Genomic DNA, 195,277 nt, shown 5'->3' with positions numbered 1-195,277 from the left:
TGAGCATGAATCTCTTTGATGGCTGCAACCATATAAATATTTCGCTTTTTGTTTGAAAATGGCATAATTAAGCGCGAATATAGCGCTTAATAGGTGTTTCTCAAAATTTTCTTACTGCCTAGTTGGTTCACTTCGTTCCCGAAAATCTAAAAAGATAGGTGCCTTCGTTTAGCAGTCCAACGAAAACGAGAGTAATGAAATTGTAAACTTCATCTAACATTTGCTAAACGGTTACGCTTTGCTTCACCCAAATTTTTACTTACTTTAAACGACGAGGGGGGTGGGGCGTACGAACGTTAAATTAAAAGAGTAATACTTATAAACATAGGTATTTATATGGGATTATATGGGTAGAAAAACATTTGCATTAAGTCTTGATGAGAAAGTTTACGAGAAATACAAGAAGTACTGTGAAGAGAACGATATGATTATTTCTAGAAAAGTTGAAACGCTTATGAAAAAAGAATTAGAGGAAGTGAAGAATGAGTAATTTTCAAGAAAAAGTCAGCTTTATCTGGGATTTGGCAGATTTATTGTGGGGACCATATAAGCGAAACGAGTATCAAAAAGTTATACTTCCATTCACAATCCTAAAGAGATTTGATTGTGTACTGAGCGATACTAAAAAAAATGTTCTTGAAACATATAAAAAGTATAAAGATACAATAGAGAATAAAGAGCATCTGCTGATGAATGCTTCAAAGCAGGATTTTTATAATTATTCAAAATATGATTTTAAGACCTTGCTTGAAGATCCAGAGCACATAGAGCAAAATCTATTACATTACATGGATTGCTTCAGCAAAAATGTTCAGGATATTTTTGGAGAATCTGGATTTAATATTAAAATTCATATCACAAAACTTGCAAAAAATGAATTGCTTTTCTTATTGATTAAAAAGTTTTCAGAGTCAAAAGTTGATTTACACCCAGATATAGTCTCTAATTATGAAATGGGAACAATTTTCGAAGAGCTTGTCAGAAAATTTTCAGAACAATCTAACGAAGAAGCAGGAGACCACTTCACACCAAGAGAAATCGTTGAACTTATGACTCATTTAATGTTTGAAGTGCATAAAGATGAGATTAAGCAGAAAAATCTAATTAAGACCGTTTATGATCCTGCATGTGGGACTGGAGGTATGTTAACTGGGTCCAAAAACTATATTGCAACTATAAACAAAGAAATTGAGGTTGCTCTTTTTGGACAAGAATTGAATGAGGAGATTTATGCTATCTGTAAAGCAGATATGTTAATGAAAGGTGAAGATTCAGATAAAATTAAAGGGCCATTAAGCACATTATCAAAAGACCAATTCCCCAACCTGAAGTTTGATTATATCATCTCTAATCCTCCATACGGTAAAAAATGGGAAATGGACCAAGATGCAGTAGAAAAAGAAGCAAAATTAGGTTATGAAGGTCGTTTTGGTGCAGGAACTCCGCGGATTAATGATGGACAATTATTATTCTTACAGCATATGGCTTCAAAGATGAAAGTCAATGGAGAAAAATCAAGAATTGCGGCAATTACAAACGGCTCTCCTCTTTTTACCGGGGATGCTGGTGGTGGCGAGAGTGACATACGAAAATGGATGATTGAGAATGATTATGTAGAAGCCATAATTGCTTTACCAAACCAATTATTTTACAATACAGGGATTAACACGTACGTTTGGATATTAACCAATAAAAAGTCAACCGCAAGGGTTGGGAAAATACAGCTGATTGATGCTACCTCTTTCTTTAAAAAAATGAGGAAGAGTCTTGGAAATAAGAGAAATGAACTTTCAACTGGAAAAGATGGACATATTGAGAAAATTGTCCAGATTTATGCAGACTTTAAACCAAATGTTCACTCCAAAATATTCGATAAAGAAGAATTCGGATATACTAAAATAACCGTTGAAAGACCACTGCAACTTAATTTTGTTGTAAATGAAGAAAGGCTGGAAAATTTGTACTCTGTTTCTGCATTTGCAAAACTTAGTGAGAGTAAATCTAAAAATCCTGAAGAAAAGCTTGAAGAAGAGACTGCTGGAAAAGAAAAACAAGAAGCTATTGTTAAAGCTTTGAAAACAATTGGTCCAGATACTTACAAAAACTGGGATAAGTTTGAGGAAAAAATAAAGAAAGCTTTGAAAGAATTTGGATTAGCTCCAAACTTTGTCAACGCAATTATTATGGCATTATCTGAACATGATGATACTGCCGAATACGTTCTCGTAAAAGGCAAAAAAGTCGTAGATAGCAATTTACGTGACTCCGAGAAAATCCCATTAAAGCAGGATATAGGTGCTTATTTCAAGAAAGAAGTAACTCCTTATTATCTTGATGCGTGGATGGATCGTTCCAAAGACAAAATAGGATATGAGATTAATTTTACTAAATACTTTTACAAGTACGAAGCACCAAGAGCGCTTGAAGATATTGAAAAGGACATTACACAAGTGACTTCAGAGATACAGGAACTCATTAAGGAGGATGTTGAGTGATGGTAAAGCGATTGAATCTTTACGGAAAGATATTGCATGTTTTTACAGCTTTCTTCCCGATATATGTTTATTGGGCTTATTTTCTGTCTAAAAGAATTACATCTTGGTCGATAAAAGATATAATCCAACCAGAATATATAATATTCCTTATCTTGTGTATGTTCTCCATTATTTCAGTATACCTCTTTTATCAGGTTATTTTAAAAAAAAGTAAAAACCAAGATAAAGAGATTAACATAAGAAGTACTGAAATGAAATCTTCTCATGTGAGGTATATCATTAGCTCACTTTCTCCATTCATACTTTTCTTAGCGGAATTCATCAAAGACAACACAATTTCCAAGACCAGCGTGGTTGTAGGATCTATTATCTTTATTGTTATAGGATTAGTATTGATATTGAAAGAAGAAAACGGGATATTATATAATCTTTTTTATATACCCTATTACATTTTAAATGTTAAAACCAAAGATGGAAAAGAGTTAATCATTATCTCAAAAAAACAATACTTAACAGGATACATCAAAGTGTCTCAATTAGATGGGAAGGTGTTTAAAGAGTGGAACTAAACTTACAGGATTGGACGGTTGAGGCGTTCTTAATAAAAAGAGATACTAGAAAATGTGTTTCAGAAGAGGAATATCTTTCTGTTAAAAAATTGAACGTTAGTGATGATCTTAAAGAAAAATTTAAAGAAATAATCAAAAGATACTTATGTGGAGAAGGTGATAACTTTAGCTTAAATTTAGATGCGTTTCATGAATTTATGAGTGATGATTCTAATACAAGAGATTATCAAATAACAAAAGCTGAGTTAGCTGAGCAGAATAATTATTTTAACAATCTTCTGGGAAAACTTTCTGCTGAAGAAATAGACTTAGCAACTAACAACTATTCAGATTACTATTACACTATCCTAAAATTTTCAAAACAAGGTCAGGAATTATTGTATTTTAGAAAATTAGGCAGAGTTTCAGTTAGTGCAAAAAAGAAGTTTTCCATACATCAAGGTGATATTGAAGAATTAGAGGGAGATTTTATCTATTTTGATGATTACATTGATTTTATCTTTTTTAAAAACTTCCTAATAGATGGCAATACAGACAATGAACGAAGATTATATTGTGATAAAATTTTAATATATCACCGAAAGAACTTCAAAACTCTGTTTAGATTAAATGAATATTGTATAAATAGGTCTAGAGAATTCTTTAATAATTTTAATTTTATTGAAGTTGCTGATGTAGTGACTGATAAAACAGATTCTGAGGGAAATATTCTAAAACTAAAAGAAACCATTATTCAGAACGGTTCATTAAATTCCCAGATTACAAGAATTTTTAACAAATATAAAGATGAAATTACGTTTGAAAAGATAAAAACTCTAAAAGAACAAAGAGGCGATAAATATAGCTTCAGCGTAGAAGTAGATAAGATAAAAATTGAAGATTCTAACAATCTTAAAGATTTACTGGACTTAATTGATGAAAAAATTGCGACTCCTGACTGGAACAAAGAAAAATTGGTAAGATACCCCTCTAAAGGAGATGAGGTATAAAGTGAAACTAAAACCCTATCCAAAATACAAAGAATCCGGAGTTCAATGGATTGGGAAGATTCCTGAGAGTTGGGAGATAAATAGAGTTAAACATATATGTTCTAAAAGCGCAGAATATGGATTAAATGAACCTGCAGAGAAATATGTTGATGAGGGTATTCGTTTTTTGAGAATTACTGATATTAGTGAGAATAATAGATTAATTGAGAATGGAGTTTACTTGCCTTTCAAAACAATTAATAAAGAATATTTACTAAATAGGGGTGATGTGCTCATTGCAAGAAGTGGTTCAGTAGGAACTTCTTTGTATTATGATAATAAGAAACATGGAGTATGTTCCTTTGCTGGATATTTAGTTAGATTTGTAGCAAATAATTCAAATGACAGTAAATTTTTATATTATTTTACAAGATCAGAATCATTTTTTGCTCAGATAAAATTATACTCTGTGCAGACAACAATTGAAAATTTCAATGGGCAGAAATATGCGAATATGCAAATAGCCGTTCCCTCTTTTCAAGAGCAATCTCTCATCACCTCTTTTCTAGATATCAAATCCTCAGAAATAGATTTTCTCATCTCAAAAGACCAACACCTCATAGACCTTCTCAAAGAAAAACGTATCGCGCTCATCAATCACGTTGTGACAAAAGGACTCAATCAAAAAGCAAAACTGAAAGATTCTGGAATTGAATGGATTGGTGAAACGGTTTTAGGTTGGGAAGAACATAAAATTAAACATTTTTGTTCTACCACAAAGGGCTTTGCATTTAAATCAGAAATATTCGCTGATTCTGGTGTACCCGTAGTTAAAGCAACAGATATTAAAAATGAAACCATTATAGAAGGAGAAAGTTTTATACCCTACGAATTAGCAAAAGAATTTCAGAAAGTTAAATTACATGTAGAAGATATTATTTTAAGCACTGTCGGGAGTAAACCTGAAGTAAAAGAATCTGCAGTAGGACAATTTGCAGTAGTTCCATCAAAATTTTCAAATTCATTATTAAATCAAAATACCGTTAGATTAGAATTAGATAAAACTAATAAAATAAGATTATCTTATTTTACATACTTGTTAAGAACAGATTCGTTTAGAAAATACCTAGATATTCATGCCCATGGGACTGCAAACCAAGCAAGTTTAGATATTTGGGATATTTTGGAATATAAATTCTTTTTACCTACGCCATCTGAACAACTCCAAATCTCTTCGTATCTCGACAAAGAAACTTCCAAGATAGATCAAACCATTGAAAAGATAGAAAAAAAGATTGAACTCATGGAAGAATATAAAAAGTCGCTTATCCATCATGTCGTAACAGGGAAAGTTGACGTAAGAGAGGCTACCGCATGACATCAGACACTTCAGAAAAGGGATTTCAGAACGATATTATTGCTCATCTAGTCTCAACAGGATATCACAAACGAACAACTCAAGCTTTTAACAAAGGAGCTTGCATTGACGCTGAATTAACGCTTAAATTCATTCAAGATACTCAAGAGAAAGAATGGAAGAAATTCCAAAAAATCTACGGAGACAAATCAGAAGAAAAATTCCTGTTCAGACTAGTCAAAGAGATTGACGCAAAAGGAACAATAAACATTTTAAGAAATGGGTTTAAAGATGTTGGATGTAATTTCCAATTGTTCTATCCAAAGCCAAACAATAATAAGAATCCAGACTTATTCAGTAAATTTGAAAAGAACATATTTTCTGTCATTGATGAATTAGAGTACGAACATAAAGAGAAGGGAAACAGATTGGATTTAGTCATTTTCATCAATGGTCTTCCTATTATTACAATCGAGTTAAAAGATACATTTTCGCAAGGTGTTGAAAAGGCAATCTCACAATACAAAAATGATAGAGATCCAAAAGAAGTGATTTTCCAAAAGACATTAGTCCATTTTGCCATGAGCGATGAAAAAATATTCATGGCAACAAAGCTTGAAGGGTACAGGACAGAATTCTTGCCATTTAATAAAGCACTTGACAATCCACAAGTTCAAAATGACTATAAAACATCTTACTTATACAACGATATCTTGCAGATAAACAAACTTTCAAAATTACTATCTAATTTTATCTATATGAAGAAAGATAAAGAGGGAATAGAAAAGCCAATCTTCCCAAGATACCATCAGTTTGAATGTACCAATAATCTTTTATCAGATGCGAAGCCAGGTAAAAACTACCTTATCCAACATAGTGCAGGAAGCGGAAAAACAAATACGATAGCGTGGCTTTCCCATGGCTTAATCAATAAATTTGACAAACAAGATAATAGAGTATTTGATATGGTTATTGTTGTATCAGACAGGAAAGTAATAGATAAACAACTTCAAGATCAAGTGCAGGGAATAGAAAAAATAAAAGGAATTGTTGAAGTTATAGATGAAAAGAAACATTCATCAGACCTTGCTGAAGCACTAAAAACAGGAAGCAATATTGTAGTAACGACGATTCAAAAATTCCCCTACATTCTAGAAGAACTTAGTGAATTCCCTAACCGGAAATATGCGGTTATTATTGATGAAGCACATTCGTCTCAAGCTGGTGCAAATGCACGAGCACTAAAAAGAGCACTGACAACAAATAGTTTGGAAGAAGCTGAAGCGTTAGAAAGCCAAGATTTGGATGAGTCAGATGAAGAGATATTAAAAGAAATTGAAACAATCAAGTCAACCAAAAATATCAGTTTCTTTGCATTCACAGCAACACCGAAGAATAAAACTTTGGAAATGTTTGGAACAAAAGATGATAGAGGAAAATTCCACCCATTCCATCTTTATACCATGAAGCAAGCAATAGAGGAAGGCTTCATATTAGATGTTTTAAAGAATTATCTCACTTATGAAACATACTTTAAGCTTTTCAAGAAAATAACTGACGACCCAGAATATGAAGATAAAAAAGCAAAAAAGTTATTGAGAAACTTTGTTGAGAAGCATCCTGTAGCAATTGGAAGAAAAACCGATATCATGCTCAATCATTTTATGAGTTCGACAGTTAATAAAATAAGCGGTAAAGCAAAAGCAATGGTCGTCACAAGATCAAGACTTCATGCAGTCCTATACAAAAAAGCATTTGATAAAATGATAAAAGAAGAACATTTACCGATTAAGACACTCGTCGCATTTACTGGCACCGTTAAGCATGATGAACAAGAATATACTGAAGATTCAATGAACAATCTGCCATCAAAGACAACAATAGAAAATGCGTTCGCTTCAGATGACTATAAAATACTCATAGTTGCAAATAAATTCCAGACCGGATTTGACCAGCCATTGCTCCATACCATTTATGTGGATAAGCTTCTAAATGGTATTACAGCAGTCCAGACATTAAGTAGAGCAAACAGAATATATCAAACTAAGAATGATACGCTCATATTAGATTTTGCAAATAAGACAGAGGTTATACAAAAGGCATTCCAGCCATACTATGAGTTTACATTCCTCTCTGAAGCGACAGATCCTCATAAACTGTACGAACTCCATGATAAGCTTCTGGATTATCAAGTCTTTGAAACAAGCGATGTTGATAATTTTGTAAAGAATTGGAAAACAAATGCCAACCAGCCAAAACTTCACGCAATACTTAATCCAATTGTTGAATCTTTCAAAAATAAAAACAAGAAAGAGCAAGTAGAATTCAAAAAGACATTAAAACGATATCAAAATATTTATGGATTCCTTTCTCAACTTGTTCCGTTTAGTGATTTAAATCTTGAAAAGATGTATATTTTCAATAAATTTTTACAGAAAAAACTACCTACAATAAACAATCCTTTACCATATACTGTACTTCAAGATGTTGATATAGATTCTTACAAGATAGTTGATAAAGGAAAAAAGTCAATTATATTGACTGCTGACGGAGAACTTAAACCTATTTCAGATGGCGTTGGAGAATTCTCTCCTGAAGATAACCAAAAGCTATCAAAAATAATCAAAGACTTAAATGACGCTTTCGGAACTGATTTTACAGATGACGATAAAGTATTTCTTGGCAGGGTAAAAGACAATTTGATGGGAAATATTGATTTATTAAGCAAATTAGAACACAATTCAAAAGATAATGTTAAAGCAATATTTGACAAGTATTTTAATGAGGAAATGACTAAACTCCTTAATAGTAATATGACATTTTATAAGCGAATTGTAGATAATGATAAACTAAAATCCAGATTAAAAACTGCTCTATTTGATCTTGTTTACCATGAATATGCAAAAACGAAGGACAAGAAAATCAATGCTTACGCAGTAACAGATTTACCAGTTATGGCTGTTGCTGAGAAAAAAGAGAAATATTCAGGAAAGAAACAATAAACTTAATCAATACAGACAAATTAACTAACTCAAATGTCCAGAAACCAACCAATCACCGTAAGTGTGGAAACATCTGTCCTAAAGTGGTTAATAGAAAGTTCAGGATGGACAAAAGAAGAGATAGCGAAGCGTCTAAAAACCAGTACTCAAAATATTGAAAAGATGGAATCTGGAGAGAAAAAGCCATCGTTTAGGCAATTGGAAGAGTTATCACACATATTCAAAAGACCTGTTGCATCGTTTCTATTATCAAAACCTCTGACAGAAAAACCAAAGCCAAAAGACTATAGAATGCTTCCTGACAAAACTAATAAATTTGACAAAAAAACAATTTTTGTAATGAGACATGCAAGAAGATTGCAAGAACTTAGTAAAGAACTATCCCGAAATGTTGACTATGACACTAAATCAAAAATAGAAAGGGCAAAAATATCAGACAATTCAGAAACAGTTGCTCTAAAGTTTAGAGAAAAATTCAATCTAACTGAAGAAAAACAAAGAAAATTCAAATCGCCCTATGAATTATTCAATTACTTAAGAGATCTTCTTGAAGAACAAAATATTTATTTATTCCAGTTCTCAATGCCTGTTGAAGATGCACGGGGATTTGTCTTTGTAGATGAAACACCAAGTGTAATCGTAGTAAATACAAAAGACAACATTGAAGCTCGAATATTCTCATTAATGCACGAATTCGCTCACATCCTTCTAGGCGAATCAGTAATTGATTTGCCCGATGCAACTTATACATTTAAAGATAATGTAGAAAAATGGTGCAACGAATTTGCATCAGCATTTCTATTGCCTAAAGACTTAGCAAAATCAGCTTTTAATACAAACAAGGCAAATCTTACTCAAAAAGAAACTCTCAAATATCTATCAAATAGATACAAAGTCAGTAAAGCAATGCTTCTCTTGAATATGCTTAAATTAAATTATATTGAAATAAAAGATTATGACGCTATTCTAGCACGATTCAAGAAAGAAGAAATCAAGCCTAAAACAGAAGCTGAAAAAGGAACTGGCGGAGGAATACCCTCTGAAGTAAGATGTCTTTCTGAAGTTGGAAATAAGTTCATTTCTCTAGTTGCTAATAATTATGACAAATCCCACATAACCTATACTGATGCATTAAATTATTTATCAATTAAATCAAAGAGTTTTGACAAGGTACTCTCAAAGGCGAAAAAATGACGGATAATGTTTATATTATTGATAGTTCTTCCCTTATAGAACTGAATAAGCACAACGCAATGGACGTTTATGTAAGTGTTTGGAAGAATATTAGCCAATTGATTCAAAATGACCGCTTTATCGCTCCGAAAGAAGTTCTAAACGAAATACAAAATTATGATGATACACTGGCTAAATGGGCTAAAAAGCAGAAAAAGCTATTCAAAATACCTACTGCTAAACAAATCCAATTAGTGCAAGAAATATTAAAAGAATATCCTTCACTCATTGATGTTAATGCTAAGCACTCTGCAGATCCATGGGTGATTGCCCTTGCAATAGAATTATCTTCACAAACACAACAAACTATCTTTAAAATTAAAAGAATTGTAGTCACTGAAGAAAAACTAAGGGGAAACAAGATAAGAATTCCTTTTGTGTGCAATCAGAAATCAATAGAAGCCATAGATGTGGTTGAATTATTCAGAGCAGAAGGCTGGAAATTCTAGAGCTATAAGGAAAACTCCGACTTATAAACGCCCCACCCCCTACGACTAAACTAATGTCTGCTTCGCAGTTATTGATGTTAAAGTAAGTAAAAACTACGGCACCTATCTGATTTTCGGCAGTAAGAAAACTCTGCGCTCACTACGTTCGCTTGCCCCGCTGCGCTCTCACTCTATTTTTATGTCCTGCGGGACTAAAAATTCCGTTCGGGTCGAGAAACAGCGATTTAACGGAAAGTCCCTCAGCTCGGGACATTTCCCAAATCGTTTAATGTTCTCCGCTTCGAACTTAAACGACTTCGTTAAATCGCATACGTTATGTGTAATTGTGCCCTATCCCTTTTTATGCAAAACTTTATATATTTACTAATTTAATTTAACATTATGACACAAGAAATTTACCAAAAACAATTTTCTATAGGTAAAATATTATCGGAATCTTGGAAAAGATTTACAGAAAATTTTCAGTTAATCTTAATTATCACATTAATTGTATATATTCCAATAAACATAATTTTGTCGTTTGTTCCAATTGGAGAATCACTTGAGAGTTTTAAACTTTATTTTAGAATTATTCAAATGCTTGAAGGCTTGATTGGAATCATTGCAACAATGGCAATTGCCTATGCAATAAAAAATAAAATTGACGGAAAATCAATAAGTATTGGAGAATCACTTAAAAAATCACTTTCCAGATGGGGTGCGGCGATTGGAACAAACATTATTCTGGGAATATTTTCATTAGGATTGACATTATTATTGATTGTCCCAGGAATTATCTTCTATGTTTATTGGATATTTGTTACCTTTGTAGTTATATTAAACGATAAATCCGGTAAAGATGCTCTAGACCATAGCAAACAAATCGTGAAAGGAAGATGGTGGACAGTTGCAGGTTATTCTATTGTTTTTGGAATACTAGGATTTATCGTTGGAATGATTGGAGGAGTCCCTTATTGGTTTTTACCTGAAAATTTTCTTACAAGTATTGCGACGGATACACTTATAGACATTCTTGTGTCATTCTTTACGGTTGTTTCGACAATATTCTTTATTAATTTTGATTCAACAAAAAAGACTGAAGTAACGGGATAGGGCACAACTTCTCCGCTTCGCTTCGACCACGCTGCGCTCTCCTCCTTTCAGTCGTCGGGACACATAACAAGGGATATACGGTTCGGTGCTCGGCTCGCCCCTCACCCAAATTTTTCTTCCGCTACGCTACAGAAAAACTTCGTATATCCCTGACGTTAGCCAAAATATTTTTCTCGCCTTGCAGGTGCACTCTCTGCGTTCGTTTCCGAAAATTCTAACCATCGCCACCTTCGCTAAATCGACAAAACGAAAAACGAATACTTCAATTGCTTCACAACTAAACCTAACATTGATTTAGCGGTTCACTTCGTTCTCCCAAATTTTTTGAAATGAATTAATGGGGTTAAGAGTAAAGAAACTAAACTAACAGGGGGGACAATCTTTTACGACATAGAATTCTTCCACATGATATCAAAGTAGGATCTAAAACTATTCGCTAACTCGACATCTCTTACTACGAAAGCAATAGGATTATTTAAAACCATGACAAACAAAACAGCTTCTGGAAAAATATCAATCCAATTAGGACTAACTAATTTATTCGGAAGATAACGAACTTCTGTCAATTTCATTTTCTCTCTGATTTTTCCATATTCTTGAGCATTAGCGTTATAAACAATCTTCATCTTCACTTTTCTTTGAATTCTTCTCTTGTGAAAATCTAAAAACCAACCTTCCCACTTGACATTAGCAACTTTAGGTGCGCCCAGAACTAAAAGAGTATCTCCTGCTTTGAATGTCTGCATTAATTCTTCTCTTATTGCTTTTATTCCATTCAATCCTTCATACATCTCTGCAACTCTCTTCTTAGAAACAGAAGCTCTCTGCATCATCAATTGAGGTAAAACTTCAGCAACAACTTCTTTTTTGGTATTGCCCAATTCATCTTCTTTCTTTTCAATATACTCTAAAATCATGTAAGGATCATTTGCCATAAAATACTTTGTTCCCTCTTTTGTGATATAACCAACTAACCCTTTTTCAATTAATTTGTCAAGAATATCATACATCTTGGATTTAGAGACTTTACTTTCCTTACCAATAGGTCCAATAGAGGATTCTCCTAATTTATTGAGAGCCAAATAGACTTTAATTTCTCCCTTAGTCAATCCTAATTTTTCAAGCAAAGTTTCATCCATTTTAACATGAATATGCTCATTCTTTATTAATCTTTCTAATGGTAACCCACTTGGGGGGAGACCACACTTATATACTTGTTCCGTTATGGTTACCACTATGCAAAGACAAACTATAAATTGGGAAGAAGAAATAAAGCCTCTTTTCCCAGAGGAAAGTCTGGAACTTTTAGTAGAGACTACTAGAGAAACAGTTAGAGATGTTAATCTAGACAATGCTGCTACTACAATCCCTTTCTCAGCAGTAAATAACGCTGTCGCTGAATTCCTAAGAACTTATGGCAGTGTTCACAGAGGTTCTGGACAGAGATCAATAATATCTACTCAAAGTTATGAACAAGCAAGAGCTAGAATTCAGCAGTTTACGGGAGCTTCTTTAGACAGTTATGTTGTTTTCACTAAAAACACTACTGAAGCTATTAATCACGCTACTCAATTATGGTCAAGAATCCCTGGAAAAGTCCTAGTTTCTGATATTGAACATTCTTCTAATCTACTTCCTTGGTTAGCTGGAAATAAAGTAGTGCAATATAGAACAAAACCCAATGGAACTTTGAATATTGAAGATGTTGAAGAAATGTTCAGAACGAATGATGACATAAAACTTCTTGCTATTACGGGCAGTTCTAATGTTACAGGATATAAACCCCCAATTCACGATTTAGCAGAAATTGCACATAAATATGGTGCTAAAATTTTAGTAGATGCTTGTCAATTAATCCAACATCAGAAAGTAAATGTTCTTCCACTTAATAATCCAAAACATTTAGATTTTGTTGCTTTTTCAGGACATAAAATGTATGCTCCTTTTGGTGGAGGCGTTCTTGTTGGACCAAAAGAATTTTTTGATCAAGCTGTTCCCTATCAAATTGGCGGAGGAAACCTTACTTATATCTCAAGAGATTTACAATTAAAGAGATTTCCAACAGTTCAGGCTCATGATCCAGGAACACCTAATGCTGTTGGTGCGATTTCCATCGCAAAAGCAACCGAAATATTAGACTTCATTGGCTATGATCGTATTCACGAATATGAATCTGATTTAGTTAGAACTGCTTTCAGAGGATTAAAGCAAACTGATGGCGTAACAGTTTATGTCTCTGAATCAGAATTAGGCAGCGTCATTCCTTTTGATATTAGAGGAACAGATAGCCGATTAACTGCTGAAATCCTAAGAGATGATTATGGGATTGGTGTACGAGCAGGTTCATTCTGTACTTATGAATTCATGAGAAAAATCAAGAATATCTCTGATGAACAAGACCAAAAAATCTCAGAAGAAATTGATAGAGGAATTACAAGAAGTATTCCCGGAGTTGTTAGGGCTAGTTTTGGCTTAGTGAATAATCAAGAAGATGTTACAAGATTAATTTCTGCTGTTAATGAAATTGCCCATAATGGAATAGAACATTATTCGGGAATATACAAACAAGACAATACCGCAGGATTGTGGGCAAAGAGGTAAAAAATGGCAACAAATGTTAAACCGGATGAATTAAATTATGATCATTACGAAACAAAAAAATATGACGATGATATTGCTCGCTCTATTCCAGGACATGAGGAACTTCATAGACACATAGACCAAATTATTCAAAGAGAGTATATTTCAAGAGGAAAAGTTAAAGTCTTAGAATTAGGAGTTGGAACAGGATTAACAGCAGAAAGAATATTAAGACAAATGCCAAATGCGGAATATACAGCAGTTGATTTCTCTGAGCAAATGCTCGCAGGAGCAAGAAGACGTTTATCTCAATATAATATAACATTTGTAAATGGTGATTATTCACAAATTGATCTTCCAAATGATAACGACCTCGTAGTTTCTGTTGTAGGAATACACCACCAAAAGACCAATAAAGATAAAAAGTCTCTTTTTCAAAAAATATACCATTCCATAGCTGAAGATGGTTCTTTCATTTTTGGAGATTTGGTTACATATAAAGACAGAACAGAAGCAGCTTTAAATGAAGCAAGACATTACCATCATCTTGTTGAACACGCAGAAAATGAAGAATCATTAAGAGAATGGGCGCACCATCACAAATTCTTAAACAAACTTGCTCCTTTAGAAAACCAAGTAAAATGGCTTCGAGAGATTGGTTTCAGAGAGGTAAATGTAGTTTATCAGAAATTTAACACCGCATTAGTCTACGCTAAAAAGTAAAAAGATTGTCCCCCTCGATGTAAAAACTAGAAAACTCTTAACCCCTAAAGTTAGTCTCACTCTGTTCGTGATTAATAAAAGAAATCATTTCAAAAAACTACGGTGGCAATGGAATTTTCGGCGAGAAAAATACTTCTCCGTTCGCTTCGCTCACTACGACCCCGTTGCACTCTCGCTTCGCTCGGGTCGGCTAACAGGAATTTAACGGAAACCTCGTTGCACTTCGGTTTCCCAAATTTTTTCTCATCTCTCAAAATCCTCGCATCTCTGAAAAATGTGGGTTGCCTCATTTTTCGAGGCTCGGATTTTGGAGGAGAAAAAACTTCGTTAAATTCCGATGTTCTATTCAATAATTTCAGGGGCTAACGAAGGGGGCAATTTTCTAAAAACTAAACTAAAAACGAAACGAACGAGGGGGAATTCCGAGTCCTACGGACATAGTGTCTTTTTCTGCGAAAAAATAAAACAGAAGAACATTTATATATGAATATCTCTATTTTATTTAAATATGGCAAATACTCCTTTATCACGAGCGAAGAATGCAAAAAACGATGAGTTTTATACTCAATATCAGGATATTGAGAAAGAAGTGAATGCGTATATTGAATTTAATCCTGATGTTTTTAAGGACAAAGTAATATTTTTGCCTTGTGATGATCCCGAGTGGAGTAATTTCACAAAGTATTTTGCACAGAATTTTGAAAAGTTTAAATTGAAAAAATTGATTTCCACAAGTTATGCTGTTGAAAGTAAACGCTATAAGGATGGTTATCAGACGACTCTTTTTGAAAAAAAGAGTCCTAAGTTTGATAAAAATAAAACCAGAACAAAAGGAAAGATTTTTACTCTTACCAAGGATGAAACAGGAGATAACAGAATAGACATAGAGGATTTGGATTGGCAGTATATGGGTGGAGATGGAGATTTCAGAAGTAAAGAAATTAAGAGATGAAGCAGACATAATAATCACCAATCCTCCATTTAGTTTGTTCAGGGAGTTCTTGGCTTGGATAGTAGAAGCAAAAAAGAAATTTTTGCTTATTGGAAATATGGGCTCAATTATATACAAAGAAGTTTTCCCGTTGATTAAAGAGAATAAACTATGGTTAGGAGCAACTGGTAATGGAAGTGATATGGTTTTTGGTGTTCCAGAAGGAGCGGAAGTTGCAGAAGGAGATAGACAAAAAGCTGCACGACTAGGATATGTGGGAAATTATACGAGACTAGGAAATTCTTGCTGGTTCACAAATCTTGATCATGGGCGGCGTCATCAAACAATGACTTTGATGACTATTGCGGATAATTTAAAATATAATAAAAAGATGAAAGGTAAAAACTCTTATGATAAATATGATAACTATGATGCTATAGACATTTCTTTTACCGATGCTATTCCTTCTGATTATGAAGGGGTTATGGGTGTTCCAATTAGTTTTTTAGATAAGTATTCTCCAGACCAGTTTGAAATAATTTGGCAAGCAAGTGGAAATACGCGTGCATCTGCACCAAGAGCAATTCTAGACAGCTTAAAATATAAGAAACATCCCGAAGATAGGGGTGGGTGTGGAATAGTGTATGGTGAAAGAGTATATAGCAGAATACTTATTAAACATAAAAAAGTTAAGGGTAGAAAATCATGAAAACAACACTAAAAGAATATTCAGTCAAAGAAATTTGCGAAGGATTTGTTTATAATGAATTGGAAGGCAAGGGACTTTTTGGCTTAAATGGAAATTTAACGATTCAGCCAGAATATCAGAGAAATTATATTTATGCAGATGGGAAAAAAGATGTAGCCGTAATAAAGTCAATTTTGAAAGGATATCCAATTGGACTTTTTTATTTCAATAAAGTTGGAAAAGATAAATTTGAAGTTTTAGATGGACAACAAAGAATTACTAGTGTTGGACGATATGTAACAGAAAAATTTGCAGTTAAAGATGAAAATGATATGGAACAATATTTCGGCGGTATTGCAGTAAATAAACAAGAAACAATAATGCAAACTAAATTATTGATTTATGAATGTGAAGGAACAGAAAGTGAAATAAGAGAATGGTTTCAGACAGTCAATATTGCTGGAGTGCCATTAAATGAACAGGAAATTTTTAATGCAATTTTTTCTGGACCATTTGTAACTCTTGCAAAAGCAGAATTTAGCAATTCTCAAAACTCCAATATACAGAAATGGGGGGCTTATGTCAATGGAAATGTAAAAAGGCAAGATTTTTTAGCAAGAGCACTAGACTGGGTGAGCAAAGGTAAAATTGATGATTATATGAGTAAACATCGTTATGACAAAAATATTAATGAACTAAAAACCTACTTTAATAAAGTAATTGATTGGATATCTAACACATTTATTGATGTAGAAAGTGAGATGAGTGGATTAGAGTGGGGACGATTTTACGAGGAATATCATAAAAAAAGATATGACCCTAAAAAAATATCGGCTGCGGTCCACAGATTATATTCGGACCCTTATGTTAAAAATCGAAGAGGAGTGTTTGAATACATTTTAGGTGGAGAAAAAGACACGAAACTTCTTGATGTGCGAGTTTTTGATGAAGCAACAAAAAAGGTTGTTTATATAGCTCAAACAGATGAAGCGAAAAAGAAAGGCAAATCAAATTGCCCTCTTTGTGCTATTGGGCACACTGCTAACAAAAGTAAAATATGGAAAATGGATGAAATGGACGCCGACCATGTTAGTGCTTGGAGTAAAGGTGGAAAGACCGATATTAAAAATTGTCAAATGCTATGCAAAACTCACAATAGAGCTAAAGGGAATAAATAAGCTTAAATCCTCTAAACTCTTCTTTTTTTGTAAAAAGAAGCAAAAACTACGGAATTCCCCCCTACGAAACGACGACTGAAAATTGCCCCTTGATACTTATTCTTTATTGCTCACTTTGTTCGCTTGATTGAATACGCCCCTGAAATTACTTTGATTTTTTGCCTTCGGCATCGTTGCACTAAAAATCAATCCCTCCAAGTATTCGGGAGAATAGAACAGGAATTTAACGGTTCCGAAACCTTGCAGGTTTCTCCACCCAAATTTATTTTTCGAGGGTCTCGGCTGTGGGTTGCCTCAGCCTCGCCAATCTCTGAAAAATAAACTTCTCTTAATCGCATAAGTTAGGTGCAATAAGTTTTAGTGGCTAACGACTAATAGGGGACATTTCTAAAAGAGAACAAAAGAGGAATTCACCGCGGATAGACAGTACCCCCATTATGAAGTCGAAGTGGTTCTCTTCGGAGCGATTCTTTCTCCGCCACAACGTAGCCCAATGTGGTGAACAGAATCCGTTCCGACTCTCGGACAACTTCGAGAAAGCATAATACTGGAGCAATATGAGAAGGGTGCTCGCGAGTAAGCACGGGAGTGCCGTCCTTGGTTTTCCACTCCGCAGAAGCTTCTGCCTGAGCAGAAATCTGTCGAAAGTAATCGGAAGTGAATCCTTGTTGGCGGCGTATTTCCGCAGTACGATACCAGGGCGGAAGCACATTCTGCCATGCCCCCTCGTCGTGTAAAACACGAATACTAAGATCGTCTTGGTTGAGAACCAGTTCCAACTGATGAGGATTACATTTCTCCCCCTCTGGCGGGATATAATCATCTCCTTCTATCCTATCTAAAAAGTAACCGAGCAAATGCGAAAGGTCTACTGGCCGGGTGAACACTGAATGTACCATTACAAGAGCAAGGATCAGGTATTATTTATAGATTATGGTAAAGAGATAGGCATAACAAAATGATTACTTTTTAATCAGCGCATCAACACTCCACTTCGTCGGCTCTATCACGGTGAATAATGCCACTGCAAAAAACAATCCAATATCGCGCACGCCGACATCATTTGCAGGGCCGCCGAGCGCGATGATAATCCCGAGCAGCAGTGCCATGCCGAGCCATGCGAAGTATTTGGTATGCAGGCCAAGAATAAAAGAAATGCTCACGGGAATTTCAAGAATGCTGGTTATCAAGACCATAACTGGTAAGGGCACAGGTGAAATACTGGTGACCCACGGCGGGCACCAGCTCATGCCCCACGTTGGGTCGATCAATGATTTTATTGCAAACCAGCCGAAGACAAAGCCGAGCGCGATGCGCAAAAGAGTAAGCATTTTTTCTTGCTTATGCAAGCTGACACCCAGTCATGACTGCGAGCTTATCTAACGGCTGTGTCCCTGAAGAGCTCTGGTTGCCAATCACCCAAGTAGGGAATCCTTCAACCCCAGCGGCATCGCATTGGTCCGGCGCCTTGTCGCAGTTGACATAGATAATGTTTCTAAACGAGCGTCCGAATAATTCCTTCTGCGCTTTACAATGTGAACACCAGTCCGTGCCGTACATCACTGCACCTTTTTCCGTGAGGCAGGTTGCAAAGGAATCATATTTGCCGGAGCAGGCGGTGAGAAAAATGGAGCTGAAAACAAGCGCAAGGATAATGAGTTTCATACCTATCAAACAGGGGACGGTGTTTTTAAATATTTTGTGTATCTCAAAACAAGAAGCTTTATATAAAAGTGTTACATTTTATTATTAAAAGTAACAAATTGTGATGTGATACCTATGACCCAAGCGCTTATACACCTGAATGAACATGAAGACCGCGTGCTTACTATAGTAAAAGGAAAGTACGGCCTCACCACCAAATCAGATGCTATTAATTTTGTTATTGAGAGGTTTGAACAAGAGATTCTCGAACCTCATTTACGGCCGGAATATGCTGAAAAATTGAAGAAGATTGAGAAACAGAAGGGCATTCCGTTCAAAAGCATTGAAGCACTCAGAGCGCGGATAGAACATGCGTGAATTCGAAATCAAGCCCGAACTTGAGAAAATTCTTAAAAAGCTTCATAAAAAAGACCCTGTTGCATATGAAGCAATCATGAAGAAAATAGAAGAAGTGATAACGTGTCTTGACATCGAGCATTATAAAAATCTAAGCGGCAGCATGAAAGACCGAAAGCGGGTACACATCGCCAGCCATTTTGTTCTCATTTTTTCCTACAACCCTGCAACTGATTTTGTTTCATTTCTTGATTATGACCATCACGACAACGTGTATGGATAAGAAATAAAAAGAAGAATACATTTTATTCAGCATTCACATCGGCTTGATGGACTCCAAACGTATTGCCTTCAGTGTCAAGGAAATATCCCTGCCATGCCATTTTAGGAATCGCGAATTTTGGCATCGCGACCACACCGCCAGCGGCTATAATTTTTTTTGTGGTTTCGTCAAAGTTATCAACTTGCACCGTGCAGACAAAGGCATTCGTGCCGCACTGTTGTGGCGGCGTCTTTGCTGGACGGCGCAACAAGCCACCATTGATTCCCGGCTCTTTGCTGTCTTTTTCTGCAGTCATAACCATCCAATATTCCATAACAGGGCTGTCCCATTTTTGGATAGTCCATCCGAATATTTTTTTATAAAATGTTGCTGCTTGTTCAGGATTTTCTGCCTGAATTTCAAAGTGTACAACGCGATTCATGACAGTTCACCTCACGCTTTGTTTGTGCATTTTTTAATTTTTTAGATGGCTTATTAAAAAAATAAAAAATAAAAAAATTCACCAACGACAATAGGCAACAACAGCGCAGAGCACGGTTACGGCAAAGGGAAATACCGCTGTTGCAACGCCGCCAATCATCACTGAAATCACCGTTGCGCCGGCCATAATGATGAAGAGTCCGCCTGCTGCGATGGGAGTTAGCTTTGGCTTTATGCGAAGCAGCATTGGAAGCACGAGGCCAAGTCCACCAAGTATTTCTGCAACGCCAATGAAATAGATAAAGAGCGCTGGCAGGGGCATCTGTTTTGTCATCTCTTCTATCGGCATTATAAACTTCATCGTGCCGGCAAATAGAAAGAGTGCGGCAAGAAGCACTTGCACCACCCAGAGCGCGATATTTTTTCCTTTGTTCATAGTTGTCCCTCCGATTTGAAGACTACCGTCTGAAATACTGCTGAAAGAGAGACAGTTCTATTTATAGTTTGTCTCTTCAAACAGAAAACCTTATTAAAGCCCTGCTTTCTTTGATTACTTATGCACCAACTCCCCTTCGAAATTGCAACGCGAAAAATCCTCGTCAAGCGCGACACACCAGCCGACCCTACACGTGGCTGTATTCCCGAACAACGCCCCATCAAAGAACTCATCAAATATGGTGTGGTGAACATCGACAAGCCCCGCGGCCCGACGAGCCATCAGGTCAGCGCGTATGTGCAAAAGATTCTCAGCATTTCAAAATCAGGCCATTCAGGAACATTGGACCCAAACGTCACCGGTGTACTTCCGGTTGCGCTCTCCCACGCCACCAAAGTGACGCACTCACTTCTGACCGCCGGCAAGGAATACGTCGGTGTCATGCATCTCCATAAGCCTGTTGCTGAAGAAGAATTAAAAAAAGCAATCAAGGCATTCACCGGCACTATTGACCAGCTCCCGCCAAGAAAATCTGCCGTCAAACGCGAAGAGCGGGAGCGTGACATATACTATTTTGAGATTCTTGAAATCGCAGAGAATGACGTGTTGTTTCGCGTCGGCTGTCAGGCAGGCACCTACATCCGGAAATTATGCCACGACATCGGTGAGAAACTTGGCTGTGGCGCCCACATGGCGGAATTGAGAAGAACAAAAGCAGGACCATTTAAGGAAGACACGCTTGCGACACTGCAAGATTTGCAAGACGCATGGTGGTATTATGAAAAAAATGGCGAGGAAAAACAGCTCAGAAAAATCATACAGCCCGTCGAGTGCGCAGTTGCCCATCTTCCAAAAATATGGGCGCTTGACAGTGCTGTCTCTACGCTTTGCCACGGCGCCGACCTGAAGATGCCGGGCGTTGCAAAAGTGGAAACAGACATCGAAAAGGGAACACGCGTCGCGGTCATGACACTCAAAGGAGAACTAATTGCGCTCGGTGATGCGCAGATGACGAGCATTGAGATTCTGGAAAAAGAAAAAGGGCTTGCCGTGAAAATTGAAAAAGTATTTATGGAGCCCAGTGCCTATGGGCGAAAAGAGGAAAGTGCATGAATCTGATTGCAGTGGGACTTATTCTCCTCTCTGCAGTGATGCACGCCGTGCGAAATTTCTACACCAAAAAATCCAATGACAAGCAGGTGTTTGTGTGGTGGTATGAGCTGGTTGGCGCGGTGCTTTTTCTGCCGGTGTTTGCATATTATTTTTGGAAAAACGGAGCAGGCGGCGGCACGGGCATTCTTATCGGCATTGTGTCAGGCATTATCCACGGAACGTATTGGATAACCCACAGCAGGGCATACGAAGATGGTGACTTATCGCATGTCTATCCGATTATGCGCGCCGCGCCGCTGCTTGTAGTTCCGTTCGCATGGATTTTCTTGAATGAACACATTTCGCTGGTTGGATTTTTGGGGATTCTGCTGATGGTGGTGGGTGTGTACGTCGTCAACATGAAAACCGTGACGCTGAAAACGCTTTTTGACCCAATCAAAGCGATAGTGCATGAGCGTGCAACACAATGGGCGTTTGTCACGCTGCTCTTGGTCACTGCCTATTCGCTCATCGACAAAGCCGGCGTTTCGGCAGTGCACCCAATGGTATTCACCTATTATTTCACGGTGTTTGGCTTTATTTTTTTCTCGTTCTTTGTCTTCACAAAAAAACGCGGCATGATGCTGCGCGAAGTCAGGGAAAACAAAAAAATGATTCTGTTAAATGGCTTTCTCGGCGTCACCGGCTATGCGCTCACGCTTGCAGCGCTTTCGCTGGAAAAAGTGAGTTATGCCACTGGGCTGCGGCAGACCAGCGCGCTGTTCGCCGTGCTGATGGGTGGGCAGTTGTTGCAGGAGAAACATAAGGCGATACGGTTTACTGCTGCGACACTGATGGTTGTTGGGGCGGTACTGATTTCGGTTGCATCATAACTTTTCTAATGGATTAAGAGTAAGGTGGATTGCCTCTCGGTGTGAAGAAAAAACACTTTTTAGAAGATACTGATTTGTAGCAATCGTGTGTAATTCTTTTTCTATAGATTGTTTAAGTTTTTTTTCTCGGCGTGAACAATAGGTATAGACACCGAGACCGGCCAACGTAAGAAACAAATCAGAGAGGCTTGGAGCCCCTTTAGAAGTATAGATTTTGTAGGCAATTGAGGCCGTGGCTCCAGCAAAAAGTAAAGGAGTGGTATAACCAAAATATTTTATCCGGTCAAATGGACGATATTTTTCTTTGCCGGCGGCGAGAAAGGCATAATTGGCAACAAAATGGCTGACATACCTCTGAAGGTGTTTTCCAATGTAACCAAATCTATGAGGTTGCCGTGTTCTTGCAACTCTGCCATGGCACAAGTCGTCAACATACGAAAGAAATCTGGATGATTCATCAGGCGTTGCATAATAGTTATGCCTTTTTTTATCTTCACTAATGGTGTGCATGACAAGCCCTAAAAGACGATCTTGAAGGGTGGCATATTTTTCGGGCAATCTTTCAAAGAGAGTATCTGTAATGTCTTTCATTCATCATCAACCGTAAACAGTCTGCTGTCATTCACCTTGAACAAGCCAAGACGAGCACCCGCGTCGAGCCACCCATGCGCATAATTAAGGCAGGCGAAGGCATTGACAATTTCGCCTTTCTGCTTGAAATGCAGTGCGTCGTCATAGTACCGCTGTGCCATGTCAAGAACATCGGCTGCTTCAGCTTTTTTCAACTGCGGCGCAGCTTTTGCTTTTGCGAGCGCCTCGCCGGTAATCCGAACGTATTTTTCAAGGCGCTCGTTGGTTATTTGGTTCATAAAAGAAAGAAAAAAGAAGGAGGTATTTAAGCGTTGCGCCGAACAGCGCTTCGCGTTAATAATTCCATCGCGCATGATTTCTTCGCGTGTCAACATGAATTATGGACGGACCTCTGCCAACTCCGCCTTTTTTGAACAGGGCGTCAGCGCGCCGGTACAGTTTCCTGTCAGAGCTGTCAATATCTGCCGCCATTCCGCTGACATGCATGCTTCTTCGTGCACCGCCTGCACAAGGGTGATTATAGACTGACGGGCGATATCCTTCATCGATTTGGAGGGTGTTGTTGTATGCTGCGCGCAGCCGTTCCAGCCGATCGAGAAGCTGGCGGTCAAGTCGAAGGTAGCTGAAATAGAAATCCCCACCCATTTTGTACACATGCCCCGCTTTGAGATAGGGAGCTACACAGTTTTCTTCTTCTGCACGAGCAAATTCTCCAACAGTAAAATGAGGCGAAAGACGCCTGCTGAGATCGCTTCTCCGGAGCTTAAGAAGTGGCGGGGAGTTTGCCGGTGCATAAAAAAGACCGTCCGCTCCGACAAGTTTTGGGTCGGTCACAATTTCCAATTCAAGACCGCTAGGAAATCGTACTTTTGCAGGTTGCTTTTTTTGTTTGCGATGAGAATGATGAACGCCAACGTGATTCGAGTCCTGCTCATGGTCGTCTTTGGCTGTTTGTGCTTTTTTTCTTTGCTGCAGAGGTTGGCTTCTGCAAGGAATAGCCATAGTCTTGCCCGCCACTATCTCATCTTCGTCTTTTATGGCAGGGTTATAATCTAACAGTTCAGTGAGGGTGAGTCTCTGTTCACGCGCTATTTCAGAAAGGCGGTCGCCGTCTTTAATCGTATACGTCCGATGGAGTGTTATGTTCTGCCCCTGCTGCAAGTTTCTCGGGTTTATTTCTGGGTTACAGTTCATGAGTTCGTCAAGCGTAACGCCCTGTTTACGACTGATTTTAGTAGGATTTTCACCCGGCTGCACTAGGTGTTGTGCCGAGCCAAGAGCGTACGAACGGAGAGGAAAAAGGGATAAAAGTAAGGCATAGAAAATAGAGGTTTTTTGTGACATAAAAAAGAAGAAAAAGAAGAGAGTATTTAAGCGTTGCCCCCAACCTATTCAATCTCATACGCTACACTTACCTGTGCAGTGACTTGGAGCGTCTGCGGCGAGATGGATGGTTCAGCAGCGTCGGCCTTTGCCATCATCATTTCAGGGCCTCCCATGCGGTACATCGGATAATTGGATTCTGATTCAGACACTGACACAATGTCGCCCAGCTGAACACCAAGTCCTCCAGCAACGGATTCTGCTTTTAGTTTCGCCTGCTGCGCCGCTTCCTTCAATGCTTGTCCCTTGAGCTCTTTTTCTTTTGCTTTTGAAAAGCCGAAGTTGAGGTAGTCAACAAATGCGCCGCTGGCAACTGCGCTGTCAAGAATTTTTCCGGCAAGCGTTGTGTCAGTGAGGGTGATTTTCAGTGAATGAGTTCCTTTGTAACCTTTCAACACATTCTTTTCGTGTTCCCACTCGCGCCATTCCTGCACTGAATAATAACTTGTTTCAATGTCTTCTTTTTTGACAAGTTCGGTGAGTGACGCCATGAGCGCGTCAGTTTTTTCAGCAGTCAGTTTCTGCGCTTCTTCAGCGGTTTTTGCTGAGCTCTCAACACGCAAATTGATGGTTAATTCATCGGCAACTGCTTCGAGCTGTGCCGTGCCGGATGCAGTGATTGTTTCCTGCTGCATGTTGTTGTCAGCAAGATTTGGACCAAGCACTGCAGCAATGCCCAACAGAACAATGCCGACACTTAAGATGATAAGGATGTGGTTGCTTTTTTCCATGGTTTTGCCCCCTTATTGTTTCAGCAGTTCATAAAATGTGTCAAAAATTGGTTTTTCAGTTGAGACGAGCTTGTAATGCATGCCGAGCGATGTGCACGCTTTTTCCACCGACAAAATGTGATTCTTGAGCTGGTCCTGATAATCATAGCGAAGCCGACGCGATATAAATGTTTGCAAAATGCCTTTTGTTTCAACGTCGTGAAGCCGCAGGTTGCCTTTGAGGTTCAAATCAATTTCTGATTTGTCCAACACTTGGATGACGGTAATTTCATGGTCGCCAAGCTTTGAGAGCGCAAGCTGAATTTCTTCAATGCCGATAAGAAAATCAGAGATGATAACCACGAGCGAGCGCGTTTTCAGAAACTGATTGTATTTTTCCAATGCTTCGGCAAATCGTGAAACGCCTTCCGGCGTGGTGCTATTAAAATGGTCAATCATCATGCCGAGCTGCTGCCGGCCACGCCGCGGACGAAATGTTCGCAGTGCGTCATCAAACGTGCAGTACTGGAATTTTTCATTGTTGCCAATCGCCATGTATGCGTATCCCAGACCGAGCATCGCTGCATATTCAAACTTGGTGAACGGCTTGCCAAAATGCATACTGGAACTGGAATCGATAATTAAGTGCACTTGCACGTCGCGCTCTTCTTCATACTTCTTGACGTGCAGCTTGTCAGTTCTTGCAAACACACGCCAGTCAATCGTCCTGAAATCATCGCCCGGCGCGTAGATGCGGTGGTCCTTGATGATGAGTCCTCTGCCGGCTGAAATGGATTGCCGTGCACCAGTAAAACTGGAAGTAACCCGCTTGCGCACAACGAGATTAAACCTGTTAAGCTGTTTGAGGAAGGTGGTGTCGATGGGCATGCATAAAAAGAAGGGAGAAGAGATTTATAAATGTTTGGAAGAGAATAAAAAGGAAAAAAATACTGTTTCGATGACCACTTACAATTGGCGCTCATCTTCGTCTGTTCGGTTATCGTAATAATCAAGCGAGGGCTTACGCTGTGACTGGCCGACATAGCGGTGCTGATTAATCTCATCTTTCATGAGAGATTGAATTCTGGTCTGATAGCGCAAACAGAGCTCCATGCTCGGCCTGCGCACTATATCGTCGATAGCGTTGATCTCATTAGTGTTGGTATTTGCTGTGTTTTTCTTTGCCATTTTTTTCTCCGTGGTTTTTGTTTTTTTATGAATCTGAAAAAATAAAAAAATTAAAATTTCAACCCTGCGAATCCGCCCAGATTGTAAGTAGGTTTGCTGGAATTTCCAATCTCAACGATGTCTCCAGCAGCTCCTAACTGAAGTTTATCACTAATTGTCACTCCTGCTCTGAGCCGTTGTTTACTGAAGTCATGTCCTTTGGAACTTAAATCGGTAACGTCTTCAAGACGAAGGATTAATCTTAAGTCAGGTGTTAATGCAGGTGTATAACTTACATTTACCAAAGCTTCGCCATAAACTGGGTTGGTAAGGCTCGATGTAGCTAAAGCATACACACTAACGTCTCCTACCGATCGGAAATACTGCACCCCTGCGCGGGGTAGCGCCCCTAAGTTAGGAACATATTGAATTTCTGTTACAGCATCCAATCCACCTACAACGTTATGAGTCAAATCCGCTAAACCGAAATTTCCTACTTGGTTAGTATAATCTACTGTAGTTATTTCTCTCGCAAAAATTCCTATTGTTGGTGTTAAAGAGCCGCTTGATTTTATATCCTGAACACATTGTTTGTCTCCACACATTGCTTCTATACTTCCATCTGCTGCTTTAGCTGATGCTATTGGTGCCAAAGCTAGTTCGCAGGCCGCTAGTGCGCTTACTAAATATTTTTTAAAGTTCATTTTGATTCCTCCCACCAGTTTATTTAATCATTATTACTCAATAGTAACAATGTGCACCTATATAAATTATTGTCCTCCAATATTGGAGGATAAAAGAAAGATTTAAATACAACAGCGCCATCGAGGAGTATATGGACACAAAAATCCTCGAAGATATCGGCCTGACCAACGCGGAAATCAAGGTCTATCTCGCCTTACTAGAGCTCGGCACGGCATCCGCAGGGCCAATACTTGACAAGACTGGCCTCCAAAACTCCGTCGTCCACATGACGCTGAACAAGCTGGTTGAGAAAGGGTTTGTCTCATTCGTCAAAGAAGGCAAGCGCAACCAGTATCAGGCGGCAAATCCAAAACATATTATTGAATTTCTCAACCAAAAAAAAGAACGATTTGAAGAAATCCTGCCTGAGCTTCTTCTCAAACAACAATTCGCCAAAGCAAAACCAGAGATCATCACGTTTAGAGGCATCAAGGGAATTAAACAACTATTGTTGGAACTTCTCGAAGCCGGCGGCAAGGAACACCACACGTTCGGCTCAACGGCAAAATCTCTTATGCTGGGAGATGCATGGTGGGTAAGCTACCATAAAAAACGATCACAAAAAGGAATCACTGCAAAATTGATGTTCAACGAATCGCTCGCGCACTGGAAAGCAGAAGTAAAATACCCGAAGGTAGAGGTACGGTACACAAAAGCTGGATTTGAGCCGCTGACCGAAACAATCATCCGCAACGACAAGGTTGCCATCATTATCTGGACTGACAAACCGCTTGGGGTTATCATCCATCAGAAAGAAGCGGCTGAATCGTATGACCAGTTTTTTATGATGATGTGGAATACTGCACAAAATACTGCTGGCAAAGATTACTGAAGCATTTCAACCGATGGCAGTCCTTTAAAATCAGAATCCGTTGTCAAAACATCCAATCCATGAAAAAGGGCGCTGAAATAGATAAGCATGTCAATCATTCCCATTTTCGGCTTTATTTTTCGTAACGAGGTATATTGTTTTCCGCATTCGATGAGGATTGGTTCCTCAAGGGGAATAAGCACTGAATTTTTTTTAATATGCCGAACAATCTGGTGAATATCTCCGGAATTATCATGCGCCCAGCGGGAAATTTCAGCAAGGGTTATAGTGCTGGTATACACCTGTTCTTTTTGCAGAATTAATTTGACCTGTTCTCCGGAGGGGGACCCTTTGAAAAATTCAATCCACACGGAGGTATCAAACAGCTTCATGAAAATGCACGGTCTTTCTTATCTCGTACAAAAGGGAGCATAAAGCCTTTGGCCATGCCAAAACCAGAGAGGTCTTTTTTGTGGGGAAGAATGGCTATTTCCAATTCGTCTCCTGCATTAACGTTTGCTGCCTCCAACTGCTTTTTTGGAAGCAGGACGCCGAGGGATGTTCCTATCTTTCGCACTTTGACGGTTAGGAGTTCTGCCATGCATTATAATGTATTATAACTTATATAAATAGTTTTCGCTTGGAGAAAGAAAAATTCACTTACTCAGCAATTCTGTCACCACGTCATCCGTCGTCATGCCCTTGCGTTCGGCGTCAAAGTTAAGAATGATTCTGTGCCGCAGGACTGGATACGCCATCTTCACGATGTCTTCGCTGGCAACATGCGCCCGCCCTTTCAAGAGCGCGTGCGCTTTTGCCGCGAGAACCAAGCCGATACTTGCGCGCGGTGATGCACCATATTCCAGTAGGTTTTTCTGCGTGCGCGTGATGGCAACAAGCTTGACAATTTTGTTTTTTAGATCGGTTGCGATTGGCACGCGGCGCGCGAGATTCTGGAGCGCGAACAATGTTTTTGCGTCAATAATCGCCGGCAATTTCGGCGGCTCTTCCTCGGATGTGTACCGGTCAACAATGCGCACTTCGTCGTCAAATTTGGGGTAGCCCATTTTAATTTTGAGCAGGAAACGGTCGGCCTGCGCTTCAGGCAAAGGGTAGGTTCCTTCCTGTTCAATCGGGTTTTGTGTTGCAAGAACAAAGAACGGAAGATCAAGCTTGAACGTGGTGTTGCCAACGGTCACTTGTTTTTCCTGCATTGCTTCAAGCAACGCTGATTGGGTCTTGGGTGTCGCGCGGTTTATTTCGTCGGCAAGCACGATATTTGCAAAAATAGGCCCTTTCTGAAATTTGAACTGGCGCTTACCGCCCACCTCTTCGATGATGTATGTTCCGGTGATGTCGGACGGCATTAGGTCAGGCGTGTTTTGTATACGGGAAAATGAGAGGTCCATTACTTGAGCGAGAGTTTTTATGGTCAGCGTCTTGGCAAGGCCGGGATATCCTTCAATAAGAACATTTGAATTGCAAAGAATGCCAACAAGAAGCTGCTCAATCATCTCATCCTGGCCGATAATGACCTTGTTGATCTGCGCCAGCATGCCTTCAAAGAGCTTTTCGTAATTTTTCATGGTGACCCCTTTTAATGCTCTGTAATTTGGATATTTATAATGGTTGTGGTTTTTTAATGTTGTGGTTCCCCTGCAAAAAAGAAGTATATTTTTAAATAACCAACAAGATTCACCGTTCATGTTCACCCTCCAACAGATAATTGATGCCACTGAAGAAGGCCTGCGAGAACTCTACGAAAAAAAGCTCGCAGAGCGGGATCAAGAACTAAGCAAACGGGTGCTTGCTCTTGCGCGCCTTGCATACAACAGTAATGGAAGCAAAGGAAGAACCGCGTATCATCTTGCCCTGGCGCTTGCTGCACGAAACAGGAACAGTGAAACTATTACTTATTTTGAAGAGGCGATTACAAAAGAGCCGGGAAATGCGGACTATCACGGTGATTATGCAACAACATTACTCGTGTTGAACATGTCCCATAACGCACAAATTCATATTAATAGAGCACAACACATCGATCCACGCAATGGGCAGTTTGACTGTATTGAAGGAGAGATTGCAGAAACAACGAAAGATTATGAATGTGCACTTCGGTGTTACAAACGTGGAAAAGCAAAACTGGAACTTCATGAAAATCCAAAAAGAGAACATGTCCGTTCACTTCGGCTATCACAAGAAAGTATTGTGCGAACCCAACAGAGATTAGATGGATTAGATGAGATGCATCGACAAGCAGAACGAGAAACATATGTGCCGCCCTGGTCGAGGGAACACTGGGGCGGAATTATTATGTAAAAAATGAGTATATAAAAATCATCCCTTGCCCAGTTCCTTAAAATATTTCTTCACCAGTTCCTGCTGTTCTTTAGGAATTTTTTCTTCGTAGCTCTTTGACTGTTCAAGGTAGACATCGGTGGGGAATACTGACTGGAAATCTTTTTTTTCTGGGTCTTCAATTTTGCCGATTTTGAACTCAACGCTCGCCGGATTAATAAGAACATCGAGCTGTTCATCGCCGAGTTTCGCCAGATTTTGCTTGCCGAAAATATCGGTGTTGATGCCGACGCCGACGCCCGAGCCGCCGCGCTGCTCGAGCGTGTTGTTGAAAATGCTATCACCCTTTTCCACCAGCGCCTTGTCAATGGCCTGCGCGATTTTTTCCTTGATTTTCAGCTTGAGGGATTCAGAATCAAGGTTGAAGTGAGTGATGGACAAGAGGACAAATGATAAGAGAATGACGGCGAATGTTTTTTTCGCAAGGTTAGTCCTGCTTAGAAATGCGGATGTTGCCACGTCGCGCACGTCGTGGAGCACTTCTTTATGGAGCTCATCAACCATGATGTCGGATTGGTTTGCATAGTCTGCTGCGGTGCGCAGCTTTTCATGCAGCGCAGGGTAGTACCGTTCGACGAGCTTGATTTTGTCAATGCGCAGAAACTGTACGGTTTGGTAGATGACGATGAGCACTGCTGGAACAAATGAGAGCATCGGATAAAAATTGAAGTACGAAAGAACAGTATAAAAAAGAAGAAACGCAATCACGCCGTTCAGCAGCGTTGGAATCAGCAGTACCTGAGCAACGCTCCAGCGTATTTCATCCACCACTTTTTGAAAGCCGCGCATGGTACCCCTTAGTTTTTATGACGTCACAGTATTAGTTTATGATGCCGCCGGTTGGCTGTTAATCTGGTCTTGACACGCCTGCCAGCTGCTGCGATACGTCGCTGCCTCGCTCTGGAATTTTCTTACCTGCCCGTTCAACTGCTCAATTTGCTGCTGGGCAAGACTCAGGTCATAGGTCGCTTTGTTGGCCTCGGCAGTTTTTGCCTGCAACTTTCCAACCGTGTCGTCAAGCTCTTGTCCCTTTTTTTGCAGGTCGCCAGCAAGCTGTTCTTTTTCGTTCTTAATTTCGCCATAATGGCCGGTAAGTTCCTGCTCGCGCTGCTGTTCTGCCTGCAGGGCTTGTTCTTTTTCTGATAACTTTTCGCGGTGCACCTGCAAATCAGTCACAAGGCCACTGATTTCATTGATTTTGTTTTCGTAGTTGACGGACAAATTTTTGTAGGTCATTTGGTAATAGGTAGAAAGGCCGGCAACCGCACCGACAATGGCAACGAGCAGCAGCAGCAAAAAAAGATTGACGTTTTTTCGGATGTAGGCCATGGTTTCCCCGGTGAAGATTTTGATACTGTTGACAGAGATGAGCCCCTTTATATAGTTTACCGTGACGGGTTTAAAAAGGGTTTAAAAAGTTCATGCCAGTGAAACAATGCCGCGCTCTTCCCGAAGAAACCCCTCGCTGTGTAATTGAATAAGGTTTTTACGGATTTTTTCCGGCGCAAGGCCGACGTTCTTGATAAGATCTGCCCGGCGAAGCGCACCTGTGCTTAATACTTTCAGAATTCTGCCCCGCACCTGCCGATTGGAGCCTTCAAATTTGCTTTGCCGAGCGTACTGTGCGCTGCGAACGTTTGCGTTCCCAAATTCTTTTTTCAAAAAGGTGCCGTAGTCCATCAGCGCGTTGTACCACTGCCGCGGATTTTTTTTGTCAAGTGTTTTTTCAACCAAGGGAAGCAACTCGTCATCGCTCACCTTTTTTTCCTTGTTCCGGTTCTTGAAAAAGTGATGGATAAATACGGTGCGAATGTTGGTTTCAATAAAAACAACGGGCACGTTGAAGGCAAACGCGCAAATCGACTGTGCGGTTGCAGGACCGATGCCCGGAAGTTCTTCGAGAAGAGCAGGATCGTTCGGAAGTGTGCTGCTGTATTTTTCAACAACCGTCTCGGCAAGTTGTTTCAGCATGAGCCCGCGCCGGTTGTACCCCAACCCCTGCCATGCGCGCAGCACATCACCAACTGACGCTGCGGCGAGCGAAGAAAAATCAGGAAAGTGCGCAACAAATTCTGCATACTTTTTCACCACGCGGTCAACCTGCGTCTGCTGGAGCATTACTTCTGAAACAACAATTTGATACGGGTCAGTTGTCTGGCGCCACGGCAGGTCGCGGCCGTTTTCTTTGTAGTGCTTCTGAACGATTTTTTGGAAGGAATGAACATCATGCATAGCCACCACCAACGACCATCGACTCCCAACAACCTACTGCCTACTGGTCACATATTCTCCCGTATCTTCCGCACCAGCACCTCAAACAAAAACACCACGAGCGCAGCCATCAAAAAGGGCCAGCGGAGTGATGTTTCCTGCGTCTCTTTGCGTTTTGACGTCGAAATTGCCTTTTCGACAATGCTGTCAACGTCGTCTTTCGTGAACATCTCGCCACCGGTGACTGACACCAAATTTTTGAGGTCAGGGTTGATACCGAGCTTTTCGTATTCGCTGGGATAGCTCACGGCGATGACGTTGCCCAGCGCGTCGTAGAAGCCGATATCGCGCGGCGTGAAGCTTGCACGATACGTGTTTGTGTCAATTTTTTCAAAGGGGAATTTGTCAGAATGGGGAACCTTGTCGCTTCGCAAGGTGATGTCACCGCTGTCGCCCAGCCGGATATCTTCGGTGAACACCCCAAAGCCGCGCGTCTTGCTTGGGTCACCGATAACCCAGTTGATGATGCGAGTAAACACTTTTGCGTTCTGTGCAGACAGCAATGCCGCACCCCACTGGTGACCGTCATCCGTCGACAGCGCCGCAACGCGGCCCAAGCCGAATCGCCAGACGGTCACTAAAGGATCGCCCGCAGCAGTGGTGATGAGCATATTTGCGCTGGACTTGGGAACGACTTGGTTGAAGCCGGTCACTTCGCCGCTCAGCGTCAGCTCTTTGGTGATAAAATGATTTTCATTGAGTACCGTAAGCGTGAGGCCTTTTTTGTCTTCAGGATCGCCAAAAAGAATTTTTAGGTGCTGCTCCTGTGATGGCTGGAAATAAATTCCGCCGCCAACATTTGCTGCCTCTGACATGAATTTTTCGTTGGTCTTGCCGCCGACACCAACGGCGTAGGTTTTGATGCCGCCCAACTGCGCCATTTTAATTCGTGCAAGCGCCTCCACTGATTTAGTGGTCACACCATCGGAAATGAGGATTATGTTATTGCTTCCCTGAATGTTGATGAGCATGCGTTCTGCTTCTATGATGCCAGCCATGACGTTGGTTCCGCCGCCGTCTTTGAGCGATGATATCATCGAAATAAGTTCCTGCTTTTTGTCTTTGAGCGGCGTGACCGGAGAAATTTGGAACGCTTGAGAATTGAAGGCAACCACACCAACCCGATCTTTGTCGGTAATATCATCAAGCACTTTGACCGCGAGCGCTTTTTCAACATCAACCGCTTTTGTGCCGTCAGGGCCAAATCCTGCGCCGGTACTACCTGAAATATCAATAACAATGACGACGTTTGATTTGTCATCCGGCTTTTTTTCGCCCTTACCACTCTTCACCGGCAGCAAAAGCTCAAGCACGGAATCCTTGTAGCTGCCGAGGTCAAAACTATTTTCGCCGCCAACCACAAACAATCCGCCGCCGTCAGTCACATAATCAGTCAGAATGCTGACCTGATCAGAATTCATCGCCCCTGCTGCAACATTGTCAACAATAATAGCAGCATACGGCATCAAGGCTTCAGGCGACGAAAAGTATTGGCCGCTGCTCGCCGGCTCAACAACCGTAACCTCGTACAACTCCTGCAATTTTGCAGTCAGCGGCGTTGCCGGCGGCGCAACAAATAACACGTGCGGCTTGGGAAGCACATGAACGGTTTTATAGAACACGTTGTTTTGTGAAAAGGAATCATAGTTCGAGTCAATGACCAGTGTTGCGGTTATTTTATGCGGCCCCTGTTCGAGCTTTTTGGCGATTGGAAAAACACTTGAGCCGGTTGGCTGCGCTGTAATGACGGGAATGCCGTCGATATCAACAATAATTTTGTAGGGCACAACGCTGCCAACTTGTGAAACAGAAACAACCAGATCAATGTCACTTCCGAGAATTGCACCTCCAGGCCCCTGAATAGTAACAGATGTGTCTGCGCGCTGCGGCGCAAGGTCAAGCGCATTGATGGTCGTGTTCAGTTTTGATGCAAGCAACAGAACATCGCCAAGGTCACGGCCGTAGTTTGCATAGCCATCTGAAACAACAATAACACTGTCATCACCGTGGAGCGCCCCCAAAATGCCGTCACCAATCGGTGAACGGAGTCCGGAAGCAATGTCAACGCTTGACGTCGGAACGCGCTTTTCCAGTTTTGATTTCAGGTCTTTTGCAATCGTGAGCGAAGGGTCAAGAAGTTGGAATGAGGTCGATGCATCAGAGAGCACGAGAATTGCCGGCTCGCCTTCAATCTGTTTTTCTTTGAAAGTGTACGGAGCGGCGAGCGCGACAAAAAGCAAGAGCAGAGTGATAGAGCGCGTGATGACGATAAAAAAACGGAAGAAACGCAGTTGTTTTTTGTAGTCTTTTTTCTCTTCGCGTGTCGGGAAACGAACAAAATTAGTGTAGATGATAATCATGAAAACGAGTATTGCAGCGAGCACAAAGCCGAGCACATACGGGTATTTCAGGGGAAATTTTTTGATATATTCGAGCGCAAGAAAACGCAGGCCTTCAACTATTTTGACATGCTGCAACTGTTCGCTTAGTACTGCAACGGTTTCATTGAGCGCCATTAAAAGTCACCCCGATATTTTGAATAGAGGAGCTCCAAAAGCAAAAACGCCAGCGCGCCAATGAGCAAGTACAATTCAAGGCTGACCTGTTTTTCCTTGATAATTTTTTTTGGTGTGTATGAATCAGCAGTAAGAGTTTTAAATGACACGGTCTGGTACACGTCTGATTCTTTTTCGTCCACCAGATTCGCTGCGTGTTTCACGCCATTGATAATGTAGATTCCTGCATTGTCCATGATGAGTTTTGACGTCGTAATGCCAGCGTGCGGCGTCTGGATGGGAATTTCGTTGTCGAACGCAAAGATTTTTCCAGTCTTGTGGTTGAAGTTGTTGAGGCTTTCCACGCCCACCATAAAGTTGAGAATGCCATTCCAGAAAATTGGATAGGAAGGCGCATTTTTGAAATCGCTCTCGATGTCGTCAATGCCGTAGTACATCACTTTTCCGTTGTTGCTGGCGCCGGTTCTGCTGCCTTCGGGAGTGTAGGTTTTCAGCGCAATGAGCGGAGCGCCGCTGGTGGTCGCGGTGGCGAGAACAATGGTCGCGTTGTCTGCTTCTGCGCCGTAATGCGCCTTCACCGAGCCGAATTCAACATCTTTGGTGAATTGGTTTTCAACTGCTTTTCCAACCGTCGATTCGCCGAATGTTTGCTTCAGCGTGACCGGAAGAAGTTCGTTGAGCTTCAGCGCGCTGAGGTCTTCCTGATACGTGCCAATGAATGACTTGCCGCTCCGCACAAAGGCGCGTAGTTCGTCAACGGTGCCGGTCAGAATTTTGTTTGGGTCAACCTTATTAAAAACAACAATGTCGTATGCCTCTGGTGTGATACGGGGAATGATGGGTGGCTCTGACTCGGTAACCACGACATCGCCGGATGCTTCAAATGCAGTCTTGAGGAATTTGCTCGGCTTGTTGGAAATGATGAGCACTTTGATGCCACCCTTTTTCGGGTTGCTAATGAAAAGATAATTGTCTGCGGCGAGCGTGTCTGCGGAAAGCGCGTCAGAGCCCGGCGCGTTTTTCAGCGTGGCAACGGTCACGCCGCCCATGGTCGGAAAAGAGAGTGTTTCAAGGGAATGGGCAAGAACCCGCTTGGAAAATGCCTTTGCCGCGCCATCTTCATTTTTTACCTCGACAACAACATCCTTGTCTGCATCAAAATAATTTTTTATGGTGATGGATGTTTCAAGATTGCCAATGTTCATATCGGTAAATCCTATGTTTCCCGGAGCGCTTTTCTTTTTTCCTGCATCTTCAGCAACATTCACGAAATCAACCACAAGGCCCCTGGATTCAAGCATTGTTTTGATAACTTCAGGGTCAGCGCCCTCGGTCCACATGAAATCGCTGATGACAATGACACGGCCATCGAGCTGGGACTGTCCTGTTCCACCGACAAGGTCATTTGCCAGAATCATCGAATCACCGATATTCGTGCTGGTCTCTTTTGGGTTGAGGTGTGAAAGAATGTCGCGCGCTTTGCTTTCACTGCCCTTGTCCAACACAATAAGGGGCACGCTTTCAGCGAGGATGATTGACGTCGTGCCGCGCACATAGTCGGCTGCTGTTTTTATCGCAGTGTCAAACCGCACGCCGTTGTCATCCTTTGTCTGCATTGAGGCGGACACGTCGAGCACAATAATGGTATTTTCCGCAGTGGAGTCATACGTTGTGGAAATCAGCGGCGATGTCGCAGCTGCGGCGAGAAGCGCGATCAGCATCAATTGCAGGAAAAAAAGAACATTGGTGGTGAACTTTTTAAGGAACGTGCTTTTTTCACGGGTGCCTTTCTGTTTGATGAGAAACATCAATGAGGGAATTTTGACATCAATCATCTTCGGCCGGATCATGTAGAGCAGCACAAGGGCTGCAACGCCGGAAAACGCGTACCAGCCGAAGGGGTTGTCAAATTGAATAGGTGGAAATGCCATGGTGCCTCTTTTAGGTTAGAGATACGCGAATGAGGGTATTTAAAGTTTGTTGTGGAACACTCACCGCACCCACACAACATTTAAAAACTCAACCGCCTCAAATCAGAACATGACTTCGTGGAAAGTAAAACAAACAGTCAAGAAACTGCCGGCATTAAAAAATCCAATCCTTATCGAAGGGCTTCCGGGCATTGGCAACGTCGGCAAAGTTGCGGTTGATTTTATGATTGAAGAGCTCAAGGCAAAAAAAATTTATGAGCTCTTTTCGTATTCACTGCCGCACACGGTGTTTGTGCGTGAAGACAACCTCGTCGAACTGCCGAGCATTGAATTTTATCATGTCAAAGCAAAAACAAAAGGCGGCGCGCGCGACCTGCTGTTTCTCGCTGGTGACATCCAGCCCACCACTGAAGTCGCGTCGTATGAATTTTCTGAAACCGTGCTCAACCTTATGGTCGAACTGAAGTGTTATGAGCTCATTGCCATCGGCGGCATCGGCCTGCAGGATGAGCCGCAGAAACCGAAAGTGCTGTGCACGGGCACGAGCCACAAATATGTTCAGGAATTTATCAAAGGCACCACCGTTTCACCGAAACTGTATGGCATTGTCGGACCCATCATCGGCGCCACGGGCCTGCTGATTGGCATGGCAAAAGAAAAAAATATTGAAGGCGTCTGCCTGCTTGCTGAAACATTCGCGCATCCTCTTTATTTGGGAGTTAAAGGAAGCCAGGAAGTTCTTAAGGTGCTGGAAAAAAAATTACAGCTGAAAATGAACCTGAAAGCGCTGAACGAGGAAATCCAGCAGGTAGAAAAAGAAATCATGAAACGCACTGACCAGCTCACGCAGATGATGAAGAAGAATAAAGTGACTGAAACGAGTTATATTGGGTGAGAGGTGCTCGTTGTTTCGCCATCCATAACCGCCCGTGCAATCGTCTTGATGTCGGTTCTCATGCTTTTGACGTGGTCAATCGTGCGCGCCACTTCGACGAGCTCATTGCCGCGAATTGTTTCCAGATAATTTTTGCAAGTAAGCATACGCGCACTGTTCGTGTTGTCAATCAGATACGATGCCTCAAGGTCTTTCTTATAATACGCGGTCATGACGTCGGTGTAGTCGTTTTGAATCAGCGTCAAAATCTTGTGGAGCTCTTCTTTTGGCTTTTTGTGGATGGAAACATTTCGGAGGTGCCGCGCGATGCGCTTCTGCTGGTCGCCGATTTTTTCGAGGCGTGAAACAACCAGCCAGTCCTGAAGAAGGTCGCTGTTTGAAAGATTTAGTTTTTTTGCAAGCGCATTGTCGCTGAGCGCGGCCTTGATAACGCGAAATGCGAGAAACGCGAGCCTGTTCAGATCCATATCCCGCTCGACAATGCTTGTGTAATGGTCCTTGTTCAGGCTGTCGATGGCGTCAATAACCATCGAGCGCACGATGTTGTCCATGCGGCGAATGAGCGTGCCCACATTTATTTCGCCGATGTTAAGCAAGTCTTTCGCCGTGATTTTGTCAGAGGATTGGTGGATGATTTCAAGCCCTGTCAGATTGCGGAGAATGGTCTTGATGTGCGCCGCGTCCTGTTCGAGCCGACTGCCCTTGATGTCGATAACACCGTAGCCGTTGAGATACGATGAGACAATTTTGGTGCGAATGTAATCGAGGTCTTTGTCATCAGTGAGAATAACCGTGTGCTTGGGCTCTTCGTCTTTTTGGATTCTGGTCGGATAGACCAGCAATTCCGTTTTTTTGTCATCGAGCTGAACCACGTCGCCTTTTTTCAGCTTGTTTTGATTGATCCATGCCTTTGGCAGGGAGATGACAAATGACGAACTGCCAAACGCGATTATTTTTCTGCTTTCCATAGCGCACCCTCTTCAGCACGATATACTCCCCACCTAGCTATATATAATATAGAGAGAAAGTATATATTATAAATGTTTCTATCAAGCACATAAATAGAACAAGAGGATAGAACAACAGTAGAACAAAAGAAGGGGGTGGGAGTATGCGAATCGAAAAAGCAGGCGTGCCCGAACACTTGTGGGGTCAACGGCCGCTGTTTCAGACACACAAGCACATGCTCCGCTGGAAGCCGCGAAAAAATGAGCTGAACGCCGAGCAGGAATCATACCTTGAAGTTGACGACACAGAACAAAACTGGGACGTGCTGTTGGACAACGACGAGATGCAGCCGGAAGAAGCTGCGTTCATGCGCGGGTGGGATGATGCTAGATAAAACAGAGCGAGATATCCAGACCGATGTGCATAACGACCTGAACAAAACACACACTCACCACGAGCATGACGGCGAATGTGTTGCACATCAGTCGTACCATCTCATTTCTTCTTTTTTGTAAGATTTTATAAGAAACAGGGTGGGGAAAAAATCGAGCGGTGATTTAAAAAAGAAACTTTAAAAACACCATTCACCCAGATTCTATTCTGAGATGACGCACTTTCACCATATTCGAACAGTTTGCAGCGGCGTTCACCGGCTCGCAAAGAAACGTACGCACTGGAAAACCCATCTCGGATTTTTGTTCGCAGCGATTGGCTCTGCGGTTGGCTTGGGAAACATCTGGCGGTTCTCGTATGTCGCGGGACAGCACGGCGGCGGCGCGTTTCTGATTCCATATCTTCTGGTGATTTTGCTCTTCGGCATTCCGTTGCTGATGCTTGAACTTGCTGCGGGAAAAAAATTTAGGAATTCCACCATTCCGACGCTGCAAAAATTGCATCGCTGGGGAAGAAGCATTGGTTTCATCGCCATTGCCGGGCCGTTTGTTATCCTAACATACTACACCGTTGTGCTCGGTTGGACACTTGCGTACGCACTTTTTTTCCTTATCAACCGCCCGATGGTGTTCAGCGAGTTTACGCATACGCTCTACCCTGTCGGTTTTTTCGTGCTTGTTGTTGTGGGCACGGCATGGCTGGTCTCCCGCGGCATCCAGCGCGGCATTGAGCAAATTTGTAAAATAACAATTCCCTTGTTGTATGCCTCACTCTTGATACTTCTCATCCGCGCGCTCATGCTCCCGAACGCATACGAAGGAATTCTGTTTTTCCTCACGCCCAGTCTTGAAGCAGCAAAAAATCCATCACTGTGGCTCGCAGCAGTTGGCCAAGCGTTTTTCTCGCTCTCTATTGGATATGGCGTGTATTTGACGTATGCAAGCTATGAAAACCACAAAGACAGCATTCCGCTGTCTGCTATGGTGATTGCCATCGCTGACACGCTGGTTGCGTTTCTCGCCGGACTCATGATATTCGCGTTTGTGTTTGCGTACGGCATTGATCCGCGCTCGGGCCCTGAACTTGCGTTTGTGGTGTTTCCAAAAATATTTGGCGACATGACTGGAGGGAATATCTTTGCTGTTATTTTCTTCCTTGTACTTTTTGCCGCAGGGCTCGGCGCAACATTGTCAATGATCGAAGTGGTTGCCGCCGGCCTGATTGACGCGTGCGGCTACACGCGAAAAAAAGCAGTTGAACTCATCGCCGGCTTGGTGCTTCTCTTGGGTTTGCCGTCGGCACTAAGCTATGCTGGATACAAAATTACGCTTGCGGGAAAACCGTTCCTTGACGCTATTGACTGGTTCACGGGCACCTATTATCTGCCGTTTTCTGCCCTGCTGTTGTATTGGGTTATTGCATGGAAATGGAAACCGCAAGAATATCTCCGCATGATAAATGATGGCCATTGGCATATTCCACCGCAGTATATCTTCTGGATACAGTGGGTGATACCGGTTGTGCTTGCTGTGCTTCTCATCCGGGGAGTTGGTGGCGCATGAAAATTCTCGCGTTTACCGACACGCATGGAAACATGAAACCGTTGGAGCACTTGCAAAAAGTGATTCAGCAGGAACAAAGAAAAAAACTGCCGATTGATGTTGCCGTGTGTTGTGGTGATTTCACGATTTTCGGCCAGAAGATGAAATCACAGCTGAAAAAAATGAATGATCTTGGGATTCCTGTTGTCGTCATACATGGCAACCACGAATCTGCATCACTCGTGCGCAAAGAGAGCGCGCTGTACAAGAATATTACCATGGTTGACCGCACCATGTGCCGCTTTGGAAATACGGTTTTTATGGGCTATGGCGGCGGCGGATTTGCGCTCACGGACACAACATTTCTCCGCTGGGGAAAAGAACAATTCAAAAAAATAAAAAAAGACGACAAGGTTGTCCTGCTGTTCCACGGTCCGCCCCACGGCACGAATCTTGACTTAGTAGGTGGAGGGCACTGCGGCAACAAGGATTACACTTTTTTTATCCGTGAACACCACAAACAGCTCTATCTCGTTCTTGCCGGACACATTCATGAATGCAACGGCCAGATGGACAAAATAAAAGATGTTGTTGTTGCGAACCCAGGGCCGAATGGACGGCTGTTTGAGATTAAATAGGATGGGTAGAACAGATTAGTAAAAGATTAGTTGGGCGGATCGCCTGATCGGACATGGACAGTTGGACTATCTACTTCTGATTTATAGGCAGCCCATTCTGCTGGTGAAGAGAAATGAACACGCGAGTCAAAGAGGACTTTAATAACAAATCCGAGACCACCAAGAACATGTTGCTGTTGGAGCTCACCAAACTTTTCTACGACTGACTCTTTGGAAGAATCTGAACCGTATTTTGCATAGCCAATCAGTGCAGGCTGAAAATCAGCAAACCACGAAACCATCATATGATGATATCTTTTTCCTTGTTCAAGAGCTGAGGTTATGGTATCCTTGTTGAAGTTGTTGTCAGGTTTTGGAAAACGTAATGCGTTAAGCTGCCTGCCTAACGTAGCTATCGCTTTGTTGAGATTGACGCTTAGTCTGTACAGCTCTCGAGGGGTAGCTGATGATGGATTGAACGAGTCAGGGAGATAATGCTCGAGCAATTGGATATTTCCTCCAACGCCCAATAAACAATCACCAAGATGGGGCTGTTGAGAATACAGTTGTGCATACGTGTCAAGACTCATGAAATGAATGAGAAAAGAAGAGATATAAAAACTTTGTGCACATGCTTAAAAAGAGTTAAAAAGAATCATTCAGAATTACTCGCGTACCAAAAACTTACTTCTTTACCAAAACTCTAAACTTGTGGTAGGTCGTTGCAGAAGGGTGCATGTCAACCGCATCATAACTTTTGATGCCCTGCTTCTTTGCCCACGCATGCGCTGCTTCACTCGTCTTAAACGTCTTCGGCCGTTTTAGGCGATTCCGCCCTATTGTTTTGTCGTGCCGGTTACTCCAGAGTGTGTTTCCCATACAAGGTATTCTAAGGGGGTTCTTTTTAAGGTTTGTGGTTTTTTGAGAGGCGTTCTGAAAATTCTACTGTTTTTGTCGCCTGTTTTACCGCTGCATTCAAGAAAATCTGGCGTTCGTCTTTCAGCCGCTTGATTTCGGCGTTTTTTTTCTGAAGCTCGGCAAGCAGGCCATTTTTCATTCGCCCATAGTCAGTTTGATGCGCCGTATGTTTTTTCTGCTGTGCCCCAACCACAAAAAACGAGCCGATGAGCGCGGCGACAACAAGAAAAAGGCGGACGAAAAAAAGCAATGAAAAAGTTGGGTGAATTAATACCTCAAAGAGAAAACTAACCAGAAGAACAACAACCAGACTGTACCACACAAAAAAGAGGCGCATGATGGGATAAGGATACGGGAGTATTTAAAGAGTTATTCTCTCAATCCTCTATAATCCTCAAGTATAATCATGTCAACTTCTTTCGTGTTTTTGACTGAATAACATTTTCCCTTGCCCACTTCAACAATTTTTTGAGCAAGCGCGCCGCCTTCTTTCGTCAGCCCAAGGCCGATGACTGAAATGGTAATGCCCTGATTCGCCGCAACACACGCCGCCTCAATCGTTTCTTTTTCAGGATCACTGCTATTGGCTGTTGCCGTCGGCAGCGCGTCGGTAAGAATAATGAGATGCTTCGCCGCGTTTCTGCCAAACAATTCGCATGCCTTGAAAATAGTCCGTGCAATGTTGGTCTGGCGCGATGCCTTGACGCATGTCAGGACCGAGAGAATCCGCACGAAATCAAGAGACGGAGGAACTTCAGCGATAACGTCGTCTGAAAATAAAATCAACCCCACCTTGTCCTTGTTCTGAATCGCCTTGTACGCCAACGCAACGCCTGCTTTTTTTGCGTGAGAAAGTTTTTCACCTTTCATCGAAACAGACGCGTCAACTGCGTAGATGATTTCAAATGTGCCTCGACTTTGGCGCTCAAATGATTTCAAATCTTTTTCATGCAGAACAGCATGGCCGCGGCGAATGGCAGTGGTGATTGATTTTTTGATGGCGATGTCGCGGTATCGGTCGTGTTTCGCAAAAGGTTTGATGGCTGCCTTGCTGCCATACACATTTTTCTTTTCGCTCACGTGCTCGCCCCACGACGATTTTGGCACGAGCCGATCAAGCTCTTCAAGGCAGATAACAAGAGAGGCAAGCGTGATACCTTTGTCCGTAACGGTACCGTCCTTGGAAATCAGCTGGCTGGCACGAAGCCCTGAAACTGTGTCTTTGAGTTTTTTCTTAATCTCCCGTTGGAATTCAGGAATGCCGATATTTTTTTCGATGTAATTTGGATCGTAGCCAGTAAGAAGCTGGATCAAACGCTCACCATACAGTTGCTCAGCCATGCGGTAATCCCGCACGAGTTTCTCGAACATGATATCGGGAGAAAACGCGCCGATGCTCTGGTTAAATGCCGCTTCAATAATTTTTCCTTTTTCAATAGAAGTCTGGTCGTTTTCAAGCACTGAATGCATGAGCTTGTTGAGCTCAGGGTCAGACTTCAGTTTGCCGAACAATTCGTTAATGGCCTCTTTCTGCGCAACAGGCACGTTTTTTATTTTTTCGTCGTCTTCTTCAAGCTCAGGAACACTACCCATCACCACCGCGTTTAGCCGAAGAAAACTTTTCGAGCTCTTCGGAGACAAGCTCTTCCGGCGATTGGATGTATTGAGCTGATGGCTTCAGTTTTATTCTGTGCGCAAGCACAGATACGGCAACAGCGCGAACGTCGTCAAATGTCACTGCTGTTCTGCCTTCGAGCAGCGCGTTGGTCTGGCTGCGCTCATACAGACCGATGCTCCCGCGCACACCCGGCACTTTTTCGAGCTTCTCATTCTCGCGCAGCAGGCGCACAAAGCCGACCATAAAATCAAGAACACGCACCGGGACAGTTGCTTCACTTTTGAGGCCTTTTTCGACGACAATTGCTGATTCGACGGCGTGCGTTTCAGGATAGCTCATGTGGATAATGTCAAAACGGTCGAGCAGGACATCGGACAGTTTTTCCGTCGAGCTGTCCTGCGGGTTCATGGTGCCAATGAAGATGAAGCGCGCAGGAATTTCAACATCGTAGCTACCGAGTGTTGCCGTGCCTTCTTCAAGGACTTGGAGCAGCGCGTTCTGCAGCTTTTCAGGGCAGCGGTTCAACTCGTCAAAAAAAAGAACGCCGTTGTTGGCTTTGAAGATTTTTCCCGGCGTGAACGCCTCGATACTCAGCGCGCCAGACTTCAGTGCCTTGACCGGGTCAATGTCACCAAGCAGGTCTTCGACCGTGAGGTCGGGGCTTCCTTGGATTCTGACAAAGCGCTGGCTGCCGCTGATTTTTTTTGTTTTTTGTGTGGTATGTGCGCGGCACTCGGGGCATACCGGCGCTGATGGAAGGCAGTGGTACGGGCACGCGTTGACGGCGAGTTCCGGCAACAGTTTCGCAACATTTTTTGCCAGCGTTGTTTTTCCCACGCCTGCCGGGCCAATAATGATGATGTGGCGTTTGGCAAGAAGGGCAGACTTGAGCTGCTGCTTGACGCTGTTCTGCCCTTTGATGTCGTCAAATGGTTCGTTGATAAGATTTTTCAGGAGCATGGCCTTTGTTCAGGAGCACGGATATTTAAGCTTTTGGTAGTTGTTTTAATAGAACCGGTTTTTAGTCGACAAAAAATTCGTGTTCCGACACAACCGGAATTAGTCCGGATTTCTATGCTTTTTTCGGAAATCTTCCGGCGCCGCCGAAAAGGTTCCGAACTATTCGGAAATTTTCCGGATTTTTTGCAGGAAGGCATATTAAGAACATTCACTTAGAGAAATAAAAAAGAAGAAAAAAACGGCGTCGCATAACCTGACGCACAAAGCTGAATCCCAGATTACCACATAGTAAACTGATATAAAAAACTTTCGTTCACACTCACGGCGGCGTAGCATAACCTGGTAATGCACGAGGCTGAATCCCTCGATGCCTAACGGCTATCTGGGTTCAAACTTCATGCAACAGTATGTGCATGGGTGAATATCCCAGCGCCGCCGTGTCTTTTTTATGACTAATTTTATAAACTCTAAAACTACAAAAGCAGATATGTCTCACGCATTCAAGCACCATCCCCTGTATCACGCCCATCTGAAGGAGTATTTTCCGGTCATGAAGCGGCGCCTGTATGCATGGTACCCGCTGCTTGTTATTGTGTACGGGCTGGTCAAGTTATTTGAAGTCGTAATTCTGACATCGCCTGCGCCGAATGAAATGCTCGCGTATGTGTTTGTTGATGTGAGCATGGTGTGGCTGGTGTTTAATCTGGCGTTGTTCATCCGGTTTTTGACCGGCGGGTTTGAGCCAATTGCGTTTGTCATGCCAATTTATTACGTCGTGGATTACCTGCTGTCGCTGGTGTTTGGCTATCTTCTTGCATCACTGTACGGCTTCCAGACGCTCGCTGGCCAGACATGGTTTATTGTGCTCACGGCAGTATTTGTGGCATTTGAAATCGGGTTTGGGTTGTATTTGATATTTAGAAGATTGTGAAAAAGCAAGGTACCGAAGGGTTTAAATATAATCATTTATTTTTTAGGAATAATGACTCTTGACGATTTAACGGATGATCTGTATTGTTTATTTGATGATTTTTTAGATGGAGCAGGTAATTTTTTTGACCAGGTAATGGAACATCCTGTCATTACAACACTTCATTACGGGTTGGGTGCTGATATTGCACGAGCCGGAGAGAAAACAAGGCAAAAACTCTTTAAACAGAGGTATACCCAAAAAGAGTTAGAAGCGAAATTAGGAAGCCACCATGCATTCCAATTATGGAGAACCCTATATCTGCGATGGCCGGCTGTTGCAGCAGATATCTCTTTTCTTTCTGGCGCATGGACAGCTGAAAATGGTAAGACATGGATATATTCCGCAGGAATAGCGCACGGCCTTGAGTTTGCGTGTGTAATGCTCAACAAAGCGTTTAATCTGAAAGATATCATACTAGGGGTCACTGAGGCCATAAATAACTATGGTGCAAGAGCGAGTGCAGGGTGGGAAATGGCCAAGGAGTACTATGACGGGCTTGCAGGAGTAGCATATCAGGTGAATCCCTTCCATGCGCCAATTCCAAGTAAAAAAAATAGAGAGAAAAAGAGAAAAGAGCTCGTACCAGTCGATATAACTATGGAACAAGCATACAGCCGTCTCGGCATTGCAGAAACAGCATCACCAGATGATATTAGAGCAAGTTACCGCAGGATTGCACTGGAAACACATCCCGACCGACATTCGAAAGACCCAGAAAAAGAAGCAAGATTTAAACGGACAACAGAGGCGTATAAACTGGTGCGCAGGGCTCGCGGATTCTAAAAAGGTTAATAGGACGAATTAGCAGGTTCATCAAGAATGACTTCTTGTTCACTCGGCGGCTCGCCGGGCAGTGGTTCATCACCAATGGCTGCTGTTTCATCAACTGAAGGAACTGCAGGGATATCAGCAGGCACGGGTTCTGTGGTCGGCGCAGAATCGGGCAAAGAGGGCGCAGGAGTTTCTTTATTTTCAACCTGCCGAACGCAGCCAATAAGGAAAATAGTCAGAAGCAGTGCCATGAAAACGGCGATGATATTTTGACGGCTGATCACAAGCTCACCTCTCCTTTTGCTGGATTATACGAATGATTGGAAGACAAGAATTGATGATATTAGTATATAAATATTGTGGTTAGTGTGGAGAAATGGTACACCAGATTAGTAATTCTTCTTATTCTTCCCGCGCAGCTCGACCTTTTTCAGGCGTTCCAGCACTGCAGCTGCAAAGGGATGTGTTTTCTGGTAGGCGTCAAGGATTGAATCATAGCACGGGCGGAATACTTCTGAATGTTTCGCCTCAAGCGCCTCGCGGAGCACGTGCAAATCAACCGCGCGGTCTTCTTCAGTCTCGGAAAACGCGCTCAATCCAAAGTCAATGAGATGGATTTTTTTCTGTGCGAGAATCATGTTTGACGTGGTCAAATCACCATGCACAATGCCCGCTGCGTGGAGACGGCCAATAAGGGTGCCAATTTCAGCGCCGTGCGCAACCGGATTATCGTTGAGGATGGTACGCATCACGGGACCTTGCAGTGCACTCATCAGAAGTTCGTGACGCTCGTCGTCAATGGCGTGGAGCCGTGGCGCGGGAAATCCCACGTCGCCAAGTTTTGACAAAACCTTTGCCTCGCGGCGGGTTCTGAATTGCTGTAATGAGTGGTCTATCTGCGGATGTCTGTATGATTTTGAGAGCCGCTGTTTCAGCACGCCGTCGGCGGTGCGGGACACGGTTGCCTCGGCACCTTGTGAAATGACATCGTTCATAAACAAAAGAAAAGAACAGGGGTTTATTATGTTTGCTATTCAGAATTGGATAAAAGAAAAAAATAATATCTATTACTCGTGCGTTGGCCGTAATTCAGCCCCTGATTCAGCCAGAAATTGTTCTAAAGCAGGAATAGCGTTTAATGGCATGCCATCTGGATCTTCGATTAATTCCTCGTGTGCAGAAGAAAGCAATGCACTTGCTTGGCGGCGAACGTGTTCGGAGTTGTTTGTATTTCGGTAGATAGCAAGAGCAGCTTCAAGGGGTTTTTGGACGCCTACGGTGTCGCGCCGATTGTAAAAATCATATTCAGCTCGAGCAATCTGTACTGAGGGCTTATCAGCTTCAGGAGCAACAAGAAACGCTGCCTCAAGATATGATGCGGCGTGTTCAACATCGCCAAGTGCATCATAGGCGCGCGCAATGGTGACAAAGCCAGCTGATTCTTTTCCTTCACCGTACAGTTTAATGCCATCCTCAATTTTCTGGTATGCAGCCTTTTTTTCAACGCCTGTAAGGCGATCAAGAGAGTGAACATACTCGACAGAATCTACGGGAACAACAGGAATGCGAGGCATAGAACTTCGAATCGTGTCTTCAAGTGCACGCACCGCTTGTTTCGGATCAGTAAGACCCTGTAATGAGGCCAAAAATGAATTGACGTCCATAGGTTTCACCAGGTATATTTTTTATAGTTTTTTTATATTTTTTCTTCAACGTCCTTTTTATTGTTTTTGGAAATGAAAAGTAAAATAAAATTATATATCGCGTTGGATTCTGCGGCACCAGCTTTCAGCGCGTGATTTCAAGCGCGTGATGTCAGAGTATTGAATGTCGTCAAAGTTGTCAAGCTCTTCGCGGGCTTCGTCAACCTGATCTTTTGCGTAATCAACACGCTCCATTTCAGTGCGCGTGCGATTCTGGTCGCCTGCAGCAATGGCTGTATTCAGGTCAGCTTCTCGTTCGTCAAGCCGACGTTGATAACGATTCACGGTGTCAATAAGGTCTTCCCGCTCATTGCGCAGGTCGCGCTCTTGGCGTGAAGCAAAGGAAAGCACTGAAGGGCAATTTTGGATGGTAAGTTTGCTGATGTCATTCAGGATAGTCCCATAGACTGCGTCTGTGTCGATAGGGATAGTGGCGTTCTGCTGGTTAATGTGGCTCTGTAAGGTTTTGTTCTGGTTGGTCACCAGTTCCAAATCCTGCTGGAGCTGCTTAATCCGCTGTTCAGCATTTTGGCTTTTGAGCTGGTTTTCTTCCAGTGTTTTGGTAACATTGACAAGGTTGGTTTTGAATTCGGCAACTTGTGTATGCGCAGCAAGGTTCTGCTGCTGAATGCTGAAAAGCCCGACTGCCGCAATGGTTGCAATAAGCACCATAATGGCGACGGATACCAGTGTTATTTTGAACATATCTTCCATAGTGAGGCCTCCTCTTTTGGCTCTTGTAGATAAGGAAAGAGCCGCAGGTATTTAAACCTTTCGTTTAATAGTTACTTAGAAGTGGTAACCACAGGAAGGTTTATATAGGGGGAGGGATGTTAGCGGCAAGAATATGAACCTTACCGACCTTATTGACCTCAACCGTGTTGAAATTCTGGAAGAGACAGAAGATGAATATAAAGTGAGATATGGTGAATCAGAATATACCATAGAAAAGAGCGGCGAAAATGAGTGGCAAGGAGGAAGCGCACAGCCAACCGGAAAGGGAATGGCTCTTTCCCAAGGCCTCGAACAGCGCCTTGTGCCGGAAAGCGGCATTTTTCAAGATGAAGAGGTGCCAGCAGCGTACAAGGAAGTGATGATGTTCCACGAAATTCGCGAGCAGTGGTATGTTCAAGAAAAGGGCCTTGAAACTGAACTCGCCCACGAACTCACGTTGAATGATGAAATCTCGTATGTTCTGAAATTCTTTGACAAGAAGGAAGCACAGTCATATCTGAAATTTGCGGAAAAATATCGAGAAGAACGGCGCCCGGCGTATGAAGAAAAAGAGGGTGAAGAGGAATCCCCTCGAACGCTTGCATCGATACAAAGAGAACGAGACTGTATACGGGAATCATTTGATTCGCGCATATCTTTTGCCGCAAGGCAAGGAAATTTCGAAGGAGTCGCCTACGAAGAAAGGTGTAGAGATGCATACCTCACCGCTCTGGACCAGCTCGCTGCAGAAATACGAACGAGAACAAAGGAGAAATAAGTATGAACCACCAAACCACCAGAATGGCAAGGTATCTCGGATTAGGCGCGCTTATCGGCACATTGCTCACCGGCAAGGCTCAAGCGAATCAAGCAAATGACAACGATCTTGGCAACGCCATGAAACAAGTTGCTGAAGCGATGAAGGGATGTGTTGAACCGATACCCCCTGTTTACCAGAGGCAGTTGGATAGATGGTATAAAGCAAACAGTGTTGATGGAAAAAAGAGCCTCGAAGTTTTATGGATTGACGGCAATGAAACAACGCCGGCGGATGGCAAAGTCGGACCGGGTGACCAGTTAGAATTTCATTTGGATAATACCGAACATTATCCAGAACGGTATGTCCAATATATCGTGATGCGAATTAATCAGAATGAGCAGTATGATGTAATCGGATACATATTCGGGCCAAAATTTGAAACAATGAGATACCTTGATCTCATCAAAAAAAATGTAGAGTTAGCATGCAAACTGGTTTCTTGAATAAGACACGACGGCGCTGGGAATTTCACCCTGAACGCTGATGTCTCAAGAGTTTTGAACCCAGAAATCCCTTTCAGGAAAAGAGTTTCTGACGCTCTCCCGCAACCAGGTTGCGGATCGCCGCCGTGAGCGTGAACAAAAGATTTTTATAGTTTGGTTGGTTAATTTCATTGTTTCTGACGCTCTTGCACAACAGTGCATCGCCGTTTTTTATTTTTTGATTCAAAAAATAAGCGCAGGGGCTGGGATTTTCACCCAGTGCATACTCAAGTACACACGGCTTTGAACCCAGATAGCCCGTTAAGGCAACCAAGGTCTGAGCTTGGCGCAATACCGGATTATGCGACCCCTGCATACGAAAGGTATTTATATTCAAACCAATTTGTTACATTGGTCTGAGCTTGGTGTCGCCTGATTATGCGGCTTTTTCTTTCTTTTTTTAAGATACTCTTCTTAATATGCCTTCCTGCAAAAAAATCGGAAGATTTCCGGCAAGTTCGGAACCTTTCCGGCTGCACCGAAAGATTTTCGGAAAAAAGCAAAAATGCCGAAAAATCTCCGGAAACGCCGGAAAACTATTTTTGTGACGAGGAGAAAGAAAAAAATTCAGGTTAGAAAACGAGAATTTGAGTTTTAGCACTGATTCTTATTATGCGCGCAGCGCTGTTTTTTCCGGAGGAAAAAACGTCGTGTACAACAGTTTTTTTGGCGAAGCCAAAAAAAATGTTGATGCGGGTGGCGAGATTTGAACTCGTGACATCCACGTTATGAGCGTGGCGCTCTAACCGGGCTGAGCTACACCCGCGCAGGAGAACCAAAGACGAGCAGTTATTTATAAAGATATTCTTCGGCTGCGAGAGAAGCAGTGTTTTGATTGTCAAAAATTGTGCAAAGTATTATTATCGTATCTCTTATGCATCGCGCAAACATTCTCTTCGATACCCTTCACCGTCGGATTGGTGCAAGGCAACATCTTCAGGAACGAGCATCCCCAGTTTGTCAAAGACCGGCTTACCATGGATTCCTTCAGGCCGGTGTCCGCCTGCCTTTGCCAAGTCTTCACGTGAAACATAGTTTATGCGCAGCGGACCTGAAAGAATATTAAGGGGATTATAGGTTACCAGATGTGATTCCAGAGCGCACGCAACAAGATCTTTGGCAAGCGGAAAGGGTATAACAGGCGCAATGATATCAAACGAGCCATCATAATAAAAGTCATGTCGACGGCGAAACTGTTCAGGAACAGGCTGGAGCGTTTCATGCATATCAGGAGCAAAAAAGGGCTGGAGACCGAGTTCATATTCGACTTTGAGACCATCATACGAAAGAGTCGCACGAAAATAATGATCCTGCTCAACAACTTCCCGTCGGGCAAGAGGAAAACCAAGTTGATGAGAAAGAAGGCGTTCTACCTCCAACACAACATATGCAATGCCATGGCGAACATTGAAAAGAGGTTCTGGTGTTTCACCGTGGTCGTTCTCTTCATGGCCCAACAAAAAAGTAGGCACGACTTCAAGAAAAAGCATTTCAGCCAAAGGTACTTCCTTGGCAGTTCTAGATCGTCGAGTTACTCCGAAAACCATAGATACATAAAAGTGAGCGGAGTATATAAAATTTGTTACGATTCAGATATGCTAATCTCCACAGTCCACCGCAACAATCTTTAAATATCCCCACACTATGTGCAATGCAAGGTGGTTCGATGAAAAGAGTGATAGGAATCAGCGTATCGGTTATATTCACCATTCTTCTCTGTTCAGGTATCGCAGCAGCATACACCCAACTCGAGGTCTATCAGGATCGATGCTATGCCGATGGCTCGATCAGCGTAACGGTCGTCAATGGAAAAAACGAGCCCATAAACCTCAATGAAACAAAACTATTGGTGCAGAACGCTTACGCACGCAACAAAACATTTTCACCTGAAGGACGATGGACCAAACCGGTCACGTATTACAATATGACGTCAGGAAAAGCACAGGAAAGCACATTTATCAGCAATGAGGATTTAATTACTGAACCGGGTGATTATCATATATTTATCAACTATGCTGGCTGCAGGCAAGGACGCTGCACCACTGCTGCAACCGTAAAAAATTGCCTTGCGCACAGCATCGACTGCTACAAATACAAGCCGCTGGTTTATAGCTGCTCCATTGACCCGGAAGAACGGATGGCATACGTCAGCTTTGGCGGCGAAAAAAATAAATTTTTCACTGAAGTTGACCCGGCGCGTGACCTGATTTATTACATAACCAGCGACCAGCGCGACCTGCAAGGAGTTCGACGGGTTGAAGGAGTATCATTTAGCAAACTGGGCGATGTTCGCGAAATGCGCTTCCCGCTGCTCAAAGATGAAACAATAAATGATGTTGCAATTGTGCACAACCGCTGTCAGAGCCGATATCAAGAGCAAAAAAGAATCGTGTGCTCAATAGTTCAACGCGCAGGAGCACGCGGCATCAACAATGCGCTCCGCGGCGAACAAACAAGTGTAGAAGTGCCACCACCCGCGCAACAAACGGCACCAGCACCGCCAGAGATCAAGGCACAGCAAGAACTGGTTGAGAAAATCATTAACAAAAAAGAAGAAGAGAACCAGCAGAAAGTTGCGCAGGTCAAGCAGGAACTTGAAAATACCAAAGCAGAGCTTGATGCGTACAAACAAGCGAACCAACCAGCAGCGCAACCAATCCCGATACCAACCGCCGTTCCTGTAATAACCGGCGCGGCAACCGGAGCCGGAGCACGCGACGGTGTCCCAACCAGTTTCATCGTCTTAGTTGCGCTCGTAGTCATCGGCATCCTTGTCTTTATTGCGACAAACATGTATTCGAAAAAGAAAAATAAAGAAGAGCAAAAGAAAAAGAAAGACGACGAGCGCAAGGAAAAGAGTTTCGGATTTGGGGATTAGATTTTAGGATTAGCACAAACAATTTAAATCAGCAGTTTACTCATCTGTTCCATGAAAAAGAATCCCTACCTTCTGCCGGATACCGCCAAGCCGAGAGAATATGTTCTTGAAATAACCCCGGACTTCCAGAAGGGGACGTTCACTGGCAAAGAAGATATTCTCATCACCATCGGAAAAAAAACAAAGACTATTGTTCTCCATGCAAAGGATGTGGTGATTGACCGTGCATCGCTGCCAAATATGCCGGCTGCAAACATTGAATACGACGAAACCATGCAAACAGTCGTTCTTTCATTTCCAAAACCAGTGTCTGAAGGAAACACCATTCTAATGCTCGCGTTCCACGGCACGCTGCGGAATGACCTGCGTGGCTTCTACAAAAGCAAATATACAGTGAGCGGCAAAGAAAAAATCATGGCCACCACGCAGTTTGAGGCAACCGATGCCCGCACCTGCTTCCCCTGTTTTGATGAGCCAGCGCAAAAAGCAATTTTTGGCGTAACGCTTGTCGTGCCAAAAGAGCTAACAGCAATTTCAAACATGCCTATAAAAAAAGAAACACCGCTCGGACAGACAAAGCGCGTCGAGTTTGAAAAAACACCGATTATGTCAACGTATCTGCTTGCGTTTCTCATTGCCGAATTTGAGGGCATTGAGCAAAAAACAAAAGACAATGTGCTGGTGCGCGTCTTCACCACGCCCGGCAGAAAAGAGCAAGGGCGGTTTGCATTGGACGTCGCGGTAAAATCACTTGAGTATTATCATGATTATTTTGGTGTGCCCTATCCGCTGCCAAAACTTGACCTGATTGCCGTGCCGGATTTCGAATCCGGCGCCATGGAAAATTGGGGCGCCGTCACGTACCGGGAAACAGCACTGCTTATTGACGAGAAAAATTCTGCAGCAGCGGCAAAACAGCGCGTCGCCATCGTCGTTGCGCATGAACTGGCTCACCAGTGGTTCGGCAACCTTGTGACGATGCATTGGTGGGACGACCTCTGGCTCAATGAGGGCTTTGCGTCATGGATGGAGTACAAAGCTGTTGACCATATGTTCCCCAATTGGGATATGTGGACGCAGTTTTACACCGAAGATGTTGACACGGCCTTATCGCTTGACGGCCTTGAAACAAGCCATCCGATTGAAGTGCCAGTTATCAATCCTGAAGAGATTGGTGAAATATTTGACGCGGTGAGCTACAGCAAAGGCGCGTGCATTATTCACATGCTTGAGCAGTACCTTGGACCAGATACGTTCAGAAAAGGTTTGCAACACTATGTGAAACAGTTTAGTTATGCAAATACGGTGACCAACGATTTGTGGAAGTCGCTTGAGGATGCTTCCGGCAAACCGGTTAAAAAAATGATGGAGACCTGGACCAAGCAGATGGGTTACCCTGTTGTTTCAGCCACGGTAAAAAACAACACGCTGACACTAAGCCAACAACACTTTTTGTACACAGGAAAAAAGGATACAACACGATGGCATATTCCGATTGCCGTGCAGCAGAGCGGGGAAAAAACATACCATGACATGCACGAAAAGAAAATGGTGATTGCCGGAGTGCATGAGGCAACAGTAACGGTTAATCCGTCACAGGTCGGCTTTTACCGCGTCTCGTACGATGACGCGTTGCTTGAACAGCAGAAAAAGCTATTTTCAGACATGACGATTCTTGACAAGGCAAGCATGCAGGGAAACCAGTACGCACTCGCCCGAAGCGGATACCGTTCGAGTACTGTTTTTTTAGATATGCTTCCACTGTACACCGAAGAAACTGATTACACAATCTGGGCTGAAATTGTGGCAAATCTCGGCGAGATAAAATTCCTGCTTGCCCACACCCCGCTCAAAGAGCCACTGGACTTGTTCAGCAGAAAACTGGTCGGTTCAATTCTTGGAAAGGTAGGTTGGGATGAGAAAAAAACAGAAGAACACACCACGATTCTGCTGCGTGCAGTTATTCTCGGCACTACGGGGCTCAGCGGTGATGAAACAGTCATCAAAGAAGCGCAGCGGCGCTTTGAAGCGCACCGAGCCAATAAAAATATGAACCCGAACCTGCGCAGCGTCGTGTACGCAGTGACTGCACGAAACGGCGGACGAAAAGAATACGACCAACTCAAACAATTGTACCGCGAAGCGCCGCTACAGGAAGAAAAAATGCGGCTGTTGGGAGCATTGACCATGTTCAAGCAGGAAGACCTGCTGCAAGAAACTCTTGCCTTTACGCTCTCGCCTGAAGTCCGCTCGCAAGACATCATCAGTGGGATGGCGCGGGTGGCGGCAAACAGCTACGGCACAGCGTTGGCTTGGGACTTTTTCAAAAAAAACTGGGATGAAATCAAGAAACGCTACGGCGACGGCGGCCACATGCTTGGCCGACTGATTAAAGAGTTATGCTCGCGGTTTTCAACGCCTGAAAAGGCAACTGAGATTACTGAATTTTTCAAGGCACATCCGGTGCCGTCTGCAAAACGAGCCATTGCACAATCGCTCGAAGCGATACGCATTAACCACGCGTTTGTTGAGAAGAGCAGAAAAGAGATTGAGATGTGGATAGGGAAGAGATAAAAAAGAATAAAACGCCGCAGCTCGGATGTAAACCAATCTTTTTTTGCTGCGCAAAAAAAGCTTGCACAACGATTGGCGAGCTCCTCGCGTTGCTCGGAGCTCACCGAACTGGCTGCGTATCGACGTGCTCCAGACCCCGAGCCTCTGACCTCAGACAAAAATGTACGCCGCAGCTCGGATTTGAACCGAGAAATCCTCACGGAAGCCGGTTTTCGAGACCGGTGCACTACCAGATTATGCGACTGCGGCAATAGGAACAAAAAGAGAGCTGCCCCTTTTTATACTTTCTGGAATCTATAACTTTTTAAATAGTATCATTCAGTTTCTTGTTTTTGACATGATGCCTTACATTATCGGTTTTGCAGGCGGTTCTGGTTCTGGAAAGACAACAGCAGTTAATCTCGTCGCTGAACATTTTCGCTCTGCTGGTGTTGAAACACTTGTTCTTGGATTTGATAATTATTACCGAGACCAAAGCTATCTAACACCGGCTGAACGCGCACAACTGGATTATGACAATCCGGACACGCTTGACCTTGCGCTGCTGCGGGAGAATGTAATCAGGCTGCGCGACGGTGCATTTTCAGTCGAAGAGCCGCAGTATGATTTTAAAACCCATACGCGAAGACGACTGCCAGAATTAGGAAAACCTGAAAATGAATGCTCGTATCAGAACGTTGCACGGTTGACAAAACCGGTAATTATCGTCGACGGATTGTTTACTTTACTGCTTGAAAAAGAAGGTGAAGAAGAACCAGTTCTGCATTATCAAATATTTATGGAAACAAAAGGAGATATGTGTCTCGAACGGCGCACCATCCGAGACTTGGAATACCGCGGGCGTTCTCGGCGAAGAACCGCAGAGCAATGGCAGGCAACCGTCAAACCGGGATATCTACGATTTGTACGAGCACAACGGGAACAAGCCGATGAGATAGTCAGTTGGGACCATCCCGAAGAAGAAAATCAAAAACAGGGAAGAGAATTATTTGAGCGTCTTTGGAGACGGTACACTGATTTCCAAGAGTATCTTACTTCTTCCCGAACTGCTTCTTCAACTGGTTTGTAAGTTGCTCGACCTGTTTGGCATCGACGTTGCCCAGCGGGCGCGGGTCAAGCACAGAATCTGGCTTGTTCGCCTTGTCAAGCATGAAGCCCAAGAAATCTTTTGGTGCGCTCTTTTTTGGTTGTTCCATTTCTCAATCAGAGAGGTAGAAGTTTATAAAGTTTTTCGTTGAATATTTATTTTAAAAAACGGGCTCAGAGGGATGTAAACCAACATTTTTTTGCTAACGCAAAAAACTGTTGCGAACGACAAAACGAGTTTTCTCCGAAGGAGAAAACAACGCTGCGCACACATTCGTACGATGTACGACCCTACGACATACGAATTACCAACCAAAATACGGGCTCAGAGGGATGTAAACCAATCTTTTTTTGCGCAGCAAAAAAAGCTTGAACAACGGGGCGAGCTCCTCGCGTTGCTCGGAGCTCACCAAACAGGCAACGTGTCAACGTGCCCCAGACCTCAAACTTCTAACAAAAATACGGGCTCAGAGGGATTTGAACCCCCGACCCTTGGATTAAGAGTCCAATGCTCTACCAGGCTGAGCTATGAGCCCACTGAACCACCATTTTTGGCCAGATGAATATAAAGGTTTCGACTCGAACAAAGAAACGGCGCACGAGAAAATAAGGGGAGTGGAATAAAAATAACAAAAAAGAGAGGAAAATGAATTTACTTCATTTTCCCAATTTTGAACATTTTAGTGCTGCACTTGGTGCATTTGCCTTTGACGCAGTCGCGGCCGTTGGCCATTTTTGCTGCTTTGGCATCTGCCATTTCGGATGCGTGTTTACATTTCATGCAATATCCCGTTACCGTTACCATGGTTGAAACCTCCTCTTATACCCCCGAAATTCTTGATGCCTATAAGCACAAAAGGGGCTTTGACGCTATTCATGCGGTTTCGTATTATAAATGTTCTCATATTTTTGAGTGAAACGGTGCCAGATGAACCACGATTTTGTTATTACTTTAAAGATGAAAAAACCAAGAAGCAAAAAAAAGAAAAAATGCGCCAGCCGGGACTTTCGCGTGACTTGCTGTCACTTTCGAACCCGGATCAGAGCCTTGGGAAGGCCCTATCCTAGCCGTTAGACTACTGGCGCGACGCGAGATCAGAACCAGAGAACATTAAATAATTATCGCACGACTCGTACGAAACGGTACTCCACCCCAACAAAGTTTATAAATGGCCTGTTTATGGCGTTTCATCGCAGGGGCACGACGAAATGATCTCTCAAACTACCACTATTAACCAAGGCGCGTCCTTACCACGTTTTTTAGAAGAACAAGGAAATGATTCTGCGTTACAGAAAATTATTCTCGCGGTTGCTGAATCGTGCAAGAAAATTAGGGCGCACATCAGCATACAAAGTGGCGCAGCGATTCAACAAACGAATCCGTCGGGCGAACAACAAGTAGGGTTGGATTACGTTGCAGACAATGTTCTTACTGCCAACCTCAAAGAAACAGGAGTGGTGCGGCAGTGCGCTTCTGAAGAACAGAAAGACGTTATGCTGTTTTCTCCCGCAGCGCCGTACTCGGTCGTATTTGACCCTCTTGACGGCTCCTCGCTAATTGAAGTTAATCTTTCCATCGGAACAATTGTTGGAATTCACCAGGGAGATATCGTGTTGGGAGGAAAACGCAATCTCGTTGCAGCGCTTTATGTAGTATATGGGCCGCTGACAACGCTCGTGTTCAGCACGGGAAAAGGAGTGCATCAATTTTCGTTAGCTCCGAACGGAGATTTTGTGCTCGAAACAGAGCACGTCAAACTGAACAACAAGGGCTCGCTGTATGCCATCGGAGGATTAAGAAAAGAGTGGACGCCAGCACACGCTCGGCTCATTGATTCGCTCGAAGAAGAAGGATACAAATTACGATATAGCGGCGGACTGGTTCCTGATGTTCATCAAATTCTGCTCAAAGGCGGCGGGCTGTTTACGTATCCTGCATTGCGCGACGCACCGGATGGAAAACTGCGCTTGCTGTTTGAAATAGAGCCACTCGCGTTTATTATGCAACAAGCAGGAGGCCGCGGATCAAATGGACAGATACCTGTTCTTTCAGTTGGTACAAAAGATCTCCACCAGCGGGTTCCTGCATACCTCGGAAGCAGGTATGAAGTTGAAAAAGCAGAGATGATGATACAAGAACGGGTACAACGAACGAGCAAGAGTGAGGTGAGTGAGATGGAGAGTGACATGGCACAAGGAACGCTCACAGAAAAAAGCGCGCACGGCGTGCATATTCCGGCAGATGTTCCGATTCATATGCAAAGGGAGTATCTCAAAAATTATATGATGGTCACGCACAACACTGGCAGATTGATGCTTTTTGCAGGGGATCAAAAAATAGAGCACCTCAATGATGATTTCTATGGAAAAATAAAAGTGGGAGATAGTGAAATTCCTATTCCTGCTGATGACGCTGACCCTGAACATTTATTTAGAATAGCAAGCAGTGCGCGAATTGGTGTTTTCGCTGCCCAGCTTGGTTTGATAGCAAAATATGGGCCGAGCTACAAAAATATACCCTATTTGGTAAAGCTGAATTCAAAATCGCATCTGGTAAAAACTGCACAAAAAGATCCGCAAAGCCAAGCCATGGCCACGGTTGATCAGGTGGTTCAATTCAAAAAAAATTCAGGCCTCACGATTGTTGCAGTAGGATATACCGTGTATGCCGGAAGTGAATTTGAAAGTGAAATGATAAAAGAAGCAGCGCACGCAGCGTTTGAAGCACACCAACATGGATTGCTTGCGGTTTTTTGGATGTATCCACGAGGAAAAGCAGTGACTGACGAAAAAGACCCACACCTCATTGCAGGCGCAGCGGGCATGGGCTCCTGCCTTGGCGCAGATTTTGTAAAAGTAAATTATCCAAAACCAAAAGAAGGGAAACCAGCCGAAGCATTCAAAGAAGCAATTTTGGCTGCAGGCGCGAGAACCGGAGTGATTACTGCAGGTGGCGGGTCAAAAGGAGTGCGTGAATTTTTACAAGAAACATGGGACCAAATAAATATCAGTGGCTGCAAAGGAAATGCTACCGGAAGAAATATCCACCAAAAACCCCTTGCTGAAGCAGTCAGGCTGGCGAATGCAATTTCTGCAATAACGCTTGATTTGAAGTCGGTGGATGACGCGATGAAAGTGTATGCCGAATAGAGAAAGAAAAAAGGTTTATCGGAAAAGAAGAGAAATTTCTCGCCCTTCATAGGGCTTTAAAACAGCAAGTAAATCAAGTCCTGCAAAGCGAGTGTCAGCGTCGTGTTCAGGGTCAACCATAAAAGAGGAGTCATACTGAGTTGTTGAATAAACCGTTGCCACATGCTGGCGAACGTTGTCTCCAGATGTTGCAAGAATGCCCGTTTTTATTGGAGCGGTATGCTTTCGCGCATCAGCGCCGAGAACACTCTGGTCTTCAGTTTCAACAACGACCTCAAGGCCACTCTGTTTCATATGTTCGCGCAACGCGGTTGCAATAAATGAACCAACGCGTTGATAAGATTCAGAAGTAGGAAAGAGTATATGCACATGGCCATACAGTTCATCCCGAAATACGCGTTGAATAGTGCCCATGAGTGTTCAACTTTGCGAGAAGGAGACGTATTATTTAAAGATTATGAGACTTGAGTATGAGGCAAAAAGAGAGGATGCCCCACGAGAGAAGGGTTTATATACCAGCGCTTTGTCACAAACAGTATCAACTGAAACAGGTGTGTGCTTATGATGCTGAAAGGAAATGAACGACCAGATTATAGCCGATTAGAACAGGCAGGAATATATGTTGGCGAACGAGTTCTGTATGTGTTAGGAAGGGCAGGAGAAGCTGCTGATAAAGTTCCGGGACTAAGCAGACTACTGTTTGGGCCAAGAATGAGCGATGTCTACCGATCTCAACAACCGAAGCGGAACTGAGTGAAGATAGATAATGCCCCCGCCGGGATTTGAACCCGGGTTGCCGCCGTGAGAGGGCGGCGTGATTGGCCGGACTACACTACAGGGGCGGATAAAGTTCTTGAGTTTCTGGAGGGTATATAAATCTTTTTCTGTTTAAGAAAATCGAATTAGATACGTCAACAAAAACGGACGGTGGTTTTCGGAAATCGAACGGAGCAGCGGCACATTCAAACATTCTTTCAGAGGCGAAAAACCGGCGCCGGTTTTTCGCCATTCGAAGAAAATCAGAAAGTGCAACGTCGTTCGAACCGAAGCGATGCTCGTCGTCCGTTTTTGTTGAAATACACACGCAGTAGAAAAGTAAAAAAACAAGGTTTGTACGGGCGGTTATTTCCATCCCGGAAATGAAAGTGAAGCGTAGGCGTTCCACTGCCGCACAAAGGTATCAGAATCAGTCAGGCGACTGAACCAGGATTCGTCTGGTTTGAACACACCATCGGCAAATCCAAAGACATCTTCTTTGATATACCCTGCGCCGAGTGTCAGCCCCACTGCAAAAGAGCCAAAGGAATAGTCTGCTGAAAGTGTTGGAGCCGCGCCGATCTGGAAGTCCGGGCTGATATCATAGGTGATGCGGTCAGCGTTCTCGCCGGGGGTAATGCGTTCAACTGCAATGAGCACACCGAAGAGCCACGCAACTTGGGCTTTGACGCCGATATGCTCCCAGGCATGGCCAACGGTAAATGTTCTTCGTTCATACTCGGCAAGAAATCGGCTGGTATCACCGGAACCGCTCACGGTGATAGAATCGGTGATGCTCAAAGAACGGTTGGCGTGGTGTTCTGTCTGTTGATGAAAACGAAAACCGCTTTTGCAGTGAAAATTAAGATAGTTGATAGTGGGATAAGAAACACCATCTCGATACGTTCGCCCGACAAGCCATTGAGTATCACAGGAAGAAAGATACGATTTTGTATAGTTAGGTTCGCCTACTTCAGTTGGCTCCTTCTTCGCAGCAGCCGGCGGTGTGGTCGGTGGAGAAGGTTCATCTGCTCGTGCCGGCAGTGAAAATTGCAGCGCGAGCGCACTCAGTACAGCACATAAGCTTTTGCGCATAGTGAGAAAAAAGTAAAATAGGTTTTTAATGATTTGTATAGTTCAAACACAGTAAAGCATTTGAAGTGTTAATACGGGTTGAATGTGATCTCTGCATTTGAAAGCCGGAGATAGTACGTCAGCATTGAGCGCTGCCGTTTGGTGTCAAAAATAATCAGGTGCAGCCCTTCCCAGAAGAAAAACCAGCCAGCGGGCTCGAGTGCCACGATAAAAAAACTGCTCAAAAGAGTGGGCGTTGCGTGGTTGAATAATACCAGTGTCGCAACAACCATGAGAATGATGCCGATAGACACAAACAAGGCTCCCTGCCGAACCAACGCTTGTATTTCGCGGCTGATGAGGTCATGCTGTGTTCTGAAATGCTGCTTGAGCCGTTTTTTAACCATCTGCTCAACGCTTGTATTCTGCTGGCCGTGCGGTATCAGAAATTTTAATTCAACGCCCGATGCCTTGTTGCGCACGGCGCGCTGGCACTCGGCGACAAGGTCTTCTGAAACCGTGCGCTTGTCATACGGACGCGGATCGAAGTCAGAAAACAAGTCGTCGTAGGTGTCAATAATAATGCTTACTTCAGAGAGCGCGAGGAGCTGGCGTTTTTCAAGCTCTTTTTTAATTTCAGTTTTATCGCCGCCAGAGACCATAGTAATAGAAGAAATAAGACGGGGGTTTTTAAGGGTTTGGATGAAAAAGGTTTAGTCCATCCGATACGCGCGAACGTGCTCGTACGAAACATCCATACGGTCAAAACGCATAACAGGTCTCACTCCATCTGGTTGTGGCGCAGAACCAGAAAAGGTGAATGCCGTTCCATTGACACCCGCAAGATATCCTCGTGCCAGAATGTCAACCGCGCCGAATCGTTGGGAATCACGGTCAGCAGCAGGGTCAAGGACAAGCGCTACTCTACGGCCGATATCGTCGTGAGAAAAGGTAGGCCTGCCCGATGTCATTCCGTTAGGTGTTGCATACAGAGGGGTCTGGTCAGCACCGGGAAGACGATACGCAATAACCATACTGGCACAAGAAACGAGGCGAGATATTAACGTTATGTTAGTATGATAACAAATGAGAAGGAGGGAGTACATAAAAATATATATAGAGCCCCCAACTTTAATGCCAAACAATGAACACGCGAACATACTGGGGAGCAGCACTGCTTGCACTGGGGCTTGGTACCGCAAGTTGTGGCGGCGAAGAAGCACCACAAAGAGCGAACACTGGAGAGGTTAAAACAGTCACGGTTACAGTGCAGAATGTTCCTGCTCAATTCCGAGTTATTCACCATTCAGCTACACCAGAACAATCTGTGCCGAGTGTAGAACCTGCAGAAAAAAGTGAGCCGTCTGACCCCTCTTCGCTTGTTCGTCGCGTCCTTGATTTGTATCGAGACGATCCTGCTCCCCTGCGAAACGCCGCGGCACGTGATGGTCTTCCAACAAATTATAGGTCAGATGCATGGAAATCACGTGTCCACCTTCTTCGCATGGCAGGTGATGCAAACGAGGCAGAAAAAATTCTTGTGAAAGTTTTTATACAACAACCGTATTTCGAAAATGAAGTATTGAAATTCGGTTTCTCCCCAACGGGAGATCACTATCGTAAAAGAGGAGCATATGTTCTACAAAACAAACCTGACTCATCCAGCGAGTTTGACACAGCATTTGACGCATTTGAAAAAGGTGGTGGAGAACAAGGGCTTCGTGGAAAGTATCGTGTTGCACAACTCTGTGAAGAGCGTGCAGAAAAAGAAGGGAAAACAGAATTTGATATGGCAGCCGCCAAATATTACCACAAGCTTGGCGAAACTGACACCGCACTGCGTTTGGCAAAGAGAGCATTTGCAAGAACTGAAACATTTCATTTCAAGCCTGAAGACTGGGCAAAGGATTTTTTTGGAAAAGGGGAATCGCTGGTGTTAACGCCTGACTTTTATGAAGCACGCGGTGATTTCTGGACAGAAAACGCACAACAAAAAAGATATGCTGCACGAGAAAAAGCGGCAGAAGCATACGCCAAAAGCGGCAATGCGCAAAAAGCAGCAGCGTTTTTTGATGCAAAAAAAGACGACCTGCGATGGGCAGATGATACGCTGGTGATTGAGTTAGCCAAGACGGCTGGAAGAACGGATGTTGCCATCGATATGCTTGTGAATGGATATATAGCAGAACAAGCCCTCGCTGAAAAGGGCGTCCCTATTGACGCAAAAATCTACCAGCGCATTGGAGAAAACAGGCTTGAGGATGGCCGTTACCACGACGCGTTTGATGCGTTCAAAAAAGCAGATGATGAGGCGGGAATGAGACGGGTTTACAATGCGTACACGGCGCCAATCGCTGCACAGGCAAAATAGAGATAGATTTTATCCCTGTACTCGCTGCATAAAGATTTCTTTATTCTCAACCGGCGTCGAGGTCGGCCTTCCCAAATCTTTGCGCGAGCCGGTGCGGCAGTTCACAATCAACAATGCTGGCCCTTGTTTGTTTCTAAAATGTTTGAGCGTTTCAACCAGCCCGACGCTGCTTGATATGGATACAACATCCTTGTAGCCGGTTGCCCGTGCAACGTTTTCAAAGTTCACCGTCGTTGAAACCGTCGGCTGGCCGCCGGTTGAATCGTGGGACTGGTTGTCGATGAGAACATGGTACAAATTCGGCGGCGCGTAGTGACCAATGGTGGCGAAGCTTCCGAACTGCATCAGCGCGGCGCCATCGCCATCCAAGACAAAGATTTTTTTGTGCGGGTTTTTCAGCGCAATGCCGAAGCCAATGGCAGAAGCGCAGCCCATGCTGCCGACCGTGTAAAAGTCGCACGGTGTTTCGTTGCGCGCAATGCGGTATTCAAATAATTCGCGCGATGTTTTTCCGGTTGTCGAAACAACAATGTCACTCGGGTCAAGCGTGTCAACGATTGCTTTGATGGCGTCTTCGCGCACCATTTCAAAGTTCTGCACGTGCTTGACTTTTTTCTCGTATGCTTCATCAACAACGCCGCTGCGCACAATCAATGCATACGGCGCGCTGTGCTGCTGCATCCAATCTTTTGCCTTCTGGATTTCAGCGTCAATTTCAGCAGGATTGTCAGTGAGCACAACCGCGGGAATTTCTAGGACTTTTAGCATATCTAGCATGATTCTGCCCATTTTTTTGTGCTGGGGCTCGTCCTTTTTGCCCGGCTCGCCACGCCAGCCAATCATCAGCAACGCAGGGATGCCATACACTTCTTTGTCAAGAAGCGAAGTAATCGGATTGACGGTTTTTCCAAAGCCGGAATTCTGCAGGTACACCACTGCTGGCGTGCCGCTGCCAAGATAGTGGCCGGCAGCAACCGCAGTTGCCTCGCACTCATTGACGGTGATGATGTTGGTCAGCCGTTTGCCATGCTCGTCATCCAAGAAACTCATCCATGCCTTGAACGTGCTGTCGGGCACACCGGTGAAGAATGTCAGGCCATTTTTTTGGAAGATTTCGAAGAGGGATTCGGGGGTTATCATAGAGAAAGCGAGTTTTGAGAAGATTTAAATACTTTATGCAATTTGTAGGTTACATGACCAAAAAATATCATGTAGTGGTAGAAAAGGATGAGGATGGCTGGTTTGTATCTGAAGTACTTGAACTTCCTGGATGCCACACGCAGGCTAAAACACGGGAAGAACTTCTCAAACGAACAAAAGAAGCGATAAAAGCATACCTCCATAATCCTGCCGAAGAGAAAACAACTATTTCTTCTGAATTTCTGGGAGTGCAAGAAATAGAGGTATAATAGTGTCAAAACTGCCAAAGTTAACAGGCAGGGAATTGGCAAAAATTGTTGAACGAGCAGGTTTTCTTCACAGCCACACCACGGGCAGCCACATGGTGTACAAGCATCTTGATGGAAGGCGAACAACAATCCCGTGCCATTCAGGCGAAGAAATCGGTCCGGGACTTTTAACAAAAATTATCAAAAAAGATTTAGGAATGACCAGAGAAGAATTTTTGAGACAGCTTTAAAATTAGTTCACCATCCCTTTCGCAATCTCCACGTCCTCCGGCTTGTGAATTTCTATCCATCCCTTGTTAACTTCGAGCGCGTGAACCATGTTACCACGATTGATGAGCTCTTGCACCATGTCGAGAAATGAAGCTTTTGAAAATGAGGAAGACTCGTGGAACGGCGTCGGATTTTTTTGCCGGCATTCATCATACAGTTTTAACAATGCGTCGGCTCCTGCAGGCGTAAATTTTGCAAGCCCGACAAATTCGTGCGTTGCGTTTTCTTTCTGAATTTTTTTGCCGATGCGGGAAACGTGGCGGTGCAGGGAGGGGTTGAGGTGGCGCAGCGAGGGCTCGTTCGTTGCAATAACGAGGTCGAGTTCCTTGTCCACTTCATGCGTGTGGTGGCGATACGTATTATCGACGACAAGGACGATATCACCATGCGCATCGAGCAGGTTTTTGATAAGTGACTCGTGGAACAATACGTCCGCATAGGCAAGAACAAAGCCATTGCCCATGTCATCCTTGGCGCAGAACAACGAATCAAGAATGTGGGTAGTCTGGTACTGGTCGTTGTCGTGGTATTTTATTTTTGGCACGGTGAACAGTTCTTTTTTGAAGCCGCGGATGACCGACACTTCGCGGATGCCGGCGCGCTGGAGCGTGTCCCGCTGGCGCTCAAGCACGGTTTTGCCGTTAATATCCAGCAATGCCTTTGGATGAGAAAAAACACTGCTGGCGCCTGCTGCCGGAATGATGGCGCGGAAGCCCGTGTATTTTGGTGCGTATTGTTCATCTTTCTTTTTGACGTCGGAAAAGCCGACAATCTCAAAGATGTCTTTGACGGCAGCGCACTGCGCGTCCGCCTCAAAGGAGCGGCCGTTGGTGAGGATTGTTTTTGCCACTGCCTGCATGGCCTTGTACGAAGAGCGCAATAAATGATTTGCGTGGATGACAATGTTGAATCCGCGTGCAGCCAACTCTTCTTCAGTCACGGTGTTGTAGGTGGTGGGCACGCTGACCAAGGGCTTGCTGACGCCGAGCTCGCTGCAAAGTTTTTTGTATTCTTCAGCAAACCGGAACACCTGCGCTGGGTCTTTTGCCTTGTCATGAATCATGATGCCATCAACGCCTGCCTGCAGGTAGATGCGCGCGCGCTTCAGCGCATCTTCAACACTAGCGCCGGCAATCAAACTTTCAAGGCGCGCAAAAATCAGAAATTCATCCGTCAGCAGCATGCTCTTGCCGCGCTTGATTTTTGTGGCAAAGAGATGCGGGTCTTCAAGATCTTGTTTCGCGTCGGCATCCAAACTGTTACGCTTCGGAAACACTTTGTCTTCGATGATGACCGCAGAGACGCCGATGTGCTCCAGCCGCTTGACAAAATATTCAAAATGGCTCGGATCGCCGCCGGTGTCACCGTCAACAATAATCGGCTTGTCGGTGACGTTTGAAATTTCTTGGATGGTGTTGATGCGGGAATCATAGCTAACGACTTCAATGTCCGGCTGGCCCTTTGAGGCGGAATCAGTGAGGCTGCTTTCCCAGACTGCGTCGAATTCTTTTAACTCTCCGCCAACTTCCACTTTTGTTTCGGTCGCTACCAACGCACTCAAGCCGTTGTGTGCCTCGATAACGCGCACGAGTTTTCCTGCTGCAAGAAGTTCCTTGAGCTTTCTCCGGCGCTGTTCCGGCGTGGTGCGGTGTCTAAACGTCATATCGTCGGTGGCACGGGAGCATATTTATAAATATTGTTGTGGTTGATTTTTAAACGTTCAGGGGGTTTTATTCTCCACCCCAACAAACTATATAAACATCTATACTTAGTTCTTTTGTATGGGACCAACTCCTGATCTTGAACCGCGCGATACGCTGGAATCGCTGCTGGCCGTCATGCGCTGGCATCCGGATGAAGCAAAGCGTCTTGCCGCAGGAAAACTGGCAGTATCAACCTATGTCCAACGCGGAATGTACACTGCTCTTTCCATTCTTACTGTGGAGGAGAATAGAGATTCTCTTCCAGCAGGAATACCAGAAGATGCAGAAAAACACCTTCCCGCTGCGGCGCGAAAAGTACTGCAAAAAAAAGATACCGGTGAATTAGAAGTTCTGGCACTAGATACAACACTTCCCGATGACATTCGCCGTGCCGCCGGGGAAAAGCTGATCGAATTGTATGTGGCGCGCGGAGGAGACGGAGGACAGTATCGTCTTCTCAATCTCGTCCAAAACAAATATGCTCCTGATGAAACTCGTGTTGCTGCAGGAAAAAATCTTGTTGAGTTCGATGTGGAAAAAGGAAATTATATTGAAGTCCTGGCACTTTCCCACAACCGTAAAGTTCCTGATGAAGTACGGCATGCAGCAGAAGCAGGGATGGATGCTGCGCTATCAGCGTATATAACCAACTGTGTTGAACAGGGCTCGTATGAACATTTGTATGAAGAGAGTAGAACAAACAAAAGAATCCCTGCTCCCCATCGCATACAGATACGAGCCGCTCTTGGCCCCGCTGCAGAAAAAGCAATAGAAGAACATACCCGAGAGAATGAGTATCTTGCACTCAAATGTATGGCAAATGAAAGATTCCTTCCAAAAGAAGTACGAAAAAAAGCGCGTGAAAAAGCCACCAGTGTTGCATCAACATGGATTAGACAGAATGAACATTTGAGGTATAGAGATCAGGTCGTAGCGTTTATTGCAGACACTGCGCTTCCAGAAACGCTGCGAAAAAAAGCATTGAGTGATTTTATTCGGTTTCAAAAAGATCGGGATTCATATAGCAATATACGGCTTACTATTTTGGACCACGATGATCTCTCCCCAGAAATGAAAGCATACGGCATCAGCTACCTGCTTTCACAAACGTGGCCGCAGAAGCCCCACGCATCTGATTTTTTATGGATAGCGCGCGCAGACGTATTGCCTGACAATCTCCGGCTCCGTGCCGTGAGAAAAGCAGTTGAATTCTATGTACGCAGCCATGATTATGCAGCTCTTGACGAGCATATCATGCGGGGAAGAAACTTGCCTGCGAATGCATCGAAACAAGCAGAACGGTATCTTAGAAACTATGCGATTGCTCAAGCAGAGCGAGTGATGGGAATGAGATAATAGCCTTATACTAGAATTAAGCCAAATTCTTTTAGCCGCTCAAAATGTTTTTTGTTGAGGGTGAACAGTTCCATATTATTTTTGATGCATATTGCGCCAATGAAAATATCCCGCATTTCGATAAGCCGTCCTTGTTCTTTGAGTTTTCGAAAAATGTCGCCCGCAAGGCGGCCTGCATGAGTATCAAAGTCGAGCGTGTGAAAGGACTCGAGGATTTCAAAGACGGTCTCTGGTTTGTTCTTTCCACACCATATTTCAAATGAGGTTATTGCGGTGATGCAAAAGGTTGCATTAAGTTTTTGAAGAGAAACATAGGTAGGTTCATCTTTGTTCAATAAAGAGATAACAACATCAGAATCTAAACATATTTTTCTGACCACTGTTTCCATGATTTTTGAACCTCTTTTATCATTTCTTTGTCAATCCCACCTTTCCCGTAAAAACTGAGTATCTTCTCTTTATTCGACTTAGGGGTAAAGAGTTTTCTTATGGCAACAGAATAGCTTTCCTCACCCTTCATCTCTTTAAGGGTTGTGTACACATCATCCGAGACGCTGATAAGTTTCGACATAGAGAGTATTAATGTATATGTATATATAAAGCTTTCGGTGAGATAGATCAAATGAGACCTAAACGAATACAGTTAGAGGAAGGGAACGTATTGGTAAAGATAGTTTTGGCGGGATTAAAAGGCAGAAAAATAAATTCAAAAGCGGACTTATCTGAAATGACCGAACTATAATGTCTTACGCTTAATTTGAAGAAGTTGTGATAAATCAAAATATTTTAGAATCCTGTTTTGAGTTATTGAGAAACGTTTACCAAACTTTTCTGACAATCGCTGAGCATCGGGGTCAACAAGGATTATTTTAACATTTCTTTTAGTTTTTGTTAAAACAGATCGCATAACAGAAGAAAAGTAGAAATCAGCATCAGGAAATGAATAACCTATAAAAACAAAAGTTTTGGCTGCTTGCATTTGAATTTCCATTTTTTTCCAAAGCAGTTTTATTGGGTCAATTTGTTCTCCGATAAATTTTAGATGTGTTGGAGGGATTAGTTCGGGTTCGTCAACATAATCGTCAACTTCAAGTTTTTTGTTTTCCCCCATCTTCCAGTTTATAGAACCATGCGGCTTGAAAACAGCATAAAATTTAGTTTTTTTCGAAACATCCTGATAAAAGAAGGGTTTGTTTTTTGGCAAAGAATATTCGAAGATAGTATCGTAATTAAAAGATACAACAGCGTCTCTTGTTCGCAGAAGATTTTTAGAGAAGGTGGCATAGGTTTTCTTAGTTTGGGCATTTGGTTCGAATTTACGAAGGGTTTTTGTCACCGTGCGTATTAGTTTTGACTGAATTTCCGTAAAATAAGTTTTTAAAGAGTCAGGAATTTGCTTGGTTTTGATTCTCTCACTCAAAAAAGTAAAAACTTCTTCGACATCAATATTTTTCAATACTTCTCTTCGTTCTTTTCGATTACTACGCGCAGGTGTCCTATCATAACCTGCAAAATATCTAAATAAAAAAGATTGTATTTTGTCAGCATCCTTTTTAGATCCATACCTTAGAACAACGTCCCAAAAGTCGGCTTGAATTGGAATTTTAATTGTACCTCCCGACCCGCCGACCCGCAGTGCGGCACCAGCACCTCGAGAAGCTCCTGCCCCCAAGAACCAGACTATTTTCCTTCCCGTAGCTTTGTTTGAGTTAAGATTCTTGTTAGAATTACGAAGAGCAGCCATATCAACCAATTCAATCCAGCGCCACATCTTTCCCTGTATGTTCAGGAGCATGCAGCGGCCCCGCGTCCTGTTTCAGCGCGTCAACCTTGTCCAGTTTTTCCCACGTGAAATCAGGGTCGTCCCTGCCAAAGTGGCCGTAGCTTGCTGTTTTTCTGAAAATGGGCCTGCGGAGTTTCAAATGAGAAATAATGTCAGCGGGCTTGATGGGAAAGTGGGTTCTCACCAGTTCAGAAAGTTTCTCTTCCGAAACCCTGTTGGTGCCAAAGCAGTTGACCAAAATGGAAACAGGAGCGGCAACGCCGATGGCGTACGCAAGCTGGACTTCGCATTTGTCGGCGAGTCCCGCGGCGACAATGTTTTTTGCAATGTAGCGCGCGGCGTATGCCCCGGACCGGTCAACTTTACTGGGGTCCTTTCCGGAAAATGCGCCGCCGCCGTGGCTACCGTGGCCGCCATAGGTGTCAACAATTATTTTTCTGCCGGTAAGGCCTGCGTCGGCAACCGGCCCGCCGACCACAAATTTTCCGGTTGGATTAACGTGATAGATGGTTGAATCGTCGAGGTAGTTTCCGCACACCGGCTTGATGACGTGTTCGATGAGGTCTTTTTTTATCTGCGCGTGCGTAACATCAGGCGAATGGTGAGCGGACAAAACAACGGTGTGAATACGCACGGGTTTTCCACCGTCATACTCAACCGTGACTTGGCTTTTTGCGTCAGGCCGAAGGTACGGAAGCACATGTGTTTTGCGAAGGTCGCGCAGTTTTAAGAGAAGCTTGTGCGCGGTGCTAATGGGCAGCGGCATGAATTCAGGGGTTTCATTAGTGGCATAGCCAAACATTAATCCTTGGTCGCCGGCGCCTTGTTCGGCAGTTTCTTTTCCCGTTGCAGAACGCTCATCAACGCCCTGCGCGATGTCAGGTGATTGTTCTGAAAGCGCGACAAGAACACCGCACGTCTGGCCTTCAAATCCCAAATCATGGCGGTCGTAGCCTGCTTCGCAGATGACGCTGCGCACAATGCTTTGAATATCAACATACGCGGTCGTGGTCACTTCGCCGGCGACAACGACAAAGCCGGTCTTGACGAGGCACTCAACCGCGACGCGGCCGTTGGGATCCTTGGCGAGGATGGCGTCGAGAATCGCGTCTGAAATCTGGTCGCAGAGTTTGTCCGGGTGTCCTTCGCTGACACTTTCGCTGGTGAAAAGGTATTTTCGTGCCATGATTCGATTCACTGAAGCAGGTTTTTAAAAAGGTTATTGCCCAGTTTATTCTGTTTGGAATAATAGAGGGGGAGATAGATACGGATATTCGAGGACAACAAACTTTATAAAAAAACAGGCCAATGCTTATGAATATGGCTGATAAGACGGGTATCTACCAAAGCGAATACGCATCCAGCGCTGGCACCGGCACCAGTGACCCAATGTATTCTATTGCAGAAAGCGTCAGAAAGGTAGCGGGAGAATCAGAATCAGGCGAATCAAGAGCATCAGTACACGAACCTGCGCCGGCGCCCAAAAAACAAAAGCAAAAAACTGAACAAAAGCAGCAAAGCCAGAAAAAAGAAAAAGAGCAAAAAGCAAAAACGCGCGCAGCGCCGGCAAAAAAAACAATAAAAGCAGCGGCAGTAAAGCCTGCACCAAAGCCAGCGCGGATTTCAAAAATAGTAGAGATACAAGAACGCAACGAACCGGAAGAAAAGAAACAAAAAGAAGCAAAAAACAGCACATCGACGGCAACAGTACCGGCAGAAGATGAGTTTGTCGAGATAAAGAGTGACATTCTCTGGAAGATTAGCACGATTGCACTGGCTATTCTCGTTATTTGGTCGTATTTCTTCAGATGAGAGCGAGAGAAATCAGATAAAATCAGAGAGTATTCCCCTCAAATAAGCTGTTTCAAAATGCACAATATTTATATACTATTTCGCATCAATTGATGTATACCCATGTGAGGTGGCAATCGCTATGAGAACAATGCACATATTCTCTGTCCTTTTTGCTATAAGTATATTGATGTTGAGTCTTGCAGGATGTTCAAAACAGGAAATAAAGCCAGAACAGCAAGAGCCATCACAACCAGATGCAACTGCACCTGAAGAAACTGCAGAAGCAGCACCAGCCGCAGTGCCAGAATCTGAAACTGCACCAGAAAATGCTGATTCTGCAGCAGGCACCGGCCTCACGGGCAATTCTGTGCTTGACCCAAAACCAGCATCTGCACTTGCCCAGCTTGAAACAAATGTTGAAGTAACAAAACAGGAAACAGTACTCGGCGAAACGCGCGACACCCGAAAAACCGAGGAAAAAAGCTGGTTTGCCGGCTTGCAATGTGAACGGTACACTGGTGAAAAACAGGGAACGTTTGGCACCGGCACGAAACATGAAGATGCGCTTTCCTTCCGTTTCACCAATAATGACAATCGTGAATACAATCTCACGTGGGCCAATGCATACTCCCGAATTGGAGCCGACGAAGCAACCAATGTGCCCATAAAATTAGCAATAAATGGCAACCGGCTCACGAATGAGCAGATTAACGCCTGCTGTGGCACGATGATTGTCAAGGCTGGCCAAACGCTTGAATGTAACCGCTGCCCAGCAAGCCTACGCTATCCTGAAACACACAAATTTATCAAGGAAAAGCAAGAAATGATTAACAGCGTTGAAGCACGTTCGAGATTTGTCTCAACGCAAACTGATTTTAAATGCCGAACATAAAAAAGGTGTACCTATGAAACAAATGCTCTTTGTCCTGATTCTTGTTGGAGTTATTGCCTTGAGCGGCTGCGCCCGCACCCAACAACAAACCGCTCCTGAAGTGACTGCACAACTGGAAAGCCCAGAAGATCAAGAGCCTGCAATGGCAGATGCTCAAGAACCGGCAGCGCAAGCAGCTGAACAGCCAGAAGTAATAGCAGGTGAAAACAAACAAGAACAGCAAGAAAAACCACAACTCGCTCCTGAATACTCCCAACCAAACAGCGTAACTGTTTCTGAAAAAACAGTTATCGGCAGCGCTGCTGACGTTCAAAAGAAAGAGGAGAAAACATCATGGTTCTCAAATGTGGTCTGCGGAAAACTATTCCCCGACGGAGAGTCAATGGTAACGTTTACGATTGAAAACAAGGGCAAAAAAGAATATCAGCTCACCCGCATCGGCGTTGAAGAGGTCACTGAAAAAGATGCTATGAGAATCCAACTGAACAGCAACCGGGTAACTGAACCACAAAAAGAATGTGGCACTGAAGTGCTCAAGCCTGGCCAGAAGGCAACATGCACGGTCAAGGAAAAACTCCTTAAGGGAAAGACGTACTGGCAAAAAGAACTGGTCAACAAGCTCGCTGGAAACACGGTTGGTTTGTACACTGAACTCAAATTTACCTGTGAAGGGATGGTTGAGTAGCAGTGACGAGCAGCTACCTTTAAATACTTCTTCTTTTTTTATTAGATGAACCATGACCAACGTAACCATTGGCCTCATTCAAAGTGCTGCCGGTGAAAGCAAGCCCGAAAACATACAGAAAACTATTGAAAAAATTAGGGCTGCAGCGAAGAAAGGTGCCAAAATCATCTGCCTGCAGGAACTGTTCGCGACGCGCTATTTTCCGCGCGAACAAAAAAAAGATTTTTCGGCGCTGGCTGAATCCATTCCAAACCAGTTCAGTGAACGGTTTTCTGCGCTTGCAGATGAATTAAAAGTGGTGCTTGTTGTGCCATTCTATGAAAAAAAAGGAAAAACAGAGTACAATTCTGCGCTGGTGTTTGACGCCGACGGAAAACAGCTCGACACCTACCGCAAGCACCACATCCCCCACGACCCGCTGTTTTATGAAAAGGACTATTTCAAGGAAAGTAGCGACGAGTATATTGTTTACAAAACAAAGTATGCCACCTTTTCTGTCCTGATATGTTACGACCAGTGGTTTCCTGAAGCGGCACGGGTATGCGCGCTCAACGGCGCTGAAATTATTTTCTACCCCACGGCAATCGGCACTATCAAAAACCATGAAGCACATGAGGGTGAGTGGCACGATGCGTGGGAAACCATCCAGCGCAGCCACGCCATTGCAAACAGTGTCATTGTCGCTGCGGTCAACCGTGTTGGCGAAGAAAATGAACTGCATTTCTGGGGCGGCTCATTTGTATGCGACGCATTTGGCAATGTGATTCAGCGCGCCGGCGACAAGGAAGAAATTCTGATTGTTGATGTTGATACCAGCAAAAACAAGGACATCCGCGACGCATGGGGATTCATGCGCAACCGCCGGCCGGAAACGTATGGACGTTTGTGTAAAAAGTGAGACAATGAAAACGCCTTCTCAGCTCGGTTATCAGATGCCCGCAGAATGGGAACCGCACGATGCTATCTGGCTCTCGTGGCCGCATGACCCACTTACGTTTCCGAATATGCCGGAGGCAGAAAAGGCCATGGCAGAGATTATTGCAGCAGTTCATTCCAGTGAACAGGTGAATTTACTCGTCAAAAATGAAGCGATGAAGAAAAAAGTGATGGCGGCGCTTGAAAAGAAAAAATGCAATTTCTCAAAAATAACGCTCCATGTCCATGAGTATGCCGATGTCTGGTTTCGTGACTACGGCCCAATCTTTGTGGTGAATAAAAAAGAAAAAAAGCTCGCCATGACGCACTGGATTTTCAACGCGTGGGGCAACAAGTACGAAGAACTGCTCAAAGATTCTCACATTCCCGAATGGATTAACGAAACAATGAAGATTGAGCGGTTCGCGCCCGGCATTGTGCTCGAAGGCGGCTCAATCGATGTCAACGGTAAGGGAACGCTGCTGACCTCGGCACAGTGCCTGCTTAACAAAAATAGGAATCCACAGCTTTCAAAACAGCAGATTGAGCAGTATCTGAAGGATTTTTTGGGCGTCAAAAAAATTATCTGGCTCAATGAAGGCATTGTGGGTGATGACACCGATGGCCACGTTGATGACCTTGCGCGGTTTGTAAACCCCACAACAGTGCTATGCGCGTATGAAGATGATGCCAACGATGAAAATTATCCGATGCTGAAAGAAAATTATGACATTCTATGCAAAGAAACGGATCAGGATGGGAAAAAACTTACGGTCATCAAACTGCCCATGCCCGGTGTGGTGGGCGATGACAAAGGAAGGGTGCCGGCAAGCTATGCGAATTTCTACATCGGCAATACGGTTGTGCTCGTGCCTATTTTTGGGCACAAGAATGATGAGAAAGCGCTGAGGATTATTCAGGAACAATTCCCGCAGCGAAAAGTAGTCGGCATCAACTGCTACCACGTCGTGTTCGGCTTTGGCACGATTCACTGCATGAGCCAGCAGCAGCCGAGAATGTAACGACAGCTAACTAACTCTCGCGAAATTGGTAGATTATGCGTTTTGGCCTGAAATGTTTGTTGATGTATAGTTCTAACGCAGTATCATCCCGATAATAAATGAGCTGTTGCGCAAAAGCGCTGGCATGGTCTTTTGACCAGCTGATATCAACTGAGATACCTGGATTTTTTTTCTGAATAAAATAGCGTGCAGCATCGCCAATTTTTTTATGCGGCACTACGGTGAGATAGGGATTTCGTTGTGCACTGGTAAAACGAGAGAGGTCCCAGTCAGTGGCGGAGCGTGTCCAGAATGGGGTTCTTCCTTCAGCGCGGTAATCAGCATTGTTGCGTAATTCCTCAAGCGCCCGTGCAATGACTGTACTAGTCACTGCATACGCTGTTTCAACGTATTCACGCACAACATCTGCTATCATGCGTTGACATTCAGGGCGGGATACTCCTGCCTTGCCAATGTCAGTATCTTTTAACCGGTTAACGAGGGTTTTTGTTTCAAGTTCAGGTCGCATAGTGGAGCGGGACAGGTGGCCATATATAAACCTATCTTCACAAGATTTATAAAAGAAAAAGGATACATATTCCCTGCCGAACGAGGCAGTAAATGAAGGTGATGGACATTCAAAAAAAGAGGATGGTAGTTCTTTTTACTGTACTTATTAGTCTGGCTCTTTTTACCGCTGGAAGCACCGCTGAAGACACTGCGGTGAACCTCGTCCCCCAGCAAACCAATGATGTGATTATTGTACTCAAAGAGACTGCTTCCACAGCAGGAATGTCACTCGCAACAGTACAAGAGGGTGTTCGTGAAAAACAAGACAGCGTCATCAGCGACTCGCTCGATGCCCCGGGCGTAAAAAATATTGAAACATTTGAAATGCTTAATATGATTGCTGCGACCGTGCCAAAGGACACGCTGGCTGAATTGCAGAACAATCCTAACGTTGCGGCAATCATTCCTGACACGAAAATGCACCTGCTGCTTGAGCAAAGCGTACCGCTTATCAAAGCAACCACGGTGCACCAATTAGTGGTGGGAGGGGCAAACATCACCGGGACAGGGAGAGGTGTATGCGTACTTGACACGGGCATTGACCCGACTCACCCTGACCTGAAGAACAATATTGTTGCGCAATACTGTTATTGTACTAACAACGGCTCGGCGTGCTGCCCAAATAATCAGACCGAACTGTTTGGCAACGCAACCGATGAAAACGGCCATGGCACCCATGTTGCCGGCATTGTGGCGGCAAACGCTCCGGCCACAGCAGGAGGAAATAATCTGGTGGGTGTGGCAAAAAACGCAGGCATTGTCGCGGTCAAAGTATTTGGCAAGGACAGCAGCACGGATCTCTCGAATATTCTCAAAGGGATTGATTTTTGTATTGCAAACAAAAACAATTACAGCATTGATGTCATCACCATGAGCTTGGGCACGGGCATCTTCAGCGACGCCGCAAGCTGTGATGCAAATGGACAAACTCTTGCGTTCACTGACGCGGCGAACACGGCGTATGGACAGGGCATTATGATGCTCGCGGCGTCAGGCAACAGCGCCAACACGGGTGGCATTGCGCTTCCGGCATGCCTTTCCAATGTCACGGCGGTTGGCTCGACGACAAAAGCAGACGCAATTTCAGCATTCACCAATCGAAATATCCTTCTTGATGTTCTCGCGCCGGGCTCATCGATAAATTCAACGGCACAGCAAAACTGCCCTGCCGGCGGAAGCGGACAAGTATGCAACAACAATCGGTACACCACGTTGTCAGGCACCAGCATGGCAACACCGCATGTTGCCGGACTTGTTGCGCTCGCAAACCAATTCTCACAGCAGTTCCAGAATCGTATTCTGCGTGTTGATGAACTGCGTGTGCTGTTGAGAAACACGGGGAAAAAAATAGCTGATGCAGGCACCGGCCTCACGTTCCTGCGCATTGACGCGCTTGAGCTGGTTCAAACAATTCAAGAGCCGATCAAATACAGCCAGTTCAACAATTCAGCGACAACAAACTTCGCTGCGCAAACGCTGGAAAATCTTGAAATGCTGGCCGGCGCGCAAATTGGAAATGGCGATGGGCTGGTTGCCTATCCCGGCGCGGTTAATTTTGTGAAAATGAATCTCAACGAGTCAATCAGTATCAAGCCGGGAAACATTATTATCAACATCTCACGCGAGCCGCGCCTTAATGCAACGGCTGTTGTCACGATGAAAAATCCGCCAGTGCTTAATGGATTTATTTTTGACGATGGAAAAAAATGTGCCAGTTGTATGGTTATGAGCTCATCAGGAGACAATACCACCTTTAACGTCACAAACTTTGACGCTTATGGAAACTTCACCACAAGCGCAAGCGCGGTGCTGACTATTTTTGACGACAATGATGCGCAGCGCGGCAGCAAAAACAGCACGGTTGATGACGACATAACCTTCTTTGCAAATTATACGAATACGACCGGCGCGCCTATTGTGGGAAACGCAAACTGCACGATTACCATCGAAAATGTGTCTCATGCTATGGTATACAATGCAACATCATCATATTACGAGTACACCACGTTTTTCACGACAGAAAAAAGCATTGACTGGAACGGGTCATGCAGTGCGTCGGATACAACTCCTGCTGCTGCGCAGGATACGATAACGATATATCCGTTTGTGGCGGCGTGCAAACAGTATACCAAACCAAACCGAAACATTCTGATGAATGCGTCGCTTGAGTATGGAGGAAATGGAACCTGTATGACGCTTTCAGCAGACAACATCACACTTGATTGCGACGGATTTTCATTCGTCAGCAAGAATACGAATGTGGGAACAGGGATGGCGATGACCACCAACAACGCGCGCGTGAAATCGTGCACGCTCACGAATTTCTCGACGGGCATATTGTTTGATGGCGCGGCGAATGCACAGGTGAATGATTCTGCAACAAACGGCGCGCTGGGCATGAAAGGGTTTGGCGGGCGAAACCAGCTGATTAACACAACAACCACGTCGAAAACAATTGAGGCAAACACCACGACAAGCGTTGAACTGGACTGGTACCTTTCCGTGAACACAACGAATAACAACAGCCAGCCGCTCCTGACGAATATGACTATAACTCTTCAGAATGGCTCAACCATCACCACAAAAAATGTAAGTGCAATGAACTTCCTGCTCGTCGAAGGAGTATACGGAGCAGTGAATGATATTCTGACGCCGCACACCGTCACGGTTGAGGCGGGAACGTATACAAAACAAAACAAAATAATCAATCTCAGCCAAACAATGAGCACCGCGCTTACTATGGTGTTGAGCCAACTTCCTTCCGTTGCAACATTTGACGGCAACACTACGAACTTCAACGCAGCGCCAAATCTCGCAAATGGTTCAGACCTTTTCATCGAGAAAAAAGAGCGCGGCTCGGTCAATTTTACCGGCGGCAAGGACGCACGCGGCAGGGATTTTGACAATGCGATACGATTGAGCGATCGGCTGGTCAGCGTTAATACAACGATGCTTGGCAGTGAATATAACAACACAGCTCGCGTGACCATAAAAAATGTGACGTGCCCAACAAAGATTGTCGCCGCAGAAGCAGTGTACACGGCCGCTGACAAAGTGCGCGCAGCAGGATTCGTATGCAGCGAAAATAGCAGCACGGCCTGCATTAATGTGGTATGCACGGACAACGCTGTCAGCTTTACCGCCAACCATTTCAGCAGCTTCACCGTTGAGCCAAATGCGGGGGTTGTGTTGAGCAGTGATTCGCCAAAACAGCCAAATCAGACGGTGACGATGCAGCTGAATTACCGCAATTCGACGTCAAATGAGGTGATTACTGATGCGGTTTGTTTCTTAACGGTCAACAACGACACGAGTATTGCAGCGTTCAATGCAGCAAGCAATCGCTATGAACGTGTGCAGAGTTTTACCGCAGAAGGGCTGTATCGGTACAATGCAACCTGCGATGGTGTGCTCTTCACCAAGCTTTCAGAAGAAGGCATACTTAATATCTCACTGAGCGCCCCGAATACAAGTAGCACGGGAAATACTGGAACAGGAAGCACAGGAGGAGGAGCAGCCGGTGGCGGCGGAGGAGGCGGTGGCGGGCCAACACAGAGTCAGCAGCAGAGCAGACCGGCAAGCACCCTGCCCGCATCAGCACCTGCATCGATAAGCAGTATCGGCACGACGAGTGAAACATCATCAGATGGTGAAGCTGCTGCGCAAGAATCAGAATCATCGTTCGAGTCAGCAACTGAATCAGAAACAGCAGGAGGAGATGGTGTGACCGGCGCTGCAACAGCAGAACAAACAGAAACGGTATCCAACGATCTGCTAACCGGCCGCATCGCCGGCGTTGGAAAAGCGCTTGGATTTGTCAAAGAGGACGGAGAGTTTAGCATGTTTGGACTGGGCTCGATTCTCACCCTTCTCACGCTCGGTGCACTTGGGCTGGGGAGTTTCAGCTACCGGAAAATAACGCATCTTGACAGCGACTCTGCAGCGCGCCTGAAAACGAGCATCGGCAGTTTGGGCATTGCGAGTGACGCATTGAGTTTCGTCCGCCAGAAAAGCAAGACACTTGTTGAAAAACTGAAACAGAAATTGCCGCACAAGAAAAAATATTTGTTTGAAGAAGGAGAAGCAGCACAAGGAGAGCAGGATAAAAAATTTGAATTTTAAGTATGCGGTAGTTGTATTTAACGAAGCACACCAAGAATGAAACCATCATTTTCTTTGAAGTTCTCACAGAGCTCAACAAGCGAACCCGCGTCCACCGTGTTGGTCCAGCACGCGCGCACAAAGGGGTGCGGCTGTTCGCGCACATATGGTTCAGCGAGCATGATGATTGCAGTGTTCCGGCCGCCTGCATCCATCAACATTCTGCCGTGGTCTTGAGGAGCACCATACAGGGCAGTAAGCAGAGCACGCTGGGACTCATTGAAATAAGGCCGATGTTCTTGGAAACGAACAAGTTCGAGGGGATTAATGATGAGGTAGGTGGTATTGTTTTTAGACGGCAACTCAAGGCGCGGCCCACCAGAATTGCTCAGCCCTGCGTACGAAATGCGAACCGCTGTTCCGCGAACAAGAGCTTCTTTGACTGTATGATCAAGCTCGGGAGTGAGTGGATATTCGCCACCAGATAGATGTTCTTCAAACTCGGACCGATGAGTCATTTTTTTAAACGGATTGAGATGGCCATCACCACAGACGGTGAGATATGGGCTGTCTTCTTCGGCGCTGCCGGGGTCGTACACCACAAAATTCGCAAGCCAGAAATACGAAGCGCGCGCATCCCCATCTCTCTTTCGCCGACTCACCAGTTCAGCGAGTGTGCACACCGTTGCAAATTTACGTGCGAGAATAAAATAGTCTTTTCCGTGATCCATCACCTGTTCTTCAGCCATTGCAAAACCTCGAAAAAAGAATAGACCAACAAGAGAAACAACTATTAAAAAAGTTTGTGGTTGTGGAGAATCGTTATGCAATACGAAGTACTTTCTTTTTACTCGTCAAACCAGTGAGTATGGTGACTTTTTTCTTCGTCAGCTTGGAAAAGAATTTGATAATCTCTCGGTTCGCCTTGTTGTCTTCCGGCGGTGCGGCAACATCAACGCGCAACGCATTTTTTTCAGTGTCCCATTTCATTATTTTTGTTTCTGGAGCCCGTGGGCGGACGATAATTGAAACCGATTTTTTGTCAGAAAGGTACGGAAAAAAATCCATCAGTCACCCCGACCAGATACCAAACACCCAACGCCAAAATACCGAAAGCCAACACCCAACGCCTAACTATAGTCCCGCCAGACGTGCTTGCAGGATTTGCAGCGGTGGAATTTTGTTTCCGGCTCGTCAGACGCGCGGGTTTGAACCATCCAGTAGTGCGCTTTTTCATGGCCGCATTGTGGGCACTTCGCGTCGGTAACTGGCAGAGACTGGGTCTCTGACTGGTCAATGTCAACTATTTCAACGCTTTTTGATTCGCGCTTAATTTCAGTGATGAGGGTTTCTTCTGCTTTCACGTCCTTGAAGCCGCAGCTGCAGACGAGAATGCGCCGATTACCGTCTTTTTTCGGCATCAGCATACCGCCGCATTTTGGACAAAACATAGTAGTGCCTCCGTTGCTTGATGATTAGGTGGTTAGGGTAGGTGGTTATGAAGAGCCAACGCCGATGGCGTTGAGCAATTGCACAAACCAAATTTTGATGTATCCGAGATAAGGAATTTTGACAACTGCCTCGCCAATGATTTGGTTGAGAGGAATGTCCTGCTCAAATGAGTGGCTTTGGCTGTTGAAGTCACCTTTGGTGGTAACTGTGGAGCCGGTATCGCCGACTTCCACAATACGGTGAATCACCGGCTCAGAAAGCCGTGATGTGTGAAAGACAATCACCGTCCCTTTTTTAATATTTTCTTTTTTCAGCCCGCGCAGTATCATAATGTCGCCTTTGTTGAAGCCATTGGAAAAGGGGAATGTTTTGAAAACATCGTTGGCAATGCCATGCTGTTCATAAAATTTTTCATGGTCTGCCCACCAGGTGTCAAATCCGCCGCGATGTTCCATGCTGCCGGACACGACAGCGACGATAGGAAACGGCGTGCCGAGAAGCCAGCCAAGGCCAGGATAGACAACGAATTTGATAAGCACAAAGGCGATGACCACATTGGCAACCCAGCTCCAGACCGATTCGTCGTGCCAGAGAAAGCGCCATGCCCTTTTGAGAAATGTGCCCAGTTGTGCGCGGTTCATGGGATTGGCTTATAAACAAAGATTTAAAAAGGTTTGCTTCCTGCGCAGAAGAATGAGACCCCACTTCTGCCCGCGCTGCGGAAAAAAGGACATTGAAGGCGAGCTCTGCGCTGCGTGCGCACACCGAGAAAACCCGCTCGAGCCATTAGAAACACGGCTTGATATTTGCGTGCACTGCCGCAGGTACAAACGCAAAAACACCTGGCTCGCCTTTAAGGGTTTCCGTGAAATCATACGCGAAGCAGTTGGAAAAGGGATGGCAAAGCAGAAGAAACAGGAGACCGGCAAAGTGATTATTCCTGAACATGAACTCGAGCGGCTCAAGGAAGCATATGCAAGCCCCAAACCCGGACTTGAAATAGAAATACAAGTGGGGATACAGCGTAAAGGCGAAGAAATGCCCCACCTTACACCGCTCGCGATTTTTTTAACCATCTGCAACCACTGCGGCAAGAGCGGCACGCAATACTTTGAAGGAATTTTGCAGATACGAAAAGCGCCGGAAGATGTGTACGCGTACATCCGGAAAAAACTCGACCTTGAAAAAGGAAAAGGAGCGCAGGCGACTACTGAACTGCGCGTGCAGAACGGCATGGATTTTTACATTACCAAACAGGCGTTTCTCAAAAAAATTGGGGTGCTGCTGCACAAGAAATTCGGCGGCGTGCTGAAAAGCAGCGTGCGAATCTTTACGCTGGACAAATTCACCAGCAAAGATGTGTACCGGCTGAACATCTATTTTGAACCAATGCCGCTGAAAGAAGGCGACGCGTTTTTGCTGGATGGCGTGCTTATGAAACTCCTGCGGCGCGGCAAGCAGATTGTGTATTTTGATTTTGAAAAAAATACCAGCACCAGCACCAAATCAGGCACACTGATGAAGGCAGAAAAAGTCGAGCCCTTGCTCGCGACGGTGATTAAGAACAAGCCCTTCGGCGAAGTGATGGACCCTGAAACCTACCAGCCCATGCGCATCTCAAATGTTCGCCTCGGCCCGCTCCCCATCGGGAAAAAAGTCAATGTGGTGCACCACAAAGGAAAGATGTGGGTTGTGTAATCGGCTGTCGGTGGTGTGCGGTAGGTAGTCGGTGATAAAGAGTGAGCATATATCAAATAGAAACCATATATCTTTAAATAAAAGAGCAGGATTCTTAGAGACATGGTTACGTATGAAGATATCACTCGAATGCGAAAAGCAATCGTTGAGTATGGAAACCAGTTTAAGGATACAGAACTCCGCAAAAAAAGACTTGATGACCTGCTCCCTGCACTTAGTGCAGCAATGGAACGCCCAGTCACTGCGCAGGAACTGCCTGCCCTTATGTACCAAAATTTTGATGACCTCACGAGGAGGGGGATATTAGATCGAGATTTAGCCCATGTGTTAGATTATCATATTAGAAAAGAAGAAGCTGCATTAGACCGAGTTGCACACTTAGTTGATATAGATGTTCGCCATGTTGATGTTTCTCAACTCGAAGAAGCTGCACTAAAGATGATGACCCTATCTCCGCGTGAGTACGGCGTTCTGACTGCTGAAAGGGGATTGGAGAATGAGGGCGGAGAGAGTGATTTAAACGCGTGGCTCGATAGTACGATTCTCTTTGGGTTGGTCAAAGCACGCGGGCACGAGCTGCCAGTACAAGAGGTTCGTGAAAAACTGCTCGCACGCGATTCCGGTGTCGGATATTTCAGAGGGATGTTTGAATCAGAGTTCGGTTTTATGACGCGAGACGACGGTGGTGTTACCGGCCGCGGAGAGGGCATTGATGGCGTGAGAGACGAATATCATCGAGCAAAAGAAGGACAAGGGAAAAGATTGAAACGCCATGAAGCTTTCGATGCACAATTACGCACACGCAACCTCACGTCGCCACCAAAGTTGCTTTCTGATAAGACCATTGACTTTACTTTGTCAGAATTTACACCATTAGCGCTTGCATTTTTATCTGACCAAAGACTTGCAGTACTGGTAAAGCCAGAAGATAGTGAAGATGACATCCGACAGCATGAATATGCAGATATGGTGCTCTACCTCATCAGAACGGATACCCTTCCAACGTATTCAGGACGCACAATAGAGACCGGGATGAAAGCACTCTTTGATGGTGCTGTAGGTACGACCAGTTTCGAAGGCAGCCTCAGCATTGGAAGCGATGGCACATTGTATGTTGTTGGCGCTAATGCGCGACAGAATAAGATGGTCAAGCGATACACTCCTAATCTTCAGGAGATAACGGAAACAGAGGACAAATTTAACCGCGCAATACAACTGCTCAAAGCAGAAGATATACTTCAATATCCACGAGAGATTAGCCAGGTTACTGAACAAGATGGAGTTTTCTATTTTAATCTCAGCCCAAACAATGCGATAGAACGGAGCCACAATAATATTATTGCTGCATCAAATGGACAGCAAATTATTGGAACGCCCATCAGATACCACCCCTGGTCAGGTGGCATAAAAACAAGTGAGTGGAGTGATGGTTCACGTATTGTGATTGATGGAAAGAGGTTATATTTCAAAGCAGCCAATATCATGGCGGTTGATCGGAGATTAGGGCAATTAACAGAGAGCCAAAAACCATTCCCCCTTATCGATCCGAAAGAGATTGAGCGCAGGTGCCTTCCCATGAACCATTCGATCCATAATGGTGTCTTGTACGCCCTCACGAAAATGCCCGACGAAGAAGTGGGCAGCATTAAAGCGTACCGCCTTCCAACAGAACGGGGAGAGCCTGGAACTTTCTTGAGCCATTTCTACCCCGAAAACTATCAGGGAAATGCAGAAACAGTTCGCACCATGGCCATCAGCAGAGGCGGGTTGCTTGCGTATTCTGATGTTCAAGGGAAAAAAGTACATGTGTACCAGATAGAAAAATAAAGAAGAATAAAACAAAAATAAAAAGTTTCTCAGCTTGCATTGTTACTGCGTTTACTGCACTGCTCCAAGATACGCCTGCTGCGGCACGGTTTGTCCATGCATTATACTCAGCGCAGCAGACAGTGAGTCCCGATAGGTTTCTGCCTGCACCGTAGCAAGCGTTTGCTGAAGATGGTCAAGCGCATGCTCATGGGGCGCCATGCGCAACGCTGCATACAGCGCAAAGCCGTTGGCCATGCTGCCTTGCATATCTTCAATTCTTTCGACGGCAGTCCACGCTCTCCCCAAGGAATTGTTGAGCACATAGTTAACGCTCCGGTCTGCAGCAAACGATTTTTCAAGTGTGGTTATCCGGCGAGTTCGTTGCCCAATCTGTGCAGCGAGTTTGCTTTCTGCCCGAAACAACACTGTGCCGCTGGTGCAGGCAACTCCAGCAGTTTCATCGTGCCGAATCAAGTCGTACATATCGCGATCCAGTCCAAGCTGCTTTTGTTCTTCAGCAAGATGTCCGGTTTTTTGTTCCATTCGCCGATACTGTTCTTCTTCGAGCGCCGCTAGCGTGTCAGCAAGGCCGACATAATGGTGCTTGAGCCCGTCAAGAACGCCGACCGCTGTTCCGAGTGCACGTTGGTACTCCTGCCGGTTGGCGCCATCAGCCAAGTCGCTCAATGCATAGGATCGAAGCTCGTCATGCGCAGCCTGAAATTCAGAAAGCAGCGTTGCAACATCTTTGTAGGGCTGGTGAGATGATTCAGGTGGTGCTGGCTTGCCAGTGATCGGCGTGCTGGTGGCGACGATGGAGTCGAGCAACGCATCGAGCTCATCAGGTTGGAATGTTTTTTCCCGCTCTTTCCGCTTGGTCAACAGAATGGGCTGGGCATCGCTTCCCGGATGATGACACGGGTCTAATGCCACTCCTTCTTCTGCTGCCAGCACTTCAAGCGGAAGCAGCTCTGATTCCCACTCCACATAGTCGCGCTCATATACTGCACTAACTTCTTCGTATTCATCAAATGTTCTTGCTTGCGTTCTTGCTTGTACCATCAGTTACACCTCGTTGTAGTTATTTTTTTGTTTTTTATACGATGATGATAGCGTGCCCGCTGCACGAATTCAAAAAAAAATACGGCAGAGCCTAGTGGCTATGCGCACATGAAACCAAAAATAAATAAAACAAAATCAGATATCTAATTTGGTCAATTCTTCAATGTCATCGAAATTGATGTCCTCATCAAGTTCCCTTGACAAGTCTGCCAGTTCTTGTTCGTCATGGTCAGTGATGACTGTATTTGCTGAATTGGAAAGGGCAGATGCTCCTGAACCAAGAGGTTGCGCAGGCCCGTCCGGCACCAATTTGCTTTTCTTTGGCCCAAACACGCATCCGGACAATGCAAAGACAACGGCAATTAATACGATGATATGTAGGATTTTTTTCATGAGGACACCCCGCCATTTTTTTTGTTATTGCTCTATTTGAGTTTTTTAGTTTATTTCTACAGCAAACCACTCACGTCCCACCTAAAAAAAATAAAAAACCGCGCTGTCATAGCCGGGTTTGGGATTGGATAACCGACAGCGCGGGAAGGTGGTATTTCTTATTATTCTTGGTATTAGTCGCTCGATGCAGATACTTCAGCAGATGCCTCGGCCTGCGCATTTACATCAGCAGAGACAGTGCTTTCGCGTGCCTCTGAAGATGCAGGTTGTGCAGATGCAGCTGCTTCTGTTTCTGCGGTTGCCCGGAGCTGCACCTTCAGTTCTGCAGTGAGCTTACGAAGCTCTTCCTGTGCAGATTTGAGGTCAGTCCGCGCCTGCTTAACCAGCTCATGCGCCTGTTTCACCACGCTGTCTGCATTTTTTGCTGACTGCGCCTGTGCAAAAAGCGTCACGGCCTGTTCATAGTCTGCTCGTGCTGTGCTCAATTTCGCGTCAAAGGAACCGAGCATGTCGTCGAGAGACGACACATCAGCGCCCTTGCCTTTCAGCAGGTCACGTGCCTTGCTGAATTTTTCTTTGAGTTGGTCCATGCGGTTGATAATGTTGCCCAGCTTTGCCTGCATGAGTACGCCAACGTCCTTTTTGAAAAGGACTCTGGTCTCCTGCCATGCGTCGCGAATTGTTTTTGCCGCAGCCTTAAGCTGCACGCTATCAGCCTCATCTTTTAGCTCTTCAACGGTAACGCGGGCGTTTTTAACATCGATAATCCGCTGTTCAATTTCCGCAACCAGTGTTACTGATGCCTCGTCGGTGATGTCCTCGGAAAGCTTCACTTGATATTTGAGCTTGTTGAGGGATTCAACAACCATGTCAGCTGTTTTCAGGAGAAATGTTTTCACATCGCCTGAAAATTCCTTTTTTATTTCTTTGCAGTGGCTGAAATCAACCTGCGCTTCTGCGGATCGCGTTGCATCAGCATCATTAACTGCGGATTTGGTGTTCTGCATGCAGACGTGATACGCCTTTTTCTGTGCTTCAATTCTCGCGCGTGACTCAACGTGCAGCTTTTTCGCGTCCGCATAATCCTGTTGGGTGCGGCCAAGTGCATGGTTGAGCTGCATCATTTCACCACGGGCAATAAGCCGAGGGGTTTTGAACGCTGCGGGAATTGATTCGAAGAGTTCCTGCTTTTTCTCGCGCAGATTATCAATTTGATCGAGCATTGCTTTCTTTGCTTCCTGAAGCTTTGCCTTTTCTTCGTCGGTCATGCTTGGTTTTTCATCGGACGTTTCATTCGATGTTTCATTCTTCATTGATTTTCTGAAGTCTTTGAAGTCCTCGCGGATTATTTTTTGCTGTCCAGTAATGGCGCGCACTGCTCCTGAAAAATTTCCGTGCCATGCCTTTTTTTCGTCACGCTGTTCTTTGCGCTGTTCCTTTTCAGCTTTTTTTTCAGCGTTGCATTTTTCCATGCATTGCCTGCGCTGGTCATCGGAGACGGTGCCGCTCGAAGATGCCCGGGCAGTTGATTCAATACATGCGTGCACACATTGTGCGTTTTTTATGCCAATGGGCATAGCAAAGGGACGTCGGGCGCCAATTCGAGGCATGCCGGAGACGTCTGCCGAAACAGCAGTGTCAGCAGGTACACCTATATCAGTAGTAGCCGCATCAGTATCTGCCTGTGCAGCTGCGGATGCTCGCACGCCAATTCCAAGCCCGAGGCCTTGGTGTTCTCGTGCAGCAATAGGCACTGCCATGGCCAGAATGGCCATCAAAAAAAGGGCAATCAATGATCCATATCTTTTAATTTGTTTCATGGTATCCCTCCAGTTTTGGTTGAATAGTTTTTGAATGTTTTTGGTCGGTGATGCAACGGCCATTGCGCCCCTGCAACAACCACCAAGGAAATATGAGGCGAAAGTGCTTATAAAGATACTTGCCAAAAGCTTCATGATAAAACTTTATTCAACGTGCATGAAACGAATAAAACTTTACTGAAGCTTTAAAATTGAAAATACGCTGTTTTACGGCTTTTTTTGACTATGTGTACCCGATTAAAGCCCACATTATCGACGTATTTTGCTCGAAAACCATAATGCTTTTATACCCCCTCTTCGACCAGCCCCTTGGGTAAAAATGGTAGCCAAGCGAATAACCGCCATAGGAATTTTTGTGCTTCTTGCTATGCTTATATCGCTTCAGATGGTAAGCGCTGCGGCACTTATCCACGGCACAATTTACAATCTTGACCTCAAAAAACTTGAAAAAGCCGTTGCCGAGATAAGCACCAGCCCCAAGCAGCGCATGGTTTCAACCGATGGCACCTACGCGTTTACTGTTGACAAGGGTGAGTATATTATCCGCGCGCAGTACAAAGAAAATGCATCCCTCCTGACAACAGAAGAGCGTGTCGTGGTCAAGGAAGACGGATCGTATGTGTTTGACCTGTTCCTCCTTCCGAGCTTCGCCGCAGAAGATGATATTCTCGCTGAAAGCGCGCTTGATGTGGACAACATCTTTATCGAAGAGAAGCGGTTTACCACGTACGCCCTTTTTGGTGTTGCGGGAATCATTGTGCTTGTAGTTATTTATGTTTTTTATAAGTTTATGAACAGTCCGGAACGGAAAAAGAAAAAAGTAAGTAGTGAAAATGAGGGAAATAATGAAAATGAAACAGAAGAAACAAGCACCGAAAACGATGAAGACAATGAAATAAAAAAAGAAGAAGACGCAGTGGCACAGCAAGTCATGGAATTTATCAAGGAACAAGACGGCCGTACCACGCAAAAAGAGCTCCGCAAGCAGGTGCCACTTTCAGAGGGAAAAATCAGCCTCGTCCTCACCGAGCTTGAAACCGCAGGAAAAATAAGAAAAATTAAAAAAGGCAGGGGTAATATCATCATTCTAAACACTAAAGATACCAAAGAGGAAAAAGAAAAAGAGGGCAGACATGAAAAACAGGCGAAAAAGCAGTCTTGAACGGCATTCAGCAATGAAGATTCCTTCCCTTGCAAAAAAAGAATTGCAGGAACTTGAGCAGGAAGATGCGGAACTCCCGACAAAAAAACAGCTCGAACAGCAGAACAAAGCATTTATGGGCGAGGCGTCACATGCATCAAAATTATTTACCAAACTTGCACAGATTACCGGACTACAGCGGAAAAAGCGGCGCTAACCACCGAAAACTTCACCATCGTAAGGTTTCATTATGAAAATTCTTATTACCGGAGGCGCTGGATTTATTGGCAGCCATATCGCGCAGGCCTACGCAGCAGCAGGGCACGATGTTGCTATAGTTGATGACTTGAGCACCGGAAAAAAACAACGCGTGCCCACGGGAATGCGCTTCTATCACGCGGACATCCGCAATGCCGCCCAACTTACTGGCATTTTTGAAAAAGAAAAGCCAGATGTGGTGAACCATCACGCCGCGCAGGCAAGCGCCGAGGCTTCAGTGCGCGACCCAGTGAAAGATTATGAAATAAATGTGCTCGGGCTCATTAACGTGCTTGAATGTTCCAGAAAAAATGGTGTTAAAAGAATTATTTTTTCCTCATCAGCAGCGGTGTACGGTGACAAAGAGCCGGGAAAAAACGGGCTGAATGAACAAGATGCGCTCCTCCAACTCTCACCGTACGGCGCCAGCAAGATGACGAGTGAATTGTACCTGCGCTGTTACCAGAATTTGTACAAAATCCCCTTTGTGATTCTGCGGTATGCGAACGTGTACGGGCCGCACCAAGATGGCGGCGAAGCTGGTGTGGTGCCGCTCTTTATTCGCGCTATGTTGGCAGGAAAGCCGTGCACCATTTTCGGGGATGGCGAACAGACGCGTGACTATATTTTTGTTGATGATATTGTAGCGGCGAATGTGCTTGCATTGACCAAAGGGGAGAATGATGTGTTTAACATTGGCACCGGCGCGCAGACAAGCGTAAATCACTTGGCAACAATGTTGAAGGAAATTGTGGGAAAAGGAACAACGGCACATAGCCAAGAACGACCGGGTGATATTCGGCACAGCTTTTTGAATAGTGAAAAAGCGAAGAAGGTGCTTGACTGGCACGCGGAAATCCCATTCAAAGATGGGCTGAAAAAGACGGTGGAATGGTTTAAGAAGCAAGAATAAAAAGATTATTTCATCACAACATCCTTCTCCTTTACCGGCCGGAGCGTTTTAATCCCAATAAAATCGCCTTTCCGCGCGGTTTTGATTGATTCGTGCTCAATCTGCATCGATGTTATTTTTTGCTTGAAGCTCTTGCCGTGGCCGGATATGGTTATAGAATCACCAATCTTGAGCGGCGCTTTGACTTCAACAATCCCGACGCTGATGTGCGGATAGAAATGAGTGACAAGGCCAACAATTTTTTGCTTTGGTGTCGTTTGTGTTGATTTTGATTTTTTTGGAGATGATTTTGATTTTTTCGCGGGTTTTTTAACGACGCGTTTTTGCGTTCGTTTTGTCGCCTTCTTTGCCGCGTGCCGTGTTGTTCGTTTCGCCGGCTTCTTTGTTCCCCTTCTTTTCCCTCTTTTTGATGCCATAGCACAAACAATACATTGTGGCATATAAATAGTTTTTCCTAAAATTTATAAAAACATCCTTGTTAGCGAATGGTATGAACACCATCGATGGCTCGTATCTTGAAGGCGGTGGGCAAATCGTGCGAACCGCAATCGGCATTTCAACGCTCATGGGCAAAGCAGTTACCGTTGATAAAATTCGTGCGGGCCGTGCCGAACCCGGCTTGAAGGCGCAGCACCTCACGGCAATCAAAGCCATGGAACAACTGTGCAATGCATATGGTGATGACGCCGTACTCGGCTCAACCACGATTAACTACGTTCCGGGAAAGCTAAAAGGCCGCACGCTGTCATTGGACATCGGCACGGCCGGCTCAATTACCTTGCTGATGCAATCCCTTCTTCTGCCGCTGGCCTTTTCCGGCGAAAAATTCCGCCTCAAAATAACCGGCGGCACTGATGTTGCATGGAGCCCGAGCTGGGATTATTTCTGCGAAATTATTGTGCCGCAATTTCGGAGATATGCAGACATCATGTGCAAGCTTGAGCAGCGCGGCTATTATCCAAAAGGCGCCGGCAGAGTTGATATAAAGATTGATTCGCACACCACGCTTGACGAGGGGAAAAAAAGTGTGCCGTTTGCGCTTACAGAACAACACCACCTCATCCACATCAAAGGAATTGCGCACGCTTCAGCAACCTTGCAAGACGCGCAGGTTTCCGAGCGCATGGCACGGGGTGCAAAAGTCGCGCTGGGTCAGAAAGTGTCATGCCCGATAAATATAACAGCAGAATATGTGAATACGCCAAGCGACGGCTGCGGCATCACGCTCTGGGCGATTTTCTCCAAAGACAAAAATGATATTGATGCCAAAAATCCGATTCGGCTGGGCGCTGACGTGCTGGGTGAAAAAGGAAAACGGGCAGAGGAAGTGGGAAGTGACTGCGCGCAGAAACTGCTTGCTGAAATTCAGAGCGGCGCTGCGGTTGACCAGCACCTTGCTGACAATTTGATTCCGCTTCTTGGATTGCTTGGCGGGGAAATAAAAACGAGCGAGATAACGAACCACACCAAGACGAATGTATTTGTGGTGGAGCAGATGATGGGGAAGAAAATAGAGATTGAGGGAAAAACGATTCATGCCTGATTTTTAAGGATGGTTATTCATATATTCTCCACCATATAAAGCCTTATTAAACACTTCTTCTCCACATGCTTGCTGGGGACTTATGGCTGAACACTGGTTTAAGGTAGGAAGGGCAGGCATTATACCGCTTGATTCTGCAACGAGTGCCACAACAACCATTGACGAAGTTACTGCTGCCTTACTTGGCAGGCCACTCGAAATTCAACTGCACGGAACACCTGACAAAACATACCACGGATCGACCGGCATCGTCGGCCTTGATGGTTTCATCTCACGAACTGCCATTGAAGTAAAATCAGTTGGAAAAGATGTCGGTGTTGCAGCAAATGGCATTCCGCTCGGTGTTTTTTCAGAGGCAGCACACTATGTTGAAGCGCGCGATTCTTCTCAACCGTTGTTTCTCACGTATGTTCAACAATCCGATCGCCAGATTGAAGTTATTGAATTGAGCACGGATTCTCTGGCAGAACGCACACGAAATCGTTTGGCGGAACGAGAGGAGCGTGCAGCAGCTTCAGCAGCTCCGGCTAGGGCAGCACCACCCGAGATAGTTGTACCGGTGCCAGCGCCTATTCGTGAACGTGAACCTGAACCAATTGCACCGGCACCCCTTCACAAAGAACCGACGCCGCCAAAAGATACAACAGCTGAAGATATGCAGGACATTCTTGTCGAACGGTTATACGAACGAATACGCAAAGACTATTATGACGGTGAACGAAAACAAATAAAATTTGCAGAAGGAATAAGATATGATTCGGACCATATTGTTGGATATGGCATTGCAAAAAGTTTAGCAGGATTTACAACAGGTGGAACAGCACACAAGTATATGGATAGTAAAGGATTACGAAAAGACGACGGTGCAGAAGCTCGAAACGTGCTCAAAGTAAAATTATGGCGCGAAAGTGCTCCTGGTAAAACACCAACACAATCGTTATCACTCGATGAACTTGCAGATTTATTTGGTGCTTCTGAAGATGAAATAATCAACGCACATAATTCAGGTGTATTTAATCCGAAACACGAATACAAGCCAAGAGATGCAAGCCGGTTTAAAACCGCGCAGGAAAAAGTATTTTTTGAAGTGTTTGACACAGCATTGGAAAAGGCGGTAAAAGAATATGAAAGTGAAACACCAGAACAAGTGCCACCACGCGTGGCTGAACCAGCGCCACGCGTGCCTGAATCTGTACCAGCGGTTGAACCAGCTCCTGTAACTCCTGCTCCACCTCCCTCTCCCCGTTCTGTTCCTTCACGTCCCCTGCTCGAAGAACTTGCGCAGGCTGTGTTTAGCCACCTCGTGCAAACCGGCCAGTACACTGCTGAAGGAATTATGCTTGGCTACGATGCCGAGCACCAACAACTTGTTGCGCACAGCCAAACACTGACCCCATCATCCCCTGCCGATATTCCTTTGCTTGCAGTAACCCCACACCAAGCACGAGAAGGAAGCGATGGATATAACGCTCGCTATACGTCATACCAACGCTATGTTAACGAAGTCTATGCAGACGCTTTTGGCCATGTTCCCTTTTCCCTCCATCAAAAATTCTCTCCCCTTGATGTCAAATTCTTTGGGCTTTACAAATCAGCGGGCGATGTTCGCATCAGAACCTACGCTGATTTGGAAGCATCTCTCGGCATTGATTCTGCCCTTGCACATCGCGCAGTGGAAGATGGTTTACTGAAAAAAGCAAAGACCGTTGACCTTGACTGGCCAAGCATCAATAATCTCCTTCCTCAACTGTTTCCGATTGTGCGGGAGCACCAGTCAGTATGGTATCAAGAGCTTACCGGCGGCGCAGTGGCTGGTGAAGCACCATCAGAAGCAGAAGAGCAGAGAATAGCAGCTCGTGCCGCAACGATTGATACGGTGGTTGAACCGGATGCACCGGATGCGCCCGCACCACCACATCCTGCCGCTTCAGCAGCATCTGCCGGAAGAAAATTCGTTCTGTCCGATGATTTACTTCTCACCGACCCACTCCGCTATCTTGCGCAGGGAATAGAAAGGGGAATACGCTATCAAAAGCTGTATGATCCGACGACAGATATGATTACGCTTCCCGGCCACAAGCCGATTAAAAGTGGGGATGTTCCCCGGTATTACAAAGTTCGTGAACTATTAAAAACCAGAATAACCGATGGGGCGTTTCAACAATGGAAAGGAAAAGAGCATCCATTGCTGCGCCATCATCATGATGCACCTGCAGGAGTAATGATGGAGGATATTCTTGCCATCCATCTGAGTGATCTTACAGATGTAAAGAAATATTTGGATGTAGAAATAGCTGGATTTTTTGGTGTGCCATTTGAAGCCATCCAAAGATTACAAGGACAAAAATACTTTGCCGCTGTTGAAAAATTCGCTAAACCAGCCACGCCTGTCCGCCAGCGATTCCGTGAATCATTCAACCTCGCCTTCGACACGATGAAAGCAGGCGGCACATTGTTGGGTGACTATGTTGCGGCAGAATCCGCGAATGTAGATTCTCCAGCCACTCGACCTGCCCCTGCGCCATCTCCAGCTCTCTCACCAATACCAGTTCCTCCTCCGGCACCATCGCCAGCTCCTGCGCCAACACCAATAGCTGCATCAATTGATGACGTACTTGTTTCGGTTCCTGCTCCTGCTTCACCAGCTTCAGCACGCCCAGAAGTTCCCGCTCCTGCCACTTCATCATCAACCCATCCATTCGACGACACATACGCAATGGCGTACCTCGCAACGGCGTTACGGCATAAAATTCTGGAGAAAGGATACTATAATACAGCACAGCGCCGGATACGATTTGATGACCAACATTTGTATGTGCCAAACATGGTTGTGGAATATGTTGTTGCAGCTCAAGTCACGAAAAAAGCTGTTGGAAAACTGCACGAGTTTGTCAATACCCATAGATTAAAAGCATCAGGATTAGGCATCGCCGCAAGCACGGCATTGAAAATTAAATTATGGGCAGAAGTTGACCTTAAGCCAGAGCCATTAGCACCGCCAAACCATGCGGCACTGTACGCTATTCTTGGCCCAGAACTTCTACAGGTGTATTCAAAAACAAATCTTTTTACGCCTGAATCAGGCACTCCAACGGCATCAGACATCAAGGCGCGCCAACGTGAAGTCTATTTCAAAGCGTTTGATTATGCATTGGAATCATTGACGGGACGCACAACGGTTGAAGATGTTGTCGGGCTTCCCAAGGGAACAAAAGTGGTGATACCCTCGCTGGAAGAAAAGGTTGCATCGCCTGCAGGAGAACAGGCACCACTTGCACCAGCATCGGCGGCAGAAACAACAGGATATACTGCACCAGCTCCCGCAGGAACAACACCTTCAAAAAGAGAAGAAACACCGGTGTTAGTACAGCCAGAACGAAGATCCGGCTCTCTCGGCGCACGAATAACACCGCGCGCCGAAGATGGTGTGTACCAGTATCGCCTGAGCACTGCACCGAAGAATGAAGAAGAAGCCGTCGCGTTGCTTGTGGCCGCATATCAGCCGGAATTTTCACGGCGGCTCTTTGAGTACATGAGAAGATCAGGCAGATTTGCAGCCGACCAGATTGTCCTGAAAGGCAATGACGCAGAGCACGCCTACGGCGTTGAAGATATTGTGCTCACCTCTGATCTTGCTGAATTGATGCCTCCGCAAGTAACACCCGGGCGCATCAACGCGGCCATACGCCAATTCCCTGACACTATGCGAAAAGCAGTGACTGGAGAAGGGTATCATGTTTCTCCTTTTGTTGCAGCGGCGATTTTGTATGAGCCGTTTTCATGGAAAAAATCGGATGGAACAAAAATTCCTGTGAACCGCATCATGCCTGCGCTGTTGCTTGATGGAGAAAAACCAGACCTACAGTTGGAAAAATACATCCGGGAGTATATGGCAACGGAAAAGTTGGGCGATCAACAACTCATAGGGTATGACGTATTTTCAAAAGCATATTGGAAGCTGGCAGCAGGATGGGCGCAGGCAATGCATTACGATGATTCGCGGGCAGAATTGATGAAACAGGTTGGATTCCTTGATGAGAACCAAACCATGAAGGTGCTGACACAACACGGTGTCCCTGCTGATGCAGGATATCATGCACTTGAAACTCAACTGCGAAAGGCAGGAAAAACGCTTTTCGGATTGGCGCATGTCAACGATGTTGAAGCCATGGCGCCGAGATTGCTTGAGTAATATTTTTAAAAGAAGAAAATAACGGTGAAAGGCATGGCCGATGTTCTTCAATTCAGCAAACCTGAAGAAATTTCTCCGCGCACTCTACGAGAGCTGCAAGAATTTAGTCTCCTTGACCGGCTGTCACAAGAAACAGTGCAAAGTCTTGGGCTGCAACGCTATGCAGAGCGCGCATTTCCACTGCATTCTTTTTCTCAAGAGCCAGAATATTTTGTCGGCTCCATTGTTGCGCAGATACTGGTGGACGATCCTGCACAGGCACCCTTATTTTCAACTGAAATTCCACTGGAACGTCTCGTGCTGCAGAATATTGGCGGTGTGCGGCTGGAAGAGGCAAATGAGAGAGAGAGGCTTGACTATTTGAGAGAAAATGGTGTGATTGCAATGCTTCCTAACCAAAATGTCTCGATAAGCACCATAGATTTTGTACTCCGAGATTTCATTGCAATGACATTTGGAAATCCACCAGCCTATGAAAGCGAGCATCCGGCTGCGGATATTATGCCCATTGAAGCATACCGAAAACCAGAAGGAGAAGAAGAAACAGGGAATAGTGACGATGCCTTTATCATACAAAGAAAAGTCACTTTGCGCACGCGTGACTTTGGCACGCCGTCACGAAGCTTGGAACGCGCGCTTAAAAAATTAAAACAAGACATTCCTGATAAATCTCTGTACAAGCGTAAAAAACCAGCGACAAATCATCACATAGGAGCAACGAGTTCACCCAACACATTAAAACATAAAAGTTATGGCGTAAATCTTGTCAGGGAATTTGAACACGAACTTGCAGAGATGACACCTGAAGAGTTAGAGGAGTTTGAAAAAGAATTGGACGAAGGAGGAAAAACATCAAAACAGATACTTGCTGAGGCACCGAAACAATTAACGTACACCCAAACCCTTGAGGTCATGACGGCATTAAAATACTCCATTGACCCCGGCTTTCCTAACTATGGCATGCAGAAATTGTTGAAAAGATATGGTGGGTTACGAACCATGGGAGGCAGTGCCGGAACACTGAAAAAGAAAGACTTTATTGAGGCATACCGACAAGTACTTGAAACATTTTATCCGATAACGGGGCAGGAAGTGGCAAGCTATCTTATGTATCGTGCGGCAAAATCTCGCTTTGATATGCACGGCAGAAATATCGGAAAAATGCTGTCAGAGCTGTATATCGGGTGCAGGCCGATAGAATTTAATGGCGTTGAATATTTTGATCCTCGGCGAGTACAGGAAGTGTGTGAGATTCCCCTTCCTGACCTTGATGAAATGAGAATTTTGCCGGCGGCACTGGCATTGAATCTCGTGCGGGAATATGAAGAATCGTATGGTGTCAGAAGAATGCCGTATGTTTCGCGCGAGTTGGTTGACCGGTTGCCCAAGTACACGCTCGTGCCGGAGCAGGATATTACTGATAGATTGGGTGCAGTCACCGGAAAAAAACCAGCATACCTACAACCGAAAAAAAGTGGTGAGCTGATAACGCGGGAGGATTTGGAAGCAGGAGTCATTGCAATGCTGAAACATGGGTATCACGTTGAGGAAATGCAGTGCGCGGATACTGAAACTCCCATTGGAAGATTCTATCGGGAACGTGATGAGCAGTATAGGCCAAAAGAAAGAACAGGGCGTAGGCCAGAAATAGTTTCTGAAACAGACAAAACGTATGGATCCATTGAGGACATTGACTTCTTGGGCGATGACGAGAAGGAAGAAGAACAATCGCCGGGAGGCTTTGCACCATTACATTCCGTATCAGAAGCGTTAGACTCTACATTTGACCGAGAAATCGTACCTGATAAAGAACTGGTTGCACCGAAAGAAGTGCTCTTTGAGTTAGAAAAATAAACGAGTGATGCCATGTCCGCCGCAACCGTTCTCCCCTTTCCTGCACCGCAGCAAGATAGAAGTCTGGAGCAGCTCGCAGAAACATTTATGACAGCAACGGCGTATCAGCTCGCTGTCGGAGGAATGTTCAGGGCATATTCCAGAGCCGAATTGCTCCAGCGCGGCACGCCGGAAAGAATAGTCGACAAAAGCTTTCCGCTGTATTCTTTTTCCGGCGAGCCAACGTATTTTGTCGCGTCAGTCATTGCTGCGGCACTGCAGGAATATCCGGAGCTACGAAAACAAGCTGGCGATACACTCGCAGGCATACCGCACAGCGAATTTACCGTCACCCAGTTGGGAGGAGTTGGACTAAACAAAAACACCGTCGACGAACGGCTTGCGTATCTGACAGAAGCCGGCATTCTTCCGGAAGGGAATGTTCCCCTGCAGTTGGTTAATGCTGTCTTGTGGGATGTGCTGTATGCAACGTATGGGCTGCCGGTTGAATATGAAAAAAAAGTAGTGGGAATGCCGAAGAAAGAAACAAGAGAAACAAAAGAGAAAAAAAGGAGAGAGATACGCGATGGCGAAGAAGAAGCGTTTGCGACGGAGTATATGCCGCTGGTAAAACGTTTAGCATATCGCATTGCTCAACGCTTGCCGCGCAGCGTTGAGGTTGATGATTTAATCAGTGAAGGATACCTCGGCCTTTTGGACGCCAAAAAAAAATTTGATGCAAAACAAGGTGGTTTCAGGCCGTATGCAGAAATGCGCATCCGCGGCACGATATTGGATTATTTACGCCACCTTGATGGGGTTTCTCGCAGCGTGCGTGAACGGCTCAAGGATGTGGAAGATGCGCGCGCTGCATTGCTGTTTGAAACAGGAACAACGGATATTCCACTCGAACAGATTCTTGAGCGTGCCGGCATTACACAAGAACAATATGACGAAGCACAAGTGAGCGCACCAAGGGTTATGAGTTTGGATGATAAGCCTAAAGATAAAAATGGAAAATATATTGATGTTCCCCGAGTAGTACCTGATGAAAAAAGTGTCTATCTTGACACGATGGCAGCGCTACGCCAAGAAGAATCAATGCTGTGGGGCGCGTTGGATAGCATTACCTTTTCAACTGCAGAAGGAGTTCCCTGTAGGCCGGAAACACAACAAAATATGAGAATTTTTCTAAGATTGTATTACAAAGAAGATTTAAATTTAAAAGAGATCGGCCGCATTTTGGGTTTCACTGAATCTCGCGCCAGCCAACTCCATTCGGCAGCCTTAGTAAATCTTCGCCGTTGTTTGAATCCTGATGATTTTGAATAATGAAATTACGAGATTAGCCAATCAGTACCAACACCTTTTTAAAATAATAAACACCACACAAGAACTTTATGGCAACGGTGCTCCCTTTTTTAAAGCAGGGTTCAAGCGAACTTCCCCCTCATCTACGTAAAGAGCTGCAAGCACTTCCACTTCTTGATACCATGTCAACAGAAACAGTTATTGCTCTTGGCCTCCAACGCTATGCAGACCGAGCATTTCCCCTGTATTCTTTTTCTCAAGAGCCCTATTATTTTGTCGGCTCAATTGTCGCACAGATGATTGCAGAAGACCCATCAAAAGCAGAACACTTTGCAACTGAAATTCCGCTTGATGATCTCGTACTCCAAAAAATTGGTGGCGTGAAGCTCGAAGAGACAAATGTGAGAGAGAGACTCCACTATCTGAAAGAAAAAGGGGAGATTGAGGTACGAAATGAGCATGTGTCTGTCAGTTCACTTGATTTTATTCTCGAACGTTTCATCACGACCGCATTTGACAGGACACCTTATGAAACGCCGCCGGAAGCAGAGATTGTCCGGCTTCCGGTTAAGAAATTGAAAAAACCAATGCCTCAACGTGCACAAAAACTACCTTTGGAAGATAGACAGGCATTAAAAGAGCAACAGTATGAATGGGGCCACACGGTACAAGCGTACGGCCCGGACAGTGAAGAGGGAAAAGAAGCGGTTAAGCGCCTGGTTGAGTCATCAGTACACTTTGTCTATCAGGTCGTACATCAGATGGGCATACACCCTCGTACGAACAAACAAGCATGGGATGAATCAGTGAGCAGTGGCTATTTGGGCGCCATGAGCGCCGCGCGGAAATATGACCCTAAAAAAGGCAAGAATTTTATCACCTATGCCGTGCATTGGATAAAAGCACAAATCTATGCTGACAACATAGCGAACAGAAGAATGGTGAAGATAGGAACAAGCCAAGTGCAAAGAAAATTATATTATCTGCTGCCAAAAGTAGGAACAAGCCGTATGCCTGAATTATTATATGAAGACCATGAAGCAACACCTGAAGAGATTGCTGCACACTTTAACGTTTCGCCAAAGTCAGTAAGAGGCATGCAGCAGCGCTTGGCAGATGGTGATGCGTCTCTTGACAGCCTAACAGCTGACGACAAGAATTTATATTCAAGGGTTGCGTCAAATGCTCCAACCCCGGAAGAGATGATTACTCCCAACGCCCCATTTGCCAATCAGGCAATTCGCGGGGTACTTCATGTACTGGACGAACGCGAAAAATATATTGTTGACTGCCACCTGCTCCGCGAAGAGCCAATGACACTCGAGGCAATTGGAGACCAGTTGGGCATCACCCGTGAGCGAACGAGGCAGCTCGAAAACCGCGCCAAGGAAAAAATGCGCCAAGCGCTTGTTAAAGAATATCCTGATTTGTACCAGAAATAGAGAATGAGTAGATTTCGAATGACCAATCCACAAACTATTTAAATAAAAAAGCCACCAACACACATTATGAGTATAAAAAGAGGAATGAGTGACCACCGTGACCTTCTGTTAGTCTTAATCACCGCAGCAGTTGCGCTGGGCGGCATCTACCAATACTCGCAGTCAATCAATGAAACACCACAAACAAACTATGTGCTGGTGGAATACACGAACGAGCTTCCTGCAGGAGGAAGCCAGAGCCTGACGGGAAATCTCGTCAGCGAACAGCCACCGCTTGCAGTCAAGCGGCTGATGGATGAAACACCGTCACAATATCGATTCAGAACCAAGTACGGCTGCTACCAGCGCTGCACCTGCTCCTACGCAGACACCTGCCAATGCTTCTATGGCGGCTGTTTTACCGTGGGAGACGAGCCGGAAAAGATACCCACCCCAACAAAAGAATATACCTCTGTTGGCGAACACCGACTCAATAGCATGGTGCTTCCGGGCAATCGGCGATACTATGGGCCGGATCAATAAGTGAAAAAAAATTAATTCTAAAAGCATAAAAATATATCTAAAAAATTAAAAGACAAAAGAAGTAGAGAAAAAAAGATAAAAAAACATATTTATCCAATAACCGCTTCTTTCACTTGCATCCGCATTGACGCGGGAGAGCGCGCAAGTTTGACGTATTTCTCCTCGTCGCGCAATACTTGCTTGACGAGCTTGCGGTAGTCTTCAGCACCGCGCGAGTTTGGGGCGTAGTCGAAGATTGACTTCTTCTCTGCCGGCGCCTCTTTGAGCGTTGCATTGACACGAATCGGGTCAGAGACCAGCTCGTAGAACTCGCTCTGCATTTGTTTCAGCACGGTATTGCACACTTTATTGCGTACATCGTAGAGCGTGGGAACCACCTTGCTGATGGTCAGGCTGTGGCCGAACACGTCATTGATTTTGTCAACAATAAAGCGCATTTTTCGCAGCGCATCAATCCCGAGAATGTCGGTGGATGCCGGAATAAGCGCTTCGGTTGCAAACAGCATGGCGTTCTGGTTCAGCAGGCCGAGGCTCGGCGGGCAGTCAAGCAGCACGTAATCATAGCCTGCAAGGTTTTGCAGTTTTCTCCGAAGTGTCATTTCACGGGAGCTTTCGCCCACGAGAATGAGCTCGGCTTTTGCCAGTGTTTCCCTGCTTTTGATAAGGTCGAGATTTTCGGTGACGCCGGAGATGCACTCGCGGATGTCGGCGTTTTCAACCAGAAAGTCGTACAGGTCTTTTTTTGACTCTGCTGGCAGGCAGGTGCCGACGTTTCCTTGCGCATCAAGGTCGATAATGAGAACTTTTTTTCCTTCCTTGGCAAGACCAACGCCGAGGTTTACAGCGGTGGTTGTTTTTGCCACGCCGCCTTTTTGGTTAATAATGCAGATTTTTCTCATGCTATCCCCTCTTTTTGGCTGATTTTTTCTTTTTCTCTTTTAAGTGTATACAGGTTTCAACACATCACACTCGCCACTGGTTTATAAATATTTTGATTGTAGAAAACAAGAAACAAAACAAGAAACAAAACGAGAAACAAAACGAGAAAACAAAATGATGAATGTACATCGAGACAATAGAGCGTACAACAAGAAAAATGAGCACAAAAAAACACAAAAATCAGCAGAGCGCGCCGAGCTCAATGTCCGTCTTGAGCTCAACCACATCAAAGTAAATTTTCCGGCGGTCTGCTTCAGCAAGGTTGAATGTTTTGTACGCTTCCTGAATCGCCGCGTAGATTTGCTTGGCAAGATCGAAGGTGCCGGCGACAATGGCGTCGCGCGCCTGCTCAATCATTGCGTAGATCTCAACTTTTTCGCGCGAGTCGGCCTCGAAAATCTCTTTTGCAGTATTTTTCTGCTGCTGAACTGATGACAATGCTGCAACCGCGTTTATGCTGTTGGTTTCAAGCTGGTTGAGCTGCTCCTGAATGTGGGCATGCTCCTGCTCAAGCGCATCTTCTTTCCGTTCCATGAAGTCCTGGCGCTGCTTGAGCCGGTCGTCAGCGACAAAGACCTGTTCCATGTCAGCAACTTTGGCAACGAGCTTGTTGATCTCCTGCTCGAGCGCGCCCCGCTCTTTTTCAAGTTCGGCTGCAATGAGTTTTTTTGATTTTTGCAGCGCCTCAATGTCGTGCTGGAGTGTTTGCTGTTTGATGAGAGATTCTTTTTTGTGTGCGAGAGATTCAATTTCACCGACGATTTTAGTGGCGGCCTTTTCGAGCTCGGCGGTGTTCAGCTTGAGTGAATTATTCGTTTTGATGGCGTCAAGCTTTTCTTGTGCCTCGTCCATTTTTTTCTGGATGTCATGCTCCCGAGCCGTGAGTTCGTTGCCCTTGACATTCAGCATACGCTCATGATTACGCAGCTCGCCTTCACGCATATCCAGTTTTTTCAGCACGTCAATGAGCTCGTTTTCCTTGTCATCGAGCAGCTGCTGGTCGCTCTCGAGCTGTTTGATTTTGCCGATAATCTCATTCTCGCGAGAGTGGAGGCGATGCTCGTCCGTCTCAAGCATCCGGATTTTGTTGAGCAGATGCTCTTCTTTTTCATTGAGCAGGCGTTCAGTTTCAGCGATATCGTGAATGGTCTCTTTTTTCTCGAGCACTGCCTGCTCAAGCTGTCGCTTTTTGGTTTCCAGATCGACGAGATCCCGGCTGAGATGGTCTTTCTGCTGCTGCAAGTCGCCGTAGAGCTTGGTGCGCTCTTCTTCGAGGCTGTGGCCGAGTTTTTCGTGCTCTTTTTCAAATTCAAGGTAGAGTTTTCCTTTTTCCTTGTTGAAGTTTCGCTCGGCACCGGCGATTGCGTGCTCGCGCCGGTCAATCTGTTGCTCCCATATTTTGTACTTGTTTTTGAGCAGCGCTTCTTTTTCCGCGAGCATGAGCGCAACGCGCTGGCTTTCCTGTGCAAGCCGTTCCTTGAGCGCGCGCTGCTGTTCAGTGAGCTCGCGCTCTTCATGGGCAAGGCCTGCCTGTTTTTTTCCGAGCTCAAATTCATGGTGGCGGAGCTCATCGCTGATTTTTTTCAATCGTGCGTCAGCAAGCGATATTTTTTCTTCGCGCGCTGCGAGTTCTTTTTCATGCTTTTCGATGGTGAAAAAACTAGGTGACATCTGCCGGCGGAGCTCATCAGCCTGCGGCTTGAGATTTTTGACCACGGTGAGGAGCCGTTCGCGCTCGTTCGCGAGGCCGCGCAGGGAGCTTTCAATTTTTGTTCGGGCTTTTTTTTCTTCTTCAGTGATGCCGACTCGCATCTGGCCAACAAGCTGGGCGCGACGTTTCGTGAGCGCAACAATGTCGCCTTCAAGCGTGAACCGCTCTTTGAGCAGTTTTTCTTTTTCCTTGAGAAGATATTTTTCCGCGCCGGTAGGCTCTTGCTCTTCTCGAGCTTGTTCTCTGGCCTGCTGTTGAAGTGCGAGGTGATCGAGCTCAATCTGGTGCTTTTTCAGCTCGTCAACGTCAGCGCGCTCCTGTTGTGCGAAGTCACTCGGATAAGCACCGGCAGGAGCGTTTTGAATAGAGGGATGCGATGGGTGCTTTTTGAATCGCGCGAGAAAACCATGCCTATGCGTTGCAGTAGGTGAAGCAGGAGAGGTATGTTCGGGATGGTGATGGCTGGCATTTTTTTCTTTGGCAGGTGCACCATGCGGCGCAGGCGGGAGGCCAAGAACTTTGTCCATGCGCTGAAAATGCTTATTCGCCATCAATCAACCCCCTTGTGAGTAGTACACAGGCAGATTGATATAAAAAGGTTTGTTAGTACTCAAGAATGAATTTTTATGAATTTTTTATATTTTTTATGTTGAAAGGGAAGTTATGCGTTAAAGAGTTCAACGAGATAATCAACAGTCTGGATGGTTTTTTTGTCGCCCAATGGGAGGCCTTGTTCCACTGCGGTAAAGAGATAGTCGTTAACTCGCTCGGTTAGTTCGTGATATCCTCTTCGTTTTGCCACGTCAGAAACAAACCGCGCATTAGGGGGGATATAATTTCCAGCGCAGGCACGCAGCAGGCCATCATCGTCCTCAATCATGCCGAGAATAATGCCGAAAAGTGGATCAGTGTCGGTAATATGCCCGCGCGCGGTATTGGCCAAGGATTCGTTGCGTGTCTGGCGCCCGATTTTATACGCAAGGTACGGCACACGCTCAAGCGCTGGACTGCCAATCTGCTGCCGAAGTTCATCATCGCCTGCGTACTCGGCAAGCCAATATGCGGTCATCAGCCATGAACGAGCACCTGCACCACGTGCACCATTGATAGTGGTTCGATCGGGAGGATGCGTAAATGCCGAACGCCCCCGCTCGACAAATTCAGGAAGGTCAAATATCTTACCCTGAAAATACGCAGCGCCCGGCGCGTTGTTCAGGAAATAATCCCGCGCAGCAGGTTCGGAGTCTTTCAGGCGCCCCAGTTTTTCCGCGTCAGACGGGTACCCATAAAGCACGGCAAGCCGGAAAAAATGGGTAACAGAAAAAGATGCAAAAGATGCATTTGGTATTGGTGGAGCCTGCACCGAGGATGCAGCATCAAATTCAGCCATATCAATTTCAATGGGGATGTCATCCCCCTCATCAGCACCAGCGACAACCATACAAAAAAGAAAAAGTGTTTGGTTTATAATGATTGTTGTGATGGTTAGAAAAGTATATAAAGAATCCAAAAGTCTGTGGGGATATGGGCTACGAAGAAGTTGAACGGATACGCGCATTTTTTTCCGAGTTAGATATCAAGCCAACCTATCTTGAGCATGAAGCAGTGATTACCAGCGAAGACGCGGCTAAGACCAGAGGATTCGCATTACACCAAGGAATCAAAGCACTTCTGTTTACGAATGATGCCAATGCGTGGGTGGTGGTGAATATTCCCGCAGATAAAAAAGTGGATGTGAAACGGGTAGCAGAACAGGTTGGCTGGTCAAAAAATAAAATACGAATGGCAACTCCGGAAGAAGTGATGCGAAAAACCGGCTGTGAGATCGGCGCAGTGCCGCCGTTCGGCCACAAAGAAACCGTGCCGGTGATGGTAGACACGGGAGTGTATGATAATCAAGACAGCGCCTTTAATATCGGCCTCCGAACTCATTCAGTTAAAGTCAAAACAGAGGATATGAAAAAAGTCTTTGAAAAAATCAAGGCAACAGAAGGTGTGTTTTCTAAATAAGCGTGGAACCCAAAAGCTTTATAAACCCCCGCCTTTCCTTGCAGTCGTATGTCCTCAACAAACGAACACACTATACAGTGCATGTCGTGCAAGACCAATGTCGCCGGCGCCAAAGACGTCACCCGATTCCCCTGCCCAAAGTGCGGCAAGGAAATCATCCGCTGTGGCAAGTGCCGCCGCATTGTGGCGCAATACCAGTGCACCTGCGGCTTTCTCGGGCCGAATTAGCACCATGGCAACAGTTGTTATTACCCTGCGAATTATGCCGGAATCTGCTGAGAATGACCTTTCTCTTGTGCAAAAAGAATTAGAAAAAAAGATCACTGAATTCGGGGCAGAATACGGCAAGACCGACGTCGAGGAAGTCGCGTTCGGGCTGAAGTGCCTCAAGACGGTTTTCCTACTGGATGAAAGCCGCGGCTCAACCGACGAGCTTGAAAAAGAAATCCAGACAATACCCGGCGTTGGCTCGGTTGATGTGATTGATGTCAGACGGACGATTGGGTGAACCTTATGGAACAAGCGTACTGGAGACAAAATACAGATACAAGCTGGTATTTACGAACGGAAGAGGGCAGAACAAAACTTTCAGTCGCATATGTTCCACCATTTCTTAATCATGAACCGCGCGGTTTCGAAATTTGGTTCAGGGATCAAAAAGGTGGCACGATCGAGGGTTATTATACCAAACGCCAACTGGTTGGACGCCTGCGCCAGATTGGTCACCCTCTCGATTTAAGACATCCTGGAAATCAAGTTGAAAGAACACTCGCAACATATGTGAGAAAATAGCGATGTGCGACGAGCAATTGGGTAATCACTTTTTTTCTATGCGCTTCTTTTGGTGAACAATATCAAGTGCATTTTCTGGAGAAACAACAGCAATGCCTAAAGTCTTTTCAGCGTCGGTACGCGCGCGGCCGGCAACCGCGCCGCCTTCTTGTGCTGTTTCAAGATTCTCGGTAAAACCGTGAACGTCTTTCTTGCGCGCTGCTTCAGTGGTCAGCCGTTCGCCCAGCATTGAAAAAATAAGTTCGAGGTCAGACATGTGGTCGCGCAGGTTTTGGTTCTTGAATTTCGGGTCAAGGCCTTTGATTTCCTTGTGCGTTTTGATGGGAACGCCAAATGTTGCCTGTGAAATCTCATTGGTGAGGATGGCGTACTCACGCTGTTCACCAACGCCTCTGTTTTTCCATTCATCGGTGAGTTCTTGGCGAATAGCAATTCCCCGAAGGCGCTTGTCAATCCAGTCTTGGGGATAGCCTTTCAGCTCATAATATTTTTTAATGCGGTCTTGGCCTAATTCCGGATTTTCGATTTCTTGGACGCGCTCGTAGCCGACTTGAGAGAGCCACATCTTAAACGTTTCTGCACGGGGAGAAGGTATTGTTTGGATGATTCTGAACATGTTTTTGGTGTTCGCACAGTCGGTTTCCCTTAGTTTACCATCCGGGGCGGGTAATTTCAACTGGTTACATTTTGTAACCACTTCACTTCCTTCCTTTAATAAACGATGTTTGAGAACTTTCCAGTAGTTCCGAGCATCGGGAGTATCAATGAGTACACCGATTATATCAACAACAGAGAAATACCATTCGTCATTATGCCAGATTCTTCGTATTTTCTTGTCTTCAAACACGACCAAAGCAGTTTTTTGATCCATTACTTTGTTGAGGGAGTGGTACTATATAAACCTCACGCGCATCTGTCCAGTGTCCAGTGCTACGGAGTTTGGGGCTTATGGCCTGTGATCGGGGGTTTTAAGGCAGAATGGGGATGTCCAGTGGGTGGGATGAACGGGGAGATTACTCGATAAAAAAAATGGAAAAAAGAGGCATGAGATCAAGATTGAGGGGGAATTTGTCTTTCATTTCTATGCAGTCCATAATGTTCGTCTCCTTTAATTTCTTCAAGGTTTTTTGCATCATTATGGTATTTATCTCCATCAATGTGATGGATATGATAACCTTGTTTTGGTTCCCTCCCATTTGCTTTTTTCCAAACCCACCTATGAACCAGCTTTGACAAAGAATATTTTTTGGGGTCAAGTCTTTCTTCATAAAAACATTCGTAGCCACCCAGATAGGGATTTTTAAAAACACGCCTATGGCTTGCATATTTACTTGGATATGGTTCCATAGAAACCGCAAATCTTTTTTTTACATTTTTCTCCATTTCAAGTGTTTCTTTAGTTATTTCTTCTGATAATTTTTGGATATTTTCCTTCTCTTGTTTTGTTAGACTAGAAAGTCTCTTTAATTCCTCCAATTCCTCTTCTTTTCTTAATATTGCATCTTGGCGTTCTTTTAAAACACTAAGTTCTTTATCGTATTTTTCTCTTTCTTTCTCCGCAGTTATCTGTTTTTCTTTTTCAACTTTTACATCTGCTTCTTTTTTTGCTTGTGTTGTTTTTCTTTTTTCCCTCATTATTTTGATGAAGATGAGTGCGCCGATAATAAGTAACATCGCCATAAATGTTAATCCGAAAAAGATATTATTATTCTCACATTTGGTGTTATCTTTTGATTGAACTTCAAAAAAGGAGCATTCGCAGTTATTATTATAGCAGTAATTGTTAGGAGAGCATATTTTTTCTATACACTTTCCGCTGCCACATTCGGAATTTATTTCACAGGTTAAGCCATCATCCATGCACACTTTTCCACCACATTCTTTACAGACAAGTTTATTTTTTTTAACTAATTCAAGTTTGTTAATAATTCCGGATGGTTCAATAATTTTGAACTTTAAATCTCGAATCTGCCCATCAGCTGTATGATGACTTATTAGAGTAACATACTGTTTAGGAGGTACAACGCCAGTAATTCCACCATTACTCCCCCCGTACCATGTCGAAAAAGTAGCATAACTAATTTCAACTGTTATGGGAAATTCGAAGGGGTTGTATACTTTGTGAGATTCAAAGTTATCATTCGACCCTATTATTTCCTGAGTAGGAGAACCATCTAATAACTCATTATTTAAGTACCAACCTTCTTCTTCCGTTGAATATTCAAGATTTGAAGTATATTGACACTCTAATCCTAAAACAGGATAACTAAAAAGTATAAAGTGCAGTATTAAGATGGTTGAGATAATAGATTTTTTAATCATAAAAAACAAAAAGTGATACCCCTATAAATGGATTTCTATCAAAGATTGGGTGAACTAAACAGGGAAATAGTTGAAGTAAAATAATCAATTTCCGCAACCTATATAAACCACCAGCACGGTTTTTCGTTTCATGCCAGCCATCATTTCCAGCGGTGAATCGCGCGACGTCAAAGAAGGCGAGCCCATCAAGGATGCCTGCAAAGAGTTGGGAATACCGTTCGGCTGCGAAAACGGCTTGTGCGGCACGTGCTACGTTGAAATAATCAGCGGCATGGAACACCTATCGGAACGCACCGAAGCAGAGGCGCAAATGGGGATTGATGAAAAGCACCGCTTGTGCTGCCAGTGCAAGATAAAAGAAGGGGATGTGGAGATTAAGTATTAACGCGCGGGGCTCCGAGCGAAGCGAGGATGCCCCCATTTTGGTCAAGCTTTTTTGCTTGCAAAAAAGGTTGGTTGAGATTAAGTATTAGGTGGTAGAAATTGGAATCCTCCAAAAACCGCGAAGACCTTCTCAAAAGTATCATCCATACCTGTCCCAAATGCAATTCAAAAAAAATTACCGTCGCTGAATATCAGGACATCATGTGCATGGTCTGCAAGGACTGCGGCTACGATGAACGCACTATTTACGACATCGTTCCTGAAGAGAGTACGTCCCAAAAGGTAAAAGCAGAGCACACGCCCTACAAAACCGGCGGAGCACAACGCAGCCAAAAGCACTAACTTTTTATACGCGGAAATCTCCACCAAATAGTGAGGTGAATCACATGCCACTTGAATCTGATCCGCGCGGACGAAAGATACGCAATGTAAAAAAGAAAGAAGACAGTGTTCTATTTGATGGCCCTCTCGGCCAAAATGTCCGCTTGTTAAGAAAAATAAAAGGGACTGACGGGAACAAGTTTTTGAAGAGCATCAAGAAAAAACTAAAGCTTTAAATGCTTCTTTTTCTCTTTTTTTGCCATGAACAGCGCCAGCATTGATACGGTGTACCAGATTCTTGAAAAAGAAGTCAAGAACTACAAGGTCCCGATTGTTGATTTAATCAAAATACAAACAAACGATCCTGAAAAGGTGCTCATTGCTACGATTCTTTCTGCCCGCACAAAGGACCAGACAACCGCAGCAGCCTGCAGAAAATTATTTTCCCGCATCCACCATGTCGCAGACCTCGGAACGCTTTCAGAAAAAGAAATCGAACAGCTTATTTATCCGGTCGGCTTTTACAAAACAAAAGCGCGCCATTTGAAACAGCTTCCGCTGGTACTACAGGAAAAATTTGGAGGAACAATTCCGCAGACCGTCGAAGAGCTTATCGAACTGCCCGGTGTCGGGCGAAAAACCGCAAACCTCGTCGTGGCTGTCGGCTTTCAAAAGCCCGGCATGTGCGTTGATACCCATGTCCACCGCATCAGCAACCGGTTGGGGTATGTCAAAACAAAAACGCCGTATGAAACTGAAATGGCGCTGCGGAAAAAACTGCCAAAAGAGTACTGGGAGAAAATTAACTCAATGCTCGTCGCCTTCGGCCAGCACACCTGCACGCCCATCAGCCCGCACTGCAGCCGGTGCCCAATACGAAAATACTGCAAGCAAGTTGGTGTGGTGACACAGCGGTAAATGGCAGGCCTATTTCTCAAAACTGAACGCCGCCGGTAAAGACTGAATATAATAGGTACGCGTTAAAGCAGAGAATGATTGCCGCAAAAAGGACTGCGAAGACGGTGGTTATTTTTTTATTGACCAAAGATTTCATAATTTTTTTGTTTGAGGTAAACACTAGGAGCGGAATCAGCGGAAGAGGTATCAGAAGACTCAACGCAACTTGACTCAGAACTAATATCTTCAGCGGGTCAATGCCGAGCACAATCGCGATGGTTACGGGAATCACGTTGATGCCGCGGGTGATGACACGGCGCACCCAGAGCGGAATTTTAAAATTGGTAAGCCCGTCCATGATTGACTGTCCGGCAAGCGTGCCGGTCACCGACGATGAGATGCCTGCGGATAACAGCGCAACGGCAAAGACGACCGCCGCAAACGTGCCAAACAAGGGTATCAGCGTTTTGTACGCTTCCTCCAGTGTTGCTACCGGCGCGCCGATATGGTAAAACGCAGCAGCTGACATAATCAGAATTGCCGCGTTGATTCCACCGGCAATCGTGAGGGAAACAACATTATCAATAAGGTGATATTTCAGGATTGTTTTTTTGTTGCCCAGTTTGCCGTTGCTGCTGATTATTTTATTTTTCAGCAGCCATGAATGCACAAAGAGCGCATGCGGCATGACCGTCGCTCCAATGATGCCAACGGCAATGAGCGCGCTCGCCGCCGTCAGTTTCGGCGTGATGGAATGAATGAGGATTGCAGAAATATCTGGCTTGGTGATGAACAATTCGTACACATACGCAAGCCCGATGATGGAGACAAAGACAACAAACACCTGTTCAAGCAAGCGAAACCGTTTTTGAGTGAGGAATATAATGACGAGCACATCGGCAATGGCAAGATACGTTCCATAAATGAGCGGAATGCCAAACAATAAGTTCAGCGCGACGACAATTCCCAAAAATTCAGCAAGGTCAGTCGCAAGAATCGCAACTTCTGCAAGGAGCCAATATGAGAGCACTGCCCATTTATTTTTGAAGCGTTCCTTGACGAGTTCCGGCAGGGAATAGCCGGCAATGCCGAGCTTGCCTGAAAGATATTGAAAAAGCATACCCATGCCCGAAGCAAGCCAAATCACCCAGAGAAGATCATAATTAAACGATGCTCCGCCGCTGATGTCGGTGCCCCAGTTGCCGGGGTCCATGTAGGCAACGCTGACGAGCAGCCCTGAACCAAAAAAAGTCCAGAAGTTTCTGTCTTTTAGACAGCGGAATGATTTGAGAAAGGAGAGCATGGTATTACTCCACAATCAAAATTCCATTCATTGCAGTATGCCCATTCCCACAATACACCGAGCAGGCAAAAGGAAAGATGCCTTTTTTATCGGCAACAAATTCAATGGTTACTTCTTCTCCCGGATCAAGCCGTTTATTGATATTGAAATCAGGAAACAGTAGGCCGTGAATTCCTTCAATCGTGCGTGCATGAATAACGACGGTGTCGCCTTCATTGACGCGAATAGTTGCAGGTGAAAATTCCCAGTTTTGCGCTGTTATGGTAAATTCTTTCACCGCGCCGGTAGGCACGGTGTTTGATTCTGGCAGCGTACTGCACCCTGCCAACAGAACCATGATACAGAAAAAAAGCAGCAGAAAAAGCTTAGCCATTTTTATTCCTCACACTACTAAAAATCCAGTCAGGTACATGACCAATAAGCCAATGAAAAATCCAATAACATTCGGCAGGGTAAAGATGGAAATCCATTTTCCTTTTTCTTCGGCAAGATGGCGTGCGATGTCAAACGCAACATCAAAAATCGCGCCGGCGCCGATGGCAAAGAAAAATACGCCCAACGCCGGACCGTATGAAAAACCGCCAATGAGCGTGCCAAGAATAGTTGGTATTCCTGCGAGAATGCCCATGCCGACAAGATGTGGAAGTATGCTGCGAAACCGTTCACCGCTGCGAGTGAGCGGCGTGACAATCGCAACGCCTTCGGTAACATTGTGCACCATGAATCCGATGACCAGCGTGGCGCCGAGCGCAATTTCACCAAACGCATAGGCGCTTCCAATGGCGAGTCCCTCGCCCAAGTTGTGCAACCCTATGCCCAGCGCAATGAGATAGCCCCAGACAAGTGCCTTGACATGCGCGCTTTTTTGCTTAACAAATTCAGTCCGGTAGCTGACTGCAGAAAGAACAAGAATCGAGAGCAGGAAGCCAATGACAAAGATGCCAACACCGTTCAGAGTTTCTGCAACTGACCCAACTAAGTCGAATGCTTCTTTGAGTGCATCGAATCCTAAAAAGATGAGCAGGCCGATGGTGAAGGCGAGCAGGAAACTGTACCATTTGCGGTGCAGTTGTTTAAGAAACGGAAACCACAACAAGCCAATAAGGACGGGAATCACACCGACATATAAGCCAAGCATGACAAATGTTTTGAAGTACAGCCAATTGAAGGTTGGCGTCAAAAAAGCAATCTCGACTTCTTTATCAAACGTCACGCCATCGCTGGCAATCAGCGTGAATCCAATCGGTTCGCCTTCAACCCAGGGATACACCAGATCAATTTTTCCGCGCTGCAGCGGCGAAAGCGTCGAGCTTGGTTCCATTTTAAAATTCCAATACACATCGTTTACAAGCACCTGTGAGACGGTGACTGGTTGCGGGCCGTCATTGAGCACATCGAGCGTAACCTGCTCTGGCGCGAACACGACGCGGTCAATGAAGACTTCTTCAATCGGCGGAAAGGATGCCTTAAAAACACCAAGCGGACCGAAGTTAACAAAGCTGAAGAGAAGAACCGCAAGTAACAAGAGCGGCAAAAGCCCCCGAACCCAGAGGTTCGCGCGGCGGCTCATTCTTCCACCTCAAACATACCCATCCATCCCTTGTCGGCAAACTCGGTTTTGTGGGAGTGGAACATGTACTGGCCGGGATACTTGAAACGCACATCAAGGATTGCACGTTCGGCCTGGCCAAGGATCAAAATATCAGTATAATCACTCGGCGTCAGGGTGGTGCCTGTGTTGTATTTGTCAAAAAAGTTTCCGTGAAGATGGAATGAATTAATCTGATCAATCTCGAGCATGTTGCTCAAGTGAATGCGAACCAGCTCGCCTTTTTTTACTTTGATAGGATGTTTCATGTAATAAAACGCAACCGTGTTGACAGCATAGACTTCATTTTCGCCGTCAAAGTTCGGATCAAAGCCATTCATCAGCATGACAAGTTCTGTGTTTGGCTTCGGCCGCGGGTCAGTTTTTGGGTCAACAATAAAGACGCCGTATAATCCCTTGGTGATGTGCTGGGCAAGGGGAACTGAATGGCAGTGGTACAGGTGGGTGCCAAACGGCTCGGCAGTGAATTCATACGTAAAGGTTTCACCGGGCAGCACCAGCTGGTGCGGCATGGAACCGTCCATCTCTGCCGGGTGGAAGCCGTGGAAGTGCATGGTGTGGGGTTTTTCTGCCTTGTTGGTGAAATAAATGCGGACCGTATCTCCTTCAGTTGCGCGAATCGTGGGGCCAGGAACTTGCCCATTATATGCCCATGCCGGAAAAAAAACACCGGGAGCGATTTCAATTTCTGTTTCTTCAGCATAAAACCAGTATTCGCGCAGCATGGTATCATCGGCGCGAGGAGTTTCTTTGTAGAATTTGGCGCGCTCTTCAGGGGGGAGATTGTCGAAGTTCCACGCCGTTAGATACACAGTCGGATCAATACCGGGAAATTCGCTTACCTCACCGACAGCGCCCATTTGCGCTTGTGCAACCGTGTGTAGATCGGCATAATCATCAGGCACGTGCTGACCATCAGTTTCGATGCTCGCCTTGCCCGGCTCGTGGCTTCCTTCTGATGCCTGAAAAAAAACGCTGGCAGTGACAACAAGAAAGAACAGCATAACAACAATTTTTTTCAGCACACGGCGATGCACAGCAAAAAAAGGCAACGAACGCTCAAAGCGTGAATTAAAGATACTGATAAGCCCGATAAGTCCAACACCGGCGCCAATGAGCGAGTGAATGACGTGAGGAAGGTTTATGCCAAAGGTTACTTTAAGGTGTACATCGTGAGGAAGAAAAAGAAATACAATGCCAGCTACGAAAAGCAGGACGCCGAGAAAGAAAGAACTTTTTGACATGATTACACCGCTGGTATCGCTGAGCCGTGCGGATCCGTGCGCGGATTCCCCAACAGTCGGCTTAACTTTTTGATTGCCTCATCGCTGAATGCGTGTTCCAATTTATGTGCCTCGGCGTGGATTTTCTTTTTGTCGAAGTTGAGCATGTCATGGAGAAACACTTCAATGATGCGGTGCTTGTAGGTCAGCGTACGCCCCAGAGCGCAACCGCGGGCAGTCAGGGAAAGCGTTGAGTACTGCGGCTTGACAAGTTTTGCACGCGACAGTTCCCGAAGCCGTTCAGAGACGGTTGATTTAGCGAGGTGCAATTCTTTGGCAAGCTCGACGGCTTTGACGGCCCGCCCCTGTTTTTCCTCCAAGCGATAGATCGCCCGAAGATAATCCTCTTTGGTCGCGGTGATCATAGAAAAGTTCGTATATGCGAACTTGTATATAAAGGTTTGTGTGATGAAAGGAATAGAGAAAATTAATGAACGTACGGTGAGCGAACTAAGACTTCTCGTTGCTCTTCTGCGCGTTGGCGCGACCAGTAATGGTTGAGAATGTCTGGCTGGGCTTCGGCAGCAATGCGAACAACAGTGTCTAATGAAGAACTGTTGTGGCGGATATTTTTGAGCACGGTTCTCCCGTCGCTCGTTTGGCGAAGTGTGCCGCTGGTAAACGGTCGTGTGGTTCCTTCTTGTTGTTCTTGTGTGTAGGCATCAAAAAATGCGAGGACTTGATAGGTCCAGCGGCACGTGCGCGCAAGTTCTTGCAGCCCTTTGCGTCCGTCCAATGCACGTATGCAGTCGCCGGTACCCTGCCCGTGAAGATAACCACTATTGGAGCGATTAAATATTCCAAGACGAACACGGCGCCGCAGTGGAAGATAGAGATAATCGCTTGTCAGTGTGGGAAATGGTTTGAAAACAGCAACCAATTCTGGCCGCGCCTGTTCCTCGGCGCGGAGCGCTGCAAGAACAATCAGCGCGTCGTCAGGTTCAACCTGCTTCAGGGGGGGGTCGAAGTCAGGAAAGTCGAGGAAGTCAGCCATAGAACAAGGAAAAATGAGGTTATTTATAAACATTCTGATATCACAAGCTTTAAATAGTAGTTTTGACTACAAGTAGTCAAGTGGTCACTATGGAACCAGACACAACACGCAGGATAGCAAGGGAAAGCGTTCTGCTTCTTGATGAGCTTCAGATTCATCTCAAGCACCGTGGTATTTCCGTTGCGCAAAAAACACTTATCGAAAAAAGCATTGAAATTGCGGCAGAACACCAAGAAGAGCTGGCAAGCCGACTTGGAAAAAAACAAGACAATACACGGGAAAGGATTACCCAATTACTGAAGAGCATCAAACCGATTGACTTAGGAAAAAACTGGCTTGAGGAGATAGACACAACACTATGAACACGGTAATTGTTGATTCAAACATATTCATCGGTCTTTGGTACAAAGGAGATCAGCATCGACAAAAGAGCATCGATATCATGAATCAGTTGCTCGATAAGAAAATAGGAAAGATGATTGTCACGAATTATGTCATTGTCGAAGTAATTAATTTTCTTATGAAGAAGGTACGCTTTGAAGATCTTCTCAAAGCCTACGTTTCCTTAACTGATGTTGAGCGGATTCAGGTCATGTACGTTGATAAAGTGATGCACTACGAAATCGGAAGATTGATGGCACAATACAAAACATTAACACTTACTGACTGCTCACTTATCGTCGCTGCACGTGAACTAAATGTGCCGATAATTTATTCTTTTGATGGAGGGTTTGACAAAGTTAGTGATATCGAACGAAGAGAATCCTGAATGGTTACTTAAAGCTCTTCCCACAATGGCAGTTATCAGTTGAATTGGGATTGTCTATCTTAAATCCGCTGCCCTGCAGCGTATCGACAAAATCTATTTTCGCATTGTTGAGCATAGCCAGACTTTCTTTGTCAACACACAGGTTTACGCCGTGCTTTTCAAGAATAGTATCGTCAGCAGTTGTCTTGTTGTCAAAAATAAAGCGGTACTGGAAGCCAGAACAGCCGCCGGGAATGATTCTGATGCGTAACGCATGGTCATCTTTCTTTTCTCTGCTGCGCAGTTCCCTGATTTTTGCAGCAGCGGATTCAGTGAGCGTGAGGTTATAGTCTTGTTTTGATTCTGTTTCAACAGGTGCAGGCGCCACGCTGCGCTCCTCTTCGATTTTGCCAATAACTTCATTCAGCTGGCGAACCGCCTCATCAATATCAGTGTCGCCCATGCCGTGGCCGGCAAAGCCGTCTTCCAGCGACTCATACGCACTCGCGCCGCAGCCAACGCAGTGCACGCCGAAGCCCATCAAGGTCTCAACTATTTCAGGATACGGATACTGCGCAACAATGTCACCGATGGTTGTTTCGCGGGTGATGAATTGTTTTGTGGTTGATTGGGTTGTTTGGGTTGTTTGGGTTGTTGTTTCTGCCATAAGAGTCACTATAGAGCGGGCATATTTAAGCCTTTTTATTTCAATGCCTTAAACTGTTTCTCAACTTCCTTCCAGTTCACCACGTTCCAGAACGCGGCAAGATAATCAGCGCGCTTGTTTTGGTAGCGTAAATAATAGGCGTGTTCCCAGACGTCGCATCCGAGCAAGGGAATTTTTCCGTCCGTGAGCGGGTTGTCCTGATTCGGCGTGCTGACTACTGCAAGTTTTCCATGATCTGCAACGAGCCATGCCCAACCCGAACCAAAGCGATTCAGCCCTGCGTTTGAAAATTCTTCCTTGAATTTTTCAAAGCTGCCAAATGTTTTCGTGATGGCGTCGCCAATTTTTCCGGTTGGTTCGCCGCCGGCTTTCGGCGCCATTATTTTCCAGAAGAACGAATGATTCAGATGGCCGCCGCCATGATTGCGAACAGCGGTTCGGATGTTTTCAGGAACTTCGTTTAATTTTTTTATCAGTTCAACAACGTCCATTGATTCAAATGCAGTCCCTTTAATCGCGGCGTTGAGCTTGTCAATGTAGGCCTGATGGTGTTTTGTGTGATGAATCTCCATTGTTTTTGCGTCAATGGTCGGCTCAAGCGCGCTGTAGTCATAATCAAGTTTTGGTAAGGTATGTGCCATGAGAATCAACCCCCAATGTGAGTATAAAACAGACATTTGCGGAAAGTATAAAAAGGTTTCCCTTTTCCCAGATGGCATGCCCAAAGAAATCTTCAAAGCAACGCTTACGGAAATAAGGTATCTCACGAATGACATCGCGTACTTTTCATTCGATGTGCCCGCCCAGTTTACCTTCACGGCTGGACAATTTGTACTCATAAAAATAACAAACAATGGCCAGACAAAAACAAAATCATACTCTATTTTAAATCCGCCGTCAGAAAAAGGAAAAATTGAGCTGTGCGTGAAAATTATTCCGGGCGGCTTTGCCTCTGACATTCTCAAAAACGCGCGAAAAGGTGAGGTGTTTGAGATGCAGGGGCCGTTTGGCTTTTTTGTGTTTGACGAAAAAAAAGCAGCAAAGGATGGAATGAAAAATTGGCTTATCTGCACCGGCGCCGGTATCGCGCCGTTCTATTCAATGCTGACGGAGCACGTTAAAAATAATCCGGCATTCCCGTTTACCCTGCTCTTTGGCTGTCGGACTCGAGGTGACATTTTGATGTATAGCGAGCTGAAAAAACTGGCGCAGCAGTACTCCAACTTCACCTATCTGGTCACGTTGTCGCAAGAGAAATGGAGCGGGCTTCAGGGGCGTGTGCAGCACCACGTGCCAGCTGAGTTGAATAACAAGATGTTTTATCTTTGCGGGTTTAAAGACATGGTGCTGGAAACCCAGCAGCTTCTGAAAAGCCGGAATGTCTCGCCGGAGAATGTTAAGATTGAGAGGTATACATAATATACATAAGAAAGAGAAACGTTTAAATACTCCCCTTCTGCCGACGGTTTCATGCGCTTCAATTTTCAGTTAGACAAAACAATTCAAGAGCTGGTAGAGCGAAAGCCAAAAACTGTGCTTGTCCAGCTGCCGCTCGGCATCAAGATGGACGTATTGGATATTATGGCGCCGCTGCAAACAGCAGTTCCCGCCACCCGATTTATTATTTCGGGAGAACACTGTTGGGGCGGGTGTGACATTGATTTGGACGAGGCAAAAGCAGTTGGTGCAGAACTGATTGTGCACTTTGGCCATGCGCCGTTTGTGAAAATCGATTTTCCGATTCTGTATGTGTATGTAGAAGACACCAAAGATTTGATGCCGCTGGCTGAAAAATCAAAAAAGTTTCTTGAACAGTACACAACCATTGGCCTTGTAAGTTCAATTCAGCACATTCACCTCATTGAAAAAATAAAACAGTTCTACGAACAGCACGGAAAAAAAGTATTCATTCCAAATAAGCAGGGCTATGCGCACGTCAACGGCCATGTGGTCGGCTGCGAATATGGCGGCTTGAAAAAAAGCAAAAAAGAAAACAATATTGAAGCAGTCGTCGTGCTCGGCAACCAGTTCCACGCGCTCGGCGCGGCACTCGCGCTGCCGGAAACACCCGTTATTTTGCTGGACACCTACAACGAGGACGTTGTGCTCATGGATGAAAAACGCCGCGAGATAATTACGCAGCGCGCCGCATCAATAGAAAAAATGAAAGAGGCAAAAACCGTCGGCATCATCATCGGCCTCAAGGTCGGCCAAAAATTCGGCGCGTACCAACTATTGAAAGAGGGTTTTGAAAAGCAAGGGAAAAATGTGTTGTTGATTACGATGAGAGAAATGACGCCGGACAAGATATATAATTTTTACACCGTCGATGGATTTGTCGAACTGGCCTGCCCAAGAATCGCCGTTGATGATTTTGAGCGCTACAAGAAACCGATTATTACCTTCAAAGAGGCGCTCGTTGTTCTGGGAAAAAATAAGTGGGAAGAATTGTTTACTGACGGTTTTGTATAGATTCGGCAGAAAGAGGAGTAGTTTCTAAGAAATAGGCAGGAAGCAAAACCATAGCCGTCTGCCGTTTTCCATGAACTCCAAAACTGAAATGCTGGGGCACAGACTGTTCGAGGTGTGTCTGGTGAAAAATCTTCTCGCCAACCGAGGTCACCAACCGGGAAGCAGAGCGATAGAGTTCTGGTTCTGAAAATAAGCGAGCCAAATTATTGACGATTGATAAAAATCGTGGATCGCTATAGCGCTGCTCAACAATACAAACATCAGGCTGTGCGAGTACCGCCCCATGCTCAAGAGGATGATAACCTGTTCGGGAGTCATGAATGCCTGAGATATAGTTTCCGGACAACACCAAAGGCACATACCTGCTCTGCGCATCTCGATAGGTTTTGACTGCAGCAAGATACGCAATCGACGCGGTAGAAAGCGGCTCTGAAACACCAATCTTTGCAGGAGCAACGCTGGAGAAAATTAATTCCGGGGCGGTTGGTAATGCTGCAATCGCTTCGTCAAGAGTACGCGCCTGGAGCACGGCACTTGAAGCTCGTGAGAACAGGCCATGTTGCCGGCCAGCACGAATGATGTACTCAAAAATACGGTCAGCATCACTGTCTTTTCCTGCCATGACAAGTACGCGTGGATTCATAAACTGTGACAGAAAAGAGGAGGTTTATAAGCGTTTCGATAATAAACTATTTAAAATACATTTCCCAGAACAGAGATATGCGCAAGAACAGCGAGGTTGCCAAGATTCTGTACCAAATTGCCGATCTTCTCGATATTCAAAACGTGCAATGGAAGCCGCAAGCATATCGAAAAGCCGCGCAGAGTGTAGAAAGTTACCCAGAAGATATTGCTGATGTTGCAAAAGAAAGGAAACTGAAAGACGTTCCCAGCGTTGGCGAACATATTGCGCAAAAAATAGAGGAGTATCTCACCACCGGAAAAAGCTTTTATTTTGAAAAGCTCAAAAAAGAAATGCCGGTTGCAGAAGAACTCTTCCATCTCGAAGGTATTGGCCCGAAAACAATCAAGTTGTTGTACCAAAAACTAAAAATAAAAACCCTCCCCGACCTCAAAAAGGCAGCACAGCAGGGAAAAATAAGCAAATTGGAAGGAATGGGCGAAAAAAAACAGCAGCAGATTCTGGAAAGCATCGGACGCCTGCAAACATGGGCACCTCACCGGTTCTTGTTGGGCGAAGCATCGCTGATGGTGGAAGATATTATTTCGTATCTGAAAAAAATGCAAGGCGTGGAGAAGGCGATGCCTGCCGGCTCATACCTACGCGGCAAGGAAACTGTGGGCGATGTTGATGTTCTTATCGTTGGGCAAAACAATAAAAAAATAATGGATGTCTTTGTGTCAATGAACGACGTGGCAAAAGTGCTGGCGCACGGCGAAAGCAAAAGCAGTATCCGTTTATCGAATGGACTGCAAGTGGACGCACGCGTGGTCAACAAAAACCAGTACGGCTCGGCACTGCAATACTTTACAGGAAGCAAAGAACATTCAGTTGCCCTGCGAAAACTGGCGCTCAAAAAAGGGCTGACCTTAAGCGAGTACGGCCTTTTCACCGTGAAAGGCAAGAAACGTGTTGCCGGCAAAACAGAAGAGGAGATTTATAAAAAACTCGGCATGCAATGGATGCCACCGGAAATGCGCGAGAACCGCGGCGAAATTGAACTGGCGCTGAAGCACAAGATTCCAAAACTGGTTGAGTTGCCTGACATCAGTGGCGATTTTCAAACACAGACCAACTGGAGCGATGGTGCACACAGCATTGAGGAGATGGCAAAAAAAGCCCAGCAGCTTGGCTGGAAATTTGTCACGATTACTGACCACGTCGGCGGCATGGGGATTGTCAACCCGCTAAATGAAAAACGGCTGACGAAACAGGCCGCGGAAATTGACAAAGCAGAGAAAAAAATTGGAATCCGCATTTTCAAGGGCGCGGAAATAGACATAACAAAAAACGGCGAGCTTGCGTTGTCAAAGACAGCGTGCAAGAAACTGGACGTCGTGCTGATGTCCATTCACTCGGCGTTTCGAATGCCTTCTTCAGAGATGACGAAACGGATTTGTACTGCAATGGAAAAGTATCCAGTCAATGTATTTGGCCATCCGACCGGACGGCTGATTAATCAACGAAATAGTGTTGAATTTGACGCTGACAAAGTGTTTCAGACGGCGAAAGATAACGGCGTATTTCTGGAAATCAACGGACAGCCCGCACGAATGGATTTGAATGATGTGCACGTTCATGCAGCACGCGAAATTGGCTGTTCGTTTGTGGTCAGTTCTGACGCGCACGCGAAAGAGCAGCTTGAGTATGTGAAATACGGCGTCATCACTGCACGCAGAGGATGGCTAGAAAAACGGCACGTGCTGAATACGAGGACGCTAGCGCAGATTGAGAAAGTATTGGAGAGATAACTATGTTCAAATTCAGCTTCAAAATACACCATCGCGGCTGTTTTGAGACCGAGTTGAGCAAACGATTTCCCAAGCACCACATCACGGTCGTTGATATCCAGTCCCGAAATCCAAAGGAGAAACAATATTTCTATTACATCAACGGTGATGAAAAACAGTTTGAGGGGATTATTGGCTTCCTCCAAAAAACAGGGGCATACAAGACCATAAAAGAAGTGGAGCGGTCAAAAGACACGCTGTTGCTCATCGTTGTTCTTCGCCAAAAAGGATTTGTCCAGAATATTATCCAGAAATATAACGGCTTTTTTATTGACCTGCACACGGTGCACGGCGGCTTTGAATACTGGCACGTCGGCGTTGTTGACCGTGATGCTATCAAGCTGATGCTTGCCGAACTGAAAAAAGCAGGCGCAGTGACGGTGCTTTCAATTGGCAAAGTTGATTTTTCCCACACCCTTCTTTCGCCGCAGCAGAAAAAGATTTTTCAATATGCGCATGAACAAGGATATTATCACCTGCCACGCAAAACAACAATTATGCAACTTGCACGCGGCTTGAAATTATCGCCGGCAACAGTCGGCGAGCATCTTCTCAAGGCAGAAAATAAACTGATTAATCGTGCCGCACAGCAGATTTAAGCATACCAGATATATCTGGTGAAATGGATAAATAGAACGAACAGTTCTTTTAGTCTGATACTACATGGATCTTGATACGTTTGTGACTGAAGCTGAAAATGCCTTGCGCGAAGTAGGCGTATTGAATCATGAGAACCGAGAAACTATCTTTGCTGAATTTCAACGGCCGCTCAACGAGTCGCAACGCTTTAAAGTGGGATTCAGGAATAAACTTGCATTTGCGCGGACTAAAACCGCAACGCAGGAAGTGCGCCTTAATCTCACCACAGAACACGGCGCCCTGTACCTACAAATGCTTGCTAAACGAGTCCGCACATATAGTGAACAAATACGCCACAACAAAACAGTTTCAGCAACATACCAAACCTCATTTTTCGAACCAGACCAAGCGAGAGAATTTGTACATGAAGCGTTGGAAGAATCTTTTCAGCGCTATTCGAAAGTCGCGTCGTATGTTATTTGTACTCTTTGATGGCTCCTGGAAGCAGGCGAAGGAGTGATTCGCTAATAACCTTTTTATACCCCGTTGGCGTATATTGTTCAAAAAGGAGGTGCTCTTATGAGCAAACAAAATCTTAATGCAACCGACCGCGTTCTGCGGTTCGCGCTGGCGTTCTGGTGGCTCGGACCGTGGAAATTGCAATTTGCCAACGAGTGGCTGAATTGGGCTGTGCTCGTCATCGGCTGGATTGCCTTGGTTGAAAGTTTCTGGGGCTACTGCTGGCTGCATGAAAAGCTGGGATTGAAATAAATTTTTTATTTATCTTTTTTTCTTATCCCAAAAATCCCCGTATCTTCCCGGCCGCCTCAATCTTGTCGGCCGACACGCGTTTCGCCTTGAATTCTTTGACAATCTCACTCGTGATTTTTTTATGGCCCTCGTGAACCGGTGCGCCAAAACGCTGCACTGCTTCAGAAACTGTTTTCTGGATTTCTTTGGGAAAAAAATCAAGCGTGTCCTTGTTCAAAAATTGTGCAGCGTCGCGAATATCGTATTCAAAGGATGGATAGGCATGATGCAATGTATCAACATCTTTCTCGGTCAGCGCGTGCATGCCCAGTAATTCAGGCGGCAAGCCGAGTGAATAAAGAGAACAGCAAAAGGGAATTGCACGGGGAAGATGCACGCCGGTTGTACTGCGGGAATATCCAAACAAGCCGATGTGCTGTTTTCGTTTTCTTCGGCGCGGCACAAATACAGAAAATTCGTTAATTATTGGTGCAAGCAGTTTTATTTGTTTCTGATACGCCGCCTCAAGTTTTTCAATAATGGGAAACAGAGCTTTTTCATCAACCGCGAACGGCTTTTTTGGTTTTGTCGCCTCAATCGCTGCAACGGCGTCCTTGACTTTTTGTTCGGGATAATCGTATTTGAATGCTGACTGGATGGTAAATGTTTGCACCGATGGGTACGCCGTAATGATTCGCTCAACGTTTGTCGGCTTGAGATTTCCCCGAAAGGGCGCCGAGCCGCAGCCAAGCGTCGGATGAATGTCAATGGAGAGTTTTTCAGACAACACGTCCAATCGCTGGAGCGCGATTTTCTCAATCAGCACGGTGGCGACTGAACCGTAATTCAGCGCCGGATCGCTTCGCGCAAGCCAGACGCGGAGATAATCCTTTATTTTTTGGCTGGCGATAAATTCCTTGCTCATGGTGTGGGCATTGAGCATTGAGTCCTTGTCTTCAAACAGTGGCATGATCCGCACGGTGTCAGGAGAAAATGTGCCGAGCCATTTTCCGATGGTGGTGTCATGGATGGTGCTGGTTTGCCTGCCGACAATATAGTGTTTATAATATTCAGCGATGCGGATAATGGAGGCTGACGACGAAACCATCGGCACTGCGAGCTCGAAAATCGGAGGAATGTCATTCTGGTAAAATGATTTTGCTGTATCGAAACTGAGGGGGATGCTTTCCAGCGTTTCAAGAAGTATTTTTCCTTCATTTTTTTCAACGTCAGGATTTGGCACGCGATAGGTCAGAAAAACATCCTTGCCGAGCTGTTTCTTTTTGAAAAAGTCAGGATAGTCCAGCAACAACTTGCGCACGACGCTGTTGTCAACGTCCTTGCCTTCAAAGTCCCACAACTGCTCGCGAATGCCCAATTCAACGAAGGCGTAGAACGCCTCGCGAACCTCGTCACTGTCACCAATGACACCGTTGGTGCCAAAAAAGGGCAGCGCCACGTTGTCGGGGTGCTGGGTGGACATGGTCCTTGAAAGATTCATAAAACAGGGAACAGAAAAGGTTGTTTAAATGTTTTATTACTTCATCATCCCCTTCAAATGCTCCATCGCACCCACCACATTCGGCACGAGCAGACCGTCTTTTTTCAGCTGTTCGAGCTTGTTGTAGGTATACCATCCGATTTTGTCGCACTTGTGCGGCTCGCAAATGGTTGGCTCGCCGTGAAGAATAGTGCAGTGATACAGATGGCAGTTGAACACGCCTTCAGGGGAGGGTGTATGATACACACCGATTTTTGTGCCGACAGAAACAGTCACACCAATTTCTTCGAGACACTCGCGAACCAGCGCTTGCTCATGCGTTTCTCCGGAATGTACTTTTCCGCCGGGCACTTCGATGCGCCTGCCATGTTTGATGTTATGAATTAGGAGAAGCCGCTTGTTCTGAATGATAACTGCGCCAGCAAGTGTTCCTTGTTTCATTTTTTCTTCCCATAAAACACACTGCATAAATCACTCTGCAATTTTTTGCCAAGCCGCTTGTTTTCCCCTGCGTCAATCTGTACTTCAACAAGGCACAACGCGCCGCTTTCGATTGCCTCTTTCAAGTTTGATTTTAATTCGCTAACTGTTTTCGGACAATACCCGCGAATGCCAAAACTTTCAGCGTATTTTTTGAAGTCAGGATTTCCCAACTTTGTGCCGACGGAGCGGCCATGGTGGTCTTCTTGTTTCCACGAAATCAGGCCATAATCAAAGTCGTTAAAGACAACAATCGTGTAGCCAACACCGATACGTTTTGCTGTCTCAATTTCATGAGAATTCATCATGAAGCCACCGTCGCCGGTTGCTGCAACAACATGCTTGCCCGGATGCGCCAATTTTGCCGCAACGCCACCGGGTACCGCAATACCCATGCTGGATAAGCCGTTGGAAATAATGCAGGTGTTTGGTGAATAAACAGGATAATTACGCGCAATCCACATCTTGTGCGCGCCGACGTCAGAAATGAGGATGTCGTCATCGCGCATGATGCTGCGGATGATATTTAGGGCGCCGGGCACGGTCAATGCCTGCCCTTCTTTCAAGTCGTATGATTCAATGTCTTTTTGTATGGCGTTGCGAATAGGGGCAAACCAGTTCTGTGCAAAAGAAATTTTTTCTTTTTTGAGGAGCGCGTTGAGTTCCCAGAGCATGCCGGAGATGTCGCACACCACTTCAATGTCCGGCTGATAATATTCATAGACTTCAGCAGGCAAAAAGTCAATATGCACAATTTTCTTTTTCTTGTCGGGGTTCCATGCCTGCGGATCGTATTCTCCAATATCGTAGCCAATGGTGATGATAAGGTCAGCTTGTTCAATCGCACACATGACATAATCACGTCCGCGAAGGCCGACGGCAAAAAGAGAATGCGGATTTTTGTCGCCAATCGCGCCTTTGCCCATAAAAGTTGAGACCACGGGAATATGTGTTGTTTCAACAAATTCAATGAGATGTTTTGAGGCGAGCTTGCGAATCGCGCCATTGCCAGCAATGATGAGCGGTTTTTTTGACTGCTTCAAAAGGTCAACGGTTGCCTGCAATGCTTTGTAATCCGGCGCAGACCGGCGAACCCGCTGCGGAACAATTGGCTCTTTTCCGGCAACCTTCAGTTTTGCGATATCTTCTGGCAATTCGAAATGTGTCGCTCCTGGCTTTTCAATTTCAGCCAGCTTGAATGCCTTGCGCACAATTTCAGGAATAATGTCCGGATGGTTTATCGACGTATTCCATTTTACAATCGGCTTGAACAAATTGACAATGTCAACAATCTGGTGGCTTTCTTTGTGAAGCCGGCGTGAACTTCCTTGTCCGGTGATGGCGACCAGCGGTGCCTTATCGAGATGCGCGTCAGCAACACCCGTAATAAGATTCGTTGCGCCCGGACCTAAGGTCGCGAGGCATACTCCTGCTTTCCCCGTCAGCCTTCCATAGACATCAGCCATGAACGCCGCGCCCTGCTCGTGGCGCGTTGAAATGAATTTGATGGATGATTTGTCGAGTGAAAAAAGAAGATCCTCGTTTTCCTCGCCGGGCAGGCCGAAAATATATTTGACACCTTCGGCTTCAAGGCATTGGACGAGAAGATCGGATGCTTTTATTTCCGGCAGTTCTTTTTTCATTGATGTTTTCATTGTTTCACCACAACACTTTTGGCGTTCATAAATTCTTTGATGCCGTATTCAGAAAGTTCTCTGCCGATGCCTGATTTTTTTACCCCGCCGAACGGCAGGCGCGGGTCTGACTTCACAAAGTCATTGATGAACACGAGGCCAGCGTCTATCTGGTGCGCAAGCTTTTTTGCTTTTGCTGTATTTTTTGTCCACAGGCTTGCGCCGAGGCCGAATTCTGTGTTGTTGGCTTCTTGAATCGCCTGTTTTTCAGTATCAACAATTATGAGCACCGCAACCGGGCCGAATGTTTCCTCGCTGCTGATGCGCATGGTTGGTTTCACGTTCGTAATAATAGTTGGCTCGTAGTACGCACCCTTTCTGTCAGCACGCTTGCCGCCGATGAGCACGGTTGCGCCCTGTGAAACTGCGTCGTTGACCAGCGCATCAATCTCATTGGCAAGGTCTTCCCGCGCCAGCGGCCCGACCGTTACGGTTTCATCGAGCGGATCGCCCATTTTGAGTTTTTTGAATTCTTCGACAAATAAGCGTTGGAATTCTTCAGCGACTTTTTTGATGACGATAAATCGCTTTGCTGCGATACAGCTCTGGCCAGTGTTTATCATGCGTGCATATGCGCCGATTTTTGCCGCCGCCGCAACATCGGCATCTTCCAAAACAATGAAGGGGTCAGAGCCGCCCAGTTCAAGCACCACTTTTTTGATGTTTCGCCCTGCTGCCTCACCCACTTTTTGCCCTGCGGCATTGCTGCCGGTTAATGAAACCGCATCGACAAGGTCTGCATCAATCAGTTTTGTTGCCGTTGCACCGTCGATAAGGAGTGTTTTGAAGCAGTGCTCTGGCAAGCAGGATTGGCGAAAGAGTTCTTCAAGCGCAAGCGCGCATTGAGGAACATTGCTCGCGTGTTTTAAGACGACAACGTTGCCCGCGGCCAGCGCCGGAATGGCGCAGCGCATGGCCTGCCAAAAGGGAAAGTTCCACGGCATGATGGCAAGAATCACGCCCATGGGCTCGAATGAAACATAACTTTTTGCCGCATCTGTTTTTACTTTTTTATCCTTGAGAAATTTTTTCGCGTTGGCGCAGTAATAATCACAGACTGACGCGCATTTTTCAGCTTCTGCAATGCCCTGTTTGATTGGCTTGCCCATTTCAAGCGCCATGAGCCGGCCATAGTCTTTGCTGTTTTTTTTGAGGTTCTCGCCGACATGCTTGATGATTTCAAGGCGATACGAAAGTTTCGATGTTTTCCATTTCTGCCATACACTCCTCGTTTTTTTTACTTCCACGGCTGCTTGTTCAAATGAAAGTGCTTGAAATTCTTTGAGAAGCTCGCCAGTTGCCGGATTGAGGGACTGCATCATCGTATCACCGTTTGATTTGTAATTTTCAGCAGGTGGTTCATGATTTATATTGTTTGTGATGATTGGTTAAATAAACCCTTTGTTCCGCTAATTTTATAAACTCCCCAGCCAGTGTATATAAAAATATAAAAAAACCATTAAGAGGTGTACTCTATGTGTATTGCAAAATATGTGCAAAAGCATCACGATTCGTTCTTTTTCGTGATTCGGCTGCTCGCTGGTTTTCTGTTTTTCTCCCACGGCGCGCAGAAATTATTGGGCTGGTTTGGCGGCCAACAGGTTCCGTCCCTTGCTTCGCTCATGGGCGTTGCCGGCATTGTTGAACTTGCAGCAGGCCTTGCGATTTTGGTCGGCTTGTTCACGCGGCTTGCCGCAGTGGTGAGTGCTGTCCAAATGCTGGTTGCATACTTTATGGTGCACGCTGGCGGCGGCTGGAATCCGCTCGTGAACAAAGGCGAGATGGCGATTCTGTATCTCTGCCTGTTCCTTGCGCTGATGCTGCACGGCAACGGCAAATGGTCGCTTGAAAAGGCGCTGCTGAAGAAAGAAATTTTCTAAATTTTTTATTTTATTTTTTATCTTTTTTGTTTGTTTAAGAAGTTCAGAATTCAAAAATGGTTTCTCCTGTTTCTCGTGCTCGGTTGGTGTATTTGACTACAAGGTCTCGCAGGCCAGAATGATTTGGTTGATCTTCTAAGTCAACAAAATCGGTTGAGTGTGGAGAGCTGTTATCATACGGAAAACTCAAGATTCTCGTACGAGGAGCGCCAAATACTTCTTCAATTTTTTGCCGGGTTACTTCAAAACTAGTGCCGTCAGCCCCTAAAGAATAGGTGTCTAACAGAGCAAAAGGAAGAGCTATTCCGGGAAAACTAACTAAAACATGGGAATTTTCAAATAGGGTTTCATAGCCTTTGAAAAAATCCCGTGCCGCAGCAACATATCCTTTTTCTCTTTGCGGCAGGCTGCGTGAATCAAGAAGAACATAGGCGAAATCATTTTCAGTGTCATGCAATACACAATACACTCCTGATGCATGAGAGTCGAGAGGGACATACGGTGCATCGGGTGAAGCCGTAATAATCAAAGCTGCTGCCAAACCTACTGTGCGGTCAAGCCGTGCAGCAGCTTGTAATGCTTGGGCGACATAGCGTTCAGCACGCTGAAAAAAAGGAGGATCGTCCGAAGTTGAAAAATCAGGAAGACTTATTTTATCGCGGCCAATTTCATCCACTTGGTGCACTCGGTTAGGTGGAATAGCCAGGACATCAATAAGAGTGGACGTAGGATAGCCCCATATCCCACCGATATATGTATACTGACGATTAAGAATGCGACAATGACTTTCAAGTACATGGCCGGAGGAGTGAGAAGTGGTGAGGAGACGATCAGTCGCACCTATAACACCCGATCCACCGACAAGAACATATTCTCCCCGGTCAACATCAACCAACAACAATTCAACACCGCCATCAGCCGGAAGCGGCGGAAGAGAAGAAATATCAACACGGGCTTCAAGAGAGGATGGTGCAGAATGAGTAGGCTCTAAACCGCGCAGCATGGATCCACGCACCGTTGGTTCTGCCGGTGAATATCCGAAAGAATGTAGAGGTGGTGAAACAACACCAGATTTATCCGGGCGTACATCAAAGTGTGATTTCTGCGAACCATAATCAGGTTGCGTGTTTGATTTATAATCATCAGACCGACCATCAGATCGTGATTCCCAAACTGGAGAATTCGGACCAACAGGTTTCGGGCCTTTGAGATAGCCCGGCGAATGTTTATACGCATTCTCAAGACTACGTTCTCTTTGTTTTTCTGCTTTTTCTTTCTGCCGTGCTTTTTTGCTCATTTGTTTTTCCTCGAGTGCTCTGAAACTTTTTAGCACCTATATAAAATTAATGGGTTTTGAGTAGTTAACTATATAAAGTCTAAACGGGTTAATGAGTAAATGGCAAATCCGCTGTTCGTCACGCTCATTGCGCTGATTATCGCCTATCTTTTTGCTGAGCTGTTTCAGCGCTTTAATCTCCCACGCGTGGTGGGCCAGATTCTTGCCGGCATGGTGCTGGGCATCCCGCTCATTCACGGATTTTTTTTTACTCCCGAAGTTACTGCGGTGTTTTCGTACATAACCAATATCGGCATTATTCTGTTGTTCTTTTTTGTCGGCCTTGAAATAAATCTTCTCAAATTCAAAAAAAATGTGCGTGAATCCGCGCTCATTGCGCTGTTCAACACCGCCCTGCCGCTGATTGGCGGATTTGTTGCCAGTAGGTACTTGTTTCATTTGGACTTGCTCACGTCGCTTATTCTTGGTATTGCTGTGGCGGTGAGTTCGCAGGCGATTTCGCTCGACATCCTGGAGGAGATGCGCCTTATCAAGAGCAAGATTGGCAATTTGATTATCACGTCCGGCGCAGTTGACGACGTATTTGAATTGTTCCTCATTAGCACGATTCTGGTGTTATTCTCAACAGTTGGCCAGCCAAACATAGGGAAACTGTTGGTGGACAGTGCCTTGTTTATTCTGATCGTGCTCCTGTTCCGCGTTTCGCTCATTCCGTTTGCCATGCGCATTTTTGAGCGCGACAAATCCCAGTCAACACTCTTTATGGGGGCGCTGATTATTGTCCTGCTTATGGCGTCACTGTCAGAAATGCTTGGCATCAGTTCGCTGATTGGCGCGCTCATCGCTGGCATGCTTGTCCGCCACTCATTGCTGACTGGCCACGACCGCAAACCGTGGCGGAAAAATGAGTTGTCACACTCCATTCATGTCATTGCCTTCGGCTTTTTGATTCCGCTTTTTTTCGTGAATGTAGGGATGAATACTGATCTTAGTAGTATTTCTGCAAACTTGCCATTGATTGGCGTGCTGCTGCTTATCGACATTGTTGGCACGGTTGCCGGCAGCATCATCGGTGTAGTGTTAAGCGGCAAAACAGTGCTTGAAGGATTGCTGGTTGGTTGGGGCGTGACGCCGAAAGGCGATACCGAACTCGTGATTGCCACGGTTGCACTCAATGCCGGCTTGATAACTCTTTCAATTTACAGCGCGATTATCATGGTTGCAATCGCAACAACTTTTATTGGGCCGATTGTGTTCAAATGGTTGGTTGAGAAGCACCGGCGAAAAATACAGTAAAAATAACCCAGGTATTATCCGAATATTCTTTTTATTTTTTGTCGACGATATATTTTTTCTCTTCCGGTGCCAGCGGAAGGCTTCCGGATTTCTCGCGTTTTTCCGGAACTGTTCCGGCGGTGCCGTATATTTTCCGGATTCGCCGGAAAGTTTCCGAATTTTCTCCAGCAAAGCATATTAAGAAGAGTATCTTATAGAATTAAAAAAAGAAAAAATGGCGATGCACAAATTGTGCAAGAGTTTCAGACACTGACCCTCAGAAGGCAGATCAACTATAAAAACTTATTTGTTCACACTCACGCTGGCGATCCTCAACCTGGTTGAGGAGGAGTTTCAGACACTCCTTTCCGAAAGGATATCTGGGTTCAAATCCTGTTTGAGCCAAAACTCTTTGGGTGAATTTCCCAGCGCCAGCGTGTTTCATTTCAAAAGAAAAAAAAGCGACACACACTGGTGAGCTCCGAGCCACGCGAGGAGCTCGCCCCTCGCTATACAAGCTTTTTTGCGCAGCAAAAAAGATGGGGCGTGGAACTCCCAGCGCCGCCGTGTTTTTTATCATTCAAATTATGTCGGCGGCGGCACGTTGATGGTGTATTCATATTTCCCATCAGGTCGTTGCTCCATACTATCGCCATATGCTTTGTTGAGACGGATAGTGCGCGGCGTGTCGCAGGTGTAGGTAATGCTTGCCAGATTTCCTGAAGTCTGGCAATCTTTTGTTTGTTGGCGAAGGTGCCGTACTTCGAGTATACTTGCCCACAACGCGCAAACAGCATACAGTGCCATACAAGTAGGGATTGCTGCGTCAATTGCGCGATGAAGTGGAGTTCTCAGCGTTGCTTGTTCATGGTGTTCTCGCGCTCGTGCCAATGCTTCATAGATTGTTCTTCCAACCATAAACTGCCCATGCTCTGGGATATTTACATAGCCAACATCAGCAAGTGCTTCAACCACTTGTTCTGCTTCGTGGCGATTTGCAAAGAATATTGGCTGCGGTGTTTTTGGCGCGGTGCCATAGCGAAGCGCAACGCGGTCGTGGGTGTGAAGCACTACGGTGACATCAGAAAATTCTTGGTACGCAAGATCATGAACTAATGTTTCGCGCGATGGCGATGCTGTGCCGTGTGCATAGATGATGCCGGCATCATAATCAATTCGCTCAACAAACAGCACGCCGTCTTTTTCCAATTCTGTTTTGTTGACGCCGCTGGCGGTGATGAAAAAGCCCGTTGGCGCGTCAGGTTCTCGGCATCGGATGCTATAATTTCCGCTGGTCACCCAGTTGCCCGAATCGGCTGGTTCTTCTTGCAACGGAAGGGCACGCATTTTCCCCAACTGTTCGCCAATAGTTGCCATGCTCGGGACATAACGATCACGCAGTGCTTCAAAGACGGCTGTATCTAACGATGCGGGAAGAACTGTAAACGTGCGCTGGTCTTTTGTTTGGTTGGGCATGATGGTGGGAGGAAGAGGGATGTGTATTTAAATCTTTCAAGAAATACGATGCTCAATTATCTCTTCTTTCGGGAACAGTGCTTCCCTTCGTTCGCGTGCTGGACGAGCATATACTCCTGGGTTATCAATTCCTAACTCTTCTCCATAGTCGTCTGACAGGCGCATGAGCCGGGCGTAGGCGAATTCCCATTGGCCGCGAGATACCTTATCATCTAAAAAAATAGTATCATACGCTTTGTCATGGAGTCGTTCAATTCTTTCTTTTGCTTGTCTAACAAGAGCCCCTATCACATTATCTTTTGCGTGTTCTACGACTCCTTTTTGGCGTGCATACTCATTCATGCTCTCTGCGTAATCCTCAATCCCCAACACTTCCCCATATTCACCGACAATCGTACCGAGATGAATATATGCTTTCTCTACATCTTCATCTTTTGCCGCCATAAAAGAATCATGTGCTTCTCCAACTAATTTTCTAATGCGTGGTTTTGCTTCTTCAACAATTTTTTCTTTTCGCGCTTTGAGATTTACAACTGTTTCCTCAAGATTCGAGTCAGAATATGAAAGCTGTTCTGCAACTGATTGTAATTGTGCGATGCGGTGATTGAACCAGCTGCTGTACCGCTGTGATGCGATTTCTTCGGGCTGCACACTTTCCAATGATTGGTCAATGCTCGCGGCAATACTCTGTCGCGCTGCATTATAAACAATTTCTGTTGGGGAACAAATCTTTTGTTCGCCTCCATTTATACTAAGAAAGAGGTATGGTTCTCCTTTCCATGCTCCCTCATGTATCGCTCGCCCTCTGATGCCTTCATAATCACTCCAGGCACGTTCGACATCAAAGGAGGGGTTTTCTCGCTGAGCAACGGTCGCCAGCGCAATCTGGATAAGCGTTCCTTCATACGACTGGCGTCGGAGATGCAGGTATACCTGTTCTTTTTCCAGCAGGCCGTTACTTCCCTCTCCTTCTGCAGTGAGAAGAAACGGAAGAATCTCTTCCCAGTCAGGGAGCTTTAATTGTGTGCCTTGCGGATGAGTGCTTTCAATTGCTCGCGCAACCTGTTCCGCAAGAATTTCCTGAATGCCATCAAGGTCGTAGATATCTTTTTGAAACGAGTCACCGACGATTTCTTTAAATGCGATAAGATGAGGAATTGCAGCAGCACTGTTTTCTGCGTTTCGCGCTTTTTCTAACAGTTCGTATGCCTGCTGTGCTTCAGCATTCGCTGCTTGCGGCAGAATGACCCTCAATAAGGTACTGGTGAGTCCCATGCATCTGCCTATCATATCACCCCTTTTTAAACCTTCCTGTCTTCACCACTGCCAAGAGGCATTGTTTAGGGGATGATACAATAACCTATATAAACCTCTTGCTCCGACCAAAGGGGTATGAAACTCCCTGAGCACAAAGGCAAGGAACTCCTGAAAATCGCCGGCATAAAATCACCGCCGCACATTCTTACTAATAACAAGTCCTATATCAACCTCTCGTTTCACAAGGAGCGCTACAAGGAATTCTTTATGGACCACCAGCACGTGATTATCAAAGCCCAAGTCATCGCCAGCAGCAGAAAAAAGAGCGGACTGATTGTTGAATCAAGCAACTTTGAAGAATCGCTTAAACTCATTGATGGCCTCTACAAAAAAACAGCAAATAATGTGCTGGTTGACACCCTCCTCATTGAAAAAAAGCTCGACGTGAGCGAAGAATATTTCCTTGCTATCCTTTACGACACGGACAGCAGAAGCCCAGTGATACTTTTTTCCAAGGCAGGTGGTGTTGATGTTGAAGAACTTATAACAAAAGGAAACCTTATCCGTGTTCCGTTCTCTGCTCTTCACGGTCTTTCGGACTATCAAGCACGGGACATTGCAAAACAAGCAGGATTCACGGGCGCAACACTCCTCCAACTTGCTCTTTTCATCAAAAAAGCATACGATTGTTTCGAACGCCACGACTGCACCTCCCTTGAAATCAATCCGATTATCAAAACATCCAGCGGCCAACTCTTTGCAGGGGATGCAAAAATCGTCATTGACGACAACGCCGTTGCGCGGCACGAGCTTTTTTCTGACGTCACTGACTTCGAAGACAAAAGCGTCTTGAGCGAGCGTGAACGAGAAGCACGAAAAATTGACTATCACGACCACCGTGGTGTTGCAGGAAAAACATTCATTGAAATGGGCGGTGACATTGCAGTGCTTGCATCAGGCGGCGGCGCAAGCCTCACGGCTATGGATGCATTAATTCAAGCAGGCGGCAATCCGGCAAATTACACGGAATACAGCGGCAACCCGCCGCGGGAAAAAGTTCGTCGGCTCGCTGAAATAACGCTGGCGAAGCCCGGCCTGAACGGCTGTCTTGTCATCGGCGGCAAGGCAAACTTCACGGACATCTTTGAAACTCTCGGTGGGTTTGCTGAAGTGCTTGAACAGCTCAAACCGAAATACCCTATTGTCATCCGCCGTGCTGGCCAGCGAGACAAAGAAGCATTTGCGCACCTGCGAACCATCGCTGACTGCCACCAACTCGACATCACGCTCTTTGGCGATGAAACACCTATGGCAACGGCAGCGAGAATTGCCGCCCAAAAAATAAATGAATACAAACAACGGAGATAAAAACATGTCCATCATCCTCAACAAAAACGCGCGCGCCATGGTGCAAGGCATTACCGGCAAGGAAGGCCAGCGCGCCACCAAAGAAATGATTGCGTCAGGCATCGCCATCTCCTGCGGTGTCACCCCAGGCAAAGGCGGCCAGACTGTTGAAGATGTGCACGTGTTTGACAGTGTGAGAGAAGCAAAAGAACACGACGCGCATATCAACACATCAGTTATTTATGTTCCCCCGCTCATGGTCTATGACGCAGCGCTTGAAGCAATCAACAATCGCATTGAAACAATTGTTATTGTCACTGAAAATGTGCCCGTCAAAGACACGGCAAAACTGGTCGAGATGGCACGGTACCACAACTGCAGAATTATTGGCCCGTCATCCATCGGCATCCTCAACACACGCCTCGGCAAGCTTGGTTCGATTGCCACGGCGAATGAAAAAAGTATGTACACAGCTGGAAATGTCGCGCTCATATCCAAGAGTGGTGGCATGTGCGGCGAGACCGCAAACATCCTCACCCGCGCAGGCTTCGGCCAAAGTACGGTTATTGGTATCGGCGGCGACGTCATTATTGGAACCACCTACGCAGACCTTATTCCATTGCTCGAAAAAGACAATGAAACAGAAGCAATTGTCGTCTTTGGTGAAATTGGCGGCACGTACGAAGAACAACTTGCTGATTATGTCAAAGAACACGGCTGCTCAAAGCCAGTCATCGCGTTCATTTCCGGAAAATTCGTCGAAACAATCAACCGCGACCTTCCACTCGGCCATGCCGGCGCCATCATCAGCTATGGCAAAGGAAAAGCTGACGACAAAAAAGCAGCGCTGCGCGCAGCCGGTGTGATTGTCGCTGATTACCATGATGATATTCCTGCACTCGTCAAAAAAGCGCTTGAGAAAAAGATTGAACAAACACTAATGGTGTAACTATGGAATTCAAAACTGCTATCAGTAAAATGACCGAGACTGACCATATCATCCGCGGCGAGAAGCTGTCACAGTTAGTTACTGAAGGTTCCTTCACTGACGCGGTTTTTTTGCTGCTGAACAAGCGAAAACCGACGGCGATTGAATCAAAATTATTCTCGGCGATGCTCACGAGCATTATCGATCATGGCATGGGCGTCACGTCCAGCATGGCAACTCGGTTTGTAATGTCTGGAGGTAACACGCTCAACACCGCAGTCGGCGCCGGCATCCTTGCACTTGGCGATTACCACGGCGGCGCTATTGAAAAGGCGATGGAGTTTTACCACCAGATAATTCACAGCCGCATGCCGCCTGATGTTCTGGCGAACTATATCGGAAAATTACTCGACGAGAAAAAAACAATCTTCGGCTATGGCCATGCGGTGTACAATGAATCAGATCCACGCACCAAACAACTCATCGCGCTCTGCGAGTCTCTCTCGTATTATTCTCCGTACATCACGCTTGCTATTGCCATCGAAAAAATAATTGAAACAAAAAAGGGAAAAAAACTGTGCCTGAATGTTGACGGAGTTATTGCCGCGATACTCCTTGAAATGGGCTTTCATCCAAGCGTTGGCAAGGGCATATTTATCATCGGCAGAACGCCCGGTCTGGTTGCGCAGGCAATGGAAGAACAAGAGCGCGAGAAGCCAGTGCGGCGCGTTGAGGAGAAAGATATTCAGTATGATGGGCTTCTCTAAGGTTGACTATCATGACTACTTCTCTGCCACTTCTTGAACGAGTTACTGAACATTCACTTTCTGCCCTCCCTAATGTTGCAGAGGCATACTCACCCTCTGAAGGAAGATATCGTGTTGCACTTAACACGAGTGATGAGTCATTTCTTTTAACGAATCGTTCTTTTGACATTATTAACAACTGGATGGGAGATCGTCTCCATGAAAGCATAACCGAACGATTAGCTGAGGGCGAAGAGGTTCGCGTAATTGATATCGGTGCCGGGTATGATGCCCGTGCTGCAAGCGAAATTCTTGCAACTCATCCGAGCCCACGCTTGTCAGTCTATGCAATCGATCTTTTTGCTCAAGAAAAATCCGAGAAAGACCCTCGCCTCACTATTATCCGCGGTGATTTTCGCACGCTTTCTCTTCCTGTAAATTCGTTTGACCTTCTGTACTCATGTCAACTCATGGAATATCTGTATCAACAAAAAGACCCAGCAGCTTTTGAGGCATATGCTCTTTTTTTTCATATGCTTAAACCGGGGGGCGAGGCATGTATCGATGATTACTGGCGACTGACGAATGCAGCTGATTTTATACGTACGTTGGGTGCTCAAGAATCTCGCACGGTGAGAGAAGGAAAGGCGTTTTCCCATCCTCATGTCTATTTCAAGCGTTAATCGTCGCCCGCATCAAATATAATTTTTTATTTTGTGCCCGATGGTTCACATACTGCACAAACTTCTGAACACCTTTCTTCCGCTCAACAATCATCAGCATATTCTCTGTGAGCAGGGTCTTGGTGTATTCGCCAGTACCGTCGACATACACCACGTTTCCGCCGTATGATTCATCCCAGTCATCGCTGAGGCAAAAAAAGAGGTCGATGCCCGGTTTCTCCACCACCTCATCGTTGAGAATCGTGTAATCTTTCCAGCCGAAGCACTGCACGGTGCCGGTTATTTTTTTTATTTTTTTGTTCAGAATTTTTTGCAGGAAATCAAGCATTTCTTTGGTATTGAGCCCTTCATTGACAAACGATGGCGTTGCTTCCTGATACGAATAGAGTATCGGATGACGCTCTTTTTGAAATGCTGCCCGTGTTATTCCTTGTTTCAGCTGCTCGTAACACTCCTTTTGAAAAAAATCATGCAGTACAATGCTTGGCACGGTTTGATTTGAGGCAAACATCTGCTGTATCTTTCTGATGTTCTCTTCTTTGAAATATAAAGGGTTAATCGCCATGGAACCAGCCCCCGATAGCAATGCGCTGTACATCGGTGATAACTTCTTCAACTTCGTGGAAGGATACTGGTGAAACTTCGAAAAAGGTGAAGGTGTTAAATTGAGGGATTATTTTTTTTACAACCGTCGTCGGCATCTTGTTTTTTGAATTGAACAGGTTCAGGCTGCCGCCGTCTTTTTCCTTCAAGTTGGAAAGGTAAAAAAGAAATGCGATTTTTCTTCCTTCGAGCTGGTCGTCGTGGCATAACAAGAAGTCGGTGTCTTGATACAGCGTGCCGTGCATATCAATGACGCCGCGCTTCAGTTTCAGGCCGGTGAGGTGTTCCATGAACGAAACAAACTCATCGGAGCATAAAAACGCGCGGAATTCTTTGAGGATCTTGTTATTTGTTCCAACAAGGTCTTTTGTCTGCATGAATTTGAAGAGGTCTGCTTCTTTTTCCTCCATGGGCTCCTGTACAAGCGCTTTGAGAATTTCAACGGATTTTTTCGGATTGAAGAAGTTGGATAGGACGAGATGAGGATATGGTTTGGCAGAGGTGAACTGTTTTTTAAGCGCGACAATTGTGTTTTTTTCTGCATACTTCGTAATCCATTCACTGATTTTCTTGCTCATTAGTTTCCCTTCTTTTTGATGTACGCCTCAATCGCTTTCCGTGTGTACGGCTCAACCGGCATTTTCAGCGCTTCAGCAAGCGATGCCCAACAATGCTCTTGGGCTTCATCGTTCAAGACAACGTTCTTTGATTTTGTTTTGCACGCGAAGTCGAAAAAGATAAAATGCCGCTTCTTCCAAAACACAGTGTCAAAAATAAATTCTTGAAAACTAATAAACTCAATGGCATACACGTCCAGTCCTGTTTCCTCTTTGACTTCGCGCCGCACGGTATCTTCCATCCGCTCGCCCAGCTCAATATGGCCTCCGGGGATGACATATTTGCCGTGCCACTTGTGTGACTTCATAAGAAAGACGTTGCCTTCCGGATTAAAAATAAGCGCACCGACCGCCGGTTCGGGATAGGTTTGTTCTGCCATATTTTTTGTTTGTACGCCAGTATTTAAAAGCTTTTTCTCTTATATTCTCTTCCACACAAAAACTTAAATAGTTCAGGGCATTTCCAAACGGTATGTCACAGCTTGAAGATATTGTGGTATTGGAAATTCAAAAGAGTCCAGAGATCAGAGCTGAGATGGAACGACTCGGCCGAGATTTTAGAGGGTATCTGTTGAAAGTGGTACAGCGGGCGTTTGATGCAGCTCCGGATAAGGATAAACCTCAGATACTATATGTTAACCAAATTCCTTCTCTGAGACGCCGGCATTCCGGGTTTGAGGTAAGTATCCTCGGAGTTGTTGATGGACCTTATATGGACTCACCTGATCTTAACTGGCCCGGAAGAATCATGGTGGGGATTGATTGGGAGTATCACATGAACCAGGAGAAAGCACAAGGTGGGAAACGCGAACAAGGAACTATAGAAAGCCGAGCAGTTGCATCGATTATTGGTGCAAAACTGATTGAGTCAGGCACACCCCACCAAGTCTTTTTTTATCAATCAGCAAGCCATGCTCCCGCAGATTTAGCTCGGCGATATCACCCAGTTGAACAAGTCCAAGCAAAATAGAATTCTCTCATCGCAAAGTTTATCTACCCCCTGTGTTATTTTTTATCTCATGCACTCCCCCTCATCCTTTCCCAAACTGAAAAGCCCTGCCATCTTGAGCCCTATGGCTGGCGTGACTGATGTCGCGTTTCGTGCGCTGTGCAAAAAATACGGCGCTGGGCTGACGTACACGGAATTTGTGAACAGCACCGGCTTGGTGCGTGGCAATGCAACATCGTTTAAGATGATTCAGACTGATCCGATTGAACAGCCGGTTGCCGTGCAGCTGTTCGGCAGCAATGAAGCTGATGTTGTTGCAGCAGCAAAAATGCTTGAGGATCGTTTTGATGTCATCGATATTAATTGCGGCTGTCCGGCGTGGAAAGTGATTCAAACCGGCGCCGGCAGCGCCATGCTGAACAATCCGGAAAAAATCGGCTCGTTCATCAACAAGCTTGCGTCTGCGGTACAGAAACCAGTGACCGTAAAAATCCGCAAAGGCATTGACGAAAACACCACGAACGCGGTGAAAATTGCCAAAATCGTTGAAGACGCCGGCGCTGCGGCAATCGGAATCCACGGCCGCACTCAGAAACAGGGCTACTCCGGTGTTGCAGACTGGGACATCATCAAGCAGGTGAAGGAAGCCGTGAACATTCCAGTCATCGGCAACGGCGATGTGTTTACTCCTGAAATTTTTTCTCAACGGCTGGAAGAAAGCGGCGTTGATTACGTTATGATTGCCCGCGGGGCGATTGGAAATCCATTTATTTTTACGCAGATTGATGAGTATCTGAAAAAAGGATCGTACGAGACTGTTGACCGTTTCTCATTGTTCTTTGAATATCTTGAGCTCGCAGAAAAATATGCCATCAATTTCGACACGATAAAGTCACAGGCGCTGTATTTCTTGAAGGGCAGCGATGGCGCGGCGAAGATGCGAGCGCGGCTTGCGCAGTGTAAGACGAGTGAGGAGTTTAAGGAAAATGTGATCTATTTGAGAGTTCGATTGGGATAAAATGGCCCTTAGAAAACTTTATAAAGTTAGAATAACACTAATTAGTTATGAAACATCATAATCGACATTATTTTTATATTCTGTTTAGTCTTCTCTTTTTTATTATTCTTTTTTATTTTTTAACAAACCAGTTACAAAAAAAAGAATTGGTTAAGTATGTCTGTCCTGATGGAACAATGGTCACTAACAATTCCTTTTGCCATCAATCAAATGAATCAATTAATGAGAAAATTGATCTTAAAGAAGAGGATAATAGTTCTAAAGAATGTGAAACCGTCAGTTATATTACCATAGAAGAAGTAGTTGAAGAAGTTTGTGATGAAAGTCCTGCTTATTATACAATCAGAAATAAAGCTTGCGAATTTAATACAGATTGTAACAAGGAACCGCACATTATGTGTCAAAAGCCCGTTTCGGGAGTAACAAGAGAAAATGCGCATCGAGGAATTTTTTATGGTCCGAACGGAGGGTATACCTGTCTTGATTACCACCGTGTTAGTTACGAAGTAACTAATATGGAAAATACGGGCGGCGAATTTTCTTTTGAACTGGGGATTTTAAAATCAAATGAGAGAAAAATCAGTAAAGGGATTAAAAAGAGATATGTAGATTCAAACGCTTCAGAAATTTTTGAGATAGAGTTTTGTGAGATGGGAAAAGATTCAGGATGTTTTTCCACTCCTTTAGAAATTCCCAAGATTAAAAAAAATTGTATGAAAAAGAAGATGATGAAACCAGTTACTAAATATAAACAAGAATGCCTATAGACTCTGCATCTGTTTTTGTTATTCAGTTTCTTTATCTCTTTTAACGCGCCTTATTATCGGAATATTCAAATAATATATTATACCAACCCCCGATTCCAATTGTGAAAACAATCATCCAAAAAAAATAGAAAAATGTGTGCACGACTAATCCAGTGCAAGACAGTTGAGGAGTTTAGAAATGAACTAAGCTTAGTAAAACCACCTATCCATAAAATATTTTAAAATAAATTTAATCGGATCTAACAAAAAGAGTACTGCACCACCAACCCATTTAACATAAGGAAGAGATTTCCATTCAGGATAAGTGATAATTAGATCAATCCTATAATTAGAAATAACAGACTGATATATTCCTTGTGGTACTTTTGTTTTCTTTACATAAGGATTAGTACTGATTTTGAATTTTTTATCAGGTGAGACTATTTCAAGGCCGGTACTTACCACAAAAGGTATCCTTTCGCATGGTTCAAAGTTTTGATTCTTCCCAGTACATATCTGAAAATACCCAAAAACAGATGATTTATTCATAAGACATTCTTTCGGCTCACTCGGTCTTAACATGTCATCTTTGATGCAATCAGCGCATGCTTTCAATGCAAATAAGGATATATTGTATTCGTTATATCTATACGATACGGTTTTAGGCAAGCGTATATATGATAAATCGTTAGTAGATGAGGTAGTAACACTCTCAAAGTCATAAAAATTTCGTAAGCTAAGTGTATTACATTCAGAAAACACTTCAATCCCAGGTGAACTATAAGCCCCCTGATCCTCGACTGGCACAGTTAAAGTTATCGTTTTAGTACTGCTTGACGGGAAAATAGGTAAAACTCCAGACAGAATAATAATGCCGACAATAATCAGAGTAAGTTTATTCTTAGTCCACCAGTTAGTTAAAAATGTTAAACTAGCTTTTTTCAAACCAGTTTGTTTAATATTCTGAATAAGGTTCATTTTTCCCCGTCAAAAAGAGGATTTATATTGACATATAAAGGTTTCGTTTTTAAATTTGTTTCCCACACTATTACGTCGTCAAAATGGATTTATTTAGCCAACAAAACGGACTCTCAAAACGGTAGTATCAACTCACACATCCACATTGTGATGGTTGCTCTCTTTCATCCCGGCACTGCTTATCTTAATAAACTCTGCTTTATACTTTAGTTCCTGCAAGTTCTTCGCGCCGACATAACTCATGCCTGACCGCAGGCCGCCCATGAGCTGATTAATCACTTCGACAACATCACCAGAGTACGGCACCGTGGCCTCAACGCCTTCCGGCACCACATCAGTAACTTCTTTGATGTCCAGCATTTTTTCATACAGCTTTTTTTGTTTGATATTGACGTCAAATGAAGAGGAGCCACGATAGACTTTGACTTTTCTTCCATTTTTCACCATCATCATGCCCGGGCTTTCTGTGGTGCCAGACAACAAACGGCCAACCATGACGGTGTCGGCACCGGCAGCCAGCGCCTTGATGACATCGCCGCCGCTTTTGATGCCGCCGTCGGCAATCAGGGGAATATCATGTTTGCTCGCAACCGTTGCGCAGTCAATAATCGCGGTTATTTGCGGCACGCCGCAGCCAGTAACAATGCGTGTGGTGCACGCTGCGCCCGGCCCAATGCCCACTTTGATGCAGTCGGCGCCGGCAGTGATGAGGTCTTCTGTGGCGCGGGCGGTTGCGACGTTGCCGGCAACAATCGGCATGGTCGGAAACTCTTTTTTCAACAGCCGCACGGCGTCAATCGCCCGCTTGTTGTGGCCGTGGGCAATGTCCAACACGAGAATGTCCACTTCTGCGGCGATAAGTGCGCGGGCACGCTCCACGGTGTCCTTGACGCCAACCGCCGCCCCAACAAGAAGCCGCCCTTTTTTGTCAACGCTTGCATGCGGATACCGCTTTTGTTTTTGAAGGTCAGTGTAGGTGATGAGCCCGCGAATCGCTCTATATTCGTCAACCAACGGCAGTTTTTCTATTTTGTTTTTTTCAAGCAGTTCTTCCGCTGCGGCGAGGGCAATGTCAAATGGCGCGGAGATTACATTTTTAGTCATCACGTCGCGGATGGATTGGTGGTCGTCGGCGCCATTGAGGTCTCTGCGCGAAACAATGCCGATGAGCCGGCCATATTCTTCGACGAGAAATCCTGATATGCCAGTCTCTCCTGATATCGTTTTTACCTCGGCAACAAGCTGGTCCGGCCGACAGGTTCTTGGATGTTCAATTTTGAAGGTCTTGAAATGCTTGACTCTCCGCACGAGCTCAACTTCTTCCTCAATCGTGTTAAACCGGTGGATAAATCCGATGCCGCCGAGCCGCGCAAGGGCAATGGCCATCTCATCGCCGCACACCGTGTCCATGTTTGCCCCGATGATCGGGGTGGTCAAGGAAATGTGTTTAGTAAGCTTTCCAGCCGTGTTGCAATCTTTGCGTGAGTAGTTCTCTGAATAGTTTGGAATAATCAGAACGTCGTCAAACGAGAGGCCTTCTTTGATATCTATCACCCTTTGGTTCGTGGTCTGAAGTCAGGGGCTGTAGTTTATATTGATTGTTGTGGTTGGTTATATGGGCGCAAAGCTTTTAAACATCCCCGCATGATACAATCGGATGATGATTCAGAAACGCACCATCACGCTCTTTGTTATCCTCATTGCGCTTGGCACTGCTCTTTTTTTCTCCGGCTACATCGAGTACCAAAAACAACTCGAAGTGCGCAGACTGGTCGAAATTGCAACATCCGGCTCATCAACGATTGAGTCTGACACCTGTTTCCGCAACGGCACGTCGCTGGGTTCCTGCGCAGCAGTGCAGAATACAAAATATAGCATCCTTTTCGGTGTTTCAACAGCGCTGGTAGGCGTGCTGTATTTCACGCTGTTGGTTTTGGTGTTTCTTCTTTTCTTGCTGGTGCAAAAATGGCATCCTGCAGTGTTTAAGAAAACAAAAAATTTGTTTCAGATTGGTATGGGCATTCTTGTTATAGGCGGCGTCTTGGGAGCTGCGTATTTTATTTTCCTGCAACTCTTTGTTATTCGCAGTATCTGCACCTATTGCATGGTTATTGACCTTTTGATGGTACTTGTTGGTGGGTTGTTTCTTGCTTCGCGAAAAACACTATTCATCTAAATCTTTTTATAGGCCTTTTCCTTAAAAATCAGATATGATCATCTTCCTATACCTTCTTGCTGCGCTTGGCTTTTTGCTATCTGCCTATGCCCTACGGTCATTGTACAAGAGCTACCACCCGTTCTGTCACATCAGTCCGTCAGTCTCGTGCACCAAAGCGTTTTTTAGTTCTTCCGGCAAACTCTTTTTCGGCATTCCTAATTCGGGTATAGGGCTCTTTTTTTACGCTGGCGTGTATATTTTGACGCTTCTGAAACTGTTTGATTATATTCTGTATGCTGCAGTAGTTTCATTCATCGGCACGCTGTATTTGATGTATGTTTCTTATATTAAGATGAAGAATTTTTGCATCGTGTGCACGATGATGTATGTGGTGAATATTCTCTTGTTAATTATTTCGTATCAATTAGCATAGTAAAAAAAATAAAATCTATTCATTCACTACTAATTTTCCAACCATGTCTCGATGTCCACTCCCGCAGTAGACCGAGCAGTAGAAATCAAAGGTTCCTGCTTTGTCGGCAACAAATTCAGTGGTGACGATTTTGCCAGGTTCCAGCGTGATTGCGACGCCAAAGTCGTCAATGGAAAAGCCATGCTTGACGTCTACGCTGGTGATGGTCAGCACCACGCGGTCGCCTTTATTCACTTCGATGGTTGACGGGTCAAACTCCCAATTCTTGGCAGTCATAGTAATTTCACGAACCGTGGCCGTGGATGCAGACACAGAAACGGGTTCTTCAGAGGGAATATCTGTTTCTGGCGTACTTTCTGCCCCTTTTAGTTCTTCATCTTCTATTTGCTCATCTTCTATTTCTTCATCTTCTGATTCTTGATCTTCTATTTCTTGATCCTCGGTTTCAGGAGTAGTTTCTTCTTCTGGCTCCCCTGCATCAGCAGAGTCAGCAATCTCAACAACTTTTGACGGTGCCTGTGTTGGTGCCGCTGCTGATGGCGCTTCTTGTGTTGCGCATCCAACAAGCATGAGCAGTGAAAGAATAGTTAGTGCTGTTAGTATTTTTTTCATAGGGTTCATAGGCATATCACCAAGAACAGAAATAATAGTCCTCTTTTTTAAAGTTTCTTATTTTGCAGTGCCTGCATAATCTCTTTCATATCCAATGGCTTGTCCTGAACGTAATGGATGCCCAGCTGGAGTGCCATTTCTGCTTTTTCCAATTCCCTGCCAAGGTATAACGCGTGGTAGACATCAATAATTTTTTGCTGCCACGTCAGCCAAAACATTGCATCTTTTGCACTTTTTGCTGTATGCTCATCAATGCGTTTGCCGTCCGGTGTCAGGTGGCTTAGTTTTATCTCTGTCCCAGTAATTGAAATCGTAATGTTGCCCCGCGGGTCCTGCATCAGCTTTCCGGGAAGGTCGAATTCGACGTTATCCGCAACTGGGTAGTCTTTCAGCAGTTCATCAACTTGTTTGAAGCTGCGCTCATAAATGTGCGCACTACCCGAGAGCGTAATGAGATGGCCCATGGCACAGCCAACTTCTTGTGCAATGCGCTGTTGGAGTTTTCTCAACGCGAATGCGTTGCGCGGCCACGCGTCATACATGTCATTGCTTCGGATGTACATAATCAAAAAGAGTTTGTTGTTTTGTATCAGCGCCTGCAATAGATTAAAACAGGGTGGGTCTTCGCTTGCACTGTCTTTTTCAACATCCCAGAGCACGGCAACTGCCCGTCTGCTGTGTGGCGCTTTTTTTAGTTCATCAATAATTGACTGAATCTGGTCAATAGAATGATAGTTCATCAGCCTGCTGCCGTAGGTATATTTTACATCAAGGGTTTGCGGGCTTAAGACTTGGGGATAATAATTTTCAAGGTCTTCCTGCGTGAAATTGAAATATTCTTTCCAGCTGATAGCGTCCGGGTTTTCATCCGTCACGCTTATCATCAGTTCCATTACTTCCTTCTGCTTTTCGCCGCGCTGGCTTTCTTTTACTGCGCCAAATTTCATAATCAGCTGGAGAGCTTGGAGCCACGCCTCGCCAATTTTCTTTGCGCGAACCTTGAATCCAACGTGCTCGCTCGGCTGGGTTTCCGGCACTTCGATTTTTGCCTCAGGAAACACCCGTGGTTGCCCATACTCAGATTTTTTTGGAAGAGAATCAATCAGTGCTTGCAGTTGGGGAAATGGAACTGTCCGCGCGTCAACAATATCAACGTTTTTTCTGAATAATTCGACTGCTTCTTTCGGGATTTCTTTGTCAACCACTGAATTGGTACTGCCGATAATATTGCTGGTTGCATCAACACCGTTGTTTTTCAGATTGAGAAGTGCCTGTCCGCTGCCTGACAAGTCTTGTCCGGTAACGATGACATACCGAATTGCCGTGTTTGAAAGGCAGCCACGAACCAGCGCATTGAGCCCTGTGTCTTTTGAATACAGCTGGCTCAACACCGCGTAACTGTCAGAGCGAAGCTGGGGCTCAACAATTTTCATCGGAGTCCATAATGTAATAACGACGACGTTGCTGTCAAGGTTTCCCTTTTTGACGAGATTGCCGAAATGAATCGGCCAGTTTTCGATGCGCATGGAACACGCAACAGAAAAGAGGTATTTAAGGCTTTCTCCTTAGAAGAATCTTAATGCGGGTGGAGTATTGCTTCCTTGCGGTCATTTCAAATCTGCCTTCGGCACCATACCAAAAATAGATGAAGAACTAAGGTATAAAACTATAGTTTATTTTTTGTGAGTTTTGCAAAAACTTTTTATATACCACGAAAAGATGAGACTGGTATGGAATTTTCTGAAAATAGCGAGCTTAAGAAAGGAAAGAAAAGGGTAATTATGATAGGCATTATTCTATTGCTCATTTTGATTACAACGAATCTCTTTTTGTTGCTGAAACAGATGCAAACGAACAACATTCCCACTCCGGACAGAGCCCCGTATCGCTATATAAATCATTTAACTGCCACCCCAGTTGATTCAGGTAACCAACCGCTACGCCTTCGCCTCCATTATTATGGCCTTAAAGAAAAACTCACTTCTGACATTGAACCAAAAAATAATATCAGCCAGGTCGGTATCTTTGTACAAGATTTGCGTACTGGTGCGTGGATGGGTATAAATGAACGAGATGCGTTTATTCCAGCGAGTCTTTTAAAAATGCCGATTATGATTGGTTTTCTTAAAAAAGTTGACCGAGAGCAGATACGTTTGAACGATACAATCTCCTTGATTTCAGCAGATGTAGATAAAAATTCAGGCGAATTATATAAAAAACCAGTTGGAACAGAGTTTACTTCGATAGAATTCTTAAAAGAGATGATACTCGCATCTGACAATACTGCTAAAAATGCAGTGCTACGCCAATTGTCTGATGCAGATCTGAACAGTGTTTTTGCGCATGTTGGTATGCCCCAGATTGAAAATCGAAATACCACGGTGTACGTTACTCCACGGGGATATAGTCGTTTTTTTAAGGCGTTATACTTTTCTTCGTATCTTTCGCCTAAATCATCTGAACTGGCACTTGATGTAACAACTGATACACAAAGAGAAGATTTATTATCTGCAGGCATACCTGTTGAAGTTCAGGTTGCACATAAATTTGGCGTAAGTGATTATGGGCTTCATGATTGTGGTGTTGTGTACTATCCAAATAACCCGTACATCATTTGCGTAATGACTAGGGACATACCATTCAGAGAGGCAAAGAATCTTATCACCCTTGTTTCCAAGGACGTATTTGAGTATGTCGATGCTGATTAGTCGCATGTATGCATTCTGGGGAAGCACCATTCAAGGCTTTCTTCCCACCAGAAGTTCGATGCTGTTTTTCAACGGCTTGCTGGTAATTAGTTCAAATCCAGCCGTCTCCATCATCGTCGGCATCAATCCGTCATAATTCGCTTTTCCTTCTTCAAAGAACCGTGCAAAATGGGAGTATGATGGCAGCCACCAATGCTTCGGTTTTCCAAAATCAGACAGCACGAACACGCCTCCTTTTTTCAGCACGCGAAAAATTTCATCAAAACAGTCCTGTTTTGCATGATCAGGAATATGGTGCCACACCAGTGAACTGTAAGCGGCGTCAAAATGGCGGTCGGGAAACGGGAGTTTCTGGGCATATGCTTTGTTCAGGTGCACTTCCATCTTATTCTTGGCAATTTTTTTTCGTGCCAATGCAAGAATCTTCTCATCCGGGTCAACGCCGTGTACCTCGACGTTTGCTTTTTCTTTTTTGAGTTCAACCGCAAGCGTTCCCGTACCGCATCCAACATCCAGCACGCGCATTTTTTTGTTGGGAAGATGGAGCGCGTCAATTATGTTTTGCCGATATGTTGTATCAAAACCTACCCACTCACAGATAAAATCATATCGTTCAGCTAATGCGTTGAACCGCGCTGCTGGAAGGAATTTGTCCATGATTTAGCAAAGCGTGAAAGGACTTATAAATGTTTGCGAAACTGGTTTCGCGTTTGCTTTTCCGCTGATTTTATATACTTAGTTTTCTTTACGTTTGAAAAAAGAGGTGTTCAATGGTTACTCAAAATTTGAACAGTGTTGACCGGGTTTTGCGCTTTGCGCTGGCATTCTGGTGGCTTGGCCCGTGGGCGCCAAGTTATGGAGCAGAATGGGCAAACTGGCTCGTGCTGATTGTTGGCTGGATTGCTTTGGTTGAAAGCTTTGTGGGCTACTGCTGGCTGCAGAAGACACTGGGAATACATACCAAATAAATCTTTTATTTCTTCTTTTTTCATTTTTTCAGCAAATATCTCGATGCGTCTCGTACATAAACGCCGCATTCTTGTCGTGTTTTCTGAGCGCGCGTGCCAGCTGGGCAAAGATTGCATCTGACATAACGCATTTTTTTGTGCCTGCCCATTTTTTAAGTTGTGTTGCCACGCTGCTGCATATTTTTTCCGCCTTTTTGTCGTCAAGAGACGCATCCTTGCACGCGCGGTAGCAGGTCGCATATACTTTGCGTTCGTCGAATTCTTCCATGCGCCCATGGCGCTTGACAATGCAATGCGTGCACGTTTTTTGCCGTGCTTTCGGTTTGTTTTTTTTCGTGTTCTTTTTCATGTGTTCACCCAAAGTTGATAGTTCCATTGGCGATGAGCATGAGCAGCCAGCCCATGGCAATCAGCATCAGGCCAATGGCAAGCCGCATCATTCCCCTGCTTTCCTGTTTCCATTTCTTGACTTTGTGCAGTTTCGTGCCCGTGGCAACGAGCAGCAAAATTATGATGAGCGGCGAGACAAAGACAAAGTTGTACCACACCAGCATTAGGAACGCGCTGAAGTCAAAATACTGTGAAAGCATGGTAATAATCGCCAAATACGGCGCGCCTGTACAGGGGAGCTCAACGCCGGCAACAAAGACGCCTAAAAAGATGATGCCAAAAATTGTTGTTTTAGTACTGTACTGATGAAGTTTTTTTGCCATGCTTGCCGGTATCGAAAGCGAAAACCATTTCCCATACCAAAAATAATCCTTGACCTCAAGCAAGCCGGCAAACACAATCAGCACGCCAACACTGATGGCGATATATTCAGTAACCCAGAGCGGAATTTTTGTAAGGAAATACAGCAAACCAAGTCCGGCAAGAAGGTACGTCAGCATTACGGCACCGATGTACAAAAAACCGAGGAGGAGCATTCTGCCGATAGTCTTTTTTGAGCCCATCAGCACGGACAGCATCAAAATGAGCACGCCGATGGCGCACGGGTTTATCGCGTCAATTATCGCGGTTCCCGTCACGATGCCAAACGTAGGGAGGTATGCTTCAACGGCCACGGAGCTCACCCCGTGATTCTGCGATACGATATGTTTCGCAGAGGTTTGTTGTTTTTTCTTTTTCAGGGCCGAATTCGACAATGATGCAGTCACCCGGTGGCACGAGAGATTGCGGTGCCAGCACATAGTCGTCAAAATGTTCAATTTTTTTCTGCTCGTACACCCATTCCTTGTCCTGTTCTGGATTGGTTACGTGAAAAAGAAATACCTGCAGTTTTGCCGGCACACCATTGCATGATTCACCATTTGTTGCTTCAACAAACCCAGTGTTGGTCGGCACGCGCATTTTTTCCTGCGTCAGCAGGCCGCTGGTGACGTTGAAAAACCGTCCGAGGTTCGCGTCGCTTTTGTCAATCAGTACGCCTTCAACATGGATGCGGTCATCGCTGTGCTCGTGGAATACCGGCGTGCCAATCCGGTTGGTGAATCCTTCCGGATTTTTCAGGTCAATTTTTTCGCCGCAGTTCCAGATTTCAAAGTCAGCATGCCAGTGCACCGGCCCTTTTGTTTCTGAAACCACGTTGAGATAGACGGTTGCGTAGGCGAGAACAATGGTTGCGATGAGTGCGGGGACTGCAATGCCAAGAAACAGAATTTTTTTCTTGTTGTGCGTGAGGCCAGAATGGTTGTTGGCAATTGCATACGCAACAAAGGCAGTAATAATAATTGTAGCGCTAATCAGGAGTTTCATTGAAAGCGTTCGTGTCTGATAGTACAGCCGATTTTGGCCATCGGTGTTGTACGCACTTTCTTCTTCATGCGCACTCACGAAACTACCGAGCACGAGTACAAAAATAAAAAAACAGAAAAAAAGCTGTCTGCTCATTTTAACAGAACTCGCACACATTTTTTTTCTTTTTTGGTTTTTTGGTGCCGGGCATGGCTCACCTCTTTAGTCTTTACTACCCCTTAAATTTGACCCTTTATATAGTTTTTTATCTATCACTTCAGGAAGAGCAGGGTGATTCACCGGAATACGCTTGATGTGGCGACTTAGACACCATTATTTTTTATAACTCTACTGCAGCGAAGAAGATATGAAAAACTATCTCGCGCCCGGAATACTTGCACTGAGCCTGGCTCTGGCATATCTTCCGCGGTGTGGCGAAGAACACATGGATATCGGATCAGTGTATATTTCTGTTGGAAATGCACGAGGAATAAAAAATGCGCCTGATGCATCAACACCAGAAGATGCAGCACTCACTGATGCAGGTACGCTCCTTGATGCGTCACTTGAAGACCGCTGTGACGGCAAGGATAATAACGCGAACGGATTGATTGACGAAATATTCCCGGTCGGCATATCATGTTATGCAGGTGTTCGCAACTGCCGGCGAGAAGGTATCTATGTGTGTGCACCTGACCAAACAAGCGTTGTGTGCACTGCTGACCGAGAATATTGTTACGATCCGATGTAGCGCATGAAGTGAAAAGAATTCAATTAGTTTCTTATTCTCTGATTAGTTTTTGCGTGCTAATTCACCAACAGCCGCTGCAATACTCAACGCTACATTCTTCTCAAAAAGAGTGGGCACAATTTTTTCTGCGGTTGGGCTCGTGACACACGCAGCAAGCGCGTACGCTGCAGCAATTTTCATCGCTGGTGTGAAGCGCGGTATCCGGCTGTCGAGTGCACCACGGAACAGGCCGGGAAAAACCAGCGCGTTATTCACCTGATTCGGAAAATCACTGCGTCCGGTTGCCACGACCGCTGCGCCGGCATGGTGCGCTTTGTCGGGCATAATCTCCGGCACGGGGTTTGCCATGGCAAAAATAATCGGATGGTTGTTCATCCCCTTAATCATTGTTTCTGAAAGTACATTCGGCGCTGAAACGCCAATGAACACGTCTGCACCCTTGAGTGCGTCCTGCAATGTGCCTGCTCTTTTTCCAGTATTGGTGCGGTCGGCAATTTTTTTCTTATACTCGGGAAGGTCTTTACGGTGATGGCCAATGATGCCCTTGGTGTCGCACACAATCACGTCTTTGACATGCACACTACCGTTCGTACCTGCAGTGTCGTCAGTAAGGATGTTGCAAATTGCAGTGCCCGCAGCGCCTGCCCCATTGATAACCACGCGAACGTCTTCAATCTTCCGTTTGGTCACTTTGCACGCGTTCAGCAATCCTGCAAGCACAACGATTGCCGTGCCGTGCTGGTCGTCATGAAGCACGGGAATGCCGATGTCCTGCAGCTTTTCTTCGATTTCAAAACAGCGCGGCGCAGAAATGTCTTCCAGATTGATGCCGCCAAATCCAGGCGCGATTGCCTTGACAATTGAAACGATTTCGTCGGGATTCTGCGTATTCAGGCAGATTGGATAGGCGTCAACGCCACCGAATTGTTTGAAGAGGATTGCTTTTCCTTCCATTACGGGCAGCGCTGCTTCTGGGCCGATGTTGCCCAAGCCGAGCACCGCACTGCCGTCGGTGACCACGGCAACGGCGTTTTTTTTAATAGTGTACTCATACGCCTCGCTCGGATTTTTGGCGATGAGCCGGCATATCTCTGCGACGCCGGGCGTGTAGGCAATGCTCAAATCTTTTTTTGTAGCGAGAGAGACGGTTGGCGTGACGGCCAATTTTCCCCCTGCTTTTTTGTGCGCTGCAAGAACTTCGTCAGTGGTGTACATATCAGTCACGAGATAGCCGTCTCTTTATATTGTTTGTTTTTTTTGAGAGAAAAAAGAGAAAAATAAAAAATTTATTTGTTCAACGCCTGCTCAATCACCTGTTGGAAAGCCGAGTACGGTTGCGCTCCTGAAATGAGCTGGCCGTTGATGAAGAACGCGGGTGTTCCCGACACGCCATACTGTGCGCCGTCAGCCATGTCCTTCTTCACTTCGCTGGCCATCTTTCCTGAGTCAAGGCAGTCGTTAAACTTCGCGGTGTTCAAGCCGATGTCTGCGGCGAATATCTTGAATGACGCAACACCACCCTGCACGCCGTCATTGAACAGCTTGTCGCTCATTTCGTAGTACTTTCCTTCTTCTCCGGCGCATTCAGCTGCTTCTGCTGCTTTCTGCGCTTCTGCGTGGAAGCCGAGCGGGAAGTCACGGAGGATGAGCTTCACTTTGCCAGTTTTGATGTAGTTTTCGTTAATCTGTGGAAAGGTCTGCTGGTGGAACCGTCCGCAGAACGGGCACTCAAAGTCGCTGAATTCAACAATTGTTACCGGCGCTTTCTTGTCGCCCAAGACCGCATCATCGTCTTCGAGTACCTTGAAGTCCTTGACGCGCGGCTCGCTTGGTTCTGGCCCCGGTCCGCTCGGTGCGATTGCATTGTCGGCACTGCCCGCATCACCTGCGCCGCCTGCAAGCAGTTTATTCACTCCCCTGACCTGGAACATCAGAACAACAATAAGGAGCGTCTGCACCAGAAGTAACGTAATTTTTATAGTGTCTTTTTGAATTTTCATAGTCTAACCTCCCTTATTTCCCTTTTTTTCATGATAAAACACTAATCAGTATAAATAATTAATCCTATGAACAGAAGCATCAAAAACGGCTAAAACGCATAAATTCCCGTTCATTATCGTTCATAAACGGATTAAGCGAATCAGGCAGCGAATTTCAAATGCACAGCAAGTGTTTTTCCTTCCGGCACACGAGTAACAAGGCCTTTTTTTTCCAAATCCTGCAGAACATAGCTCAATTTTGCCTTGGAAAGCGCAGTCCGGAGACGAAGCGTGTTTTGGGTGATGCCATCTTGTTCCCTGACAGCAGCAATGACTTTTTTCTCAAACTCGTCAAGGCCCCGCGCAATCAGGGAAAATCTTTCTTCGGTAAGCTTTTTGTTTTTATCCTCTTCAAGCCGCTGGAGAATCGCCTGTTCACCGCGGGCAAATACAACTAAATAAAACCCCAATGCGAAAATAAATCCCATGACACCAAAGGCGAGATGGCTTACGCTTAATGCGGATTCAACTCTCACACACGACGGATCATCAAAACAGCCGAGTTGGCGCGCCTGTGCCGTGAAGCCGCCCATCAGATTAAGGAGAATGCCAAGAAGCACCACGCTCAAGACGAGCAGTACTGCTCCCATCTTTTTGTTGTTCAACCTACCACCCATCATTGACCAATGCGTTTTTGTTTATAAAGTTTGTTGTGGTTTAGAAATGCACTTCACCGCACGTCAGATAATCACAGATTTTGCCATGATGTTTGAAGGTTGGCTCTGCGGCGTGTTTCAATGCACGTTCAATAATTTCTACTGCGATGTCAATTTCTTCTTCGGTGACAATGTACGGTGGAATGAGTCTGATGCCTTTCTCGCCGCAGCCTAGCAGTATGAGTCCGTTGCGCGCACATTCAACGATTACATTATTTCGTGCAGCGCGCGTCTGCAAATCAAACGCTGCCATCAACCCCAGCCCGCGTTTGTTCAGCATGCGGTGATGTGAAACATCCGAGAGCCGTTTCATCAGATAGTGCCCTATTTTGGTGATGTGGAAAAGCAGATGTTGTTCTTTGATAACCTGAATTGTTTTCAGCCCGAGCGCCATATCCAGTGTGTGCCCGCCGCCCCAGGTCGATGAAATCGTGCCGGACTCGACGCGGAATTTTTTTGTTGCCAGCGCCGCGCCAACCTGCAATGCTTTTGCCGAGCTCATGATGTCAGGAGCAATGCCAAAATGCTCAAACGCCCACCAGTGCCCCGTCCGGCCGAGCCCTGATTGCACTTCGTCGCAAATCAGCGGAATGTCATATGTTTTCGTAAACGCGCGGAGCTGCTGCATGAGTTTTTTCGGCGCAACGCGGTAACCGCCTTCGCCTTGGACGGGTTCAATAATTATGAAGCCGACTTCTTCCGGCGAACATTCGCGCTTGACCATCTTCTGGATTATTTCAACGGCGTTCTCGTCAAATGGCACTCTCCGCATAGGAATAAAAAGAAAATTCTTTTTTTGTACCGGCTTCGAGTTGGTGCACGACAACGCACCGAGCGTCCTGCCATGAAACGCGCCTTCGAATGAGATGCCAAACTTTGCCTGTTTCTGCTTGCGCAGGGAAAGCTTGATACAGTTTTCAACTGCTTCGGCGCCGGAGTTTGCAAGAAAACCCAGCGTGATGTCTTTGGGAGTGATCGTGAGAATTTCTTCGAGAAGAGCGACGTGCTCCTTCACGGTAAAATCCTGCCCTGCATATTTTACCGGATGACTTTTCAGCTGGCGAACAACATCGGTCATTTCCGGATGATTGTACCCCAAGGGATTTGTCGCGATTTGTGATGCAAAATCAAGAAACACATTGCCGTCGATATCCTTGAAATAACAGCCCGATCCTTCGCCACTATGCACAAAGGGATAGGGGTCATTGTAACCGATGTTGAGCCGCTTGAGCTTGTTGAGGAGCGCCTGCGATTTTGGACCGGGAAGAGGCGTGGCAATGTGCGGTTTTTGTTTCATGGTCAATTCCTCACTTCAACTCAATCAATCCCCTGCGCTTTTTGAAGATGGTGCGAATAATCGATATAGACAACTTTTGTTTCTGAAAATTCGTGAATCCCCTCAATGCCCGCCTCTCGTGTGCCGTTGCCGGTTCCCTTGACGCCGCCAAACGGCAGGTGGACTTCGGCGCCAATGGTTGGTGCGTTGATGTAGACAATGCCGGCTTCGATTTTTTCCATGGCACGAAACGCAGCGTTGATGTTGGCAGTGTAGATCGATGATGATAGGCCGTACTTGATATTGTTGGCAACGTGTATCGCATTGTTGAGGTCTTTGACCGTGATGACCGAAACCGTCGGGCCAAAAATTTCTTCCTGTGCAATGCGTGCATCTGGTTTCACGTTGGTGAACAGTGTCGGCTTGTAGAAAAATCCGTGACCGTTGATTTTTGCGGGAGTTCCGCCGCAGCGGAGTGTTGCTTCTTTTTTTCCGATGTGAGTATAGCGGTCTACTTTTTCAACGGCCTGCTTGTTGATGAGCGGGCCGATGTCAGTCGTGCTTTTCAGTCCGCTGCCAAGGCGGAGCTTTTCAATGCGGCGAAGCAGTTTATTTTCAAATTCTTTTTGTATTGTGTGGTGCACTAGCACACGCGACGCTGCTGTGCACCGCTGTCCGCTCGTGCCAAAGCCCGCCCACAGCACGCCTTCGATGGCAAGGTCGAGGTCTGCGTCGTCCATGATAATAATAGGATTTTTACCGCCCATCTCAAGCCCGATTTTCTTGATGCCTGCATTGCGAAGAATGAAGTCACCGGTGCTGCGATGGCCAGTAAATGAAACAGCGCGAATGTCTTTATGCGTGATGATGCTCCTGCCAACGCTGCCACCCGGGCCCGTGACGAGATTCACCACGCCTTTGGGCACGCCCGCTTCTTCAAGAATTTTGACAAGTTCGATGGCACACAGCGGGGTGTCAGAACTGGGCTTGAAGACGACGGTGTTGCCACAAATTAACGCAGGAGCGAGTTTCCATGCAGGAATTGCAATGGGAAAATTCCACGGTGTAATGAGACCGCACACGCCGACGGGCGCACGCATGGTCATGCAGAATTTATTTTTTAATTCACTTGGTGTGGTGTGGCCGAAGAGTCTTCTTCCTTCGCCTGCCACGTATTCAAAAACATCAATCGCTTCCTGCACATCACCTCTGCCTTCTTTGAGCACTTTACCCATCTCGATGGTGACGATTCTGGCGAGGCGCTCCTTGTTTTTTTTCAGAAGATGTGCAACGTCAAACAGTATTTCGCCACGCTTCGGCGCGGGAATATCTGACCACAGTGGAAATGCTTTTTTTGCAGCGTCGACTGCTTTCTGAACGTCTTTTTCATTTCCCTGCTGGAATCGTCCGATTGGTTTTTCAGTTGCCGGGTCGAGACTCTCAAAGGTTGTGCCTGACGAAGAAGAAATCCATCTGCCATCGATGTACTGCTGATACGTCTGCACAAAACACCTCTTTTTGAGAATTAAAGACTATTGTCTTTATATTGTTTATCTCTTGACGCGTTCGTATCGCCCAATCAATTCCGCCTTCTCAAGAATGTGCCCCTGCATCACCTTTTCGACGTCTGCTTTTGTCGCACCTTGTTTCAGGGAAAGCATCGTATCCAGCGCGTACACCTTGAAGAAATATCTATGCTCGCGGTCCGGCGGGCATGGCCCTTGATAGGTAAGGCCTGCTGATGTATTTTTTCCAGGTATGCCGCTCGGCTGGCTGTGTTCCTTAATCAGCGTTGTGTTTGTCGGCATATTAAAAACAACCCAGTGATCCCATGCCTGAACGCCAAACTTGGTGCGCACAAAATCAGGAATGTCCGGATCATCAAAAATCAGCACGAGACTTTTCGCAGTTGGTGGCACATCAGAAATATGCAGTTCCGGATTGATGTTCGCGCCGTCACAGGTATATTTGCTGGGAATTTTTCCGTTGTGGCCGAAGGCGGGGCTGGTGAGTTTCATATTCACTCACACTTTACACGTCGTACATTTTGCCAGAACCCGTTTCTGCGCTATTTCCATTGCTGCTTGCCGCGGACTTATTTTTCTCTTTTTTGCAGATTCAAGAACAAGCCTGGTGTTTTTCACAATTTTTTCCTCAACCATCTTAAACATTTTTTCCGGTGTGCCGCCGATGTATTCCACATAGCTGCTGATAACGCCGCCGGCGTTCGCCACAAAATCAGGCACGATAAGAACGCCTCTCTTTTCAAGAAGCGCTTCAACTTCAGGCGTCATGGCGATGTTGGAACCCTCAACAATCAATTTCGCTTTGACTGAAGGAACATCAGCGTCAGTAATCACATTTGGAATCGCTGCAGTAATGAGAATATCGACCAGTTGTTTGATAACATCATGGCCCGGCACCACTTTTGCGTCTTTGTCCTTATAATTAACGACCGAACCGGTTTTTTGTTTTGTCTCAAACAATTTTTTGTAATCAATGCCTTTCAGGTTGACGAGGCATCCGCGGGAATCAGATACGGCAACAAGTTTCGCGCCATGGTCAGTCAGAAACTGCGCGGCGAATGTGCCGACATTGCCGAATCCTTCGACGGCAAACGTCATTTTTTTCACATCCCATCCAAGATGCTTCAGCGCAACGAGCGTTGCGTGATACACACCGAAACCTGTGCTTCCTAATTCATGAGGGATACCGCCCATGCTTTTCGGCTTGCCGGTGCATGATTTTTTCGAGCCGTTCTTTTTTGCAAACCATTCCATCTCTTCTTCGGCGGTGTTCATGTCCGGCGCCGCAACATACAAATCCGGGCACACGATTTTGAGGGCTTCAGCAAACGCTTCGATGATTTCCTTCTTTTTTTGCTTTGAGAATGTTTTTGGGTCAGCGCTGATGCCAGACTTCGCGCCGCCAAACGGCAGGTCTGCCAAGGCATTTTTCCAAGTCATTGTCCGTGCGAGATGGAAAACTTCCTCTTTGTCAACGCTGGGCGTCATGCGAATGCCGCCCTTGCCCGGACCAAGCGCCGTGTTGTCAATTACGAGAAAGCCATGCATGCCGACTTTGGCATTGTACACTTCGATTATTTTTTCCGGGCCAAATGCATCGAAATCAACCATGGTTCACCTTGCGTTTATTTCAGTTTCAGCGCTTTTTTTAGCTCTTTTTCATCGAATCCGATAATAAGTTTTCCATCAACGTCAATCACCGGCACACCCATCTGGCCGCTTTTTTCAATCAGCTCTTCGCGGGCGGATTTATTCGCCGCAACATTGAGCTCTTTAAATTTTACCTTGTGCTTTTTCAGAAATTCTTTTGCCTTGACGCACCATGGGCACGTGGGGGTTGAGTATACTTTTACCATTGACATAATACTCTTGCGTGTTTATCTTTTTTATAAATTTTCCCTTTCTTAGAATTCGTTTATCGTCGTTTTCGTCTGCTCTTTCTATGGCTGTGGTGTGACAAACGAACGAGCTTTCTGACTTTTGACGCTTTGCCTTTTCTGCTCGCGTGCCTGCTGTGCTTTTTGGCATGCTGACTAGTTTTGCTTGTTCTGTTTCTTCGTACATGCTGTGTTTTTCTTCGCGCTGTCCTTCGTTTTGTTCGTCGTGTCTTTTGTGCCATGTGAGTAAAATGTCGGCCACTGGACTCGGTGAAAAAGTGCCTTACACCCTGCTGGTCATCGACTTAACCTGCCAGCGTTGTTAAAGGTTATCTTTCTCGCTCCACAGATCGGCGTTCCGGGCATAGGTTTCGTAAGGTGAGTTATAGTCCAGACACCTTATTTATGGCGCATACCCGACAGAGGCGTCTGCGGTAACATCCTTTTCAGGACAACCGAATTGTCTGGCCAACACCAGTACACAGATGTTTTTATTTAAATAGTTGTAGTACCACTCAAAAGTGCGAATCTTCTTTTTCCTGCTTTATCGGTACTGCCACATCGTTTTCAATTCAACAAACCATTTCAGAAACGCGGGAATAATTCCGGTCAGCACAAAATCTTTTTTTACCAGGATACCATTCCATGTGCCGAGGCTGATGACCATAGGGCGCGGTGCGGAGTTGTATTCCTTGAGCGCCTCTTTTTTTTCGAGCGCGCGAATGTTGTGAACAATAACTTTTGCATGCTCTTCGGCATTCTGCGCTGTTTTTTCTTCAGGGATAGCAGTGATGTCACCGGCAATAAAGATGTTTTCGTATCCTTTTACCTGCAGATACACGCTGGTGTACACCTGGTTTTTCTCGTCCATGCGCTCGCTAAAATGTTTCATCATGAAATGAGTGTTTGGCTTGATGCCCGTGCACAAAAAAGCAAGGTCTGCCGTAATTTGTTTTCCAGCAGGTGTTGCATACCGATTGCCAGTGCTGCCGATAATTTTCTCGTTGAAGAGTATCTCAACGCCCCTTTTTTTCAGGAATTTTTCTGCGTGCTGCTGCGCCTTGGCAGGCATGCGTGGCATCAGTGCATCGTGGGAATGCACAAGAATAACATGCTTGTCATAATATTCAGCCGCAATTTCTGCAGCAAGCTCAACCCCCACAATGCCGCCGCCGATGATAAGAATTTTTTTTGCCTGCATCAGTTTTTCATAATAGGTGTGAAGCGTTGCGCCGCGGGTGGCAGAAACAACATTCTGCTGCTTGATCGGCAGGTTGTACGTCGAGCCGCTGCTCACGACGAGATAATCAAACGGGATGCGCTGCTTTCCGACGGCAACGTCGTGTTCAGTGACTTCAATCACTTCGCCTTGAATGAATTTTGCTTTTTTCAGGTACTGCTGGTGCAGCGCCTGAATTCTGCCAAGATGGAGCGGCTGGACAATCGTGCGAAGCACGCCGGGAGTAAATTCAAAGTAGTCTTTTGTATCAATGAGGGTAACGCTGAATTCTTTGTCTTTTTGCAAATGGCGTGCAACATATGCGCCTGCAAAGCCGCCGCCGACAATCACCACGCTCTTTTTTTGGTTATTCATGAACAGTACAATAAAAAAGAAACAATAAAAAGGTATTGGTTTATACCAAACGATAACAAACTATTAAAACAACAAAAGCAGGTACCATGCACATGCAACTCTTCACCAAAAAATACAAGTATGTCATCCATGAGCACCATGCTTCGCACCTGCACTGGGACCTTCGCCTTGAACACCACGGTGTGCTGAAGTCGTGGGCCGTACCAAAAAAGCCGTCGCCGAATCCTGCCGTGAAACGGCTCGCAATTCAGGTTCCTGGCCACGCGCTGTCCTACGCGAAATTTCATGGCACGATACCAAAAGACCACTATGGCGCCGGCATGGTAAAAATTTGGGACTCTGGGTGGCATGAGCTGCAGGCATGGACCAGCACGAAAGTGATAACAAAACTCCATGGCAGAAAATTAAAAGGACTGTATTGTTTGACCAAATTCCCGCAGTCAGGGCCAAAGAACTGGCTATTTTTTAAAAAGAAGGAAACAAAGATGAAGAAGGGATACAGAAAAGGTAGGTTTTTATAGGGTTGCTTATTTCCCCAACTGATGAGCCTCAACAACGATGTGAGTGAAGTAGTCCGGCATGCAACGCACACTCCGTGGGTTGCTGAAAACCTGTGGCTGCTATACAGACACGACGTTGATACCTACCGGCACAGTTGTCGGGTAGGGATTCGAAGTGTTGAACTCGGCATATTGGATGGAGTTGAAAAACAAACATATGCTCTGCTCGCGGTGTGCGGCCTTCTGCATGATATTGGAAAAACAAGCGTGCCCAGCAAGTATTTGAACAAGAATGGCCCTCTGACGCCGGACGAGCAAGAAGTTATGGATCGCCATCCGCTCCGCGGATTTATGCTTCTCAAAAGTGACCATCGGGTCCCTCCAGAAGTGCTGCGCTCAGTAGTGAGCCACCATACGTGGCAGCGGCGCAGGTATCCTGACAATGTTCCGGCTCTGGCGGGGATCAGCAGAGAAATTGCACAGATTGTCGCGCTCGCTGATAGCTACGACGCGCTCACCAGTGAACGCGCGTATAAGAAAGCCCTACCACATGAGAAGGCAATTGATATTCTCCGCGCACAATATACCGGCGAACCGAGATTGCTTGAGCGTGCTGAACGGCTGGAGCCTTTAGTGAAGATGCACTAAGTTCGGTCAAGAAAAAAAGAGAAATAAAAAATTTAAAATTTCCTCAGCAGAAAAATTCTGTCTGTGAGGTTAGTTTTTTGTCTGACGTTCGAATCTTCAGCTGCAATATGTTTGCTGACTTCGTTCCGGTTGGGCCAAAGTGGCGCAGTGGCACTTCGAACGTACAGGTTGCTGTTGCACCCGGCTCAACAACGTCTGTTCCACATGCTTCCTTGACACCTTTGCTTAACCGTTGACCATTGACCGAGAAGCCGGTTGGATTTTTTGTAGTCACATCGCCAGGTTTAACATAGTCAAGGTGTACAGGAAATGTTTCCTTGTTCTTAAGCTGGAATTCGAGCACGTCAGTTCTGAAGCCGGTTGACTTCAAGCACTTGATGCCGCCAAAGAAGGAACCTTGTTCCCAGACCATGGGATCGTATGCTCCTGCGCGTGAGCCGGTCATTTCTGACTGGACTTCAACTTCTGATGGTACGAGCACTCCTTCATCAGTATCTACTTCTTCATCCGCAGGTGCCGGTTGTACGGCCTCGGGTGCTGCAGGCGCAGGCATTTCTGGCGCCTTTCGCGTGAAGATGAGAATCAGCACGACAATTACCACAACTGCTCCAACAATCCAACTCGTTGGAAACTTTGAGCGTGATGAATGCGAGCTCGGCGCAGCAGATGCTTGTTTTGCTGCATGTTTGGCTTTTTTATGTTTTGCCATTGACCATACACCTCCAGTGTATCAGATTGTGATTATATTTGTTTAATAGTTTAATATTCATAGGCCAATATATATTGAGATTAATACAGCGTTGTTTGTTTAAAAAGATTGTGTTTTTGAAAAGGGAGAACGGCTAAGATGAGTGTAAACAAAACAGTTTAGCACTAAACGATAGTGCCATTTTAGGAGGCGGTGGTTGAGAAAATTTAAAAGAACAGAAGTATAAAAAGCATGGAAAAAGAATAAAAAGAACAGAAGAGAAGGAGAGAAAAGAAAAAAGAGGAAAAGAAAGAGGCACCCATGATTCAAAACATCCATGCACGCCAGATTCTTGACTCGCGCGGCAATCCGACCATTGAAGTGGAAATGTGTTCGCCAAAAGGAATGGTGCGCGCATCTGATCCATCCGGCGCGTCAACCGGCGCACATGAAGCTGTGGAACTGCGCGACAAAACACGTGCGTATCACGGCAAAGGCGTGCTCCGTGCCGTGCAGAGTGTTAACAAAATCATTCGGCCGGTGCTGATAGGAAAAACGCCGGAGCAGACAGCGGTTGACAATACTCTTCTGTTTCTCGACCACACGCTCAATAAGTCACGGCTCGGCGCCAACGCAATGCTCGGCGTGAGCATGGCTACAGCACGGCTTGCTGCGCTGGAAAAAAACAAGTCTCTGTACGAACACATCGCATCGCTCGCCCACACACGGCCGATACTGCCGATGCCGTTTGCTAACATACTCAACGGCGGCAGGCACGCTGCCGGCGGACTGCCGATTCAGGAACTGATGATTGTGCCAACGCACGCACGCACTTTTGCGCAGGCAACACAGATGGTGGTGGAAACATACGACGAACTCAAACAATTAATTGCACACCGATATGGAAAACAATGGACGCTCGTCGGTGACGAAGGAGGATTTGCCCCGCCGCTCAAAGATGCGTTTGAGGCGCTCAATCTTATTGAAGAAGCAATCTACCGTGCCGGCTACAAAAAACAGATGAAGATAGCGATTGACGCAGCTGCGTCAGAATTCTACAACAAAAAAACAAAAAAATACACCATAGGCAGAGACATGAGCGCAGACAAGCTGACGGACTATTACTGGACACTCCTCGAGGATTATTCGATTATTTCTCTCGAAGACCCATTCGCTGAAGACGATTTTGACGCATGGCAGAGCCTGATGCAGCACATTCGTGGCAAAAAAATAAAAAAACTCCAGCAAGGGTTTCAAATCGTCGGCGATGACCTGCTCGTGACTAACATCAAGCGCATTGAAACCGCACTCGAAAAAGAATTGTGCAACGCGCTGCTGCTGAAAGTCAACCAAATCGGCACGGTAACCGAGGCGCTTTCCGCTGCAAAAGTCGCGATGCACTACGGCTGGAAGGTCATGGTGAGCCACCGCTCCGGCGAAACAGAAGACTCATTCATCGCTGACCTTGCCGTTGGCTTGGGCTGCGGCCAGATAAAATTGGGTGCGCCATGCCGTGGAGAACGGACAGCGAAGTATAACCAGCTGCTGCGAATTGAAGAGGAGCTCGGGAAGAAAGCACGCTACGGATGGCGATGAACGTGAAACTGCACATCTATCTCTTCCGCCACGGCCAGACGTACTATAATAGGGACCACGTGTTTACCGGCTGGAAGGATTCGCGATTAACACCGCGCGGAAAAAAAGACGCGCAGAAAATTGCTGAAAAATTAAAACACAAACGGATTGACGTTGCGTTTCAAACGCGACTGTCGCGCTCCATTGACACGCTGAAGCCAGTGCTGAAATATCATCCGGAATGCAAACGGATTATCAAGGACGACCGCATGATTGAGCGGAGCTATGGAAATGTACAGGGGCACCACCATTCATGGTTTGTGAAAAAACAGGGTGAACACGACTACAAAACGCTTTTGCACTGGCATAAGATGGACCACCTGCATGGAAAGCAAAGAGAGGAGTTCATCAAAAAACATGGCGAAGCAGACCTTAAAATAATCCGCCGCAGCTATACCACCCGGCCGCCCGGCGGCGAAAGCGTCAAGATGGTCGAAAAACGCGTTCGCTCATTCATTAAGGATTTGCTGAAGATAATGAAGCAAAAAAAAGTCAATGTCGCTATTTCTGCACACGGTAATTCAATGCGGCCGTTCCGGAGATACTTTGAGCATCTCACCGTCCCCCAAATGATGAAACTGGAAAATCCGTGGGACGATTATTTTGAGTATGTGGTTGAAATAAGATAAAACCTTTCTGCGCAAAAGAGTAGACGACAAAAAAATGCTGTTCCGGCGCAACCGGAATCTTTTCGGATTTCTTGCTTTGTTTCGGAACTATTTCGGCAGTGCCGCATACGTTCCGGCGCCGCCGGAAATCTTCCGGATTTTGAGGAGCAACGCATATTAAGAAGAGTATCTTAGAGAATGAAAAAAAGAAAGAAAAAAAGTCGCATAACCAGTATGCACTCAGTTGAAACCTATAAACTCAAAAATGAACCAACTATATAAAATTTTCGTTCATCATGCCGGGGTCGCATAATCCGGTATTGCACTCAGTTGAAACCTGAGGTGCCCTACACGGGCTATCTGGGTTCAAAGCGTGGTGCATAACGGTTTAATGCATCAGGGTGAAAATCCCAGCCCCGGCGCTTATTCATTTGATAAAAAAAGAAAAAAACGGCGATGCACCAACTGGTGCAAGTGACTGAAAACTGAAATTGGTCGCTCAAAGAGCACGTAGTTGAAACCTAAATGGAGGATATACCATTGCAGATATAAATACTTTTCGTATGCCGGGGTCGCTCAACTAGGTAGAGCACGTAGTTGAAACCTACGCGTCCGCAAGGACTTCTGGGTTCAAACTCCGTTGGGTCAAAAACCCTCTGGGTGAAAATCCCAGCCCCGGCGCGTTTTTCCTTTAAGTTTTTATACCACCACCTATTTTCACCAACCATGCACCTCTCTGAACTGAAAGGAAAAATACCGGACAAGGTATATGAAATCTACGAAAAAGCAAAGCTTGGCGAGCTCCGGCCCTGTCAGGAAAAGGCATTGAACGCAGGCCTGTTTGAAGGAAAAAGTCTGGTGGTCTGCACGCCAACCGGCTCGGGGAAAACATTTGTTGCAGAGCTTGCCATGATAAACATGGTGCTGACAAAACACGCCGGCAAAGTCGTGTATCTGGCACCGCTGAAAGCGCTGGCAACTGAGAAATACAAGCAGTTCAAGCAGCGCTACGGCGCGATGATGAACATTGCGCTGTCCATCGGCGACCTTGACCGCCCAGAGGTGCATCTTGCACGGCAGGATGTGATTATTGCAACGTCTGAAAAAATGGATTCAGTCATACGGCACACGGCGCCGTGGGTGAAAGACATCCGCCTGATTATTGTTGATGAAATTCATTTGTTGAATGATACCAGCCGTGGCCCGACACTTGAAATTCTTCTGACGCTACTCCGGCGGATTCTGAAAAACGTCCAGATTCTCGGCTTGAGCGCGACGATTGGCAATCCGGAAGAGCTCGCGCAGTGGCTTGGCGCCGACGTAGTTCTTGATACCTGGCGGCCGGTGGAACTGCGGAAGGGCGTGTATGTGGATGGAAAAGTGACGTTTCATCACTTAAGAAAAGAATAAAGATCAGATAGGAAACGCAACGCTGTCCCGACACTAACTGCTACGACGTCAAAAAAAAGCAGCCAAGGAATAAGTGCACGATTCCACTTTTTTTCTAATTCAAATTGGTGCTGCAGGTACTGTTCTGAATCTCGGCGCAACAGTTCATAATCATGTTCTGCACGATCAGTTACTTCGGCAAATGGTACACCTTTCAGAAGATAGTAGCGTGTTTCAGGGATGTGCGCTGCGCCTGCGAGTAAGCGTTTTTCTGGCGCAGGGTCAGCGCGAAGAAATGCAGCCATATACATCGAACGGCGTGCACAACTTTGCCTAAATTTGGAAAGTCGACTATATAATTCCAAATCAACATACGCAGGTAAGCGTATTTTTTCATCGCGACGGCCTGCTATTTTGATTCCTGAAGAAACAAATAATCCACGAGTGACTTCAACAGGCACATTAAAATGCCGTAGGTCATTTTCAAAGACGGCGTCAGAAGTCTGGGATAATTCAAAACGACGTTTTAAGTTAGAAGGAAAGCTGTTGATAATCAATCCACGTACCCGAACCATATCATAAAATGTTAAAACACTATGGTCAAGAAGCTCGTTTACCGGTGCGGCTGGACAAAGATAACGAAGATATTGTTCACAATAGGAGCTCGGCCCTTGCATTGCATCACTCAGTATTTTTTTTGCTTCATCGCTGTGAGTGGCATGGTGCTGAATTCCTGCAAGGCGATACACCATTCCATCAACCACCACATCTTCTAAGGGAAAAACAGCGTGCGGCTCTTTCCGTATTGCTTCATTCCCAACACGAACTATTTCTCGCCTCCATTCATCGCTCAAAAACAAAAGAAAGGCATCCTGCGATGTAAATTTTTTACCATGCGAATCATACAGGGCAAGGAGTTCATCAATAGACATGACACTCATGATTTCTTCATACGTCAGAACAGGTTCTGATGAGGGTGATTGAGGCGCTGGCTGTGGCATATCTCCGCAGGTAGAGCCCCTCTTGATAAACCTTTCTCAAGGATACAGGAGATAGAGTCACAAACTATTTAAATAAAAGCGCGTGCCAAAGCGCCTATGGTACACCACAAGGACCAGCGAATTGGCGTTTTTATTGACGTGCAGAATATGTATTATTCTGCAAAGAACTTGTACGGCCTGAAAGTTAATTTTGCCATGATTCTCAAAGCGGCAATTCGCGGCAGAAAACTTACCCGCGCAGTCTGTTATGTTATCAACGCCGATGTCAAGGGGGAAAAGGATTTTCACCAAGCCCTTGAAAAAATCGGCTACGAAGTCCGTGCCAAGGATCTTCAAATTTTCTTCGGCGGCGCAAAAAAAGGCGACTGGGACATCGGTATTGCCATGGATGTCATGCGGCTTGCCGCGAAAATTGATGTTGTCGTGTTGGTATCCGGCGACGGAGACTTCCAAGACCTGTTGGAACACGTTGAAGCGCTCGGCTGCAGAACTGAAGTCATTGCTTTTGGCAGAACCGCGTCATCAAAATTGAAAGAAACTGCGCACGAGTTTTTGGATATGGACCGATATCCATCGAAGTTCTTGATTGGCTATCACCACCGTGCTGCACCGCATCACGCAACTCATGCAACCGCGCATCATCCAGCGCACGCACCTGCTGAAGGAGGGCCTGACCATGCTCCAGCTCACCACGAGTAACTTCAAGAGCACCATCGGAAATGGGGTCACGGTGGTTGACTTCTGGGCAGAATGGTGCGGCCCTTGCCGAGCACTGGCGCCTGCGTTTGAAACGGTGTCTGGCGAGCTCAAGACGATTACATTTGCAAAGCTCAACGTCGATGAGGAACGTGAGCTTGCCCAAGACCACGGCGTGATGAGCATACCCTGCCTGATTGTGTTCAAAAACGGGACAGAAGTTGACCGGCTCGTTGGAAATATGAGCAAAGAGATGTTGAAGCAGAAACTGGTGAAATGGAATTAAAGAGTTTCAAGCAATCGGACGTTTTCAAGGCCTTCAAAATGAGCGTCGCTGGTAATAAGCAACGCAGTAGTATTCTTTGCTGATGCATAGATAAGTGCGTCAATGGCCGGAAGCTTAAACCGTGTTGAAACATCTGCTGCTTCAAGACAAACAGCAGGAGAAAGTTCAGCAATAATGCCGCGGGAGATCATCAGGTTGAGGGCAATTTCAATTTTGATGGCAGCATATTTTTCCTGCAGAAGTTTTCGTTTGACTTCAAAGAGGGAGAGGACCGAGGTCACTAGGTGATAGTCAGAATTCTCGATGATAGAACGTGCCGCACTGTTTTCTTCAAAAAAATAGGCAAGCCAAAATGATGAATCAGCAAAAATTCTAGAAGCGGTCAGTTTCATCACGCAATCCCTCAAGAATTTCCTTCATATTTTTTTTCCCAAGAAAACCGTACAAGGATTTTTTGGGAACAGCGGCTGTGTTCATCAGCTTTTTGATGACCTCATCGTAGGACTCTGCGTGCATTGTTTTGCGCAACTGCTGCAACTGATCGCGCGTCTCGTCCATGACCTGTATCGTTGTCGCCATAGACTATAGCTTATAGCCCATAGTATTTAAAGGTTGCGGATTTTGGCACTATCGGCGCCTAAAACAGGATAATTGCCGCAAAGTATATATAGATGGCCCCCTTTCTTCACTTAAAAGGAACAGGTTTAGCCTTGTTCTTAGTAGTGTGCTGAGGTTGGAACTATGGTTGTCTTTCAGAGAATTAGTGGTTATAAGAAAATTTCATTCTGCAGACGGTGTACTGCAAAGATGGTCAATGCAAAGCCGTCGGAAATTTACTGCGACCCGTGCGTCAAGTTCTTTCACAAGGTATCTGGGCGCGCAGCGAGTGCGTAAAATCGATTTTTGAGTAAAGAAGGTTTTTTTATTTTTTTGGGAATAATCGTAAAATCAGAGCACTAAAGCTCTCCCCTTCTTGTTTTAGCTGAACAAGATTATTATACATCTCCAAGCTTATTCTGACAGATTTTCGATTTTTATAGGGCATAGGTTCCATATACGAAACGTGCTATTTTAAGCTTCTGAATTCCCAACAGAACAGTTTAAGCGTTTAAATACCGACTTTCGAGTAGCAACAGCCGCAACGCTTAAATAGGGCTGCGCTACTACTACGAGCGCAATGGGACGCACCATACAATCAGTAGACCAACTGGCCTTACACTTCCCTGAAAGAACAGGTTTTGAATTACCATCTCATCTATCTTCTTCGGAAAGACAGCCGCGATATACGATGGTGCACGGTGTGCCGATTGTTATTGTTGACCCGCACAATGAGGTGTTTTATTATTGGGCATTGGCACGAAGAAACCTTGACGAGCCGGCAATGCTGATGCATACTGATGATCATTCGGACACGGCACCTACGGGCTTACCGTTCTTTGAAGAATATGCCGGAAAAAAAATCGGAGAGGCATCTTCTGAACAGTTATGGGATTACACACAACGACTCACTATCAGTGATTTCATCGAAGCAGCGGTTGTTGCGGATTTGATACAACCAGACGTAGTTTGGTTCAACCCCCGTTCTGAATACTATCAGGGCCGGCTTGTTCAGTACCGACATCAAGCTCCAGACCGGTATGCTCTGGAAAAAGTTGGAGAGGAAGACATCCAACGCGGCCAGCGCCCAAAGAATCCGTTTCTCAACAGTTCGCCAGCTATATGGGACATTGATTTGGATCAGTTTTCAGGGTGCCACCCGCGTTTCCCTGAAGTTCCGTTTTATGGCAGAATGAAGGTTGACGAACATGTACAAAGAACAACGGACTTTCTCCGGCATTGTGCGCGCCCCGTTTTAGTAACCATCGCCGAATCCCAGACACCACACACTTATTGCCCACCCGCTGACCTTGAATACGTCACCGAAAAAACACTCGCCATGCTCGACGAGGTGCTGCGATGAACTGCACCTTCTGCACCTATGAATGGATGCCGCGCATAGAAAATCCAAAAGCCTGCCCACGATGCAAAACCCGGCTTGATTACCCGTACAAAAAAATTGATGTAAGAAAAATGCTGAACGAGGTGGAGATGTAGCCCTCCAGACACCATAATGAAAAAAATAGCACAAAAGACCCACGGAGATGAACACTATGGCATTTGACATTCAACGAGCACAACGCCACCTTCTCGACCGGCTTGATGAGGAGTATGAGCACAGCATCAGAGCAGGCGTGCGTGATGCAATGAAACATCGTATCCTTAATTCCGGAATGGAAGAAGGAGAAACAATGATCGACAGCATTGATGAAGAAACTATATCCGGCCTTGATGCAGAAATCGCCGACCGAGTGTTCATCCGGGAAAATTCACCGCATGTCATTGGGTACGGTAGCCGGCAAATTGTACTGCGGCTTGGGAATGGCGCTGTTGCAAAAGCAAATCATGCAGACGAAAACCAACAGATAGAAGGATGGCATGTTCTCCACCTGAAACGGTTTTATGCGCCCAGCATGTATTCAGTTTCTCATACGCTCCGCGAAATTGCAGAACAGCATCAGTTGGCATACGGAGTTCCGGCACATTATTACACCGTTGTCGAAAAAGATCATGATGGCAGAATAATTACAATGGAAGATGCGGGAGCGCAACGTGCACCGTTCGTGATTTGTGAAGACCTAAGTGAAGACGGTGATAAAAAAGTTGAAGATCTTAATGTCAATCATTTCACCGTACTTTCCAATGGCCATGAGTTATTGCATGCGTACGACAAGATTCTTGAATTTTTCAAAAGCACATTTCAGAGATATCAGGAGTACCACGAAGAACAAGATGAAGCACAAAAAAAACAGCTCAAACCAGGATATAAAGTTGTTGCCGTAGGCCATCGAAGCCATGAATATCATCCGGTTAACGCCATCAACAAGATGCTGCTTGTGCAGATAGACCCAAGAACAGAAGAAGGCCGCATTTTCTGCGGCGACCTTGACCATCTGCTGGTTCAGAAACTGGAGTAGCCAACACCATGAGCATCGACGACACCATTGAAGCAGTGAGCCACGGACAGGGCACGCGGCGAGAGTTTCTCGCAGCAGCCGCAGGCCTTGCAGTGCTTCTTTTTTCCAGAGAGGCCGGCACCGGAACAAAAGCGAAAAAAGAAAAACAACAAACAGCGCCGAAACAAAAAGCGCTGACCGATGACGAATTGCTCCGAAAATATTCACGTTACCAAAACCCGCTCCGCGTCGGCAATCCACTTGCCACCATCAAACCATGGGGCGCATGGGGCGCAGGCAGGCGAGGAAAATTTTTGACCAAAACAGACAACCCGCATGCTGCAGTTGATATGGCGTGTAAAATTGGCACGCCGCTGTATCCCATGGGCGTTGGAAAAGTTATTTACGCCGGCAATGAAAAAGACCGAAGGCCACAGTACTGGAGAAATGGAAATGTCGTTGAAATTGAAACAACGAACGGTTTGAGAACGTTCTATGCGCACTTGAGCAGAACACGCGTGAAAACAGGAGACTATGTAAACCTCGACACTATTGTGGGGTATTCAGGTGTGAGTGGCAACGGCAACCAGGGAAAAGAGCCGCACGTGCACGTCCAAGTAAAACAGAATGGGGTTCCAGTGAAGCCAACACGATTTTTTAGTGGCAGCTATTACACCGCTGCAAAAAAAGAAAAAGAGAGATATGTACGCGAGTTCAGAGCGATTGAACAGCAGACAAAAAAATAGAAGAGATTAAAAAAAACAAAAAGAAAAAACGGTTTACCCATGAACATAGATTTGATACAACCGAGGCATACGTACGCGCCGGCAGAAGGCTCGGGTCATGTGTACATGCCAACATCTCTTCTTACAGTAGGTGCAAGACTGCTCCATGCAGGAGTAGATGTCACGTTCCATGATGAAAACCTACTGCCGGCGGAGATATCTTCTGATTGTGCAGGGTTTAATCTATTAGGTGCCGCATACATCCCGGAAGTAATAAAATTACAAGAAAGGATTAAACAAGAACAGGGAGAGAAAACGTTTCTTGTTGGCGGACAGGTTATTTCTGGATTAAGTCCGAGCCAGTTAGAGCGGTTATTTGGTAATGCAACCCACAATGGAAATGAGGATTCCACATTAGCGAGAGTTCTCGGCATAGATGTAAACGCATTAGTTTCACCGGAGAAAACGTCACTTATTCCTGCCTATGAGCGGTTAGATGATGAAGTTATGAAAGAATATCTTTCACGAGAATTTTCTCTTTATGTGTCCCAAGGGTGTAAGTTTTCATGTGATTTTTGTGCAGCAGTAAGAACGTACAAAGATCCGATTACCGGACAAACGACCAAAATAACGGAAGCTTACAGAGAAATGGATATCATAAAATCTGACTTTGATTATTTAGTGAGAAGAGCAAAATCGTTTGGTTTAAGGGAGCTGCAACTGTATATGTCTAATCTCGACGTATTTCAAACACCCGCACAGTTACTTCAATTTGCGTATGCACTACAAGAAGTGGAGCATGAAAATCCAGAGTTTAAGATTAGTCTTCGTGGCTTGGCCACGGTTGATTCGTATTTGCGGGCACGAAAGAATATGCCGAAAAGCATCAGGGAATTGGTTACTGCCGGTTTTAATACGGTTGGCTTTGGCATTGATGGTTGGACGAAAGAAGTGTGGACAGCAGTTAAAAAAGGGCATAATACCGAAGAGAAATGTTTGGAAGCGATTAGGTCAACAAGAGAAGAATTTGGAATTACGCCAGAGATATTAATGGTGTTTGGGCATCCGAGCGCAGACACTGAGGATTCTCTTGGTGCTGCGTACGAAGTGACGAGAATGGTGGTAGAAGCACATGGAGCAGTTCCGAGGCCGCATGTCTCAAAAGATTTTATTCCGGGAAATACAGGCTGGAGAAGCCCGGAGCATGGGCGTGCAGTTGAGACGTTGTTGAACCATCCGGAAGCTTTTCAGTCGTTAGATTTTACAGCACTTCCCTCGCCGTTAACGCATCCAAATGAGAGAGTCAGAGAATTAGCAACAGAATATTTTTTGAGAATGTGCGCGCTTCAGGGGAATACGACGCTGTATGTTAAACCGATAACACCCGGATTAAGCCGGGTGGAGTTAGAAGCCATCAGAAAATTTAATGAAGGCAGGTTTGATCGTTAGCAATGGAGCGTAACGCCCCGTTGGTACAGTAAAGGATACCGTAAAGAAAAAAAGTAAAAATTTTATTCCGCTTTCTTCTCGCCTTCTGCCGCTGCTTCTTTCTTCACAAACGGAAGAGGCGTAGGACCATGTTTCACGACTTTAACATTGACCTGCGCAGTTTGTTCATAGACCGTGTTGCCGGCAACAGTCACGCGCTGGCGCATGCCCTTCATGGTTCGAAGCCCTTTTTGCTTTTTCTTGCGGTATTTTTTCTTGTTTTTCACGCCGACGCCGTTCACCGCGAGAATTTTCTTACGGGTAAAGCCGGGAACATCAGTGCGCATGGGAAAGCCCGCAAAATCGCTTCCGCCTGTAATTTGAAATTCATAGCCAGAAAAGTCAAGCGCTTCACCGGCAATTTTGTCGCCGATGCGCAGGCCGAGCAGCGGCTTTGCTGCGTCGTCTTTGAATTCTTGCTGCAATGATTGCTTTGTTTTCGGGTCGCCGATAACGACTTTAATTTGTGCCATAGTATATGCCTCCCGAGGCTTCCTTTCCGCTCGTGGCGGAAATCCCTTATTGGGCCCTCAGCAAGCAGGGAAAACAGGGGGAACTATTTAAAGGTTGCGGAAGAGTACCCCATCACCATTAATTTTATAAATCGGCTGTTCTCTGCCACCGACATGGTAGTGAGATTGGTTGATATGGACGACCCGTATGACTTTGTTGAACGACGGAGTTATAGTTGGGATTATGTTTCTAGAGCGAGAGATGAAGAGAGTGAACGCAAAAAAAGAGCAGAAGAAGCTTCATCTGCACGCGTTCGATTCCGCCAAACAAATGGTTCGGCTGACCTTGAATTTGCAGTGATAGATAAAGCAGGCAGCGCAGACGAAAATGATTGGACAACTGTACTCTTTGGCAAAGCAGTGCGCCCGGCACTTCCAGTACACCGCCTTAGTTCTCGCATCATAAGCGTTGGAACAATTGATCAAGACCAATATGTTGTGCTCCGAGGAAGAGTTGATACGAAAAAAATGGGATGCCGCCAAGTGTATGAATATGAAAATTTAGGACATGTAGGAGAAAACGAACCGCAGACCGGCATTGTGCTTTCTGCAGATTTAATTTCAGATGGTGACGGTCTTGAAGCGCAGATTTTGCGCTATCGGGCTGAAAGTTTTCTTCAGCAATTGCATGGTACACGAGATGTTCAGGCAGATGCAGAACTTCGGAGACGAGTGCCTGAAGTGTATACAGATCCTGAAAAAGTATATCAACAATTAGCGGAAAGAACAAAAAGACCGATCGCATTTATGGTGCTACATCAAAATGACGCGCTTGTTTTTGGCAGCGATGTGGTACGCATCGCAGATTATATTGAAACAAAAGCACAGGAACACGCAGACCCGTGGGAAATATCTTTGAATCTTGGAAAAGTTTCTGCAGCACCTGACTCATTTGCAGGGCGGGCAGTGATTGTTTCAAGATGGTTGTATTCGACTCCTTCGTTGATTGAGGGTGTTTTTGATATTCCACTCACACACGCTGCAACATACCAAGGAAATCCCGCTCGTTTTGCAGAGAGCATGCACAACGCCGCAGAAACCGAACGAATCGCCCGAGAATATTTACCGCGAGTGTATGATGCGGTAAAATGCTGCGACCACCGAAATAGGCGCGAGCAGAGATAAATAGATACCACGACCATGCAGCTCCTCGAACAACTCTACGCGCTGAAACGCGAGCTCGGCTCCGAACAGCGACTCGACGAAACACGCGAGCTTCTCGCCAAACTCGGCAATCCTGAAAAACAGATGAGGTATATTCACGTCGCTGGCACCAATGGCAAGGGCTCGGTCTGCGCCATGCTCGCGGCAATTCTCCAAGAAGCAGGTATGAAAGTTGGCCTTTACACTTCACCGCATCTCATACGGTTCAATGAACGCATCAAAATAAACAATCAGGAAATTTCTGACGAAGAATTAGCGGCGTTGCTTGAAAAAGTAATGGCGCTGAGAACGAACCAAACTTTTTTTGAAACAACAACCGCATTGGCAACGTCCTATTTCGCCGAAAAAAAGGTGGATATTGTTGTTGTAGAAGCGGGTGTGGGCGGTCGGCTCGACGCAACAAACGCCCTGCCGCCGGAAAATTGTCTCGTCACTCTCATTACCCCCATAAGCATGGAGCATACCGACAAGCTCGGCGAAACAATTGAAAAAATTGCAGCAGAAAAAGCAGGAATCATCAAGTCGGGAGTTGAATGCATCACGAGCAATGATAATCCGAAAGTGCTTGAAATCCTTAACCATGAATGCAAAGAAAAAAAGGCAAAGCTGTTCACCATCGACCGTGAGGATATAGAGAAAGCGCAGACAAACCTGTGCGGAGATTTTGAAAAACAGAACGCTGCGCTCGCCGGCTGCGCCGCACGACTGCTGAACAAGAAAGGAATTGCTGTCGATGAAAAAACAATCACCATCGGCCTCATGTCAACGGTGTGGCCGGGCAGAATGCAGTTTGAAACCATCAACCAAAAAGGATATTTGCTTGACGGCGCGCACAATCTGCAGGGTATACAGGCACTGGTCAAAGAATTGGAAAAAATAAAACAAAACTACCGCGAGATTGTGTTGGTGTTCGGCGTGATGAACGACAAAGATATCATCGCAATGACCAGCGCGTTGTTTCCGATGGTAACCAGAGTCATTCTCACCAAGCCAGCCGTTGGCCGCAGTGCCGAGCCGGAACAAGTCTATCGGCTGTATAATAATGCGAATCGTGTACTGCCGCAACAGGAGACAAAAGTGATTCTGTTTTCCCGCAATGTGCCCGAAGCGTTGCACAAGGCACAGAGCATTGCACGGGAGAACAGCCTGATTTTGATAACCGGCTCATTATACCTTGTTGGAGAAGCATTGAAAGAGCTTAGCCAAACAGAAGGTCATCCCCCAGCCCGCGATACGCGAACCATGCCGCTTGTATGATTTCACGCTTTTTGAATAATTTCAATGATTCATAGCTCCAGATAAGGTCGCTAAAATTCTGCCAGAAATGGCACAATGCCTCACGGGCTTCATCCGGCGTTAGTTTTGAAAGCGGTTTTAGGAAGGTGAGTTCGTACCGCACCAGAAGGTGGCCATGGCCTTGTTCAAATGAAGAAAGGTCTTTTCCTTGCGGCGGAAAAAAGTCAGACGGATTAACCGATTCAACAAGAACGCTGTACAGATGGTTGGCACGGTCTTTGTTAATGGAAAGAATACGCTCGTGCAGAAAATGCGCCTTTTCAAACTGGCTCCCCTTTGTTCTGAAAAGAAGGTACATATACGCGCCCGGATGGATTTTTTCAAGCTTTCCTGTGGCCATGCTGACGTATTCTTTTTTTTGTTCAGCAGGGAGTTTGACGTCGTACACATGGCCGGAGCAGGTGAAGCCCGATGCAGCAATCGGAAACTGTTTATTTTTTGCAAGGTGAAAAATGCGGCGAAAAATGCCATAAATAGCCGGGTCAACATGGCTTTTGAAACGAGTGTCTTCAATGTCCATGGTGATGGTGCAGTGAGCTGTTTTTAAAAATATTTATATAATAGGCCTGCGCAAACAGGAGTATGCAAAATCTGATTGACCTAATCCTCACGACAGTTACTTTCTTCCTCCCTGCTGGCGTAGCCAACATGATGCCCGTGCTTGTGGCAAAAATTCCAGTTCTCAACGTGCCGATGGATTTCGGCTATTCGTTCCGCGGCAAGCGGATTTTTGGCGACCACAAAACATGGCGAGGGTTGGTGTTTGGTATTGGAGGAGCAGTTCTGATATCGTACTTCATTTGGAGAGTGCCCATGGAACCGGGGAGCGTTGCCGTGGAAATTTCAGTTCGTAACAGCATCATACTCGGCATTGCTCTCGGCGCCGGCGCGCTGCTCGGCGATGCGATAAAAAGTTTTTTCAAGCGACAGATTGGCATCAAGCCGGGCGGCTCATGGGTGCCGTTTGACCAGATCGATTGGATTCTCGGCGCGCTGATTGCTGTACATTTTTTCGTGGCGCCGCAACCGGTCGCGGTTTGGATAACAACCCTTGTGCTTTTTGGTTTGTTGCATCCGGTAATTAATGTGGGTGGTTATCTCTTGAAAATAAAGAAGAATAAGTTTTAGTGGATTCAGCGGATAATGTTTCTTTGGCGGAGAAGCTCTTCTGTTTTTTCTTCACCAAGCTGAATGAGTTCTCTGGTTTTTGAAAAATCAACCGTGTCGATATTCAGGTCAGGCACGCGAACAAGAAAAATCTGGGTGTTTCCAAACGGACTGGCACAGAGGTCAATTTCCCGCAGCATATTTTTGTTGAACATAAGGTCAAGGCTGTGTGAGGTAACATCAAGAATTCCATCAAAGTCATAGCGTTTTGACGTGTTGTAACAGTTGAGAATCAGAATGGCGTCGCAGCCAAGTTCAACTGCTTTTTTTATGCCGTTCACACCGCTAATACTTCCGTCAACATACTTGATGTTATCAATAAGGTGTGGGGGATAATGGGGAGGAACCGCCATACTTGCAAGCACCGCATCGCGGATAGGCCCTTTATTGAAGTAGACGCCTTCACCATCAGACAGCCGCGTCACAATAATATACAGCGGAATTTTGCATTCTTCAAAATAGTCGCTTTTTACACTGTAGTTCAACACTTTTTTGAGGTTAACCGTGCGCGCCAGTGATTTTGTTTTTTTAAGTTCCCAGAAGATGCGATAATTCATCGGCAGCAGCATGTCTTTTGAAAACGTAAGCCAGATTTTTTCAACCTCGCCAGGTGTTCTTCCTGATGCAATAGCCGCGCTGGTGATAGAGCCGACACTTGAGCCGATAATCACGTCTGGAATGAGATTATACCGCCATAGTGTTTTCAAGCCGCCAACCTCGATAGCACCGCGCGCGCCGCCGCCGGGAAGAATCAAAGCGAGTTTTTTCCACGTCTTCTTGGGCTGCAGAGGAACATCCTGAGAAGAGGGTTGCATCACCGATGTTGCCGGTTCGGTGAGCATGCGTTCAAACGGCTGCTGTTTTTTTCGCATAAAAAGAGATAACAAGCCCATAGTATACATTTAAGGGGTTGGCCTTTTTAAATTTTTTTAAGAGTGCTGGTTTCGACGTAGAAAAAGTACGGTTCCGGACAAAACGGAATATATCCGGAAAACCGGCAAAAAACCGGAAATCTTCCGACCACGCCGGAACCATTCCGGACGTGTCGAAAATCTTCCGAGTTTTAGCAAGATACGCATATTAAGAAGGTTTACTAAAGAAAAAAGAGATATGTTCCTCCATTACATCATCGCCATTGTTACAGGAATAGTAATCGGCATACTCACCGGAATGGCGCCGGGCGTGCACATCAATCTGGTATCGACCTTAGTGGTCTCTGCTTCACCGTTTCTCATGAAATACACCAACGCAGTAGTGCTGTGCACGTTCATCATTGCACTTAGTATCACCCATGTGTTTCTCGATTCATTGCCGTCCGTTTTTCTTGGAGCGCCTGAAAGTGAAACCGCGCTCGGTGTATTGCCCGGCCACCGCTACCTGCTGAAAGGGATGGGGTTGATGGCGGTAAAATTGACGGTCATTGGAAGTTTTTCGGCGCTGCTGTTGAGTGTGTTTTTGTTTCCTGTCTTTATCCCCATCGTAAAATATGGCTATCCATTTTTGGCGCGGATGATGTTCTGGCTGCTGCTTGCGTCGGTAGGGTTTATGATTTTGCGCGACCAAAAAAAAGTATGGGCGTGCGTAGTGTTTGCGCTTGCGGGTTTGCTTGGGCTGGTAGTGTTCAAGCTTGAGCTGCGCGAACCGATGTTGCCGATGCTGTCGGGGCTGTTTGGTGTTTCGACGATGCTGATGAGCATCAACGAACAGAACACTATTCCACCACAGATGCAGACGACAAAAATAAAGCTGCGCTTTGGCACAGCGTTGAAAGCAGTGTGTTCAGGCCAGCTTTCTGGGTTTATCACTGCAATCATGCCGGGGCTTGGTGCGTCAACTGCTGCAGTGATGAGCATGCAGTTCACGCGAAAGCTGGGTGACCACGGATTTATGATTTTGATGGGCGCCATAAACACGGCGAATTTTGTGCTCAGCCTCGTTGCGCTTTTTGTGCTCAACAAGGCGCGCAACGGGAGCATTGTTGCGGTGCAGAAACTGATCACCAACGTAACGCCGCACACCATCCTTATATTTCTAAGCACGGCGCTGATTACCGGCGGCATCGGTGTGGTGCTCGCGCTTTTTTTGGGGAAGGGATTTTGCGCGTGCATCAGCAGGATTAATTATCCGAAACTGATTATGAGCGTTATACTGTTTATTGTGTTTCTTACCGCTGTGCTCGCCGGCCCGCTCGGCATCCTGGTGTTAGTGGTGAGCACGGCACTCGGGCTTGTCCCGGCGATAGTCAAGGTGACGAGAACCCACGCCATGGCCTGTTTGTTGGTGCCGGTGATGATTTATTTTTGGCCGTTTTGAAGGAGAAAGAAGATTAATTACGCCACATGCCAATATTTCACAGCATTCTCAATTCTGCGCCCAAGTTTTGCCGTGAACGGCTCGGTTTCCGGCCGGAGCGGCGCAACTTTTATCGTGTACATGCCTGCCTGATTTCCGCCGCTGATGTCGGTTGAGTGCCGATCGCCGATGACTACAACTTTTTTTTGATCGTTAATGCCGAGTTCTCGTTGTGCATAGTTGAATAATAAAGGGTTCGGTTTTCGTAGGGCACGATAGTATGTGAGGCGGGGGTGAAGACCAGGGGAATCTGTTTGGTGAATCGAACGCACTTCTGGAGAACTATCAAAATGAGGATCTGGGTCAAGAGTAGAAAATCCCCGAAAAAGCCGGCGATACGCACGGAAACCATGCCAGCGTAATTCTGCGGTTCGTCCTTCGTAGGCGCGCAAAACGGGGATGTCAGGAAAGACTGTGCCGAGTTCACAAAAACGTGCTTCGTTAGAATTTGAGAGAATCACAACCGGATACGTCTCGCACAGCTGCGCAAATGTATCAGCAACCGTGTCGTCAACTTCGGTACCATGATATTTAGTAATGGTGCTGTCGACATCGACTATAACGCCTTTAATGCCTTTTTCTTCCAGCAAAGGAAACAGACGCTCATCGGCAAGCGAATCAATCTCTGCGTTTGGAAAGAAGTTTTTAGCTGCCCAGTTCGTCGGCATGCGGCGAACAAATTGGGCGGCAGTTGCAAGGGCGTCGATGCTCATACGCTGTCAAGAAAAGAGGAGGTTTATAAGATTTGCCTAAAAAATCCGCACATAAAACTATACATTTAAAAAGAAAAAAGTCTGTTTATAAGCAAGATATACGCAAAGAAAGGAAGAAAAAGAGGACTCGCATGGCGCTGCCATTAACGTACATTCTTATCGTCATTCTCATAATTCCTATTGTGTTGGGCATTATCAAGATTGTACGCGAAGGGCTCACGCTCCCGGCAGTCGCCGGACTTCTGTTTTCAGTCATGATGTTTGGTGTGGGCATCATGCTCCAACTTGACACGACTGATTTCACGAATAAGTTTGAAACATCTCCAAAGACGATTCTGTTGGACGACAACAACGCAATCATTGCCGGCTTTACTGGCGTGCTGAAAGAAGGGCAACCACCCATTTTTTTAGATCAGGCAACGCTCGACCAGTACACGCAGGATTACCAACGCGGCGAACTCAATGCTATGAAGAAAGAAAGTTACAAGCTGTTTATTGTCAAGCGCCAGGCACTTGGCTTCATTGAAAAAATTTCGTTTGCAGGAGAAGATGTTTCCCGAGACGATGCATTCACTATCATGAACGCGCCGGACGCAGTGGATATGTATGCTGATCGGGTGGTTGAAGCAGGGGTACAGCGGGAAGATATTGCGCCTGAATTTCGCGAAGAGGCAAAAAAGCAGTACCTTGATGAAATCCAGAAACAGATTGGCGGCAGTGGACAAATTAAGGGTGCATTGTTTGGCGCGTTGGTGTCTGAAGCAACCACACAGCAAGGCCCGCTCTTTTTGCTCAATAGTTACCATAACAAACAAGTCGTTATTTACGAAGAAACATTTATGTTTAAGGTCATCAAGATTATACCAAACAGAATTTTGAAACTGGCTTCAAAAAAAGACGTGCCAATTATCGGCAAGCTGCTGAGCTAAGCACAAAGGAGGACGACCATGGGTGTGTTTGACAAACTCAAGTTTTGGAAAAAAGAAGAGCCGTTTCCGTCGATGGACATGGGAAAAGGAACTGAACTTGGTATGGGGCAATGGGGAACAAGCGACCAAACAGCCGGCCTCGGCGGCACTGAATCACTCGGGCCATTCCCAAGTGCAAGCGAGACAACAATGCCCGGCATGACCATCACCGGAAAAGGGTATGAGGGCGGTGGTGCTGGCTTGCGCCCATCACCACTTGAAGAGCGCGAGGGATATGCGCGGCCACGACCCATGCAGATTCCCACAGGCCCGGACATGATGTCAAAAGATATCGAAATTGTATCAGCGAAGCTGGATTCCATCCGCTCAAGCATTGAATCATTAAGCATGCGCATGTCAACGCTTGAGCAGGATTTACAGCGGCTCATCCGCAAAGGTGGCTGGTGATGAAACAATGAGGCATGCCCGAGAAATTCTTTTCGCGAGTATTGCCGCAGGCATTTTATTCATTGATCAGCTGGTGAAAGATACCGTTTCAAAAAGTATTCCTCTCAATGAAGAAATTGCGCATCGTGCTTTTTTCAGTATTACCTATTCGCAAAATCATGGCGCGTCATTTGGAATTCTGCAAGGAAAAACAATGTTCTTGATTTGGTTTTCAGTTGCCGTGCTGATTGGCATTGTATGGTACTTGCGAAAAACACCAACAACGGTTCTGCCGTATGTTGCGCTCATCGCCGGCGGCGCGGTCAGCAATTTGGTTGACCGTGTGAATCTGGGGTATGTGATTGATTACATTAACTTTTTTGTTATTCCGACGTTTAATATCGCCGACGCTGCCATAACGGTTGGCACCGCAGGTATTGCGTGGTGGATGTATTTCAAGAAAGAGAAATAAATTCAACACAACGTAATCAGAACTCTTCCAAATCTTCAAGCCCTTTCAGTTTTCCCTGGCGCTTGAGCCAGTCAACTTGAGAATGGCGGTACTTGAAAATGATGTCTCCCTTGTTTTTGTCGTACTCCCACGGCTCGGCAATCACGAGGTCTCCTTCGCGCACCCACAACTGGCGCTTGAGCCGGCCGGGAATGCGGCAAATGCGCTTGACGCCATCGAGGCAGCGGATGGTCATTCTGCTTCCGCCGAGCCGCTGTTCAACAATGCCGAAGGTTTCCGGCGGGCGGGGAAGTTTGATACGGCGGATTTCTTCTTCCTGCTGATGCCGTATTTCTTCTTCGCGTTTTTTCAGTCCCATACGTCGTACAGATTAGGGGAGATTTATAAATCTTCCTAAATCTTTTGAGGTATCAAGAAGTAGGCAGAATTATGCGCTGTACATGGTTTGGACAACATCATCGGCCTTTTTCAGGCAGGCCTGCATACGTTTCTGTTTTTCTTTGAGAATGCTCAACTTGTTATTTTTTTTCAGGCGCTCAATGACTGCTTTGAGAATCAGCGGCCACGCGACTGTCGCGTCAACCGGCACTTCAGACCATTTTCCTCCTTCATTCAGCGGCACAAATTTTCCCCACGTGACGCCCTCGCTGTAGGTGCAGCCGGACAATCCGCCCCAGTGCACTGGTTCAGGGCAAATGCGCACAGCATATTTGTACCGACGAGCGCCCTGCGCTGACTCGCTCAAGTAGCCGCGGTTTTCACACTTGGCGCATCCCTTGCCATGGCACGCTGGGCACTCATTCTCGAGCCGCTTGTGCATGATGTCAAGGTACGGCGCGACTTGCTGCGCCCAGTTTCTCGGCACGCCGCCGCCAATCGTGAAAATACCTGTGTCTTTTTGCTGGCGCATGAATTCTGCAAAATGGTCGAGATCAAAAAAAGGATTGAATGTAAACGGTTTCTGATCTGTCACTCTGCGCCGCCGGTTGAGAATGCCGAAGTCAAGGCCCATTTCGCAGTCGGTAAACGCAGGAACATACACCGGAACATTGTTGACAAAAGCGCTTTTGAGAATGCCACGCCCCTTGGTGTTGGTCGCAAGCCATCGGCCGCACTCGCGCAAAATTTTATGGCTGCATTGAATTTCATCGGCATTGACTGGCTTCATGATTTCACGGAAAATAAGCTCGGTGTCGTCGAGATTTTTTTCCAGCTCAAGCACATCATAGATACGATCGTATCCTTTTTCGTAGAGTTCGTTGTCATCCATCTGGCCCGGTTTATACTTGAAATGAGACATGCCCTGCGCCTCAACAAAGCCATGCGTCATTAATGCGCCGGTGGAGACCAGCGCGTGAATCATGCCAAGGTCAATCATGTCACAAATAAGCAAGCCCATCTTCGCCGGCGTCATGGCACCGGAAAGGCTCATGACGACAAAACAGTCAGGATCAGTAATCGCTGCATAGAACACATCAACTGCCTCGCCGAGGCACCTGCCGCCAAAGGCAGTATTCGCCATCGCTTGGGTGAGCTCATCAACATCCTTGCATTTTTCAAGGTCAAGCGACACGAGCGGCTCAAAGCCGTCATCAAAGCCGGTGTGCATGCCATGGTCGAGGCGTTTATGCTCGGACTCTTTTGATGGCTCGTGCTTCATTTCTTTTTTGTGCATTTCGAAGTGTCCCAACCCTTGTTTTTATATAAAGATTTTGGTTTTGTAGAGACAATGAAAAGAAAAAATTCACGAAAGAAAAAAATTATCTCGGCATAACAGTTTCAACCTGCTTCAAAACATGGTGCACAACGGTGTCAACAGAATACGAATGCCCCGGATCAGTTCCGACCACAACCTCGCACGATGTCGCGCCCCATTTTGCAAGTGAGGCACACAGATGAACAGGTTTTCTGAACCGTTCATCCGCATTTTGGATGATGACGGTCGGGACAGTATGGCGTTTCAATAGTTCACCGACATCATATTGTTTATACATACTGGACGCGGGATCCTGCGGCAACGGCACGCCAGCAAACACTGCACCGACTGGTTTTGGCGCACCGTCAGCAAGCGCCTGCAAAAAAAGAACCGAGCCAGCGGATTTGGCGAAGACGAAATAGTATCTGCTGCCATAGGTGTCAAGCTTCAAACGAAGCTGAAAAAGCTCACGCTGAGGATCAAATTCTTGATCATCATGATACCAATGAGCGTAAGATAGACGAGTTGAGTGTCGTTGCAATTGAAAAGGGCTGTTAGGATGGTGGAGTAGTTTTTGTTCAATATCGCCAAGCCACTGTTCATTCGAGTCCTTTCCTTCGCCCGGAATTAAAAGCAGGTTCATATTTATCGTATCTCTTTCTTTTCCACTTCCTCTTTCAATTCCGCAATAAACACATCAATCTTCTTCGCCCCAACCACATCATTCTTGCGGGTGCGCACGCTCACGGTATTGTCGTCAATTTCCTTGTCGCCCACCACAAGGATGTAATTCCACTGTTGGAGCTGCGCTTCCCGCACTTTTTTCGGAATGCTTTCTGGCCGTGCATCAATCTCAACATTGAATCCGGCGTCAAAGAATTTCTGATGGACAGTCTGCGCATACTCGATATGCCGGTCGGCAACCGTCAGTATTTTGACCTGCGTCGGGCTTATCCAGAGAGGGAATTTCCCGGCAAAGTGTTCAATCAGGATTCCGATGAAGCGCTCAAGGCTGCCGAGCAGTGCGCGGTGAATCATGATGACTGGGTGGCGTTTTCCATCGCTGCCTTCGTAGGTTGCGTCAAAGCGCTGGGGCAAATTAAAGTCGAGCTGTATCGTTGCAAGCTGCCAACTTCGACCAAGCGCGTCCTTGACGTGCATATCAATTTTCGGCCCATAGAAGGCGCCGTCACCGGCGTTGATTTTGTAGGCAAGCTTTTTCTTTTTCAGCGCGTTTTCCAATGCATGTTCGGCTTTTTTCCACAGCTCTGCAGAGCCGAGTGCCTTGTCCGGCTTGGTTGAAAGCTCGAAGTGGCATTCAAAGTTGAACACTTTTTTGTAAATGTAATCAGCAAAATCAATGAGATTCAGCACTTCATTTTCGATCTGCTCTTCAGCAACAAAAATGTGTGCGTCATCCTGGCTGAATTTTCGCACGCGCGTCAAGCCGGCGAGCACGCCGGACAATTCGTTGCGGTGCAGCGAACAAAAATCCGCATAGCGCAGCGGCAGTTCCTTGTAGCTGTGGAGTTTCTGCTTGTACATAAGCAGGTGTGACGGGCAGTTCATCGGCTTCAGCGCGAATTCATGGCCTTCCACAGTCGTGAGAAACATATTTTCGCGGTAGTGCTCCCAGTGGCCCGAAGTTTCCCAGAGTTCCTTGTGATAAAGTTGGGGCGTGATGACTTCTTGGTAGCCGCGGTTACGGTACTCGGTGCGCACAAAAGTGAGGAGCGCATTAAATATGAGCGCGCCTTTAGGATAGAAAAACGGAGCGCCAGGCGACAGTTCGTTGAACATGAATAATTCCAGCTCCTTGCCAAGCTTGCGGTGATCGCGCTTCTTTGCCTCTTCGAGCCGGTTCACATAGTCGGCAAGCTCTTTCTTCTCTGGAAACACGGTTGCGTAAATACGCGTGAGCATGATATTTTTTGAGTCGCCGCGCCAGTACGCGCCGGCAACTGAAAGCAGTTTGAAGGATTGCAAATGTTTTGCCGGATTAAGAATGTGGCCGCCCTTGCACAAATCCCAGTATGCGCCTGATTTGTAGAATGAAACTTTTTTGTTTCCCTTTGAAAATTCAGTAATGAGCTCATGCTTGTACGGATTGTTTGGGTATTCTTTTTTGGCTTCAGCAGCAGACAAGTCATGCCGCTCGAAGTTTTTCCACGACGGGAGAATTTCCTTCATCTTTTTTTCAATCTGGGGAAAATCGTCGACCGTGAGCGGCCGAGCAAATTCGAAATCGAAATAGAAACCGTCTTCAATGGCCGGACCGATGGTGCGCTTGGTATCTGGCCATAATTCCATGACTGCGGCGGCGAGCAGGTGGGCACAGGAATGGCGCAGCGCATCTTGCCCTTCCTTGTCTTTGAAGGTAATAACTTTGAAGGTGCCGTCTTTTTCGATGCTTGTGTCGGACGGAACAGAAACATCATCAACTTTTAAGTCAAGCGCCGCGCGCGCAAGCCCTTCAGAAATTGATTTTGCAACGTCGAGCGCAGAAATGCCGTGCGGATATTGTTTTTTTGTTCCGTCCGGAAACGTAATGGTGATTGTTTTTTGTGTCATTGTCTTGCCTACAATGCAAAATCATGCATTACGTTTGGAGAATGAGGGAGGTATAAAAAGATTGTGGCTCGATTAGAGGTATAGAGTAAAAGAGAAGAAAATTATATTTTTTCTCAGCACACAGGAATTAAAAAATAATTTAAATACTTTATTTCTTAAACATGTACTTGAACATGTTTCTCTTGGTGGTCTGGAACTTCACGCTTCTGCTTTCGCGCAATTTTTTCAAGCTCATGGTTACCGAGCCGATAGAAATGCCGAGATGCTTGCTAAGTTCTTTAGAAGTGTACCAGTCTTCTTTGTTGTTTTTTAAAAAATCGTAGATATCTTGCTGTCCCATTGTGTACCCCCCGTACGAGTGTTGTCAAACACCTATTTTATTTAGTTTTTATTTAGTTTTTATTTAGTTTTTTGTTATTTTTTGTTGATGTTCATCAACTATTCATCAACTCAGCATCATTCAATACCGAGCGTGGGTGAATAAAAAAGAGTTAAAGCGTCAGTCATATTTATACCTTTCTATTTTTTACGAGGTAAAAAATGCTCGGGAAAGAGCGCTCACTCGTTTTGTAACTGTTCCATAGAGACTGATTAAAAACGATTAAAAACAATTAAAAACAATTAAAAAAACAGTTAAGAACCATTAAAAGGATTAAAAACAACAAAACAACATTCACCGGAGATGCAGTTCAACAACATCACCGTCCTGCAGGTGATAATTTAATGAAAGCTTTTGGCCGGGAAACTTGCTTGATCCCCACACGCGCGCGAACTTAAATCTCATCACAAAATCGCGGTGCAGCTTGTTGCACATGTCGCGAACCATTGAATTGCGTTTCATAATCAGCGGAACTTGGAGATCTGCTTTTTTTCCAACTTCCTTGCAGTACAGCCGAATCAGGTCAAGATTTTTGAAGGTGGCATTCTTGAGGTCGTCGATGCTGATTTTTTCCTGCGCTGAAATGCACAGGTCCGGCTTCACTATTGCTTTCACCCGGTCAACGGTTGCCTTGTCAACCAAGTCAATTTTATTCAGCACCACAAGGGATGGCAAGTAGATTTTATTTCCCTCAACAATGTCAATGAGCTGGTCAACCGTAATGTCCGTGCGAATGACCACATCGGCGTTATGGATGCGCATTTCCTTGAGCACCGCTTCAATGGTTTCAAATGTCATGTGCGTGAGCTTTACCGTCGTGGCAACATCAAGCCCTCCCCGTGTTTTTTTGGTGATTTTCACTTCCGGCAAGCGCTGGTCAAGCCGCAGGCCCGCATCGTAGATTTCTTTGCGCAGCACCGGCAGATGTTCCGGATAATTAACATCAATAAGAATCAGGCACAAGTCTGCGGTGCGCATCACGGCAAGCACTTCACGCCCTCTGCCCCTGCCGCTGGCTGCGCCTTCCACAATGCCGGGCACGTCGAGAACCTGAATCTTAGCGTTCTCATGCCGCATCAATCCGGGAATAACGGTCAGCGTGGTGAACGCATAGGCGCCGACGCGTGATTTCGCATCAGTCAGCACGTTGAGCAGCGTTGACTTTCCTGCGGATGGAAATCCAACAAGAATCACCGTCGCGTCGCCACTTTTCTTGACCGAGTAGCCGTCAGGAATTTTGCTGCCTTTTGAGCGTGAAACTTCAGTCTCGCGGAGCTTGGCAATTTTTGCGCGCACCAAACCATAATGTTTTTGGGTGTGCTTATTATACTGCATCTTCTCGAGTTCAGCTTCAAACTCCTTGATTTGTTTGCTATAGTCAGGCATGAAGACAGCGTGCCAGAGGTCGCTTATTAGGTTTTTGCTTTTAAAGGAGAATGCAAAGACCGAGTGAGAGCAGCGCGAGAGCAGAGTAAGAACCGAGCGATAATAAGAAAATTTAAAAACAAGAGTATATAAATAAGAGAAAGGAGTATCAATGACATCAATGAGTATCAAGTATAAAAGAGGTGTAGTATGAAAGACGTTCTCAAAAAAGCAATTCTGCTGGGCCTAGGCGCAGGAGCCCTGACAAAAGAAAAAGCTGAAAAGGCAGTCAAGCAGCTGAAAAACAGCAAGCTCACGCCCGCTGAAGGCAAAAAATTCGTGTTCAATTTGGTCAAAGAGTCTCAAAAAGAGTGCAAACATTTTGAGCAGGTTGCCGAACGCGAACTCAAGTATGTTGCCCGGCTGTCCGGCCTCACGCCAAAGCACATTCATGCAGCACACACGGCATTGGACCGGCTTGAACGGCTGCTCGGCGCAAAAAAATCCGGGCGAAAAAAGAAACGCTAAAAGAGCAGGTTCATGAATGACCCCCAAGATAGCAGCGGACGCCTCCGTCAGATTGCACGTGTTCTCGCACGCCACGGCTTCAGCTATGTCATTGACCGCATTGAATTAAAAGCGCACCTTCCGCTGACTGACCGCGTGTTTATGCGGGGCGTAAAGCATATTTCTCCGGCTGCGCGGTTCCGCACCGTGCTTGAAGAACTCGGCCCGACATTTGTCAAACTGGGGCAGGTTCTCTCGACACGACCAGATATTCTTCCGTCGGATTATATCGAAGAATTAAGCAAGCTCCAAGACCATGTCAAGCCATTCGGCTTTGAGCAGGTCACCACAACCATTGAACAAGACTTAGGCAAGCCAGCGTCGCAAGTCTTCAAAAAGTTCAATGAAACGCCGCTGGCGTCCGCATCCATCGGACAGGTGCATGAAGCATGGCTCAAAACCGGTGAGCATGTCGTCGTCAAAATCGTGCGCCCGAACATCAAGGAAACCATTGACCATGACGTGCGCATTCTGTATTATCTCGCCGAAAAAATTGAAAAAGAATTCCCGCAAGCCCGGCTCTTCAACCCCAAGGGATTTGTTGAGGAATTTGACAAGCAGATTCACCGCGAGATGAATTACAAGCTCGAAGGCGCGAATATTGACCGGTTTGCAAAAAATTTTAGCGGCGACAAAACAGTCAAGGTTCCCCGCGTATACTGGAACTATACGTCAAAAAATGTACTCACCATGGAGTTTATTGATGGCATTAAGATAACCGACCTTATTAGGATTGAAGACATTTCAAAAAAGAAAACAAAAACAGAGGACGAAAAACAGCTTCTCCGAAAATTTCCGAGCCAGCAGTACAACCGAAAAATTATTGCGCGCCGATTCATCCTCTCCATCTTTCAGCAGGTGTTTGAGCACCGGTTCTTCCATGCCGACCCGCACCCGGGCAATATCATGGTGTTGAGAAACAATATCGTTGGGTATTTGGATTTTGGCATGATGAAGGGAATTGACCCAGAATTTTCAGACAACATCACTGATGTCTTCATCAACCTGCTCCAGTTTAACATCGACGAACTTGCCCGCGCGCTGCTCCGGTTTGATGCGACGGAAGTTGAGGTGCCGATGCATGAGTTGAAAGCAGACCTGAAAAACATGCTTGATGAATACCAAAACATTGAGCTGGGAGATATTGACCTGCAGAAAGTGATTCAGGAGTTAGGAGCACTGAACATCAAGTATCAGGCGCGCATTCCCAAGGATTTCTTCATGCTCGGCAAGGCGATTGGAACTGCCGAAGGAATCTGCCGATCGCTTGACCCAAGCTTCAACGTGCAGGTTGTCCTCACTCCATCCATGCACGAGCTGGTGCGCAAGCGCATGAGTGTCGAGAATATCAGTACGAACATAAAAAAAGCGGCGGCGGTGCTGTTCAGCAGGGCGCGCGACCTTCCGCGGCGCGTGGATAATGTAATTCGAACATTCGAGCGCGGCAAGCTAGAATTTGACTTCCGCCACAAGGACTTGCATGAGATTGAGCTTGAGATTGACCGTTCCTCAAACCGGCTCACGCTCGGCATGATTGTCGCTGCGTTTATTGTTGCCTCTGCCTTGATTATGCAGCTGCCAACGGGCCCGATGATTTTCGGCTTTCCGGCGTTTGCGCTGATAGGATTGACTGCCGCTGGCGCGATTGGATTGTGGGTTGCCACTTCGATAATGAAACGGGGAAGGATATGAGTAGTTGAGTTACAAAAACTATTTATAATCAGGCTGGAAGGGCAGGGTATGTTCCAAAGAGACGACCTTGTTGGTTTAACATTGAGCGGATTCTTTCATAGAGATTCTGAATTGATAAGAGCATCAGAAGAGTTTGATGCAGGGCGATTCAAAGATGACCCAACCGGCCTTGCACGAAGGCAAGAGACAAATGCTGTTAATAATAGAACATATACATTTAATGTGTGGGTGTTGGAGTATGACCCTACATCCGGCCTTTTTATTGCACAGGGAAAAGATGTCTTTGGCGATTCAGGATTGGTAGGCACAATCGAAGGGACAAAAATTGAATTTACAAAACTATACCGAGGCAGAGTAAAATTGCCTGAAGAACTAGGTCGTTTAGACGTTAGCCGTTTTACGGAAATAAAATATGATGGAACCATACATAAACCAGATGGAACTATTTCCAGTTTTGGAGTATATCAACCCGGCCAAGCTCAAAATTATCGGGGAAGGTGGCAATTGGACGCGCAACCAAGATAATCACATTTTTATTTTTCCTTCCCGCAGCAGCTTAAGAATTAGTTCAGATGCCCGCGCGGTATCAGGAAGGTTGCCTTTTTTAATATAGTTTATTTTAATCGCAATTTTCTCAAGAGTTTTTTCTGTATCTTTTCCTACCGGAACAGTGTAATGCGATTCTATAATTCCAGGATGCTCTTGCATTATCAGCAGAAGGTCAGATTCTGGATGTTTTGATTTGGTATTTATCCCGGTCATCGCATTTTTTATCCGATCATTTTCGCCGTACGGAATGACGCCGGGTGTGTCAATAAGAGAAAATTGCCGCATGCTGATATACTGCTTTCCGCGCGTAAGCCCTGATATGCTTGATGTTCGCGCCTTTGAGGTTCCGCTCAACGCGTTGATAACGGAACTTTTGCCCATGTTGGGATATCCCAAGACGCCGACGCGCGGCTTTTCCAAACCCTTCCTCTTGCCTTCGATAATTATTTTTTCTTTGAGAATGTTGATGCCGTGATAGGTTTTGCAGGAGATAAACACTGAAGGAACCAGCGTTTTCTTGAGCTTGTCAAGTTTTTCCTTATCAGCAAGGTCGCATTTGTTCAAAACATAGATAAGTGTTTTTCCGCTTTTTTTGACTTTTTCCTCGATTACTATGTTTCTTGTTTCATCGACTGCCCGCGCGTCAATTATTTCAAGAAGGATGTCTGCTTCTGAAATGACTCCCGCAACAACCGTCCAAAAGTTCTGTCCCATAAAAATGAAAGAAGCCCTAATTGTTTATAAACCTATGTGAGAATACCGAAAATCACCAAAAAAATCTTTTATTTCTCTCTGCGTTCCGTTAATTTTATATAATAAGAAGTTTTGAGAGATAGTATGGCACAAAGCAAAAAAGAATTGGAACGACGGCAGAAAGAATGGAAAGCAGAGTTAGCGGTCTTAGAGGCAAAGTGCAAAGACGGCTCAGGAACAAAAGATGACTATATTGCCCTGACGAAGATGCGCAAGAAGATGGGATGATTATCTTTTTCTATGTGTGTACCTTGTTTGGTTCTGTCATTATAATAACCTTATAGCTGGTAGAGATAGAAAGGGTTATAAAGGAGTTCGGTGTGCCCAGAATAAAATGAGTTATTTGAAAGAAGCAACCGGTTTATCACAAGACCAAGCAATTGAAAATCTAACAGCAGTAGTTCGTTCAAACTATTTTAGAGCATATGAATTCCATTCTGACAAGAGTAGAGTAAGATCAGATATGATAACTGTCGATTCAATTGGTGGTTGGAGAGAGGGAACAACCGGAGAATACCAAGTGGAAGATCTTGCCGATATGGTGGTTGCCGTACTTGAAGGGGTTAAAGATGAAGGGATTATGGGGGAGGCATTTCTCCGCATAGCTCTATCTGAAAAGAAAGTGCGAGCTATGAAGTTTGAAAGAAGATTATATGATCATGATTTAATTCTGGGCCTAACTTTTAGCATAACAAGAGAAAGAAGATCCGATTCTGGCAGATATACTTTTTGCGTATCAGATGGAGGTTTCAAAAAGTCTTATTTTGAATCTGAAGGATTAGATTTTGATGATGCAAAAAAGAAAAGGGACGCATGGAATAGAGAGGTTAACACCGAGTTGAAACAGATTTTACCGCATCCAATTCAGGCTGTTCGATAAAGTGCACCCAAACGACAACTATTTTTAATTTCTTGATTATGTAAAAAAGTATTTAAAGACACCAAATTAAAAGATATTATCATGCCCTTCCACCTCAAAGAAAACATGATTACGGCAGACCTCGCCTTTGAGGCGAATGCAACGACAATCAGCGGACTATTCAAATCGTGCGCGCAGGCAGTTGCTGAATCAAGCGCCAGCCCGAAAACAATCGCCGCAAGAATAAAAAAGAAGATACTGCTCAAAAATACTGACATCGAAAAACTGCTGTTTGACTTTCTCGACGAACTCATCTATGTGAAGGACACTAAGGGGATGGTGTATCGAAAAATTGACGTCAGCGTCACCCAGAACAAAAAAACAAAAGTATGGAAGGCAACTTCCACGGTGTTTGGTGACACCATCGACCGCAGTGGAAAGAAAAAGCAAGATCTTCTCCACGACTTGAAAGCGGTCACACTACACCGCTTCAGTGTGACCAAAGAAAAAGGAATATGGAAAGCGTTTGTGGTGATTGACCTTTAATTTTTTATATCTTTAATCTTTATTTTTCTCTTCCTCGTCTTCCTTCTTGCCCAAGAACAGCATCAGCAGGACCAACATCGTGCACACAATCCACAGCGACCAGATTGACTGGATGTTGCCAATGAGCTTTGAGCACAGCCCGCCTTTGGTGTTGTCAATACAATAGGAAAGGATGATAACCGACAAGAACGTCAGAATGGGATAGCCTGCACCGAGCAGCAGCATCATTTTGGTGCGAAAGCCGAGCCGGACAAGTTCCATGATATATACCTCTTTTGATGAGAGTATAATCAGAAGCATTATTTATAAATTTTTACATGAAAAAACTTAAAATTTGCGAGATGATAAGGAATATGCCAAAAAACAGCAGCACCGTCGGCGGCAGGCTCACGCCGCTCACCGCGAGCTTGATAAAAACAATACCCAAGATGACCAGAATAATCTTGGAGCCGATGTCAATCGGGCCGTGGGCTTTTTTGTTGTTGAAGATACTCATGGTGCAACCTTCCGCGCCACGATGTTGAACCCCGGTGCGTAATACATCAATGGACGGCCATTAGGATACGTATT

Annotated in this window: 219 protein-coding genes, 9 tRNA genes and 2 pseudogenes; 113 read left to right on the top strand and 117 right to left on the bottom strand. The window is 45.5% G+C overall.

Annotated elements, in window-relative coordinates; translation table 11 throughout:
• Positions 1-346: 346 nt before the first annotated feature.
• The 9 genes from Q7R76_03360 to Q7R76_03320 all read left to right on the top strand — a co-directional run bounded on the left by Q7R76_03360 (position 347) and on the right by Q7R76_03320 (position 11,165).
• Positions 347-490, top strand: coding sequence for a hypothetical protein (locus tag Q7R76_03360; protein ID MDO8642602.1), 144 nt, complete (start codon positions 347-349; stop codon positions 488-490).
• Complete coding sequence (locus Q7R76_03355) at positions 483-2,495, top strand: class I SAM-dependent DNA methyltransferase (GenBank protein ID MDO8642601.1); 2,013 nt, start codon at positions 483-485, stop codon at positions 2,493-2,495. Before Q7R76_03360 ends, Q7R76_03355 begins: the two co-directional genes overlap by 8 nt.
• Positions 2,495-3,064 (top strand): hypothetical protein, encoded by a 570-nt coding sequence (locus Q7R76_03350; GenBank protein ID MDO8642600.1) that lies wholly within the window; start codon positions 2,495-2,497, stop codon positions 3,062-3,064. Before Q7R76_03355 ends, Q7R76_03350 begins: the two co-directional genes overlap by 1 nt.
• Positions 3,055-4,053 (top strand): hypothetical protein, encoded by a 999-nt coding sequence (locus Q7R76_03345; protein MDO8642599.1) that lies wholly within the window; start codon positions 3,055-3,057, stop codon positions 4,051-4,053. The genes Q7R76_03350 and Q7R76_03345 overlap by 10 nt, the downstream gene beginning before the upstream one ends.
• Before the next feature lies 1 nt (position 4,054).
• The gene (locus Q7R76_03340; GenBank protein ID MDO8642598.1) at positions 4,055-5,410 is read left to right on the top strand and encodes a restriction endonuclease subunit S; all 1,356 of its coding nucleotides are present in this window, start codon (positions 4,055-4,057) and stop codon (positions 5,408-5,410) included.
• The gene (locus tag Q7R76_03335; protein MDO8642597.1) at positions 5,407-8,391 is read left to right on the top strand and encodes a DEAD/DEAH box helicase family protein; all 2,985 of its coding nucleotides are present in this window, start codon (positions 5,407-5,409) and stop codon (positions 8,389-8,391) included. The genes Q7R76_03340 and Q7R76_03335 overlap by 4 nt, the downstream gene beginning before the upstream one ends.
• A 33-nt stretch (positions 8,392-8,424) precedes the next feature.
• Positions 8,425-9,585 carry an XRE family transcriptional regulator gene (locus Q7R76_03330; GenBank protein MDO8642596.1) on the top strand — a complete coding sequence of 387 codons (1,161 nt, stop codon included), beginning with the start codon at positions 8,425-8,427 and terminating at the stop codon, positions 9,583-9,585.
• Positions 9,582-10,073: a DUF4411 family protein gene (locus Q7R76_03325; protein MDO8642595.1), complete on the top strand. Its 492-nt coding sequence runs from the start codon at positions 9,582-9,584 to the stop codon at positions 10,071-10,073. The genes Q7R76_03330 and Q7R76_03325 overlap by 4 nt, the downstream gene beginning before the upstream one ends.
• A 381-nt stretch (positions 10,074-10,454) precedes the next feature.
• Entirely contained in the window at positions 10,455-11,165 is a 711-nt protein-coding gene (locus Q7R76_03320) for a hypothetical protein (GenBank protein ID MDO8642594.1), read from the top strand.
• Positions 11,166-11,548: 383 nt separating this feature from the next.
• On the opposite strand, the gene Q7R76_03315 is transcribed toward Q7R76_03320, so the two are convergent.
• Positions 11,549-12,304, bottom strand: a complete 756-nt coding sequence (locus Q7R76_03315) for a helix-turn-helix domain-containing protein (protein MDO8642593.1) — start codon at positions 12,302-12,304, stop codon at positions 11,549-11,551.
• A gap of 97 nt (positions 12,305-12,401) precedes the next feature.
• Between Q7R76_03315 and Q7R76_03310 the strand changes: the two genes are divergently transcribed.
• From Q7R76_03310 to Q7R76_03295, 4 genes and pseudogenes are all read left to right on the top strand, one after another.
• Entirely contained in the window at positions 12,402-13,766 is a 1,365-nt protein-coding gene (locus Q7R76_03310) for an aminotransferase class V-fold PLP-dependent enzyme (GenBank protein ID MDO8642592.1), read from the top strand.
• 3 nt (positions 13,767-13,769) lie between these two features.
• Positions 13,770-14,468 carry a class I SAM-dependent methyltransferase gene (locus Q7R76_03305; GenBank protein MDO8642591.1) on the top strand — a complete coding sequence of 233 codons (699 nt, stop codon included), beginning with the start codon at positions 13,770-13,772 and terminating at the stop codon, positions 14,466-14,468.
• Positions 14,469-14,976: 508 nt separating this feature from the next.
• Positions 14,977-16,108 (top strand): annotated as a pseudogene (locus Q7R76_03300) (adenine-specific methyltransferase EcoRI family protein).
• Positions 16,105-17,265 (top strand): DUF262 domain-containing protein, encoded by a 1,161-nt coding sequence (locus Q7R76_03295; GenBank protein MDO8642590.1) that lies wholly within the window; start codon positions 16,105-16,107, stop codon positions 17,263-17,265. Before Q7R76_03300 ends, Q7R76_03295 begins: the two are co-directional and overlap by 4 nt.
• A gap of 410 nt (positions 17,266-17,675) precedes the next feature.
• Here Q7R76_03295 and Q7R76_03290 read toward each other — a convergent pair whose 3' ends face one another.
• From Q7R76_03290 to Q7R76_03280, 3 genes are all read right to left on the bottom strand, one after another.
• The gene (locus tag Q7R76_03290) at positions 17,676-18,164 is read right to left on the bottom strand and encodes a hypothetical protein (GenBank protein MDO8642589.1); all 489 of its coding nucleotides are present in this window, start codon (positions 18,162-18,164) and stop codon (positions 17,676-17,678) included.
• 63 nt (positions 18,165-18,227) lie between these two features.
• Positions 18,228-18,614, bottom strand: a complete 387-nt coding sequence (locus Q7R76_03285; GenBank protein MDO8642588.1) for a DoxX family protein — start codon at positions 18,612-18,614, stop codon at positions 18,228-18,230.
• Positions 18,607-18,930, bottom strand: a complete 324-nt coding sequence (locus tag Q7R76_03280) for a thioredoxin domain-containing protein (GenBank protein ID MDO8642587.1) — start codon at positions 18,928-18,930, stop codon at positions 18,607-18,609. Before Q7R76_03280 ends, Q7R76_03285 begins: the two co-directional genes overlap by 8 nt.
• A 114-nt stretch (positions 18,931-19,044) precedes the next feature.
• Between Q7R76_03280 and Q7R76_03275 the strand changes: the two genes are divergently transcribed.
• On the top strand, positions 19,045-19,287 hold the full coding sequence (locus tag Q7R76_03275) for a DUF2683 family protein (protein ID MDO8642586.1): 243 nt from the start codon (positions 19,045-19,047) through the stop codon (positions 19,285-19,287).
• On the top strand, positions 19,280-19,549 hold the full coding sequence (locus Q7R76_03270; protein ID MDO8642585.1) for an addiction module toxin RelE: 270 nt from the start codon (positions 19,280-19,282) through the stop codon (positions 19,547-19,549). The genes Q7R76_03275 and Q7R76_03270 overlap by 8 nt, the downstream gene beginning before the upstream one ends.
• Before the next feature lie 22 nt (positions 19,550-19,571).
• Here Q7R76_03270 and Q7R76_03265 read toward each other — a convergent pair whose 3' ends face one another.
• Positions 19,572-19,970, bottom strand: a complete 399-nt coding sequence (locus Q7R76_03265; protein ID MDO8642584.1) for a VOC family protein — start codon at positions 19,968-19,970, stop codon at positions 19,572-19,574.
• A 78-nt stretch (positions 19,971-20,048) separates the two neighbouring features.
• Positions 20,049-20,405 carry a DoxX family protein gene (locus tag Q7R76_03260; protein ID MDO8642583.1) on the bottom strand — a complete coding sequence of 119 codons (357 nt, stop codon included), beginning with the start codon at positions 20,403-20,405 and terminating at the stop codon, positions 20,049-20,051.
• Positions 20,406-20,525: 120 nt separating this feature from the next.
• Here Q7R76_03260 and Q7R76_03255 point away from each other — a divergent pair, with 120 nt between their 5' ends.
• Together Q7R76_03255 and Q7R76_03250 are read left to right on the top strand one after the other, a co-directional pair.
• Positions 20,526-21,518 (top strand): RNA-guided pseudouridylation complex pseudouridine synthase subunit Cbf5, encoded by a 993-nt coding sequence (locus tag Q7R76_03255; GenBank protein ID MDO8642582.1) that lies wholly within the window; start codon positions 20,526-20,528, stop codon positions 21,516-21,518.
• Complete coding sequence (locus Q7R76_03250) at positions 21,515-22,390, top strand: DMT family transporter (protein MDO8642581.1); 876 nt, start codon at positions 21,515-21,517, stop codon at positions 22,388-22,390. Before Q7R76_03255 ends, Q7R76_03250 begins: the two co-directional genes overlap by 4 nt.
• On the opposite strand, the gene Q7R76_03245 is transcribed toward Q7R76_03250, so the two are convergent.
• From Q7R76_03245 to Q7R76_03215, 7 genes are all read right to left on the bottom strand, one after another.
• Positions 22,385-22,981, bottom strand: coding sequence for a hypothetical protein (locus tag Q7R76_03245; protein MDO8642580.1), 597 nt, complete (start codon positions 22,979-22,981; stop codon positions 22,385-22,387). The two genes, Q7R76_03250 and Q7R76_03245, sit on opposite strands and share 6 nt — an antisense overlap.
• Positions 22,978-23,259: a DUF357 domain-containing protein gene (locus Q7R76_03240; protein ID MDO8642579.1), complete on the bottom strand. Its 282-nt coding sequence runs from the start codon at positions 23,257-23,259 to the stop codon at positions 22,978-22,980. Before Q7R76_03240 ends, Q7R76_03245 begins: the two co-directional genes overlap by 4 nt.
• 55 nt (positions 23,260-23,314) lie before the next feature.
• On the bottom strand, positions 23,315-24,325 hold the full coding sequence (locus Q7R76_03235) for a LysM peptidoglycan-binding domain-containing protein (GenBank protein MDO8642578.1): 1,011 nt from the start codon (positions 24,323-24,325) through the stop codon (positions 23,315-23,317).
• A 44-nt stretch (positions 24,326-24,369) separates the two neighbouring features.
• Positions 24,370-25,095 carry an SIMPL domain-containing protein gene (locus Q7R76_03230; GenBank protein ID MDO8642577.1) on the bottom strand — a complete coding sequence of 242 codons (726 nt, stop codon included), beginning with the start codon at positions 25,093-25,095 and terminating at the stop codon, positions 24,370-24,372.
• A gap of 12 nt (positions 25,096-25,107) precedes the next feature.
• Positions 25,108-25,962, bottom strand: a complete 855-nt coding sequence (locus tag Q7R76_03225; GenBank protein ID MDO8642576.1) for a DUF58 domain-containing protein — start codon at positions 25,960-25,962, stop codon at positions 25,108-25,110.
• Positions 25,963-26,040: 78 nt separating this feature from the next.
• Positions 26,041-26,262 (bottom strand): hypothetical protein, encoded by a 222-nt coding sequence (locus tag Q7R76_03220; GenBank protein ID MDO8642575.1) that lies wholly within the window; start codon positions 26,260-26,262, stop codon positions 26,041-26,043.
• A 50-nt stretch (positions 26,263-26,312) separates the two neighbouring features.
• Positions 26,313-26,945 carry a hypothetical protein gene (locus tag Q7R76_03215; protein MDO8642574.1) on the bottom strand — a complete coding sequence of 211 codons (633 nt, stop codon included), beginning with the start codon at positions 26,943-26,945 and terminating at the stop codon, positions 26,313-26,315.
• 131 nt (positions 26,946-27,076) lie between these two features.
• Here Q7R76_03215 and Q7R76_03210 point away from each other — a divergent pair, with 131 nt between their 5' ends.
• On the top strand, positions 27,077-27,817 hold the full coding sequence (locus tag Q7R76_03210; GenBank protein MDO8642573.1) for a helix-turn-helix domain-containing protein: 741 nt from the start codon (positions 27,077-27,079) through the stop codon (positions 27,815-27,817).
• On the opposite strand, the gene Q7R76_03205 is transcribed toward Q7R76_03210, so the two are convergent.
• From Q7R76_03205 to Q7R76_03195, 3 genes are read right to left on the bottom strand one after another with little or no spacing between them, the layout of a single operon-like run.
• On the bottom strand, positions 27,811-28,188 hold the full coding sequence (locus tag Q7R76_03205; protein MDO8642572.1) for a PIN domain-containing protein: 378 nt from the start codon (positions 28,186-28,188) through the stop codon (positions 27,811-27,813). The genes Q7R76_03210 and Q7R76_03205 overlap by 7 nt on opposite strands.
• A complete protein-coding gene (locus Q7R76_03200) occupies positions 28,185-28,397 on the bottom strand; it encodes a hypothetical protein (protein MDO8642571.1) in 213 nt (70 codons plus the stop codon). The genes Q7R76_03205 and Q7R76_03200 overlap by 4 nt, the downstream gene beginning before the upstream one ends.
• A gap of 55 nt (positions 28,398-28,452) precedes the next feature.
• On the bottom strand, positions 28,453-29,382 hold the full coding sequence (locus Q7R76_03195) for a MoxR family ATPase (GenBank protein MDO8642570.1): 930 nt from the start codon (positions 29,380-29,382) through the stop codon (positions 28,453-28,455).
• Positions 29,383-29,500: 118 nt separating this feature from the next.
• On the opposite strand from Q7R76_03195, the gene Q7R76_03190 reads away from it, so the two are divergent.
• Entirely contained in the window at positions 29,501-30,115 is a 615-nt protein-coding gene (locus tag Q7R76_03190; GenBank protein MDO8642569.1) for a hypothetical protein, read from the top strand.
• 18 nt (positions 30,116-30,133) lie between these two features.
• On the opposite strand, the gene Q7R76_03185 is transcribed toward Q7R76_03190, so the two are convergent.
• The 5 genes from Q7R76_03185 to Q7R76_03165 all read right to left on the bottom strand — a co-directional run bounded on the left by Q7R76_03185 (position 30,134) and on the right by Q7R76_03165 (position 36,872).
• Positions 30,134-30,943: a hypothetical protein gene (locus Q7R76_03185; GenBank protein MDO8642568.1), complete on the bottom strand. Its 810-nt coding sequence runs from the start codon at positions 30,941-30,943 to the stop codon at positions 30,134-30,136.
• Positions 30,944-30,979: 36 nt separating this feature from the next.
• Positions 30,980-31,483, bottom strand: a complete 504-nt coding sequence (locus tag Q7R76_03180; GenBank protein ID MDO8642567.1) for a hypothetical protein — start codon at positions 31,481-31,483, stop codon at positions 30,980-30,982.
• 90 nt (positions 31,484-31,573) lie between these two features.
• Complete coding sequence (locus tag Q7R76_03175) at positions 31,574-32,386, bottom strand: A/G-specific adenine glycosylase (GenBank protein MDO8642566.1); 813 nt, start codon at positions 32,384-32,386, stop codon at positions 31,574-31,576.
• Between the two features lie 47 nt (positions 32,387-32,433).
• Positions 32,434-34,941: a VWA domain-containing protein gene (locus Q7R76_03170; GenBank protein MDO8642565.1), complete on the bottom strand. Its 2,508-nt coding sequence runs from the start codon at positions 34,939-34,941 to the stop codon at positions 32,434-32,436.
• Positions 34,941-36,872 (bottom strand): VWA domain-containing protein, encoded by a 1,932-nt coding sequence (locus tag Q7R76_03165; protein MDO8642564.1) that lies wholly within the window; start codon positions 36,870-36,872, stop codon positions 34,941-34,943. The genes Q7R76_03170 and Q7R76_03165 overlap by 1 nt, the downstream gene beginning before the upstream one ends.
• A gap of 109 nt (positions 36,873-36,981) precedes the next feature.
• Between Q7R76_03165 and Q7R76_03160 the strand changes: the two genes are divergently transcribed.
• Positions 36,982-37,767 (top strand): PAC2 family protein, encoded by a 786-nt coding sequence (locus tag Q7R76_03160; protein MDO8642563.1) that lies wholly within the window; start codon positions 36,982-36,984, stop codon positions 37,765-37,767.
• On the opposite strand, the gene Q7R76_03155 is transcribed toward Q7R76_03160, so the two are convergent.
• Positions 37,755-38,735 carry a phosphate uptake regulator PhoU gene (locus Q7R76_03155; GenBank protein ID MDO8642562.1) on the bottom strand — a complete coding sequence of 327 codons (981 nt, stop codon included), beginning with the start codon at positions 38,733-38,735 and terminating at the stop codon, positions 37,755-37,757. The two genes, Q7R76_03160 and Q7R76_03155, sit on opposite strands and share 13 nt — an antisense overlap.
• A gap of 143 nt (positions 38,736-38,878) precedes the next feature.
• Here Q7R76_03155 and Q7R76_03150 point away from each other — a divergent pair, with 143 nt between their 5' ends.
• From Q7R76_03150 to Q7R76_03135, 4 genes are all read left to right on the top strand, one after another.
• Complete coding sequence (locus Q7R76_03150) at positions 38,879-39,109, top strand: hypothetical protein (GenBank protein MDO8642561.1); 231 nt, start codon at positions 38,879-38,881, stop codon at positions 39,107-39,109.
• Positions 39,099-39,230, top strand: a complete 132-nt coding sequence (locus Q7R76_03145) for a hypothetical protein (protein MDO8642560.1) — start codon at positions 39,099-39,101, stop codon at positions 39,228-39,230. The genes Q7R76_03150 and Q7R76_03145 overlap by 11 nt, the downstream gene beginning before the upstream one ends.
• Positions 39,231-39,320: 90 nt before the next feature.
• Complete coding sequence (locus tag Q7R76_03140) at positions 39,321-40,670, top strand: sodium-dependent transporter (protein MDO8642559.1); 1,350 nt, start codon at positions 39,321-39,323, stop codon at positions 40,668-40,670.
• Entirely contained in the window at positions 40,667-41,287 is a 621-nt protein-coding gene (locus Q7R76_03135) for a metallophosphoesterase (GenBank protein MDO8642558.1), read from the top strand. Before Q7R76_03140 ends, Q7R76_03135 begins: the two co-directional genes overlap by 4 nt.
• Positions 41,288-41,313: 26 nt before the next feature.
• On the opposite strand, the gene Q7R76_03130 is transcribed toward Q7R76_03135, so the two are convergent.
• The 5 genes from Q7R76_03130 to Q7R76_03110 all read right to left on the bottom strand — a co-directional run bounded on the left by Q7R76_03130 (position 41,314) and on the right by Q7R76_03110 (position 44,762).
• Positions 41,314-41,856, bottom strand: coding sequence for a hypothetical protein (locus Q7R76_03130; protein MDO8642557.1), 543 nt, complete (start codon positions 41,854-41,856; stop codon positions 41,314-41,316).
• Between the two features lie 94 nt (positions 41,857-41,950).
• Positions 41,951-42,145, bottom strand: coding sequence for a hypothetical protein (locus Q7R76_03125; protein MDO8642556.1), 195 nt, complete (start codon positions 42,143-42,145; stop codon positions 41,951-41,953).
• Positions 42,146-42,170: 25 nt separating this feature from the next.
• Positions 42,171-42,521: a hypothetical protein gene (locus Q7R76_03120; GenBank protein ID MDO8642555.1), complete on the bottom strand. Its 351-nt coding sequence runs from the start codon at positions 42,519-42,521 to the stop codon at positions 42,171-42,173.
• A gap of 32 nt (positions 42,522-42,553) precedes the next feature.
• The gene (locus Q7R76_03115; GenBank protein ID MDO8642554.1) at positions 42,554-43,777 is read right to left on the bottom strand and encodes a VWA domain-containing protein; all 1,224 of its coding nucleotides are present in this window, start codon (positions 43,775-43,777) and stop codon (positions 42,554-42,556) included.
• Positions 43,770-44,762, bottom strand: a complete 993-nt coding sequence (locus Q7R76_03110; protein ID MDO8642553.1) for an ATP-binding protein — start codon at positions 44,760-44,762, stop codon at positions 43,770-43,772. The genes Q7R76_03115 and Q7R76_03110 overlap by 8 nt, the downstream gene beginning before the upstream one ends.
• A 323-nt stretch (positions 44,763-45,085) precedes the next feature.
• Here Q7R76_03110 and Q7R76_03105 point away from each other — a divergent pair.
• The 3 genes from Q7R76_03105 to Q7R76_03095 all read left to right on the top strand — a co-directional run bounded on the left by Q7R76_03105 (position 45,086) and on the right by Q7R76_03095 (position 46,518).
• Positions 45,086-45,200, top strand: a tRNA-Phe gene (locus Q7R76_03105).
• A gap of 49 nt (positions 45,201-45,249) precedes the next feature.
• A complete protein-coding gene (locus Q7R76_03100) occupies positions 45,250-45,693 on the top strand; it encodes a hypothetical protein (protein MDO8642552.1) in 444 nt (147 codons plus the stop codon).
• Positions 45,694-45,744: 51 nt separating this feature from the next.
• A complete protein-coding gene (locus Q7R76_03095) occupies positions 45,745-46,518 on the top strand; it encodes a J domain-containing protein (protein MDO8642551.1) in 774 nt (257 codons plus the stop codon).
• Positions 46,519-46,523: 5 nt separating this feature from the next.
• Here the strand turns inward: Q7R76_03095 and Q7R76_03090 are convergent, their stop codons facing one another.
• The 4 genes from Q7R76_03090 to Q7R76_03075 form a co-directional block, all read right to left on the bottom strand.
• The gene (locus Q7R76_03090; GenBank protein ID MDO8642550.1) at positions 46,524-46,790 is read right to left on the bottom strand and encodes an OadG family protein; all 267 of its coding nucleotides are present in this window, start codon (positions 46,788-46,790) and stop codon (positions 46,524-46,526) included.
• Between the two features lie 105 nt (positions 46,791-46,895).
• Positions 46,896-47,501 carry a KEOPS complex kinase/ATPase Bud32 gene (locus tag Q7R76_03085; protein MDO8642549.1) on the bottom strand — a complete coding sequence of 202 codons (606 nt, stop codon included), beginning with the start codon at positions 47,499-47,501 and terminating at the stop codon, positions 46,896-46,898.
• Positions 47,502-47,573: 72 nt separating this feature from the next.
• Complete coding sequence (locus tag Q7R76_03080; GenBank protein ID MDO8642548.1) at positions 47,574-48,179, bottom strand: hypothetical protein; 606 nt, start codon at positions 48,177-48,179, stop codon at positions 47,574-47,576.
• 81 nt (positions 48,180-48,260) lie between these two features.
• On the bottom strand, positions 48,261-48,923 hold the full coding sequence (locus Q7R76_03075) for a hypothetical protein (protein MDO8642547.1): 663 nt from the start codon (positions 48,921-48,923) through the stop codon (positions 48,261-48,263).
• Positions 48,924-49,056: 133 nt separating this feature from the next.
• Here Q7R76_03075 and Q7R76_03070 point away from each other — a divergent pair, with 133 nt between their 5' ends.
• Positions 49,057-49,701, top strand: a complete 645-nt coding sequence (locus Q7R76_03070; protein MDO8642546.1) for a hypothetical protein — start codon at positions 49,057-49,059, stop codon at positions 49,699-49,701.
• Between the two features lie 2 nt (positions 49,702-49,703).
• Positions 49,704-50,186, top strand: a complete 483-nt coding sequence (locus tag Q7R76_03065; GenBank protein MDO8642545.1) for a hypothetical protein — start codon at positions 49,704-49,706, stop codon at positions 50,184-50,186.
• 234 nt (positions 50,187-50,420) lie between these two features.
• On the opposite strand, the gene Q7R76_03060 is transcribed toward Q7R76_03065, so the two are convergent.
• From Q7R76_03060 to Q7R76_03050, 3 genes are all read right to left on the bottom strand, one after another.
• Positions 50,421-50,539, bottom strand: a tRNA-Leu gene (locus Q7R76_03060).
• Between the two features lie 377 nt (positions 50,540-50,916).
• Positions 50,917-50,991 (bottom strand) — tRNA-Met (locus Q7R76_03055).
• A 106-nt stretch (positions 50,992-51,097) separates the two neighbouring features.
• Positions 51,098-51,772 carry a hypothetical protein gene (locus Q7R76_03050; GenBank protein MDO8642544.1) on the bottom strand — a complete coding sequence of 225 codons (675 nt, stop codon included), beginning with the start codon at positions 51,770-51,772 and terminating at the stop codon, positions 51,098-51,100.
• A gap of 119 nt (positions 51,773-51,891) precedes the next feature.
• Here Q7R76_03050 and Q7R76_03045 point away from each other — a divergent pair, with 119 nt between their 5' ends.
• Both Q7R76_03045 and Q7R76_03040 read left to right on the top strand, forming a co-directional pair.
• Positions 51,892-53,103: a hypothetical protein gene (locus tag Q7R76_03045; GenBank protein MDO8642543.1), complete on the top strand. Its 1,212-nt coding sequence runs from the start codon at positions 51,892-51,894 to the stop codon at positions 53,101-53,103.
• A gap of 51 nt (positions 53,104-53,154) precedes the next feature.
• The gene (locus Q7R76_03040) at positions 53,155-55,677 is read left to right on the top strand and encodes a M1 family metallopeptidase (GenBank protein MDO8642542.1); all 2,523 of its coding nucleotides are present in this window, start codon (positions 53,155-53,157) and stop codon (positions 55,675-55,677) included.
• 165 nt (positions 55,678-55,842) lie between these two features.
• Here the strand turns inward: Q7R76_03040 and Q7R76_03035 are convergent.
• Positions 55,843-55,926, bottom strand: a tRNA-Ser gene (locus tag Q7R76_03035).
• An 88-nt stretch (positions 55,927-56,014) separates the two neighbouring features.
• Here Q7R76_03035 and Q7R76_03030 point away from each other — a divergent pair.
• Positions 56,015-56,746 (top strand): hypothetical protein, encoded by a 732-nt coding sequence (locus Q7R76_03030; GenBank protein MDO8642541.1) that lies wholly within the window; start codon positions 56,015-56,017, stop codon positions 56,744-56,746.
• Here the strand turns inward: Q7R76_03030 and Q7R76_03025 are convergent.
• From Q7R76_03025 to Q7R76_03010, 4 genes are all read right to left on the bottom strand, one after another.
• Positions 56,709-56,873 carry a hypothetical protein gene (locus tag Q7R76_03025; GenBank protein ID MDO8642540.1) on the bottom strand — a complete coding sequence of 55 codons (165 nt, stop codon included), beginning with the start codon at positions 56,871-56,873 and terminating at the stop codon, positions 56,709-56,711. The genes Q7R76_03030 and Q7R76_03025 overlap by 38 nt on opposite strands.
• Positions 56,874-57,225: 352 nt before the next feature.
• Positions 57,226-57,299 (bottom strand) — tRNA-Lys (locus Q7R76_03020).
• A 116-nt stretch (positions 57,300-57,415) separates the two neighbouring features.
• Positions 57,416-57,568 carry a DUF5679 domain-containing protein gene (locus Q7R76_03015; GenBank protein ID MDO8642539.1) on the bottom strand — a complete coding sequence of 51 codons (153 nt, stop codon included), beginning with the start codon at positions 57,566-57,568 and terminating at the stop codon, positions 57,416-57,418.
• A 186-nt stretch (positions 57,569-57,754) separates the two neighbouring features.
• Positions 57,755-57,849, bottom strand: a tRNA-Gly gene (locus tag Q7R76_03010).
• 123 nt (positions 57,850-57,972) lie between these two features.
• Here Q7R76_03010 and Q7R76_03005 point away from each other — a divergent pair.
• Both Q7R76_03005 and Q7R76_03000 read left to right on the top strand, forming a co-directional pair.
• Positions 57,973-58,884: pseudogene (locus Q7R76_03005) on the top strand (class 1 fructose-bisphosphatase).
• A gap of 66 nt (positions 58,885-58,950) precedes the next feature.
• Positions 58,951-59,913 carry an aldolase gene (locus Q7R76_03000; GenBank protein MDO8642538.1) on the top strand — a complete coding sequence of 321 codons (963 nt, stop codon included), beginning with the start codon at positions 58,951-58,953 and terminating at the stop codon, positions 59,911-59,913.
• Between the two features lie 15 nt (positions 59,914-59,928).
• Here Q7R76_03000 and Q7R76_02995 read toward each other — a convergent pair whose 3' ends face one another.
• Positions 59,929-60,327 carry a hypothetical protein gene (locus Q7R76_02995; GenBank protein MDO8642537.1) on the bottom strand — a complete coding sequence of 133 codons (399 nt, stop codon included), beginning with the start codon at positions 60,325-60,327 and terminating at the stop codon, positions 59,929-59,931.
• Between the two features lie 147 nt (positions 60,328-60,474).
• Between Q7R76_02995 and Q7R76_02990 the strand changes: the two genes are divergently transcribed.
• Positions 60,475-60,666 (top strand): hypothetical protein, encoded by a 192-nt coding sequence (locus Q7R76_02990; GenBank protein MDO8642536.1) that lies wholly within the window; start codon positions 60,475-60,477, stop codon positions 60,664-60,666.
• A 14-nt stretch (positions 60,667-60,680) separates the two neighbouring features.
• On the opposite strand, the gene Q7R76_02985 is transcribed toward Q7R76_02990, so the two are convergent.
• From Q7R76_02985 to Q7R76_02970, 4 genes are all read right to left on the bottom strand, one after another.
• A tRNA-Glu gene (locus Q7R76_02985) sits at positions 60,681-60,755 on the bottom strand.
• A gap of 280 nt (positions 60,756-61,035) precedes the next feature.
• A complete protein-coding gene (locus Q7R76_02980; GenBank protein MDO8642535.1) occupies positions 61,036-61,764 on the bottom strand; it encodes a hypothetical protein in 729 nt (242 codons plus the stop codon).
• 68 nt (positions 61,765-61,832) lie between these two features.
• Complete coding sequence (locus Q7R76_02975; protein ID MDO8642534.1) at positions 61,833-62,405, bottom strand: hypothetical protein; 573 nt, start codon at positions 62,403-62,405, stop codon at positions 61,833-61,835.
• Positions 62,406-62,456: 51 nt separating this feature from the next.
• Positions 62,457-62,777, bottom strand: coding sequence for a hypothetical protein (locus Q7R76_02970; GenBank protein ID MDO8642533.1), 321 nt, complete (start codon positions 62,775-62,777; stop codon positions 62,457-62,459).
• A 110-nt stretch (positions 62,778-62,887) separates the two neighbouring features.
• Between Q7R76_02970 and Q7R76_02965 the strand changes: the two genes are divergently transcribed.
• On the top strand, positions 62,888-64,114 hold the full coding sequence (locus Q7R76_02965; protein MDO8642532.1) for a hypothetical protein: 1,227 nt from the start codon (positions 62,888-62,890) through the stop codon (positions 64,112-64,114).
• Positions 64,115-64,123: 9 nt separating this feature from the next.
• Here the strand turns inward: Q7R76_02965 and aepY are convergent, their stop codons facing one another.
• On the bottom strand, positions 64,124-65,254 hold the full coding sequence (gene aepY / locus Q7R76_02960) for a phosphonopyruvate decarboxylase (protein MDO8642531.1): 1,131 nt from the start codon (positions 65,252-65,254) through the stop codon (positions 64,124-64,126).
• Positions 65,255-65,307: 53 nt separating this feature from the next.
• On the opposite strand from aepY, the gene Q7R76_02955 reads away from it, so the two are divergent.
• Both Q7R76_02955 and Q7R76_02950 read left to right on the top strand, forming a co-directional pair.
• Positions 65,308-65,523: a type II toxin-antitoxin system HicB family antitoxin gene (locus tag Q7R76_02955; GenBank protein MDO8642530.1), complete on the top strand. Its 216-nt coding sequence runs from the start codon at positions 65,308-65,310 to the stop codon at positions 65,521-65,523.
• Positions 65,524-65,525: 2 nt separating this feature from the next.
• Positions 65,526-65,753: a type II toxin-antitoxin system HicA family toxin gene (locus Q7R76_02950; GenBank protein MDO8642529.1), complete on the top strand. Its 228-nt coding sequence runs from the start codon at positions 65,526-65,528 to the stop codon at positions 65,751-65,753.
• A 2-nt stretch (positions 65,754-65,755) separates the two neighbouring features.
• Here Q7R76_02950 and aepX read toward each other — a convergent pair whose 3' ends face one another.
• Positions 65,756-67,456 (bottom strand): phosphoenolpyruvate mutase, encoded by a 1,701-nt coding sequence (aepX, locus tag Q7R76_02945; protein MDO8642528.1) that lies wholly within the window; start codon positions 67,454-67,456, stop codon positions 65,756-65,758.
• Between the two features lie 118 nt (positions 67,457-67,574).
• On the opposite strand from aepX, the gene Q7R76_02940 reads away from it, so the two are divergent.
• The gene (locus Q7R76_02940; protein MDO8642527.1) at positions 67,575-68,852 is read left to right on the top strand and encodes a hypothetical protein; all 1,278 of its coding nucleotides are present in this window, start codon (positions 67,575-67,577) and stop codon (positions 68,850-68,852) included.
• A gap of 5 nt (positions 68,853-68,857) precedes the next feature.
• On the opposite strand, the gene Q7R76_02935 is transcribed toward Q7R76_02940, so the two are convergent.
• The 4 genes from Q7R76_02935 to metK all read right to left on the bottom strand — a co-directional run bounded on the left by Q7R76_02935 (position 68,858) and on the right by metK (position 71,821).
• Positions 68,858-69,241 (bottom strand): type II toxin-antitoxin system VapC family toxin, encoded by a 384-nt coding sequence (locus Q7R76_02935; protein MDO8642526.1) that lies wholly within the window; start codon positions 69,239-69,241, stop codon positions 68,858-68,860.
• On the bottom strand, positions 69,211-69,423 hold the full coding sequence (locus tag Q7R76_02930; GenBank protein MDO8642525.1) for an antitoxin VapB family protein: 213 nt from the start codon (positions 69,421-69,423) through the stop codon (positions 69,211-69,213). The genes Q7R76_02935 and Q7R76_02930 overlap by 31 nt, the downstream gene beginning before the upstream one ends.
• A 165-nt stretch (positions 69,424-69,588) precedes the next feature.
• Positions 69,589-70,647 carry an SIR2 family protein gene (locus Q7R76_02925; protein ID MDO8642524.1) on the bottom strand — a complete coding sequence of 353 codons (1,059 nt, stop codon included), beginning with the start codon at positions 70,645-70,647 and terminating at the stop codon, positions 69,589-69,591.
• Positions 70,607-71,821: a methionine adenosyltransferase gene (gene metK, locus Q7R76_02920; protein ID MDO8642523.1), complete on the bottom strand. Its 1,215-nt coding sequence runs from the start codon at positions 71,819-71,821 to the stop codon at positions 70,607-70,609. The genes Q7R76_02925 and metK overlap by 41 nt, the downstream gene beginning before the upstream one ends.
• Positions 71,822-71,955: 134 nt before the next feature.
• Between metK and Q7R76_02915 the strand changes: the two genes are divergently transcribed.
• The 5 genes from Q7R76_02915 to Q7R76_02895 all read left to right on the top strand — a co-directional run bounded on the left by Q7R76_02915 (position 71,956) and on the right by Q7R76_02895 (position 75,943).
• Positions 71,956-72,447 (top strand): hypothetical protein, encoded by a 492-nt coding sequence (locus Q7R76_02915; protein ID MDO8642522.1) that lies wholly within the window; start codon positions 71,956-71,958, stop codon positions 72,445-72,447.
• 169 nt (positions 72,448-72,616) lie between these two features.
• A complete protein-coding gene (locus Q7R76_02910) occupies positions 72,617-73,321 on the top strand; it encodes a hypothetical protein (protein MDO8642521.1) in 705 nt (234 codons plus the stop codon).
• A gap of 13 nt (positions 73,322-73,334) precedes the next feature.
• Entirely contained in the window at positions 73,335-74,006 is a 672-nt protein-coding gene (locus tag Q7R76_02905; protein ID MDO8642520.1) for a hypothetical protein, read from the top strand.
• Between the two features lie 52 nt (positions 74,007-74,058).
• Positions 74,059-74,904, top strand: a complete 846-nt coding sequence (locus Q7R76_02900) for a carbon-nitrogen hydrolase (GenBank protein MDO8642519.1) — start codon at positions 74,059-74,061, stop codon at positions 74,902-74,904.
• 4 nt (positions 74,905-74,908) lie between these two features.
• Positions 74,909-75,943, top strand: a complete 1,035-nt coding sequence (locus Q7R76_02895; GenBank protein MDO8642518.1) for an agmatine deiminase family protein — start codon at positions 74,909-74,911, stop codon at positions 75,941-75,943.
• 10 nt (positions 75,944-75,953) lie between these two features.
• Here Q7R76_02895 and Q7R76_02890 read toward each other — a convergent pair whose 3' ends face one another.
• Complete coding sequence (locus Q7R76_02890; GenBank protein ID MDO8642517.1) at positions 75,954-76,451, bottom strand: hypothetical protein; 498 nt, start codon at positions 76,449-76,451, stop codon at positions 75,954-75,956.
• 101 nt (positions 76,452-76,552) lie between these two features.
• On the opposite strand from Q7R76_02890, the gene Q7R76_02885 reads away from it, so the two are divergent.
• Entirely contained in the window at positions 76,553-80,614 is a 4,062-nt protein-coding gene (locus Q7R76_02885) for a S8 family serine peptidase (protein ID MDO8642516.1), read from the top strand.
• Positions 80,615-80,631: 17 nt separating this feature from the next.
• Here the strand turns inward: Q7R76_02885 and Q7R76_02880 are convergent, their stop codons facing one another.
• From Q7R76_02880 to Q7R76_02865, 4 genes are all read right to left on the bottom strand, one after another.
• The gene (locus Q7R76_02880) at positions 80,632-81,342 is read right to left on the bottom strand and encodes a hypothetical protein (GenBank protein MDO8642515.1); all 711 of its coding nucleotides are present in this window, start codon (positions 81,340-81,342) and stop codon (positions 80,632-80,634) included.
• Positions 81,343-81,415: 73 nt separating this feature from the next.
• Positions 81,416-81,661 carry a DUF167 domain-containing protein gene (locus tag Q7R76_02875; protein ID MDO8642514.1) on the bottom strand — a complete coding sequence of 82 codons (246 nt, stop codon included), beginning with the start codon at positions 81,659-81,661 and terminating at the stop codon, positions 81,416-81,418.
• A 62-nt stretch (positions 81,662-81,723) separates the two neighbouring features.
• Positions 81,724-82,044: a transcription factor S gene (locus Q7R76_02870; protein MDO8642513.1), complete on the bottom strand. Its 321-nt coding sequence runs from the start codon at positions 82,042-82,044 to the stop codon at positions 81,724-81,726.
• Positions 82,045-82,089: 45 nt separating this feature from the next.
• Positions 82,090-82,686 carry a signal peptidase I gene (locus Q7R76_02865; protein ID MDO8642512.1) on the bottom strand — a complete coding sequence of 199 codons (597 nt, stop codon included), beginning with the start codon at positions 82,684-82,686 and terminating at the stop codon, positions 82,090-82,092.
• Between the two features lie 52 nt (positions 82,687-82,738).
• On the opposite strand from Q7R76_02865, the gene Q7R76_02860 reads away from it, so the two are divergent.
• Positions 82,739-83,743, top strand: coding sequence for an NMD3-related protein (locus tag Q7R76_02860; GenBank protein ID MDO8642511.1), 1,005 nt, complete (start codon positions 82,739-82,741; stop codon positions 83,741-83,743).
• 102 nt (positions 83,744-83,845) lie between these two features.
• Entirely contained in the window at positions 83,846-85,570 is a 1,725-nt protein-coding gene (locus Q7R76_02855; protein MDO8642510.1) for a hypothetical protein, read from the top strand.
• A 51-nt stretch (positions 85,571-85,621) separates the two neighbouring features.
• Here Q7R76_02855 and Q7R76_02850 read toward each other — a convergent pair whose 3' ends face one another.
• The 3 genes from Q7R76_02850 to Q7R76_02840 all read right to left on the bottom strand — a co-directional run bounded on the left by Q7R76_02850 (position 85,622) and on the right by Q7R76_02840 (position 88,890).
• Positions 85,622-86,614 carry a hypothetical protein gene (locus Q7R76_02850; protein MDO8642509.1) on the bottom strand — a complete coding sequence of 331 codons (993 nt, stop codon included), beginning with the start codon at positions 86,612-86,614 and terminating at the stop codon, positions 85,622-85,624.
• Between the two features lie 135 nt (positions 86,615-86,749).
• On the bottom strand, positions 86,750-87,007 hold the full coding sequence (locus Q7R76_02845) for a hypothetical protein (GenBank protein ID MDO8642508.1): 258 nt from the start codon (positions 87,005-87,007) through the stop codon (positions 86,750-86,752).
• A gap of 173 nt (positions 87,008-87,180) precedes the next feature.
• Positions 87,181-88,890, bottom strand: coding sequence for a hypothetical protein (locus tag Q7R76_02840; protein MDO8642507.1), 1,710 nt, complete (start codon positions 88,888-88,890; stop codon positions 87,181-87,183).
• Between the two features lie 256 nt (positions 88,891-89,146).
• Here Q7R76_02840 and Q7R76_02835 point away from each other — a divergent pair, with 256 nt between their 5' ends.
• From Q7R76_02835 to Q7R76_02825, 3 genes are read left to right on the top strand one after another with little or no spacing between them, the layout of a single operon-like run.
• A complete protein-coding gene (locus tag Q7R76_02835; GenBank protein MDO8642506.1) occupies positions 89,147-89,989 on the top strand; it encodes a hypothetical protein in 843 nt (280 codons plus the stop codon).
• Complete coding sequence (locus Q7R76_02830; GenBank protein MDO8642505.1) at positions 89,961-90,185, top strand: hypothetical protein; 225 nt, start codon at positions 89,961-89,963, stop codon at positions 90,183-90,185. Before Q7R76_02835 ends, Q7R76_02830 begins: the two co-directional genes overlap by 29 nt.
• A gap of 33 nt (positions 90,186-90,218) precedes the next feature.
• Positions 90,219-91,139 carry an NAD-dependent epimerase/dehydratase family protein gene (locus Q7R76_02825; protein MDO8642504.1) on the top strand — a complete coding sequence of 307 codons (921 nt, stop codon included), beginning with the start codon at positions 90,219-90,221 and terminating at the stop codon, positions 91,137-91,139.
• Positions 91,140-91,144: 5 nt separating this feature from the next.
• Here the strand turns inward: Q7R76_02825 and Q7R76_02820 are convergent, their stop codons facing one another.
• The gene (locus Q7R76_02820; GenBank protein ID MDO8642503.1) at positions 91,145-91,555 is read right to left on the bottom strand and encodes a hypothetical protein; all 411 of its coding nucleotides are present in this window, start codon (positions 91,553-91,555) and stop codon (positions 91,145-91,147) included.
• Positions 91,556-91,629: 74 nt separating this feature from the next.
• On the opposite strand from Q7R76_02820, the gene rtcA reads away from it, so the two are divergent.
• From rtcA to Q7R76_02790, 6 genes are all read left to right on the top strand, one after another.
• The gene (rtcA, locus tag Q7R76_02815; protein MDO8642502.1) at positions 91,630-92,682 is read left to right on the top strand and encodes an RNA 3'-terminal phosphate cyclase; all 1,053 of its coding nucleotides are present in this window, start codon (positions 91,630-91,632) and stop codon (positions 92,680-92,682) included.
• Positions 92,683-92,764: 82 nt separating this feature from the next.
• Positions 92,765-96,874 (top strand): hypothetical protein, encoded by a 4,110-nt coding sequence (locus Q7R76_02810; GenBank protein ID MDO8642501.1) that lies wholly within the window; start codon positions 92,765-92,767, stop codon positions 96,872-96,874.
• Positions 96,875-96,907: 33 nt separating this feature from the next.
• A complete protein-coding gene (locus Q7R76_02805; GenBank protein MDO8642500.1) occupies positions 96,908-98,728 on the top strand; it encodes a hypothetical protein in 1,821 nt (606 codons plus the stop codon).
• A 12-nt stretch (positions 98,729-98,740) separates the two neighbouring features.
• Entirely contained in the window at positions 98,741-100,039 is a 1,299-nt protein-coding gene (locus Q7R76_02800) for a sigma-70 family RNA polymerase sigma factor (protein MDO8642499.1), read from the top strand.
• Positions 100,040-100,107: 68 nt separating this feature from the next.
• Complete coding sequence (locus tag Q7R76_02795; GenBank protein MDO8642498.1) at positions 100,108-101,460, top strand: sigma factor-like helix-turn-helix DNA-binding protein; 1,353 nt, start codon at positions 100,108-100,110, stop codon at positions 101,458-101,460.
• A 66-nt stretch (positions 101,461-101,526) separates the two neighbouring features.
• The gene (locus Q7R76_02790; protein ID MDO8642497.1) at positions 101,527-101,982 is read left to right on the top strand and encodes a hypothetical protein; all 456 of its coding nucleotides are present in this window, start codon (positions 101,527-101,529) and stop codon (positions 101,980-101,982) included.
• An 89-nt stretch (positions 101,983-102,071) separates the two neighbouring features.
• Here Q7R76_02790 and Q7R76_02785 read toward each other — a convergent pair whose 3' ends face one another.
• The 3 genes from Q7R76_02785 to Q7R76_02775 all read right to left on the bottom strand — a co-directional run bounded on the left by Q7R76_02785 (position 102,072) and on the right by Q7R76_02775 (position 106,073).
• Complete coding sequence (locus Q7R76_02785; GenBank protein ID MDO8642496.1) at positions 102,072-102,881, bottom strand: ParA family protein; 810 nt, start codon at positions 102,879-102,881, stop codon at positions 102,072-102,074.
• Positions 102,882-103,101: 220 nt separating this feature from the next.
• Positions 103,102-105,183: a hypothetical protein gene (locus tag Q7R76_02780; GenBank protein MDO8642495.1), complete on the bottom strand. Its 2,082-nt coding sequence runs from the start codon at positions 105,181-105,183 to the stop codon at positions 103,102-103,104.
• Positions 105,184-105,293: 110 nt separating this feature from the next.
• Positions 105,294-106,073 (bottom strand): hypothetical protein, encoded by a 780-nt coding sequence (locus Q7R76_02775; GenBank protein ID MDO8642494.1) that lies wholly within the window; start codon positions 106,071-106,073, stop codon positions 105,294-105,296.
• Between the two features lie 83 nt (positions 106,074-106,156).
• Between Q7R76_02775 and Q7R76_02770 the strand changes: the two genes are divergently transcribed.
• The 4 genes from Q7R76_02770 to Q7R76_02755 are packed head-to-tail and all read left to right on the top strand — an operon-like array spanning position 106,157 to position 107,434.
• Positions 106,157-106,642 carry a YbaK/EbsC family protein gene (locus Q7R76_02770; GenBank protein ID MDO8642493.1) on the top strand — a complete coding sequence of 162 codons (486 nt, stop codon included), beginning with the start codon at positions 106,157-106,159 and terminating at the stop codon, positions 106,640-106,642.
• Between the two features lie 48 nt (positions 106,643-106,690).
• Positions 106,691-106,870: a zinc finger domain-containing protein gene (locus Q7R76_02765; protein MDO8642492.1), complete on the top strand. Its 180-nt coding sequence runs from the start codon at positions 106,691-106,693 to the stop codon at positions 106,868-106,870.
• Positions 106,871-106,874: 4 nt separating this feature from the next.
• Positions 106,875-107,150: an elongation factor 1-beta gene (locus Q7R76_02760; GenBank protein MDO8642491.1), complete on the top strand. Its 276-nt coding sequence runs from the start codon at positions 106,875-106,877 to the stop codon at positions 107,148-107,150.
• 5 nt (positions 107,151-107,155) lie between these two features.
• Positions 107,156-107,434, top strand: coding sequence for a hypothetical protein (locus Q7R76_02755; GenBank protein ID MDO8642490.1), 279 nt, complete (start codon positions 107,156-107,158; stop codon positions 107,432-107,434).
• Positions 107,435-107,459: 25 nt separating this feature from the next.
• Here Q7R76_02755 and Q7R76_02750 read toward each other — a convergent pair whose 3' ends face one another.
• Together Q7R76_02750 and Q7R76_02745 are read right to left on the bottom strand one after the other, a co-directional pair.
• Positions 107,460-108,305, bottom strand: coding sequence for a BRO family protein (locus Q7R76_02750; protein ID MDO8642489.1), 846 nt, complete (start codon positions 108,303-108,305; stop codon positions 107,460-107,462).
• Positions 108,306-108,484: 179 nt separating this feature from the next.
• Positions 108,485-109,756: an HNH endonuclease signature motif containing protein gene (locus Q7R76_02745; protein ID MDO8642488.1), complete on the bottom strand. Its 1,272-nt coding sequence runs from the start codon at positions 109,754-109,756 to the stop codon at positions 108,485-108,487.
• Between the two features lie 130 nt (positions 109,757-109,886).
• On the opposite strand from Q7R76_02745, the gene Q7R76_02740 reads away from it, so the two are divergent.
• The 4 genes from Q7R76_02740 to nth all read left to right on the top strand — a co-directional run bounded on the left by Q7R76_02740 (position 109,887) and on the right by nth (position 111,379).
• The gene (locus Q7R76_02740) at positions 109,887-110,141 is read left to right on the top strand and encodes a 2Fe-2S iron-sulfur cluster-binding protein (protein MDO8642487.1); all 255 of its coding nucleotides are present in this window, start codon (positions 109,887-109,889) and stop codon (positions 110,139-110,141) included.
• Between the two features lie 98 nt (positions 110,142-110,239).
• The gene (locus tag Q7R76_02735) at positions 110,240-110,482 is read left to right on the top strand and encodes a hypothetical protein (protein MDO8642486.1); all 243 of its coding nucleotides are present in this window, start codon (positions 110,240-110,242) and stop codon (positions 110,480-110,482) included.
• A 44-nt stretch (positions 110,483-110,526) separates the two neighbouring features.
• Positions 110,527-110,697, top strand: coding sequence for a hypothetical protein (locus tag Q7R76_02730; protein ID MDO8642485.1), 171 nt, complete (start codon positions 110,527-110,529; stop codon positions 110,695-110,697).
• Positions 110,698-110,722: 25 nt separating this feature from the next.
• Positions 110,723-111,379 (top strand): endonuclease III, encoded by a 657-nt coding sequence (gene nth, locus Q7R76_02725; protein ID MDO8642484.1) that lies wholly within the window; start codon positions 110,723-110,725, stop codon positions 111,377-111,379.
• 16 nt (positions 111,380-111,395) lie between these two features.
• Here nth and Q7R76_02720 read toward each other — a convergent pair whose 3' ends face one another.
• The 6 genes from Q7R76_02720 to Q7R76_02695 all read right to left on the bottom strand — a co-directional run bounded on the left by Q7R76_02720 (position 111,396) and on the right by Q7R76_02695 (position 116,547).
• The gene (locus tag Q7R76_02720; protein ID MDO8642483.1) at positions 111,396-112,661 is read right to left on the bottom strand and encodes an Nramp family divalent metal transporter; all 1,266 of its coding nucleotides are present in this window, start codon (positions 112,659-112,661) and stop codon (positions 111,396-111,398) included.
• A gap of 4 nt (positions 112,662-112,665) precedes the next feature.
• Positions 112,666-113,034 (bottom strand): cupredoxin domain-containing protein, encoded by a 369-nt coding sequence (locus tag Q7R76_02715; GenBank protein ID MDO8642482.1) that lies wholly within the window; start codon positions 113,032-113,034, stop codon positions 112,666-112,668.
• Positions 113,035-113,043: 9 nt separating this feature from the next.
• The gene (locus Q7R76_02710; protein MDO8642481.1) at positions 113,044-114,231 is read right to left on the bottom strand and encodes a metal transporter; all 1,188 of its coding nucleotides are present in this window, start codon (positions 114,229-114,231) and stop codon (positions 113,044-113,046) included.
• Positions 114,228-115,514: a multicopper oxidase domain-containing protein gene (locus tag Q7R76_02705; protein ID MDO8642480.1), complete on the bottom strand. Its 1,287-nt coding sequence runs from the start codon at positions 115,512-115,514 to the stop codon at positions 114,228-114,230. The genes Q7R76_02710 and Q7R76_02705 overlap by 4 nt, the downstream gene beginning before the upstream one ends.
• A gap of 2 nt (positions 115,515-115,516) precedes the next feature.
• Positions 115,517-115,918 carry a metal-dependent transcriptional regulator gene (locus Q7R76_02700; protein ID MDO8642479.1) on the bottom strand — a complete coding sequence of 134 codons (402 nt, stop codon included), beginning with the start codon at positions 115,916-115,918 and terminating at the stop codon, positions 115,517-115,519.
• 62 nt (positions 115,919-115,980) lie between these two features.
• Entirely contained in the window at positions 115,981-116,547 is a 567-nt protein-coding gene (locus Q7R76_02695) for a hypothetical protein (GenBank protein ID MDO8642478.1), read from the bottom strand.
• Positions 116,548-116,627: 80 nt separating this feature from the next.
• Between Q7R76_02695 and Q7R76_02690 the strand changes: the two genes are divergently transcribed.
• The gene (locus Q7R76_02690) at positions 116,628-116,909 is read left to right on the top strand and encodes a hypothetical protein (protein MDO8642477.1); all 282 of its coding nucleotides are present in this window, start codon (positions 116,628-116,630) and stop codon (positions 116,907-116,909) included.
• Positions 116,906-117,316 carry a PIN domain-containing protein gene (locus Q7R76_02685; protein ID MDO8642476.1) on the top strand — a complete coding sequence of 137 codons (411 nt, stop codon included), beginning with the start codon at positions 116,906-116,908 and terminating at the stop codon, positions 117,314-117,316. Before Q7R76_02690 ends, Q7R76_02685 begins: the two co-directional genes overlap by 4 nt.
• Before the next feature lie 4 nt (positions 117,317-117,320).
• Here the strand turns inward: Q7R76_02685 and erpA are convergent, their stop codons facing one another.
• The gene (gene erpA / locus Q7R76_02680; protein MDO8642475.1) at positions 117,321-117,962 is read right to left on the bottom strand and encodes an iron-sulfur cluster insertion protein ErpA; all 642 of its coding nucleotides are present in this window, start codon (positions 117,960-117,962) and stop codon (positions 117,321-117,323) included.
• Between the two features lie 35 nt (positions 117,963-117,997).
• Positions 117,998-118,603 (bottom strand): superoxide dismutase, encoded by a 606-nt coding sequence (locus tag Q7R76_02675; GenBank protein ID MDO8642474.1) that lies wholly within the window; start codon positions 118,601-118,603, stop codon positions 117,998-118,000.
• 76 nt (positions 118,604-118,679) lie between these two features.
• Between Q7R76_02675 and Q7R76_02670 the strand changes: the two genes are divergently transcribed.
• Both Q7R76_02670 and dph2 read left to right on the top strand, forming a co-directional pair.
• On the top strand, positions 118,680-119,381 hold the full coding sequence (locus Q7R76_02670) for an FAD-binding oxidoreductase (GenBank protein ID MDO8642473.1): 702 nt from the start codon (positions 118,680-118,682) through the stop codon (positions 119,379-119,381).
• Between the two features lie 51 nt (positions 119,382-119,432).
• On the top strand, positions 119,433-120,434 hold the full coding sequence (dph2, locus tag Q7R76_02665) for a diphthamide biosynthesis enzyme Dph2 (protein MDO8642472.1): 1,002 nt from the start codon (positions 119,433-119,435) through the stop codon (positions 120,432-120,434).
• On the opposite strand, the gene Q7R76_02660 is transcribed toward dph2, so the two are convergent.
• Complete coding sequence (locus Q7R76_02660; protein ID MDO8642471.1) at positions 120,415-121,077, bottom strand: hypothetical protein; 663 nt, start codon at positions 121,075-121,077, stop codon at positions 120,415-120,417. The genes dph2 and Q7R76_02660 overlap by 20 nt on opposite strands.
• Before the next feature lie 77 nt (positions 121,078-121,154).
• Between Q7R76_02660 and polX the strand changes: the two genes are divergently transcribed.
• The 4 genes from polX to Q7R76_02640 all read left to right on the top strand — a co-directional run bounded on the left by polX (position 121,155) and on the right by Q7R76_02640 (position 124,256).
• A complete protein-coding gene (gene polX / locus Q7R76_02655) occupies positions 121,155-122,867 on the top strand; it encodes a DNA polymerase/3'-5' exonuclease PolX (GenBank protein ID MDO8642470.1) in 1,713 nt (570 codons plus the stop codon).
• Between the two features lie 2 nt (positions 122,868-122,869).
• Positions 122,870-123,505 (top strand): helix-turn-helix domain-containing protein, encoded by a 636-nt coding sequence (locus Q7R76_02650; protein ID MDO8642469.1) that lies wholly within the window; start codon positions 122,870-122,872, stop codon positions 123,503-123,505.
• Between the two features lie 64 nt (positions 123,506-123,569).
• A complete protein-coding gene (locus Q7R76_02645; GenBank protein ID MDO8642468.1) occupies positions 123,570-123,977 on the top strand; it encodes a hypothetical protein in 408 nt (135 codons plus the stop codon).
• An 87-nt stretch (positions 123,978-124,064) separates the two neighbouring features.
• Positions 124,065-124,256: a DUF2892 domain-containing protein gene (locus Q7R76_02640; GenBank protein MDO8642467.1), complete on the top strand. Its 192-nt coding sequence runs from the start codon at positions 124,065-124,067 to the stop codon at positions 124,254-124,256.
• 22 nt (positions 124,257-124,278) lie between these two features.
• Here Q7R76_02640 and ppcA read toward each other — a convergent pair whose 3' ends face one another.
• The 4 genes from ppcA to Q7R76_02620 are packed head-to-tail and all read right to left on the bottom strand — an operon-like array spanning position 124,279 to position 129,280.
• The gene (gene ppcA, locus Q7R76_02635; protein MDO8642466.1) at positions 124,279-125,736 is read right to left on the bottom strand and encodes a phosphoenolpyruvate carboxylase; all 1,458 of its coding nucleotides are present in this window, start codon (positions 125,734-125,736) and stop codon (positions 124,279-124,281) included.
• Between the two features lie 36 nt (positions 125,737-125,772).
• Entirely contained in the window at positions 125,773-126,177 is a 405-nt protein-coding gene (locus Q7R76_02630) for an NUDIX hydrolase (protein ID MDO8642465.1), read from the bottom strand.
• Positions 126,174-127,871, bottom strand: a complete 1,698-nt coding sequence (locus Q7R76_02625; GenBank protein ID MDO8642464.1) for an acetolactate synthase large subunit — start codon at positions 127,869-127,871, stop codon at positions 126,174-126,176. Before Q7R76_02625 ends, Q7R76_02630 begins: the two co-directional genes overlap by 4 nt.
• The gene (locus tag Q7R76_02620; protein ID MDO8642463.1) at positions 127,868-129,280 is read right to left on the bottom strand and encodes an NAD-dependent succinate-semialdehyde dehydrogenase; all 1,413 of its coding nucleotides are present in this window, start codon (positions 129,278-129,280) and stop codon (positions 127,868-127,870) included. Before Q7R76_02620 ends, Q7R76_02625 begins: the two co-directional genes overlap by 4 nt.
• A 105-nt stretch (positions 129,281-129,385) precedes the next feature.
• Here Q7R76_02620 and Q7R76_02615 point away from each other — a divergent pair, with 105 nt between their 5' ends.
• Positions 129,386-129,790 (top strand): DoxX family protein, encoded by a 405-nt coding sequence (locus Q7R76_02615; GenBank protein ID MDO8642462.1) that lies wholly within the window; start codon positions 129,386-129,388, stop codon positions 129,788-129,790.
• Positions 129,791-129,833: 43 nt separating this feature from the next.
• Here the strand turns inward: Q7R76_02615 and Q7R76_02610 are convergent, their stop codons facing one another.
• Complete coding sequence (locus tag Q7R76_02610; GenBank protein ID MDO8642461.1) at positions 129,834-131,087, bottom strand: hypothetical protein; 1,254 nt, start codon at positions 131,085-131,087, stop codon at positions 129,834-129,836.
• Positions 131,088-131,186: 99 nt separating this feature from the next.
• Here Q7R76_02610 and Q7R76_02605 point away from each other — a divergent pair, with 99 nt between their 5' ends.
• The gene (locus tag Q7R76_02605; protein ID MDO8642460.1) at positions 131,187-132,383 is read left to right on the top strand and encodes a cation:proton antiporter; all 1,197 of its coding nucleotides are present in this window, start codon (positions 131,187-131,189) and stop codon (positions 132,381-132,383) included.
• Between the two features lie 564 nt (positions 132,384-132,947).
• Here Q7R76_02605 and Q7R76_02600 read toward each other — a convergent pair.
• Together Q7R76_02600 and Q7R76_02595 are read right to left on the bottom strand one after the other, a co-directional pair.
• Positions 132,948-133,838, bottom strand: a complete 891-nt coding sequence (locus Q7R76_02600) for a class II aldolase/adducin family protein (protein ID MDO8642459.1) — start codon at positions 133,836-133,838, stop codon at positions 132,948-132,950.
• Positions 133,839-133,874: 36 nt separating this feature from the next.
• Positions 133,875-135,113, bottom strand: coding sequence for a hypothetical protein (locus Q7R76_02595; GenBank protein ID MDO8642458.1), 1,239 nt, complete (start codon positions 135,111-135,113; stop codon positions 133,875-133,877).
• Positions 135,114-135,230: 117 nt separating this feature from the next.
• Between Q7R76_02595 and Q7R76_02590 the strand changes: the two genes are divergently transcribed.
• Genes Q7R76_02590 through Q7R76_02575 form a run of 4 tightly spaced genes read left to right on the top strand, consistent with a single transcriptional unit; the run spans position 135,231 to position 138,799 of the window.
• Positions 135,231-136,463, top strand: coding sequence for an ATP citrate lyase citrate-binding domain-containing protein (locus tag Q7R76_02590; GenBank protein MDO8642457.1), 1,233 nt, complete (start codon positions 135,231-135,233; stop codon positions 136,461-136,463).
• A gap of 4 nt (positions 136,464-136,467) precedes the next feature.
• A complete protein-coding gene (locus Q7R76_02585; protein MDO8642456.1) occupies positions 136,468-137,391 on the top strand; it encodes a succinate--CoA ligase subunit alpha in 924 nt (307 codons plus the stop codon).
• 2 nt (positions 137,392-137,393) lie between these two features.
• Positions 137,394-138,137 (top strand): citryl-CoA lyase, encoded by a 744-nt coding sequence (locus tag Q7R76_02580; GenBank protein MDO8642455.1) that lies wholly within the window; start codon positions 137,394-137,396, stop codon positions 138,135-138,137.
• 11 nt (positions 138,138-138,148) lie between these two features.
• The gene (locus Q7R76_02575; GenBank protein ID MDO8642454.1) at positions 138,149-138,799 is read left to right on the top strand and encodes a class I SAM-dependent methyltransferase; all 651 of its coding nucleotides are present in this window, start codon (positions 138,149-138,151) and stop codon (positions 138,797-138,799) included.
• On the opposite strand, the gene Q7R76_02570 is transcribed toward Q7R76_02575, so the two are convergent.
• The 3 genes from Q7R76_02570 to Q7R76_02560 are packed head-to-tail and all read right to left on the bottom strand — an operon-like array spanning position 138,789 to position 140,399.
• Positions 138,789-139,364, bottom strand: coding sequence for a hypothetical protein (locus tag Q7R76_02570; protein MDO8642453.1), 576 nt, complete (start codon positions 139,362-139,364; stop codon positions 138,789-138,791). The two genes, Q7R76_02575 and Q7R76_02570, sit on opposite strands and share 11 nt — an antisense overlap.
• The gene (locus Q7R76_02565; protein MDO8642452.1) at positions 139,354-139,980 is read right to left on the bottom strand and encodes a 2OG-Fe(II) oxygenase family protein; all 627 of its coding nucleotides are present in this window, start codon (positions 139,978-139,980) and stop codon (positions 139,354-139,356) included. The genes Q7R76_02570 and Q7R76_02565 overlap by 11 nt, the downstream gene beginning before the upstream one ends.
• The gene (locus Q7R76_02560) at positions 139,980-140,399 is read right to left on the bottom strand and encodes an NUDIX domain-containing protein (protein ID MDO8642451.1); all 420 of its coding nucleotides are present in this window, start codon (positions 140,397-140,399) and stop codon (positions 139,980-139,982) included. The genes Q7R76_02565 and Q7R76_02560 overlap by 1 nt, the downstream gene beginning before the upstream one ends.
• 92 nt (positions 140,400-140,491) lie before the next feature.
• On the opposite strand from Q7R76_02560, the gene Q7R76_02555 reads away from it, so the two are divergent.
• The 3 genes from Q7R76_02555 to Q7R76_02545 are packed head-to-tail and all read left to right on the top strand — an operon-like array spanning position 140,492 to position 142,753.
• Positions 140,492-140,989 carry a hypothetical protein gene (locus tag Q7R76_02555; protein ID MDO8642450.1) on the top strand — a complete coding sequence of 166 codons (498 nt, stop codon included), beginning with the start codon at positions 140,492-140,494 and terminating at the stop codon, positions 140,987-140,989.
• A gap of 49 nt (positions 140,990-141,038) precedes the next feature.
• On the top strand, positions 141,039-141,986 hold the full coding sequence (gene dusB / locus Q7R76_02550; GenBank protein MDO8642449.1) for a tRNA dihydrouridine synthase DusB: 948 nt from the start codon (positions 141,039-141,041) through the stop codon (positions 141,984-141,986).
• Positions 141,987-142,033: 47 nt separating this feature from the next.
• The gene (locus Q7R76_02545) at positions 142,034-142,753 is read left to right on the top strand and encodes a hypothetical protein (protein MDO8642448.1); all 720 of its coding nucleotides are present in this window, start codon (positions 142,034-142,036) and stop codon (positions 142,751-142,753) included.
• 189 nt (positions 142,754-142,942) lie between these two features.
• Here Q7R76_02545 and Q7R76_02540 read toward each other — a convergent pair whose 3' ends face one another.
• Together Q7R76_02540 and guaB are read right to left on the bottom strand one after the other, a co-directional pair.
• A complete protein-coding gene (locus Q7R76_02540; GenBank protein ID MDO8642447.1) occupies positions 142,943-143,710 on the bottom strand; it encodes a hypothetical protein in 768 nt (255 codons plus the stop codon).
• Positions 143,711-143,842: 132 nt separating this feature from the next.
• Positions 143,843-145,264: an IMP dehydrogenase gene (gene guaB / locus Q7R76_02535; GenBank protein ID MDO8642446.1), complete on the bottom strand. Its 1,422-nt coding sequence runs from the start codon at positions 145,262-145,264 to the stop codon at positions 143,843-143,845.
• A gap of 103 nt (positions 145,265-145,367) precedes the next feature.
• Here guaB and Q7R76_02530 point away from each other — a divergent pair, with 103 nt between their 5' ends.
• Together Q7R76_02530 and Q7R76_02525 are read left to right on the top strand one after the other, a co-directional pair.
• A complete protein-coding gene (locus Q7R76_02530; protein MDO8642445.1) occupies positions 145,368-145,886 on the top strand; it encodes a vitamin K epoxide reductase family protein in 519 nt (172 codons plus the stop codon).
• 34 nt (positions 145,887-145,920) lie between these two features.
• Positions 145,921-146,301, top strand: coding sequence for a vitamin K epoxide reductase family protein (locus Q7R76_02525; protein MDO8642444.1), 381 nt, complete (start codon positions 145,921-145,923; stop codon positions 146,299-146,301).
• Positions 146,302-146,316: 15 nt separating this feature from the next.
• Here the strand turns inward: Q7R76_02525 and Q7R76_02520 are convergent, their stop codons facing one another.
• Both Q7R76_02520 and Q7R76_02515 read right to left on the bottom strand, forming a co-directional pair.
• Positions 146,317-146,922 (bottom strand): cupredoxin domain-containing protein, encoded by a 606-nt coding sequence (locus Q7R76_02520; GenBank protein MDO8642443.1) that lies wholly within the window; start codon positions 146,920-146,922, stop codon positions 146,317-146,319.
• Positions 146,923-146,960: 38 nt separating this feature from the next.
• The gene (locus tag Q7R76_02515; GenBank protein MDO8642442.1) at positions 146,961-148,439 is read right to left on the bottom strand and encodes a thymidylate synthase; all 1,479 of its coding nucleotides are present in this window, start codon (positions 148,437-148,439) and stop codon (positions 146,961-146,963) included.
• A gap of 204 nt (positions 148,440-148,643) precedes the next feature.
• On the opposite strand from Q7R76_02515, the gene Q7R76_02510 reads away from it, so the two are divergent.
• Positions 148,644-149,621 carry a serine hydrolase gene (locus Q7R76_02510; GenBank protein MDO8642441.1) on the top strand — a complete coding sequence of 326 codons (978 nt, stop codon included), beginning with the start codon at positions 148,644-148,646 and terminating at the stop codon, positions 149,619-149,621.
• Positions 149,622-149,651: 30 nt separating this feature from the next.
• Here Q7R76_02510 and Q7R76_02505 read toward each other — a convergent pair whose 3' ends face one another.
• The gene (locus Q7R76_02505) at positions 149,652-150,278 is read right to left on the bottom strand and encodes a methyltransferase domain-containing protein (protein ID MDO8642440.1); all 627 of its coding nucleotides are present in this window, start codon (positions 150,276-150,278) and stop codon (positions 149,652-149,654) included.
• A 113-nt stretch (positions 150,279-150,391) separates the two neighbouring features.
• Here Q7R76_02505 and Q7R76_02500 point away from each other — a divergent pair, with 113 nt between their 5' ends.
• Entirely contained in the window at positions 150,392-150,589 is a 198-nt protein-coding gene (locus tag Q7R76_02500; GenBank protein ID MDO8642439.1) for a DUF2892 domain-containing protein, read from the top strand.
• Positions 150,590-150,617: 28 nt separating this feature from the next.
• Here the strand turns inward: Q7R76_02500 and Q7R76_02495 are convergent, their stop codons facing one another.
• Genes Q7R76_02495 through Q7R76_02485 form a run of 3 tightly spaced genes read right to left on the bottom strand, consistent with a single transcriptional unit; the run spans position 150,618 to position 152,479 of the window.
• Positions 150,618-150,938 carry an ATP cone domain-containing protein gene (locus Q7R76_02495; GenBank protein ID MDO8642438.1) on the bottom strand — a complete coding sequence of 107 codons (321 nt, stop codon included), beginning with the start codon at positions 150,936-150,938 and terminating at the stop codon, positions 150,618-150,620.
• A 4-nt stretch (positions 150,939-150,942) separates the two neighbouring features.
• The gene (locus Q7R76_02490) at positions 150,943-151,653 is read right to left on the bottom strand and encodes a hypothetical protein (GenBank protein MDO8642437.1); all 711 of its coding nucleotides are present in this window, start codon (positions 151,651-151,653) and stop codon (positions 150,943-150,945) included.
• Entirely contained in the window at positions 151,643-152,479 is an 837-nt protein-coding gene (locus Q7R76_02485; protein MDO8642436.1) for a hypothetical protein, read from the bottom strand. The genes Q7R76_02490 and Q7R76_02485 overlap by 11 nt, the downstream gene beginning before the upstream one ends.
• A 211-nt stretch (positions 152,480-152,690) precedes the next feature.
• On the opposite strand from Q7R76_02485, the gene Q7R76_02480 reads away from it, so the two are divergent.
• Positions 152,691-153,074, top strand: a complete 384-nt coding sequence (locus Q7R76_02480) for a hypothetical protein (protein ID MDO8642435.1) — start codon at positions 152,691-152,693, stop codon at positions 153,072-153,074.
• Between the two features lie 42 nt (positions 153,075-153,116).
• Here Q7R76_02480 and Q7R76_02475 read toward each other — a convergent pair whose 3' ends face one another.
• The 9 genes from Q7R76_02475 to Q7R76_02435 all read right to left on the bottom strand — a co-directional run bounded on the left by Q7R76_02475 (position 153,117) and on the right by Q7R76_02435 (position 162,042).
• On the bottom strand, positions 153,117-154,289 hold the full coding sequence (locus tag Q7R76_02475) for an NADP-dependent malic enzyme (protein ID MDO8642434.1): 1,173 nt from the start codon (positions 154,287-154,289) through the stop codon (positions 153,117-153,119).
• A 71-nt stretch (positions 154,290-154,360) separates the two neighbouring features.
• The gene (locus tag Q7R76_02470) at positions 154,361-155,074 is read right to left on the bottom strand and encodes a thioredoxin domain-containing protein (GenBank protein ID MDO8642433.1); all 714 of its coding nucleotides are present in this window, start codon (positions 155,072-155,074) and stop codon (positions 154,361-154,363) included.
• A 140-nt stretch (positions 155,075-155,214) separates the two neighbouring features.
• Complete coding sequence (locus Q7R76_02465) at positions 155,215-155,733, bottom strand: MarR family transcriptional regulator (protein ID MDO8642432.1); 519 nt, start codon at positions 155,731-155,733, stop codon at positions 155,215-155,217.
• A gap of 37 nt (positions 155,734-155,770) precedes the next feature.
• Positions 155,771-157,066: an aminotransferase class III-fold pyridoxal phosphate-dependent enzyme gene (locus Q7R76_02460; GenBank protein ID MDO8642431.1), complete on the bottom strand. Its 1,296-nt coding sequence runs from the start codon at positions 157,064-157,066 to the stop codon at positions 155,771-155,773.
• Positions 157,067-157,086: 20 nt separating this feature from the next.
• Positions 157,087-158,550, bottom strand: coding sequence for an aldehyde dehydrogenase family protein (locus Q7R76_02455; GenBank protein MDO8642430.1), 1,464 nt, complete (start codon positions 158,548-158,550; stop codon positions 157,087-157,089).
• A 45-nt stretch (positions 158,551-158,595) separates the two neighbouring features.
• Entirely contained in the window at positions 158,596-159,063 is a 468-nt protein-coding gene (locus tag Q7R76_02450; GenBank protein MDO8642429.1) for a YbhB/YbcL family Raf kinase inhibitor-like protein, read from the bottom strand.
• A gap of 6 nt (positions 159,064-159,069) precedes the next feature.
• The gene (locus Q7R76_02445; protein MDO8642428.1) at positions 159,070-160,182 is read right to left on the bottom strand and encodes a Glu/Leu/Phe/Val dehydrogenase; all 1,113 of its coding nucleotides are present in this window, start codon (positions 160,180-160,182) and stop codon (positions 159,070-159,072) included.
• A 14-nt stretch (positions 160,183-160,196) separates the two neighbouring features.
• The gene (locus tag Q7R76_02440; protein ID MDO8642427.1) at positions 160,197-160,427 is read right to left on the bottom strand and encodes a glutaredoxin domain-containing protein; all 231 of its coding nucleotides are present in this window, start codon (positions 160,425-160,427) and stop codon (positions 160,197-160,199) included.
• Between the two features lie 565 nt (positions 160,428-160,992).
• The gene (locus Q7R76_02435) at positions 160,993-162,042 is read right to left on the bottom strand and encodes an FAD-dependent oxidoreductase (GenBank protein ID MDO8642426.1); all 1,050 of its coding nucleotides are present in this window, start codon (positions 162,040-162,042) and stop codon (positions 160,993-160,995) included.
• An 86-nt stretch (positions 162,043-162,128) separates the two neighbouring features.
• On the opposite strand from Q7R76_02435, the gene Q7R76_02430 reads away from it, so the two are divergent.
• Complete coding sequence (locus Q7R76_02430; GenBank protein ID MDO8642425.1) at positions 162,129-162,563, top strand: DNA polymerase ligase N-terminal domain-containing protein; 435 nt, start codon at positions 162,129-162,131, stop codon at positions 162,561-162,563.
• Between the two features lie 21 nt (positions 162,564-162,584).
• Positions 162,585-163,190 carry an HD domain-containing protein gene (locus Q7R76_02425; GenBank protein MDO8642424.1) on the top strand — a complete coding sequence of 202 codons (606 nt, stop codon included), beginning with the start codon at positions 162,585-162,587 and terminating at the stop codon, positions 163,188-163,190.
• 43 nt (positions 163,191-163,233) lie between these two features.
• Here the strand turns inward: Q7R76_02425 and Q7R76_02420 are convergent, their stop codons facing one another.
• Positions 163,234-163,899: a hypothetical protein gene (locus Q7R76_02420; protein MDO8642423.1), complete on the bottom strand. Its 666-nt coding sequence runs from the start codon at positions 163,897-163,899 to the stop codon at positions 163,234-163,236.
• A 300-nt stretch (positions 163,900-164,199) separates the two neighbouring features.
• Here Q7R76_02420 and eno point away from each other — a divergent pair, with 300 nt between their 5' ends.
• The 5 genes from eno to Q7R76_02395 all read left to right on the top strand — a co-directional run bounded on the left by eno (position 164,200) and on the right by Q7R76_02395 (position 167,531).
• A complete protein-coding gene (gene eno, locus Q7R76_02415) occupies positions 164,200-165,474 on the top strand; it encodes a phosphopyruvate hydratase (protein MDO8642422.1) in 1,275 nt (424 codons plus the stop codon).
• A 2-nt stretch (positions 165,475-165,476) separates the two neighbouring features.
• The gene (locus Q7R76_02410; protein ID MDO8642421.1) at positions 165,477-166,142 is read left to right on the top strand and encodes a histidine phosphatase family protein; all 666 of its coding nucleotides are present in this window, start codon (positions 165,477-165,479) and stop codon (positions 166,140-166,142) included.
• 277 nt (positions 166,143-166,419) lie between these two features.
• Positions 166,420-166,543: transfer RNA gene (locus Q7R76_02405), tRNA-Phe, on the top strand.
• Between the two features lie 143 nt (positions 166,544-166,686).
• Positions 166,687-166,802, top strand: a tRNA-Phe gene (locus Q7R76_02400).
• A 45-nt stretch (positions 166,803-166,847) separates the two neighbouring features.
• Positions 166,848-167,531: a DEAD/DEAH box helicase gene (locus Q7R76_02395; protein ID MDO8642420.1), complete on the top strand. Its 684-nt coding sequence runs from the start codon at positions 166,848-166,850 to the stop codon at positions 167,529-167,531.
• Here Q7R76_02395 and Q7R76_02390 read toward each other — a convergent pair.
• Positions 167,513-168,511, bottom strand: a complete 999-nt coding sequence (locus Q7R76_02390) for a hypothetical protein (GenBank protein ID MDO8642419.1) — start codon at positions 168,509-168,511, stop codon at positions 167,513-167,515. The two genes, Q7R76_02395 and Q7R76_02390, sit on opposite strands and share 19 nt — an antisense overlap.
• 96 nt (positions 168,512-168,607) lie before the next feature.
• Here Q7R76_02390 and Q7R76_02385 point away from each other — a divergent pair, with 96 nt between their 5' ends.
• Both Q7R76_02385 and trxA read left to right on the top strand, forming a co-directional pair.
• Positions 168,608-169,210, top strand: coding sequence for an NYN domain-containing protein (locus tag Q7R76_02385; GenBank protein MDO8642418.1), 603 nt, complete (start codon positions 168,608-168,610; stop codon positions 169,208-169,210).
• The gene (gene trxA, locus Q7R76_02380; GenBank protein MDO8642417.1) at positions 169,137-169,493 is read left to right on the top strand and encodes a thioredoxin; all 357 of its coding nucleotides are present in this window, start codon (positions 169,137-169,139) and stop codon (positions 169,491-169,493) included. The genes Q7R76_02385 and trxA overlap by 74 nt, the downstream gene beginning before the upstream one ends.
• On the opposite strand, the gene Q7R76_02375 is transcribed toward trxA, so the two are convergent.
• Positions 169,490-169,885, bottom strand: a complete 396-nt coding sequence (locus Q7R76_02375) for a PIN domain-containing protein (protein ID MDO8642416.1) — start codon at positions 169,883-169,885, stop codon at positions 169,490-169,492. The two genes, trxA and Q7R76_02375, sit on opposite strands and share 4 nt — an antisense overlap.
• Complete coding sequence (locus tag Q7R76_02370) at positions 169,866-170,072, bottom strand: hypothetical protein (protein ID MDO8642415.1); 207 nt, start codon at positions 170,070-170,072, stop codon at positions 169,866-169,868. Before Q7R76_02370 ends, Q7R76_02375 begins: the two co-directional genes overlap by 20 nt.
• Before the next feature lie 598 nt (positions 170,073-170,670).
• Between Q7R76_02370 and Q7R76_02365 the strand changes: the two genes are divergently transcribed.
• From Q7R76_02365 to Q7R76_02345, 5 genes are all read left to right on the top strand, one after another.
• Positions 170,671-171,453 (top strand): UPF0489 family protein, encoded by a 783-nt coding sequence (locus tag Q7R76_02365; GenBank protein MDO8642414.1) that lies wholly within the window; start codon positions 170,671-170,673, stop codon positions 171,451-171,453.
• Positions 171,450-171,587 carry a hypothetical protein gene (locus tag Q7R76_02360; GenBank protein MDO8642413.1) on the top strand — a complete coding sequence of 46 codons (138 nt, stop codon included), beginning with the start codon at positions 171,450-171,452 and terminating at the stop codon, positions 171,585-171,587. The genes Q7R76_02365 and Q7R76_02360 overlap by 4 nt, the downstream gene beginning before the upstream one ends.
• Positions 171,588-171,643: 56 nt before the next feature.
• Positions 171,644-172,507: a hypothetical protein gene (locus tag Q7R76_02355; GenBank protein ID MDO8642412.1), complete on the top strand. Its 864-nt coding sequence runs from the start codon at positions 171,644-171,646 to the stop codon at positions 172,505-172,507.
• Between the two features lie 8 nt (positions 172,508-172,515).
• Positions 172,516-173,232, top strand: a complete 717-nt coding sequence (locus tag Q7R76_02350; protein MDO8642411.1) for a M23 family metallopeptidase — start codon at positions 172,516-172,518, stop codon at positions 173,230-173,232.
• 105 nt (positions 173,233-173,337) lie between these two features.
• Positions 173,338-174,660 carry a radical SAM protein gene (locus Q7R76_02345; protein MDO8642410.1) on the top strand — a complete coding sequence of 441 codons (1,323 nt, stop codon included), beginning with the start codon at positions 173,338-173,340 and terminating at the stop codon, positions 174,658-174,660.
• Positions 174,661-174,722: 62 nt separating this feature from the next.
• Here the strand turns inward: Q7R76_02345 and Q7R76_02340 are convergent, their stop codons facing one another.
• A complete protein-coding gene (locus Q7R76_02340) occupies positions 174,723-175,172 on the bottom strand; it encodes a S6e family ribosomal protein (GenBank protein MDO8642409.1) in 450 nt (149 codons plus the stop codon).
• Between the two features lie 153 nt (positions 175,173-175,325).
• Between Q7R76_02340 and Q7R76_02335 the strand changes: the two genes are divergently transcribed.
• Positions 175,326-176,336: a hypothetical protein gene (locus Q7R76_02335; GenBank protein MDO8642408.1), complete on the top strand. Its 1,011-nt coding sequence runs from the start codon at positions 175,326-175,328 to the stop codon at positions 176,334-176,336.
• A 15-nt stretch (positions 176,337-176,351) separates the two neighbouring features.
• Positions 176,352-177,632 (top strand): folylpolyglutamate synthase/dihydrofolate synthase family protein, encoded by a 1,281-nt coding sequence (locus tag Q7R76_02330; GenBank protein MDO8642407.1) that lies wholly within the window; start codon positions 176,352-176,354, stop codon positions 177,630-177,632.
• Here the strand turns inward: Q7R76_02330 and Q7R76_02325 are convergent.
• On the bottom strand, positions 177,574-178,191 hold the full coding sequence (locus Q7R76_02325; protein MDO8642406.1) for a hypothetical protein: 618 nt from the start codon (positions 178,189-178,191) through the stop codon (positions 177,574-177,576). The genes Q7R76_02330 and Q7R76_02325 overlap by 59 nt on opposite strands.
• 62 nt (positions 178,192-178,253) lie before the next feature.
• On the opposite strand from Q7R76_02325, the gene Q7R76_02320 reads away from it, so the two are divergent.
• The gene (locus tag Q7R76_02320) at positions 178,254-178,799 is read left to right on the top strand and encodes a CDP-archaeol synthase (GenBank protein ID MDO8642405.1); all 546 of its coding nucleotides are present in this window, start codon (positions 178,254-178,256) and stop codon (positions 178,797-178,799) included.
• 5 nt (positions 178,800-178,804) lie between these two features.
• On the opposite strand, the gene Q7R76_02315 is transcribed toward Q7R76_02320, so the two are convergent.
• Complete coding sequence (locus tag Q7R76_02315; protein MDO8642404.1) at positions 178,805-179,731, bottom strand: patatin-like phospholipase family protein; 927 nt, start codon at positions 179,729-179,731, stop codon at positions 178,805-178,807.
• Between the two features lie 217 nt (positions 179,732-179,948).
• On the opposite strand from Q7R76_02315, the gene Q7R76_02310 reads away from it, so the two are divergent.
• A complete protein-coding gene (locus Q7R76_02310) occupies positions 179,949-181,151 on the top strand; it encodes a tripartite tricarboxylate transporter permease (protein ID MDO8642403.1) in 1,203 nt (400 codons plus the stop codon).
• A gap of 17 nt (positions 181,152-181,168) precedes the next feature.
• Here Q7R76_02310 and Q7R76_02305 read toward each other — a convergent pair whose 3' ends face one another.
• Positions 181,169-181,903 carry an HAD hydrolase-like protein gene (locus Q7R76_02305; protein ID MDO8642402.1) on the bottom strand — a complete coding sequence of 245 codons (735 nt, stop codon included), beginning with the start codon at positions 181,901-181,903 and terminating at the stop codon, positions 181,169-181,171.
• A gap of 131 nt (positions 181,904-182,034) precedes the next feature.
• Between Q7R76_02305 and Q7R76_02300 the strand changes: the two genes are divergently transcribed.
• From Q7R76_02300 to lspA, 3 genes are read left to right on the top strand one after another with little or no spacing between them, the layout of a single operon-like run.
• Positions 182,035-182,832 carry a hypothetical protein gene (locus tag Q7R76_02300; GenBank protein ID MDO8642401.1) on the top strand — a complete coding sequence of 266 codons (798 nt, stop codon included), beginning with the start codon at positions 182,035-182,037 and terminating at the stop codon, positions 182,830-182,832.
• A gap of 18 nt (positions 182,833-182,850) precedes the next feature.
• Entirely contained in the window at positions 182,851-183,279 is a 429-nt protein-coding gene (locus tag Q7R76_02295) for a hypothetical protein (GenBank protein MDO8642400.1), read from the top strand.
• Between the two features lie 7 nt (positions 183,280-183,286).
• Positions 183,287-183,730 carry a signal peptidase II gene (gene lspA, locus Q7R76_02290; GenBank protein ID MDO8642399.1) on the top strand — a complete coding sequence of 148 codons (444 nt, stop codon included), beginning with the start codon at positions 183,287-183,289 and terminating at the stop codon, positions 183,728-183,730.
• Between the two features lie 16 nt (positions 183,731-183,746).
• Here lspA and eif1A read toward each other — a convergent pair whose 3' ends face one another.
• The 6 genes from eif1A to Q7R76_02260 all read right to left on the bottom strand — a co-directional run bounded on the left by eif1A (position 183,747) and on the right by Q7R76_02260 (position 189,762).
• Positions 183,747-184,088, bottom strand: coding sequence for a translation initiation factor eIF-1A (eif1A, locus tag Q7R76_02285; protein MDO8642398.1), 342 nt, complete (start codon positions 184,086-184,088; stop codon positions 183,747-183,749).
• Positions 184,089-184,157: 69 nt separating this feature from the next.
• On the bottom strand, positions 184,158-185,405 hold the full coding sequence (locus tag Q7R76_02280; protein ID MDO8642397.1) for a deoxyhypusine synthase family protein: 1,248 nt from the start codon (positions 185,403-185,405) through the stop codon (positions 184,158-184,160).
• A gap of 85 nt (positions 185,406-185,490) precedes the next feature.
• Positions 185,491-186,069, bottom strand: coding sequence for a hypothetical protein (locus Q7R76_02275; GenBank protein ID MDO8642396.1), 579 nt, complete (start codon positions 186,067-186,069; stop codon positions 185,491-185,493).
• 2 nt (positions 186,070-186,071) lie between these two features.
• On the bottom strand, positions 186,072-187,997 hold the full coding sequence (thrS, locus tag Q7R76_02270) for a threonine--tRNA ligase (protein MDO8642395.1): 1,926 nt from the start codon (positions 187,995-187,997) through the stop codon (positions 186,072-186,074).
• A gap of 148 nt (positions 187,998-188,145) precedes the next feature.
• Complete coding sequence (locus tag Q7R76_02265) at positions 188,146-188,337, bottom strand: HTH domain-containing protein (GenBank protein ID MDO8642394.1); 192 nt, start codon at positions 188,335-188,337, stop codon at positions 188,146-188,148.
• Positions 188,338-188,670: 333 nt separating this feature from the next.
• Positions 188,671-189,762 (bottom strand): GTP-binding protein, encoded by a 1,092-nt coding sequence (locus Q7R76_02260; GenBank protein MDO8642393.1) that lies wholly within the window; start codon positions 189,760-189,762, stop codon positions 188,671-188,673.
• 189 nt (positions 189,763-189,951) lie between these two features.
• On the opposite strand from Q7R76_02260, the gene Q7R76_02255 reads away from it, so the two are divergent.
• Genes Q7R76_02255 through Q7R76_02245 form a run of 3 tightly spaced genes read left to right on the top strand, consistent with a single transcriptional unit; the run spans position 189,952 to position 192,525 of the window.
• Positions 189,952-190,269 carry a hypothetical protein gene (locus tag Q7R76_02255; protein MDO8642392.1) on the top strand — a complete coding sequence of 106 codons (318 nt, stop codon included), beginning with the start codon at positions 189,952-189,954 and terminating at the stop codon, positions 190,267-190,269.
• Between the two features lie 12 nt (positions 190,270-190,281).
• Positions 190,282-192,000: an AarF/ABC1/UbiB kinase family protein gene (locus Q7R76_02250; GenBank protein ID MDO8642391.1), complete on the top strand. Its 1,719-nt coding sequence runs from the start codon at positions 190,282-190,284 to the stop codon at positions 191,998-192,000.
• A gap of 48 nt (positions 192,001-192,048) precedes the next feature.
• Positions 192,049-192,525, top strand: a complete 477-nt coding sequence (locus Q7R76_02245) for a hypothetical protein (protein ID MDO8642390.1) — start codon at positions 192,049-192,051, stop codon at positions 192,523-192,525.
• On the opposite strand, the gene Q7R76_02240 is transcribed toward Q7R76_02245, so the two are convergent.
• Positions 192,526-193,263 carry a GTPase gene (locus tag Q7R76_02240; GenBank protein MDO8642389.1) on the bottom strand — a complete coding sequence of 246 codons (738 nt, stop codon included), beginning with the start codon at positions 193,261-193,263 and terminating at the stop codon, positions 192,526-192,528. It abuts the gene before it with no gap.
• Between the two features lie 123 nt (positions 193,264-193,386).
• Between Q7R76_02240 and Q7R76_02235 the strand changes: the two genes are divergently transcribed.
• The 3 genes from Q7R76_02235 to Q7R76_02225 all read left to right on the top strand — a co-directional run bounded on the left by Q7R76_02235 (position 193,387) and on the right by Q7R76_02225 (position 194,707).
• Positions 193,387-193,530, top strand: a complete 144-nt coding sequence (locus Q7R76_02235) for a hypothetical protein (GenBank protein MDO8642388.1) — start codon at positions 193,387-193,389, stop codon at positions 193,528-193,530.
• A 106-nt stretch (positions 193,531-193,636) separates the two neighbouring features.
• Entirely contained in the window at positions 193,637-194,182 is a 546-nt protein-coding gene (locus Q7R76_02230; GenBank protein ID MDO8642387.1) for a hypothetical protein, read from the top strand.
• A gap of 81 nt (positions 194,183-194,263) precedes the next feature.
• Complete coding sequence (locus Q7R76_02225) at positions 194,264-194,707, top strand: archease (GenBank protein MDO8642386.1); 444 nt, start codon at positions 194,264-194,266, stop codon at positions 194,705-194,707.
• Between the two features lie 12 nt (positions 194,708-194,719).
• On the opposite strand, the gene Q7R76_02220 is transcribed toward Q7R76_02225, so the two are convergent.
• Both Q7R76_02220 and Q7R76_02215 read right to left on the bottom strand, forming a co-directional pair.
• A complete protein-coding gene (locus Q7R76_02220) occupies positions 194,720-195,007 on the bottom strand; it encodes a hypothetical protein (GenBank protein MDO8642385.1) in 288 nt (95 codons plus the stop codon).
• A 13-nt stretch (positions 195,008-195,020) separates the two neighbouring features.
• The gene (locus Q7R76_02215) at positions 195,021-195,203 is read right to left on the bottom strand and encodes a hypothetical protein (protein ID MDO8642384.1); all 183 of its coding nucleotides are present in this window, start codon (positions 195,201-195,203) and stop codon (positions 195,021-195,023) included.
• Positions 195,204-195,277 lie beyond the last annotated feature (74 nt).

This window comes from Candidatus Woesearchaeota archaeon (assembly GCA_030651375.1).
Lineage (GTDB): Archaea > Nanobdellota > Nanobdellia > Woesearchaeales > UBA12501 > JAUSFM01.
This window is presented reverse-complemented; position numbering and strand designations above follow the sequence as displayed.

Bases quoted from the DNA above. Each gene is read 5' to 3' on its own strand.
- Q7R76_02445 (MDO8642428.1), bottom strand. From the start codon at position 160,182: ATGGTTGATTTCGATGCATTTGGCCCGGAAAAAATAATCGAAGTGTAC.
- Q7R76_02695 (MDO8642478.1), bottom strand. From the start codon at position 116,547: ATGGCTGACTTCCTCGACTTTCCTGACTTCGACCCCCCCCTGAAGCAG.
- Q7R76_03195 (MDO8642570.1), bottom strand. From the start codon at position 29,382: ATGAAAAATTACGAAAAGCTCTTTGAAGGCATGCTGGCGCAGATCAAC.
- Q7R76_02660 (MDO8642471.1), bottom strand. From the start codon at position 121,077: ATGAATCCACGCGTACTTGTCATGGCAGGAAAAGACAGTGATGCTGAC.
- Q7R76_02360 (MDO8642413.1), top strand. From the start codon at position 171,450: ATGAACTGCACCTTCTGCACCTATGAATGGATGCCGCGCATAGAAAAT.
- Q7R76_02275 (MDO8642396.1), bottom strand. From the start codon at position 186,069: ATGAACCTGCTTTTAATTCCGGGCGAAGGAAAGGACTCGAATGAACAG.
- Q7R76_02345 (MDO8642410.1), top strand. From the start codon at position 173,338: ATGCCAACATCTCTTCTTACAGTAGGTGCAAGACTGCTCCATGCAGGA.
- lspA (MDO8642399.1), top strand. From the start codon at position 183,287: ATGAGGCATGCCCGAGAAATTCTTTTCGCGAGTATTGCCGCAGGCATT.
- Q7R76_02470 (MDO8642433.1), bottom strand. From the start codon at position 155,074: ATGAAAATTCAAAAAGACACTATAAAAATTACGTTACTTCTGGTGCAG.
- Q7R76_02605 (MDO8642460.1), top strand. From the start codon at position 131,187: ATGGCAAATCCGCTGTTCGTCACGCTCATTGCGCTGATTATCGCCTAT.
- Q7R76_02475 (MDO8642434.1), bottom strand. From the start codon at position 154,289: ATGTACACCACTGACGAAGTTCTTGCAGCGCACAAAAAAGCAGGGGGA.
- Q7R76_02715 (MDO8642482.1), bottom strand. From the start codon at position 113,034: ATGGCTAAGCTTTTTCTGCTGCTTTTTTTCTGTATCATGGTTCTGTTG.
- Q7R76_03190 (MDO8642569.1), top strand. From the start codon at position 29,501: ATGTTCACCCTCCAACAGATAATTGATGCCACTGAAGAAGGCCTGCGA.
- Q7R76_02995 (MDO8642537.1), bottom strand. From the start codon at position 60,327: ATGGGCACTATTCAACGCGTATTTCGGGATGAACTGTATGGCCATGTG.
- Q7R76_02970 (MDO8642533.1), bottom strand. From the start codon at position 62,777: ATGGTTATTGCGTATCGTCTTCCCGGTGCTGACCAGACCCCTCTGTAT.
- Q7R76_03015 (MDO8642539.1), bottom strand. From the start codon at position 57,568: ATGGTAACGGTAACGGGATATTGCATGAAATGTAAACACGCATCCGAA.
- Q7R76_03130 (MDO8642557.1), bottom strand. From the start codon at position 41,856: ATGAGTCTTGACACGTATGCACAACTGTATTCTCAACAGCCCCATCTT.
- Q7R76_02365 (MDO8642414.1), top strand. From the start codon at position 170,671: ATGGGACGCACCATACAATCAGTAGACCAACTGGCCTTACACTTCCCT.
- Q7R76_03165 (MDO8642564.1), bottom strand. From the start codon at position 36,872: ATGGCATTTCCACCTATTCAATTTGACAACCCCTTCGGCTGGTACGCG.
- Q7R76_02510 (MDO8642441.1), top strand. From the start codon at position 148,644: ATGGAATTTTCTGAAAATAGCGAGCTTAAGAAAGGAAAGAAAAGGGTA.
- Q7R76_02645 (MDO8642468.1), top strand. From the start codon at position 123,570: ATGGATCTTGATACGTTTGTGACTGAAGCTGAAAATGCCTTGCGCGAA.
- erpA (MDO8642475.1), bottom strand. From the start codon at position 117,962: ATGGCAGAAACAACAACCCAAACAACCCAAACAACCCAATCAACCACA.
- Q7R76_02390 (MDO8642419.1), bottom strand. From the start codon at position 168,511: ATGCCACAGCCAGCGCCTCAATCACCCTCATCAGAACCTGTTCTGACG.
- Q7R76_02330 (MDO8642407.1), top strand. From the start codon at position 176,352: ATGCAGCTCCTCGAACAACTCTACGCGCTGAAACGCGAGCTCGGCTCC.
- Q7R76_02755 (MDO8642490.1), top strand. From the start codon at position 107,156: ATGGAACAAGCGTACTGGAGACAAAATACAGATACAAGCTGGTATTTA.
- Q7R76_02630 (MDO8642465.1), bottom strand. From the start codon at position 126,177: ATGAAACAAGGAACACTTGCTGGCGCAGTTATCATTCAGAACAAGCGG.
- rtcA (MDO8642502.1), top strand. From the start codon at position 91,630: ATGAACACCATCGATGGCTCGTATCTTGAAGGCGGTGGGCAAATCGTG.
- Q7R76_02835 (MDO8642506.1), top strand. From the start codon at position 89,147: ATGGTAGCCAAGCGAATAACCGCCATAGGAATTTTTGTGCTTCTTGCT.
- Q7R76_02930 (MDO8642525.1), bottom strand. From the start codon at position 69,423: ATGTCGAAACTTATCAGCGTCTCGGATGATGTGTACACAACCCTTAAA.
- Q7R76_02915 (MDO8642522.1), top strand. From the start codon at position 71,956: ATGGCTGATAAGACGGGTATCTACCAAAGCGAATACGCATCCAGCGCT.
- Q7R76_03000 (MDO8642538.1), top strand. From the start codon at position 58,951: ATGGCACAAGGAACGCTCACAGAAAAAAGCGCGCACGGCGTGCATATT.
- Q7R76_03325 (MDO8642595.1), top strand. From the start codon at position 9,582: ATGACGGATAATGTTTATATTATTGATAGTTCTTCCCTTATAGAACTG.
- Q7R76_02740 (MDO8642487.1), top strand. From the start codon at position 109,887: ATGCCAGCCATCATTTCCAGCGGTGAATCGCGCGACGTCAAAGAAGGC.
- Q7R76_03095 (MDO8642551.1), top strand. From the start codon at position 45,745: ATGACTCTTGACGATTTAACGGATGATCTGTATTGTTTATTTGATGAT.
- Q7R76_03025 (MDO8642540.1), bottom strand. From the start codon at position 56,873: ATGGAACAACCAAAAAAGAGCGCACCAAAAGATTTCTTGGGCTTCATG.
- Q7R76_02700 (MDO8642479.1), bottom strand. From the start codon at position 115,918: ATGATCACCGCGACCAAAGAGGATTATCTTCGGGCGATCTATCGCTTG.
- Q7R76_02865 (MDO8642512.1), bottom strand. From the start codon at position 82,686: ATGAACCGCGCACAACTGGGCACATTTCTCAAAAGGGCATGGCGCTTT.
- Q7R76_02785 (MDO8642496.1), bottom strand. From the start codon at position 102,881: ATGAGAAAAATCTGCATTATTAACCAAAAAGGCGGCGTGGCAAAAACA.
- Q7R76_02980 (MDO8642535.1), bottom strand. From the start codon at position 61,764: ATGCGCAAAAGCTTATGTGCTGTACTGAGTGCGCTCGCGCTGCAATTT.
- Q7R76_02795 (MDO8642498.1), top strand. From the start codon at position 100,108: ATGGCAACGGTGCTCCCTTTTTTAAAGCAGGGTTCAAGCGAACTTCCC.
- Q7R76_02465 (MDO8642432.1), bottom strand. From the start codon at position 155,733: ATGATGGGTGGTAGGTTGAACAACAAAAAGATGGGAGCAGTACTGCTC.
- Q7R76_02420 (MDO8642423.1), bottom strand. From the start codon at position 163,899: ATGGCAAAACATAAAAAAGCCAAACATGCAGCAAAACAAGCATCTGCT.
- Q7R76_02310 (MDO8642403.1), top strand. From the start codon at position 179,949: ATGTTCCTCCATTACATCATCGCCATTGTTACAGGAATAGTAATCGGC.
- Q7R76_03280 (MDO8642587.1), bottom strand. From the start codon at position 18,930: ATGAAACTCATTATCCTTGCGCTTGTTTTCAGCTCCATTTTTCTCACC.
- Q7R76_02840 (MDO8642507.1), bottom strand. From the start codon at position 88,890: ATGGCCGTTGCATCACCGACCAAAAACATTCAAAAACTATTCAACCAA.
- Q7R76_03200 (MDO8642571.1), bottom strand. From the start codon at position 28,397: ATGGCAGAACTCCTAACCGTCAAAGTGCGAAAGATAGGAACATCCCTC.
- Q7R76_03045 (MDO8642543.1), top strand. From the start codon at position 51,892: ATGAAAAGAGTGATAGGAATCAGCGTATCGGTTATATTCACCATTCTT.
- Q7R76_02530 (MDO8642445.1), top strand. From the start codon at position 145,368: ATGATGATTCAGAAACGCACCATCACGCTCTTTGTTATCCTCATTGCG.
- Q7R76_03145 (MDO8642560.1), top strand. From the start codon at position 39,099: ATGCTAGATAAAACAGAGCGAGATATCCAGACCGATGTGCATAACGAC.
- Q7R76_03215 (MDO8642574.1), bottom strand. From the start codon at position 26,945: ATGAACTTTAAAAAATATTTAGTAAGCGCACTAGCGGCCTGCGAACTA.
- Q7R76_02910 (MDO8642521.1), top strand. From the start codon at position 72,617: ATGTTGAGTCTTGCAGGATGTTCAAAACAGGAAATAAAGCCAGAACAG.
- Q7R76_02855 (MDO8642510.1), top strand. From the start codon at position 83,846: ATGGTTACGTATGAAGATATCACTCGAATGCGAAAAGCAATCGTTGAG.
- Q7R76_02810 (MDO8642501.1), top strand. From the start codon at position 92,765: ATGGCTGAACACTGGTTTAAGGTAGGAAGGGCAGGCATTATACCGCTT.
- dph2 (MDO8642472.1), top strand. From the start codon at position 119,433: ATGCGCTTCAATTTTCAGTTAGACAAAACAATTCAAGAGCTGGTAGAG.
- Q7R76_02765 (MDO8642492.1), top strand. From the start codon at position 106,691: ATGTCCTCAACAAACGAACACACTATACAGTGCATGTCGTGCAAGACC.
- Q7R76_03230 (MDO8642577.1), bottom strand. From the start codon at position 25,095: ATGGAAAAAAGCAACCACATCCTTATCATCTTAAGTGTCGGCATTGTT.
- Q7R76_02580 (MDO8642455.1), top strand. From the start codon at position 137,394: ATGGAATTCAAAACTGCTATCAGTAAAATGACCGAGACTGACCATATC.
- Q7R76_02570 (MDO8642453.1), bottom strand. From the start codon at position 139,364: ATGGCGATTAACCCTTTATATTTCAAAGAAGAGAACATCAGAAAGATA.
- aepX (MDO8642528.1), bottom strand. From the start codon at position 67,456: ATGACGTTTAGACACCGCACCACGCCGGAACAGCGCCGGAGAAAGCTC.
- Q7R76_02780 (MDO8642495.1), bottom strand. From the start codon at position 105,183: ATGGCGAATAAGCATTTTCAGCGCATGGACAAAGTTCTTGGCCTCCCG.
- Q7R76_02435 (MDO8642426.1), bottom strand. From the start codon at position 162,042: ATGAATAACCAAAAAAAGAGCGTGGTGATTGTCGGCGGCGGCTTTGCA.
- Q7R76_02595 (MDO8642458.1), bottom strand. From the start codon at position 135,113: ATGGGACTCACCAGTACCTTATTGAGGGTCATTCTGCCGCAAGCAGCG.
- Q7R76_03305 (MDO8642591.1), top strand. From the start codon at position 13,770: ATGGCAACAAATGTTAAACCGGATGAATTAAATTATGATCATTACGAA.
- Q7R76_03250 (MDO8642581.1), top strand. From the start codon at position 21,515: ATGAATCTGATTGCAGTGGGACTTATTCTCCTCTCTGCAGTGATGCAC.
- Q7R76_02230 (MDO8642387.1), top strand. From the start codon at position 193,637: ATGAGTTATTTGAAAGAAGCAACCGGTTTATCACAAGACCAAGCAATT.
- Q7R76_03330 (MDO8642596.1), top strand. From the start codon at position 8,425: ATGTCCAGAAACCAACCAATCACCGTAAGTGTGGAAACATCTGTCCTA.
- Q7R76_03100 (MDO8642552.1), top strand. From the start codon at position 45,250: ATGTCTCACGCATTCAAGCACCATCCCCTGTATCACGCCCATCTGAAG.
- Q7R76_02515 (MDO8642442.1), bottom strand. From the start codon at position 148,439: ATGCGCATCGAAAACTGGCCGATTCATTTCGGCAATCTCGTCAAAAAG.
- Q7R76_02640 (MDO8642467.1), top strand. From the start codon at position 124,065: ATGAGCAAACAAAATCTTAATGCAACCGACCGCGTTCTGCGGTTCGCG.
- Q7R76_02520 (MDO8642443.1), bottom strand. From the start codon at position 146,922: ATGAACCCTATGAAAAAAATACTAACAGCACTAACTATTCTTTCACTG.
- Q7R76_02395 (MDO8642420.1), top strand. From the start codon at position 166,848: ATGCACCTCTCTGAACTGAAAGGAAAAATACCGGACAAGGTATATGAA.
- Q7R76_02885 (MDO8642516.1), top strand. From the start codon at position 76,553: ATGGACATTCAAAAAAAGAGGATGGTAGTTCTTTTTACTGTACTTATT.
- Q7R76_02905 (MDO8642520.1), top strand. From the start codon at position 73,335: ATGAAACAAATGCTCTTTGTCCTGATTCTTGTTGGAGTTATTGCCTTG.
- Q7R76_03270 (MDO8642585.1), top strand. From the start codon at position 19,280: ATGCGTGAATTCGAAATCAAGCCCGAACTTGAGAAAATTCTTAAAAAG.
- Q7R76_02745 (MDO8642488.1), bottom strand. From the start codon at position 109,756: ATGATTAAAAAATCTATTATCTCAACCATCTTAATACTGCACTTTATA.
- Q7R76_02375 (MDO8642416.1), bottom strand. From the start codon at position 169,885: ATGAAACTGACCGCTTCTAGAATTTTTGCTGATTCATCATTTTGGCTT.
- Q7R76_03205 (MDO8642572.1), bottom strand. From the start codon at position 28,188: ATGAAGCTGTTTGATACCTCCGTGTGGATTGAATTTTTCAAAGGGTCC.
- Q7R76_02225 (MDO8642386.1), top strand. From the start codon at position 194,264: ATGCCCTTCCACCTCAAAGAAAACATGATTACGGCAGACCTCGCCTTT.
- Q7R76_02545 (MDO8642448.1), top strand. From the start codon at position 142,034: ATGAAACATCATAATCGACATTATTTTTATATTCTGTTTAGTCTTCTC.
- Q7R76_03125 (MDO8642556.1), bottom strand. From the start codon at position 42,145: ATGGGAAACACACTCTGGAGTAACCGGCACGACAAAACAATAGGGCGG.
- Q7R76_03220 (MDO8642575.1), bottom strand. From the start codon at position 26,262: ATGGCAAAGAAAAACACAGCAAATACCAACACTAATGAGATCAACGCT.
- eif1A (MDO8642398.1), bottom strand. From the start codon at position 184,088: ATGGGACTGAAAAAACGCGAAGAAGAAATACGGCATCAGCAGGAAGAA.
- Q7R76_03210 (MDO8642573.1), top strand. From the start codon at position 27,077: ATGGACACAAAAATCCTCGAAGATATCGGCCTGACCAACGCGGAAATC.
- Q7R76_03350 (MDO8642600.1), top strand. From the start codon at position 2,495: ATGGTAAAGCGATTGAATCTTTACGGAAAGATATTGCATGTTTTTACA.
- Q7R76_03140 (MDO8642559.1), top strand. From the start codon at position 39,321: ATGACGCACTTTCACCATATTCGAACAGTTTGCAGCGGCGTTCACCGG.
- Q7R76_02495 (MDO8642438.1), bottom strand. From the start codon at position 150,938: ATGAAAAAGAACACGAAAAAAAACAAACCGAAAGCACGGCAAAAAACG.
- Q7R76_03150 (MDO8642561.1), top strand. From the start codon at position 38,879: ATGCGAATCGAAAAAGCAGGCGTGCCCGAACACTTGTGGGGTCAACGG.
- Q7R76_02585 (MDO8642456.1), top strand. From the start codon at position 136,468: ATGTCCATCATCCTCAACAAAAACGCGCGCGCCATGGTGCAAGGCATT.
- Q7R76_02300 (MDO8642401.1), top strand. From the start codon at position 182,035: ATGGCGCTGCCATTAACGTACATTCTTATCGTCATTCTCATAATTCCT.
- Q7R76_02860 (MDO8642511.1), top strand. From the start codon at position 82,739: ATGAGACCCCACTTCTGCCCGCGCTGCGGAAAAAAGGACATTGAAGGC.
- Q7R76_03085 (MDO8642549.1), bottom strand. From the start codon at position 47,501: ATGAACGATGTCATTTCACAAGGTGCCGAGGCAACCGTGTCCCGCACC.
- Q7R76_02250 (MDO8642391.1), top strand. From the start codon at position 190,282: ATGAATGACCCCCAAGATAGCAGCGGACGCCTCCGTCAGATTGCACGT.
- Q7R76_02460 (MDO8642431.1), bottom strand. From the start codon at position 157,066: ATGAAACAAAAACCGCACATTGCCACGCCTCTTCCCGGTCCAAAATCG.
- Q7R76_02315 (MDO8642404.1), bottom strand. From the start codon at position 179,731: ATGGGCTTGTTATCTCTTTTTATGCGAAAAAAACAGCAGCCGTTTGAA.
- Q7R76_02750 (MDO8642489.1), bottom strand. From the start codon at position 108,305: ATGGATCAAAAAACTGCTTTGGTCGTGTTTGAAGACAAGAAAATACGA.
- Q7R76_02480 (MDO8642435.1), top strand. From the start codon at position 152,691: ATGAAAAACTATCTCGCGCCCGGAATACTTGCACTGAGCCTGGCTCTG.
- Q7R76_03310 (MDO8642592.1), top strand. From the start codon at position 12,402: ATGCAAAGACAAACTATAAATTGGGAAGAAGAAATAAAGCCTCTTTTC.
- Q7R76_02820 (MDO8642503.1), bottom strand. From the start codon at position 91,555: ATGGCATCAAAAAGAGGGAAAAGAAGGGGAACAAAGAAGCCGGCGAAA.
- Q7R76_02335 (MDO8642408.1), top strand. From the start codon at position 175,326: ATGGTAGTGAGATTGGTTGATATGGACGACCCGTATGACTTTGTTGAA.
- Q7R76_03110 (MDO8642553.1), bottom strand. From the start codon at position 44,762: ATGCTCCTGAAAAATCTTATCAACGAACCATTTGACGACATCAAAGGG.
- Q7R76_02295 (MDO8642400.1), top strand. From the start codon at position 182,851: ATGGGTGTGTTTGACAAACTCAAGTTTTGGAAAAAAGAAGAGCCGTTT.
- Q7R76_02955 (MDO8642530.1), top strand. From the start codon at position 65,308: ATGACCAAAAAATATCATGTAGTGGTAGAAAAGGATGAGGATGGCTGG.
- Q7R76_02845 (MDO8642508.1), bottom strand. From the start codon at position 87,007: ATGAAAAAAATCCTACATATCATCGTATTAATTGCCGTTGTCTTTGCA.
- Q7R76_02575 (MDO8642454.1), top strand. From the start codon at position 138,149: ATGACTACTTCTCTGCCACTTCTTGAACGAGTTACTGAACATTCACTT.
- Q7R76_03240 (MDO8642579.1), bottom strand. From the start codon at position 23,259: ATGAACCAAATAACCAACGAGCGCCTTGAAAAATACGTTCGGATTACC.
- Q7R76_02325 (MDO8642406.1), bottom strand. From the start codon at position 178,191: ATGGACATTGAAGACACTCGTTTCAAAAGCCATGTTGACCCGGCTATT.
- Q7R76_02255 (MDO8642392.1), top strand. From the start codon at position 189,952: ATGAAAGACGTTCTCAAAAAAGCAATTCTGCTGGGCCTAGGCGCAGGA.
- Q7R76_03075 (MDO8642547.1), bottom strand. From the start codon at position 48,923: ATGGAAGATATGTTCAAAATAACACTGGTATCCGTCGCCATTATGGTG.
- metK (MDO8642523.1), bottom strand. From the start codon at position 71,821: ATGGCACGAAAATACCTTTTCACCAGCGAAAGTGTCAGCGAAGGACAC.
- Q7R76_02925 (MDO8642524.1), bottom strand. From the start codon at position 70,647: ATGCTCCTGAACATACAGGGAAAGATGTGGCGCTGGATTGAATTGGTT.
- Q7R76_02355 (MDO8642412.1), top strand. From the start codon at position 171,644: ATGGCATTTGACATTCAACGAGCACAACGCCACCTTCTCGACCGGCTT.
- Q7R76_02830 (MDO8642505.1), top strand. From the start codon at position 89,961: ATGAAAAACAGGCGAAAAAGCAGTCTTGAACGGCATTCAGCAATGAAG.
- Q7R76_03245 (MDO8642580.1), bottom strand. From the start codon at position 22,981: ATGAAAGACATTACAGATACTCTCTTTGAAAGATTGCCCGAAAAATAT.
- Q7R76_03260 (MDO8642583.1), bottom strand. From the start codon at position 20,405: ATGAACAAAGGAAAAAATATCGCGCTCTGGGTGGTGCAAGTGCTTCTT.
- Q7R76_02760 (MDO8642491.1), top strand. From the start codon at position 106,875: ATGGCAACAGTTGTTATTACCCTGCGAATTATGCCGGAATCTGCTGAG.
- Q7R76_02525 (MDO8642444.1), top strand. From the start codon at position 145,921: ATGATCATCTTCCTATACCTTCTTGCTGCGCTTGGCTTTTTGCTATCT.
- Q7R76_02685 (MDO8642476.1), top strand. From the start codon at position 116,906: ATGAACACGGTAATTGTTGATTCAAACATATTCATCGGTCTTTGGTAC.
- Q7R76_03050 (MDO8642544.1), bottom strand. From the start codon at position 51,772: ATGGTTTTCGGAGTAACTCGACGATCTAGAACTGCCAAGGAAGTACCT.
- trxA (MDO8642417.1), top strand. From the start codon at position 169,137: ATGCAACCGCGCATCATCCAGCGCACGCACCTGCTGAAGGAGGGCCTG.
- Q7R76_02340 (MDO8642409.1), bottom strand. From the start codon at position 175,172: ATGGCACAAATTAAAGTCGTTATCGGCGACCCGAAAACAAAGCAATCA.
- Q7R76_03065 (MDO8642545.1), top strand. From the start codon at position 49,704: ATGAACCACCAAACCACCAGAATGGCAAGGTATCTCGGATTAGGCGCG.
- Q7R76_03295 (MDO8642590.1), top strand. From the start codon at position 16,105: ATGAAAACAACACTAAAAGAATATTCAGTCAAAGAAATTTGCGAAGGA.
- Q7R76_02720 (MDO8642483.1), bottom strand. From the start codon at position 112,661: ATGCTCTCCTTTCTCAAATCATTCCGCTGTCTAAAAGACAGAAACTTC.
- Q7R76_02260 (MDO8642393.1), bottom strand. From the start codon at position 189,762: ATGCCTGACTATAGCAAACAAATCAAGGAGTTTGAAGCTGAACTCGAG.
- Q7R76_03290 (MDO8642589.1), bottom strand. From the start codon at position 18,164: ATGGTACATTCAGTGTTCACCCGGCCAGTAGACCTTTCGCATTTGCTC.
- Q7R76_03255 (MDO8642582.1), top strand. From the start codon at position 20,526: ATGCACCAACTCCCCTTCGAAATTGCAACGCGAAAAATCCTCGTCAAG.
- Q7R76_02800 (MDO8642499.1), top strand. From the start codon at position 98,741: ATGTCCGCCGCAACCGTTCTCCCCTTTCCTGCACCGCAGCAAGATAGA.
- Q7R76_02565 (MDO8642452.1), bottom strand. From the start codon at position 139,980: ATGAGCAAGAAAATCAGTGAATGGATTACGAAGTATGCAGAAAAAAAC.
- Q7R76_03275 (MDO8642586.1), top strand. From the start codon at position 19,045: ATGACCCAAGCGCTTATACACCTGAATGAACATGAAGACCGCGTGCTT.
- Q7R76_02425 (MDO8642424.1), top strand. From the start codon at position 162,585: ATGAGCCTCAACAACGATGTGAGTGAAGTAGTCCGGCATGCAACGCAC.
- Q7R76_02675 (MDO8642474.1), bottom strand. From the start codon at position 118,603: ATGGCACATACCTTACCAAAACTTGATTATGACTACAGCGCGCTTGAG.
- Q7R76_02650 (MDO8642469.1), top strand. From the start codon at position 122,870: ATGTTCAAATTCAGCTTCAAAATACACCATCGCGGCTGTTTTGAGACC.
- nth (MDO8642484.1), top strand. From the start codon at position 110,723: ATGAACAGCGCCAGCATTGATACGGTGTACCAGATTCTTGAAAAAGAA.
- Q7R76_03115 (MDO8642554.1), bottom strand. From the start codon at position 43,777: ATGGGTAGTGTTCCTGAGCTTGAAGAAGACGACGAAAAAATAAAAAAC.
- Q7R76_02870 (MDO8642513.1), bottom strand. From the start codon at position 82,044: ATGTTTTGTCCAAAATGCGGCGGTATGCTGATGCCGAAAAAAGACGGT.
- Q7R76_03135 (MDO8642558.1), top strand. From the start codon at position 40,667: ATGAAAATTCTCGCGTTTACCGACACGCATGGAAACATGAAACCGTTG.
- Q7R76_03335 (MDO8642597.1), top strand. From the start codon at position 5,407: ATGACATCAGACACTTCAGAAAAGGGATTTCAGAACGATATTATTGCT.
- Q7R76_02350 (MDO8642411.1), top strand. From the start codon at position 172,516: ATGAGCATCGACGACACCATTGAAGCAGTGAGCCACGGACAGGGCACG.
- Q7R76_02450 (MDO8642429.1), bottom strand. From the start codon at position 159,063: ATGAAACTCACCAGCCCCGCCTTCGGCCACAACGGAAAAATTCCCAGC.
- Q7R76_03235 (MDO8642578.1), bottom strand. From the start codon at position 24,325: ATGTCACAAAAAACCTCTATTTTCTATGCCTTACTTTTATCCCTTTTT.
- Q7R76_03160 (MDO8642563.1), top strand. From the start codon at position 36,982: ATGACTTCGTGGAAAGTAAAACAAACAGTCAAGAAACTGCCGGCATTA.
- Q7R76_02215 (MDO8642384.1), bottom strand. From the start codon at position 195,203: ATGAGTATCTTCAACAACAAAAAAGCCCACGGCCCGATTGACATCGGC.
- Q7R76_02965 (MDO8642532.1), top strand. From the start codon at position 62,888: ATGAACACGCGAACATACTGGGGAGCAGCACTGCTTGCACTGGGGCTT.
- Q7R76_02385 (MDO8642418.1), top strand. From the start codon at position 168,608: ATGGTACACCACAAGGACCAGCGAATTGGCGTTTTTATTGACGTGCAG.
- Q7R76_03185 (MDO8642568.1), bottom strand. From the start codon at position 30,943: ATGCGCGGCTTTCAAAAAGTGGTGGATGAAATACGCTGGAGCGTTGCT.
- Q7R76_02670 (MDO8642473.1), top strand. From the start codon at position 118,680: ATGCCCAAAGAAATCTTCAAAGCAACGCTTACGGAAATAAGGTATCTC.
- Q7R76_02900 (MDO8642519.1), top strand. From the start codon at position 74,059: ATGACCAACGTAACCATTGGCCTCATTCAAAGTGCTGCCGGTGAAAGC.
- Q7R76_03360 (MDO8642602.1), top strand. From the start codon at position 347: ATGGGTAGAAAAACATTTGCATTAAGTCTTGATGAGAAAGTTTACGAG.
- Q7R76_02730 (MDO8642485.1), top strand. From the start codon at position 110,527: ATGCCACTTGAATCTGATCCGCGCGGACGAAAGATACGCAATGTAAAA.
- Q7R76_03175 (MDO8642566.1), bottom strand. From the start codon at position 32,386: ATGCATGATGTTCATTCCTTCCAAAAAATCGTTCAGAAGCACTACAAA.
- Q7R76_03030 (MDO8642541.1), top strand. From the start codon at position 56,015: ATGATGCCTTACATTATCGGTTTTGCAGGCGGTTCTGGTTCTGGAAAG.
- Q7R76_03170 (MDO8642565.1), bottom strand. From the start codon at position 34,941: ATGGCGCTCAATGAAACCGTTGCAGTACTAAGCGAACAGTTGCAGCAT.
- Q7R76_02320 (MDO8642405.1), top strand. From the start codon at position 178,254: ATGCAAAATCTGATTGACCTAATCCTCACGACAGTTACTTTCTTCCTC.
- Q7R76_02590 (MDO8642457.1), top strand. From the start codon at position 135,231: ATGAAACTCCCTGAGCACAAAGGCAAGGAACTCCTGAAAATCGCCGGC.
- Q7R76_02600 (MDO8642459.1), bottom strand. From the start codon at position 133,838: ATGCCCAACCAAACAAAAGACCAGCGCACGTTTACAGTTCTTCCCGCA.
- Q7R76_02305 (MDO8642402.1), bottom strand. From the start codon at position 181,903: ATGAGCATCGACGCCCTTGCAACTGCCGCCCAATTTGTTCGCCGCATG.
- Q7R76_02880 (MDO8642515.1), bottom strand. From the start codon at position 81,342: ATGGCTGAAGAACAGGTGATGGATCACGGAAAAGACTATTTTATTCTC.
- Q7R76_02895 (MDO8642518.1), top strand. From the start codon at position 74,909: ATGAAAACGCCTTCTCAGCTCGGTTATCAGATGCCCGCAGAATGGGAA.
- Q7R76_02240 (MDO8642389.1), bottom strand. From the start codon at position 193,263: ATGGGACAGAACTTTTGGACGGTTGTTGCGGGAGTCATTTCAGAAGCA.
- Q7R76_02505 (MDO8642440.1), bottom strand. From the start codon at position 150,278: ATGGACAAATTCCTTCCAGCAGCGCGGTTCAACGCATTAGCTGAACGA.
- Q7R76_03040 (MDO8642542.1), top strand. From the start codon at position 53,155: ATGAAAAAGAATCCCTACCTTCTGCCGGATACCGCCAAGCCGAGAGAA.
- Q7R76_02625 (MDO8642464.1), bottom strand. From the start codon at position 127,871: ATGAAAACATCAATGAAAAAAGAACTGCCGGAAATAAAAGCATCCGAT.
- Q7R76_02875 (MDO8642514.1), bottom strand. From the start codon at position 81,661: ATGGATTTTTTTCCGTACCTTTCTGACAAAAAATCGGTTTCAATTATC.
- Q7R76_02940 (MDO8642527.1), top strand. From the start codon at position 67,575: ATGGGACCAACTCCTGATCTTGAACCGCGCGATACGCTGGAATCGCTG.
- Q7R76_03355 (MDO8642601.1), top strand. From the start codon at position 483: ATGAGTAATTTTCAAGAAAAAGTCAGCTTTATCTGGGATTTGGCAGAT.
- Q7R76_03315 (MDO8642593.1), bottom strand. From the start codon at position 12,304: ATGGATGAAACTTTGCTTGAAAAATTAGGATTGACTAAGGGAGAAATT.
- dusB (MDO8642449.1), top strand. From the start codon at position 141,039: ATGCACTCCCCCTCATCCTTTCCCAAACTGAAAAGCCCTGCCATCTTG.
- Q7R76_02705 (MDO8642480.1), bottom strand. From the start codon at position 115,514: ATGTCAAAAAGTTCTTTCTTTCTCGGCGTCCTGCTTTTCGTAGCTGGC.
- Q7R76_02975 (MDO8642534.1), bottom strand. From the start codon at position 62,405: ATGGTCTCTGGCGGCGATAAAACTGAAATTAAAAAAGAGCTTGAAAAA.
- ppcA (MDO8642466.1), bottom strand. From the start codon at position 125,736: ATGAATCTTTCAAGGACCATGTCCACCCAGCACCCCGACAACGTGGCG.
- Q7R76_02280 (MDO8642397.1), bottom strand. From the start codon at position 185,405: ATGCACAAAAAAGAAATGAAGCACGAGCCATCAAAAGAGTCCGAGCAT.
- Q7R76_02430 (MDO8642425.1), top strand. From the start codon at position 162,129: ATGCACATGCAACTCTTCACCAAAAAATACAAGTATGTCATCCATGAG.
- Q7R76_02770 (MDO8642493.1), top strand. From the start codon at position 106,157: ATGGGCTACGAAGAAGTTGAACGGATACGCGCATTTTTTTCCGAGTTA.
- Q7R76_03070 (MDO8642546.1), top strand. From the start codon at position 49,057: ATGAACCTTACCGACCTTATTGACCTCAACCGTGTTGAAATTCTGGAA.
- Q7R76_02220 (MDO8642385.1), bottom strand. From the start codon at position 195,007: ATGCTTCTGATTATACTCTCATCAAAAGAGGTATATATCATGGAACTT.
- thrS (MDO8642395.1), bottom strand. From the start codon at position 187,997: ATGACACAAAAAACAATCACCATTACGTTTCCGGACGGAACAAAAAAA.
- aepY (MDO8642531.1), bottom strand. From the start codon at position 65,254: ATGATAACCCCCGAATCCCTCTTCGAAATCTTCCAAAAAAATGGCCTG.
- polX (MDO8642470.1), top strand. From the start codon at position 121,155: ATGCGCAAGAACAGCGAGGTTGCCAAGATTCTGTACCAAATTGCCGAT.
- Q7R76_02935 (MDO8642526.1), bottom strand. From the start codon at position 69,241: ATGGAAACAGTGGTCAGAAAAATATGTTTAGATTCTGATGTTGTTATC.
- Q7R76_02370 (MDO8642415.1), bottom strand. From the start codon at position 170,072: ATGGCGACAACGATACAGGTCATGGACGAGACGCGCGATCAGTTGCAG.
- Q7R76_02615 (MDO8642462.1), top strand. From the start codon at position 129,386: ATGTGTATTGCAAAATATGTGCAAAAGCATCACGATTCGTTCTTTTTC.
- Q7R76_02500 (MDO8642439.1), top strand. From the start codon at position 150,392: ATGGTTACTCAAAATTTGAACAGTGTTGACCGGGTTTTGCGCTTTGCG.
- Q7R76_03265 (MDO8642584.1), bottom strand. From the start codon at position 19,970: ATGAATCGCGTTGTACACTTTGAAATTCAGGCAGAAAATCCTGAACAA.
- Q7R76_02775 (MDO8642494.1), bottom strand. From the start codon at position 106,073: ATGGTTGTCGCTGGTGCTGATGAGGGGGATGACATCCCCATTGAAATT.
- Q7R76_02805 (MDO8642500.1), top strand. From the start codon at position 96,908: ATGGCCGATGTTCTTCAATTCAGCAAACCTGAAGAAATTTCTCCGCGC.
- Q7R76_02610 (MDO8642461.1), bottom strand. From the start codon at position 131,087: ATGAGCAAAAAAGCACGGCAGAAAGAAAAAGCAGAAAAACAAAGAGAA.
- Q7R76_03155 (MDO8642562.1), bottom strand. From the start codon at position 38,735: ATGGAAAGCAGAAAAATAATCGCGTTTGGCAGTTCGTCATTTGTCATC.
- Q7R76_02485 (MDO8642436.1), bottom strand. From the start codon at position 152,479: ATGAGCAGACAGCTTTTTTTCTGTTTTTTTATTTTTGTACTCGTGCTC.
- Q7R76_02555 (MDO8642450.1), top strand. From the start codon at position 140,492: ATGTCACAGCTTGAAGATATTGTGGTATTGGAAATTCAAAAGAGTCCA.
- Q7R76_02890 (MDO8642517.1), bottom strand. From the start codon at position 76,451: ATGCGACCTGAACTTGAAACAAAAACCCTCGTTAACCGGTTAAAAGAT.
- Q7R76_02540 (MDO8642447.1), bottom strand. From the start codon at position 143,710: ATGAACCTTATTCAGAATATTAAACAAACTGGTTTGAAAAAAGCTAGT.
- eno (MDO8642422.1), top strand. From the start codon at position 164,200: ATGATTCAAAACATCCATGCACGCCAGATTCTTGACTCGCGCGGCAAT.
- Q7R76_03225 (MDO8642576.1), bottom strand. From the start codon at position 25,962: ATGCCCATCGACACCACCTTCCTCAAACAGCTTAACAGGTTTAATCTC.
- Q7R76_02235 (MDO8642388.1), top strand. From the start codon at position 193,387: ATGGCACAAAGCAAAAAAGAATTGGAACGACGGCAGAAAGAATGGAAA.
- Q7R76_02850 (MDO8642509.1), bottom strand. From the start codon at position 86,614: ATGGTACAAGCAAGAACGCAAGCAAGAACATTTGATGAATACGAAGAA.
- Q7R76_02790 (MDO8642497.1), top strand. From the start codon at position 101,527: ATGAGTATAAAAAGAGGAATGAGTGACCACCGTGACCTTCTGTTAGTC.
- Q7R76_03120 (MDO8642555.1), bottom strand. From the start codon at position 42,521: ATGCGCCTCTTTTTTGTGTGGTACAGTCTGGTTGTTGTTCTTCTGGTT.
- Q7R76_03320 (MDO8642594.1), top strand. From the start codon at position 10,455: ATGACACAAGAAATTTACCAAAAACAATTTTCTATAGGTAAAATATTA.
- Q7R76_02710 (MDO8642481.1), bottom strand. From the start codon at position 114,231: ATGAGCCGCCGCGCGAACCTCTGGGTTCGGGGGCTTTTGCCGCTCTTG.
- Q7R76_02560 (MDO8642451.1), bottom strand. From the start codon at position 140,399: ATGGCAGAACAAACCTATCCCGAACCGGCGGTCGGTGCGCTTATTTTT.
- Q7R76_02265 (MDO8642394.1), bottom strand. From the start codon at position 188,337: ATGGGACAGCAAGATATCTACGATTTTTTAAAAAACAACAAAGAAGAC.
- Q7R76_02245 (MDO8642390.1), top strand. From the start codon at position 192,049: ATGTTCCAAAGAGACGACCTTGTTGGTTTAACATTGAGCGGATTCTTT.
- Q7R76_02990 (MDO8642536.1), top strand. From the start codon at position 60,475: ATGATGCTGAAAGGAAATGAACGACCAGATTATAGCCGATTAGAACAG.
- Q7R76_02440 (MDO8642427.1), bottom strand. From the start codon at position 160,427: ATGGTAAAAGTATACTCAACCCCCACGTGCCCATGGTGCGTCAAGGCA.
- Q7R76_03180 (MDO8642567.1), bottom strand. From the start codon at position 31,483: ATGGCCTACATCCGAAAAAACGTCAATCTTTTTTTGCTGCTGCTGCTC.
- Q7R76_02825 (MDO8642504.1), top strand. From the start codon at position 90,219: ATGAAAATTCTTATTACCGGAGGCGCTGGATTTATTGGCAGCCATATC.